Genomic DNA, 196945 nt, shown 5'->3' on the forward strand with positions numbered 1-196945 from the left:
TTACCGAGCGTCTGCGCGTGGCGACGCCGCATCCTTGCACGCCAGATCAACTCGTCGATACGCTGGTGAAGCTGGTCGAGCCGCTGATTGCAGAGCATGCCCCTTCGCGCATCTCGATTGGCTTTCCGGGTTTCGTGCGTAACAACCGGGTGCTCACGGCACCGCATTTCGGCGACGAAGGCTGGCACGACATTCCGCTTGCGGATTCGCTGGCCAAGCGGCTCGGCGGCTTGCCGGTGCGCATGATCAACGACGCCGAGGTGCAGGGCTTTGCAGCAATCGAAGGTCATGGCATCGAGTTCGTGCTGACGCTTGGCACGGGTGCGGGCACGGCGCTGTTTCGCGACGGTGAACTGATGCCGCACCTTGAGCTTGCGCATCACCCGGTCAGCAAGAACCGCGCATACGACGAATATATCGGCGACGCAGCGCGCATGCAGGCGGGCAACAAACGCTGGAATCACCGCGTAGAGAAAGTGATCGGGATTCTGGCTTCGCTCGTGAACTACGACAAGCTGTGGATAGGCGGCGGCAACGCCGCGCGCCTGAACTTCAAGCTGCCCGCGAATGTGGCGGTTGTGTCCAACGATGCGGGTATCGAAGGCGGGGCCAAGCTCTGGCATCCGCGCTCATTGCGTGATACACGGCAGTTGCCGGAAGCGACCCAGCGTACCGGCATTTTCGAGTAATCGATGTGCGAGATGCGATTGCCGGTTGGCAATCGCATCGCCGCTTATGCGCTTTAGGACCTTTAGGCCACTTTGGCCGTTTAGCGTGCCGCGTCACCCCAACGATATTCGTGCGTCACATCGTCAAGTTGCGCTTTCAGTTCGGCATTCAGTGTTAGATCTATCGCGCTGAGTGTGTCCGTCAATTGATCAGGATTGCTTGCGCCGATGATCGCCGATGTGATGTGCGGATTCGCAAGCACCCAGGCGAGCGACGCTTTCGTCAGCGACACGCCGGCGTCCGCTGCGATGCCCTTCAGCTTTTCGATGGTGTCGAATTCGCGCTTATGCCAGTAGCGTTCCTGATACGTCGCCCCCGCTTTGCCCACCGTTTCGGTGAAGCGGCCGGCCTCAGGCTGCGCATCGTGGCGGTGCTTGCCGGTCAGCAGGCCGCCTGCCAGCGGGTTATACGGAATCACCGCCAGCTGTTCCTCTCCGCAGAGCGGTAGCAACTCGCGTTCGATCTGCCGGAACAGCAGGTTGTAACGCGGCTGAACGGAGACGAAGCGCGCCACACGCAGCACATCCGCGCGTCCCAATGCGCGCGCCAGCCGGTAAGCCAGAAAGTTCGATACGCCCACGTAGCGCGCCTTTCCCGAGCGCACGATGATGTCGAGTGCTTCCAGCGTTTCGTCGAGCGGCGTTTCGTGATCGTCGGAGTGCAGCTGGTACAGGTCGACGTAGTCGGTGCCGAGGCGTCGAAGAGACGTGTCGATGGCATCGAGCAGGTGCTTGCGCGACGCACCTTGATCCCATGACGAGGGCCCAACCTTGCCCACTGCTTTAGTGGCGAGGATGAAGCGATCGCGCTTTCCCCTCAACCAGCGGCCGACGATCTCTTCGGTGCGTCCCGCGAGATCTTCGCCGCCGCCCAGCGGATAGACGTCCGCGGTATCGATGAAGTTGACGCCGGCTTCCGCGGCCTTGTCGAGGATGCGGTGCGAGACCGCCTCTTCGGTTTGCAAGCCGAATGTCATCGTGCCAAGACATAGACGTGAAACGCTCAGGCCAGTGCGGCCGAATTTACGGTATTGCATGGTGGACTCCGCGAGAGGAACAGGTTGCCGGTTGCGTGAAACAAAAAGCATAGCGCTTATCGACAATCTGCGTCCGCGGCGGCGGCAAGCCCGGCAACCTGCGGCTGCTTGCTAAAACGTAAGGCTACAGCCGCAAGGCAAGCCGCCGCGACGCAGCCAAGCACGATGAAGACATCGCTGGTGGACAGCAGACTTGTCAGTACAGCACCCACGCATGGCGCGACGAATTGCACGAACATGCCCGCGGATTGCAGTGCGGCACTGGCGCTCGCCACCTGATCTGCGAGACGCCGGGCGATAAACAGCCGGCACTCAACCCTGAAGCGCGCACTCATGTGGCCGGTCGCGAAGAACGCGAGCGCGAGCAGCCATTCGGCCGGACGCAACGGCAACCGGAAGATGCCGCCAATGGCGATGAACACGGCACACGACACGAACGCTGGCGCAAGCAGTGGTCCGAGGCCGGCCCGCTCGGCATTGCGTCCCATGGGCAGGAGACTGCCGAACATGCCGCCCAGCGCAGCACAAGAGACCACAATGCCGAGCGCCGATTTGTCGAACCCCTGGTTTCTTAGCATGAGCGGAAACTGATTGTTGACGGCCGCCGCCAGCGCGAAGTAAATGCCGGTGCAAAGCAGCAGCGGCAGGATGGCACCGGTCCAGCGCGTACGCGGTGCAGCCTTTGCGTCAGGTGCAGCGGCAACGGGTAGAACGGCCTTAGCGGCCGGCGCGGCCAGCAGCATCATCACGATGGCTGCGGCTATGAACACGATCGAGACGAGCATCGTGTGATTGTCGCCGGCCCATGCGCCTACGATTCCACCGGCAGCGGGTGCGCAGATCTTCGCCATGCTTTGAGCCAGACTGAGTAAGCGGAACGCACGGCTTTGCTGCGCCTCGTCGACACTGGTGGTGACATACACGGTTTCGGCAGGATCGGTGAAGCCGAGGGCCGCCGACTTGAACGCGACGACCAGCAGAAAGGCGACGAAGTGGCCGACCCAAAGCAGGGCGGCTGTTGTGCCGAGCGTGATCGCCAATGCGCCGACAAGGACACGTGTGCTGGCATAGCGGTCGCAAACCTGGCTGATGATCCGCGTGAGCAGAATGGGCGGCACCAGCAATGCGGCACTCAGGATCACCAGATCGAATGGTGTCGCGTTGAATCGATAGGTTGCGATGTTCAGTATCGCGAGAAAGTTAATCCATCCACCGAAGCTGGCAAAGAAACTGCCGATCAGAAACATATGGAAGCGGCGATTACCGGACATGTTCATCCTTAATGCATCCTGGTTCTGGATGTCGTGGCGTTTCGATCGCGCGACGGCAGGACGCAACAACGCCTTCGAAGCGAGTCGAATAGTTAAATAAGGAATGCTAAAAAGGCAGGGCGAAACAATGCGAACCTTTGATGATTCAAAGGTTCAACACTTGCTAACGGGTATGACGGCTAACGCGGATCTTACCGATCGTCGATACGCCGGCGCCTAGAACAACGCCGGCTGTTGGGCGTTCACCATGGGTACGACGTTGAGTTCGTCGAGCCGCAGGCGCGCCTTCGCGAGATCGTGAAGCACTTGCCTTTGCAACCAGGTTTCCGCGCCGCCGCCGAACGCCTTGTCGAGGCGCAGGGCCATCTCCGGTGAGATACCTGCCTTGCCGCTCAACAGATTCGTTAAAGCCTGGCGACTGACGCCCAGAACCAGCGCACCTTCGGTGACGGTCAAATTGAACCGCTCGAGGCAGTTCTGCCGGACAGTGACGCCGGGATGGATGAATTCTGAATCGGCCATGGTCCGAACAATATCGATGAATTGATTGCTCGTCAACTGACAAGCGCTTCTTGTCATGCAGGTCTTTGAGCATTCACGGCGCGTGTTTGAGAATGTATTTACTGCTGCCGATGAAAAATCTGCGGCACGTTGCTTGCTGTAAGCGGAACTCAGGCATCCCGCATGGCGAAGCGCCGGAAGTGCACATATCGCTTTCCGGTCTAGCTGCTACAATCCACGCATTTTCCTCGTCGTAGACTGCATCATGGGCTTTGAACAACTCGCGGCACTGAAAGAACAGCTGGCGAAACAGGCTGAAGAGAAACGCGCAGCCAGGCACGCAAAGCACGCCAGGCCGGCGAGGCCAGCGAAGCCGGCTGAGGCAGCAAAGCAGGCCGCGGTAGCGAAGCACGCTAACGGGGGCCGTAACACGCCCGACGCGGCGCGCACCGCACCTGAGCAAAAAGCGGCCGCACATAAGTCATCTGCACCGAAGCAGTCCGCGCAGAAATCGCCGGCGCAAAAGTCAAAGCCGGTAGATCCGGTGGTGCTCTCTATCGGCAAGCTTCAGAAGCGATTCCCGAAGGCGTTCCCCAAAAATCCGGCTCCGAAGGTGCCGCTCAAGGTAGGCATCTTCAAGGATCTGCTCGAGCACTCCGAAGAACTCGGCTTAAACGAAGCGGCTTTGCGCGACGCCATCAAGGTGTGGTGCTGGGGTAGCCGTTACTGGGCATGCGTCACCGAAAACGCCATGCGCGTCGACCTGAACGGTCAGGATGCCGGTCAGGTGCTGCCGGCGGAAGCCGCGCGTGCGCGCGGCTTGCAGGCCAAGCGGCAAAAAGCCAGGAACGCTGCGCAAGGCGCTTCCGCTCCGCAGGGTGCGGCGGCTGCGCAAGAAGGCGCGGTTCAGCAGGAGAGTGGCGCGCCGGAACAAGGCGCGGTTCAGCAAGACGGTAGTGCGTCGGAACAAGGCGCGGCTCCGCAAGACAGCGCAGCCTCGCAACAAGATGCAGCTCCGCAAGAGGCTGCGGTTCAGCAGGCTAACAACGCTGAGCAAAACGTCTCCGCTCAACCGGACCACTCCGCCGCTCAGGAAGGCAGCGCAGCCCCGCAAGGCAGCGCCGTCGAATAAGCGCGCGTCGCCATCGCGCCCTTGTCGTGCCTGCTATCGGGCGGGCAACGGTCGCGATGCAGACAGGAACAGCGCCATCGGCGTGCTCGTACTTAACTGAGTCTTGTCGTCCACCCGCGTGAAGCCCATCGCACTGTAGAACTCCACCGCGTTGGGCGCTGCATTGACCCTCACATAGGGCCGCTCGTTGCGGGCCACACACTGTCTGATCGCTTCCTCAATCAGGCTTCGACCGATGCCGCGCCGATGGTCACTCGGCTCCACAAATAGACTGCACAGATTCCAGAAATTCTTGACCAGCACCGCGCCGGCAATGCGCCCGTCCACGACGCATTTCAGGTGTACGCATTGGTGTGCATGATCGAACGCCCAGTGCATATTTGCGAGAACGTTGGTGATCACGGCGGCCATCTCGTCCGCTTCAATCCGTACACTCGTCCGGATGGTTCTCAACATCATCGACGCTAGCGCGGCTTCGTCGCTGGACTCGACTGCTTCTATTTTCATTCGGTGTCCACTGGAAACCTGTTGAGCGCGACGTTAGCGGATAGCGGTGCGCGCCGGCTTCCAGCCGCTGCCGCGGAATGGCGATGTGGTTCGGCGTCCCCACCATAACCAGATCAACACCGCGGTGATAAGGAGCATTGGGAAGATCAGCAGGCTGCCCTCCGGACCGGTTTTGCCGCCGCTCATCAGGATGTTGCCGAGCGGATGCGCCGTAAAGAGCCGGGTATCTACCAGCGTGCCACTATCGGATGTGCCGTAGAAGTACGACTCACCCCAGTCCCACGCCGCATGAAAGCCGATTGCCCAGAATAGCGATCCGGTGTACCAGAGACTCAGGCAGATCACGATCCCGAAGCCGCCAGCGGAGATCAGTCCGATGGGCGTCTCTCCGGGATTGGAGCCATGCAAACCGCCGAACAGGATCGAGAGCAGCAGCACGCCCCACCAGAAGCCGATGCCTCGCGTCAGCGTGTATTGCAGATATCCGCGCAACGTCGACTCTTCGAAGATTCCGACCAGCAGAAAGAAGCCGGCCCATGCAACCGCGCGCGTCCAGACTGTTACACCGTGGTCCGTGGGTGGGTCGAGCACCAGCAGATGCATTTGCACGAGGACAAGCACCATCAGACTGATTGCGCCAAATCCGCACAGGAGGCCGCCTCCGAAACGCGTCCAGGCGGCGGAATCCCGCAAGCCAAAAGACAGCATTGAGCGTCGCTCGATGGCCGCCACTACGGCCAATGCAGCTATCAGGCCGGCAAGCTGAAACGTCTCGCCTAGATAGGCAACCGGCAGAGTAAACAGGGTGATGGGGTGGTGATGGTGCCCGAAATGCGCCCGCACCGCGGCGATGCCGAAGACGACCGCCACAAACGTCGCGATAAAAACCGCGACGCCCCAGCCGGCCCGCATTCCGTTGCGACCGGTGAATACCCAGCGCACCCTTCGTTTGAAGCGGCTTCCGCGTGTTGCGCTCTTTGTTTGTTCTTCAGGCTGCGTGAGTGAGTCGTCCAAGAAGGCCTCCGTTCGAATGACGACGAGGGAATGCGCGAACCGTGCTTTCCGTTTTTATGCTTTTTCGATAGCGCGACGGCCTCAAGGATGTCTGGCGTATAACGCTCGTCGAGCTAAGCGCATTACTTTAACTTCGTTTCATGCGCTCGCCAACGTTGTAAAAAATCATCTCTTTCAGGCGGGGGGCGTGGTTGCAACATCCTTACTCTCCGAGCTTGCGCAACGCCCGCCCATCCATCAGATTTCGTTCGATCTGCTCGAGCGAAACGCCCTTCGTTTCCGGCACGAGCCATAGCGTCAGGAATATAAATGCAGCGTTCATTACCGCGTACAGCCAGAACGTTTGCGCATGACCCAGCGTGTTAAGCAAGGTGAGGAACGTTGCGCCGGCAATCGTGTTGGCCACCCAGTTGACGAAGGTCGAAGCTGCGATGCCGAAATCGCGACCCTTCATAGGCTGGATTTCCGCGCAGAGAATCCAGATCATCGGTCCCGCCGACATCGCGAAGCCCGCGATAAACACCAGCAACATCACCACCGCCGCGATCTGGCTAGCGCCGCTCGTCACGCCTATATGCAGTAGTGCGCCGAGCGTAGCGAGCGCAAGTGCCATCACGGTGAAGCCGGTGTAGAGAATCGGCTTGCGGCCCCAGCGGTCCACCAGACCAATAGCGATAAAGGTTGCCGCCACGTTCACAGCGCCCACGATCACTGTGCCCCACAGCTGGTCGTGCGAGGTCCCGTAGCCGGCGAGCCCGAAAATGCGCGGTGCGTAATACATCACCACGTTGATGCCGGTCAATTGCTGCATTACCTGCAGCATGATGCCGAGCCCCACGGTACGACGAAAGTTCGGATTGCTACGGAATAGTCCCCATCCCTGGAATTCCACTTTGAGCTGATCTGCGATCTCGCTCATTTCGGTTTCTATGCTCTTGCGGTCGCTACGCAGCTTTTCCAGCACGCGCTCAGCTTCCTCGTTGCGGCCACGGCTCATCAGCCAGCGCGGGCTGCGCGGCAGGAACAGCAAACCGAATAGCAAGGCGAGCGCCGGAAAGGCGATCACGCCGAGCATCCAGCGCCAGTCTCCTGTGCCGCTAAAGGCGGTGTTGGAGAGGAAAGCCGCCAGAATGCCGACTGTCACCATCAACTGATGCAGGGAGATCATGGCGCCGCGCATGGTACGGGGAGCGATTTCGGACAGATAAAGCGGTGCGGTAAAAGAAGCGATCCCGACTGCTACGCCAAGAAAAACGCGTCCGGTAATCAGCATCTCCGGGCTCCATGCGAATGCACACACGCCCGACGCGCAAGCGAACAACGCTGCGCCGATCATCAACGAGTATTTGCGGCCGATGGCTTTGGCCATCCACCCCGAGCCAAGCGCGCCGAGCGCCGCACCGACCATCATCGAACTGACAATCCATTCCTGCATCTGGTCGCCGACATGAAACTGTCGCGCGATAAACGGCAATGCGCCTGAGATCACGCCGATATCGAGGCCAAACAATAAGCCGGCCAGCGCGGCGATTACGCTGGTCAGCACGACGTGAAAGCGGTTGTTCGGGTGCGCAGCGGCGTTCGCTACCAGCCCATGAGGTGTGGCGGACATGGCTTTTCCTTTTAAGAGGCCAGCGGTACGCCATGGGATGCCTGTGCAGATAGCGCGCAAACGTAGAAGTGCGCGATCTGCGGCTACGCGCTTCTCTCATGGCGGACTGCGGCGCGGCTTGTTTTCTTCAGGGGACATAGCATCCGCCGTGCCCGACCCAGCCATCGGTCCACCGTGTGCAAGGATCTTTAAACCAGTAGCGAAATGATTCCCCCGATGGTGAGTCCGGCCGCCAGCCATCTGCCCGCGGTGTAGAAAGGGTTGCGATTGTCCTGCGATTGATCGGGGCGCTCTAGCCCCAGTGTTCCGTAGGTGAACGATTTGAGCGGCGAGGCGTTGGTGGTGCCGCCCGAGGTGTCACTATTGCCCGTGGTGCCGTTAGCGCTGGCGTCGCTGCTGCTGTCCGTTGCGCTGGGGTCGTTAGCCGAGTCGGCGTTACTGGCGTCTGTCGTGCCGCCAGCAGTGTTTGACGGCGCTGCGCTCTGCGTCGTCACGTCGCTCTGGGTGCTGCTCGCGTCCTGCGCGGCAATCGCGGCGCCTTCTGGCGAGATGGTAACGGCCGAGTCCTGGCTCGGACTCGCAGCGGTCGAGCTAACCGATGTCGTTGGCACATCGCTGGTGGCAGACACCGGGGGCGAGTTCGATGCTGTGCTCCCGCTGGCACCCGTTTGCGTCAGCGTAGATGACGCCGCGGCGTTGCTAACTTGCATGGCAATCCTTTCTCATCCGTGTATCCATCTGGGACGGTCTGGTCTCGCGCGACCAGACGCCCATTCAGCGTTGCCGCGGGCCGCCGGAGACGAGACGCCTTCTCCGCGGCGGCCAGCCGGCACGCAGTGCGATGTCGCCTTGCCTGACTTTTCGACCGCGCAGAAACTTATCTTTAGGGTTGGTAAGGCGATGTAAGGACGCGCGATGCATAAGGGCCGGCAGGGGGCCTTAGGCGCACCGGGGTATCATGCGGCTCCGGCGGGCATAGGCGCTCACCGGTCAGCGGGCCTGCATGGCGGGTCAGCGAAGACACAAAAAATTCACTGCGCGATATTCGAAGCCACCCATCCGCAGTCATAGCGGGCAGACCCAACACATCATGGTTCACATCAATCTCTCCGACGGCGTTTTAGGCCCGGCTCTGCAGACGCTCGATCCGTACGCGCTAGTCGGTATCCTCGCCGCGTTGTTATTGGGCGGCATGGTCAAAGGGGTAGTTAGCATCGGCGTGCCATTGGTGGCGATGCCGATTCTTAGCCACTTTCTGCCGATCAAGCAGGCGGTGCTGCTACTGTCGATGCCGATCATTCTCGGCAATATCCCGCAGGCGCTCGAAGGTGGCGAGATGCTTGCCACCGTGCGCCGGATCGCGGCGCCGCTGGTCGGCACGGTGCTCGGCAACATCGTCGGGGTGACGATGCTGATTTCGCTTGCGCCTCATCGCGCGCAGGCCGCCGCCGGAATTGCCCTGATCGTCGCGGCGTTGCTGCTGTTCGCTTCGCCCCGGCTCACGCTATCGCCGGGCCTCGCCAAACCCGTGGGGCTGGTGCTCGGTTTCGGGGCGGCCGTGATGGAGAGCATTGCCTCCGTGCCGGGACCGCTACTGGCCATGTACCTGATTGCAACCGGAGCCACCGGCAAGGCGTTTACCAAGCAGATTGCCATCATCCTGGTGGTCTCGATCGTTTCGCTGATCGCTGCGTTTAGCGGCGGCGCCCACGCGAGCTGGGTCGATCTCGCCATCTCGGCCGCCGCGAGCATCCCGGTGATCGCCGGCATGCTGATCGTGCGTCCGCTGCGTGACAAACTGCCACCGGCGGTCTTCCGCAAGCTCGTGCTGCTGTTCGTTCTCGTGGCGGCCGCGCAGATGATCTGGAAGTCCGGCGTTCTGTAGACATCGCCCTTGGCGCAACGCTGTTTCAGGCGGAGACGTCGACCAGTACGCCCACGGGTTGCCAGTTCAGGCTGCTGGCGGTGTCCGAGAGCCCGTCGAGCACATCGGACAGCGTCACCGTCGCGCCGGGGTCCTGGTCGAGCGCGGCAACGTGCGCCTGCAATGCGTTGCTCAGGTTCGACATGGCGGTGTCGAGCGGATCCTCACCGTCGGCCGCTTCGGCTTCCTCAGGTTCGGAAATCTCTTCTACGTCGTCGACTTCAACGTCCCATTCCCCTGCGTCGGTATCGGCATCGGTATCGTCGACTGCCGGACGCGATGCGGTCGACAGATCCGCAATACGTGAACCCATGTCGCGATAGGCGCTCACACCGCCACCCGAGGTCGCTGCATCGTTAAAGCTGGCAATCGCGTTTGCCGAACTATCGCCGGATGACGTGGCCCCGTTGCTCGACGCGATCGACTGTTGAAGCGCTAGCGCCTGATAGAGCGCGGCAAGGAATTGCGCGCCTGTGCTGGCCGGGTCGCTGCTGGTCGCGCTGACGGTGATCGTCGTGGTGCCATCGGCGCCGTCTGTGCCGCCAGCGGCGTCCGTACCGCTGGTGGCGTCTGTCGTGAGCGAGCCGGACGGCATGTTGTAGCCGAGCCGCGACAGGGTTTGCTGAAGCGCGGCCATCAGCGGATCGGTGCTTGCAGTCGAAGTCGACGCCGACGGTTCCGTCGAAGTGGACTGCTTCTTCGCGGGCACGGCTTCCACCGACGACGCGGGCGGCGCGGCGGGCGTCGGCAGCGACGCCATCGTCATACCGAACGAATCGATCGACATGGTCCATTTCCTCCAGGTAAACACGTTGGATAGCGCAGGGGCCGACGACATCGAAGGGCGAACTCACTTCGTCATCACGAGCCTGATCGAACGGTTTATCGGAGGGACGGGTCCAGAGGTTGATGGTTTGTAAGGCGAGGAAAGAGCAATGCGCCGTTCACGCCGCTCGGCAGCGTGAAGCGGGTACCAGGGCGGAACGAGTCCGTGGAGAAGAGAATGTCTACGATTCGCTGCGCGCGAACGATGAGAACTGACCCGGATCGGGAAAGCCGCGCGTCCTGTAGCGCGCCGGATACATGGGTTCTTCTTCGAGCAGGCTGCCCACCAGCGGCGTGATCTGTTGCCACGGGACAATTCGTGTCTCGCCCGTTTCGGGACGCACCAGCACGACCCGATCGGCCTGCGGCAACAAAGATTCGACGCCGGCGGTCCACGTTGCGGCCGAGAACATTTCCCCCGCATCGTCCTTGGTGCCATAGAGCAGGTAGTTCGCAACGAACACGTCGCTGCCTTCCTGCTTATGCAGACGATCGAGCGCGGCCTTCTGCGAGTCGTAGTCCTCCTTGTGATAGCGCAAGACCAGCTGTGCGAGGCGGCGTACCACGTGGCCCTGGCGCGGCGTAAAACGTCGCAGGCCTTCGTGGTAGCAGTACATGAACGGCGAAACAGGGCGGCCGCTGTGCGCGGCTTCGCGGCTCAGTTCGACCATGCGCGCGATGCCGCCGTCGTCCTTGTCGCTGGTGACGAGCAGCACGTCGCGCGTGGGGATCATAAAGACGGGAACGCCATGCACCGGCGCGCGGTGCAGCAGGTCGGGCAGCAGCGCACGGCTCGCATCGTAGCCATCGCGCCAGTTGCCGCGATATACGCCGCGGGCCACTTCGACGAACGAGTCGGTGGTGATGTCACGCAGGTTGTCGCGCGCAATCGCGAGCGCGTCATCGAGCGAAATGCCCCACGATTCCACGGGTCCGCTCATAAGCGTCGAGGTGGACTCCGGATAGTCGAGTGCAAGAAGGACGGCACAGTCGTCGCCGAACGGTCGCCACGCGGGTGCGAATGAGGCCTCCCTACCGCTGGTGCGTAACTGATGCAGGCGTACGTCTTCGAGCACACCCCGGCCGCGGATCAGCGGCCGCAGCATCGCCCGCGCCTCGGACAGGCGTTCGGGGGCGGCTCGATGACTCGCGCATAGCGTCGCGACGAACCCTTCCATCGCAGCCTCGCGGAATGCCCTGTCGCTACCGCAATAGGCGCGGTATGCGTGATGCAGGTTAAAGACCGCGTTGTCGCCGTACTCAAGCCGGAATTCGTCGGCGTTGTAGTTCAGCGAGGCATCGAAGCCCCGATGTTGGACGGCTTCAATGAACAGGGCGGCGAACGCATCCGGTGAGGGTTTGCGTCCTAACAGCGCATTGAGAAATCCCATGTTGATCAGTCGTTACGAATCGCACCGGTTGGATTGCCCAGTTTTGGAGCATGTAAGGATTAACGGCCTCGTGCCGCAATTCTTGAAGGTTTCGTGTGAGGGATGTTCGAGGCGGCCGTGCGCCGGGTGGCTGCGGCTTATGGGCCGGGGCTGGGCCGTTTTTACCCCTCACCAGCAGGGCGTGGCGGGGTTGGCTAGAATAGTTTGAAGCAGGGTGCCAGCCGGCGCGTAGATCCTGGCCCATGTGGCGCAGATGATTGGAGATGCTATTCGCATGAATGACACCCCGATGAACGAAACGGTCAACGAGATCGATGCAGTATTGAAGTCGCGGCGTTCGATCCGCGCGTTTTTGCCGACGCCGGTTGCGCGTGAAGAGATCGAAGCGATTCTCGAGGCGGCGAGCCGCGCGCCCTCAGGCACCAACACGCAGCCGTGGAAAGTCTATGTGGTGACGGGTGAAGCGCTCGAAAGGCTTTCACAGGCATTGCTCGCCGCGTACGACGATCCGCAGCGCGACAGCCTGTATCAGGAAGACTACCGGTACTATCCGCGTCAATGGGTGTCGCCGTATATCGATCGCCGCCGCAAGATTGGCTGGGATCTGTACGGATTACTAGGCATTGCAAAGGGCGAAAAAGACAAAATGCATGCGCAGCACGCGCGCAACTATGCGTTTTTCGGCGCGCCAGTGGGACTGTTCTTCACGATCGACCGGATTCTCGAGCGGGGTAGCTGGCTCGACTACGGTATGTTCCTCGAAGCCGTCATGATCTCCGCACGCGGACACGGTCTCGACACGTGCCCGCAGGCAGCGTTCGTGCCGTTTCATCGCGTGATCGCGAGCCATCTCGGTCTACCGGATGAAGAGCAACTGGTCTGCGGCATGTCGCTCGGCTGGGCCGATCAGGACGCGCTCGTCAACCAGTTGAGTACCGAGCGTGAGCCTGTCGAGCGGTTTGCGAAGTTCTTCGAATGACGTGAGTACTCGCGTACCCGCTGCCTCGGCAAGATCAGATCACTTGCCGAACACTTCGAGCTTGAGCTGATGCGAATGACCAATCCATACGGCACGGTCACGATGATCGCGTAAATCGTCGCCGGTATTCGGGTGCAGGAAAACGTCGAGCTCGCCGTGATTGAGCGTCAGCCATTCCACGATCTCGGCAAACTGCGTGGGAGCGAACGCAAGCTGATATGACCATTTTGGATGCGGTCCTACCGGGCGCTCGTGAAAGCGGCCCAACTCCAGCTGGTTCGCGAAACGCGCGTCAATCTGTTCGCGCAGAGCCCATGCGGCGTCGCGATGATCGCCATCGAAATACACGTGGGCGTGCCAGCTATGAACGACGGGTGCGGGTACGACTGAATGGGTCATGTGCTGAAGGTGCTTGAGTCAGGTATTTGGCCCACTCGTGGGGCGCGAGGCAGTGTGCTCTGCCTCGCGCCGCGTGTCAAACTTACCGGCCTATTTACCGAGCTCGTAACCGATCGCGCCGCCGACTACAGCGCCGCCCACGGTACCCGCTGTGCTGTGATTGGTCGCTTCGTTGCCGACTACACCGCCTGCCGCCGCGCCGCCTAGTGTGCAACCGGTCGCGAGGGAGGCTAAAACCACGAGAGTCAGGATTCCTGTCCACCTGGATCGAATCTTCATTTTCAACCTCGTTTTACGCCTTGATACCTGCTTTGACAGCAAGGCGTGTGCCGTAACAGCGTTTTGCACTGCGGCTCCAGGGCAAGCGGCGTTAAGCAAAGGCTGAAGTATCTCGACGTGTTTGCGTCGATCCGGCGGCGCTTGTAGACTGCCTTCGCAAATCGTGCGCAAGACTGCGCATATCCACCGATCGGAGTTCCTCATGGCCTACATGCTGTTCATCGTCGAACCCACTAACCAGCGTAACGAACGCACCGAGCAGGAAGGGCAGGTGCTCTACGAGCGTATGTCGAATTACGCCGACGATCTGCGCGAGCGCGGCTTGCTGCTCGCGTGCGAATCGCTGAAGTCCACGAGAGATGCCGTGCGTGTGGAGGTGCGCGGCGGCCAGCCAAGGCTGCTTGACGGCCCCTTCGCCGAAGCCAAGGAAATGGTCGGCGGTTTCCTGCTGCTCAATGTCGATACGCGCGAAGAAGCGGTGGCGATTGCGACGGGCTGTCCGGCCGCGCAATGGTGCACTGTCGAAGTTCGCGAGGTCGGTCCCTGCTATCAATGATGCGGGGTGGGGTGCGTGCCGGGCACTGGCCGCGGCGCGGAGTGTAGTAGGTGCCAGGGTTTTCCCCAGTCAGCGAAATTCGTGTCGATTCAGCGATGAATCGTGCGTCGTGTGAATGAAGAGCCTCCCATGCACTCAAGCAGGCTCGATATCCACGACGACAAGGAGCGATGAAATGCGATTCATGATCATGGTGAAAGCGACCGCGATGAGCGAATCCGGCGCCAGGCCGGACGAATCCCTGATGGCCGTGATGGGCGCGTATCACGAGGAACTGGCGAAGGCCGGCGTGTTGCTCGACGCAACCGGATTGCAACCGACTTCGAAGGGTTGGCGTATCCATTATTCGCAGGGGAAGCGCACTGTGATCGATGGTCCATTCGCCGAAACGAAGGAACTGTTGGCGGGCTACACGCTGATTCAGGTGCGCTCGCGTGAAGAGGCGATGGAATGGGCGCGCCGCTTTCCGGCACCGTTCGGAGAAGACGCCGACGGCGAGATCGAAGTGCGGCAACTGTTCGAATGGGACGACTTCGAGCCGGGGCCTTCCGTGGACCGCTTTCGCGAACTGGATGAGGGACGGCGCTAGGCCATGTTGTCAGGATGCCGAATCATGTACAAGCCTATTGATCCCGATGGGAAGGCTTGCGCATTGAGCCTCTCGGACGCATGCGAGCGAGCAATGAAAAGCGGTGAACTGAAGTGGCGGTGAACCCGGCGGCGACCCATCGCGCGATCGAAGCGGTGTGGCGCATCGAGTCCGCGAAGGTTATCGCGTGCGTTGCTCGCATGGTGCGCGATGTGGGTGTCGCGGAGGAACTGGCGCAGGATGCATTGGTTGCTGCGCTCGAACACTGGCCCGAACGCGGTGTGCCTGACAATCCTGGAGCCTGGTTGATGGCCACTGCCAAAAACCGCGCGCTCGACCGCTTGCGCCAGGAAGTGCTGCACGCACGCAAGCGCGAGGAGCTCGGTCGTGACCTGGACGCACAGGAGGCCCACCTCGTGCCCGACTTTGTCGATGCGCTCGATGCCGCGCGCCAGGATGACATCGGCGACGATCTGTTGCGTCTCGTCTTCACTGCGTGTCATCCGGTGCTTTCCACCGATGCACGCGTGGCGCTCACGCTGCGCCTGCTCGGCGGTTTGACGACTGACGAGATCGCGCGAGCCTTTCTCGTGCCCGAGCCGACCATCGCGCAACGGATCGTGCGCGCCAAACGCACGCTGACTGCCGCCAAGGTGCCGTTCGAAGTGCCGCAAGCGGATGCACGGGTCGCGCGGCTCGCGTCGGTGCTGGAAGTGATTTACCTGGTTTTCAACGAAGGCTATTCGGCCACCGCCGGCGACGACTGGATGCGTCCGGCCCTGTGCGAGGAAGCGCTGCGGCTCGGGCGCGTGCTGGCTGGCCTCGTGTCTGACGAAAGCGAGGTGCATGGCCTCGTCGCGCTGATGGAAATTCAGGCTTCGCGTACGCCCGCGCGAGTCGACGCGCAGGGCCGTCCCGTGCTGCTGCTCGATCAGGACCGCAGCCGCTGGGATACGCTGCTGATCCGGCGCGGCTTTGCCGCGCTTGAGCGCGCCCAGTCACTCGGGGGCGCCAGTGGCCCCTATGCGTTGCAGGCGGCGCTGGCCGCATGTCATGCGCGTGCGCATACCGCTGATCAGACCGATTGGGTGCAGATCGTCGCTTTGTACGACGCACTCGCGCAGATCAGTCCGTCACCTGTGGTGGAGTTGAACCGGGCGGTTGCCGTCGGTATGGCGTTTGGTCCGGCGGCGGCGCTCGAGATTGTCGACCTGTTGGCCGCTGATGCCGCGCTCGCGAACTACCACTGGCTGCCTAGCGTGCGCGCAGATTTGCTGGCTAAGCTTGGAAGAGGCGAGGAGGCACGCGCGGAATTCGAGCGTGCCGCCGCGATGACGCGCAATGCGCGCGAGCGCGAGCTCTTGCTGGAACGGGCGCGCTCGGTCTCTGCTTAAATGGACAGAAACGCTGCCGCACCGAACAGAAGGCCGGCCGCGGCGACGCCTATCGAAAGATTACGCAACCACTTCTTGCGCGTGAGCAAGGTGATTGCGGTCAGCGCGATCGAGATCTGGATCAGCGTGGTGGCCTGCGCCCAACGGTGATGACCGTGCATCAACGTTTCGCTGCGCGCGTCGTTATCGTTGACCTGCTTTTCGATCGCTTCGGCATTGGCGCGAATCGGCTCTTTCTGCTGCTTGTACTTGTCGACATCGGCGACGAACTTCGCATGTGCGTCGCTGCCCGGCGTCGACAACGAAGCGCCCAGTTCCGCGAGGTTTTCTTTCTCGCCCTTTGCCTGGTAGTACGACCATTGATTGGCGGCCTCGGTCTTCTTGATGGCCGCTTCGTTCTTGTAGTACAGCGCGAGATTTTCGCTGGTGCCGCTCTGATAGGCGTAGATCGCGCCTATGGTCGCAAGAATGGCCGTCATTACCGCCATGCGGCTCGCGAACGGATCGGCGTCCGCGTGAGCGCTATGTCCCTCACCAACGTGCTCTACAGCATGATCGTGCAGACCATGCACTTCATATTCATCAGACATCCAACACTCCCGCGACTAGCGTATTGAGTTTTTATGAAGAATCGTGGCGGCGCAGCGATCTGCGCGGCCCTGCGCGAGCCAGCACCCGTTGGCCGTGGTGCACACTCGCGCGAGGCTCAATCTTAGCGTGTTTGTGTTGAGGGTCGCTTGGCGTTGCGATCAGCGAGTTGCTCGACCAGAAATTCCACGAAGCAGCGCACGCGGGCCGACAGAAGCCGCCCATGCGGATAGAGAAGCACGAACGGTCGCGTGGCGCCGCCGAAGTCCCGCATCACCTCGACGAGATTGCCTTCGCGCAGATCGCGCTCGACCACGAAGCGGTAGGTCTGAAACAGGCCTGCGCCGTGACGCGCGAGCGTCGCTCCGCCAAGGACATCACCGCCGATCGTATAGCCGCTGTCGGTGTTGAAATCGACGAAATCGCCGTCTTTGGCGAGCGTCCACGGAATGCGCCGGCCCGTGCTGGGAAGGTCGAACTGGATGCATTCGTGGTGCTGCAGATCGTCGATCGAGCGCGGCGTACCGGCTTGCGCGAGATAGGCTGGCGTCGCCACGACGACCAGTTCGGCATCTTCGAGTTTGCGTGCGATCAGGTTGGAGTCGGCCGGTGCGCGACCGCGGATGGCCAGATCGTAGCTGTCCTCAGCGAAATCGATGTTGCTGTTGCTGATGTGCGCGTCGACCCGCACAAGCGGATAGCGTTCGCGAAACAGCGGCAGCAAAGGCAGCACCCGATAGTGCGCATACGGCGTGGGCATACTGATGCGCAGCAAGCCGGATGGCGTCGCTTGCTGTCCGGTGACGAGGCGTTCCGCGTCCACCAGTTGTGCGAGTGCACCGCTGCATTGTTCGAAATAAAGACGGCCGGCTTCGGTCAGCCGGATTTGCCGGGTTGTACGCACGAACAGCCGCACGCCCAGCCTTTCCTCGAGACGCGACACCGAGCGGCTGACCGCCGCGGGCGTGACGCCTGCTGCCGTCGCGGCGGCGGTGAAACTCGCCAGCTCCGCGGCGGCGCAGAACAACTCGATGCTGCCGAGCAGCAGATCGTCGAATTGCCGCTTGGTATTCATTGGAAGATGTATGGACTGAGATGCATGAGGGCCAACTTGCCGTCTCAAAGGGCATCAGTATAGTCCGCACCCGGCCCACTGGACGGCCAGGGCTACTGCAGCCCTAGTTCACGCTAAAACCGAGCAGCGTGCGCAGCAGCGGAATCAGATGCTCGCCGCCGAGCATGCCCAGCAGTCCGACCAGTGCGATGGTGGGCGGCGCCGGAGATTTCACGTTGACGACGCTGTAGAACAGGCCGACCACAAGGCCCACTACGAGGGAAACGAAATACGCTTTCATGATGGATCACCCATTAGCCAATTAGCCATTCACCATGGCAGGCGGCAGATACTCAGACCCACCGCCCGAGCCGGACTCACATCGTGATGATGACGCGCCCACGGGTGCCCGCGGTGACCGCCTCATACGCCTCGCGGGTGTGCTCGAGCGTGAAGCGCTGCGCGATTGCCGGCGGCTGGAACGCGCCGCTCTCGAAGCCTTCGACCAGCGCTGTCATCAGGCGGGCGGACTCGGCGACCCCCAGCTTGGCGCTGTCGACGCCGAGCAGTTGAGTCTCGTTATGGTAGAAGTCGATCATGTCGAACTCGACGCGGCGCTTGCCCGTCGCGCTGATCTCGACCACCCGGCCACGCCGCTTGACGAGGCTCAACGCGGTTTCGAACACCACGCCGCCGACCGCGTCGTAGACCACATCCACGCCACCGTTGGTCAAGGCCTTGACGCGCTCTGCCGCGTGCTCGTCGATTTGCACGAACTCGTCGATCAGACGACCCGCCGGCGAATCCGCCAGCGGCGCATGACGGTCGACACCAATCACGCGGCAACCGCGCGATTTGGCTATCTGCACCACTGCGCCGCCTACGCCGCCGCTGGCGCCGATCACAGCAATCGTCTCGCCGGCCTTCAGTTGTGCATATTCCACCGTGCCGAGCCATGCGACCACGAAATTTACGCCAATCGCGGCGGCCTGTTCGTGACTCAGCGTTTTTGGCTTGCGCGACAACGCGGCAAGCGGAATCTTGATGAACTCGGAATGCGTACCGTCACGCGTAAAACCGATGTCGCCGCCGGTGCCCCAGACGTCGGCGCCGATCCATTCCGCAGGACCGTCCACGACCACGCCGCTGAAGTCGCGGCCCGGCGTGCGCGGCAAAACGGTGTGCTCGAAGTGGCCGGAAACGTTCTTCACGTCGCTCGGATTCACCGAGGCGCTTTTGATTTGCACGACGGCGTTTTCGGCATCGGCTTTCGGTGTCGGGACCTCGACGTATTCCAGTACATCGGGGCTGCCAAACGACTTGAACTGAATGGTTTTCATCGAAACTCTCCTGAGTGGATTGGGCCGCGTGGTGCAGCGTTGAAGCCATTCTAGGTGTCCGCGATGGCCTTGTTGAGACAAGGACTTTCGAGTTTCGGACAGGGCTGAAACTGCTGGTTGGGCTCTGCCCGAACCGGTCACTACGCAATTCTGCGACGGCTCCCACCTGGTCCTGCTGCGTACGCTTCGCTGTTTAGCCGCCGGCGGGCGCGCGCGATTCCTCGCGCCCCGTGCTGAGCGTTTCCTGCGGATCGAACTCGGTGGGTGGGGCGCCGAGTTCACGGCGGAACATATCGCTGAAGCTGCTGGGCAGATAACCGAGCGAGCGCGCGATGCTGCTGACCGAGCGGCCTTCCGCCAGCCCGGAGACGGCCACGGCCAGTTGCACCTGACGCCGCCATTCGGAAAAGCCGATGCCGAGTTCGCGCGTGAAGAGCCGCGCGAGCGTCCGCACGCTGGCGCCGACCGAGGCGGCATGCTGCTCGAAGCTGACCGCAATCGAGGGATTGTCGATCACCGCGCGGCACAGCGCGTCGAGCCGGCGGTCCGACGCGTCAGGGAGCGGAATGCGCAACGAGGAGCGGGGCGCGTGCCCCAGTTCCAGCATGGCGAGCTTGTAGGCCGTTTCCATATACGCGTTGTCGCGCGCGTGGTTGTGTTCGTATTCGGCGATCGTGGTGATGAGCTCGCGCAGCAAACCGTTGATTTCGAAGACGTCGCACTGTTTGCTGAGGTGCTGGACGTTGCGCTTGTGCAGATAGATATTGCGCATCTCGACCTCGCTCATCATATGGATCGAGTGCACGGTGCCGGCGGGTAGCCAGACAGCGCGTTGTGGTGGCACCACCAGCGCCTCGCGGCCGACTTCGACCCACATCACGCCGGCCACCGCGTACAGCACCTGTGCCCAGGTGTGCGAGTGGGGCTCGATGTGCAGCCCGCGCGGGTAACGCCGGGCGAGCGAGTGAGCGTCGTCGTCTTCGGGAAGTTCAGGAGGGCGGGCTTGGGACACGGCGTCGTCAGGTCGGAATGGCTTTGCGGGATCAGGCGCATAAGCATAACGCCGCGAGCGGTTTGGTGCGTGTAGAAGGGGGCAGCGGGGTCGGCGTCGAAGATTGGATGCACATACAGCGGTTGACGAGACCAAATAAAAGACCTATTATTTATGCTTGCATAAGGTCTTTTAATCCACGCGATTTGGCCTATAGCGCTTGAGGAATCACCATGGAAAGCATTCTTGCCCGCGCCTCAATCGGTATCAGCGAGCTCAAGGTCAACCCGACCGCAGCAATTGAGCAAGCAGACGGTCCGATCGCGGTGCTGAACCGTAACAAACCGGTCGCGTATCTGATCCCGGCTCAAGAGTGGGAAGCGATCTGCAACAGACTTGAAGATATCGAGCTGGCAGAAATCGTCAGGGCGCGAAGCGGCGAAAAAGCTGTGAGCGTGCGACTTGAAGAGCTATGACCTGCAGTTTTTAGAAGTCGCTCTTAAAGAGTGGAAGAAGCTGGACAGCACGGTGCGTGAGCAGTTCAAGCGCAAACTGGCTGAGAGGTTGGCAAATCCACGTGTCGAATCGGCGCGTCTTGGTACGCTTCCTGATTGCTACAAGATCAAATTGACCGCCTCGGGATATCGACTGGTGTATCGCGTCGTCGATAGCAAAGTCACTGTGATCGTAGTGGCAGTAGGAAAGCGGGAGCGTAGCGCCGTCTATTCTTCGGCCATGGCTCGACTGAAGTAAAAGCCCGCTTCGGCGGGCTTTTTCACAAAAGCGCGTCAACCCGCGACGGATTTCCCCCGCAGCCGCGTTTAAGACAAAACGGAGCCAATCCGCTTTCCTTAAACCTACGGGAGCCTTACATGAAATCCAGAACCCTCACACGCCTGCTGGTCGCCGCCACGGTGACGCTGTCGGCCTCCGCCGCCTTCGCGCAAGCGATCGTCGTCGCCCCGCCAGCACCGCGCGTCGAAGTCGTGCCCGCACCGCGCGATGGCTATGTCTGGGATCACGGACACTGGCGCTGGGACCACGGCCGATACGTGTGGATAGCAGGTCACTGGCAGCCGGTCCGGGTCGGTTATCACTGGGTGCCGGGCCATTGGGCGCAGCGTGGCCCGAACTGGCTGTGGGTGGAAGGTCACTGGGCGTAAGCCGCCAGGGCTAGCCTTCTGATCCCTGTTGCCGGACGCCGCGGGGCGCGCTTGCAAGCGCCGCTCGCTTCGCGGCCCCGGCGCTCTACCCAAACCAGCAGAGTTTTATGAAAACGCTTTTGATTCTGGCACTGGCGGCGGCAACGCTGACCGGTTGCATCGTAGTGCCGGCGCGGCCGGCGTATTACCATCCTGCCGTCGTCGTATATTGAGGACTCGGTCGTCGCGATTGACGAGCTTCAGGACCGGGTCACCCAGTCCTGAACCAGATGCGACAGAAGGTTGATAACAAGCCTGAAACAGGCGCAAAGCGCCCCCTCTCGGAGCAACGGCAAGTGAGAAACGCTCGTGTCGCGACACGATATGTCCGGGTGCAACGGCAACCGCGGCTCACGCCGCCGCGCATGCCGTGGATATTACGGGACCGCGCGCCTTGAGCGAACGCGATCCCGACGCGGACCTCGTCGCACGGGTCGGCAAGCAGGATCCGGCAGCGGTGCGCACGCTCGTGTCGCGCAAGCTGCCGCGTTTGCTCGCGCTCGCGACGCGCATGTTGGGAGACCGTATGGAAGCGGAAGACGTAGCACAAGAGGCCTTTGTGCGGATCTGGAAGCAGGCGCCGCACTGGAAAGAGGGCGAGGCCCGGTTCGACACGTGGATTCATCGCGTGGCGCTGAACCTCTGTTACGACCGCTTGCGAGGGCGGCGCGAAGACCCCGTCGCCGATCTGCCGGACGAAGCCGATCCCCAACCCATGCCTGACATGCAACTTGAAGCCCGTGTGCGCGACGAACGTGTGCGCACGGCGCTTGCTGCGCTGCCGGTAAGGCAGCGCGAAGCCCTGGTGCTCAACTACTACCAGGAGCTATCGAATATCGAAGCTGCCGCGTTGATGGGTATTACCGTCGATGCCCTCGAAAGTTTGCTCGCGCGTGCGCGTCGCAATCTGCGCGCACAACTGGCCGACAGTGGCTTTAGCAAGGATCTGCCATGACACCTGAGAGATTTCGTACCATCGTCGACGCTTACGGCGCCGATCCGCGCCGCTGGCCGGATGAGGAGCGCGCGGCGGCCGAAAGCTGGGCCGATCTTCACCGGATCGAGGCCGATGCCGTGCTGGCCGAATCGGCCAACCTCGATGCATGGCTCGCAGACCATACGGTCGCGCCGCCGGAGCGCGCATTGATCGAGCGAGTTGTTGCGGTGGCGCCCAACCGGCGCCCGGCGAAGCATCGCGTGCGGCTCTGGTGGCAGGGTGCTGCGTTTGCCGGTATCGGGCTCGCAGGTGGGCTGGCAGGTGCCTTTGCGGTGTCGTTTTTTGTCATGACTGGCCAGCCGCCGCAGACGCATGATTCGCCGTCCTATCTGGCTTCGAGCTTCGACGGTTCAGGCGCCGACTGGAGCGGCGAATGACTGATCGTACATGGAAGCTTTTGCTGGCTGGCTCGTTCGTGGTCAACGTCTTTCTGCTGGGCGGCATTGCGGGCGGTGCGTACGAATGGTTCACCACGCACGACAACGTCGCCAAGGCGCCGCAGCAACGTACGGCGCTGCGCTTCGCGACGGATGGGCTTTCGTCCGAGCGTCAGAAGCAGTTCCTCGATGGACTGAAGGAGGCGCGCCGTGACGCTAAGGACTACGCGCGCGAAGCCCGCGAAGGGCGTCATGAAGTGCTGGCGCTGCTGGCCGCGCCGCAATTCGACCGCACCGCGCTCGACGCCGCGTTACAGCGCACGCGCGCAGCCGATATCGCGCAACGTACCGAAGTCGAAAGCAGCGTGGCCGACTTTGCGACAACGCTCACGCCCGACGAGCGCGTGAAGTTTGCCGAAGGCCTGAAGCAGGCGGGCAACTGGCGTGAACCGCCACCTCCGCCACCAAAGGAAAAGCGGCCACCGAATCAATGAGCGAGACGATCTTCGTCTCGCTCGAATAAAAACTTCCGCCAGTAGCGACGGAAACCGCGGCGTCGAACGTTTAAAGAAGGTACGCAACGTTCGAAGGAGCGCGCATGATTCCGTCACCCAACGACAATGCCGCGGCAATTGCGCTGAACCGCTTCGGTCTCGGCTCTCGCCCGGAAGACACGCCGCCCGCCGATCCGAAGCGATGGCTGCTTTCGCAGTTCGATCAATATCAGCCTCTGCCCGCGGCATGGGCGGGCCAGCCGGGTGCGGTCGCGCTCGCGACCCAGTTGGGCGAGCAGCGCATGCAGAATGCGAATGCCAACGCGAATGCCGGTCCCGCTTCTGATGCGACCGTCAATCCTGCAGACAAGCAAGCCGCAAAGCAGGCCGCGAACAAGGCGATGCGCGCTGAAATCCGCGATGTTTACCGTACGGCGGTGAATGTGCGCGTCAATAGCGCGCTGACGAGTTCCACGCCGTTCATCGACCGGCTCGTCCATTTCTGGGCGAATCATTTCGCGGTGTCCACTGAAAAGCCGCAAGTCGCGGCGCTGGCTGGCGCGTTCGAAATGGAAGCAATCCGCCCGCACGTGCTGGGCCGCTTCGACGACATGCTGGTAGCGGTAGAGCAGCATCCTGCGATGCAGATCTTTCTCGATCAGACGCGCTCGGTCGGTCCCGACAGCATGGCGGCGATGCGTGCGGAGCAACGCAATCCCGACAACAAGCGCGGTCTCAATGAGAACCTCGCACGCGAAATCATGGAACTGCATACGCTGGGCGTGCGCAGCGGTTATACGCAAGCCGACGTGACGGAGTTTGCACGCGCACTGACCGGCTGGAGTGTAGCCGGCGTGAGGGGGCCGCAGCCAAATGGCGCCTCACCCAGCAGTTTTGTGTTTCGCGAGCAATTGCATGAGCCCGGCTCGCGGACCATTCTGGGGCGCCGTTACGATCAGCAGGGCGAGGATCAGGCGCTGGCGGTCCTGCATGACTTCGCAGCGTCGCCCGCTACTGCGCAACATATCGCGAGCAAGCTGGCACGTCATTTTGTTTCGGACAACCCACCACCCGCGGTTACCGAACGGCTCGCCAATGCGTTCGAGCGCAGCGGTGGCGACCTGCCCACGGTCTATCGCGCGTTGATCGATTCGCCGGAGGCCTGGTCGCCTGTGGCGGTGAAATTCAAAACGCCGTGGGAATGGACCATATCTTCGATGCGCGGCCTCGGCTGGCAAGACGTCGGCAACCTGCAGGGCGCGCCGCTTCTCACGCAACTCGGCGAGCCGGTCTGGCGACCAGGGTCGCCCGCCGGCTACGACGATATCGCCGCGAGCTGGGCCGCGCCCGATGCGCTGGTGCGCCGCGTCGAAGTCGCCCAACGCTTCGCTGCGCGTGTTGGCGATCAACTCGACCCTCGCACTCTCGGCCAGACCTTGCTGGTCGGCTCCATCAGTGCGCCGACTGCGACTGCAGTGTCACGCGCTGAGAGCGCTTCGACGGCGATAGCGCTGTTGCTCGTGTCGCCCGATTTTCAACGGAGATGAACGCCATGATGTCCCGTCGCCAGTTTCTCAACTTCGCCGCAGCCGGTGCCGGCGCGATTCTCGTCTCGCCGCACATGGCCTTCGCCAGGGTCGAAACGGACCGCCGCTTCGTCTTCGTGATCCAGCGCGGTGCCGCCGATGGCCTGAACATCGTGGTGCCGTACGCCGAGCCTTCGTATGCGAGCTTGCGTGGCGCGCTCGCCATCGATCCGGCCACGGCGACCAAACTCAATGGCACGTTCGCGCTGCATCCTTCGCTCGCCGAAACCGCGAAGATGTACACATCGGGCCAGGCGCTGTTCGTGCATGCAGTGGCCTCGCCGTATCGCGATCGCTCGCATTTCGACGGTCAGAACGTGCTGGAGACGGGCGGCACTTCGGCGTACCAGGTGAAGGACGGTTGGCTCAACCGTCTGGTTGCGATGATGCCCGCCACGCACGAAAACGCCATCGCGTTTGCGCCGACTGTGCCGATGGCACTGCGCGGCAAGGCCGACGTGACATCGTACGCACCCTCGGGTTTACCGCAGGCGCCCGACGATCTGCTCATGCGGGTATCGGACCTTTACAACCAGGACGCGCAACTCAGGCCGTTATGGGAATCCGCCATGACGGCGCGCGGCCTCGCTGGCGACGCCGGAGCGCGTCAGGACCCCGCCAGCCTTGGCAAACTCGCCGCGAGTTTTCTGTCACGCGACGACGGCCCACGCATTGCGATGATCGAAACGGGCGGCTGGGACACGCACAGCGCGCAGAACCCGCGTCTCGCGAATCAGCTGAAGGCGCTCGACACGATGCTCGCTTCCTTGCGCGACGGTCTCGGCCCGCTGTGGGGCAAGACGACGGTGCTGGTGGCTACTGAGTTTGGCCGCACCGCAGCCGCCAACGGCACGGGGGGTACGGACCATGGACAAGGATCGGTCGCGATGGTGGTGGGTGGCGCCGTGAACGGCGGACGGGTGATCGCCGACTGGCCGGGACTGAAACCCAACGAGCTGTATCAGGGACGCGATCTCAGACCCACGACCGGACTCGATGCGGTGATCGCGGGTGCTGCGAGCGAAAGTCTCGGCCTCGATCCGCATCGAACCGCGGCGGCCCTTTTTGCGCAAGCGGGCTCCACGCAGCCCATGACAGGTTTGATCCGTAGCTAGCGCGACGTCTATGCCACGGATGTGTAGTTGCAGTTCTAAAAACGGGAGAGTTATATGACAAAACGATCGACCTTCACTGCTGCCTTGCTTTCTTGCGTGTGCGCTTCATTACTTAGCGCATGTGTCGTTGAGCCGGCGCGGCCACCCGAACCTGCGCCGCTGGTCGAAGTGATGCCGGCCGCGCCCGCGCCCGGCTATCACTGGATGAAGGGTCATTACCGCTGGGAAGGCGACCACTGGGTATGGGTGCACGGGCACTGGGTCCCGAACTGATCAGCCAGGCTGTTGGAGAGCGCGCGCCGCGCGCTCTTCGCGTGCGTAAACGGGCAGATCGGTAACAGGCGCTTTGACCGGAATCTGACAAAACATGTCCGCAACAAAGCCCCGGTGATATGTCGTGTGATTGACGACATGCAGCACCATCTCACTACGCGTCATGGCGCCTTCGCCGCCACCCACGAACCTGAAGTGCACCGTTTCCTCCGCGTCGTGCGGCGTGAAGGCGTCGCTGCGGGCGATATACCAGTTGTCAATTTCCTGCTGCATTTCGCGCAACTTCGCTAGCGGCATGGGTGCGCTGAAATTGCGGCTCGAGAAACCGTGCTCCCGCCCCTCGAGGTGAGCGCGAAAGATTTCACCGACGACATAGCAATGGCTCAATGTATGGACGATGTTGCCAAACACCGTTTCGCGACGCTTGAGTGCTTCGCCGTCCGGCAGCGCGGCGACTGCGTCGAAGATGCGCTGGTTGGCCCAGCGGTTGTAGCGGGTCAGCATACCGAGAGTGCTTTCGCTCATTTCACAAAATCTCCATGCAAGGCTCTCATAATCAAAGAAGGCACTTCTGCCTTTGAACCTGATATTACGTCCGCCTTCGTTTCTGTGTGTTGGCGCTGGTTCATTTACGTTTTGCATACGACTTGCCTGCAAATACGGCAGCGTATTTTAAAAAGATCGTTTGGGAGACCATACCCAGTTGATCGGAGTATTGCGGCGGGTTAAGGTCGAACGCGTCCAGAGACGCGTGTGACGGAATCCCCTTAAGTGCGGGACGAATTCCGCGCACGGCGTCAATAACTAATTGCCATTCCCTACGCTATCAAGCTCGATGGAGCTGGCCGGAGCATTCATGAAAACGCTGTTTTTGCAGGCCCCGTCGTATGACGGTTTCGATGGCGGCGCGGGGTCGCGCTATCAGGCGAAGCGTGAGATCCGTTCGTTCTGGTATCCGACATGGCTCGCGCAGCCCGCGGCGCTGGTGCCGGATAGCCGCGTGCTCGACGCGCCGGCGGATGGTCTCTCGGTGGAAGCTTCGCTCGATATCGCGCAGCAGTATGACCTCGTCATTATTCATACGAGTACGCCGTCGTTTCCCACTGACGCGATGTTTGCGCAGGATCTGAAGAAGCGCAAAGCGTCGGTGATGATCGGCATGGTGGGCGCAAAGGTCGCCGTCGATCCGCACAACTCGCTGACCGCAAGCGAAGCGATCGATTTCGTCTGCCGTGAAGAATTCGATTTCACCTGCCAGGAAGTGGCGGCGGGCAAGCCTCTCGCGCAGATCCAGGGTTTGAGCTATCGCGCTGCGGACGGCTCGATCGAGCACAATGAAGCGCGTCCGATCCTCGAGAACATGGATGAGCTGCCGTTCGTGGCGCCCGTCTACAAGCGTGACCTGAAGATCGACAATTACTTCATCGGCTATCTGAAGCATCCGTACGTCTCGATCTACACGGGCCGCGGCTGCCGCTCGAAGTGCACGTTCTGCCTGTGGCCGCAAACGGTGGGCGGTCACCGCTACCGCACGCGCTCGGTAGAGAACGTGCTCGAAGAAGTGAAGTGGATCCGCGACAACATGCCCGAAGTCAAGGAGATCATGTTCGACGACGACACCTTCACGGACTTCAAGCCGCGCGTCGAAGAGATCGCACGCGGGCTGGGCAAGCTCGGCGTGACATGGTCCTGCAACGCAAAGGCCAACGTGCCGTATGCGACGCTGAAGATCATGAAGGAAAACGGCCTGCGTCTGCTGCTGGTGGGCTATGAATCGGGCGACGACCAGATCCTGCTGAACATCAAGAAGGGTTTGCGTACGGATATCGCACGACGCTTCAGCGAAGACTGCCGCAAGCTGGACATCAAGATCCACGGCACCTTCATCCTTGGGCTACCGGGCGAGACGCAGGAGACGATCGAAAAGACGATCGAGTACGCAAAGGAAATCAACCCGCACACGATCCAGGTGTCGCTCGCGGCGCCTTATCCGGGAACGACGCTCTACAACCAGGCGGTTGAAAACGGCTGGCTGCAGGAGAACAAGGTCATCAACCTGGTGAGCAAGGAAGGGGTGCAGCTCGCGGCAATCGGCTATCCGCACCTATCGCGTGAAGAGATCTATCACCATGTCGAGAGCTTCTACAAGCGCTTCTATTTCCGGCCCTCGAAGATCTGGGAGATCGTGCGCGAGATGCTGCTGAGCTGGGACATGATGAAGCGGCGTCTGCGCGAAGGCGTGGAGTTTTTCCGCTTCCTGCGCGCTCACGAAGCATAACGGGCATGTGCCTCTTCCGTCGTTCCGCGCGGAGGGACCAGGCATGAAGCGCCTCGCCTGGCTTGTGTGTCCGATCGCCGTGCTGCTTGCAATCGGGCTTGTCGACTTCGAAGGGCCTGGGCGCGCAGTGCATCTGATGCTCTCCGCGCTGGCGCTGCTGTGTGGCATGGGTGCTCTGTTTGGTATTGTCTACACGCTGCTGGCCGGCGCGTTGATCCGACGTTTCTTTGCTCGCACTCCTTCGCAACCCAGCAGCTTTCCGCCGGTCACCATCGTCAAGCCACTACATGGGGACGAGTGGACCTTGCTCAGCAACCTGTCGAGCTTTTGCCAGCAGGACTATCCGGGTCAACTGCAATTTCTGTTCGGCGTGCACGACTCGGAAGATCCTGCGCTGCAGACCGTAGAACAGCTGCGTTTGCTGCATCCCGAAGCGCACATAACGGTTGTGGCCGATGCGCGCCTGTATGGGCCAAACCGCAAGATGAGCAATATCCTCAACATGCTGCCGGAGGCGCAGCATGATGTGTTGGTGTTTGCGGATAGCGACGTGAGCGTGGGCCCGAGTTATCTGCGTAATGTGATTGGTGAGCTGCAGAAACCCGGTGTGGGACTGGTCACCTGTGTCTATCGTGGTCAACCGGATCCGGGCTTTTGGCCGCGTCTTTCGGCGAAAGCCACCAATTACCAGTTCCTGCCTAGCGTCGTGACGGGCCTGGCGTTTGGAATGGCGCGGCCGTGCTTCGGACAGACCATTGCCATGCGGCGCGAGACGCTCGAGAAGATCGGCGGCTTCGCGCAGTTCGTGCATCACCTCGCGGAAGATCATGCGATAGGCGAAGCAGTGCGGATGATCGGCGAAAAGGTGGTGATTCCGCCATTCACGGTGTCGCATGCCTGTGTGGAAAGCAGTGCCGCCAAGCTGATTGCGCACGAACTGCGCTGGAGTCGAACAATTCGCATCATCGATCCGATTGGGCACCTCGGCTCGGCACTGATTCATCCGCTAGCGTTTGCCTGGCTGACCGTGGCGTTTTCTGGCGGTGCAGCATGGGCATGGCCGCTTGCTGCGGTGGCGCTCCTCGCGCGCCTTGCGCTTAAAGTCCAGTCCGATCACGCATTGCGGCAAGCGCATCGCGATCTGTGGTTACTACCGTTCTGGGATATCGTATCGTTTTTGATCTTCGTGGCGAGTTTCTTCTCGACCCGGGTGATCTGGCGAGGCTTCAGTTTCAAGGTGGACGGCGATGGTTTGCTGTCGCCGGTTCAGGACGAGTCAAGGTAATGCGGATTTCTTTGAAAGGTTGCGTGGGTCTGGAGCTCGACGAGCCGCGCATAGCGGCTACGTGATGAAGCATCTTGGCCGTATTGCCGCGCTGGCGGGACTGCTTGCGTCGCTCTGGTTAGTTCTGCATGACAACCCCGGCGCAGTGCTTGGACTGATGCGTGCCGCAGGCGCCGGGTTGGTGCTGGCGGGACTGGCCCACGTCCTGCCGATGCTTGCCAACGCACGTGACTGGCAAAGCCTCATCCGCGGCGCAAACCGCCCGAGCGTTGCGGGCATGTTGCAGCTGGTCTGGATCCGCGAATCGGTCAACAGCATGTTGCCGGTGGCGCGCATCGGCGGCGAGGTGGTGTCGTTCCGCATGATGCGGCGGCGTGGCCTGCGTGGCTCGACCGCGGCGGCGAGTCTCGTCGTCGACATGCAACTCACGCTGATCAGCCAGTTGATGTTCACGATGGTGGGCATCGGCTTTCTGTTCGCGCATGCGGCATCCGGCACGCTACGTCTTGCGGCCGATCTGGCATGGGGCATTGTCGCGCTCACACCGCTACTGGTGCTGTTTTCGCTGGTGCAGCATGCAAGCCCGTTCGAACGCATCACCCGTGTGCTCAACCGCGCAACCAGCGGCAAGCTGGCCGCGCTCGTCGGTCAGTCAGCGCAGATCGATCAGTCGATCAAACTGATCTGGCGCCGCCGTGGCGTGGTGCTGCGTTACCTCTTCTTCTGGCAACCGTTGCAGTGCGTATTGACCGCGCTGGAGATCTGGCTCGCGCTGCATTTTCTTGGCGCGCAGGTGAGCTTTGTCGAGGCGATAGTGATCGAATCGCTGATCCAGGCGGTTAGCAGTGCGGCCTTTTTTGTGCCCGGAGGCCTAGGGGTGCAGGAAGGCGGTTTCATCCTGATCGGCGGCGCACTTGGTCTCGATCCTTCAACCTGCCTCGCACTCGCGGGCGCGCGGCGGATTCGCGATCTGCTGATCTTTGTACCGGGATTGTTTGCCTGGCAGATTGCTGAGTCTTCCGGTGAGGCGCACGTCGGCCTGGTCAGCGCGCCGTCTTCGACTACGAGGACGACAGCTGCAGCCGGCCAGGGCCACGAAGTCAAGAAGTCCTGATGGATGGATCAGCCGCGCGGCATATACAGCAACAGCAGGGACAGCGTCACGAGTGAGCCTAGCGTCGAGAGAAGTATTGTCCGTGACGTGATGTGCGCCTCCCGCCGATAAAACTCCGCGAGCATGAACGGCCCGGTGCCTGTGGGCAGCGCGGCCAGCACGACCGACATCTCCACCAGCATGGGCGATAGCGCGAACACGCGCGCGGCCAGCCACCACGTCAAAGCCGGTTGCAGCAGCAATTTGGCGCCCGTCAGTGCCCAGGACGCGACGTGGTTCGACGTCGAGGGTGCGGAGGACCTGTCTGCAGGCGTCCGTTTTTCAGCAAGGAACAATCCGAGGCTGACCAGCGCGCAGGGGCTTGCCGCACCGCCCAGCAGCTTCAGGAATGTCTCCGCGCTTTGCGGCAACGTCACGTGAACGCTGGCGACCAGCACGCCGACGATCGGCGACACGATCAGCGGATTGCGCGCCAAGGACCGCACTACCTTGAACGCCAGCCGATGTGGCGCGCGTTCGGTCTGCAGTCCCACTTCAATCAGGACGATCGCGATCGCAAACAACACGCAGGCGACGAGGATCGTGGCGATCGTGGTCGGCGTCTGGCTGGCTTGTCCGAATGCGATCAGGCACAGCGGAAAGCCAATGTAGCCGGTGTTCGGATACGATCCTGCAATGGCATCGACGCTGGCATCGGCGAGCGGCCGGCCACTCAGCAGACGGACCACGAGAATCAGCACGAATACGACGGAACAGGAGAGCGCGAAGGTGGCGACAAACGCCGGCTGATAAAGCTGATGCCAGGTAGCGTGCGCCATGATGTCGAACAGCAGCGCAGGCAAGGCGAGCCAGACGACAAAACGGTTCAGCTCCGACGCCGCCGTGGGGCCCAGCAGGCCCCGCTTGCGGCACACGAACCCCGCGAAAATCAGGCCAAATACGGGAAGCAGGATCTCAAGGGTCGATAACATCGGTGTGGCAGGCTGGCGGCTGGAAAAGACAATGCGCCAGAGTAGTGGTTCGGGTTGATACAATCAAATACCGTTTCAGGCGTTCAACAATACCTTTTTTGCATCGTGATCGACGTCAAACCGCTGCGCTATTTCGTGACGCTTGCCGAGACCCGCCATTTTGGCCGGGCTGCGGCACGGCTCAATCTGTCGCAACCGCCGTTGAGCCGCCAACTGGCGGCGCTCGAGGCGAGTCTGGGCGTGACGCTGATCGAGCGCAGTCCGCGCAGCGTCACGCTGACGGCGGCGGGCGAGCGCTTCTATGTGGATGCCAAGGCCATTCTCAGCGCGATTGAACAGGCCGCGCGCAATGCGCAGGCCGCCGCGCATGGCGATGCCGGCACGCTGGCGATTGGCTTCACGATGTGCGCGGCGTATAGCGTGGTGCCGGGATACGCGCGGACCTTCGGTGCCGCGTATCCGGAGGTGACGCTGAATCTGCGCGAGGTGGTGTCGAACGATCTGGCGGCACAGGTGCTGGCCGGCCAGATCGACGCGGCGATCATGTTTCCGAGCGTGCCTAACAGGGGGCTCGAGGCGCGCACGATTGTCCGCGAACCGCTCTGCGTGGCACTGTCGCGCGCGCATCCGCGTGCCCGGGCGCGGCAGTTGAAGATTGGGCAACTGGCGGGCGAGCCGTTCGTGTTGGCCTCGGAGGAGGTGGCACCTACGTTGCGGGCCACCATTCTCGAGCATTGCCGCTCAGGTGGTTTCGAGCCCGACATCCGTTTCGAAGTGCAATTGCAGCAGACCGTGCTCAGTCTTGTCGACGAAGGCGTCGGCGTTGCGCTGGTACCTGCGTCGATGCGTAAGGCGCAGCTTGCGGGCGTGGTGTTCCGGCCGCTGGCGGATGCGCCGATGATCGAGCAGGTGCTGGTGTGGTCGCCGGTGAACCGGAATCCGTGTCTGGTGCGGTTTTTGGAGCTGGCTTAGCGCTTCCCCTCCATCGCGTGCACGAGCGGGCTATCCGGGGAGAGGCGGATGAAAAACTGAGGAGGTTGAAAACCTGCTGACGCCTCTCTCAATTCCATCAACGATACTGCCCCAGAGAGGCGCTGGGGGTCCTGCAAGCCCAGAGCAAACCCTTTGGAGATTCCATCAAAATAATCGAAAAACTCCTGCCGGGTGATGCAACAGACACCAGCAAATCGTTTCCATAATGTCGAGGGCGCCAAGGAGTGCGCAGCGCTCACCCGGGCACAACCGACCACTCTCCCGACCGGCAGCTTCACATAGATCCACACGACTGTTCCCGCCTTTACGTTCATCGGGCGTCGTCTGAGCTCGACGTGCTTCCTTCCGGAGAAGATGTTGTCCGCGTGACGCTTCTCGAGGGAGATAAGTACGTGTTCTGTCTCATCCATGGGCAAAGCCCTCAGCGACGATTGCCTCAAGCTGTGAGTCATCGATTTTATGGGTTGTAAGGAGTTGAGTGGGGGTGCCGCAGCCAAGTGACTGCAGCCTGGCCAGTGCCACAGGGCGATCAAAGCAGATCAGATTGTCGAAAGCGGTGACGGTCTTGATCTTTGAGCGGCCGATTGCCGCTAGTCCGGCAGCGTCGAGGATGGAGGGATCCAGATCTGATCTGTCCATCGCTTCCTCGGATTTTAGATATGCGTGCTGGACACGCGCAAGTGCAACAACGGCGCCCAAACCTCCACTTCCGGCGGATTCGTAGAACAGGACGAGTGTGCCACGCTTGAAGTGTTTAAGCGTCTGCTTTCCGCTGAGATAATGCTTCTCAGTGTATAGCGCGGTTTTCGGATGTGGAAGTAGGCTTTTCTGTGGCAGGTGGGCCAGAAGATGTTCGGCAAAGTCCCTGCGCACAGGCGTAATCACGGCAGGTCTTCCTTTGAGGACAAAAGCGGTCGGCGATAGAAGCGATTCAAGCGCCATCAGGGACACGTGAATCGGGTTCCCGTCCGGTCTCACAAGGCGGAGTTGCTGGTCCACGCTCCGGAACGCGGGCATGGATGTTGGCAGTTGGAGCCGGCCTGCTGTAAAGAGCGCGTTGTTGCATTGCGTCCAGTTCGATTGCGTAACCACACGGCCGAGGACCACCTTCGTAAGCGATGCATCTCCCGCTGTACCGCCAAAGCCGAGTTTCGACGCAACTTCACGTATCCGGGCCTGACGGGGGGGAAATTCGAGTTTGATTTGTGTTGTTCCCGCTGCCGTGGCTTGCTTGATCAAATAATGCATCAGTGCGCGGGCGGCATTCAGAGCGTTAGGTTGAGTTTCGTCGACACCGATGCGCGCATTGATGCTACTACCCGGTGCGGGTTTCGGCCACATCAGGTAGCCCGCCAGTTCATCTCCGCACCAGGCGCCTTGGCGGACGCAAACGCGTTGATTCGAGTCGACCGCACCCCACGCGGAAACAATTGTCGAACCAGGTAGCCCGAGGTCCGATAAGAATTGATGAACGACGGCATCCTCGGTTGCCGTGATCGGTGTCAATGATACTGTGTCGCTCAATGCAGTCTCAAAGGTTTCCTCCCGGGCGTCGAAAGCGTTCAGATCTTTGAAAGCGACAGGGGAGATGACTTGAATGTCAAACTCCTCCTTGAGTCGTGCTGCGGCGTTCAGAATCGACGTGTCGTTGGTTACGAGACCTGTAAGCCGGTGGTGGATGGCGGTTGCCAAATGACGTAGATCCGAAACGTCGTTGGCGCTCAACGTCCCGGTTCGCTGCCTCGTGGGAAATACCACTAATGCGAGCCGAGGCGCGAGAGCATTCCACTCTGCATCGCCGGGACATGGGAATGTGGGGAAAATGCGCGCGTATGCCAGCATAGGATCAGTTCGCCCTTCGCTTGCCGTCCGCGTAAGTTCCGCGTTGATTTCCATACTTAGCGCGAGCTGGCAGGAACCCATGCGCTCAGCGCGAAAGAGGTCGAGGATATCCTCGTTCCTGCGTCTGCGCGGTCCAAGATCAAACAGCACATTGAGATCGAGTAGAAAGAGCGGTATCTCGGCGCCCGACGAGAAATCGAGTCCTAGCGGATCGCTGTTGCTGATTCCGCTTGAGGCAAAGAGTTGGGGAGTGTTGAGTTCGTGACTCCGCACCAAAATTGTTCTCTTGCGTGACTTGCCCCCCGGTTCGACTCGTTGCACATAGAAATTTTGGGTGTGCCAGAATTTGTTGGCCTCGGCGAGATCTTCCGCCACTCGCGCGTACACCGAGATAAATGCGTGTTCTTCTAGATGAGTTTTGAGATGATCTAGCAGGCGTTTGGCTACTCCGCGCTTTCTAAACAAAGGGTCAACGAAAATCTGCAGGACGTTTGCCTTCGGGTGTCGGGCATCAAATAGAAGGTGCCCGGCATAGGCGCGAGTCGGACCACTTTGGCTAGCGCAAACAAATAGTTGATCCTTGCGGGAAAAATCGTTGAAAACCGATGCGGGGAAAAATCCTAGCGCGTTCCTGGCTCGATCTGCTGCGTGGACGACCTCACTGACTAGAGGCGCTACATCAGCGTAATCAACCAGAATCAAAAAGTTATCTTGTTCTACCTTCATGTTATTTCGTGTCCTCCCAACGCATCACTTCTGACCTCAACTCCGAGGACAAAACATTTCACTTGGTAATCTCAATTTATTTAAGATTCCTGTACATAAAAAGTGAAAGCTTCACCGAAGCCGAATAGCAACAATAGCATTTTTGAGGGAGTAGCAATGGAATTTCGTTGCTCGAACTTTCGTAGTTAAGCTGTTGTGGATAGCGGAAAAGGCTTTTACGTCTTCTGTGCGAAACGTAATCAAAAAAGAGGGGGTATTTCGTACGCTTTGCGAGCGCTGCGCTGACGGAGTGAATGAAGTCCATGTACTTTAGTGATCTTCACTCAGCGCATCCCAGATCTGCAATCGAACACGGGGAGTTATAGCTCGGCAGCGTTGTGCGGCTGATTTATCAAACGTTCGGCATCCTGCTTGATACGTCGTCGATACCAGAGCGTCCACAACATAAGGACGCCATAAAAACTGTAGCGCACGAGATTCGACACCAGCGCCGCATGAGGACTACTCTCGGCGTCCCAAACAATCGACGTGCGTATCACGTTCTCCGCTACAAGACCGATACCCCACACCAGCGTCATGACGCGGACTCTCGAGGCCAGTGTGGGACTCTCCCGCCAGTCCCGTTCGAATTCGCTCGCGTTTTGCATACTCTCGCGAGCCATGGTGGATCGCGCCAGGTAGAACACGATCGGACGCGGCAGCAACAGCGAAACGAGAAAAGCGACGCCGATCATGCCCGACACCATCGGCTCTTCAATCGTCAGCTCTTGCGGAACGCCAGTCACAGTGACCGTCGCCAGCGAGAGCAGGATGCCGATCAGAACGATGCTGCTCAAGGCGTCGAAATGGCGGTGACGTACCAGGTCCCAGGTCATCCACGCAATGAGCGGCAAGGCCGAAGCGAGCAGAGCACCCGCTTGCCCCCAATGCGGATGGGCGAGGCGGTAAGCGAGCCACGGCAGCGCGAAGTTGATGAAAACGGCGGACAGGTATCTGAGTCGAAGCTTCATGCGCTGTGCTCCGAGTGGGCGCTTATGCTTCTTGCGGACGTGCGTTCATGCAGGTCAGAGCGGATCGCGCGGACCATTTTATGCCCAAAATCTGCGATCATCCCATCCACCCCTCAACCTTCTTCCTCCTCCCTATGACCGAGTTAAGCACGCTCCTCGAAACCGATCGCCTGATCATGCGTCCCCACGTCCGGGCGGATTTCGGCGATAGCTTCGCGATGTGGTCCGATCCCGAGGTGACGCGCTTTATCGGCGGCCAGCCGTCCACCCGCGAGGAGACCTGGTCGCGTCTGCTGCGCTATGTGGGACATTGGACGATGCTGGGCTTCGGGTACTGGGCGGTGCGCGACAAAGTGAGTGGCACGTTCATCGGAGAAATCGGTTTTGCCAATTTCGAGCGGCAGACCGAGCCGTCGCTCGGCGGCATGCCCGAAGTCGGCTGGGCGCTGACGCCCGCCGCACAGGGGCATGGCTATGCGACCGAAGGCGTGCGCGCGGCCCTGAAGTGGGCCGATGCAAAATGGCCCGCCGCCGACACCGCCTGCATTATCGCGCCGGAGAACGCGCCCTCCTTGCGTGTGGCGCAGAAGTGCGGCTACGTGGAGTGGACCCGCGGAACCTACAAGGGCAAACCGCAGATCCATCTACGTCGCGCCGCAGGGGCCGCCTGAGACGCGTGCGTCAGGGCTCGAGCCTCGACGCACCGAACTCAGCCGCCCGCCTCGCCCGCTATCGCTCGCCGCCGTGCAATCAGATCCGCAAGCTTTTCGCGCTGATTACCCTCGGCGTCGAAATTGCTCTGCTCGAGCCATTGCGCGAAACCCTCGCGTACCGCCGGATATTCACTGTCGATGACAGAAAACCAAGCGGTATCGCGATTGCGTCCACGGGTGACGATCGCCTGGCGGAAGATTCCTTCGAACTTGAAGCCGTACCGTAGCGCCGCCGCCCGCGATGGTGCGTTGAGCGAATCGCACTTCCATTCGAAACGCCGGTAGCCAAGGTCCTCGAACACGTAGGTCATCAACAGCGCCATCGCGTCGCTGGCGATACGGGTTCTCTTCAGACGCGGCGAGTAGGTGACGTGGCCGACTTCGATCACGCCATTAGGCGCGTCGATGCGCATCAAGGCTAATGTGCCGACGGCCTTGCCGGTCGCGAGATCGATCACTGCATGGTGCATCGGATCGGCCAGCGCCGCGGCCTTCGTCAGGTGTTCGCGATACGCTTCGAGGCTCTGGAACGGCCCCACGGCCAGATAGGTCCAGTCGCGACCGTCCGTGGCGGTGCTATAGGCTTCGTAGAGGTCTTCGACATGCCGCTCCACATCCACCCGCTCGATCCGGCAATAGCGTCCGACGAGCGGCTCACGCCCGGGTAGCTGAGCGCCCTTCCAGTCTGGTAAGTCAAAGCCGATTGGCTGCTTGTATTCGTTGAGGCGTAGTTCCACTTTTTTCTCCTGGCTTGCTTGCATTCAGGAGAGACAATACGGCAAACGTGGTATGTTAAAAAGATCCACGAAAGCAGTATTTGATAGGTCCACAGGGTAGGTCGATACACGATGATCGAAATCATAGGGCCGTTGGCGCATGACGCCGTCACGCCGGCCGGCAAGCCTGTGCCACTGCAGAAGCAGTTGATCGGGCGTCTGCAGCAGGCGATTCTGGCCGGGCGGCTGCCGGCAGGAGCCTTGTTGCCGTCGTCGAGGCTGCTCGCGGCAGAACTCGGCGTCTCGCGCAACACGGTGGTGATCGCGTACGACCATCTGGTCGCCGAAGGCTACGTGCTGGCCGATCGCAAGGGCACGCGCGTGAATCCGCTATCCAGCCCCGCATTGCGCGTCGACGCGCGCCCGGATATGGCTACCGCCGAGGTTGCCTACGCGGCGCGGCTCGAGCCGTTCGCCGCACTCCGGCCGCATCCGGGCGGGATGGCTGTTTTGATGCCGGGCACTCCGGCGCTCGATCGCTTTCCGCTCGGCGCGTGGCGCCGTTCGCTCGAGCGCGCCATGGAGCGTGCGTTGCCGCATTTGCTCGGCTACGGCGACCCCGCCGGCGAGCCGGCCTTGCGCGACGCCATTGCCGCGCATCTGCGCGTGGCGCGTGGCGTCAGTTGCGACGGCTCTCAGGTGGTTATCACCGAGGGCGCGCAGGAAGCGTTGAACCTGTGTGTGAGGCTGCTCACCAATCCCGGCGATATCGCATGGGTCGAAGATCCCGGCTATCGCGGCGCCAAAGCGGCCTTCAACCTGGGTGATCTGAAAACCGTGCCGATCCGCGTCGATCAGGAAGGCATGGACGTGCCGGCGGATGCGTGGCGCGTCAGCCCACCCAAACTGATTTATACGTCGCCCGCGCATCAGTATCCGACGGGCGCCGTGCTCTCGGTGGCGCGGCGGCTCGAACTGATCGCGCAGGCGCGGCGTGCGGGCGCCTGGCTGATCGAGGATGACTACGACGGCGAGTTCCGTCACACCGGCGAACCGATCGCCAGCATGCAGGGGCTCGTGCCCGACGCGCCGGTGCTGTATGTCGGATCGTTCAGCAAGACGATGTTTCCGGCGCTGCGGATCGGCTTTGTCGTGCTACCGCGCAGCATGGTGGCGCAGACGCGCACACCGTTGCAGGAAATGCTGCGCGGCGGTCATCGGCTTGAGCAGTGGGCGCTGGCGAACTTTATCGAAAGCGGCGAATTTGGCCGCCATCTGGGCCGGATGCGGCGGCTTTACCGTGAGCGGCAACAGGCGTTGCGCGAGGCGCTGGCTGCGCACTTTGAACCGGCGCAGGTTCTCGGCGGCAATTGCGGCATGCATCTGACGCTCAGACTGCCGCCGCACATATCGGATCGCGCGGTCGTCGATCTTGCGCAGCAGCAACAGATCAGCGCGCGTGCGCTTTCCGGGTTCACGTTACAGCCGCAAGACGAAGACAACGGGCTTGTGATCGGCTATGGGAATACGTCGGCGGAGCAGATTGAGACGGCGGTCCGTTCGCTGGCGCGATGTGCAAGCGAGGTGGCGGGCACGGTGCGTCCGAGACGGCGTGTTGCAGGTGCGAGGACCTAAAGACCTGAACGCGTGAACGCGCGAGCATGCCCATGGCCTCGCGTCGTGTAAGTTTTACTTTTGTTGAAACGCTCGGCGCGTTGTCTTTACGCGATCTCAGAACGCCTGAAGCTCGCCTGCACGCTGTCCCGGCTTTGCGATGTCCATGCCACCGCTTATCCCACCGGACTCACACCTCACTGGCCGTAGTCGGCATTGCCTCGGGCATGAAGAATGCCTTATGTTCTCTCGTGACGAACCTTCGTTCATTCAGAGAGGACATGATGGATATTCGACCGACCGCGTGGTTTCCGCTGGACCGTTATACGCCCGTCCGTGACGGCTGGTACGAGGTTCAGCTAGTGAGCGGCGATACGGCGTTTGCGAAGTTCGGCGAGAGCGAGTGGAGCGAAAAGCCGCTGCTCGTATTCACGCATTGGAGAGGGCTTTCCTCCGATCCGGCCCGCTCCGGCGAAAGCGAGTCGTTCAGCGCCGAGGCAACCGCAGCCGAAGGCGTTCGCGCGGCTTGGAATGCGTTCTTTCCGGGGCTTGGTGGGGAGCAGCACAAACCGCTGGAACCTGAGCACGGCGAGAAGAGCTAATTCACGTGCGGCCGTGATGCGCCATCCACGGATTGCGATGGCGCATCTCGACAGCAAACCGGTGACGCACCGCGTCACTCAACTTTCATCGTGTCTACGCTTCGGGCACGACCTCCACACGTCTGTCGTCGACGGCGAGTTCCCCCAGCCTTCCTTCGATACCCAATTCGTCTTTTAGCCACGCCCAGCCTTGCGGCGTCACCTGTACCGCGCGCGTTGCCTTGACCCGCCGCAACCAGCCCTTCGCGCACAGCAGCTTCATCCATTGCACACCGAGCGGCCCAGCCAGATGATGCTGCCGCTCCGACCAGTCCAGGCACTGGCGCGCGAGACCTCGGCGCGTGGGTTGCAAATCAGGCACGTTCAACCCCATCCGGGCGAACCAGTCCATTCCAGCGGGGCTGACCTCGAACTGCTTGTCGGTTGCCGCTACGATCACACCGCGCCGTTCCAACGCCTGAGTGACCGCAACGCCGAGTTGTCCCGCCAGATGATCGTAACAGCAGCGTGCAAAGCGCAACTTCCTGGCGTCCGCGCTGAGCGGCTTGATACGAGGGCGGCTCGGCGGCGTGATCGACGCGAGGTTTTCCAGCAGCAATGCCACGTGCGATCCGCCTAGCCGGTAATAGCGGTGCCGGCCCTGCGCTTCGACTTCGACGAGTCCCCCGGCCAGCAGCTTCGCCAGATGCGTGCTGGCGGTCTGCGCGGTCACGCCGGCCGCATAGGCGAGCTCGCCGGCGGGCAGTGCCCGTCCGTCGACCAGTGCCATCAGCATGCTGGCGCGGGCTGGGTCGGCGATCAGGAAGGCGGTGGACGCGATATTTGGTTGGGCACACATGGTCGATCTCCTGTCGATCGGCGCCGGCGCTTTAGCGCGCGACTCCGATCCCATGCAACGTAGTGGCTGCGATGTTTCCATCATAGGGGCTCGCGGAGGCCGCATGCTTCGATGCGTATCGAAACGTTGTGGCGCCGCTGGGCACTGGTGCCCCAACTCTTGGCTAGAATGCCATCTGGCTCGGATTCGATACGCAGGCACGCCGCACGAACCGATGGACTGTTCGCACGATGAAGGCAGATATGAAAGGCACCAGAGAACCAGTCGAACTATCGCGGGCGACCCAGTTACTGAATCACGGTCCAGTCACCGTGATCACCAGCGCGCACGCCGGACGTACGAACGTCATGGCGGCCTCATGGGCCATGCCGCTCGATTTCAATCCGCCGAAAATCGTGGTGGTGGTCGACAGCCGCACCCTCACGCGGCAACTGATCGAAGCGAGCGGCGTGTTCGGCCTGCAACTGCCGAGCCGCGGATTCGCCCGGCAGACGCTTGCGGTCGGCTCGACGCCCGGCAACGATCTCGACAAGTTCGCTGCATTCGATCTGGAGACGTTTCCGGGTCAGCGCATCGACGTGCCGATGCTAGCCGGCTGCATCACGTGGATGGAATGCAAGGTGATTCCCGACGACAGCCAGCGCCACGATCTGATTATCGGCGAAGTGGTGGCGGCGTACGCCGATAGCCGTGTCTATTCGAAGAACCGCTGGCATTTCGGCGACGATCCGGATCTGCGCACCTGTCACTACGTGGCAGGCGGGACTTTTTTCGCCACCGGCGAGGCGTTTGAAGTGGAGCCTGCGATAAGCGGGGCGGCAAGCAATTCCGAAAGTGTCGATTGACGTTTCACCAACAGATCGTTTATTGTCGACTCATGGACCTCTTTTCGTTCTCCTTCGCGCCTGTCACCACCACGACGGCCACCCTCATGGGCGGGTCGTCTGGAGGTTGCGCGCGCTAGAGCAACAAGCTGCTGCAAACCCCCAAGGGCCCCGCCGGAGACGGACGGGGCTCTTGGCGTTTACGGCCTTCCGTCGATGGCTCACATCAAACGGAGCGTACTGTGAACGACCTCGATCATCGTGTATTGGGTAACAGGCTGGACCTTTTCCACCAACAGGAGGAAGGCCCCGGCATGGTCTTCTGGCATCCGCGCGGCTGGGAGTTATACCGCGTGCTGGAGGACTACATTCGCCAGCGAATGCGGCGTGCGGGTTTCCGCGAAATCCGCACGCCGCAACTGCTCGCCCGCTCGTTGTGGGAACGTAGCGGGCATTGGGAAAAATTCGGCGCGAACATGTATTCGTTCTCCGAAGGACACGAAACGGGCGGTGAAGAAAGCGCCTCCGAAGCGCGTGCGCTCTGTCTCAAACCGATGAGCTGCCCTTGTCACGTGCAGGTGTTCAATCAGCGCGTGCGTTCGTACCGCGAGTTGCCGGTACGTTATAGCGAGTTTGGCGCCTGTCATCGCGATGAACCCTCCGGCTCGCTGGAAGGGCTCAAGCGTACGCGCGCATTCGTGCAGGACGATGCCCACGTGTTCTGTATGGAAGCGCAAATCGAAGCTGAAGTCGGACGCTTTTGCGATCTGCTGCGGCACGTCTATGCTGATCTCGGATTCCCGGCATTTTCAGTGGCGCTGGCGACGCGTCCCGATGTGCGCGCGGGCTCGGATGAGGTATGGGATCGTGCCGAAGCAGCGCTCGCGCAAGCCGCCTTCGCGGCCGGACTGCAGTTCGAGGTGCGCGAGGGCGAGGGGGCGTTTTATGGCCCCAAACTGGAATTCCATCTGATCGATAGCCGCGAGCGTAGCTGGCAATGCGGCACGGTTCAACTCGACTTCGTCCTGCCGGAGCGGCTCGATGCGCTCTATGTCAACGAGCACAACGAACGCGAGCGTCCCGTGATGGTCCATCACGCGGTGCTCGGCAGCATGGAGCGTTTCATTGGCCTGCTGCTCGAGCATCACGAAGGCTGGCTGCCTATGTGGCTGGCACCGGACCAGGTTGCGGTAGCGACGATCAACGATGCAAGCGCCGCGTACGCCACGCGGGTCGTGCAGGCGCTTGAGGAGGCCGGCGTGAGAGTGGTCCTCGACGACCGGCCGGAACGGCTCGAAAAGAAGATCTACGACGCGCGCGAAATGCAGGTGCCGATCTTCGTCGCAGTCGGGCCGCGCGACGAACGCGACCAGACGATCAGTATCCGTGAACGGGATGGGCAACAGGTGGTGCTTGCAATGGCCGAAGGTGTTGAGCGTTTGCGACACGCGGGCACGCCGCCCGCGAAATAGCAGGGCTCACTGCGGATATCCAGGCGGGTGCGGCCGGGTTTTCGTCACTCGGCCGCCGCCTCCGCATGAGCGTTGTTCTGTTGCCCGTTGGCGCGTAGCAACAAAGCACCGAACAGCGCCGCCACTGCTGCAAAAACCGCTCCAGTCAGAAAGGCGAGGTGGTAGCCGCTGTTCAGTGCGGCCACCGTTCCTTGAGATGCCTGCAGCGCATCCGTGCGCGCCGCGGCAACGCTCGCGAGCACCGCGAGACCCACGGCACCGCCCATCATGAACGCGGTATTGACAATGCCCGACGCGAGACCGGATTCGCTCGGCTCCACGTCGCTCATCGCTGCCAGCAAAACCGGGTTGAACGCGATACCTGCGCCGAGCCCAAGCAGTGTCATGCCGGGCAACACGTCGAGGATAAAGCTGCCGTCAACCGGCGCCCGTGCGAAGCACGCAAGTCCAGCGGCGGCCAGCAGCAAGCCGACGCCGAGCGGCAAGCGCAAGCCGAAACGCATCACGAGCCGCGCGGACAAGCCAAGCGAAAACAGCGCCATGATGAGGTTGGCAGGCAGGAAAGCGAGCCCGACCTGCATGGGCCGGTAACCCAGCACACGCTGCAGATAAAGCGCCGAGATAAAGAACCACGCGAACATCGCCGCCGCCCACAGCACGCCGACGACATTCGCCACGGCGACGTTGCGCAGCTTGAACAGACCAAGCGGCATCAGCGGATGCTGCACGCGCGCTTCGATGCGCAGAAACAGGAGCAGTAGCGCCAGCGCGGCGACCAGCATGCCGATGGTCTGCAGCGACAGCCATCCCGCTTCGTTGCCATTGACGATCGCGTACACAGCGAGCATCAGCGAAACGGTAATCGTCGCCGCGCCTGCAACGTCGAGTCGTTCGCCGTGCGCGCTGCCGCGGCCATTGGGCAACAGCGCGATACACATGGCGTAAACGGCGATGCCGATCGGCAGATTGACCAGGAAGATCCAATGCCAGCTCAAGAGGTTGGTCAGAAGACCGCCTGCCAGTACGCCGATGCTGCCGCCACCGGCACACACGAAGCCATAAACCCCCATCGCCTTGGCGCGCTCGCCCGGTTCGGTGAACAGATTCATGATCAACGACAGCGAAACAGCCGACACGACCGCACCGCCGAAGCCCTGCACCGCGCGCGCACAAACCAGCAGCACCTGCGAATTCGCCATGCCGCAGGCGAGCGACGCCACGGTGAAGAGAGTGATGCCGCCCAGAAACAGCTTGCGATGGCCGTACAGGTCGCCCAGCCTGCCGCCGAGCAGCAGGAAGCCGCCGAACGTCAGCATATAGGCGTTGACGACCCAAACCAGCGAGGTCTCGGAGAAGCCGAGATCCGCGGCGATCGACGGCAGCGCGACGTTCACGATCGTCGAGTCGAGCACGATCATCAGCACGCCTAGGCACAGGACCATCAGGGCCAGCCAGCGTTTGCGCGCGTCGATGTTATGGGTCATGCGGTGTGTCTCCGTAGTCGGGTTGCAGCGTCCGTCGGCGAGCGTTCGCGCCGGCGGGGGCGCTCAACTCAGCAGGTCATATTTGCCGCCACGTTCCAGCGCACGCTGATACGCCGGCCGCGCGTGGATGCGGTCCAGAAAACCGCGAATCGCGGCAATGTTGTCAACTCCGCCGCGCGCGGCGCCGGCTTCGAGCGGGAAGCTCATCTGCACGTCCGCGGCGCTGAACTCATTGCCGACGAACCAGCCGGTCGGCGTGAGTGCGTCGTTGATATAGCCAAGGTGCAGCTTGATCTGCGGATCGACGAAGCTCGATTGCAGCGTCGAGGCGATCTTGCGGGCAATCGGCTTGGCGAAGAACGGCATCGGTGCGCTGCCGATCCGCGTTGCCACCAGCTTGAGCAGCAGAGGCGGCATCACCGATCCTTCCGCGTAGTGCAGCCAGTATGTATAGCGCAAACGCTCAGGCGTGCCAACTGCCGGTGCGAAGCGGCCCTGGCCGTAACGGTCCACCAGATACTCGATGATAGCGCCCGATTCGGCGATCGTGAGGCCTTCATCGGTGATAACCGGCGACTTGCCGAGCGGGTGGACCGCGCGCAATTCGGGCGGCGCCAGCATGGTCTTGGGGTCGCGCTCGTAGCGTTTGATCTCGTACGGCACGCCGAGCTCTTCAAGCAGCCACAGGACTCGTTGCGAGCGGGAGTTGTTCAGATGATGGACTGTCAGCATAGGGGATCCGGGCCTGTGGAGTGCCACATGATAGCTCTGTTGAGCGATGCGCTTTTAGAGCCCACGGTCGGCTTTTGAACCGCTCGCCTCCGAGGAGAAGCAAGAGTGCAGGCTTCGCGCATCTAATTCACGGCGCCGGATATGCCCCTTACGCCTTTGCCTTCGCGCCCATGAGCTGATTCGACGGCAACGCCTCATCAAGCAGTTTGCGCGCGCTCTCGATACCCACCACCGGCAGCCCTGCCGGATCGATCAGCCCCACCTGCACGAGTACCGACGCCTGATCCCAGTAGATATGCTCGTTGTACAGCTTGTCGCCGCGGAAGCACACCACAGCCAGCATCGGCACTTCGAAATACTTGCCGGTGGGCGCGACACCCGGCAGCAGCCAGTCGATCTCGCATGTATGCGTGCAGCTGAAAACGAATTCGTCGACGATGCGGTCCGCGCCGATCGTCCGTGATATCGGAATCAGCTTCGTATCCTCAGGGTTCGAATGAACGAAGTGATGCGTGTAGAAGCGCTTGAGGTTGTCGTGGCCTACGCCGCCCGTCATCGTCGGAACGTGATTGACGTACGGTTGTGCAACCATGGTCGGCATGACCGCGTCCACGTCGCGCGTGGCGAACTCGTAGTAGCAGTGCTGTTCCCACAGCGTATTCAGGTCGTACACCGGCCCCAGCACCTTGCGCAGAAGCGTGAGGGTGCGCGAGTACGCCATCATCGTGGCGGGCTTGTCGTAGCTCTTGCGTGAGGGATTGGCGAAGGCGTGATCGCATCCCGCGTAGACGTATTGCTCGATCTGTGGCCGGGTCTTCAGTGCGCTGCTGATGCGCTCGCGAACCTCGGGCGGGCAGTGCGCATCCTGTTCGGGGAAGTGGAACACCATCGGACAGCGGATGGCCGGTACTTCGTCCAGGTAAGCTTCGAGCCCGGCGCCGTAATAACTGACTGCACAGTCGACGTCGGTGCGGGCTGCGCTTAGCATGGCGAGCTTGCCGCCCAGACAGTAGCCGATTGTGCCGACCTTGCCTGCCTGCTCCGGCAGCGCGCGTAACGCGCCGATGGTTGCTTCGATGTCGCCTATCGCGCGGTCAATGTCGAAGCGTTGCAGGTAACCGAGCGCGGTTTGCATATCGGCATCGCCGTAGCCGAGCACGAGGCCTGGCTGGATTCGCCAGAACAGGTCGGGCACCAGCACCACGTACCCCTCTTCGGCAAAGCGGTCGGCCATCGACTTCATAAAGTCGTTGATGCCGAAGATTTCCTGCAGCAGCACGAGTCCTGGCCCCGAGCCTTGCGCAGGACGCGCTACGTAAGCGTTGAAACGGCCGCCATCGTGGGCGGTGACTTCGATGAATGACGCGGACATGCCTGTCTCCTGTTGACCAGAGTTCGCGCTTCAGCGCGCTACATCGGTCCCATGCAACACGGTTGCGGAAGGAAGAACGTGAGGCTACATCGTATTACAGGGTGCGCAGGGCGAACCGTTTGAGCTTGCCCGTTTCGGTGCGCGGCAGTGAATCGACGAAAGCGATCAGGCGCGGATACTTGTACGGCGCAACGCAATTCTTCACGAAATCCTGCAATTGCGCGACCAGATTGTCGTCTCCGGTATAGCCGGGATTGAGGACGATAAACGCTTTGACGACTTGTCCACGCGTTTCGTCCGGTGCACCGATTACGCCGCATTCCGCCACCGCATCGTGTTGCAGCAGCACGCTTTCCACTTCCGGGCCGGAGATGTTATAGCCGGCGGAGACGATCATATCGTCGGCGCGTGCCTGGTAGAACACGTAACCGTCGGCGTCCAGATAGACAGAGTCGCCAGGCAGGTTCCAGCCGTCGCGCACGAACTTCGCTTGCCGTTCGTCGGCCAGATAGCGGCAACCGGTGGGTCCGCGCACGGCAAGCTTGCCGATGGTGCCGCGTGGCACGGGCTGCATGGCATCGTCGACGGCTTGCACCACATATCCGGGGACGGCGCGTCCGATTGCGTGTGGCCGGGTCTCCGCGCCCGCGGCTGAAATGAAAATATGGATCAACTCGGTCCCGCCGATACCGTCGATCATTTCAATGCCGCTTGCCTCGCGCCATAGCCGCCGCGTCGAGTCGGGCAGCGCTTCGCCAGCGGAGACGGTCTTCTTGAGGCTCGAGATATCGAAGCGCGGTATCAGCGGCGCCATCTGCCGATAGAAGGTCGGCGCCGTGAACATGATCGTGGCGCGAAAGCGTTCGACGGTTTGCAGCAACGTCTCCGGTGTGAGCTTCTCGATCAGCACCGTAGAAGCGCCGACCCGAAGCGGGAAGGACAGCAGACCACCGAGTCCGAACGTGAAGGCCAGTGGGGGCGTGCCGCAGAACACGTCGCTAGCGGTGGGCTTGAGTACGTGGCGCGGGAACAGGTCGCACATCATCAGGACATCGCGATGAAAGTGCATGCAGCCTTTGGGTAAGCCTGTTGTGCCGCTGGTGAAGGCGATCAGGCAGACGTCGTCGCTTGCGGTATCGCAGGCGCTGAAGTGTTCTGGCTTGCTCGCGGCAAGTGTTTCCAGGGAGTCCGGAGCATCGTCATGGAATAGGCGGATCTGCTGCAGATCCGGACAAAAATACTCGTCTTGTGGATTACGGCAACGCTCGAGTTCCTCGGTCAGACGTGTGTCGCACAAGGCGGCACTGATCTGCGCCTTATCGATGATCTGCTTGAGTTCCTTGGCACGCAGCAGCGGCATCGTAGGCACCAGCACAAGTCCCGCCTTGAGCGCGGCCAACGCGGCGACTGCCATCTGCAAGGTATTCGGCCCGCGCAGCAAGACGCGGTTGCCCGGTTGCAGCCCCATCTCATCGACCAGCACATGTGCGCTGCGATTCACCAGCATAAGCAGTTCGCGATAGGTAGTCGCCTGAGGCACGCCATTCACGTCCGACCAGATCGCGGGACGCTCGCCGTGTCCAGCCTCGATCGTGCGGTCAAGCAACTCAGTCGCGCAGTTAAAACGCGCCGGGTACGCGATGTCGGGATTGTCGAGCAGAAACACCGGCCACTGATCCTGCGGCGGCAGATGATCGCGGGCAAAGGTATCGACGTGAGCTGACGGTTCCATGAGGTTCTCCCGGACGGTTAGCTGGCTTCGTGGGGGATCACTGCGGTGGCTTCGATTTCGACCTTGGCTTGGTCTTCGATCAGCGCGACGACCTGCACCGCGCTCATGGCGATGTCGTAATTGCCGATCAGCTCGCGAAACGCGCGGCCGATGTCCTTGAGCGCCGCAATGTACTCGCGCTTGTCGGTCACATACCAGGTCAGGCGTACCAGGTGTTCCGGCTTGCCACCGGCCTCGTTGAGCACGGCGACGATGTTACGCAAGGCTTGAATAGCCTGAGCCGCGAAGTCGCTCGACGTGAAGCGCGCCTCGGCATCCCAGCCGATCTGCCCGGCGATGAAGACTTGCGTCCCGACGGCCGCGACGCCGTTTGCGTAGCCGCGCGGTTTGACCCAGCCGGCGGGGAGAAGAGGTTTTTTCATGAGCGTGGCTCGTCAATGAGGGCAGGCGGTGGAGCGAAGGACGCGAGAGCGCTCGCGATGTCGTCGGGAATATCGATGGACTGGCCGGTCTCGAGCGAAGTGGTTACCAGCACCTGATGCGCGCGAAAGCGCACTTCGTCATGGCAATGGCCAACAATGCCGATCCGGATCGAACGGCGGCCGATTGAGTTCACCGTCAACGTGAGCATGACTGTCTCGCCCATGCGGCTGGGCCGCGAAAACTCGCAATCAAGCTTGACGATCGGCAAGCCGATGCGGCGCTGGCCGATCATATGCGCGTAGTCGATTTTCAGGCGCTCGGTGAACCAATCTTCCACCAGTGCATTCGTCAGCACGAGATATTGCGGAAAGAACACGATGCCGGCCGGATCGCAATGCGCGAAACGGATGCGTACGGGCATATCGAACGTGGCGCTCATGGCTTGCTCTTGCTGTCCTGTTGGGCGGCAGCGTGTGCCTTCAGCAGGTCACGGCCCACGATCAGCTGCTGCACTTCGGTTGCGCCTTCGTAGATGCGTAAAGCGCGAATCTCGCGATAGAGCATTTCGACAGCGGTGCCGCTTTGCACACCCATACCACCCCACAGCTGAACCGCTGCGTCGATCACTTGCTGCGCGCCTTCGCTGGCGTGCCACTTGGCCATTGCGGCTTCGCGTGTGACGCTTTCGCCCTGGTCACGCAACCAGGCTGCGCGATAGACGAGCAGGGCGCTGCTGTCGATGGTCAGCGCCATCTGCGCGAGCTTCGCCTGGGTCAATTGAAAATCGCCGAGCGTCTGGCCGAACATTTTGCGCGAGGCTGCACGCGTGAGACCCTCGGCCATGGCATGGCGCGCAAAGCCGAGCGATGCCGCTGCTACCGAGGTGCGGAATATATCGAGCGTGCGCATGGCCAGTTTGAAACCTTCGCCGGGTTCGCCCAGCATCTGGCTGCGCGGCACGCGTGCGCCGGCAAAATGCAGGCGCGCGAGCGGATGCGGTGCGATCACGTCGATGCGCTCGGCGATTTCAAGGCCCGGCGTGTCGGCATCGACAATAAACGCGCTGATGCCGCGTGCGCCAGGCGCCTCGCCGGTTCTGGCAAACACCACATAGAAGTCGGCGATTCCACCGTTGGAAATCCAGGTCTTGTCGCCTTCCAGCACATAGGCGTCTCCGTCTTCTCGCGCGGACAAAGCCATGGCTGCGACGTCCGAGCCTGCTTCCGGCTCCGACAGCGCGAATGCGGCAATGGCCGTGCCGTTCGCGACCCGCGGCAAATATCGCTGCTTCTGTTCGTGCGTGCCGCCGAGCGAGATCGCGCCCGAGCCAAGCCCTTGCATGGCGAGCGCGAAGTCGGCGAGACCAGAATGCCTGGCAAGCGTTTCGCGCAACAGGCAGACGGCGCGGGTGTCGATGGTGTCGCCGTGCCCACCATACGCAGTGCCACCGACGCCGTATTTCAGCCAGCCCGCAGCACCCAGTTGGCGCACGAGACGACGGCAGGTTGCGTCGACATCGCCGCCATGTTCCGCGTCAGCGAGATGCTCGCTGCACCACGCTTCGATGCCAGCCGCGAGTTCGCGATGACGGTCTTCGAAGAATGGCCACGCCAGCGCGCTATGGAGATCGGTCTTGCCGGAAGAGCTCAATTCAGTCTCCTTCGAACACAGGACGCGTCTTTGCCGCGAACGCACGGTAAGCACGTTCGAAATCATGCGTGCTCATGCAGATGGCCTGCGCTTGCGCCTCGGATTCGATCGCTTCGTCGATGCTCATGCTCCATTCCTGGTGCAGCATCTTCTTGGTGATGCCGTGCGCGAAAGTCGGCCCGGCGACGAGTTCGGCGGCGAGTTTGGCGGCTTCGTCGAGCAGCGCATCGGGTTCGCACAGACGGTTATAGAAGCCCCAGGCGTAGCCTTCGTCACCGCTTGCCGAGCGGCCGGTGAACAGCAATTCCGATGCACGTCCCTGACCGATGATGCGCGGCAGGATCGAGCACGCACCCATATCGCAGCCGGCCAGACCCACACGCGAAAACAGGAACGCGAGCTTGCTACGCGCGGTGCCGAGACGCAGGTCGGAGGCCATCGCGAGAATGGCCCCTGCACCCGCGCAGACGCCGTCGACGGCGGCGATCACAGGTTGCGGGCAGTGGCGCATCGCCTTCACGAGATCGCCGGTCATACGCGTGAACAGCAGCAACTCCGGCATCGGCAGATCGATCAGCGGCGCGATGATGTCGTGCACGTCGCCGCCTGAGCAGAAGTTGCCGCCCGAGCCGTGAATCACGACGGCCTTCACATCGGTTGCGTATGCCAGTTGGCGAAACAGGTCGCGCAACTCGGCATACGATTCGAAGGTCAGCGGGTTCTTGCGTTCGGGACGGTTCAACGTGATCGTCGCGACCTTCGCGTTCACCGACCAGCCGAAGTGTTTGGCTTCGTAGCCCGCCAGCGTTACGCGATTGCCATCTAGCAATGCGTCGACGTGGGATCGTGTCATGGATATCTCCTCCGGTTCGGTGCCGCTCAACCCTTGAGGTTGTCGAGCAGATGTTTCTTGAGCTTGCCCAGACGCTGATGCGTGCGCGACTTCTCATCGAGGCTGAGGCCGCCGAACATTTCGACGACCCATTGTTCATGTGCCACGGCCATGCGGTCGAACAGCTTGCGGCCTTCAGGTGTCAGGCGCACGCTGATCGAGCGGCGATCGTTTGGATCCGCATCGCGTACCACGAGGCCTTCCTGTTCGAGCTGATCGGTAATGCCGGTGACGTTGCCGCCTGTGACCATCAACCGGCGCGAGAGCTCGGTCATCCTCAGGCCTTCCGGATGACGTTCGAGTTGGGCCATCAGATCGAAGCGGGGCAGCGTGGTGTCGAATTCGCTGCGCAGGCGTTTACGTAGTTCGGCTTGCACGAGGTTGGTCGTGGTGAGCATGCGCAGCCATAGACGCAGGCCCATATGGCTGTCGACGCCCGTGCTCATTTCCATGTCGACGACGTTTTCCGCAGGCTTCGCGACGCCTTTGCGCACCGCCGGCTTTGCTTCTGCGGATGCCGCCTTTTTAGCGCTAGCTGCACGGATCATGTGACTTCTCCCCCGGAGACGGAAATGGATTGGCCGGTTATCGCTGCCGAGCCCGGCATGCATAGCCACAGGGCGGCGTTGGCGACTTCGTCCGGTGCGACAAAGCGTTGTTGCGGGTTATTGCGCAACAGGATGCTGCGTGCTTCTTTCTCGCTACGTGACGTCTTGCTGGTGATCTGGTCGAGCGAAGCGCGCAGCAGTTCGGTCTCGGTGTAGCCGGGGCAGACTGCGTTGACGGTGATGCCCTTGGTTGCGACTTCGAGTGCGAGCGAACGCGTCAGCCCGATCACACCATGCTTTGCCGCGCAATAAGCGGCGACGTAGGCATAGCCGATCTGCCCAGCAGTGCTGGCGATATTGACGATGCGGCCATAGCCGCGCTCGAGCATGCCCGGCAGTACCGCGCGCGTGCAAAGGAATACGCCAGTGAGATTGACGTCGAGCATGCGCTGCCAGAGCGCCATGTCGGTCTGTGTGAACGGGGAGGCTTGTGCCTGGCCCGCGTTATTGATCAGGATGTCTACAGGACCGGCTTGCTCGAATGCGGCAATGACGGCGGCTTCCTGCGCCACGTCCAGCGTGATGCACGCGAGTTCGTCTGCTGCACCGCTTGGGCTTAGCGCAATTAACGCGTCCCGTTGCGCGGCTAGACGCGCGGCGTCGCGGCCCATCAACGTGACGCGCGCCCCGGCGCGCACCAGCGCCGCAGCGGTGGCAGCGCCGATGCCGCTTCCGCCACCGGTCACGACTGCGTGTTTTCCGGCCAGTCCGGAGAGTTCTGTGTTCACACCGTTCCTTCTGCGCGTTGTGCGCGTTCTTGCGGCGAGAGGCCTGCGTTTGCCGCGGCCTGAGCGCGCTCGCGCTCGAGATTGCGTTCGAGTTGCGACTTCGCTGCCGTGTATTGCTTGGGCCACATCACATCGAAATAGCCAATTTTTGCGGCTTCGTTGAGCGTCCACGAAGGATTCGCCAGATGCGGCCTTGCTATCGCGCACAGATCCGCGCGGCCGGCGGCGATGATGCTGTTCACGTGATCCGCTTCGGAGATCGCACCGACGGCGATTGTCGCAATACCGGCTTCGTTGCGGATGCGGTCGGCGAACGGCGTCTGGAACATGCGGCCGTAGACGGGCTTTTCTTCTTTGCTAACCTGGCCTGAAGATACGTCGATCATGTCCGCGCCTGCTGCCTTGAAAGCGCGGGCGATTTCTACCGCGTCGTCCGGCGTCGTGCCGCCGTCTACCCAGTCGTGAGCGGAAATGCGTACGGAGATAGGTTTGTCCTGCGGCCAGACTTTGCGGATCGCAGCGAACACTTCCAACGGATAACGCAGGCGGCTCTGCAGCGAGCCACCGTATTCGTCGCTACGCTGATTGGTTAATGGCGAGAGGAAGCTCGACAGGAAATAGCCATGGGCGCAGTGCAGTTCGAGCCAGTCGAAGTCCGCTTCCGCGGCCATTTCCGTTGAGCGGACGAATTGCGCTTCGATTTCGCGCAGATCGTCGAGGCTTGCTTCGCGCGACCATTGGCTGACGCCGCGCAGATACTGTTGCGGCGAAGCCGACACGAGAGACCAGTTGCCGTCGGGCAGCGGCTGATCGATGCCCTCCCAACTCACACGTGTCGATGCTTTGGCGCCTGCATGCCCTAGCTGCATGCCGATCTTTGCATCCGACTGCTGATGTACGAGTTCAACGATGCGCTTCCACGCGGCGAGATGTTCCGGTGCGTACATGCCGGGGCATCCCGGCGTAATGCGCGCCTCAGGCGACACGCAGGTCATTTCCGTCATCACAAGTGCGGCGCCACCCATGGCGCGCGCGGCCAGATGCATGAGGTGATAGTCGCCGGCGACACCGTCGACGGCGGAGTACTGCGCCATCGGCGAGACCACCACACGGTTCTTGAGCGTCACGCCGCGCAGCTTGAACGGTGTGAACATTGGCGGGACGGAGTGTTTTGCCGGCGCGCGTTCTATACCGGAGCGTGATGCAAGCCAGTCTTCGAACCCGGACACGTAGCCCGCATCGCGCTCACGCAGATTTTCATGCGAGATGCGCTGTGAGCGCGTCAGCAGCGAATACGCGAACTGCTCCGGTTCGAACGCGGTATAGCGGTCGACGTGCTCGAACCACTCCGTCGAATTACGTGCCGCGTTTTGAATGCGCAGCACGCCGACGCTGCGCACTTCGGTGTAGTGCTTGAGCGCGGCGGCCAGATCGCCGGGATGCGCGTCGATGCTGTTGGCGAGTTCAATCGAATCTTCCAGCGCGAGCTTGGTGCCCGAGCCGATTGAAAAGTGGGCCGTGTGAGCGGCGTCGCCCATCAGCACGACCGGTGTGTCCGCGGTGCCGTTGGCATTGCTGCGCCAGTGCACCCATTCCCGATTGACCACGCGTGGAAAGCGAATCCATTGCGATGAGCCGCGCAGATGCGCGGCGTTCGAGAGCAACGCATTGCCGTCCAGATACTTGGCGAACAGCTTCTCGCAGAAGGCGATGCTGTCTTCCTTGCTCATCTCGTCGAGGCCGGCAGCACGCCAGACGCGCTCCGGTGTTTCGACGATGAACGTGGAGGTCTGATCGTCGAACCGATAGGCATGGGCCTGAAACCAGCCCCATTCGGTTTCTTCGAAAGCGAACGTGAATGCTTCGAAAAGTTTTTTCGTGCCTAGCCAGACGAAGCGACAGTCGCGCATGTCGATGTCAGGCTGGTAGGTCGCCGCATACTTCTGACGAATGGCGCTGTTCGCGCCGTCGCAGGCGATGATCAGATCGGCCTCGTAAGCGGCGTCGTCCGTTACCTGGGTTTCGAACACGAGTTCGACGCCGAGTGCTTCGCACCGCGCTTGCAGGATATTCAACAGGCGCTTGCGGCCGATGCCGCAAAAGCCATGGCCGGACGAGCGGATCTTTTCGCCGCGGAAATTGATTTCGATGTCGTCCCAGTGATTGAAGGCGTCGAGTATGGCGTCCGCGCTGGGTGCGTCCGCTGCGCGGAGGTTGCCGAGCGTCTGGTCTGAGAACACCACGCCCCAGCCGAACGTGTCGTAGGGCCGGTTGCGTTCGATGACCGTGACCTCATGCGCCGGGTTGCGGCCCTTCATCAACAGCCCGAAGTACAGGCCGGCCGGTCCTCCTCCAATACAGACGATGCGCATGCTGATGCTCCAGTTGCAATCTGGAATGTAATTTAGTCCTCGATATTTTAGATGTCAAGTAAATCGTTGGGGAGATGACTGCAGGGGAAGGCCTGCAGAACTTATGTCCGGACCGCGAGTTCGCTTTCAAAAAGCGCCCCCGCGGTCTCCATTCCACTCAAACCTGAGCCATGCCCCCGTCAACAAAGAATTCAGCGCCAGCGATGAAACTCGCTTCATCCGAGGCAAGGAAGAGTACCGCGTTGGCGATTTCCTCAGGGTTGCCAACGCGACCGAGAGGCACCTGTGCCGCCATGTGATCAAGAAACCCCTGTTGCTGCGCTGGGTCATTGCCCGCAAGTTCGACAAGCCCCGGCGTCTTGATCGGCCCCGGGCTCACCACGTTGACACGGATACCGCGATCCTTGAGATCGAGCGTCCAGCTGCGAGCGAGATTGCGCACGGCGGCCTTCGATGCACTGTAGATGCTGAAAGCGGCTGTCCCGGTCGATCCCGTAACGGATCCCGCCAAAATAATGGACGCTCCATCCCGAAGCAGCGGAAGCGCCTTCTGGACCGTGAAGACAACCGCTTTCACGTTGCGTCCGAAGGTGTCGTCGTAGTGCTCTTCGGTGATCGATCCAAGCGGCAGCATCGAACCGCCGCCCGCGTTAGTGAAGAGCACATCGATATGAGAATGCTTTTGCTGAACCGCGTCGTACAGACGATCGATGTCTGCAAGCTTCGACATATCGGCACGCACACCGGTCACGCGGCCACCGATCTTTCTGGTCGCGGCATCCAGTTCCTGCTGGCGACGGCCGGTGATAAAAACCGAAGCCCCTTCGGCCGCGAATCGGGTGGCTGTCGCAAGGCCAATGCCACTGGTGCCGCCGGTTACAACCACGACCTTGCTATCAAACTTGCCAGTCATTTCAGTTCTCCTTGAGTTCCAGCGAACAGTTCGCTGCGTTGGAAACATCATGCCGGTGGGACAAAGCTAGCGGTAGACGGTTAAAATGGACATGATTGTTCCAAAAATGGGTCAATGAGCATGAAAGACGTCAACGACTACGTGCTTTTCGCGGAGGTGGTCACGCATGGCGGGTTTGCCGCGGCCAGTCGCGTTCTGCGCACGCCCAAGTCCACGGTCAGCAGGCGCATCGCCGGGTTGGAGCAACGGCTTGGGGTAAGGTTGATTGAGCGTTCGACCCGTCGGTTCAGGGTGACCGACGTTGGACAGACGTTCTACGAGCGCTGCCGGACCATCATGCTCGACGTGCAGCAGGCCGACGCGGTCGCTTCAGAGGCATTGGGCGAGCCGCAAGGCGTCGTGCGATGCAGCTGCCCGCTAGGACTGGTGGAAGTGCTATCGACGGCATTCGCATCGTTTCTGTCGCGTTTCCCAAAGGCCACGCTACAGGTGGTGGCGGCGGACCGTGCAGTCGACCTGATCGAAGAAAGGATCGACGTTGCGATTCGTGTGCGTGTGAAGCTCGACTCGGATGCGTCGCTGATCATGCGCACGCTCGGCTATTCCTCGCGTATCCTGGTTGCCGCGCCGAAAGTGGCCTCGCTGTGCGCGGGCGGCGACATTGCGATCCTGAACGAGGTGGCAACGCTCGCAACCACAGACCAGATGGGGGAAATTGTGTGGGAGTTTCGTGGTCCGAAGGATGAGTCCTTTGCGCTTCGACATCGACCCCGTATGACCTGTGTGGACTTCGCCGCACTGCGCGATGCCGCCGTTGCCGGACTTGGCGTGGCGCTATTGCCTGACCATGCCTGCCGTGACGCACTTGATGACGGAAAGCTTGTCCACGTATTTCCGCATTGGACGACTCCGGTCGGCATCATTCATCTGGTTTTTACAACGCGCCGAGGCTTGCCACCCGCTGTGCGTTCGTTTATCGATCACCTGGCTTCGACCTTCAGTGATGGAACACCTCGGTGATAAGGTCGAGGCCGCCCAGGATTCAGAAGGCTTTTATCCATGGTGACCGGTACCGGTGGTGTGGTATCAGGAGAGCTATTGCAATTTGTATGTATTGCTAAGGAAATGTAGAGAAGATCGGCCGGTGATGTGACAGAAAGAGCAGATTGATTTGTGATCCAGGTATATTGGTTCAGTTACGATGGCGGTTGCCTGGATTCCGCAAGCGATCATTTTTAAACCGCCCTTTTGTTATTGGTCCATGAATAGACGACTAGAGCATCCTTACTGCGAGGTTATGCGTTTCACGGGCTTAATCGGAGTCGCCGCCTTGATGGCCGCCGTCCTTAGCCAGGCAGTTGCCGCTGCGCCAACCGACACGCCCGCCGATCGTGCCGCTTCCGTTGTCGCCCAACTGCGGGATGCATCTTCCGTCAATCACGCCACAGGTTGCGCAGCGCGTATTGACGAGGGCGATATCGAATCCGGTGGGCTGAAAGGACGCTTCCTGATCGCGACGGATCCCGGTATGCAAACCGGCATCATCAAAACGACGAACCTGGGGCTCCTCGATTTTTCCATCGGCGTCACCAAAACGGGTGTCTGGGTTCGGGACGGAAATGCGACGATACGCGACGCCGATTTCCCAGGCTTCCGCGCCGGCCTCGTGAGCGAGATCTACTGGGCAAGCGGCGGCCTTGCCAATGCATGCTGGCCTGCCGAAGTGCGATACGTTGGCGAGGAATCGCAAGGCGCAGACGTGGCGGACATTCTCGAGGTCGTGCCTCAGGGCGGCAAGGTCGCGAAGGTATGGGTTTCGCGCGAGTCGCATTTGCCGCTCAAATGGACGCGCCGTGACGAACCGGCTGTGGCGACTACATCATACGCAGCGTATGGGAGCGGCACGTCGCACGGGATCCCCCTTGAGCAGACATTCGTCGATCGTGACGGCACGCGTTGGGTGTTGCATACGAAGCGGGTACGCCGGTCGGTCCCGCCGTCTGACGTGGCCGCCCTTTCTACAAAACCTCAAACCCGCTTGGCCGACTACGGAATCGACTCGGCAACCACTACAACCGTGCCGATGCGGATCGAAGGCCAGCTTTACGTCGATGTGTTCCTCGACGGCAAGGGGCCGTTCAACTTCATGGTCGATACAGGTGCTACGCTGCAGTTATCCTCGAAGACCATCGCCCAGCTCGGTCTAAAAGGCTTAGGAGAAGGGAGCGACACCGACATCGATGGAAATGCTTTTGTCGAGCGTATTGTGAAGCTGCCGGAGTTTCGTCTTGGCGATGCCCGCATAAGTGGCTTGTATGGGAAGGAGGCTGATTTGGGCGGCGGCGCCAGCGGCGGACCCAGGCCGCTGGATGGCGTTATCGGCACCGAGCTATTGGACCGGTTCGTGACCACCTTCGACTATCCACACCATTCGCTGACGCTCGCACTTCACCCAAACCTGAGGGCTGCCGATGACGCGCGGTTTAGCATTCCGTTTATGCTGGACCACACCTTACCGGTGACGACGGGTCGGATCAATGGCATACCCGCTCAATTCTGGATCGATACCGGGTTGAATACGGCAGTGGTTGTCAACGTGCCATTTGCTTTGTTTCATGCGGGACAGATGCCGAGCCGCAGGTATGATGGCGGGTCGATCCACGGTGCGTCCGGCAAGGGATCGCCTGTATTTCTGGGCCGGCTCGCATCAATCGAGGTCGGTCAGCTAACCGTACCGAAACCTGTCGCGCTGTTCCCTACTTTGAACGTGGGGCTGGTAAGCGACACAGAGACCGCTGGCGATCTCGGTGACGCTTTGTTCATGACGTCAGCTTTGACGTTCGACTATCAGGATCGCAAGGCGTGGGTCGTTCCCGACGCGACGGCGGCGCCCTCTGCGTCGAAAAACGTTCAAACCGGTATGAGAGTGGAAGTCGATTCGACCGGCGACGCCGTGGTCGGAGCGATTTACAAGGATTCGCCCGCGTGGGAGGCTGGACTCAGGAAGGGCGACCAGATCACAGCGATCGACAGGAATCCGGTGTCGCAGGATCTGGTGAATGCTACGAGGCGGAAGATCTCTTCCGGTGAACTGAAGTCGGTGCGGTTGTCGGTGCTTCGCGACAAGGCCAGCTTTGACGTCGTCGTGCGACCGCGCGATTACATCCAATGATCCGGACCACGCTCGGCGGACAGGCCCGCAGCGCGCCTCATGGCTCGTTAAATCACGTAACGCAGGGTAATCAAGCTCAAGATGCAATCGAAATCTGTCCGATCTACACTGATGCTCCTCTTAAAGTAGGACCGAAAATGCTCAAGAAAGGGGTAATCTGCGCCGCGCTGCTGTCCATGTCGATGACGGCATTGGCGGAGAACTGGAAGGTATTTCAATGGAACAACGATACTACGCTCAGGTACGACACCGAGTCGATCACGCATAAGGGCAAAATCACTGCCACGTGGGTTTCCGCCACTTACGCGCAGCCTGCCGTACGCCCTGGGTACAGCGTCCCGCTCACCAGGCAGGTGTCGCATTGGATCTTCAACTGCGCCGACAAGACGACTGCCATCGGCCAGGTCGTGTCTTACGGTGCAGACGGTAACCAGGTGGATTCAAACCCTGGCGATCCAAACGACTTCCGTAGCGTAACGCCGCATTCGGTTGCCGATGCGATGATGAACACGGTGTGCCCACGCTGAACGAGGCCTGGCAAAAACTGGCTAGACGTGTATCGCACAACGGGCGGCACAGCGGCTCGCCGCCGCCGCATCGCCCGTCGCTATAGCCGTCATTCAAGTCGCAGCGCAGGTGTGATCTGTCGTGGATCGGTACGCAACTCGAGCAAAGCGGGAATACCGGCCGCCTGCGCCCGAGCGAAAGCCGCGGGAAAATCCTCTGTACGCTCGACCACTTCACCGAAGGCCCCAAACGCGTGAGCCAGCGCGACGAACCCGGGATTCTGCAAGCTGGTGCTGGAGATTCGTCCAGGATACTCACGCTCCTGATGCATACGGATTGTTCCGAGCATGCCGTTATTCACCACGATCACGATAACAGCCGCGCCGTACTGTACCGCTGTCGCGAGTTCTTGCGGATACATCATGAAGCAACCGTCGCCGGCAAAGCACACTACCTGACGTTGCGGGTGCTTCAGCTTGGCGGCGACCGCCGCAGGCAACCCGTAACCCATCGCACCGCTAGTCGGCGCCAGTTCCGTTGCATGCCGGCGATAGCGATAGAAGCGATGAACCCACACGGTGTAGTTGCCCGCACCGTTGCTGACCAAAGCATCGTCAGGCAACACGTCGTTCAGATGGGCCACTACCTGCGCCAGATCCACACCGCTGTGGTCGGGGTGTGGCGGTTGTGGCGTCGAGTGCGCGAGGTAAGTGTCGCGTGCGGCCTGAGTCCACGCGGACCAGTTCACGTCGACACCGGGCAGCGCGTCTAGCGCCTTCGCAAAGTGGCGCATGCCGGCATTGATGGCCAGCCGTGCCTGATACACCCGGCCCAGTTCGTTTGCATCGGCATGGACGTGAACCAGCTTTTGCTTCGGCACAGGGCTCTGCACCAGCGTATAGCCGCCGGAACTGACTTCGCTCAGGCGCGTGCCGACGGCGATCAGCAGGTCGGCCGCCTTGACGCGTTCAGCCAGTTGCGGCGAAATCCCGAGTCCGATCTGCCCTACGTAGTTGTCCGTACGATTGTCGAGCAGATCCTGACGTCTGAACGAGGCCGCCACGGGCAATCCGTAGCGCCGCGCAAAGCCCAGCAAGTGCGCACAGGCCTGCTCGTCCCAGCCGGATCCGCCTACCACCACCAGCGGCTGACGCGCTTCGCCGAGCAGCGTCTGCAAGGCGTCCATGTCTTCGGCGGTGGGCGCGGCCTGGACCGCCTGCGAGGGATGGGCATCACCCACTACGCCTGAACCGAACAGGATATCTTCGGGCAGCGCGATCACCACCGGGCCTGGCCGTCCCGACATCGCGACACTGAAAGCGCGTGCCAGTACTTCGGGAATGCGCGCCAGGTCTTCAATCTCCGTCACCCACTTTGCGATGCCGCCGAACATGCGCCGATAGTCCACCTCCTGGAAGGCCTCGCGCCCCAGAAAGCCGCGTTCGACTTGCCCGACAAACAGAATCATCGGCGTCGAATCCTGGCTGGCGGTGTGCACCCCGATGCTGGCATGCGTCGCGCCTGGCCCGCGTGTCACAAAACAGATGCCCGGACGGCCCGTCAATTTGCCATAGGCATCGGCCATATTGGCAGCGGCCCCTTCGTGACGGGCCACATAGGTGCGGATTGCAGTCGCATCGCGCAGGGCATCGAGTACCGGCAGATAGCTCTCACCAGGCACACAATAGACGCTGTCCACACCATTGAGGACCAACGCGTCGACCAGGATGCGACCACCGGTTCGGCCAGGCTGCGGAGTCAAGTCAGACATGTAATTCAAGCTCCTTGTTGCGGGTTTCGGGCATGGCCAGCGCGGCGATAAAAACCACCGCGTACGCGGCGGCGGCCCAGGCGCCTATCGAAGCGCCCAGACCGTATCCGGCACTGGTGATGCCGACCGCAGCCGGCACCAGTGACCCGGACGCGCGGCCAAAGTTATAGGAGAAGCCCCCCGCGCTAGCGCGAATCTGCGCGGGAAACAGTTCGGAAAAGCAGGCGCCCATGCCGGAGACGATGCCCGACTGGAACATGCCGACCAGAAAGCCCAGGAGCAGCATGGTCAGGCCCATGACAGGCAGGTAGGTGTAGCTGAGAATCGCCAGCGTGGCGCCGAGTGCGGACAGCACGAACGTCCTGCGGCGTCCGAGCAGATCGCTCAGATAGGCCGCACCGACATAGCCGCAAAACGAGCCGAGGATATTGATCGCGAGGTAGGTCGTGGTGTTGCCCACCGACATGCTGTGCGTTTGCCGCAGATACGTCACCAGCCAGGTTAGGATCGTATAGTTCCCACCTAGCGCTCCAGCAGCCAGCATCGAAGCGGTCAAGGTGCGGCCAATCATATTGCGCGAAAACATCAGGCTGAGATTGGTGAAGATGCTGGTTTTCTCGCGCACGTCCGCGGTTGCCTTAAACGCTTCGGACTCCGGTACATTGCGGCGCATCCAGACCACGGAGAGGGCCGGCAGCACGCCGACAAGAAACAGCCAACGCCACGCCATTTCAGCAGGCAACAGGCTGAAGATGGTGAAATAGGCGAGCGCAGCCAACGCATACCCGATGGGCCAACCGGCCTGCACCGTGCCGACTGCACGTCCGCGAATGCGCTTGTCGACCGCTTCGCCGATCAATACCGCGCCCGCCGCCCATTCACCGCCGAATCCCAGTCCTTGCAGACTTCTCGTCAGCAGCAACTGGTGAAAGGAGTTCGTGAAAGCCGACAAGCCGGTAAACACGGCGAACCATACGATGGTGATCTGCAGCACCCGCACCCGGCCGATGCGGTCGGCCAACAGTCCTGCAATCACGCCGCCGACGGCCGACGTGATCAGGGCCGCTGTGCCGACGATACCCGCCTGCGATTTGGTCATGCCCCACACCGTGATCAACGTCGGAATCACGAAGGCAAATAATTGGACATCCATGGCGTCCAGCGCCCAACCCATCAGACATCCCCAGAACGTTTGCCGTTGCGGGCGAGTCATGCTGCGGTACCACGCTGTCATTGTGTCTCCTGGTGTTTTTAGCTTTTTTATTGCGGCGCGGTTTCTGCAGGCGCTACTTCTGCGCTATCGACATGATGCCGCTGCAAGGACGCCGCCACGAAACCGGAGGACTTCATTTCCTCGACGAATTGCGTGAGATAGCGCGTCGCCTCGGGCCGGTTGCGGGGCGTGGCCATGGCCTGGCGGATCACCATGAAATTCCCGTCCAGCAGACGCAGTCCTGGCAGACGTGCGACGTCCGCCGCGAGCCGCTGTTTGACGCCTGCCGCGACTTCATAGTGCTGCGTGAGCATCATGTCGGTCACCAGCGACGGAGCCGGCGCCCGCACAAGCTGTGCGTTCTTGATGCGTCGCGAGAGATACAGATCGTAGACACTGCCACCGCTGATAGCGATGCGCACGCCGGCCCGGTCCACATCGGCGTTGGTGTTGATCTTCGAATCCTGAGGCACCATATAGACGCCCTGGATAATCACGTACGGCGGCGTGTAGTCCATATACTCTGCCCGCTCGGGATCGATGCCGACGAATCCAACGTCCCACTGCTGTGCCTGGACACCTGCCGTGACCTTACCGGCCGCGTTGTAGATGACGAAGCTAACCGGCACGCCCAAACGCTTGGCCAGTTCGCGCGCCAGATCGACCGAGATGCCCTCGGGTTGGCCGGTGGCGGTATTCATTGTGGCCAACACCGGGTTGCCGACGTTGATTGCGGCGCGCATCGTACCGGACGGTGCAAGCTCCGACACCACCTGGGCAGACGGCCGGCTGGCCTGTGGCGAGGTCGTGCAGGCAGCCAGCGCGGCAACGCAGGCCATACAGACAAGCGCACCGAGCCGCGAAGCCATCCACGCACTGCTGCGCCGAAGTGCCGAGTACCGCCGTTGGCCTGCCGTGTCGTTCGGTGTCTTAAGTTCCATAGATCCTTGCATCATGAGTAGCGGTCCATATCAATGGTGAAATGCGTATGCGCACAACGCGGCGCAGTCGCCCGGTGAGTCAACCAGACGACTGAAAAATGGTTACGCCGCTTCAAGACTAGCTTGCCGAGATTTCCGTATGAATGCGATCGTCGTACGGACTCGCCAGAAACGGGAAAATCCGGGTGCGGTAATCGCGAATCGCTTGAGAAGCGTTATGTGCATCGTAAGCCGCGCGGTCGTCCCATGTCTCTACTACGGTGAAGTGATTGTCCGTGCCGACCTGCAACAGAAGTTCGACATTGCGGATGCCGTGTTCCTGGCGCGTGGTCGCGAGATACCCCCGCATGATCGGCAGCGCCTGGCTCACCTGGGGACGGACGATGTCCAGATGCACCACGACAACCACAGGGCCATTGGCCGTATCGCTTGTCGCATCGGCCAGCGCCATATTGGCGCCACCCGCGCAGAAACAGCTCACCATCACCAGTATGACCACGCGAATCAAACGCTTCATTGCGCCTCCATCTTTTGAAGTATCGAAGAAAACTGCTTAGCCTTGCCACCTGAAGTCTTGCTTACGAAGTGCCTGAATGGTCCCGCTCGAACGTGTCTTCAGAATGAATGACGCATACCGAGCTGAAAGCCGGTTTCACCCTGTCCAGTCCCTGGCGTCAGGAAGGTGCCCGTCGTGGTTGCCGCATCGCCCATTTTGAACTGTGCGGTATGCGAGTTGTTGATCCGCGATGCAACCGCGTAAAGCGTCGTGCTCTTGGACAGCGAGTAGGTCGTAATCAGGCTGAACTCCTCGGCGTTGTTATGCAGCGAAGAGTCGTCCTGGATATACGCGTAGCCGGCACCTACTGTTAGTGCAGGATTGAACTGGTAGTCGGCAGAAAGGCTGTAGGTGTTGTGGTAGTTCCCCGGCGTATTGCTGACTGCACCCACAGCCGGATCGAACTTGCCGCCGGGGCTGCCGAGTGCGTTGCCCGTGGTGGCGGAAACCACGTCATTGGTGCGGAAGAAGCCCACATAGACTTTGCCCGATCCGTAGTTGTAGTTGCCGCCCGCCATCAACTGCTGGACGCGGTTGGTTTGCGTGGCATTCACCGCGTTCAGGTACGCCACAGCGACGTACACCGGTCCCTGCCAGCTTTGCACTGCCGCCTGGAAGATCCCGTTGCCGCCGGTATTGCCCGCCAGGCCGCCGAGCGAATAGTGGACTTCGACCTGGGTATGGAAGAAGGTTGGCGCAAAATAGGCGATGTCGTTATCGACCCGTGCCTGCCACTGCGCGAAATTATTGAAGCCCGAACCATAGGTGGCCGCGCCGAACGCATCCATATTGCCGCTGTAGAACCACATCGCGGTTTCCTGGCGGCCCACGCGGAAGCTACCGAAGCGGTCATCCGACAATCCAACCCAGGCCTGACGATCGAACATGCGAAACGAGTTCTGTTGTGCACCGGTGCTGGGATCGAAGCCGCCCTCAATGTCGAAGTTGGCCTTCATGCCGCCACCAAGATCTTCGACCCCCTTCAGGCCGTAGCGGCTGGTGGACAGACCGTTGCTACCCAACACCGTTAGCGATGTGCTCTTGCCTCCGACGGTGGACGATTGGTAGCCAATGTAGTTATCCAGCACACCGTAGAGCGTTACGGAAGATTGCGCGAATGCCTGGGGCGACGCGACCACACCTAGCAATGCACCGGCGGCACCGATCCTGATCAGCTTTTTCATTGGGTCTCCTTGAATACTATTATTTTGTTAGTCATGTTTAGTATCGGATCTAACGCCGATTTATATTTGTCTTCTCATGCGGGCCGCGCGCATCGCCGTATTGGCTGGCTGAATTCTTCCCGAACGGGTATGCGCTAGCAATACGTTTGACGCATAGCAGTTATGAAATTTTGCGGGGTGTGGCTTGTGCGCCCGATTGGCCATACCGGGTAAATACCCGTATATGGCAACACGTTGGCGAGCACGCCGGGCAGCAGGGTCGCGCGGTATCAGACCAGTGTCGCGCCGGCCCAGGCACCGCTATTCACGAGATGCACGATCTGTTGGCGCACCGTCTCCAGCACCTGGCGCTGGCTAGGGATGGGCGGTCTGTTGCGTGCGGAGATGATGGCGACGTCCCGGATGATCTCGGGATTGATGAGCGGCACGGCTTGCAACGTGCCTTTGCGCATTTCCTCTTGCACCGATACGAGTGGCAGGATCGTGCAGCCGCAGTTTTCCGCCACCAGTTGCTTGGTGATGTAGACGGAAGCGTCGCACTCCATGCTGAGATTGACGGACCTGGAAAAGCGGGCCGTCAGCGATTCCGCGAGAACCCTGAGTCCGTGGGGATGCGCGGGCAGAACCAAGGGCACGCTGGCGAGACGTTCAACCGGAAAGCCTTTGCCGATCGGGCCGAATTCGGGCGGCGCCACAAAATACAACTGCTCGCGCAGAATGACATCCGCGCCTAGCGACGCGTGATTTTCCGGCAGATACACGATGGCCGCGTCGATCTCGCCGTTCGCGATCCACTCCCGGATATAGCCGCCCAGGCCCTCCTTGAAGCGCATCTTGATGCCGGGATACTCCTGTTTCAAAGCCTTGCCGATCGATCCAAACAGGATCTTGGCAATGGTGGGCTGCGCGGCCAGCACGATGCTCGACGGCCCTTGATGCTCCGGCGAAGACAGATCGGCAGTGGCATGCTCGAGTAATTCCTTGACCTCGGTCGCGTATTTGACCAGACGATGCCCCGGCTCCGTTAGCACGACGCCGCGGCCGCTGCGATAGAACAGACGGATATTCAACTCCGCCTCAAGGGTCGAGATTTTCCGGCTCAAAGCCGATTGCGACAGGCCGACTTCAATGGCCGCTCGCGAGAAATTGCCGCTGGTCGCCACGCTGAGAAACATCAATAGATCTTCGGAGGTCATCTTGCAGTCCCGGTCAAACGCATGCCTTCCACCTGCTTCCTCCTGCTGGTGCGCGCGTGTCGGTGTGTGCGCTTAGGCGTCGTGGGACATAGTTGCATGATCGTGGAAATCTCACACTTAGCTTTCACCCGATATGATGCGGCGGGGCGACGGTAGCCCTAAGGGTTTGCGCCAGGTCTTAGGTCAACGAAGCGAATATATGGCGGCGTTGCCATTTCAGTGACAGCTTGCCGCCATGAATGCTGCGCCGCCCACGCGTCATTTGCAAAGCGTGCGTATTATCATCGACTCGCGATCGCGGTTCGCGATCGGACCTGCTGGGGAAACAGAACAACCGAAGGGAATTCTGCTCATGATCAACGTCATTCGGACGGCAGTTTTCATCGTGCTTGCGATGCTCACGCTCGACGCATTTGCGGCGCCGCTGGTTCAAACCCAAAGCGGCGAATTGAGCGGCGCCACGGAGGGGCATGTCCTCTCCTTCAAGGGCATTCCTTACGCTGCGCCACCGGTTGGCCCGCTGCGTTGGACTCCACCCGCGCCGCCGACGGCCTGGCAGGGTGTGCGCGATGCCACGAAGTTCGGCGCCAGTTGCGAACAGCCGCGGCGCAATTCGAAAGCGGTCATTCCCTGGACTGCGGAATATCTCGCCGATCCGCCGTTTAGCGAGGACTGTCTGTTCCTGAACGTCTGGACTCCCACGCTGCATCCTGCGGGCAAGCTGCCGGTCATGGTATGGATTCACGGCGGCGGCTTTTCGGAAGGCTCGGGCGCAGTGCCGGTTTACCGGGGCGATCATCTTGCGCAAAAGGGCGTTGTGGTTGTCACGATCAACTATCGGATGGGCCTGTTCGGCTTTCTCGCGGATAAATTGCTCGATGCCGAGCAAGGCAGTTCGGGCGAGTACGGCATGATGGATCAGGTCGCCGCGTTGCAATGGGTCAAGGCCAATATCGCGAGCTTCGGCGGCGATCCGGCCCAGGTGACGATAGAAGGGCAGTCGGCCGGCGCGATCTCGGTCCATCATCTGCTCGCCGCGCCGTCGGCCGAAGGGCTGTTTGCGCGCGCGATTGCAGAAAGCAACTCGTGGGGCGATACGACGCTCATCCCGCGTGAGCGCGCCGAAGCGGTTGGCGACAAACTCTCTGGCCTGAGCGGCGCAACGACGCTCGAGGCGCTGCGCGCGCTCTCTGCGGATCAGCTTCTCGCATTGCAGACGGATCCGCGTCTGGGCGATCACGTGCGCTTCTTCCCTGTCGACGATGGCAAATTCATTCCTGAAGGGACGAAGGAGCGGACTGATGTGCCGGTACTGCTCGGGTCTAACCATGACGAAGCTAGCGCCTTTAGCCCGACGTGGCAGATCAGCACGACCCAGGCTTACCAGGCAATGCTTGGCGATCGTTTCGCACCGGTGTCTGCGCGTTTTGCTGCGCTGTATCCAGTGAAAAGCGATGCGGACGTATCGGCGACGGTGCGGCGGTTATTGGCGGATTCTGCTTCGGCAGGGGTGATTGCATGGTCGCAGGGGCGCGACGGCCAGGCGGCACCCGCGTATGGCTATCGCTACACGCATCCAGAACCGGGCCCGCTTGCCAAGCGCTTTGCGACGTTTCATAGCTCAGAAGTGCCGTACGTATTCGGCACGCTGGAGTATGGTCATCGGCCGTTCACTGCGAAGGACCGGGAGATTTCGCATCAACTTCAGTCTTATTGGGTCAACTTCATTCGCACCGGCAATCCGAACGGGCCGGGTCTGATGACCTGGCCGCAGCTCGATAGCGGCAACTTCATGCAGTTGGGTGACAAGCAGGCGGTCACACCGTTGCTGTCGAAGGAGCAGCGTGATGCGTTTAGCGACTGGCTAGCGGCGGGTGGGCGGATAGGCTTGTTCTAAAGAGGACCGCCGTTAGCGCCGTTCGGTCACGTCGTGATCAACGGGCGCAACTGGCGGATGTTGTCCAGCGTCTCCAGCCTGTTGATCCGCTCGATGAGCTGTTCCGTTCTGGCAGCCCCGAGGACCGGAACCATCAGGTCACGCGCTTTCGCGCTAACGGCCTCGGTGCTGAGCGGATTCTCCTTGGTGCCGGGCGGGAACCTGGTGAAATGCTCGACGGTTCGTCCGACGGTCGTCGTGACCTGAACGATTCCGCCACGCGGTGCGGCCGGGTCCATCAGAGCAGCATCCGGCACAACGGTGATTTTCGAACGTTGCGCAAGAATGCGCGGATCGTGCATCAGCGCGACATCGTGGCTGTCGGCAAACGAGACCGCGCCCTTAACGAGCGCGACTGCAACCAGATGCTGGCAATTAACGTCTGGCATGGCACTTTCACCTACGATGCCCTCAGCATCGGTAGGAATCTTGACGACAATGCTGCGGACATTGTCCGGGGTAAGACCGTATTGCTTGCGCAACGTGAGGAATGCATCCAACGGCGACTGGATCGGATAGCCCACCGAATAGGTCTTGATTGCCGTCTCGGTGACGTAAAACCGGCTACCGAGTCCGTCGAGCATCGCTTCCGGCTTGGGATCGGTGGATAGCGCGATGAAGAGGTTATTCGTGCCGTCGAGCACATCGTTGACGCCCGTCATGCCTGCCTGCACCATCGTGACCGCTGTGACGCCATTGCGTGCGCCCATGCCGGCAAAGTCGAATGCCTTCTCGATGTGGTCCTTGTCCTTCACCCAACTCCAGAGTCCGGACACCTGCTGGGACGAATAGGAAATGGCATAGCGCATACCTTGCTCGTCGAGCTGCGCGAGAGATGCGGCGGCGCCGAGCGCCCCGAAAGTGGAGGCCGTGCCCTCGGCGCTGCGATGCGAGCCGCGCACCAGATCGGGTCCAAGCGCCATCAACAGGCGGCATGCAAGGTCGTACCCGAGCGCCACCGCGCGAATCAGATCCTGGCCACTACGGCCCTCGTATTCACCCATTGCTAGGGCGGCAGGAACGACCGAGCTGCCGGGGTGCGCCTTGGTGACGGGCTCGAAGTCGTCGGTCTCGTCGGAGTGCGCGCACATCGCATTGGCGAGTGCCGCGTTGACCGTCGTCGTGCGAAAGCGTGCGCCAATCACGGATGCTTGCGGTGTGCCCCCTAGTTCCTGCACGTACTTCACGGCCAACTCGCCCGGCCTCATGCGCGAGCCGGACACCATTGCGCCGAAGGTGTCGAGGATACGGTGCTTGCATTCCACCACGACCTGCTCAGGCAGCGCATTGTCGCGAGCCGCAGTCATATAGCGCGCAAGCCGGCCCGTTATATCAGCGTCTTCTGCCGCAAACAGGCGCACAGGAGATACCGCCATTGCGGCGACGGCACCGGCGTATTGAAGCACGCGCCGGCGCGTCACCGTTCGATCTTCTGACATGCAGTCCTCACTTCATCGTCGTGGCCGGCAAATCGTTTTGGCAAGCCGGCTGATTGATTTATTGCATCGAGGCCCAGAAGGCGCAGTGATGCTCGTTGCTGTAAGCGTCGCCCGATACGATTTCAGTAGCACCGCCCGCTAACAGACCGAGCCGTTGCGTTTTGGTCGTATCGTAGCGAGGCCAGTTCGGTTGTGACGCCGTGTTGGGATCACCGGCTCGCGCAAAGCTGGCCCAGTAATTCATCATCATGTGCGACAGCTTTGTTTGTGCGCTGGTAAGCGGCAGATAACCGCTCGACTGCCCCGCGGAGACTGGCGTGGACGCATCGCCGCGCCAGATGTACTGGAGTTCGGACGAGTGCGCGGCGCCAATCTCAAACGACGGCGTGATCACCATGTAGGGTGTATGCGGTGCCGTTTCGTCGCGGAACTCGTAGGTGTAAGTGGGCACCCAGGCCGACAGCGCGTCTTCGACCGGAACCGAACCGCATGCAAAGCGCGAATCGGTTTGCACCGCGGCGAGCGCGACCCCTGGCGCCGGATACGCGGAGAGCGGATACTCGTTGAGCACGCGGTCTGCCTTGTCGCCTTCCATAGTGCGCACGTTCGACACATAGGTTTCGGGCGTCACCGGTTGGCGGATCATGTCGTTGCCTTCGTAGACAAACACGCGGGTCTCGTGGCGCACATTGCCGACGAGCACGGGTACGCGATTGAATTTACCCGAGTGGAACGCATCGAGTACCGGCACAGGCTGAGCCTCCCCTCCGACTACGGGGCGCCAGTTCAGATTGGTTTTCGCTTGTGCGTCGATGATCTGAGCCGGCGTCTTCTGCCGTAGACAGGCTAGCTGGCTTGCTGCATCCGCGCAGCCGATCGCTTCGGCAAACGACTTGCCATGCGCAGCAGCGGTGTCATGGCTGATGATCGCGCAGTCGCCGATGCTCTCGATGACCGCCCGGTTGAATAGGCCCGCAGCGGCAGGCGACGCGAGCAGCCAGCAGACTGAGCCTGCGCCAGCCGATTGCCCCCCGATCGTGACATTGTTGGCGTCGCCGCCGAATGCGCCGATGTTTTGCTTGACCCATTGCAACGCGCGGATTTTGTCGAGATCGCCATAGTCGCCGCTCGATTGACCATCCGAGGATTCGGTGTCGAGCGCGGGCAGCGAGAGATAGCCGAGTGCGCCAAGCCGGTAGTCGACCGTTACGACGATATTTCCGTGCGACACGATCTGTACGGGTTGCATGTCGGTGCTTGCCCCGTTGATCCATCCGCCGCCGTGGAACCAGACGATTACGGGCAGACGCGCATCCACATGACGCGGTTTCCAGACGTTCAGGTAGAGACAGTCTTCATTCCAGCTCGCCGCGTTGCCGGGGCGCCAGAACACGGCCGCCTGTACGCATGCATTGCCGGGTTGGGTGGCGTCGCGAACGCCGGTCCATGCGATCGCGGGTTGCGGTGCGCGCCATCGCATATCGCCGACCGGCGGCGCTGCGTAAGGAATCCCTTGATAGACATCGACGATGCCATGCGTGCTGCCGCGCAGGGCGCCTTCGCTGGTTTTGATCACCACAGCTTCGGCGGTCGCCGTGCTGTTGCCGGCAGCTTGCGTCGCCGTGGCGGCCAGCATCAGCGTGCAGGCAACGCAGGCAACGCAGGCCACGCAGGCAACGTGGCTCACGATGGCGACACACCGGGTCAGGAAATTTCCAAGCGGACCGCGACTGTTCGAACTCAGGCGCGCACGAAAAGCGTTAGTGTCATTCGACATGCTGAATCGTCTCCTCTGAAGGTCGTTCCTCGGGCATGCGGTGTGCCGCGTGGTGGGCGTCTTCGCGATTCGCTGCCTTCGTGCCCACGTCGTTCTCGCTGATTTTTCAGTTGAATGATACCCGGGCCGTGAAAAAGCGGCTGCCGAACGAACAGGCGGGACCTTCGCCCAGCGTTGCGCGGACTGTTCGGCCCAGGTGTCTGTCAACGGCGCACTGTTGTCACCCTCCCTGTCTGGCCATGAACAACACCCCGCTCAACGCTGCCCGCCTGGACCGAGGCCGGGACAACGTGGCCTTTCCCTTGTTCGGCAAGGCGCTGGGGCCCAATTGCACATGTCGGCTGCTCGCCTGGCACACCCTATGCATTAGCTGGTGTGAGCGCGACACCCGATGCTCACTTAACGTAACCCGCATAACACTTTAGGAGTATTAACCATGAAATCGACTCTCATGATCAAGGATCTGCCGATCGCCGAAGAACTCGACAGCAAGGCAATGTCAGCCGTGCGTGGCGGTAGCGCAATCTCTATCGTCGGCGGCAATGGCCAGAACGTGGTCGGCGGCGGCGGCTTTGCCAGCCCGACGACGGGCATCCAGGTTGGACCGGCCGTCAACACGGTCGATGCAAGCTCGCATCTCAACCTGAGCCTCCCCACCATCCAGAATTTCGGTGGCACCCAGCTGGTTGTCTAAACAATGTGCGTGCCAACCCCACGACGGGGTGGCCACATCAATCTTTTCTCCAAGGAGTTAATCATGCACTCGAACCTCATGATCAAAGATCTGCCCATCGCCGAAGAACTCGACAGCAAGGCAATGTCAGCCGTACGTGGCGGCAGCGCCATCGCTGTGGTCGGCGGCAATACCCAGAACGTGGTTGGCGGCGGCGGCTTTGCCAGCCCGACGACGGGCCTGCAGATCGGGCCGGCCGTCAACACGACCGACGCGAGTTCGCATCTCAACCTGAGCATCCCCACGGTCCAGAACTTTGGCGGCTTGCAAGGCGTATTGCTGTAACAGGTGCGCGCGTCACCCTTCGCGGAGGGTGACGCCCGTCCGCTCAACTCCAGGAGTCAGTCATGCAATCGACCCTTATGATCAGAGATCTGCCCGTTAGCGAACAACTTGACCGCAAGGGCATGTCCGCTATTCGCGGTGGCAGCGCACTCGCCGGCGTCGGCGGAAACTACGGCAACGTGTTCGGCGGCGGCGGCTTTGCCAGCCCCACCATCGGTATCCAGGTTGGGCCGATCGTGACGACCACCGACGCGAGCCAGCACGTCAACGTTAGCATTCCGAACATCCAGAATTTCGGCGGCTATCAGCTAAACGCGCTGTAATGTTCCGCGGTATCACCTTCCGGGGAGGGCGGTGCTGCACACTTCAAGCGTTGGGACCACACGCGCTTTATTCCGCCCAGAGCAGGTCGGCGTTCGCGTAGCACTCTGCAAGCGCCGCTGTGCGGGACACATAAAACTGCACGATCCAGTCCGAGTACAACGCCTCGATGAGACTGGAGCTTTCGGGGTGGCGGCGAAGCTGTGCCGCCATTGATGCCGCGCGGGCGCCGGATTCGACAGCGAATCGGAATCCGTCGCCCGTGGCGGGATCGAGTTGCACGGCGGCGTCCCCGCATACGAAGTAGCCGGGGCCGGCTGCCTGCTGAAGGCAACGCCAACGGCGGCAATCACGCCATCGCCTGCCGATGGGCCACACGCCATCCGGCCATTGAACGGCGGTCTCACGCTGGGTTGACAGGGACGTCCAGATGGTCTGCGTGGCGGTCGCCTTGATCCACAGCCAGCCTTGCTGCGCGATTTCCCAGTGATTTTGCGGCGCTTGGGAGCTTGCTGCTGCTAGTCCACGCTCTAGCCACAATGCTGGGGAACCGATCGACTCTTCGAGTTGCATGGCACGCCGAAGCCAGCCGTTTGATCCGCTGGCGTCGATCACAATGGGGCTCGTGACCGACAATTCTCCCCAGCACACGCCGGAAATTCTGCCTTGCGCAACGTGCGGCTCGAGTCGGCCGGTAACGAGCGGAACGTATCGCACGCCTGTCTCGACAGCTTCGATCCTGAAGCATTGATCGAACTTGTCGCGCATCAGTGCGCGACCGGACTGCGGTAAGGGTTCTGGGTCGAGCCAGATGTCGGCCGCGTGCGAAAGACGCGGAGCAAGAGCAGCAAGCAGCGTTACAGAGGCGTGTGAAAGGTATTCCGGTGCGCCGCTCGAACGGCCGCGTCCGAGCATGACGACCTCCAGTCCCGCACGCGCGGCTGTGATGGCCGCAGCGCAAGCAGCGGGTCCGTCGCCAATGACGACAACATCTGCGTCGCTGTTCATTGCATGTCGCTAGCTAGCGGATGGCGCGACGCGCGTCGCGCGTCAAGCGCCTCATAGATAAAGCGCCAGTGCTGCAGCACCTGGCGCGGCGGTGCGAACCTGGTTCAGCAGCGCGGTGGCGGTCGAATCGCAACACAGGGCCTGCGCATACGGCACGCGCAAGCGGCCTGGTGTAGTTTGCACCGGCTTTGGAGCATGGTCGACCGGAAGCACAAACAGGAAGCGGTAAGCGGTTTGCGCCCCCGGCGCCCGGTCGTCGACGCGCCGCGCCGAGACCAGCCACAAGCGGGTATGGGCGGGTGTCTGTCCAGGATCGCAGGCAGCCACGGCGTGACGTAGTGCCCTGATGCGCCGGATCAGCTCGGCAGCATCGACGTGCTGCAAGGAACCAAACAACATATTTCCAGCAAGCGCATTCGCTACGTAATCCGAACGATAGATGTCGGCGTATTCTGCCATACCGTCTGGCGTCAGATAAGGGCCATACTCACCGTCCCATCCGCGACAGTCCACGGCCATGCCCTTGACCACCAGCGGATGCGAAGGATGCAGGCCAATCTCCTCATCCAGCATCGGGATGGCGGTTGGAGCATCGGCACGATTGAAGGTGCGAGAAGCGTCCGGACTGAGCGCGGGCCAGAAGCTGTTCGAGGCCGCGCATAGCTTGACGTCTTCGGCGAACGGACTGCCGAGTCCATGCGTCGCGAGAAAGATGCCGCCGCGATCGCCCGAATACGTCACGTCCCAGCCGGGTGCAAATACATTGGACGAAGCATCCGACAGGAACGACACCATTCTCACGCTGGAAGCCACTGGTCCCGTGTGATGGTCGGTGCGGGCCGCGAGGCTGAATGCGACGGAGATCGTGGTGTCCCTGGAGGTGAATGCCGGCGCGCCGGTGAGCGGATCGCTATGGTTCGGATTGGCAGTCAACCGTTCGCCGCTGAGCGACGAAGGACCGCCATTTCTGAACTGCGATTTAGGATCGGTGTGCGTTTGCCGAAACCAGCGTTCCAGCTCGACCTGATCGGCATACGGATAGAAATCGGGCGCGGCGACGATCGAATAGGCGGGAAGAACGGGCAGCGCAGATGGTCCGCCGAGCGCGACGCTAACCACGCCCTCGGCGCAATGGTCGATGAAGAACCGGGTGTCGTATCCGCCGTCTTTGACCTCGTCCAGAAATTTCACACGGTTGTCCGGGTGCAGGCACATGTTCAGCGGTGCCGCGCTTCCACGTCCTGCGGGGTGACGGATGTTGATGAACTCCGGCGCGTTGCGCGGCTCGGGGTAGCGGAGCCAGTTCGGCGCGAAGTGTGGGAAATAGAGTTGTCGCACCTCATCGACCCCGGCGAGAAACACCCGGAACAGGGAATTGACGATGCGCATCGTGGTATAGCGCCGATTGACGATCTCGAGCAGCCAAGGCCACTGGCGTGGCACTTTAAAGCTATATATTGGCGCGCTGTCGGCCTGCACGGACTCGATAAGCGGCAGAGGTTTGGGCATCACCAGCACGGCGGAACCGGATCGCACCAGCGCCACTGCATCTCCAGCCTGGCCGCTGCTCGTCATGGTGAACGGCGGTGCGTCCAGGTTTGCCGAGCGCGGCACCTTAACGCCCCATGTTGCCTGTGCCGCGCGTTTGAGCTTGTCGCCGACATGGTGTTGCATGAAGGAGAGCGAAACAGAGATTCCGGGAATGCATTCCGGGCCTTCGAACAGCTTGTAGATAGGCGTCACGAAGTCCCGCTCGTGATCACGCATTCGCTCGCCTTCGATTAGCGCTAGCGCGTGCGGTCCCTTTTGGCGACGCACAAGGAACGCGCCGAAACGTGCCGGTAGCACGCGGACGTGTGCCACGTCTCCGGCATTGGGCGAAAAGCCGCGACCAGGCGGATCGAACAGAGCTTCGACGTCGCCATTGCGGGCAATACCCAGGCGTGAAAACACCATGTCGGCGTGTACCTGGTGGCCGGTGCGGCGGGCCGGCCGATACTGGTAGGCAAGCACTGCGACTTTCAGCTCCGGCCAGTCGCCGGGCGGCCCTGCTAGTGAATAAACGTAGTTCTCCAATAGATCCAGTTCGTCGAGCGAGATGCTTTCACCCACGGACTGCTCCGCGGGACGCGCGAGCACGTGATAAAGCAGGCTACGTGCCGGGTCTCCGGGTTCGATGGCCCGGTACGTGGTGCGGCATAAGTCGCAGACAAGCGGATCGGTCCAGTCGATCTTCAGCGCACGGGCGAGTTCGCTCACGGTGTCCGCTGCGCGAAGATTGAGGCCGTGACGTGCGAATGCCGCTTCCCAGCCAGGGGCGATGCGATTCAGTAAATCGCGTACAAGATCAACGAGCATCGGCGACCTCCGCGTGGCGTTGCTGTGCGAACTCTGCTTCTGGCGTGCGATGCGTTGACGGTCTCTTGCCTGGTATGAATGCCGGTTTCGGCGCGTTACTGCCCAGACTAATATAGGTGATTCATGTGCTTGCGGTACTAGCGGATGTCCCTGGTCGTATCGCAGTGTTCCTGCTTGCAGGAAGCGTTGTTCTTTTCAAAACGATCTGGAGTCCGTTATTTCAATTGCGCGCAAGCGCGCGCGTTCTTCTATTGATGGTCGGTAGACGCCAGCCGACGCGGCAACAGGACTGATCGACGATGAACTACCGGCTCCCAGCCCTCTCATGCTAACGCGCAGAACCTTCCTGATCGGTGGTCTCGGCGTCGCCGGCGCCCTGGTCGTGGGGTGGTCGGCGTTGCCGCTGCGCCAGCGTCTGGCAGGCTCCGCGCCATTGCCGGTACAGGGTGCGCAGGTGCCGCTCAACGGCTGGGTCAAGGTTTCGTCGGACAACAGCGTGACAGTGATGATGTGCAAAGCGGAAATGGGCCAGGGCATCTATACCGGAGCGGCCATGCTGCTCGCAGACGAGATGGATGCCGATTGGGCGCGGGTGAAGGTCGAGCAGTCGCCGATCGACAAGATCTACAACAATCTGGATAACATCATTGGCGATCTTCCGTTTCGCCCCGACGATCACGGTGTCTTCGAAGAGTTGACCGTCTGGATGTTACGCAAGGCTTCGCGTGATTTCTTCGGCACGATGATCACCGGCGGCTCCACGAGCATCAACGATCTGTGGCAGCCGATGCGCGAAGCCGGCGCAAGCGCGCGCATGATGTTGTGCGGCGCGGCAGCCGAACAATGGCACGTACCGGCGGGCGAATGCCGCGCCGAGAACAGCCGCGTGCTGCATCCGTCGGGACGTTCGGCAAGTTTCGGCGAGTTGGCCGAACTCGCGGGCCAGCAATCGCTGCAGACGCACGTCGTGCTGAAGACCCCAGCGCAGTTCAGGCTGATCGGCAAACCGGTCAAGCGTATCGATGGGGCGTCCAAGCTCGATGGGAGTGCGAAGTTCGGTATCGACGCGTTGCCGGACGGGTTGTTGTACGCGAGCGTGCTGATGTGTCCGACACTGGGAGGAACGCTCAAGGATTGCGACGACTCGGTGGCCCGCGCTTTGCCAGGGGTCGTCAAGGTGCTGAAGGTCGATGCCTATAACGGCGGCACCGGCGGTGTAGCGGTGATTGCGGAGAATGTCTTCATTGCGATGTACGCGCTCGATGCCGTTGCCGCCTTGGGGATTGAATGGAACCATGGTGCAGCGGCCGAAGTTTCGGATTCCGACGTGGTTCGCAGCCTCACGGATGCCCTGGAGCATTCGGAAGGGCATGCTTACTATAGCCGGGGCGATGTCGACGGCGCCCTGAATACAGCTGCCCAGGTGGTGAGCGCCGAATACCGTGCGCCGTATCTCGCGCACGCGCCTCTTGAACCCATGAACTGCACGGTACAGGTCACGGCCGACGGCGCCAAAGTCTGGGTCTCCACTCAGGTCCCGGCACTCGTGCGGAAGCAGGTGGCGAAGGTGTTGCACATGGATACCGACAAGGTGGAGGTGCAGGTGTTACTCCTCGGTGGAGGGTTCGGCAGGCGCCTGGAAGTGGACTACGTATCGCAGGCGGCCGCCATCGCGAGTGAGGCTGACGGCAGGCCGGTGCAGACGATCTGGAGCCGTCCGCAAGACATGACGCACGACTTCTACAGACCCGCCTGCGTGTCCCGCTTCAAGGCCGGGCTGAATCGCGCAGGCGAGCTGGTGGCGTGGCGCAACCTGTCGGCCAGCCAGTCGGCCGTTGTTGCATCGCTCAAGCGCAACTATGGTATCCCCGACCCGCTGCGCGATCGCACCACGGTGGAGGGCGCGTTCGACCAACCCTACGAGTGGCCCAATCTGCGGGTTGCGCAAACCACGGTCGACCTGCCGGTTCCGGTCGGGTTCTGGCGTTCGGTAGGGCATTCGCATCAGGCATTTTTTGTCGAGAGCTTCATGGACGAACTGGCCGCGGCCGCAGGCAAGGATCCGGTGGAGTTCCGGGCGGCTTTGCTCGAGCATCATCCACGGCATCTTGCGGTGTTGCGGCGTGCCGCTGTGCTTTCGAACTGGGGGCGTCCGCTTGCGCGAACCTCTGACGGCGCTGCCTGCGCGCGCGGCATTGCGCTGCACGAGGCGTTTGGCAGCATCGTCGCGCAGGTGGCGGAGGTGTCGATCGGCGCGAACAAAACCGTGTGTGTGCGGCGGGTGGTCTGTGTGCTCGATTGCGGTACGCCCGTGAACCCGAACCTGATATGCCAGCAGGTGGAAAGCGGCATCGTGTTCGGCCTGTCGGCGGCATTGTACGAAGCCATCACGATCGACCACGGGCAGGTGCAGCAGCAGTACTACAGCGACTTCCCAATCGTGCATATGGACGACTGCCCGGTCATCGACACCGAAATCATGTCGAGTGAAGCCGAGCCTCAAGGCGTGGGCGAAATTGCCACGCCGCCCATAGCGGCGGCCGTGGCCAATGCGATTTTTGCGCTGACTGGGCAGCGCCTGCGTACGCTGCCATTGCAACTCGCGTAAGTGGTGGGAGAGAACATGCTAACGCTCGACATCAACGGCAAGAAGGTGATGGTGAAATCGGACCCGGCTACACCGCTGCTTTGGGTGCTGCGGTGTGAACTCGGTATGACGGGCACCAAGTTCGGCTGCGGGATTGGTGTGTGCGGAGCCTGCACGGTACATCTGGATGGTGCGGCCCAGGTGTCGTGCCAGGCTGTCATCTCCACGCTGGGCAACAGCAGAATCACCACGATAGAAGGACTCGGAGGCGCCGAGGCCGTCGCGCTCAAGGCCGCGTGGAGCAACATCGACGTGGTGCAATGCGGTTATTGCCAGAGCGCGCAACTGATGGCGGCCTCGGCACTTCTGAAGCAGAAGCCAACGCCGAGCGACAAGGACATCAACGACGCGATGTCGAACGTGGTGTGCCGTTGCGGTACCTATCCGCGTATCCGGGCGGCCATTCACGAGGCCGCTCGAAAGAAGACCGGGTAAAGCGTTAGTGCTTGTTCGTGTCTATGTCTGACTATGATTTGGCGGTTGGAACGGGTTGACGCATGGATGAAAAGCCTTGCGGATATTCGAAGAGACGGGTTGGGTTTGGTGCTGGTTGCAGAAGCGAGCCGTACTGTGCGCCGCTTCGCGCGCCACCTACGATGGCTGTCATGGCCTGCCTGTCGAGTTCGACGCTGTCTGGAAGATCCTTGATTGCGATGATAGCCATGGTTGTTCCTTATGTCGTGATCGCCTGATTGCGTGGAATGAAGGTAGAGCTCTTCGGAATGTGACGGAGCAGCGGGAAATCCATAAAGGACTGCTTCGATTCAGTATAGACAATGCATCGCTCGCACGTGTTTTGCTCTGCACGGATGCGCCTCACGCGATGACTGGGAAGTGATGGGCTGAAACCAACACAATAGGGCGATGCTGTTAGAAGCGGCACAACACCTGTGTATCGCAGGACGCTCTTGTGACATTGTTGTGTAATCCTGAATTGCGGAAGGCATGGGTGCGGACTAGTATCGATCGTGAGCATGTAACTTCTTACGACAGGTTGATTACGGTTTATCGGGAGCTGCGTGGCTTTAAAAAAATGGCAAACCTTGCGCACGCGATTAGCGAATTCCAGAACGGCGAGCTGTCGCAAGATGACTTCATCGCACAGCTCGACAGCACGCTGACGACGGACAGTGTTGGTTCGGCACGGCTACTGGAGATATTGGGTGAAGCACATACACACATGCCGCTGCCTCCGGAGGTGTACGCGGAAGTTCAGCGCAGGATCGAGCGGCTGAGCGGCGCCAACCTGACACTGGGCGGCGGCGAGACGCGTGTGCAGACAACGCCGCGATATTCCGCGTCCCTTGCGGGCAGTCCAGCGCAATCTGCAAGCGGTGCAGGACAATCGAGACAATCGGTGCAACCCGGACAAGCGGGTGCGCCTTCTGACGCTCAGCCCGCCACCAGTTCCGAGGCTGTCAAAGGCGTTGGCGACACGCTCAATAACCGCTTCGTGCTAGAGGAGTGCCTTGGCGTCGGTGGCATGGGCACGGTGTACAAGGCACTTGACCTGCGCAAGCTGGAAGCATCCGACCGCAAGCCCTACGTCGCCATCAAGGTCCTCAACGTACAGTTCCGCGGCAATCCCCAGTCGCTGATCGCGCTGCAACGTGAAGCCAAGAAAGCTCAGGTACTGGCGCACCGCAATATCGTCACCGTCTACGACTTCGACCGGGACGGTGCGGTCGTCTATCTGACGATGGAATATCTGTCTGGCAAGCCGCTCAGCCGTCTGTTGCGCAACAAGAATTTCAAGGGCATGCCATACGACGCGGCGCTGCCGATCGTCAAAGGCATGGCCAGTGCGCTCGCCTATGCTCACGAGCATGGCTTCGTGCACTGCGACTTCAAGCCAGGCAATGTATTGCTGACGGACAAGAGCGACGTCAAGGTGATCGACTTCGGTATCGCCCGGGCGTTTCAGCGGCCTGATGAGGAGAGCGATGCAACCGTGTTCGATCCGGGCACGCTCGGCGCGCTGACGCCTGCTTATGCGAGTCCCGAGATGCTCGAGCATATCGAGCCCGATCCGCGTGACGACGTGTACGCGCTCGGTTGCATTGTCTATGAGCTGCTGACGGGACATCACCCGTTCGGCCGGCTCGCGGCCACCCAGGCTCGCAGTGCCGATCTCAAGCCGCAGCGTCCCGAAGGTTTGGGTACGCGCCCGTGGCGGGCCTTGCGCGGCGCTCTCTCCTTCGATCGCCGTACGCGCATGCCGACCGTCAACCGGTTCGTCAGCGAATTCTCGGCCCAGCCGCGTATTACAAGGCAACGCATGCTGATTGCCGGGGGCGCTGCGCTCGCGGGGCTGAGCGTGGCTGCCCTCGGAGTCCTTTGGTACCGGATGCCTGGCAATTCTAACGGTGCGCCGAGTACAGCTTCAGCGCCACTGATTGCGGCGGCGCCGGCAACGCCGAAAGCGTTGACCGACCGCGTGCAAACGCCAGCGCCGCAAGCTGCATTGGCGTCAGGGGTGGCGTCGTCGTTAGCCGCGGTGTCGGCGCCGCTTCCACCTACGCTCGCATCGGTCGCCACATTGCTTGCGCACATGCCGTGTTCCGCGCTCGCCGCCTCGGTACAAAGCCATGCGGTAAAAGTGCATGGGTTCGTGCCGCAGGCAAACGGTATCGCCACGCTCAAGGATCGCCTGAGTGCGCTGCCGGGTGTGAGCACACTGAATGTCGACGTGACACCGGTTGCAGCGGACAAATGCGATGTCATTCAGTTCGTAGCGCCATACTGGACCCGCAACTGGCAGGCTGGCCACCCCGCCGCGCTTCAGGTGAAAGCGACTGACGGGCAACTTGCGGAGGGCGATCCTCTGGTGGTCAGCTTGACGACGCCGGACTATGAGTCGTACGTGAATATCGACTACTACCAGTTAGACGGCAGTGTCGTGCATATGGTGCCCAGTCCGCGCGCGCCAGATAATCAGGCACCGGCGAATTACGCAGCGACCGTCGGCGGCGCGGGGGACTGGGTGATTGCCAAACCGTTCGGAACCGAACTGGTGGTGCTGATGGTCACGCCGGCACCGCTCTTCAACGCACTCCGGCCGGAAAGCGAAGCGCGCGCGGAGTATCTGCGCGCACTCGACACACGTCTCACACAGATCGCGGGCAAGTATGGTCCGGATCACATCGTGGCCGACGTTACTCAGATCAACACCCAGCCTCGCAAGCAGTGAGGGCCGCGCAGCGCGGCCCCCTTCGACATCGCGGCTCATCTCCACTGGTTCGCTTACTTCAGATCTTTGACAACGCGGAAGCCGTTCTGCGACTGTCGCACGCTTTCGCTGTACTTAAAGCGCGTCGAAGCGAGCATGTAGTCGGCGCCTTCGAGCCACGAGCCGCCACGAATGACGCGCATGTTGCAACCGGACGCATCCCAGATACGACCGTCTGCCGGGGCGTCCTTGTACGAGCTGTGCCAGCAGTCACTCACCCACTGCCAGACGTTGCCACCCATGTCGTACAGACCATAGGGGTTTGCCGCGAACGTTCCGACGTTTTCCGGCCCCGTTTCGTGCCATGGGTCTCCGCAGCCCTTGCAGTTCGCGTTGCCTTTGCGCATCTGATCGCCCCACCAGTATGGCGTCGAGGTGCCGCCCCGTGCGGCGTATTCCCATTCTGCTTCGGTGGGCAGGCGATAGGGTTTGCCGGTCACTTTGCTGAGCCACTTGATGTACTGCTGGACGTCGTCCCAGCTGAGATCGCGAGCGGGAGCTTTCGTGCCCGTTGCGTTTTCGCTCGACAGCTTCGGGCAGGCATTGGCCGTTACGCAAGCATTCCATTGTTCGACAGTCACGGGGTATTTGCCGATCGCAAACGGCGCGCCGACCGTAACGTGATGCGGTGGCCGCTCCGAGATGTCGCCCGCATTGCTGCCCATCGTGAACGAGCCGGCGGGTAGCGGCACCATCACTGGGCAAGCTGCGCAGTCCTTGCTCTCGCCGGCGGCTGGACTGTTGGCCGCTGGATTAGCCGGCGCCTTGGGGGCAGCGGCGATAGGTGCGGGCGGCGGCGCAGGGGCAGGTGCGGGACTACTCGCCACAACCGCGTGACCTGGTTGCGCCACGGAGGCCTGAGCTTTCGATGCGGGAGGTGGCGCGGGCGGCGCAGTTGCCGGCGCGGTGCCCGGCGTCGGCGCCGACGCGGCGGCCTGCAAGCGCTCGATCCGTGCTTTCGCGAGCGCAGCAAAGCGGCCGTCAGGATAAGCCTTCAGGTAAGCCTGGTAATCGCTCGCGTAGTTGCTGTTCTTGATCGAGTCCCAGAACGTCAGTTCGTATTGTTCGCTGCTGTCCTTCGGCATGATGCCGCGGCTGCGCATGGAGACAATCGCTGCGCTTGCAAGCTCCGGGCTGTCCCGGCTTTCCTGGCTTGCCACAGCGCCACCCGGATAGCGTGCGAAGCGAAAGGTGCCGGCAAGCGACGACACTGACCAGGGTCTTTGCTTATCGCCGGTATCGGCGCGTACGCTTCGTTCGACCCCACGGATGATCCCGTCGATGTCGCGTTCCGGCGCATTGCCGAGCGCACGCAGTAGCGCGCGTGTGTAGACGCCGTGGCTGCGACCGTCGGCGGCAAAGCCGCCTGGGGCTGCAGCGTAGGCGATAAAAGTCTGCTGTGGCAGCGCTAAGCCGGGCTTCTGGGTATCGGCGGAATGGAATGGATTTTCCAGGCAGGTATCGAGTATGACCACATTAGTCTTGTGCACGCGGGGTGCTGACATTGCGGCGAGCACATTGCTCAGGCCGATTCCATTGACGAGAAGAGAGGCGGGGGAGCGGGTGTCGACACCTGCCGGTACCAGGATCGTTTCGTTGCCGACCTGCAGACCATGTCCAGCAAAATAGAAGAGGCCGACACCACCGCTCGCAAGACGTGTGCGAAACGCGGCGAGCGCCTGTTGGATCTGTTGCGGCGTCCCATCCGTGAGGACGCTCACCTCGAAGCCTAGCGAAGCCAGCAGCGCGCCCATGCTGCGGGCGTCGTTGGTCGCACTGCCAGGCGGAGTGGCTGCGCCGTCGCTATTGCCGATGACGAGCGCGACGCGCCGCTCGGGCGTGCTTTCCACGGCTCGCGTTGTCGTCTGAAGAATCGCGTTGCTGCCAGATCGAGTGACCGCATTGGCATCCGTCCACGACACGTGTAGGGCCCCGGCTATGCATACGAGCAGGAATTTTCGCCACATATTCAAATCCTGGTTGTCCGTACCGAACCTGCTTCCCGATGAAACAACGATAGCACGCGCCACATGCGTCACAAGGTTAACGAATGGTTCGTTTCTTTTTGTGAAGTTACGTTCTAAGCTAAAGGACGAAATACGAGCTCCGCACTCCCAAAGGAGGCGCAACATGCCAGTAAGAACAGCGCTCAGTGTTCTGGCCGTGATCTGCCTGACGGCCGCGGCGCCAGTCCCGCACCAGTCGCCGTCGCCTCCCGGCGCCGAGGAGTACATCATCTGGCCACCCGACGGCACCGTGATTCACGGCGGCAAGCTCTGGGTGCGAATGGGCTTGCGCGGCATGGGCATCTGTCCGAAGGGCGTCAGTTTTCCCAATAGCGGGCATCATCATCTGCTGATCGATACCGATCTTCCGCCGCTCGACCAGCAGATCCCCTCCGACCGCAATCATCTGCACTACGGTGCGGGTGAAACCGACGCGCGCGTCGAACTCGCGCCGGGTACCCATACCCTGCAGCTTCTGCTCGGGGATGAGAACCACGTGCCGCAGGTTCCCGCGGTGTATTCGAAAAAGATCACCATTTACGTACGTTAGGACCGCTTTGTATGTTTCGGTCCGGGAAGACGGGGGGCACGCACGATGAAGAAGATAATCGCTCTCGCTGCATTGGCCGCCATGGTCTGGCTGAGTGCTGCCTTTGCGGCCGGCACGCCGTCGCCGCCCGGCGCATTCTGCTATATCGGCTATCCGAACGAAGGACAGACGATGCCTGCGGGCAAACCGTTTCGCGTGTGGTTCGGCCTGCGTAACATGGGCGTGGCACCCAAAGGCGTCAATTACCCGAACACTGGCCACCACCACTTGCTGATCGATACCAGCCTGCCCCCGCTCGACCAGGAGATTCCTTCCGATCGTAACCATCTGCATTTCGGCGCGGGCGAAACCGAAACGACGTTGGTGCTGCCGCCCGGGAAACACACGCTTCAGCTATTGATGGGCGACTACATGCATATGCCTCACGATCCGCCGGTCTACTCGAAAAAGATCACGATCTACGTCAAGTAACTACATCAATGCTGTGTCGGGCATTGTCTGTTGGTGTGGCGCCAACCGTGTGAATGGATCGTGTTGGAACGCGGCAATCACATGGCGGCTTGCAGCTCCTGACGATGCAAGAGGCTACGTCCTTCGATTTGCTGAGCAGCGGCGTGATTTCAGGCGATTGGGTGCTTTTGAGCGGGCAGCAGCGGGGTTATGGCACGACCTGTGCATAAGATGGGTGCGAGCAGACACGAGATGCTTCCACCCTCGACACCGGAGAACCGCAATGAACACGCTCATGATTTCAGATCTGGCCGACACAGATGAACTCGACCGCAAGACGATGCGCGCGGTGCGCGGCGGCCTGACGGCAGGTGGCCTGATGTCCCTGTTTCCCTCCCTTAGCCAGTTCAAATTCGGCAATGGCATCACGATCGGCGCTTCGCAACTGATCAATCAAGGCCTGAACATCGACAACGTCAATGGCATGGACACGGCCTTCGCGACTGGCATGTCTTCGACGATCACGCCGCATCAGTCCGCCAATAACAGCATCACGCTGATCTGACAGCTGCGCGCCGGCTACAGGACGCAATCAAAACGCGCCTGCAACTGATCGTTCTGTCCATACAGCTGCGCTTACTGGAGAAAATCGTGTCTGCCTTGTTCTGTCTGGCAGCGGGTCATCGCACGCCGGTTGCGGCAGCGACGCAAGAAAGTACCTGCAGCCGTGTACACGTCGAGCATCGAAGCTCAGCGCTGTGGGTGCTGGGGGCCATGACGCTGTGTGCAGTACTGCTATGCGGTTGCGTCGACGTCAGCATGCCCGCCTATCAGCGCCCCGATACGCCGGCGAAGGATTCGTGGTCGAACGGGAGCGTGGCCGTATCCGCTGCCGCAACCATCGAGCCCGACTGGTGGAAAACCTTCCAGGACCCGTATCTGAACACTTTGATTGCGAAAGCGATAGCAGGCAATTTCGACATCAAGATCCTTGCCGCACGTATTCAGGTGGCGGGCGCCCAGATCGGCGAGGCGCAGGCGGGCGCCCTGCCTACCCTGGACGCAGGCGCTGGCGGTAACTTCCAGAAGAGCACAGGCGTGCCGTTCCAGCAGCAGTACATGCTGGGGACCCAGGTCAACTGGGACATCGACATCTGGGGCAAGGTCGAGAAGGGCGTGCAGGCACAGAAAGCCGAATTTCATGCGACGGAAGCGGATTGGCGCGCGGGGTACCTGGAACTGGTTTCCAACGTCTCCGTGACCTATTTCCAGATTCTTCAGTACGACGATCAGATTACCCAGCAGGAGAAGACGCTGGCTACCAACCGGCAGATACTCACGATCTACGATGGTCAAAGCCGCAGCGGCCTGATTCCTCAAACCGTCGTTATGCGCCAACAGGCCGAAATCAACCGGTTGACGAACGAGTTGCTGGAACTGCGCCGCTCGCGCGATCTCGCGAACAATGCGCTTGCCACACTGGTCGGCGTGCCGGCGGGTGAATTCCAGCTGCCGGACGGGCACTTGCAGCAACGCGTCCAGTTGCCGCCGGTCCCCGCGGGACTGCCCGCCCAGTTGCTGGCGCGGCGGCCGGATATCGTGGCTGCGGAATTCCGCGTGCTCGAAGCCTACGACCTCGTCGGTCAGGCGAAGCTGGCCCAATTGCCCACCATCAGTCTGACGGGGCACGCCGGCACCGCGAGCTTTGCGCTGTCCTCCCTGCTGAAGGCGTTTACGTACGGCCTGATGCCCAGCATCGACTTTCCGATTTTCGATCCCGGTGTGCGCGCCCACGTGAAGACGAGCAAGGCACAAGGCGATCTTGCCGAGCAGCAGTATCGCCGCACGGTGATGGGTGCATTCGAAGAGGTCGAGAACGCGCTCGTCAATCTCGACTCGCATCGCAAGCAACGTGTGGAACTGCAACAGGAAGTAGCGCGGTTGCGCCTCGTTGCCGATCAGATCGAAGCGCAGTTGAAGGAAGGCGTGGTGTCGCAGCTTGAAGTGTTCGAGACGGAGCGCACGCTGCTCGAGGCGCAACTCGCGCTGCTGGCCAATCATCAGCAGATTCTCTCGGACACCGTGCTGCTCTACAAGGCGCTTGGCGGTGGCTGGCCCGCGCTCGATGTGCAGGCCGAAGTAAAGGAAAACTAAGGGAATACTGAGGTAAAGCGTAGGCACACGCAGACAACATCAAGGCAAAGGCAACACCAGGGACAAACGGATAATTGACTCCCGCAATGCGTGTCTTACAATTTGATTGTCATCGCCCGTCCGACGGTTCGTCGCGCCAAAGCATTCGCGCCGCGGGTTTCGCCGGCCTTTCGCTGAGTCATTCGTGGCGGCAGCGAATCAACGCTTCGTGATGAAGACAAATGAATCCCGGCGAGGCTCCAATTGCAGAGTTGAGGGTGACCCACGAGCGCGAGTTCGATGTGGTGCTTTCGCCTGTCTCGAACCCGGAGCTGGGGACGATCCGTATCGGCGATTGCCTGTTTGCGGTCGGCCGCGGTGAGTCTCCTTTTACCGGCTATCCTGACGAATTGATCTCTGCGTTGTCGCGCAGGCATGCCAGAGTCTTTGTCGAGCACGGTGTCGCTTATGTCGCCGATCTCGATAGCAAGAACGGCACGACGGTCAATGGCACAAGCGTACGGCAGACGCCACACCACCTGCGCGACGGGGACGAAGTCTGCTTTGGCGGTACGTTGTGCTATCGCGTAGGCATTCAATCACGTGCGCAGGTCGAGGCCTACACGGCACAGCCCGTCACCCTCACGCTCGTTCCCGAGCGCGGCGACCTTGGGCTTCAGCCTATCGAAGTCCACACCTTCCCGTTTCTCGTCAGCAAGATCGACGAACTGTTCTCACGCTACAAGACGCGCTATCCGCATCAGGTCAATTACATATCGCGGCGTCACGCTCACATCTTTCTGAACGCTGGCGTTCCCTGCATCGAGGATCTCGGCAGTACGAACGGTACCTTCATCGCCGGAAAGCGGCTCGAGGCATCGGCAGTTTCCCTACATGACGGCGATGTCCTTGCATTCGGCGGGGACCACTTCGTCTACAAGGTGCAATTGCAAAAGGCGTCCGACCTCGAGGCTACCGTGACCGCGATATCCGTTTCCGACCCTACCCAGTGTGAGCTGCTCGATACCGACAAGACCACCTTCGTCGGCGCCGCACATTCATTTCTCGAGATCTTTTGCGTCGATCAGGTCGCGCAGCGAGAGGATGAGGTCAACGAGGCGGTCTCCCACGTTCCACACGCAGCGGATCACGACGCACGAGCCGCGGACAGCCCGCGCAAATGGCGCGTGTTCGCTGCCGAGTGGATGCGCGTGTTCTCGGGCGGCGATCGCACCGCAATCCGACGCGGCGCGGCGTGGGGAATAGCGGGCCTGGTGCTGCTGCTGGTCGTGGCGATTACGCTCTATTTGAGAGGCGCGTCGCAACGCGAGGTGAAGGCGCTGCTGGCGGAAGGCAACTATTCCAACGCCGTCACGCTGGCGAACAAGGATCTCGAGCGTCATCCTGCCGATGCGCCGATGGAAGCTCTTGCAAGCGAAGCGCTGATGAAGGCCTCTGTGCCCGAATGGCTTTCGGCATTGCGCAGAGGTAATTTCGATCAGGCGGCGGCGACGCTCGCCGGTGCAAAGGACCAGGCCAGGCCCAACCCCGACGCGAGGCCGCTCGTCGATGAACTGGCATGGGTGGGGGATCTGGAACAGTTCGTCGTAGGCAGAGGGGGCTCGCAAGCGCCTATCCGGATGAATGCGGATGAGGACCGCATCACCCAGCTCCTTGAGCGCTGGAACGCCGACCCGCAGGCACATCAACACGCGCTGGACCGGATTTCGTCATACGTGCCCGAATTCGCTGAGCCGTACGCGCTGGCGATGAGTCACCTGCGTGCGCTGCAGCGCGACAACTCTGTGTATCTGCCGGCGATCGCGCGACTGAACGCAGCCATCGCCACTGAGTTGCCGCAAGGTAACTTCGACGCGCTGCGAGCGATGTTTAGCAACTACGCCGAGAAATACCCGCGTCTTGCCGGTCTTGATGCACTGCGAGCGGATCTTCAGCGATACGCCGCCCTCGCTGACGAGGCGCGTGCGCGCAAGCTCGGTCCCTTGCTGGCGCTGATGAAATCCGCGCGCTTCACGACGCCGCCGTTCCAGCAACAGTACCGGTCGTTCGCCGCGACGCAGCTTCCTTCTGATGCGGTGATACGTCAGCACGACCTCGTCGCCGCGGCGTGGCAGCGCGGCGATGGGCGGCAGGCGCTCGCCGGCTTGCAGTCGATGCCGCCTTCGCCATGGTCCGACGTACTCGCCCAGGAGCAGGCGCACAAGCAGGCCGTGTTCGATCAATTCGGTGCGCTGCAAAAAACGCGCGGCACGAAGGACTACGACCAGCAACTGCTGACCTTCTACGGCGCGCTGGACGCCACCGACGACGCCTGGTTCGTGCAGGCAATTGGCACCGACGTGTCCTCGATCCGCGACAAGGCTCTGGCCCGCGCGCAAGACGGGCTCACGCGCGCGCAGGCCCTGTGGCGTCAATATCGTGAGAACGGTGCGATCGGGGGCACCCAGCGGCTCGAGTCAGGCATCTCCGCACAGTTTCGCAACCAGGCCAGAACGCTATCCGAAGCACAGTCGGTGGCTCAACAAGGAATGCGCATCTATACGCAGTTGCGCGCCGATCATTCCGGCGACTGGGACAGCCTGCTCGCCGCCATCAACGCCGAGGTGGAATTGCAGCGCCGTTCGCTGCAGGAGTTGCGCATGGTACTGGACCCGGATCTGTTGCGCGCAAAGCTCGCCCTGATCGGAGGCACCGGCAGTGAAGCGGGAAATTCACCTTAAACCGCTTGCCGAGGCGCTGGAAGATCACAGCGCCGAAGGCATCGCGATCCTGACCGCCGAGCCGGTGCGGTTGGCACGCGCGCTCGTGCTCCTCATGGTCGGGCTCGTGATCGCCGGTCTGCTCTGGTCGTTTTTCGGGCGCGCCGACGTGATCGTGAATGCGCAAGGCACGCTTGCGCCCGAGTCGGAGGTACGCCGCTTCTACGCGCCCATCGACGGCGAACTCGCGGACCTCTATGTGGCTGAAGGTCAACCGGTCTCGAAGGGGGACGTGCTGGCGCGCCTGAACGCCCGTGGTGCGATCGAGGCGGCGAGCAACGCCCTGCAGGCACAACTCAAACTCGAGGAAGCCGAGCGCGAGTGGCGCGAATTTCCCGAGAAGAAGGCGCTGATGGAGCGCAAGGCTGCGGCATTGAAGGAACAGATGGAAGTGGAGTCCAATCTGCACCAGAACCGCATGTCGGAGGGGACGACCAAGCTCGCCGAAGGGCAGCGGGCGCTGCTCGAAGAGGCGCGCAGCAATCTCGACAACGCGCGGCACGCACGCGATGCGGCACGCGACGAACAGGATAAATATGTGCGCCTGTTTGCGCAGCCGGGTGGTGGCGGTGTCGCGGAACTCCAGGTCGAAGCGAAGAAAAACGCCTATCAGGAGGCGGAAAACGCCTACCGTGTGGCGCAATCGAAACTCTCCGAGCTGGACTTCCAGTTGAGCCACGAATATGCACAGGCCAATGCACAACTCGCCACGAGCGGCGAGCAAGCCACCGACCTGCAGATTCAATACGATTCCGCGGTACGCGATATCGCCACGGCCGAGGACAAGGTGCGGCTGGAACTGCAGAGTGCCCGTCTCGTGGCGGACGCAGCCGCGCGGATTCGCTTCGAGAATATCGACAAGGACAACTTTCTTTTGATCGTCGCGCCGGTCTCTGGCGTCGTCACGGATGTGACCTCGACGCAACCCGGCGACAAGGTACAGGCCAACACGCCGCTCGGCGCGATCGCACCGCAGGATGCAAGGCCGGTGCTGAAGGTTGAGATTGCCGAACGCGATAGGGCCTTTCTGCATGAGGGTCAGTCCGTCAAGCTGAAGTTCAATGCGTTTCCGTATCAGCGCTATGGGTTGATCAACGGCACCCTGGAGTACATCTCGCCGGCGACGAAACCTTCCGCACAGGATAAACAACCGGTCTACGAAGGGCGGGTTGCACTCGAACAGAACTACTACCAGGTAGCAGGCAGCCGATACGCGTTGCGTTACGGCATGACCGCCAATGCCGAAATCGTCGTGCGCGAGCGGCGTCTGATCGATCTCGGCCTCGACCCGTTCAGGCAACTGGCCGGATGACGCATGTGCGGCACGCAGGCCCTTTCTTCAAGGAGCGGATGAGATGACCGCGATAGTGCGAATCGATGACGAAGTCGTGGACGTCGCCGAGTTCATACGTCTACTGAAACTGACCGGACAGTTCGAGAGCCTGATTGAAGGCGTCGTGCGAGAGAAGCTGACCGTCCACGCGGCGAGAAAGCAGGGCGTCCGGCTATCCGAGGACGAAATACAGCAGCGTGCCGATCAGTTTCGCCGGGTACGCGGCCTGCATCGAGCGACCGACATGAATCACTACCTCGACGCGCTTGGGGTGAGTCTCGACGAGTTCGAGCGCTTCATCACCGACGGCCTCTACCAGGAGAAGATGCTCGCCACGATCGGAGACCGGGTCGCAGTGGAAGAGTACTTCTCATTGAATTCGCCAAGGTTCGACGCGATCGAAGTCAGCCATGTCGTGCTGGACAGCGAGGGCAAAGCGCGCGAAATGATCTCAGTGCTGCGCGACGATCCCGACAGCTTCGCCGAGATGGCGCGCGAACACTCGATTGCCGAGACGCGAGAGCGCGGCGGCGTAATCGGCAAAGTGCTGCGCGGCTCGCTGAAGCCCGAGATCGAAGCGAAGATTTTCAATGCCGAAGCGGGTGACCTACTGGGGCCATTTGCGTCGCCTGACGGCTCCTGCTACGAGATTTTCGCGGTGACGGCGAAACATCCCGCAACGCTCGACGAGGATGTCGAGGCTGAAATCCAGCGCCTGCTGCGCGAAGAGTGGCTGATGGCGCGCGCCCAGGAACACGTGATCGAAGTGCGTTAGGCCCTGCGCTGGCAAGGTCGAGGTTCGCAAGCATATGGATGCACCACAGACAGCTTCGCCCGCGGTCGACTTCCTCTCGACGGTCGAGATTCTCTCGCCATTTTCGCGGGACGAACTCGAACGGCTGGCCGCGCACGCCGAGTCCCGGCATTTCGCGTTCGGCGAAACCGTATGCAATGCCGGCGAACCCGCGGACGGACTGTTTGTGATCAAGTCCGGCTCGGTGCGCATCTTTACCGAGGAACGGGGTAAAGAGATCAGCATGGGAGTACGTAAGACTGGCGAAATCTTCGCGGACATAGCGATGCTGCGCGACTATCTGCACGAGTCGTCGGTGCGTGCATCGGCGAAGACCGAGTTGCTGTTTATTCCGCGTATCGCCATCGAGCCTGTGATCGCCGCCAACCCGGACGCGTTGGCGTTCGTGACGAGCTACGTCGCAATCAGCTCAGCCGGCGGATTTGTCACGCAACTGTTCGACTTACGCAGCAAACTGAACAAGGCCGAACTCGAAGAATGTGTGCGTAGCGTCGGTGCGAAACGGATGGGCGCGGACAAGGAGATCCTCAAGCAGGGCGCGCGGGAAGACCGCCGGCTCTATGTGGTCCGTCAGGGCGAGGTGCGCCTTGTGCGGCACGAAGAGGGCCGCGATTACGTGCTGGCGACGCTTCGGCAAGGCGAGATCTTCGGTGAGAAGGCCTGTTTGCTGCGCCAGGAGCAGATGGTCTCGGTTATTGCCAACACCGAGACCCGGCTTCTCGTCATCCCCGAGAAAACGGTGCACTTCATTCTGGAGCGCAACCCGAAGCTGCGCGAAGCGCTCGAAGAACGGATCCGCTTTGCGGAACGGGAGCTGGAAAGACAAAAGCGCGTCGAGCAGCGACGCAAGCACCCCGTGGTGCTCGACCTTCATACGAAACCGGAGTCCGGCGAAAAGGTGATCCGGCGTTTTCCGCTGGTCGAGCAGGCCGAGGAGATGGATTGCGGCGCGGCGTGTCTCGCGATGATCTGCAGGCACTACGGCATCTCGATGACACTCGGCAAGCTGCGCGATCTGGCCAATGTGACGACCATGGGCGCGACACTGGACAGTCTGGCACGGGCTGGCGAATCGCTAGGATTTACCACACGGGGCGTTCAGTGCATCTATGAGTCGCTACGTAGCTTCGAGCTGCCCTTCATCGTGCATTGGGAGGGGTATCACTACATTGTCGTGTACGGAACCTCGAAGGAATGGGTGTGGATAGCCGACCCGGCGCTCGGCTTCAGGAAGCTGAGTGTGGAGGACTTCGAGCGCGGCTGGAGCGGCACCTGTCTGCTGTTTACGCCCGGACCCAACCTGGTGCAGATGGCGGCGTCACGTTCGCCGTGGATCCGCTTTGTCGGGTACCTGACTCCGTACCGGAAAATTCTCGCGCATCTCTTTCTGGCGACCTTCGTGATCCAGGTGCTCGGCGTAATTCCGCCTCTCATCATCCAGAACATTCTCGACGGTGTCGTCGTACACCAGAACGTCAGCCTGCTTGAATTGCTGATCGTAGGGCTGATCGTCTCCAGTGTGTTTTCACAACTCATGGCGACGGTGCGCGCCTATCTGGCGAATTTCATGGTGCGCAACATGGACTTCGCGATGATGTCGCAGTTCTTCAAGCATACGATGTCGCTGCCGTTTTCCTTCTTCGCCACCCGCAAGACCGGCGACATCTTCGCGCGCTTTCAGGAGAACCAGACCATTCGTGCGTTTCTGACCGAATCGACGGTGACGACCGCGCTGAATCTGCTGATGGTGTTCATCTACTTTACGATCATGTTTGTCTACAACGTGAAGATGACGCTGGTTCTGATTGGCTTCGTCATTCCCATCGTTGCGCTGACCGCGCTCGCCACGCCGAAGATCAAACGTTACGCGCGCGAAGTATTCGCCGCATCGACGGATTCCAAAGCATTCCTGATGGAAGCGCTCGCCGGCGTCGAGACGATCAAGGGCATGGGTATGGAGCGTCCGGTTCGTCTCAGGTGGGAAAAGAAATACGCGAAGGCACTCGAAGTGCAGTACCGGTCGCAGGCGTTCAACATTCTGGTGGGCCTTGGCAGCCAGTTGCTGAACGCGGCAACGACCATCGCGATCCTGTGGGTAGGTGCGAATCTCGTGCTCGCTCGTGAACTGACCATCGGTCAGTTGATCGCCTTCAATGCGTTCATGGGCAGTGTGCTAGGCCCATTGATGGGCCTGGTCAGCCTGTGGAGCATGCTCAACGACGCGGGCGTCGCCATGGAACGGCTAGGCGATGTGCTCGATATCGAGCCCGAACAGAAGCCTGAAGATCTGGCCGCGCGTGTGATCCTGCCTGATCTCCAGGGCGAAATCAGCCTGAGCGGTGTGTATTTCCGCTACGGTGGCAGCGAAAACGAATACGTGCTCGAGAACATCAGCTTCGATATCAAGCCGGGCGAGCTCGTGGCGATCGTCGGCCGCAGCGGCTCGGGCAAGACGACGCTCGCCAAGCTGCTGGTCGGTTTTTACGGCCCCAACGAGGGCAAGATGACCGTCGACGGCTACGACCTCAACGTGATCGACAAGGCGTGTTATCGCGGGCAGATCGGCTATGTTATGCAGACCAATCTGCTGTTTTCCGGGACGATCGCAGACAACATCGCGAGCGGCGACGATGCGCCGGACCGGCGCCGCATCGAGGAGGTCGCAAAGATGGCGGACGCGCACGCATTCATCAGCAAGATGCCGCTCGGCTACGAACAGGTAGTGGGCGAGCGCGGTGTCGGACTGTCGGGCGGCCAGATCCAGCGCTTGTGCATTGCGCGGGCGCTTTACCACGACCCGAAACTGCTGGTGTTCGACGAAGCCACCTCGGCGCTCGATACGCAGTCCGAAAGCAATATTCTCGGCAATATGCACGACATTCTGAAAGGGCGTACCGCGGTCATCATCGCGCACCGCCTGAGTACGATCATGCGCGCCGACAAGATTCTCGTGCTGTACGAAGGCGCTATCGCCGAGCAGGGGCGTCACGAGGAACTGGTTCAGCGCAAGGGGATGTACTACCAGCTCGTACAGAAACAGTTGAGTGCCGGATGAAGATACTTGACCAGACCGAAGACCCGAGTCCCGCCATCTCTTACGCCGGCTTGATCGAGAAGATCGAAATCCTGCGTTCGATGTTGCGCTGGGCATCCAGGCTCGAGCGCGCCGACATCGAAAAAGTGCTCCGGCAGGCGAGCGTACTGCGTGACGAGGTGATGCAGCTATCGCACAAGGAGCGCTTCGTGCAGGCCGTGGCGGAGCCCGCGCGCGTTGAACTGTCGCGCGGCGCACGGCGCGAGGCGTTGCTGGCGCGCAGCTTCATTTTCGAGGGGACATTCGGCGACAATCCACAACTGCTCGAAGCGCTCGAAATTGCGGAGAAGGCGGCACCCACTGAGTTACCCGTGTTGATCGACGGTGAGAGCGGTACCGGCAAGGAACTGATGGCGAAGGTGATTCACGCAAACGGCAGCCGTGCGGACAAGCCGTTTATCTCGGTCAATTGCGGTGCGATTCCCGAGAACCTGCTGGAGTCCGAACTGTTTGGTCATCGGAAAGGGGCGTTTACAGGGGCGTCGAGCGACCGGAAGGGCAAGTTCGAAAGCGCGCACACGGGGACGATTTTTCTCGACGAGATTGGCGAGTTGCCGCTGGCGGGCCAGGTCAAGCTGTTACGCGTGCTGGAAGCGCACGAAATCCAACGCGTGGGTTCGGACGAGACGATCGCGGTCGACACGCGCATTGTCGCGGCGACCAACCGCAACCTGCGGCGCCTGAGCGAAGAAGGCAAGTTTCGCGAGGACCTGTTCTACCGGCTCAGCGTGATACACATCACCTTGCCGCCCCTGCGCGAACGGCGCGACGAGATCCCGCTGCTGCTTGCGTACTTCAGCGACGAAGCGGCCGGCATTCTGAAGCGCCGTCCAGTTCGAATGACACCACGGTTGCGAGATTTCCTGCTGACGTATCCCTATCCCGGCAATATTCGGGAGCTGCGCAACGTCATCTACCGGATCTCGTGCCTCGCAGGCGATACGGCGGATGTCGAGCATCTGCCAGTGGATGTACGACCCAGTTCAGCGTCGCCGTCCGCATCCGCCGTAAGCGTGGTGCCGAATCTGATGTCGCTCGGTGATGCCAAACGTGCAGCCAGCGACGAGGCGGAGAAAGTATTCCTCGAACGCGGTCTCCAGGAAGTGGGCGGCACCGTTGCCGAACTGGCGCGGCGAGTCGACATGAACCGCTCTCATCTGCAAATGCTGCTCAAGAAGCACGGACTGCATTCAAAAGACTTCCGTCATCGCAACGGCCAGACGCATGACAAGGAGCCGGGCAGCGGTTGAGCAGCGACGGCCCCAAGGTTGCACGCTAGGGTGTGGGATTCAGGAGGGTTTTGTCGGCGGCGGAGGGGTCTTCGGCACGGACCACGACAGCGGTGATGTTGTCGCGGCCGCCGCGCGTAAGGGCAGCTGCAATCAAGGCCTCGCAGGCAGCGTCGCAATCGGCCGCGATCAACGCGGCCTGCATCTGCTGCGCACTCAATTCGTTACTTAACCCATCGCTGCACAGCAGGAACATGTCACCGTCGGCTACGGCCAGCGTGTTGGTGTCGAATTCGAGCTGATCGGTGGCGCCCACCGCGCGGGTGATCACGTGCTGGGCCGGATGATTGACCGCTTCTTCCTCAGTGAGAAGTCCAAGCGCCTTGAGCTCCTCAATCTGGCTATGATCCCGGGTCAGTTGCCGCAAATGTCCATCGCGGTACAGATACAGCCGGCTGTCGCCCGCCCACAGATAGCCGCAGTAGCTATCGCATGCGAACAGCGCAACGACTGTACTGCCGATCACGGATACCTGCCGTCTTGCGGCTTCCTGCCTCAGCCGTTGATTGACCGTCAGCAGGCGCTTGCGCGCGTCCGCGAGGTAGCGGGCAATCGTATCGGGCGCAGACAGACGGCTTAGCGCGTCGACGATCAAGCCGCTCGCGAGGTCGCCGACGGCATGGCCTCCCATGCCATCGGCGACTGCCCAGCAGGCGCGCTCCGGCTGCTGCAGGCAGGCGTCCTCATTGTGTTCGCGGACCCGGCCCACATCCGAGCGGGCCGCCGATACCCATCTGAATTGACTGGTACACGTCACGGTATTTACGCCGCATGGTTCGTGCTGCGTTCGTCGGGAGAAGCATTGATGTTCGCACCCGTTCCGGTGTTGTTGACATTGATTGACTGGAACTGGTTGATCATCTGTCCAGCATAGAAGTTGTTGGTGGTCTGGTACAGGTTGGCGACAACCGGGCCGGCGCTCGGCGTACTTGGCGTGAACGGCTGTATCCAGCCGTATAGCCACGGGGCGCCGTCTCCGCCGCGGATCATCGCCATTGCCTTGTGATCAAGCGCGAAGCTGTCTGGAAGGTCGTGGATCGTAATGGAAGCCATGTCGAGTCTCCGGAGTGGCCGCCGACTCGCGACCGCGGTTCATGGGGTAGATGGCCGATACGGTGCAAGTAACGTGCTAGCTTTGCGGCGCTTTGTGCGCATGCCGGTAAGCCTTTGATTGCGCGGGAATTGTTCGTTAGTCCTCGCGGGGAGCGGAGCACGCGGCACAGCGAAATGTGGCGGCCTCGCCAACACCGGTGGATGCAGCTGTGTCGGCGACCCAACACATCGGGCGGACGCTGTGGAATGCTTCGGGCTCCTGATATGGCGGGCAGCCTCCAACAGTTCGGCACGACGAGTGTTGGCCAGACGCTGACATAGTAACCTCGGTCACTTTCGAAAATTCTCCGATTCCGTAGGGAAATCAATGGCTTGAATGCTCTGGTCCGGTTGATGCAAGAGAGCTTGCAACAGTGTTGGATATGTGTGCAAGCGTCGCTTGCGGGAACCCGGAAACACAGAGGCGAGCCATGAACAGCAAACAACAAGACGTCCGTAGCGAACGGCAACGCGTAATGCGTAGCGCGGCTGGCGCCTCGTCGGACCTTCCGTTCGTTGACGAATGCGACATACCGCTTGGCGCGCATCTCGTGACGAGCCGTGGTGGCTACGAACACCACGGCATCTACGTAGGCGCAGGCAAGGTCGTTCACTACGCGGGGTTTGCCGCCGGCCACTGCCGCGGTCCCGTCGTTGAAGTCACGCTGGACCGTTTTGCCGCCGGTAGCGCGATTGCAATCCGCCTTCATCCCTGTGCGCAATACATGGGCGCGGAGGCCGTTCTGCGGGCCCGTTCGCGCCTGGGCGAAAACCGCTATCGCCTGTTGACGAACAATTGCGAGCATTTTTGTGCGTGGTGCCTGTCCGGCGAGAGTCGCAGCCAGCAGGTCGAGACTTGCCTCACGCATCCGCGCGCGGGGCTGCATGTATTGGCGAGCCTTTTCAAGGCCCTCGTCGCAGCCGAATTGAAGGGTGCCTATTCGGGCGCCCGTGTCGCCTGATGACCGTTCCGTTCACAGAACTTAGGGTTGCGAACGACGGGCTCCATGGCCTCAAGCTTCGAAGGAGAATGACATGTATGCCGCCGAAAAGTCTTTGCGTTGGATCGTCGATAAGTGGCTCGCGCCCACCCCCGCGATGCCGGCACGCGTCACCCGTCTTTGTCGTGCGGGTTCGCGTCGTGGGTGTGTGGTGTGCGTCGAGACATCGCGTCCCGGAGGTGTACTCTCGATCGTCTTCTTTCGTCATGACGACGGTTCGTGGAACGTGTTTCCTCCAGTGGCCGAGCGTCCGGCGATGAACGGCTACAGGCGGGCTGCGTGAGCTTCAGCGCTGCTGTCGAAAAATCCATTCACGAATCGGCTCAATCGTGTATGCGATACGCCAGGTGTTTCGATGTCCGCCGGCCCCTGCCGACGACTCGCCTAGCGGAATGACGGTGCCTTTGCGGAACGTCACATAATTGATTGAGCTACCTTCAGCGTCGATCTTTTCAAACGCGGCCTGAAATTCCTGAGCCGTCCACGTTCCATCCCACACCGCGCGGCTAATCCTGGCGCCGTCCTTCTTCAGTTCCTCAGTGATGGCGTTTTGTCCCGGGTACGCTTTGTCGTCGTCCTGCGAGACAAGAATCCACAGCTTCTGTCGGGCCATCGGCTTCACGCGCGCGGGATCCCATTGACCGGCAACGAGGAACGAGGCTGCAAAGAATTCGGGGTACTTGATATCCATCGCGATGGACATCATGCAACCACCCGACTGGCCGGTGGTGTAGAGCCGCTTGCGATCGATGCTGTACTGACGCGCCAACGACTCGATGAGATCAATGGTGGTGTCGAGCATGCTGGACGTACGCGAATCGTCGTCGACGATGATTTCGGCAAACTGCGGTGCCAGCACGAAACAAGGACGCGTGGCCTGATCCTCGGGGCTTGCCCACGAGATGGCACCCAGTCCCTGGAACAGCGTGGTACGCGTGACGTCGCTAGTTGCGCCTGCATCGTGCATGAAGAGCACCAGCGGATAGGATTTGCTCGCGTCATAGTCCTTCGGCACAAACAGGTTGTACCGGAGCATCTTGCCGGTCTTCGGGTCGTGGAATTCCCTTTGATGGAAATCGTCGACGATCAGGTTCTTGACCTTTGTCGTTGCCAGCGTGCGCCCGCCTGGCATCATGATCGATGCCTCGGCGCGCTTGTAAACGGTGTCGTAGTGCGGGATATCGCCGGCCTTTCCTGGACCGCCACCACCGGGACCGCCACCGCTGCCGCCAATCGGTGGTGGCATAACGCCTTGGCCTTGAACCTTCTCGGCGAGGGTGGCATTTGTGTCGTCGGGCGAAAGAGTCACGATAACGAAACGGCCGGTCTCTGCACGGTCTGCCGGATCGGCGCTCGTGCTGGTGAACACGCCTGTAACGGTTCGGCCTTCGACGCGGAAGTCCGCAGCGGACAGGTCCGCACCCTTGACCGGTGTGTCATATTCCACCGCAACTGCGCTTAGACGAATACCGTCGCCGAAAACCTGCGTGATCGCCGTGGCGCGCTTCGCATGCGGCGCGCTGTTGCTTGCAACAGCCGGTACGCTGACTGCGAGAATCACTCCCACACCTGCAGTCATGATCAGAAAGTCTCTACGCGTTTGCAACTTCATGCTCCTTCAACACCCTATGCGCTGCATACACCCCACCCTGCCGACGATCGCTCACTCGACCTTCAGCGCGAGTTCTGTGCCGCGCTTGATCGGCAGCGTGATGGAGATGAAACCGTTCTTCGGGTCGCGGATATAGTCGAGGAAATCCGGCTCGGCGTTATCGTTCAGGATATAACCGCCGACCCGCAACTGCGGTGCGACGAGTTCGACGACCTGACGGGCGAGCGATGGTCCTTCGGCAACAGGCCAGCCATCGATCAGCGCGAAATCGATCGGTCCGCCGAGGTCGCGCAGCGTTTCGCGTGCGTCGCCGGCGCGGATATCGGCGTATTCGGCCAGCCCCGCATCGTCGAGATTGCGACGCGCGACTTCCACCTTCGCCGGAACAAACTCCGAACCGATGACGAGGCCGCCACCGTTATCGCGCACGGCTGCCGCAAAATAGATAGCGGACATGCCGATTGACGTGGCGAAGTCCACCACCCGCTTTGCGCCGAGGCCTCTGCACAGCAGGTAGATCAGATCGCCCTGGTCGGGGTGGATGGAAAACCCATAATCCGCGAACGCTTCGGGGTCCTTGCCGACCGGACCGTCGAAGGCCTCGCGTGGCGGGAAACGGCGCGAAGCGTTCATACGCGCAATGACTTCAAGGACGCGAGGATCCCGGATGGGACTCGGTCCGGTTGCTTGAGGAACGGTGACCTGTGCCATGCTTACTCTCCTTGCTAGTTCGAACGACATTTCGGTACTATAAGAGTACCATATATAAACGACACGGTTGTTTCAATGGAAAGGCAGGAGAAGGAAGTGGAAATCACCAAAGAGAAACCGTCTGCGAGACGCGGGCGGCCGAAGGTGATCGGGGAGACGCAGCGCCGCCAGTCCATCGTGACGGCAGCGCATGAGGCCTTCGTCGAACTGGGGTTCGCACGAACGACGACGGCCGTCGTTGCGACGAAGGCCAAAGTGTCAAAGCGCTCCATCTACGAGGTCTTCCGTGACAAGACCGAACTGTTTGCGGCCGTTGTCGGCGCGAACCAGCATCTGATCCTCGATCTGCCGAGACCTCAGGATGAGACCTTGCCGATCCTCGAAACGCTGATCAAAATTTTCCGTCTGGACATCGACGACGAAGCCGAACGTGCGCGGGAGGCGATTCTTAACCTGATCGTTCGGGAGTCCGTGCAGTTTCCGGAACTGTCTGACTACCTGTACGAGCACAAGATCATTCGTTCGCGCGAAAAGTTGATCGAATGGCTGCAACGGGAGGCTGAGCGCGGACGGATGACGATCGAGGATCCGCTGCTGTGTGCAGGCATGCTGATGGACATCGTCTTCGGTGCGCTTCTGCCTCGCAGACGGTTGTTGCAGGCGGTGGACAGGGCGCGCAGAACGCAGGACATCAAGAAGCGGCTTGAGATATTCCTGCGCGGCATTGGATTCGATGCGCCGTAGGCTTACGGCAATGACAGTGTTCCACCAACGCCGACGGTCTTGCGAAATAGCCCGCAAGCGGCACCCTCTCCGCTGACCTTCGCCGTACCCGGGTGGGGCGCACAAGCCCACGGCGCGCGCGTCCCGCCTTCCTCGGCTCATCAACAAAAGTGCCATTGAATCTGATTTTTGTGTAGGGACGCGGCGCTCATCCTCCCATATTCTCACCCCATCGAGACGATCCGTCCGGCGCTGGAGCCTTCATTCAGTTGTCCGCGACGATCAATCCGCAAATGTCTTTGCATGGGACCGGACCAAGCGCTGAAGCGCCCACTCCGGCCGACACATTGGAGAGGAAGTTGACCAGAAAAGTCCCGCTCAAGATCGCTATCGCTGAGCACCCGCACACGTCGGCCATCCGTAACGGATCCATTCCCATTGAGGGCGTGGACGCCGAGTTCATCACCGTTCAGCCGCAAATTGGCGCTTTCCGCCGCATGGTGCGCGACGTCGAATTCGACGTCTGCGAACTGGCGCCGACTACTTACATCATTGCTCGTGCCTATGGCGCGCCATTTGTCGGCTTGCCGATCTTTGTGGTGCGGCGCTTTCACCATGGCGGGCTGCTGGTACGACCCGATGCAGGGATCAACACCCCCATGGACCTGGAAGGAAAGAAGGTCGGCGTACGCGCCTACTCGGTCACGACCGGCGTGTGGACGCGTCAGGTGCTGATCGATGAATTCGGCCTCGATTCATCCAAGGTGACCTGGGTGGTCGACGACGAAGAGCATGTCACGCAGCTCAAGTTGCCGTCGAATGTGATCCATGCTCCTGCGGGCAGCTCGCTGGCGGAGATGATGGCTTCGGGTGAATTGTCGGGGGGTTTTGCCGCCGCCGCGGGTATCGGCCGCACCGGTGCTCCCACGGGTGGATGGAAGGAAGTCGAGGCTGACTATCCGGATCTGCTGCCCAATGCGACCGAGCTCGAGACCGAGTACTACGCTCGCACGGGGGTTTATCCGATGCACGGCACGATCGTCGTCAAGGACTCGGTGCTTGCCGAGAATCCGTGGATCGCCAGGTCGATTTACGACGCTTTCGCTCAGGCGAAAAAGGAATGGCTGGCGCGACTCGACTCGGGCGACGCCACGAGCGCCAGCGACAAGAAGTACCTTCAACTGCGCAAGATCGTCGGACACGATCCGCTGCCGTACGGTCTGCAAGAGAACCTCAAGACGATCGAAACGCTGGAGGCCACCGCGTTCAAGCAAGGTCTCACGCCACGCCGCATGTCCATCAACGAACTGTTTGTGGACCCGCTGGCTCGTTGACCTCAAGACCCGAACGGAAAAAACATGATCATCGATTGCCACGGTCACTTCACGACCGTACCCGCATCATTTCGCGCCTGGCGCGCCAGGCAGGTCGAGTTTGCCAACAACCCGGCCAACGCCCCGTCGCGTGACGGCGCCTTTGTCAGCGACGACGAGATTCGCGAAGCGATCGGCAATGGCCAGCTCAAGCTGCAACGCGAACGCGGCAGCGACCTGACGCTGTTTTCGCCGATCGCCGGTTTGATGAGCCACCATCTCGGCAACGAGCGCACCAGTCTGGAGTGGGCCGAGGTATCGAACGACCTCGTGTATCGCGTGACCGAACTCTACCCGGACAACTTCGCGCCGGTATGCCAGTTGCCGCAATCGCCGGGTGCTGCGCCCGCGAATTCGATTCCCGAGTTGCGCCGTTGCGTCGAGCAACTGGGCTTCGTTGGCTGCAATCTGAATCCCGATCCGACCGGCGGCTACTGGACCGGCAAGCCGATGACCGATCGCGAGTGGTACCCACTTTACGAAGCGCTCGTCGATCTGGATGTGCCCGCAATGATCCACGTGGCCGCTTCGTGCAATCCGTGCTTCCATGGCACGGGCGCGCATTACCTGAATGCGGATACGTCGGTGTTTATGCAGATCCTGCAATCCGATCTGTTCAAGGACTTCCCGACGCTGCGTCTGGTGATTCCGCATGGCGGCGGCGCAGTGCCGTATCACTGGGGCCGTTATCGCGGCATGTCGCTCGAGATGCGCGATCGTCCACTCGAAGGACTGCTCAACAACATCTTCTTCGACTCATGCGTGTATCACAAGCCGGGTGTCGAGTTGCTGACCAAGGTGATTCCCGCCGACAACGTGCTGTTCGGTTCGGAAATGATCGGCGCAGTGCGTGGCAAGGATCCGGCAACCGATCAGTACTTCGACGACACCAAGCGCTACATCGACGCTTGCACGGCGCTGTCGGACGAGGACCGCTACAAGATCTTCGAAGGCAATGCGCGTCGCGTTTATCCGCGTCTCGATGCACGCCTTAAAGCGCGCGGCAAGTGACACCGGCGCGAGCCGTATGCAATGAGCAGAGTACAGAGGCAATCATGACTTCCATTGTTGATATTCACCCACACATCATTTCCGACGACGAAACCCGCTATCCGCCTGCGCCGCTGTTCGGCAAGCGCTCGGACTGGTCGCAGGAACGTCCCACGACCGTTGAAACCTTGATCGCGGCCATGGACGAAGCCGGCGTCGCCAAGGCTGCTGTGGTGCATTCTTCTACCACTTACGGTTTCGATAACAGCTACGTTGTAGACGGTTGCGCGAAGTATGCGGACCGCCTGGTGGCCATCGGCTCCGTTGACGTCTTGCAACCGGACGCACCGGGGCGCATCCGGGAATGGGTCGGGCGCGGTCTCGCGGGTCTGCGTCTCTTTACCGGCGGCAGCACCAAGGAGTTCGACCCGAGCGAGCTCGACGATCCGCGCTCATTTCCCGCATGGGAGTTGTGCGGTGACCTGGGCCTGCCGATGTGCATCCAGACCGGCCCGATCGGCCTGCCGCAAGTCACGGCGTTGGCGAAGCGCTTCCCGAACGTCGCGATCGTCCTCGACCACCTGGGACGACCGGAGGTTGCCGACGGCGCACCCTATGCGGCAGCGCAAAGCCTGTTCGACCTTGCGCCGCTTTCGAACATCTACCTGAAGCTCACGCCGCGCATCTTTGGCGACGTGAAGAAGGAGAAGGCCAGCGCCGAAACGTTCTTCCCGCGTGTGGTGGAAGCCTTCGGCGCAAAGCGGATGGCTTGGGGCTCGAATTATCCGACTTCGACGGGCACGCTGCCGGAAATCCTCGCGAAGGCCCAGGCGGGTCTGGCGTGCCTGAGCGACGAAGATCGTGCGTGGATATTCGGCAGGACTGCGCAGCAACTGTATCCGGCCCTGGCCTGAGGCTGCTTCGCATCTGTGCGGGCTACCCGTGATGTTCAAGGCCAGATCGGTTAGTGCGCACGCAGAACCAATCACACTAAAGAGAAACAAGCAGATGGAGACAAGCAAACCTGCACGCCCCGGGACCGCGAATCGCTGGGCCATACTCGCGCTCCTTGCGATCGGTGTTCTGATTTCTTTTGTCGATCGCACCAGCATTTCTTCCACGCTGGCGGACGCAGGCTTCGTTCAACATTTTGCGCTGACCGATGTCGATCGCGGCTGGATCAACTCGGCCTTTTTCTGGTCGTATGGTGTGTTTCAGGTGCCGATGGGCTGGGTCGCCGACCGCTACGGCGTGAAATGGCCGTACGCGGTCAGCTTCGCGCTGTGGTGCCTCGCCACCGCGTTGATGGGTGCGGTGACGGCGCTCGCGAGTCTGGTGGTCATGCGTCTGATCATCGGCATGGCCGAGGCCATAGTGATTCCTGCGAGTTACCGCTGGATTCGCAACAACTTCGGTGAGAGCCAGAACGGTCTTGCGGTAGGCATTCTGGCGATGGGCAACAAGTTCGGTCCCGCACTCGGTGCGCCGGTCGGCGCGTGGTTCCTCGTCAACTATTCCTGGCAGGTCATGTTTATAGCGACCGGTCTGGTTGGCCTGCTCTGGCTGGCTCCGTGGTTGTTGATGGTCCGCAACGACCTGCCATCGAAAGGAGAACTGACGGTGGCGAATCGCAGTGCGCGCACGGTTGGCCTTGGCAGCATTCTGGCCAGCCCAGTTGTGTGGGGCGGCATGATCACCAATTTTTGCTACGGCTACTTCACGTTTTATTGCATGACGTGGATGCCTGCTTATCTGGTCGAGCAACGCAGCCTGTCGATTTCGCGCTCCGGACTCTTCACATTCTTTAGCTTCGCCGGGATTGCGATTGTCGCGGCAGCCGCGGGGTGGGCAGCGGACCGGATCATCGCCCGTGGCGGCAACCCGATTCGGGTGCGCAAGGCGTTCACCATTGCGGGCTTCGGCGGTGGATGCACGGTGCTGCTTGGCGCCTATGCGCACACGCTGAATATGGCGCTTTTCTGGAATGTGCTCTCGCTATCGCTGCTTGGACTCGCCACTGCGAACAACCTTGTCTTGTCGCGCCTGACCTTGATTCCCAGGCAGGCAATCGGCCTGGTGACTGGCGTGCAACAGGTCGCTACCAGTCTCGCGGGCGGTGTAGCGGCAAGCTTGTCGGGCTGGCTTCTCCATGTCAGCGGAAGTTATGACCTGCCGATGCTGGTGATCCTGGTCTTCCTGCTGATCGGCGCGTTGGCCACGGCGACTCTGTTTCGTCCCGAGTGGGCGCCCAAGGTAACCGAAGCGCACGGATCGCTGCGGCGAGCCTAGAAATCAAGGTGCGGCCGCAATAGCAGAAATAGCCGGCTTTGTTGAACACATTAATTTACTGAGAAATCCTAAATGGCGAAGATTGTATTCGGGATGGCGGTGCCGCATAGCGGCATGCTGGGTCAGGCACCGGAGGACTGGCTCAAGAACGGGGAACGCGACCGCAACAATCCGGAATTGTGGTTTCGCAATCAGACCTGGACTTATCCTGAGCTGGAAGCGCACCGTGGAGCAGCATTCGAGAAATTCCTGACGCTTGAGGAACGTACCGCGCGCGCCGCGCGCTGCCGTAGCGCGCTTGACGAGATGGCTGCTGCTTATCGCGACGCCAATATCGATGTCGCGATCATCCTGGGCAAGGACCAGAAGGAGATCTTCACGGACTTCTCCCCTTCGATCGCCATCTACAGTGGCGAAGAAGTGCACAACGGTCCGCCGCAGCGCGCCGTCTACGCTCCGGATCATCACGTCACGCACAAGTGTCATCCGAAGCTGGCCGCCTATCTGATTGAACACTTCCAGGGCGAAGGTTTCGATCTGACCGATCTCTTTGCATGGCCGGACAACGTGTGGATGAAGCCGTTGCCCGAATATCCGGTGGTGCCGCATGCGTACAGCTTCGTGTATCACCAGATCATGGGAGATAACCCGCCGCCGCACGTGCCGATCATCATGAATTGCTTCTATCCGCCAACGCAGCCGTCCATGTCGCGCTGCATCGAATTTGGCCGGGTACTGCGCGATGCAATTACGGCGTGGCCTGAGGATGTACGGGTCGGCATTTTTGCTTCGGGTGGGCTGTCGCACTTCGTCAATGACGAGGAATTCGATCACAACATCATGAAGATGCTGGCCGGTTACGACTACGACGGCCTCGCTGCGGTAGATAACCGCTCGTACCAGTCGGGCACTTCGGAAATCAAACTCTACGTCAGCGTGATGAAAGCGGTACAGGAAACGGGCGCAGAGATGACGCTGGTGGACTACGTGCCCTGCTGGCGCACACCAGCCGGTACGGGTGAGGGTATGGGATTCATGTACTGGAAAGCGGCTGACTGATCTGGCTGGATGCAACCACTCAGTGCAGTCACTTAGGTACCCAATCAACGAGAGAGAAACACCATGAGCGATACCCGTCTGAACAGCATCATTCGCGCCTTCGAATCCGGCAAGCCCGCTTTCGCCGCGTTTTCAAAACTGGACAAGCAGAACGCCATCGAGATGAGCGACGCGCCGTACGACGGCCTCATCTTCGAGATGGAGCACAACCCCTACGACGTATCGGCGCTGGGTGATGCGTTGCAATACATGCTGAGCCGCAAGCAGATCGCCGAGTCTGGCTCGGTTGCGCCGCGTGTCACCCCGATTGCGCGTATTCCAGCCAACGGTGCGGAGATGAACCAGTCGTTCGCCAAGCAGGTGCTCGATCGTGGCGCTTATGGCGTGGTATGGCCGCATGTGTCGACCGTGGAGCAGGCCTATAACGCCGTGGCATCGTGCCGATATGCGCGACCCAAGGGTGCACCGCTGTATGAGCCAAAGGGCATCCGCGGCGACGGCCCGGCTAACGCGGCGCGCTACTGGGGTTTGAGCATGGCGGATTACTACAGGAAGGCCGACGTGTGGCCGTTGGCCCCGGAAGGCGAAATTCTGGTCGGCCTCATGTGTGAAAGCACCGAGGCGATTGAAAACCTCGACGACATTCTCGCGAACGTGCCGGGTATCGGTTTCATCCTGATTGGTGAGGGCGATCTTAGCCAGCAGCTGGGCCATCCGCGCGATTACGAGCATCCGGTCGTGGTCGACGCAATGCGCCAGATCGTCGAGACGTGCCACAAGCACAACGTCGTGGTTGGCAATCCGCACGTCAATGCGAAGAACCATAAGCGCCTGCTCGAAGAAGGCTATCGCTTCCTGATCTCGGCTCCGCTGAAGAGCTACGGCGTGGTCGGCATGGCGCGCGAGATGGCGGGGTACTAAACAATGAACGGAGCCGAAAGCCTGGTTCAGACGCTCACCGATCAGGGCGTCGACATCTGCTTCGCAAACCCGGGCACCTCGGAGATGCACTTTCTGAAGGCGCTTGAGAACCCGCGTATGCGCAGCGTCCTTTGTCTGTTTGAGGGCGTGTGCACCGGCGCTGCGGATGGCTATTACCGGATGAAAGAGACGCCGGCCTCTACGCTGCTGCATCTCGGACCGGGCCTCGCGAATGGTCTGGCCAATATCCACAATGCAAAACGAGCATCGTCGGGTATGGTCAACATCGTGGGCGAGCACTCGGCTTCGCACCTGAAGTACGATCCGCCGCTGACGTCCGATATCGAGGGCCTCGCGCGGCCGTTGAGTCACTGGGTGCGCCGTGTCGAGTCACCGCAAGCGGTGGCGTGGGACGCCGCGACGGCGGTGAGCAAGGCAAGCGGACATCCGGGGCAAATCGCGACGCTCATTCTGCCTGGCGATACCTCTTGGCAGGATGCGGGCGAACAGGTCAAGCCGCCGCGCGCGGTTGCCAAGGCGAAAATACCGGACGCCGCGCGTATCGAGCACATTGCGAAGGTGCTGCGTTCGGGCGAACCGACACTCATCGTCCTGGCTGGTGGGTCGACACGCGGACGCGCAATCGAGCTGGCGGGCAAAATCAAGGCGGCGACCGGCTGTCGCATCGCGACGCAATTCTTCAGTTCGCGAATCGAACGCGGAGCAGGGCGCGTTACGCTCGAACGCATTCCTTATGCGGTTGGACTGGCTGTTGAGTATTTGAAGGAATTCAAGCACATCGTCACGGTCGAGACGACCGAGCCGATAGCTTTCTTCAGCTATCCTGACAAACCGAGTTTGCTTAAATCGCCCGCCACCAGCGTTCACTCGCTGGTGGAAATTGGCGAGGACGGTGCTGCTGGTCTTGAGATGCTGGTTGAAGCGCTTGGCGCAACGAATACGGCAGCGGTCTTTCAGTCACGTTCCGACGCTCCACCGCCGACCGGCGCATTGACTCCGGCGACGATTGCCCAGGCGCTCGCCGCGGCGCTGCCGGAAAACTGCATCCTCGTCGACGAATCGCTGACCACTGGCCGCGAGACGATGGGCCTGACTGTTGGCGCTGCGCCTCATGACCTGATCAATAACATGGGCGGCTCGATCGGCTATGGCACTCCGGTTGCCACCGGCGCTGCGCTCGCCTGCCCTGAGCGGCGCGCGTTCTGTATGGTCGGCGATGGCAGCGCGATGTACACCATCCAGTCGCTGTGGACCCAGGCGCGCGAAGGCCTGAACATCACAACGATCATCTTTGCCAACAACAGCTACGCCATCCTCAAGGCCGAGTACACCAACATGGGTGCCGGCGCACCCGGTGCGCGTGCATTGGCGATGATCGATATCGATCGTCCCCGCATCGACTGGCTGGCGATGGCAAAAAGCATGGGCGTTCCGGCTGTCGCAGTCGATACGGCCGAGGCCTTCTACAAGGCGATGGCTGACTCGGTGAACGAGGCTGGCCCCTGCCTCATCGAGGTCAGGCTGTAAATCTATTCAAGCGTAAGGAGAGACATCAATGACAACGACGCGGACCGACGTGCCGACGCTGCGCACCAATCTGGCCGATTATCCGGTAACGAAGGCAATGAAAGACGGCCGTGTAAAGTCGGACCTCGTCAACCTCGACTATTGCGGACCAACGCCGGCGCATAACGGCTTCAAGGCGATGGTTCGCGAGAACAAGTTCGACGCGGGCGAACTGGCCATCGTCACCTTCCTGCAGGCCAAGGCGTACGGCAAGCCCTATGTCTTGCTGCCGACGCCGATCTCGGGACGCTTCCAGCATCATTGCGCCGGCTACAACATCGACTTCGGCGAGTTGAAGCCGAAAGATATCGAAGGCAAGAAAGTCGGTGTACGCACCTATACCCAGACAACAGCGCTCTGGATTCGCGGTATTCTGCGCCACGAATATGGTGTCGATCTCGACAAGGTGACGTGGATGACGCTCGGTGACGGGCATCTGAGCGAGTATCGCGATCCGAACAACTGCGAGCGCCTGCCCGCTGGCTCGTCGATTCCGCAGATGATGCTCGACGGTGAATTAAGCGCGGCGTTGCTTGGCGAAGACATGCCGAAAGACCCGCGTGTGCGCACGCTGGTGCCGGACGCACAAGCCGCGGCCAAAGACTGGTTTGCGCGTGAGGGCATTGTGCCGATCAATCACATGTTTGTGGTGCACGCCGACATTTCGAAGAAGCACCCGGAGGTGGTTCGCGAACTGTACCGGATGATCGTCGAAAGCCGTGTGCTCACCGAAGGCGGTGTGCCGGCTATCTTCCCGCCGATCGGACTCGAAGCGAACCGCAAGGGGATCCAGTTGGCGATCGACTGGGCGCTCGATCAGAAGATCATTCCGCACCGGCTCTCGGTTGACGAACTGTTCGACGACGTTACTGGCAGCCTTGGCTGAACGACTGCGGGGACAGCGGGTAGACGCGGGATGCATAGGTAAGCAACGGAAGCACAATGCGTCGACGAAAAGTACGGCGCAGAAGCAGTCAAGCGGTTGAGCGGTTCCACGCCGCTCACCTACGCATAATTAATGGAGGCATTTTGCTGTGTATCTAACTACGTCTTTGAAGAAACTCATGGCTTGTGCGGCCATCGGGGGGGCCTGGATTCTCATGCCGACGGGAGCAGGCGCGGCGACGAAAGGCACTTTGCTGCTCGATCGCGTGGGGCCTGTTACATCCGAGCTGTATATCTCCAATGCAGACGGTAGCGGCGAGCACCGGCTGCTTTCAACCGATGGTTTCGATTACCACGCTTCGTTTTCGAAAGACGGACAGTGGATCATATTCACATCGGAACGCGACGGTCTCGGTCAGTCCAACCTTTATCGTGTGAAGGTGGATGGCACGGACTTGCAGCGGCTCACCGATCACCCCGGCGTTTCGGATGCGGCCGTTTTTTCGCCGACGAACCCGAATATCATCGCCTTCGTTTCGTCGCGCCGAGGCGAGAAGGACTACGGTACGGTCAACATCTGGACGCTGAACATCGCGACTGGTGCCCTGAAGAACGTTACAGGTGCGCTGAAATTCGATCCGAGCAAGCCGCATAGCTATTTCAGGCCTTCCTGGTCCCCGGATGGCAAGTGGCTCGCCCTTTCTTCCGATACGGGCTCCGATTGGCGCGGCCACAATCTGCCGGTCGGCTGGGAGCGCACGCAGGAAAGCAGTATCTACCTCATCAAGCCGGATGGCTCGGACTGGAAGAAGATTGCCAGCAATCCCGGCTTCGATGAAGGTTCGCCTTCGTGGTCGCCCGATGGCAAGCACGTGGTCTTTTACGAAACGCCCGTGGAGTCGACCTGGGGCGCACACCGTCCCGAAGGAATCAATAAGGTTAGCTCGCAACTGGTATCGGTGGATGTGTCCACGCTCGAGCGAAAGGACTTGACCTCGACCCCCGGTTTCAAGGTGTTCCCGCAATACCTGAGCGATAACAATATCGCGTATCACGTGAAGGGTGGCGACACCGAAGGCTTGTACACCACAGCTGGCACGTTCCGCTCGACGGCCAACTCGGGTATCCGCTCGCCTCACTATTCGTCGGACGGCAGCAAGGTGGTCTACGAAAAAATCACGATGCGTCCGGCACATACGAATGGCACGCCGTTGTATAGCTTTGACCCGGAGTGGAACTATCGATACATCGATGTGTTCCCGCAGCTGTCACTGGATCGGCAGAAACTGGTGTACACGGAGAAGGCAGTCAACTCTTCCATTGCCATCATGAACCCCGACTTCACTGGCTATCAGCGGATTTACGATCCTGCGACCAGCGGTCTGGATCCGGTCATGATCAAGCAGGGTCTCGCCGGTGCATTCCAGCCGACCTGGTCGCCGGATCGTCAATGGGTCGCCTTCGGCGTAGGGGACTGGTTCTTTACGCGTGGCATGGGCCCCGGCCGCATCATGCGGATCAAGACCGACGGCAGCATGAACGGCAAGCCGGAAGTCCTGACCGATGGCTCGATCAATGCGGGTTTCCCGAGCTACTCGCCGGATGGCAAGAAGATCGTCTACCGCGTCTGGAGTCCGAAGGTGCAGGGTCTGCGTATCATCGATCTGGATACGCACGCTGATACGGCTTTGACCACCGAGCCGGACAACCTGCCTGGCTGGTCGCCCGACGGTAGCAAGATCGTGTTCACGCGCAAGGAAGTTAACCCGGCGGATCCGAACAAGTTCCACTATGACGTGTACACGATCCACCCGGATGGCACGGGCCTGACCCGTCTGACGACGTCGGGCGCGAACCAGGGCCATGCTGTCTGGACTTACGATGGCCGTATCGCGTATAGCTCAGGCGTGTATGGCTTCCGCGATGAACTCGCGCTGTACGACAACAGTTTCCAGCCCGATGGCCAGAACTGGGTGATGAACGCTGATGGTAGCGATCAGCATCCGATCACCGATACGCTGTGGGAAGAAGCGATGCCGCTTTATATTCCGAACCCTTAGGGCGGATATTGGATCGGCGTGGTGAAGGCGCTGTGCGGAAGCACGGCGCTTTTTTATTCGTAGGCCAACCAGTTCTGTCGTTGGCGGAAGACGCTGCCGGCCACATCTACAGGCAACGCTTATCATGTCGGTCTGGGTAACCTACAGAGACATCATCGATGAGCGACACGCGGCGCGACCTTACCGGGCATCGTAGCCAGACGGCAACGTTCCTGAGCGACTACGGCTTCTGGGCGCTGACCTTTAGCTACGTGTTGAGCCAGTTTTTCCGCAGCTACGTCGCGGTCATTGCGACTCAGGTCATCGCCGATTTCCGTTTTTCATCGGAGATGTTTGGCTGGTTTGCCGGCGCCTTTTTTCTTGTGTTCGCGTTCGCGCAAATACCAGTCGGCCTGATGTTCGACCGCTATGGCGTCCGTGCGCCGACCGCAGTGCTGATGGCCATAGGGACGCTCAGTGCCGGCGTGCTGGCGTGCACCGCTGATCCATGGACCGCCATTGCTGCGCAGGCCGGCATAGGGTTGGGCTGTGCTCCCGTTTTCATGGGGCTGCTCAACTACGTGCTCAGCAGCGGCGCTGGACCGGGGCAGACAAGTGCGGTCACGACCGCCAGCGCCATTGGTATGGCGGGGGCATTGCTTGCAGCGTGGCCGCTCAGCCGGGCCACTGCTGAAGCAGGGTGGCGAACCCCCTTGCTGATTGCCGCGGGGGCGATGCTTTGCGCTACGCTCAGCGTAGTCTTGTGCGTGAAGCGCCGGGATCCTGAGTCGCATGCGTTGCGCGTCGCAGTGGCGAACGGTACACCGCGCTCGGGAGTTGGGCGCTTCTGGGCGCTGGGGCCTGCGTGTCTCGCGATGTCGGTAGGTGCAACGTTTCGCACGTCTTGGGGTGGCCCCTATCTGGCGGACGTGTTTGGCTTTGACCTGTTGGCACGCGGCAACGCGATGACGATCACCAGCCTGGCCGGAATCGCTGCGTCGTTCTCCATTCCTTTGATGGTTCGGCTCTGGACGCCCAAATCCATTTCCTTGCTATGGCTGATAGCGGGAGCACTTGCGGCCGTGTTGCTCGCTGTTCTCCCTGGCGCCAGTAGCGTCCTCGGCGTGGGGTTGATCTGTGTCCTGTTTTCGGTAGGTGCGATTCATCCGTTGGTCATGTCACAGGCGCGCGCGATCACTCCTGCTGAGAGGCTAGGACTCGCCTTGGGTCTGCTCAATAGTCTCGTCTTCCTGGGGGTGGCGTTAGCTAGCGGCTGTTTCGGCTGGATCGCGGGACATGCAAGGCTGGCGAACGCTTCGTCCGCTCAGGTCTATGCGTTGCTGTTCGCGGTCACCGCATTGCCGCTCACGGTCGGGGCAATCGTCTATGTTTTTAGTCCTCGCACACGAGCGCCGCGCTCGGCCTGATTCATACCGCTGGGTGCAAACGTTGCTGCGCGCCTAAATCGAAGTCTGCGTTTCTGTCTGCGGCGGTTCGAGGGCGATGTCGTTGACTTTCGGCGCCCATTTACGTTGAAGCAGCACCAGCGTGCTCGTTGCGCCCATCAGCAGGAAGGCGAAGATCGCCATCATCGGCAGTAAATAGCTGCCGCCTAGATGGAGCAACCAACCTGAAAGGCTGGCCGATACGCCACCTGCGAGGCTGGTGGCAACCTGCTGTAGTCCGGTGTTCAATCCAACCGCTTGCTTGGGGATCAAGGTCAGCTTGCACAGCGCCAGATTGTTGGCTGTGACAAGGCCAAGCAGCGAAAGCGATAGCACGTTCCAGAACAACGCCATCTCGAGCGACGGCGCATAGGCACCGAGCAGCACGGTGGTTCCGCCAATAAAGCCGGCAACGATGAACGCTTTACGCACAACGACGGCGTCGTTGCCACGCGCGATAATCCGGTCTGCAGCCCATCCCGCCATGGCCGCAACGATCGCGATTCCAGCAAAGCTAAAGAAGGTATAAAGACCCGATCTCTCAAGAGAAAGACCGCGTTGCTCGACCAGATAGGCTGGCATCCAGGTCATGCAATAGAAAGCGAAATAGCTGTAGCAGAAGTTATTTATCAGTCCGCCCCAGACGACAGGGCTCGCCAGCAGGTTCTTAAGGGGTACAGAGGAAGCCCGGTGTATTGCTGCCGCAAGTTGCTCCCTGGACGGATAGTCGTTTTTGACCATCAGCAACCATGGCACGAGCCAGACCAGGCCAACGAGTCCCGTCGCAACGAACATCATCTTCCACGAATACGCGACGATCATCCAGGCCGCGATCGGTGCGCCCAGCGCGGGGCCCATCTTGCCGCCAATCGAAAAGATGCCTAGTGCGGTGCCTTTTTGGGTTTCTTCGAAGTTGTTGGCCAGATAGCGATAGGTAGCGGGAATCACAACGGATTCGGCCACGCCGATGAGCAGACGCATGATGATCAGGGCGGACAGCGTTGTCACGAGGCCAGTGACTGCCGCAGCGATGCACCACAGCGTGAAGCAGATCGTGTAAGGCCATTTCACGCCGTAGCGGTCGACGAGCCAGCCCATGGGCATCTGGACGAAACCGTAGGACCAGAAGACCGCTGAATTGAGCCAGCCGCGCTCGACGCTCGTCAGTGCAAATTCTCGAACGAAGCTCTTGTCCGCCAGAGCAGCGGACAGGCTCGTACGGTCGACAAACGAAATCAGCAGTCCGAGCGCGAGGAGCACGAGAATGCTCCAGGGATTCTCGGCTGCCGGTCGTTTCAATTGATACGTCTCCATGAATTTTCTCTTTTCGACTGTGCTCAAAAAAATACACAATCTTATCGGTCGAAGCTGCTCGGACTGAGACGCGCCATGCCTGTCAGCATTATTACTCTAAAAGGATAGCAGGCAACATCAAAGCGTTCTCCAGAACGACGATTGGCGACCCGCCTGACGGGTCGCCAATGAGCGCATTCATGAGCACTGCTGACTAGAAATGAACCTCGGCTACAAACATCGGTGCCGACGTTATCGTGCCGACCGTTTCGTTAGTCGGCGATCCATACATGCGATACCAGTATTCGTAACCTACACCGGCATAGACCACACGCGGATGACCGGCAAACGAACCCAGATCAGCCAACAGCGAAGCGCGAGCGAGAAACTCTGTCGTAGTCGGCACGCCGAAGCCGTCCCGGCCTTTTGGCCCGGTCACGCTGGCGAAGCCCTTGAAGACCAAAGGCACAGGCCCCGCCTGAAACGGAACGAGCCACGAGCTCTCGATGTGCCACGCGGGGTTGAAATGCACGTCCACGCCCGTGATGCCATTGTGGTTGCTCTCGGTACGAACGCCGGCCGTGATGTTCCAGAAGCCACGCGGCACGGCGAACTCGATGGTTGGGCCGAACACCAGCATCCGGGCACGTTCGCCATACGCGTCGTTTTTGGTGCCGAACTCGTAACCGCCGGTGATACCAAAGTCGCGGATGAAGCCGTAACCCATGTAGTGGCCGAGAATCTTGCCGGCGCTCAACTCGACCCGGCCGATGCTATAGATTTCCTGAGCTCCGCCGTTGGACGGTCCACCGGCTTCCGGGTTGGCGGAGTTCGAGACAAGGTAGTCCACGTTGAATGCGTAACTACCGTACTTGAAACCGCCGATGGTCGAGAGATAGCCGATGTTCTGCACAACCTTGTCTGGCACACCGGGGTAGTGGAAATCGCTGCCATAACGGTAGCCGACATACGTATCGTTCCACGAAACAGGTGGCGCGCCGAACTGTTCCGCCGATTTCAAATCCGGAGCACTGAGAGCCGCTGCACCGTTCTTGTAGGTACCAAGGGCGCGTTGGCTCTGCGTCTGCTGGTCCTGCGGGTTCTGCTGGGTCGGCTGCGCTTGCGGCGGAGCGGAATCGCTCGGTGCGGTGATAACCTCTTCCGCATGACTCACTCCGCTCAAACAGCAGAAGATGGCTGCACCGAGAAGCGGCTTGCGCAAAGCTACGGATAATTTTTGCATGTCTCCTTCCATATGGTTTTTTATCGGCTCTGCTGCTGTTTAGTCTTCTTGGAGACGAACAGAGAGGCAGATGCTCGGGGCGAAATTGTCAAAAGCCGTTCGACGTACGATTGCTACGAGAAGCTAAGGCAATAGCAGGGCTTGGCGCGGTGCGCCAGATTGAAGTGGTTGTGCGTGTCTCCGTCCAGATTGGATCTGTGTTGATATGGGCGGCGTGGTCGTTTTTCGACTCTCAATCGCGCCGCACGGCCGGCAACTCGCTGGGTAATCCAACACAGAAAATTCTTGTTGCGGTGATGAGGATAGTATTTGAAGGTCGAGCGCGTGCCTCTACACAAAAACTAGATTCGCTTGCATTTTTTGTTGCAGCGGTCGTGGCGCGATGAGATGGATCGGTTCGAACCATATCTCACCACTCAGACGTGCAGCACGTTGTTCCCACTACCTCCACGTCATCGCGGAAACGGAACGTTCCGCCTTCATCCGCCAATCGACGAAAAATGCCAGTGAATCTAGTTTTTGTGTAGGGACGCACGGCCGGGCATCCAATACTCTTATTTCTCATCAAGGGCGTTCGGCCCAAGCAGTCCAATTCAAAAAGAGCAACGGAGACTTTCATGGGACGGAGCATCGCTCTTGTCTTTTCGGCGCGATGAATGCCGCCGCCAGATTCGCTCGTCTTACCCTCTCGTATCGCCTGGCACATGGTGGCCCGAAGTGCCAGGCTTATCGGCGCTTTGAGCGCGTTTCGCTGCACGGTATGTGGTTGGAGGAATCTGCCAATTTTTAAAAATTAGGCATACGAAGTACATAAATAACTAGACGTTAAATCGGAGACTGCATGAAAAAGCTGAGAGTTTTTGTGTCTGGCGCGGTATCGGCATGTGTTTTCAATGCCGCATACGCCCAGTCGTCAGTCACGCTCTACGGCGTGATCGATAACGGTGTGGAATATCAGAACCCAGGCTCTGCCCCTGCGACGATCCGCGCCATATCCGGCGGGCTGTTTGCAAGCCGATACGGCTTGAAGGGCAGCGAGGACATCGGCGGCGGTCTTCACGTCAACTTTCAGTTGGAGCAAGGCTTCTCGGGCGCGACCGGCGCGGCGTCGAACGCCGCGGATGCCTTTAATCGTCAGGCTTGGGTGGGCCTGTCCGGGAGCTTTGGTGAGGCGCGCTTTGGGTTGCAAAATACGCCCCAATACATATTCATGAACCCCGAACTCGACCCTATGGCAGTGATGAGCATCGGGTCCCCAATGAACAATTTCAACAGCCTGACCATCCGGGTCAATAACGCGATTTCCTATTTCACCCCCACTGTATACGGCCTCACCGCGCAATTTATGGTCGCGATGCGCGATCAAACGACCAGACCGAGTGACGGATTGCAGTTCTACAACGCGGCAGTCCGCTATGTAAACGGGCCGTTTCGCGCGGCGGCCGGCTATGAGCAGGCGGCCAATGCAACCGGGACGTCTATCCTGAAGGTGTTTAACGCAGGGGCTTCGCTCGGCGTGGGCGCTGCCCGGTTTTATCTGGCCTACCACACGGAGCGCCAGACCGACGACAGCGAGAAGCGTGACGTCTATGAGGCATCGGGTTCGTACTCGTTCAGTAGCGCTGACCAGCTGTCGCTGATGTACGGCTATGCGCATGACAGAACAGGGCAGGGGAACAACGCGCAGCAGGTTGGTTTGACCTATGAGTACTTCCTGTCGAAGGCCACCACCCTCTACGCGGCCACCGGTTTCATTCAGAACCGAAACGAAGCGGACTTTACCCTCAACGGTACTTCGTATGCAGGCGTCACTGTCGCGCCGGGTTCCAACACGCGCGGCGTAACGCTTGGAATGGTGCATTCGTTCTGAGTACGCGGCGCCCGCGTCTCGAGACCGGCGCCGCCCGTGGGGGTAAGTCGCAAGTTACCCCTTCGGAAATCTATGGAAAAATATGCCCTGTTTCCGCGATCTTGCGAGACGGTTAAGATTGCGTGCTGCACGGGGCGATTCCAGCGACGAGATACGCTGAAAACAGCGGATATTCGAGCTCGGCAGAAGATCTTCAAGACCTTCGGCGGCAGGATGGCCATTGGTAAATACCCTCCTGTAACTGCCGCAGATTCGACGAGCGGTTGGCTTGAAGTCAGGTTGGAATCCGTTCTCAACGTCAGTGAACGAACGTAGAGGCGGTTTCATAAATTCCCCGGGACTGTTAGCATTTCTGCAATCGCGATCGGCGCGAACCGTCATGGTGTCGTGCAACTTCGGCCCGCGCGCGGTGCGCCACTGTGTCGTGTGCGCTTCGAAGCCGGTCGCTTCAAGAGCCAAGGTGCTCTATGCCGGTATATGGCCTGCGCGGAATTCGCGCCAGAAATCTTCTGCGTGAGGCCGGAATTTCAAGGACGGCCGTACGCATCGATTCGGCCGCCAAGGAGACGTTATGACATACAGTACCGTGGCAAAGTATCCGCCCAAATCTGTCCCCAAAGCGAAGCAGACAACCGTTCCGAAAGTCCGCCTGTACGTTGAGCGTCCTGAAAAAGAGAACTGGTTTGTCCACGTCGGACATGTCACCGACAGGGGGCGCTGGAAAACGGAGCCCCACGCGCATCCCGCTTATGGTCAGGTGATATTCGTTCGTAGCGGCCGCGGCGTCATGAATCTTGAGGGAAGCAGCGTGCCGTTCGAGGGCCCTTGTGCCTTGCTGTTGCCTACTGAATGCGTTCACGGTCTCGACTATGAAATCGATGTGGACAGATGGGTCGTGACAATCGAGGTGGCGTATCTGACCCAGGTTAACGCCAAACTTCAGGAGTTCATCTCGCTCTGGGCGGCGCCCCGGATGATTCCGCTTTCCTATTCGGCCGAGGCGGGAATCGAGTTCTGCAACCTGATCAAGAGCCTCAAGCACGAGGTCGAGTCGGACGCGGTTGGTCATGTGGTGGGCACAGAAGCATTGCTGACGAGTCTTCTGCTCATGCTGGTACGCGAAACACGCCTGGAAGAAACCGGCAACGAAGGTGCAACACGCAACGATGTCCGCCAGGTCGACCGGTTCCGCAAACTGATTGACGAACATTTCCGCGAGAACCTGCAACTGCAAGACTACGCATCAATGATGGCCGTGTCCCTGGTGCAATTGCGTGCAGCATGCTCCTCCGCCACCGAGCAAAGTCCTACGAAAATGATCCACGCGCGCATTATTACCGAGGCAAAGCGTAATCTCATTTTCGGAGACATGTCGGTGGAGCAGATCGCCTTTGGGCTTGGCTTCGCGGACGCCGCGTACTTTACGCGTTTCTTCCGGCGGGAAGTCGGACAAGCGCCGAGCCAGTTTCGCGTCGCTGCCCGGCAGCAGCCTCATCGCAAGGTCGTTTCGCAGTAAGCGAACTCATGGTGCCGTTGGAGCGTCTATGACGCCAGCACCGGCCCCCCCCTTTTTGCCAGCGGTGGAATCGACTCCCTTGCCCGGGTCGCCTGCCGCGGCGATTCGTTTCCATTCCGTGCGACCCCATCGTCTCAAGCCCACGTTGTAGCTGAGCACATCAAAAAAGTGCAAGTGAATCGGACTTTTGTGCAGGGACGCGTGCTTGCGACTCCGATACTCTTGACCGGCACGGTCACCGCATCGACGATCTCGAGACCGATGATTGACCGTTTGCGCGCTTTGAACGAATTTTAAAAAAACACACTATGAGACAGCCTCTCCCGAGAAACAGGCTGACGCGGTACGGAGCTGCCGCGATGCTTGTTTCGCTTGCGTCAATCGCAGGAACATACAGCATGCCTAACAATGCTGCCACGTTACCGGACAGTGCACAGACAGAACTCGTCTACGTGGGCACGCAGAAGAGCCAGATCGACGCGCTAAGCCTCGACACGGCCACCGGCAAGCTGACGGCAATCGGCCCGGTTGCGGAAGGACCTAAATCGACATGGGTCGCTGTACATCCCCATCTGCCGATTCTCTACGCAGTAGATGACGACAACGCCAGAGAAGGAAGCATCACCGCATACGCGGTGAATCGCGGGACGGGTGCGCTCACGAAGATGAACGCTGTTCTCACGGGGGGCAACGGAAGCACGTATCTGGGGTGGGACGCACCCTCGATGACCTTGTTCTCCGCCAATTACGCAAGCGGTTCCGTGTCCAGCGTCTCCGTCAACCCCGACGGAAGCCTGGGCTCACTCGTGTCGACGATCAAGGAAACGGGGTCCGGGCCGAACCGTCGACAGGCGAGCGCGCATGCGCACAGCGCTGCAGTCGATCCGTCAGGTCGATATGCGCTCGTCCCCGATCTGGGTGCCGATCGTGTGTTCGTTTACGGCTTTGACCGCGCAACTCATGCGTTGTCGCCAGGTGACGAGTCCAACTCACGTGCCTTCGTCGTTCCACCTGGCAGCGGCCCCCGTCACATCGCTTTCGGTATGAGCGGCGAGTTTGTCTATCTGCTGACCGAACTGAGCGCGAATCTCATGGTGCTGCGCTGGGACGCATCGCAAGGACACCTGATGTTAGTGCAATCGGTGCCGACAACCAGCCCGGAATTCCAGGGGGCGAAGAGCGGAGCCGAGCTTGCGATCAGCGGTGACGGGCGTTTCGTCTATGTGGAGAACCGCGGTGAAAATGCGCTGGTTGTTTATAGCGTCAACCCTGAATCGGGCGAGCTTTCGCTTGTTCAGCGCACGTCCGCAGGCGGTGAGAAACCATGGGGATTTGGAATCGATCCGTCGGGAAAGTGGCTGCTAGTTGCCAACCAGCAGAGCGGCACAGTCAATGCGTTCAATATTGACCCTGTGTCTGGCATGGTTTCGAACACCGGGCAATCGGTTGACGAGCCGACTCCGGTCAGTGTTGCCTTCGTGAAATAAGGTACTACATCGCGTCGCCCCTGCACGCTTTTCGCTGTGAAGAAAAAGACGGCCGCTCCGGAGACGAAGGAGGGGATCCGGAGTCCGGAGCGGCCGTGAGAGGAACAGACGACTACTTCAAAGTGAACTTGCTGCGCTTTAGAACTTGTACGTTGCGCCAACCTGCAGATAACGGCCCATGTACGTGTACAGCGACTGGTCGTAACCGGTCTGGTCAATCTGGTTGACCCACAGCGGATCGTACGGAGGCGCCTTGTTGAAGATGTTGTTCATGCCACCGTAGATCGTCCAGTGCTTGAAGCCCGTGTACGCTACGTTCAGGTTGAACACGCTATAGGAGGCGGTGGAGTAGTCCAGACCCAGCGCGTCCGAGTACGGCCCGGTGTATTGCCATTCCAGATCAGCATTCCACTGGTGGAAGTTCCACGACAGGTCCGTGTTGCCCTTCCAGCGCGGGAACGAACCGCCGAACGGCTGAGCGAGCGTCAGGTCGTTACCTGCGCCATCAACCGTCGAGGCGAGGCCGCCAATGCCGTTCATCTTGAAGTGCCAGATATAAGCCCAGTCGGCCGACAGCTTGAACGTACCGACCGGGGTCGGCAACGACTGCGAGAACGTCGTTTCGAAGCCGTCCGTATCGAACGAACCCAGGTTCTCGTACGTGTTGACCATGTACGCGATCGAGCCGTCCGCATTGAAGACCGTGGCCGACGGATCCAGCTGGGTGCCAATCGCCTTGTCGACGTGAATCTTGTACCAATCGAAGCCGATGTCAGTCGTACGCGTCGGCGACAGTTCGAAGCCGATGTTGTAGTTCTTCGTGCGTTCCGGCTGCAGATCCGGGTTGCCCTTGGTGATAACGTTTTCGTCCTGACCGTTCGGACCGATCGGCATGATGCCGATGTTCGACGAATTCGTATTCTCGAGGAATTCCGGTGCGCGGAAGCCACGGGTGTACGAGGCGTAGGTGGTCAACTGCTGGATCGGCTGGAACCGCAGGGCGAAACGCGGCGAGAACGCACCGCCGAAGTCGCTGTAGTGGTCGTAACGGCCCGACTGGCTGAACGTCAGCATCTTGTCGATCAACGGCACATCGACCTGGTAATACACGGCCGCCACATTACGCTCACCGGCCACTTCCTGGAGGTTCGGGTTCAGTACGTTACCGCTCAGGTAGTTGCCGCCTTCCTCGATCAGTTCGCTTTCGTGCAGGAACTGTGCACCGAGACCGAGGCCCACATCGCCTGTCGGCAGATGGAACAGGTTTGGCGTTGCCAGCGTTGCGTCGAAGGCGTCGAGCTTGGAAATACCGAGGTTGTCGGCCGTCGTCAGGATGCTGTTCAGCGCACCGGGTGTAGCCGACGGATTCACGAAGTTAAGCGTGCCGTTGTTGAGCGCAGTCTGCAGGGCGTTCGGGTTAATCACACTGCCGAGCGTGTTGCTCACCGTGCTCATAGAATGGGTGTAGCCCACATTCCAGTCCCAGTCCTGCTTGCCGAGCTCGTAGCTGCCCTTCAAGCCCATTGCAGCGCGCCAGAAATTCGAATCCGTGGTCGAGCTATACGTGGTCGGGAGGTAGCCAAACAGTTCCTGCGCTACGCCGGTCGTGTTGTACGGATTGTTGGCCGGAACGGTAAAGCTGAGAGGGCTGACGGTCTTGGTGGTCGGGCTGTACGCAAGCCCGTTGCCGACGACTACTGGGCCATCGTTTGTGGTGGTCGTGTTGTTGCTTTCCCAAAGGTCGGCGTAGGCGGTCGTCGTGTCGTTGATCTTGAAGTCGGCGTGAACTTTAGCGTTCAGACGCTCGGTCATCGGCTCGATCGAAACGTCTTCAGCCGTATTCTTCAGGCACACGTTGCCGCTACTGATTGCGCCGGTTTGTGACGCAATAATGCTGTTGCCAGCCGGCACAGAAGTCGCGCAGCCGTAAGGCGTCGCTGCACCCGTGTTGGGGTTCAGGAGGTATGACGGTTGCTGGATACTGCCGCCAAACGGCTTGTTGCTGAAATCCTGGTTCTCGGTCGTGTCGCGATCGGCAAGCGTATAGCCGTTCGACTTGTAATAGCTGGCGGTCGCAGTGACGTTGAAGCCATCCGACGCGAGATTACCGAAGCCGCCGAGGACGCCGAACTTGGTCGTGCCGCCGCCGCCTTGCGTGGCGCCGCCAATGCTGCCGTCGAGTTGCAGGCCCTGGAAGTCGTGCTTCGTGATGATGTTGACCACACCGCCGATAGCGTCCGAACCGTACTGCGATACAGCACCCGTCTTCACCACTTCAATCCGGTCTACCACGTTTAGCGGCAACGTATTCAGGTCGAAGAACTGGTCTGAACCGTTGACGGCAAATGCGAACGGCGCGACGCGCTGACCGTCCACGAGCACCAGCGTGTATTTTTCGCTGAGGCCGCGCAGTGCGATGCCCGAACCGCCTGCAGCAAAACTGTCGGAGGTGGACTCTCCCCAGCTATTAGCCGAGTTGGCCGAGATCTGGCGCATGTAATCGGACACGTCCTTCGCACCCGAATCTTGGATTTCCTTCGAGTTGATGACCTGGACCTGATTGAACCCGGTCTTGTCCGCCTGACGGATCAGCGAACCTGTCACCTGGAACGTCTGCAGTTGCTTGACGTTCTTGCCGCCCGTCGCTGTAGCGCCCGATGCTGCCGCCGGAGCGGCTGCTGCAGCCGTGCCCGACGCCGCTGCTGCCGGCGTCGCCGGCTGGCTTTGCGCGAATGCCGGAACGGCGATCGCCGTGGACAACGCTAGTTCAGCCCAAATTATTCTTCTGATGGCAATCGCCAATGCCCTTTGCTTCATCTCACCCCTCACACTTGTCAGTAAGGCCACACGTTGTTATGCGGAGAGTGGTTTTATGGACCTCTCCCCGCGGTTCGCGGCGTCGATGCGCCGTATTCCGCCGAAACGCTGCGCGCAAGCGTCTCCACACGCACTCCATGTATGAGGTGCGCGCAGCATGGATAAACCGATGGTGATATCCCCGATGTCTGTCGGACTACTAACGGTTATGTCTTGATTTGCATAGCAATTAAAATTTTTTTCGTGAGAGCGTCAGACGCCCGGGTCTATGACACGCTTGCCGACAAATGCTTGTACTTCTCTCTGCCCCAGCACCTTTTTTGTGCTTTCAAAAAGGGTGCACAGATTACGCTCATTGTCGTGCACCGCCTATGTGCGAGCTGCACAAGCCCGTTGCTTGGGGTTTTTACCTAACACAGCCATTACAGGGTGTTGCCAGATGTAATCTAGCTAAGATACATATTTCTAAATTTGTTAGATACAAATAAAAATGTTTTACCTAGAGGAGGACGTCGGTGTGGCGTAGCAACGACAGCGGTGTGGAACCCGCTAGTCGTTGCGTTAGGGCTTCCCCTCATTTCGGATCACGCTCAAATCTTTGCCGGCTGCCCCGTCGCGCTGCCCGCTGCCTGGCCTCGTCGCGCTGGCGCCGCATCGCCGCTTGCTTGTCCTCAAAGAACTCTGCTTCGCGCTGTAACTTCTTGTACGAGTTGAGGCGTCTTAACGTTAGGCGACCTTCGTCCACGGCCTGCGTGACCGCGCAACCTGCTTCCCCGTTGTGCCCGCAATTGCGAAATGCACACTGGCTCATCAAGTGCGCGATGTCTTCAAAGGCGTCGCTCAGGCTATCGGCGCTAGCGCTTACACCGACGCTCCGGATGCCCGGGGTGTCGATGATCACGCCGCTTTCCGGCAGCATGAACAGTGATCGGCTGGTGGTTGTATGCGATCCGCGCGCGCCCTTAGCGCTTACGCCTAGCGTCAACTGCCGTTGTGATTCGGTCAAGGCGTTCACGATGGAACTCTTGCCAACGCCAGACGACCCGACGAACACGCAGGTTTCATCCTCCGCGATCATAAGCTTGAGTTGCGTTACCCCCGGTTCGCTAAAAGTGCTTAGCACACACACGGGGATTTCCGGTCCGAGTTCCGCGATCTGTTCGAGATAGGTATTTGGGTCCATCGCCAGATCGGCCTTGTTCAGGATAAGAACGGGTGAGATGCGGTTCGCGCGAGCCAGGAGCAGATAGCGTTCGAGTCGCGACAAGTTGAACTCGTCCGTGCAGGACGTGACGATGAACAGCTTGTCGACATTGGCCGCCAACAGTTGCACGCGGTCCTCGCCTGTACTGCGCTGGAAACAACTACTGCGCTCGAGGATGTCGATGAATTCGACTTCACCAGTTTCCGTCGGGGTGCCAAGTATCCAGTCGCCGATGATCGGCGCTCGTTCGCTCTTCCTCGCAAAGGTCAGGTTGAATGGTCGCAGTTGTCCTCCTGCGTCGCCGGATACGACAAAGCGCAAGCCGAAGTCCTCCGTGACGCGATAGGGTTGGCCGATGCCGTAGCGTGCGGCGTGTTCTGCGAAGTGATCGTTGAAGCCCAGTTTTCTTAAGGAGTTGGACAAGATTGTTAGTTCCTGAATGATCTATAGGTCGGGCATTCGCATAGGGATGCTTCAATGCCACAGGCACACACGGTGGCGTGCCACGCTGAATGAAATAAGCATGACTAACGAGACCCGATGCGTTCGCCGCCGGAATGTATGGGACGAGCGCGAGCCACCGCGACGACTGACGCGACGCGGTTTAGGCCTGCATGAGGTCTGGAGAGCGTGCTAGAAAACGCAACGCCTGGAAGGAGGGGGATCGTGGAGCAAGCGGAATCCGTGGACTTGCGCAAGGCACGCTAGTCCGACACCAACGCTGCCGAGGCGCGGGTTATTTCGCTGGAGAAGGAAGACGCGCAACCAGCGCGTTAGTTCAACGATTGCAGACCCATTAGGGCCGAGTGTCCTGCTTGGACGTTGAGGACTTAGAGGATGAAGGCTAAGACGCGCAGACGCGGTCTTGCAAAGCAGGTTGGATTCGAGCGTGGTCATGATCCCAATGCATGGAAGAATTCAGAAGAAAGTCGCCTGAAGCTGCGGTGTAAAGATCTTTCATATCCAAACCTCCTGATTGCAGTGGGTCCGCCCTGAAACAAAACAATAGCCTGACGTTAAGTGGGACCGAGTGTTGACGGTGTACGACGGCGCCTATGATATCCGAGAATAAAAATTCTGGAGGAGGAATCTTTGCATTGGGATACGAGGCTGCCCCAGCAGCCTCATTCTGATGCTTTCTCATCCCCCGCCGCAGCGAGCAAATGCGCAATAAAAGTCGCCAGCAGCGGCGGCTGCTCGCCGCTGTTCCTAAGGCCAATATAGAACTGGCGAGTTGCCCACCCATCGAGCAGGCGGATAGCCCTAAGACCATAACGGCCGAGATAGGAAGCGGCAATCAGCTCCGGCATGATGCCAATGCCGATCCTTTCGCGGATCATGCGGCAGCGTGCTTCGTAGTTCGAAACTTCGATGCGCACATTGAGCGGTCGCGACAACCCGTCTTCAGCGAGCGACAGAAACGCCTCATATGAGTGTCGCGGAAAATAGCCGACGAACGGATAGTCCTTTGCCGCTTCGAGCGTTGTTTCGTTGTGCGTGGCGAGTGGGTGGTCGAGCGGCACGACCAGCACGACGCGATCGCGGTGGTAGGCAATCGAATGAATGCCTGGCGCGGGCGTGACGGCATGATAAATACCGATGTCCGAATCGGCATCGGCGATCAAGCGCGGAATGTCGTAACTGTAGCGTTCCTGCAGTTCGATCTGAACGTTGGGCTCGCTCACGTAATAACGGCTAAGCGCTTGCGGCAGGAACTGGATGATCGACGAGCGGTTCGCGGCCAGCCGGATTTTCGGCTGCCCGCTCATGCCGAACTCCGCTACCGAGTTTTGCGCCAGTTCGACGCTGCGCAAGATCGCCTTCGCGCGATGGTAGAGCGCCGCGCCAGCGGGTGTCGGTTCGACGCCGCGTCCATGGCGCACGAGCAGCGTCGTGCCGAGCCGCCGCTCCAGCTCGGCGATGCGCTTGCTCGCCGCCGACGTAGCCAGATTCTCGCGTTCTGCAGCTTTCGAAAGGCTCTTCGCCTCAATGGCGGCCACCAGCATCTGGAGGCCGGGCAAATCCATTTTCATGCGCAGGACGATCCATGGGATGACGCGGGCCGGCGTTTCGCCACGCCCGCAAGGGTGGATGCATGATACGCGAGGTCCCCGGCTTGCCGCGCACAGTGCGCGAGGATCAAAGCGGGAAATCGTAGAGGCGCGCCGGATTGCTTACCAGTATGGCTTGTCTCGACGCAGCATCCGGCACGGCGCGCAAGAAATGCTCGATCAGTGTGCCGTCGTCCGGCATCCTTGCGGACTCGAAGTAATTGACGTGCGGCCAGTCGCTGCCCCACACCACGTGATCGGGGTTGGCCGCAAGAATCGCGGCCTCGAAGGCGAACACGTCTTCGTACGGTGCCCCCGTTGCGGAAATCCGATCCACGCCCGATATCTTGGTCCACGCGGCGCCGTCGGCGAGCAGGGCGACAAGCGTCTGAAAGCCGGCGTCATCCGTGCCGCGTGAAACATTCATGCGCCCCATGTGATCGACGACTAGCGGGATCGACAGTGCACGCAACGTGGGCGCGAGTTCCGGCAGGTCGGGCGCGTGAACCCATATCTGCGCGTGCCAGCCGCGCGCCGCAAGACGCGGGGCGAGGGCGCGCAGATCGTCGAGGCCGGCGCCGTTGCGGTACACCTTCTGCCCGTGCTCCTGATAGAGATTGAAGCGGGCGCCGCGCACCCCATGCAGCGTGAGGCTGTCGAGCTCGGCCTCGGAGGTGCTGCCGTCGATTACCGCCACGCCGCGCAATCGCGTAGGGGCTTGCCGGAGTGCGTCGACGAGAGAGCGGTTATCGGTGCCGTACACGCTTGCTGTTACGACTACGCCGCGCGCGAAGCCCGTGGCATCGAGTTGTTCGGTGAAGCGCGTCACGGGGTTTTCCGGCGGTGTATAGCTGCGTTCGTCGGCCAAAGGAAATTGCGTGTAAGGGCCGAACACGTGTGCATGGCAATCACACGCGCGCGGTGGAATGGCGGCCGGCACAAAGGCCGGGGGCGGCAGGGGACCGAGGCAGGGTTTCGTCATTGTGAACAGGTGTTTAGTCGGGCTGAACGGAAGGCGGCAGAGCGCAGCGCATACTTGCATGGTACGGATCGTTTGGCGCTCGAGCGTTACCTAAATGGAAACGCTGCATTCGCCAAAATGCACAGCAGCCCTATCTGGGGCGGCCACAATCTGAACAGGAGTGTGCCGGTTTTCCCGGCGGAGGTACCTCACCCATTCGAACAAAAGACGGAGACTGGCTTTGGATATTCTACTTTCGCGCTCGGCGGCCGAACGGTTGGGTGGCGCGATCGCGAACGTGCTTGGCGATACCGCTTACCGCATCGTGACGCCCGACGAGCCGCATCGCGGACGAGCCGACATTGCGTTAATCAGCCGCGATGTGACGGGCCGCTCAACCAAGACCGACCTCACCGCGGAGCTGCAAGTTTTCTACAAGGTACTGCGTGAATCGCCTCGTCTTGCATGGGTCCATACGCATTCGTCCGGCGCCGACCGGCCAATCTTCCCGGAATTGCTGCAGCGCGGTGTGACCGTCACGACATCCTCGGGGGCGAACGCGGGTGTCGTGGCGCAGTCGGCGCTCGGCGGAATGCTTGCGCTCGCGCGCCGCTTCGGCCATCTCTACGAAGCTCAACACCGTCATGCGTGGGAGCCGTTGCTTGGCGAGGCCTCGCCGAGCGACCTCGCGGGCCAGAATGCCCTCATCGTCGGCTATGGTCCGATCGGGCAGCGGCTCGCGCGTTTGCTCGGGGTTCTCGAAATGAACGTCACCGTCGTGCGCCGCGAAAGCGGCGCGGGCGGAGCGGCGGGTGCAGAGACGAACGGGACCGTACGTACGATCTCGTTCGGACAACTCGACGATGCGCTTCCGCACACCGATTGGCTAATCCTCGCATGTCCGCTGACGCCACTCACAACACGCCTGATTGACGCACGTCGAATCGCATCGCTGCCTTCACGTGCTTACCTCGTCAACGTGGCGCGTGGCGAGGTGGTGGCGCAGTCCGCGCTCATCGAGGCCCTTGCGCGCGGCGCGCTCGCCGGCGCATGGCTCGACGTGTTCGAACGCGAACCGCTCGATGCGGCTTCGCCGCTATGGGATTTGCCCAATGTGCTGATCTCGCCGCACACCGCGGGGCATTCGGACAGTTACTACGACGCCGTCGGCCGCATCTGGCTCGACAACCTGGCGCGCTGGCAGCGCGGCGCATCGCTCGTCAATGCGGTGCCGCCGCAGTTCGCCGTCGTCTGATCACACTGGCAGCCCACCAACTGGAGTTACCGCATGGCGTTGAGTATCGATTCGCCCCCCGCAACTCTCGACACAGGCGCGACGGCTGACGCGTTCGAGCGGGCGGTCTATCGCAAGGTCGCGCTGCGTATCCTGCCCTTGCTGGTGTTCGGCTACATCCTTAATTATCTCGACCGGATCAACATCGGCATTGCGCAGATCCAGTTCAAGTCCGACCTTGGGTTTAGCGATGCGGCCTACGGTTTCGGCGCCGGTCTGCTGTTCGTCGGCTATGTGGTGTTCGAGATTCCGAGCAATCTGATGCTCGACCGCATCGGCGTGCGCAAGACCTTCTTGCGCATCATGGTGGCCTGGGGAATCTTGTCGACGATGACCATGTTCGTTCGTACGCCGATGCAGTTTTACCTGGTGCGTTTTCTGATCGGTGTGGCCGAGGCCGGTTTCACGCCCGGCATCTTTCTTTACCTGAGCTACTGGTTTCCGGCGCGGCGTCGTGCACGCATGACGTCGATCTTCTACCTGAGCATTCCACTCGCGGCGACGCTCGGCACACCGCTCTCGGGATGGATCATGCACGCGTTCCAGGGACAACTCGGGCTGCATGGCTGGCAGTGGCTCTTCCTGCTCGAAGGCATGCCCTCGGCCGTCTTCGGCGTCGTGCTCTTCTTCGTGCTGAGTGACCGGCCCGATACAGCGCCCTGGCTGGCAAGCGCCGAACGCGCATTCATTCTCGCGGATCTCGACCGTGACGAAAGCCACAAGACGCGCCGCTCGAAGCACGCGCCGTTTCGCGCGATTCTGTCCGACCCGCGCGTATTCTGCGCGGGCTTCACCTTCGCGTGCAGTTTTTCGCTAGGCAACACGCTGGCCTTCTGGGCGCCGATGGTGATCCGTAATTCCGGCGTGGCGCAGGTCGTCAACGTTGGCGTTCTGGCGGGAATCCCGGCGTTCATCGGGACCATCGTGATGCTGCTGGTGGGGCGCCACTCGGACCGCACGCTCGAGCGGCGCTGGCATGCGGCTATCGCACTCGTTTGTGCTGCCGCGGCGCTTGCGATGCTGCCGCTCTTTCACAGCAACACGGTCGTGGCGATCGTCCTGCTGGCCGTGGCGTCGGCGGGCCACTATTCCTGTCTTTCAGTGTTCTGGTCGATTCCGCCGACTTACCTCACACGCGAAACCGCAGCCGGCGGTATCGCGGTGATCAACGTGATCGGCTCGCTTGGCGGTGCGTTGAGTACTGCCGCGCTGGGCTGGATGAGTCATGGCGCGGCCGGCTTCGGCAGCGGCCTGGCCGTGCTGGGCGCGATCATCGGTTGCGGTGCTGTTGTATTGCTAGTGGCGTTTCCGGCCCGGACGATCCGTTCGGCGCCGGCATGACTTAAGGCCGCACAGAAGGCCATCACACAAAACTACAGGAGACAAACGTCCATGAACGATATACACGCAACGGCCGCCGCCCCTGATGCTGTGCCGGGCATCCAGGCGGGGTCATCAACGCGCCGTGCGGCGCGTTCGATAGTTGGCGGTTCGATCGGCAATCTGATCGAGTGGTACGACTTTCACGTGTACACGACGTTTTCAATCTATTTCGCGGCGTCGTTCTTCCCGCGCGAGAACCGCACGATCCAGCTACTCAGCGCAGCCGCCGTGTTCGCGCTGGGCTTCCTGCTGCGTCCAATCGGAAGCTGGATGATCGGCCTTTATTCAGACCGGCGGGGCCGGCGCGCTGGCCTCACGCTCTCGGTCATCCTGATGTGCGGCGGCTCGCTTGCGATTGGCCTGTGTCCAACCTACGTCCAGATTGGCGCCCTCGCGCCGCTGGTGTTGCTGCTCGCGCGTCTCGTGCAGGGGTTTTCTCTCGGCGGCGAGTACGGCGCAAGTTCGGTCTATCTAAGCGAGATCGCCAAGCCTGGTCGTCGCGGCTTCTACAGCAGCTTCCATTACGTCACGCTGATCATGGGCCAGTTGCTCGCCACGCTCGTCCAGGTTCTGCTGCAGGAGGTTTTCTTTTCGCGCGCTGAGCTCAACGCGTGGGGTTGGCGTGTACCGTTCATCACCGGTGCGGCGTTGGCGCTAGTCGCCTATTGGGTGCGCCGCAATATCGACGAAACGCCCGACTTTCGCAACCTCTCCGAAGCCGCCAAGGAACGCACCGGACTTTCCGAGCTGCGCAAGCACTGGCGTCCCGTGATACTCGTGTTCGGCCTCACCACAGGCGGCACGCTCGCATTCTTCACCTACACGGTTTACATGCACAGCTATCTCGTCAACACGGTGGGGCTCTCGGCACGCGCCTCCGCGTGGGTGTCGCTATCCACGCTCACGTTGTTCATGCTTGTGCAACCGCTGTTCGGCGCGCTTTCGGATCGCATTGGACGACGGCCGCTGCTGATCGCGTTCGGTGTGGGCGGGACATTCGGTACCTGGCCGCTGCTTGCTGCACTCGCGCACACCCACAGCGAATCCACAGCCTTCCTGCTGCTTGCCGTCGCGCTGCTGATCGTATGCGGCTACACGTCGGTCTGTTCGATTGCGAAGGCGGACCTCTTTCCTGCGCGCTTGCGTGCGCTCGGCGTAGGCGTGCCTTATTCGATTGCGACGGCATTGTTCGGCGGCACCGCCGGCTATGCGGGTCTTTGGTTCAAGAGCGTCGGCTACGAACAGGGCTTCTACCTGTACGCGTCGGCCTGTATCGCCTGCACGCTGGTGGCCGCCTTATGTCTGCGCCGCAGCGATTCGCAGATGACCGCATGAAGCACGTATTCCTTTGTTCACTTCCTTTATGACCTGCAGGAGCATTCCATGAAACCGATTCCCGAATTCGACATCCCCTCGATGCGCGAACACTGTTCCGAAGAGGAGTGGCAGGTGCGCGTGGACCTGGCCGCGTGTTATCGCCTCGTCGAACACTACGGCATGTCCGACATGGCGGCCAACCATATCTCCGCGCGTGTGCCCGGCGAAGAGGCGTTCCTGATCAACGCCTACGGGATGCTGTACGAAGAAGTCACGGCGTCGAGTCTCATCAAGATCGACAACGATGGCAACATTCTTAGCAAGCCTGCATTCGTCGGCGCGGACTATGGCATCAACCGCGCCGGCTACGTGATTCATGGCGCGATTCATGAGGCGAAGCACGAGCTTGCCTGCGTGATCCATACGCATAGCTGGCCGGGGATGGCCGTGTCGGCGCTCAAGTGCGGACTGCTGCCGATGACGCAAACCGCGATGCGCTTCTACAAGATCGGCTATCACGATTACTGCGGCGTGGTGCTCGATACGAGTGAGCGTGACTCGCTGATCGCGGACCTCGGCGATAACAACGCGCTGATCCTGCGCAACCATGGGTTGCTGACCGTCGGCCGCACGATTCCGGAGGCGTTCAACGCGATGCATCGACTGGAGCTGTCGTGCCGCTCGCAACTGGCGGCGCAGGCGTGCGGTGTCGAACTCAACGAAGTCTCGCCCGAAGTGCTCGAACAAACGTACATGAACTACCAGCCGCAGACGCGTCGTCCGTACGGCCTGCTCGAATGGCCGGCGTTGCTGCGCAAGCTGGACCGGATCGATCCGAGCTATCGGGAGTGAGCTGCAGAGGATGGGCGCTGCGGCGCCTATCCAAGGGTTGGTTCTGCTCCAGACGGAGAGGGACGCCCACGGTCTCTGAAGACAGGAGAGCTGCGAGCAGGTTGTCTGGATTGATCAGTCATCCGTAAGGCCGACCCGGTTCGGCTGGCGGCGCTCGATTGCCCACTTGAGCAACGCGGCCGCGCGTAGCGGTCCGTGAACGAACTTGCCGTAAGGCATGGTCAGGAACAAGGCGATCACGGCGCCGAGATGCAGCGCCAGCAAACTGGGCATCGCAGCGCTGCTACGCAGCACCATGAGTGCGAGGCCACTGAGCGCGACGATTAGCAGCAGCGCGATGAAGCCGATATCCATCGGCTTTTGCGCGGCGTCGCCCTGGTTGGGATGGCGTTGCAGATTCAGCCAGCCAAGACCGAGTGTACCCACGGCGATGCCAATGCCACCGACGGTGCCGAGTAGTGTCGGCAGGCTCGTATAGGCATACGGCGCCTCGAGCCGGAACACATAGTGATAGAGCGTGGCGACGCATGTCGACAGGAAACATAACGCGAAACCGTACGCAGTGGCATGGTGGCAATGCCGGCGCGCGAGCGAAAAGCGGTCGTCCTCGTTGTTGCAGCCTTCACCGTGTCCACCACCCAGGTACCGAAGCGTTGCGACCGCGCTGGTGGCTTCGGCAAGCGCCGCGCCACTGGCCGCGCCCGGCACGGCTTCGCGCCAGAAGCGCCGCACACCGATCCCCAGTGCACAGATAGCGAACAGAAAGACCGGCGCGAAGATACCGACCATCAGCGTGTGCGGGAACACATCGTAGAACGAACCACTCGCAGAGGCATGCCACAGGTTACCGCTCATCGCGAGCGCGAGGAACAGGAACAGTGCGACGCCGCCCGCAAGCGCGAGGGCGACCGCGAGGCCGTTACGCTCGTACAGTGCCGCGAACGAACGAGGCCATGCAAACAGGCGGTACGTGCGGCCGCGCACGCTGGCCATCGTCTGCGGGACGTTGACGGCAAATTCATGCGGCGGCGCGTATTGGCACGCGTGCAGGCAGGCCCCGCAGTTGTGGCACAGGTTCGCCAGATAATGGACGTCGGCGGTGCCGAACTCGAGGCGCCGTGTCATGGCCGGAAAGACGGCGCAGAAGCCTTCGCAGTAGCGGCACGCATTGCAGATCTGCAGGATCCGGGCGGCTTCGTCTTCTGGGACGGAGAGAAGCGGCGCCCTTGCGACGGTCACGGCGACGGGCGACCACTCGTCGCTGGCTTGCTGGATCAGTTTTTCAAGAGCTTGCACGACTGCTTTCCTTATGTGCCGAAGCGACCGCATGCGCGGCGGCGTTGGTGCCGGCGATGCGGCCGAATGCCGTGCCGATGCTCATGCCGACGCCGGCCGTATAGCCTTTGCCGAGCACGTTGCCGGCCATCATTTCGCCGGCGACGAAGAGATTTTCGCTAGGCTCGCCGCCAAAGCGAACCGCGGCCGTCTGGTCGGTTTTCAGGCCGAGATAAGTGAACGTGATACCCGGACGCAAGGCGAAGCCGAAGAAGGGCGGCGTATCGAGCGGGAGCGCCCAGTGAGTCTTCGGCGGAGCGAGCCCATCGGTGCGGCAATCGTCGAGCTTCGTGTGATCGAACGTGCCGGGGCGGCAGGCGGCGTTGTACGCGTTAAGGGTCTCCATGAAACGCGCGGGGTCGAGTCCGAGGGCCGTTGCAAGTTCAGGCAAGCTGTTCGCCCGCACGCCCGGAAACACCGGCGGCATGAAGCGTCCAACGGCCTTCGCATCGATGATCGACCAGGCGGTCTGCCCCGGCTGCTGGGCGACGAGACGCCCCCAGATCGCGTAGCGCTTCGGCCAGAAGTCCTCGCCTTCGTCGTAGAACCGTTCGGCGTCCCGATTGACCACCACGCCGAGCGACACGCAGTCGACGCGCGTGCAGATGCCGCCGTCGTAGAGCGGCGCGCGTGCGTCGATTGCCACCATATGTGCCTGGGTCGGGTCGCCGATGCTGTCCGCGCCCGCGTCGATCATGAAGCGCAGCAGCGTGCCCATGTTGAAGCGCGTGCCGCGGATCAGGAAGTTGTCGGCGGGGTGTTCGCCGCGCTCGTTGACGCCCCAGGCATCGCGCAGCCACGCGCGGTTCGACTCGAAGCCGCCGGCCGCGAGCACACAGCTGCGCGCCGTAATGCGTTCGCTGCCCGCCCACGCGGCCACGAAGCGCGGGCCGTCGAGCTCGATGCGCTGCACCGGCGTTTCATAGCGGATCTGCACGCCGAGTTGTTCCGCGCTGCGGTAATAGGCGTTGACGAGGGCCTTGCCGCCGCCCATGAAAAAAGCGTTGGTGCGGGCGGTATGCAGCGCGCCCGAGAGCGACGGCTGGAAGTGCACGCCATGCTGGCGCATCCACGGCCGGCAGGATGACGACGCTCGGATCACTAGCCGCGCGAGCGCCTCGTCCGTGAGGCCACCGGTGACTTTCAGCAGATCCTGCCAGTATTCCTCTTCGGGGTAAGCATCGACGAGCACGTCCTGCGGCGTGTCGTGCATACAGCGCAGATTGCGGGTGTGTTGTGAATTGCCGCCGCGCCATTCGCGCGGCGCGGCCTCCAGCAACAGAACGGAAGCACCGGCTTCCCGAGCCATGAGGGCGGCGCATAGCGCAGCATTGCCGCCGCCGATGACGAGAACATCGACCATCGAGTTGTCTCCTTTGGCTCGCACTGTACGGGCGAACGCGCCGCACCGCCATGGGCGGCGGGGCAAGGGGGCTTCAGTTTTCGTGAAGGGTCGCGCTGGCGCGGAGCGCCGCGCCGGGCCAGCGCCCGGCGGCCACGATTTCGCGCGCGACATCGAGGAGCACGACACGCGCGGCGAGGCCAGCCGGCGACAGCTCGTCGTCGGATGCGCTGACGATCAGGTTGGGGCGCGTCACGTCGGCATCGAGGATCGGGATGCTCGTGAGCTGGGCGTTTTCGGGGCGCGCCAGTGCGGCGCCCGGCTGGATCGTCGCGCCAATGCCGGCGCGCACGGTGTCCATGAGCATCGCGAGGCCGTCGATTTCCGCGGCTATCAGCGGTTCGTAGTGCGCGCGCCTGAAGGCGGCAGTCAGCAGCGCACGCAATCCGTGCGAACCGCTTGGCAGGACGAGCGGCAAGCGCTCCAGTTGCGCGAGCCATACGGACGCGGTGGCCGGCATGCCGGCCAGCGTCGGGTTGCCGATCACGAACAACTGCTCGTCGAGCAACGGCAGGCTGCTCCAGCGCTGAGCCGGTTCTTCCTGAAACAGAATCGCGAGGTCGATCTGACGCGCGTCGAGCATCGAGCCCAGATGACCGGACAGGCTTTCTACCATGTGCAGCCGAACTTCCGGATAGCGCTCGCGCATGGCCTGGATGAAGGGCAGCCCGAGCACGCCCGTCGTACTCGGTGCGAGCCCGACGCTGACATGCCCTGATAGCCGCGCTTCCTGCGCTGCCAGCGCGGCCGCATCCACGTGACGCAGCGCGAGTTGCGCCTGACGCCAGAAGGCGAGGCCGGCATCGGTCGGCACCACGCCGGACGAGGTGCGCCGCAGCAGCCGAGTGGAGAGTTCGCTTTCGAGCCGGCTGATCTGCTGGCTCAGCGCCGATGTGACCACGCCGAGCTCGAGCGCCGCGCGCCCCATGCTGCCGTGGGCAACCACACTGACGAAATAGCGTAACTGCCTGAGTTCCATGGGGAGGGCGCGGGTGGGGATCGGCTGATTATAGGGCGCGTCGCGTCGTTCCTAGTCAGCAATCGCCGTGACGGCCGGCCACACCCGCTCCTCAAACTGATCGGACGGAACTGGCTCGGAGTACAAAAAGCCCTGCGCAAAGTCGCAACCCACGGCGGCGAGAAAGTCGCGTTGATCTGTCGTCTCGACCCCTTCGGCGATCACCTGAAGTCCAAGCTTGTGAGCCAGCATAACCATCGCTTCGCAAAGCGCCTGGTTGCCGCCGTCGAAGCCGAGGTTCTGCACGAATGAGCGGTCGATCTTGAGATAGTCGATATCGAAGCGCTTCAGATACGCCAGGGACGAATAGCCGGTCCCAAAGTCGTCGATCGAAATCCCCATTCCCGCATCACGGAAACTCAGCAACTTCTCGTTCAGTTCCGCGTCCAGCAATAACCCTTCGGTTATTTCAATGGCCACGCTTTGTCTGGGCATCCCTTCCTGTATGAGGTATTCGGACCACTGGATACACACCAGATTGTCTTGACGAATCTGCACCGGTGAAATGTTGACGCTGATCTGGAACGACGGATGGAATCGTTGGCGCCATTGATGCGCCTGGCGCACGGCCTGTTTGAATACCCAGTCGCCAATTGGAACGATGAGCCCCGTGTCTTCGGCCAAGGCGATGAAATCTAGCGGACTGATCGTGCCGCGTTCGGGATGCATCCAGCGTATCAGTGCTTCGGCCTTGTAGATTTCGCCCGTCGCGAGATCGACGATGGGCTGGTAATAGACCTGGAACTGTTCGGCTTGCAGGGCGGTACGAAGATCACTCGTGAGACGCCGGCGCTTTTCTGCCGCCACCTGCAACTCGGACGTGAAATAGTGGACACGGTTGCGTCCAGCGGCTTTCGCCGCGTACATGGCCTGGTCGGCATTCTTGAAGAGAACGTCCAGTTCGCTGGCGTCGTCGGGGTATAGCGTGACGCCGACACTCGCAGAAATGAAGGCCTCATCCGCGCCGAGCTTGAACGGCTCGGCGAGCTTGGCGATGACCGTCTTCGCGATCTGTTCGATGCGTCTGGTGTCGTCCAGCCCGGACAGAATGACCGTGAACTCATCGCCGCCAAGACGAGCGACCGTGTCGGTTTCACGCACGCAAGAGGTGATGCGTCTCGCCGCCTCGATCAGCAGAGTGTCGCCGGTATCGTGTCCCAGTGAGTCGTTGACTTCCTTGAAGCGGTCCAGATCGATCAACATCAGGGCCATGGGCCGCCCAGAGCGATCCGACACGCCAGCTTCGTGGTCGAGACGCTCATGAAACATCTGGCGATTCGGAAGATGGGTCAGCGCATCGAAATTGGCCTGTTTCCAGATCGTTGCCTCGAACACCATCCGGTCCGACAAATCACGGCCTACCGCCAGCACGGAGTTCACCTTGCCCGATGCATCGATCTCCGGCGTGAGCCGGATATGACTGCACTGTTCCTTTCCATCCTTGCCGAGCCATCGCAGTTCAAACTGATGACTTTTGCCGGTTGTAATGGTTTCTTTGATCTTCCTCTCATAGGTCAGCGCATTGGCGCCGCCCGGGACTTCTGAGGGCCGCTTGCCGAGCGATTCGGCGAGGCTGCGGCCCGCTGAAACACAGAACGCGGGATTGGCGTAGGTGCGGCGAAGATCGCGGTCGTAGCGCGTAATCGTGTCGGGCGAGTTTTCGATCAACGTGCGTGACTCCTGCTCGCGCGCGACCAGTTCCACTGTGCGCTCGATGACGGTTTGCTCGAGAGAGGCGTTGATCTCGTTGATCTTCTGGATTTTCTGTCTGATCGCCGCACTCATTCGTTCGAACCGCTGCGCCAGTCTGCCCAGTTCATCCCTGGCGCCAATGTCGCTGTGTGCGTCCACCGGTATCTCTACCTCGGCGCCCGCGTCGCTGCCTGTGTCGTGCATCTTTCGCACCAGTTCCTTGAGCGGGGCGGAGATGCTGTGTGAAATGAAGTAGGCGAGGAAGATGGAAAGCAGAAACCCCGAGATGCCCACCAGGATGATCTGGTTGCGCACCGACTGTGCCTCCCCGGTCAGCTTCTGCTCCGGGATGGTACTGACCACAAACCATGGCGTTCCGGCGATGGCGGTGTACGCGGCGAGATATCGGCCGCCACTTGTGCCCTCGAAGTCGACGAAGCCACTCGGCTCGCCGTGCGGATCGGCTTGTGTGATCTTTTCGATCAGGCCCGGCTCGGCCCTGCCGTCGGTAGTCACCGAAGTGCCGTCGGCACCGACAATCCGCTTGTCGGTGCTGGCGTCGACGACATAGATCTCCGTTCCGCTGCCCGTAGCGACGTCATCGAAAATCGCCGAGAAATGTTCGGGACGAATCACCAGAACCAGATTGCCGATCTGCTGATTGTTGCTCTTGCCGATGATGGCGCGCACCATCCCCAGGTCCTGTTGACCGGCTCCGTTGTCGTAGCTACCCCAGTAAGGCCGGCCATTGCGGTTGGGCGCCTGCTGGACCAGACGCACGACACCCCGCGTCAGCTGCGCGAACGCCTGGGTGTCCATGATCCGGTTGTTCCGGTCGAGCAGATATTTCTGGTTGATGTAATCAACCGCGCCGTAGTGCTCCAGGAGCAGTCGGGTCATATCCTGGCGCGCTTCGCTTTGCTCCTTTTCATTGCCGCTCGCGACGCGGGTCAGCGCGTCCTGAACGCGATCGGAGAGCACCAGCAGACTGCTCTCCGTCTCGATCTGCTCCATGCGCAGCGAGATGTTTTTGGCGACCTGTTTGACCACCTCTTTCGAGAATATCTCCGCCTTCTGCTTGATCGCCGCGGTCGAATCTACATACGATATGTAGCCCGAAACAAGTATCGGGATCAGCGAAAACAGGATGAACGCGGTTATCAGCCGGTAGCGAATCTCGACACGGCGCAGCAGATCTAACGAGAAGTAGGCGAATGCGTTTCGCAGCCAACCGAGCAGGGAAGTCATTTGTAGTGCATCTTCGCTTCATTCTTAACCGACTCGTCCAGGAGTTTCGCCGCCTGTCCTGGCGTGATTTTGCCAAACAGCACATCCTGCATCAACCGATGCAAACGCTCGATGGAATTGGAGGGTAGAAACGAATAGTACGGGCTTCCGGTCACCGCATAGCGACTAACCGTGTTGGTGTAGTCGATAATCTTCGGATCGCTAACTGCTGTCCCCGAGACCTGCTTGAACGGGGAGATGTTCTGGCGTTTTGTCTGCAGAATGGAAAACCCCGGCCCGGCGATGAACTCGAGAAAGCGCATCGCAGCAGCCTTGTTGGGCGTCTCGGACACCGCAAAGCCAGTTTCGCTGCCGATTACCGGCACGACCCGCTCGCCCGGCGCGTTCCACGGTGGGATGAATACGCCTACCTTGAAGGGGTTCCCGTGCAGCAACAGACCGGCGGCCCAACTGCCGTGAAAAGCCATCGCGACCTTGCCTTCCTTGAAAAGCCGTATGCCATCGTCGTAACCGGTCGTCATGAACGAGTCCTGGACGAAACCACGTTCGGGTATCAGCAACATCTTGGCGAAAATATCCGCTACCTGAGGGGTGTTGAGATCCAGCGTGCCGTCGCTGATCCGGTTTTTCCAGTCTGGCTCGTGCGCTACAACATTGTTGGCAAAGCCTGAACTGAAAGGGCCGTTGCCGAGCATGTTCGGAAAGCCGCCGTTCCACATGATAGGCGTAATACCCGCCCGTTTGAGCTGTTCGCATACCGCCAGGAATTCGTTGAAACTGGTCGGCAGTTCCTTGATCCCTGTCTTCGCGAACATGTCCTCGTTGTAGTAGATCAGCGTCGTCGCCACTCCACCCGCTATTCCAAAGTGCCTGGACTGGCGATTGGTCCAGTCCTTCTTGAGCGGGTCGAGCATGTTGTTCCAGGCGGACGTCCTGCTCACATCGGCCAGGAGCCCTTGATCGGCCAGGTCGGCCGCGTAGGCATTCGGGTTGATACTTACCAGATCGGGCAAGTTGCCGGAGGCGACCCGCGGCTTGATGTTTTCCTCCACCGAGTTGCCGATCATGAACTGCACATCCACGTGTATGTCTGGATTCAGCTTGCTGAATTCGGCGGCAATCTGCAGCATTTCCTGCGGCCAGTCGGGAGCCCAGATCAGGGCGGTGATCGTGGTGCTGGCGGGCGCGCTCGTGCTCGAAGAAGTCTGGTCCTGCTGATGGCAACCGCACAACGAAAAAACAATCAAACAGGCCAAGATGGACAGCAAAGACGCAAACGCAGTTTGTCGCACTTGGGGTTCACTTTTCGACGTCGATCCGATCGGCACCTGATTCTTTGCAAAACAGGGCTGCTTAGGCGCCCCCTGGAGGGCTGCTACTCACACAGCATATCGGCAGTCAGCGCAGATACTTTAACTGGACGATCCGAGCCCGAATCTTGCTGGCGTCGGGCGCAGGCGGCCCGGAGAACTGTATGTGATGGGCGTTTGATACACTGACCGTATTGAGCACTATGTCCCGACTGGGCGTGCTGGTCCGATTTCCATTGTCGAAAAAGGGAGCAAATCGTGGCTGATGAGAAGATGCTGACGCAAGTTCGTGAAAAACAGGGATTTTTCGCGGCCCTGGACCAAAGCGGTGGGTCGACCCCCGGTGCCCTGAAGCTTTATGGCATCCCGGAGAGCGCCTACAGTGGCGACGCCGAGATGTTCAAACTGATCCACGAGATGCGGGTGCGCATCATCACGGCGCCCGCCTTTACCGGGGACAAGGTCATCGGAGCTATTCTGTTCGAAGCCACCATGGACGGGCAGGCTCAGGGGAAGCCGGTTCCGGCCTTCCTGTGGGAGGATCGCGGCGTCGTGCCGTTCCTGAAGGTCGATAAGGGCCTGCAGGACGAAGCGGACGGTGTCCAACTGATGAAACCGATTCCTGGGCTGGACGCGCTGCTCGAGCGGGCGGTGAAACTCGGTATCTGCGGCACGAAGATGCGTTCGGTCATCAAGCTGAATTCGAAAGAGGGTATCGCTGCGATCGTGAAGCAACAGTTTGAACTGGGTGCGCAGATCGACGGCCACGGTCTCATGCCGATTCTGGAACCCGAGATTTCGATCAAGAGTCCGGACAAGCCGGGCGCGGAAGCCACGCTGCTCGCGGAACTGACTAAAGGTCTCGACGCGTTGCCGGAGAGCCGTCAGGTGATGCTCAAGCTGACCATACCTTACGTACCGGACTTCTATCGTCCGCTGATCGATCATCCGCGTGTGGCACGGGTCGTCGCGCTTTCCGGCGGTTATACGCGCACCGACGCGTGTCAACGGCTCGCTAAAAATCACGGCATGATCGCCAGCTTCTCCAGGGCCTTGATCAACGAACTCAAGGTATCGATGAGCGATAGTGAGTTCGACTCGACGCTCAAGGAAGCCATCGAAGAGATCTATCAGGCCTCAGTCGCCAAGGTCTGACGCAACTTGCAGGAGGGCGCCCCTGGCGGATCAAGATCTTGGGGCGCCTCCGAAGACAATCCAAATCCCATGCCACTCGCGCCGAAGCCCGCGCTTCCCGTCATAGACCGCATTCAGCAAGCCAGTTCACTCTTTTCGGAGAGGAAATTTTCCGAAGCGTTGTCCATTGTTCAGCCAGCATTCGACTCGACCGTAAGTGTTCCTCCAGGGCTTCGCGCTGAGGCGCTCAACATCGCTGCGGCGTGCTCGCTCGGCCTGAACCATCTGGCGGATGCGGAAACGTATTGGCGCCAATGTATCGACCTGCAGCCTGATTTCGCTGCGGCCTATGACAGCCTCGGTACGCTGCTCATGTCGCTCAAGCGTCCAGCGGAGGCCGTGGCGATCTACAAGGAGTTGCAAAAAATTCGGCCCGGCGTTGCCGAGGTTCACCACAATCTCGGCGCGGCTCTGCATGATCTCCGCTATTTGCTCGAGGCGGAGACGGCATACCGGCAGGCAATTGCAATTCGCCCCGGCTATGCGCAGGCCCACTTCAATCTGGCCCTCGCACTTCACGAGCTTCGCCGGCTCCACGATGCCGAGACCGCCTACAGGTTTGCTGTGGCGGCGCGTCCCGATTTTGTCGAAGCGCACCACAACCTCGGCAACGTGCTCAAGGAGCAAGGACGCCTTTCGGAGGCAGAGGTGGCTTACGGGCAAGCGCTGCGGCTGAAGCCGGACAATCCCGCTGCCTTGAACAGCCTGGGCGGAGTATTGCTGGGGCTCAACCGGCTCCGCGAGGCCGAACTCGCGTTTCGGCTCGCATCGACCATTCAACCCGACTATTCGGAAGCACACGCGAATCTCGGTGCTGTGATGCTCCAACTCAAGCGTCTGCCCGAAGCAGAGGCCGCTTTCCGGCAAGCTATCGCATCCAATCCGGACTATGCCGAGGCTTACCATAACCTCGGGAATGTGCTCTATGCCCTCAATCGGCTAGCCGAGGCCGAGGAGGCTTATACACAGGCGCTTCGCTGCCGGCCGGGAATCGTGGAGGCGCATCACAACCTCGGCTGCGTACTCGGAGCACTCGAGCGTCTGCCCGAAGCCGTTGCGCACTTTCAGCAGGCGGTCGCCTTACGTCCCGGATACGCCGAGGCTCACTACAATCTCGGTAGCACGTTGAAGCGCCTCAATCGTCTGCCGGAAGCCGAAACCGCATTCCGGCAAGCGCTCGCGTTGCGCCCCAACTATCCCGATGCCAGGTTCTATCTGGGAACGCTGCTGCTGGGCACGGGACAGTACGCGCAAGGATGGGAGCTTTACGAGTCTCGCTACGAGCATCCTGGATTTGCTCACCACAATTCGCGCGTCCTGCTACGTTGCCCACAGTGGCAAGGGGACGATCTGGCAGGCAAGTCCCTGTTGGTCTGGCAGGAAGACGGCTTTGGCGACATGATTCAGTTCGGCCGTTATCTCGCGCTGCTCAAGGCGCGAGGGGCCGCGACCATTGCGTTTGCGTGTGCGCCTGCCTTACGCAGGCTGATGGCCACCGTCGATGGTGTCGACGAGGTCGTGGATCATGAAACGGCGCTTTCGCAATCCGCGCGATTCGACTGCTGGACGAGCCTGTTGAGCGCACCCTGGCATCTGCGTACGACCTTGGAAACGATTCCGCCGCCGCTTCACCTGGTGCCGGAGCCGTCGATCGTCGAGCGTTGGCGCTCGCGGCTCGCAACGCTTCCGCCTGGCCGCAAGGTCGGGCTGGTGTGGAAGGGCAATCCGCAGCACCACAATGACGCGCACCGGTCGCTACCTTCGCTGGCTACGCTGGCGTCTCTCTGGAGCCTACCTGACGTCAGCTTCGTGAGTCTGCAAAAAGGGCAGGGCGAGGGCGAAGCTCAATGCCCGCCCGCGGATCAACCGCTTCTGCACCTCGGGTCGGAGGTGGACGATCTCGCCGACAGCGCCGCGATCATCGGCCAGCTGGATCTGGTCGTGTGCGTCGATACGGCGATAGCCCATCTGGCTGGGTCCCTAGGTACGCCCTGCTGGATACTGCTTCCCACGACGGGTGTCGACTGGCGATGGATGCAGGAACGAGCGGACTCGCCCTGGTATCCGGATGTGGTGCGTCTGTTTCGGCGAGCCGAAGGGGAGTCCTGGCTCGCTACAGTCGAAAGGGTTCGGCAGGCGTATATCGAGCAGTTTGTCAGCCCTGTCCAGCAGGGCTGACCTCCGCCTCGAGCCTGGGTTGACGGAGCAGCACACCATCGCCTAGCATCCGGATTAGCGGTGCAGGCCGCTTCCGGGTCCGCGGAAAGGGTTGAACCCACCTGTTGCAGCGTGTCAGATATCTCACCATCCTTTGTGCTGGCGGTATTGCGGACCTTCGGCCATCAATGCACGAGGATCCGCCATGAACAAGCTGCCTCCCAAGGCCAATCTCGACCATCTCAAGAAGCAGGCGAAGGAGTTGTTGCGTCTTTACCGCGACGGCAACGCAACAGCGATCGCCCGCTTCGTCAATCATCTTCCCGCCGCCGCGCACCGCTCAGATAGCGAAGCGATAGCGCTTCAGCTTCGTCTACACGACGCGCAGTCCTGCATCGCGCGCGAGTACGGTTTTTCTTCCTGGGCGGATCTCGCGCTGTATGTCGAGACGAGTGCTTTCGCGCACCACGATCAGGCGGCTCTGATACGCCGCTGGCTTGGCCTCGCCTATGGTGGCGATGTCACCGGATCGTATGACGCGGCACGGCCACGCGTTGCGGTTCAGCTTCTGCAGGAACACCCTGGCCTTCTGGCCACGGACGCGTACGTTGCCTGCGCTGCGGGGCATCTCGAAGTGGTGTCGCGAATGACCGCGGTTGATCCCGGGTGGATCAACCGCGCGGGGGGACCACTAAGCCTCCCGCCGCTCGTCGCGGTGACGCACTCGAGGCTGGGTCAACTGCCGGAGTTCATCGAACCGCTACGCGAATGCGCCCAGCACCTTCTTGCGGCCGGGGCCGATCCTAACCAGCGTATCGGTAACCGGTTTCCACCGGCTTCTCTGGCAAAACCCAACGAGTCGGAGCCGCTGTCTGCGCTTTACGGTGCGGCCGGCGTTGTCCGCGATCTGGCGCTCACAGAGATGCTTCTGGAGGCGGGCGCGGATCCCAATGACGGTGAATCGCTCTACCACTCGCTGGAAAATCCGGACTGCACGCGCTTGCTGTTCCGGTACGGCGCGCGTGCCGCCGGGACGAATGCGCTGCGGCGAGCGCTAGATATGCCGGACCCGGCTGCCCTCGAACTGGTGCTGGCGCATGGTGGCGACGCCAACGAGCCGGCGGGAGAGGGGCCCACGAAAGTCTGGGGGCCTCCGTTGCTGCGTGCGATCGCCGTGAGCCGATCGACTCGCCATATTGCCGCACTGCTGGCGGCCGGCGCCGATCCCACCGCGCAGACGCCCGCCGGCATCAGTGCTTATCGGCTGGCGAGCCAGGTCGGTCTACCGGAAGTCGTAGCACTCCTGCGTACCTACGGAGTGCAGGAGACGCTAAGCGACGATGATGACTTCGTGGCCGCTTGTGGACGTGCTGACGCGATCGAGGCGCGTCGTATTCAGGCCCGACGTCCGGATCTGCCAGGCGCGTTGCCGGAGGACCGGCTGCGCTTGCTGCCCGATGCCGCGGCATGGGGATCGATCTCTGCGGTCAAGCTTATGGTCGAACTCGGTTGGCCGATTGCCGCGCGCGGAGGAGACTGGGATGCGACGGTGTTAAACCACGCTGTCTTTCACGGTGACGCGGATCTCACGGCCTTTCTGCTTTCTCACGGAGCTAGCTGGCGTGAGACGCAAGGCTTCGGAGACGACGTGCTCGGTACGCTTTCCTGGGCCTCTGTCAACGAGCCGGTTTTGGCGCGGAACCCGGACTGGCCAGGTTGCGCGCGCGCGCTCCTGGCTTACGGGCTTCCCAAGGTGGAGCGGGATCCGTCGAACCCGGAACGGGTAATGATCGAGGGCCGGCCGAAACGGTTTTCGGAGGCAGTGACGGAGGTCTTGCTGGAAGGTGGGGGCGTGAGCTCCGAAGCGAGCTGAGCGGGGGGAGTGATATATCGCGCTGAGTTTCGGCAATATAGCGGTGCATTCATCGCAAGGGGCGAAGAACGCAAAGCGGGGCGAAGAACTCGAAGCGCAATAAAAAAGAGCGAAGCCTCCAAAGGCTTCGCTCTCAAGCTCACGCTTACACCTACACGTCACACCGCGTCGGTCATCAACCGCAAGCGGGCGCTGCCTTCTTGCAGGCATCGGCCAGTTGCGGCGGCGGGTCCTTCTTGAATACCGTCTTGTACGATTCGAGCACGTTGGACTGCACGACGGGCAGCGATTGCACGCCGATCCACGCCGGCGGCGTCTGGCCGATCAGCGCTTTCATCATCGCCATCGCTTCGGCTACGCCCTGATCGTACGGACGTTGCGAGCCCGTTGCCTTGAGCGGGCCGCCCTTGGCAATTTCGATTGCAGACTCAAGGCCGAGGTCGACCGTTGTCATAGGCGTATTGAGGCCCTGCGCGCGCATCGACGTCAGCGTGTCGAGCGCGGGCTGGTCCCAAACGGCAAACACACCCTTCACGTCCGGATTGGCGGTGAGGAAGTCGCCGGCAACCTGACCGACCTTCGACGGGTCCGTGAAGGCGACCTGTTTGATCTTGATGTCGGGGCGATTCTTCTTCATCCAGTCGTTGACGGCCTTCGTGCGCTCCGTCGTGCTGAAGTAATCGACGCCGAAGTTCACAAGACCCACCGTACCGCCCTTCGGCACGCACGATGCAAGCACCTTCGCCGCGATCTGGCCGTTGCCCTCGCTATCCGCCGAGACCATTGCCGAGTACTCCTGCGGATGCTTGAGGCCGGTCGGCACGTTGTCCATGAACACCAGCTTGATGCCGGCCTGCGAGACTTTCTTGTACGTCGCAGCCGTCGCCGTGCCGTCGACCGGAATCGAGATGATGCCGTTCGGATGGCGCTGGATCGTGTTCTCGATGTCGGCAATCTGCTTGTCGACCTGATACTCGGCCGACGCCGTGCCGATCACTTCCACGCCGTATTTCTTCAACGTGTCGGTGATGCCCTGCACCTGCAGTTGCGACCAGTCGAGGTTCATCGTCTGCATCGAAATGCCGACCTTGAAGTTGCCGGCCTTGACCTTGGCGGCCTCGGCATCCGTCAGCTTGACGGCATCCACGGACGCCGCCTTTTCGCCATTCGGTCCCTGCCCGACGATACCCTTCGGTCCAATTGAATTCACAGGCAGATTCGTGCATGCCTGCGCAAATGCCTGCGAACAGCACAGGGTCATGGCAGTGATTGCCGCGACACTCGCCAGCCTCGCTGCTGATCCACGACGATAGTTCATGATCTTCCTCCGGTGGTCTTGTTGTACTGCGTCTCCAGCTGTTTTTGAACTTGCTCTGCATGGCCTGCCGTGCAACGTCGCATGCACGGGAGACCGTTTTACTCGGACTGCTTAGTGCCTATTTGCGGGTGAACGCGACTGCCGCGACGATGATGACGCCCTTGATGACGAGTTGCAGCGACGAACTCACGCCGAGCAGTACGAGTCCGTTATTCAGCGTGCCGATGATGAGGCTGCCGAGCAGCGTGCCCAGAATGAAGCCGCGTCCGCCGAACAGACTGCAGCCGCCGAGCGTAACGGACGCGATCACGTCGAGTTCCATGCCCTGCACAACGTCGGGCCGCGCCGCATGCGAACGCGCGGACAGCACGAGCGCGGCCAGGCCGGCAAGCGCGCCGGTCAGCACGAAAGCGAGCGTCGTCACGCGGCGGATGTTGATGCCTGAATAAAGCGCGGCCGTGGGATTGCCGCCGGCCGCATAAATCTGCCGGCCGAACACGCTGTAGTGCAGCAGCAGAATGCCGCCGATCACGGCGAGCAGTGTCCAGAGGATCGGCACCGGCACGCCAAAAATAGTGCCCTCGCCGAAGATCGCGATGAAGTTGTCGTTGGTGATGATCTCGGGGCGCGTCGTCGTAACCATCAGCGCCAGACCGCGTGCCGCGCTCAGGCTTCCGAGCGTGACCAGAAACGACGGAATCGAGAGGCGCGTCGTGACGAAACCGTTGATCGCGCCGACGATCGCGCCCGTGCCGATGCCCGCAATCGCGCCGAGAATCCAGTTATCGCTGATGTGCGACATCGCGAGCGCCGCCGACATCCCCGACAAGGCCAGCGCCGATCCCACGGAAAGGTCGATCTGCCGCGCAATGATCACGAACGTCATGCCGATCGCGATGATCGAGACAAGCGCCGTTTGCCGTCCGATATTGAGGAAGTTGTCGATCGACAGGAACCACGGCGACGCAAAGCTGAACACGACCAGCAGAATCGCAAACGCGATATACAGCATGTACGGGCGATCGCCTTGCAGCAGAAGCTGCGCGATCCGCCACGTGCGTCCATGACGCGGGGTGCTCTGTTGCTCGGCGGGCATCGGCGAAGCGGAGTCGTTCATGTTGCAAGCTCTTCCATAGGCCGGGGAAGTTGAATGAGATGGTGAAGTTCTTCCGCGTGGCGAATCTGCGCGCGCTCGACGGTCCGTTCGATCGAGCCGTCCACCACGATGGAAATGCGATCGCATAGCCGCAACAGTTCGTCCAGATCCGACGACACCACTACGACACCTGTACCCGCATGCGCCGCGTCGCGCACCACGCCGTAGATTTCTTCGCGCGCGCCTACGTCCACACCGACCGTCGGCTCATCGAGCAGCAACAGCTTCGGCCGCGGATGATTCCATTTGGCGAACACGACTTTCTGCTGGTTGCCGCCGGAGAGAAACTTCACTTGCGTCGACGCATCGGGCGCTTTCACGGAAAGCTGCTTCATCGCCGTGCGCGCCTGTTGTGCAGCGGCTTTCGCGAGCAGCCAGCCGCCGCGGGAAAACTGCGGCAGACGCGGCAACGTCAGATTGCGTTCGATCGAGTGATCGAGCACGAGCCCTTGCAGATGGCGGTCTTCCGGCACGAGTGCGATGCCGCGCCGGATGGCATCGGCGGGTCGGCGCGCGGCGAGCGGTTCGCCGTCGAGCTCAATCGTGCCTGCGTGCGCCGGCAGCAGGCCGAAGATCGTCTGCAGGATTTCCGTGCGCCCGCTACCGATCAGTCCTGCGAGGCCATGCACTTCGCCTTTGTGCACGGAGAAGTTCACGCCGGAAAGACGCGCATTGCTGACGTTCGATAGCGTCAGCACGGGCGCATTGTGTGCGACCTGTGAGGCGGCTTGAGCGTCTACGCCAAGCCCCGGTTGCGTGACTACGCCCCCGGTGGTTTCCTGTCTGGCCTGCATCGCCGCATGACGTGGGCCGACGATGGCAGCGACCAACTGCTTCATGTCGGTCTCGGCCGTGGCGAACTGGCCGGCGTTCGCGCCGTCGCGGAACACAGTTACGCGCTGCGAGATGCGAAACACCTCGTTCAGGCGGTGCGTGACGTAGATCACACCAACGCCGCGCTCCGTCACCGCGCGAATCGCGTCGAAGAGAATCTGTTCTTCGCCGCCCGTTAGCGCAGACGTCGGCTCGTCGAGGATCAGCACGCGCACGTCGCCCATCAGCGCCTTGCAGATCTCCGTCATCTGCCGGTAGGCAAACGGCAGCGAGTCGACTGGCACGCGTGGATCGAGTGGAATATTGTGTTCGCGCAGAAATGCGCTGACCTGCGCCATCAGTTCGCGTTGCCTGACGAAGCCAAACCGCGTGCGCGGCTCACGCCCAAGCATCAGGTTGGCACCAACGGACAGCGATTCGACGAGACTCAGGTCCTGATAGACGACGGCGACGCCCGCCTCGCGCGACTTCGCCGGAGATTCGAACGCGACCTTCTGGCCGGCGATTTCGATCGAGCCTTCGTCGTAGGTATGGACGCCGCTTAGTATCTTGATGAGGGTGGATTTGCCCGCGCCATTTTCGCCGAGCAGTGCATGCACTTCACCCGGCAGAACTTCCAGATCGACACCGCGCAACGCCTGCACGCCACCGAATTTCTTGGTGACGCCAGTAACGCGGATCAATGGCAGTCGAGGCGATGAAGCGGCCGCGACCGCAACCGGCTCACTCATCCTGATGTCTCCTTCGTCGGTATGACGAATGCTTATGCTTCGCGATCGGGCACGAACTGTCTTGTGATCTTCGCATCATGCATATGATGCGTCAATAACATTTAGCCCCTATTCGACCGGCATTCGGCAGGAGAATTGCGACAATTGTCGCGCTGTTTGTGATGATTCTATCGTTTTCACCGATTTGAGCTGTGAGGAAAGTTGCGCTGTCACAGGTGGTCGCGCCAAAGATATGGGTCAAGGCGCGGCGGGCCCCGTTTCGATGACGCTCGACGAAGCGTTGGTCAGAACGACTCGCCAACCATCTCTTCGCTCTTGCGCCAGAGCGCGTCGGCATTTGCAACGTCGAGCGCGTAGCGGCGAACGCCCTCGCTGACGGGCGTGATGACAACATCGTCCGCCACGACTTCGCTTACGTGGCAGTTTTCGCAATATCTGCCTCCCACGTCTTCGGCTGCCGCCACCGCCGCGGCCCATACTGAAGTCGCCGCACCCTGCGGGATCGTCTTGAACTGGAACGGTCCTTTCCCCTCCGATGCCAGCTGACTGTTGATCCTGTCCACGAGTGCAGTCAGCTGGCTCTCGTCCATATGGCGGGCCAGCTCCGTGTGAATCCCGCCGGGATGAACAGCGGCTGCCCGCACGCCGCGCGCGCGATGTCGCTGATCGAAAGCAACCGCGAAGAGGATGTTCGCGGTCTTGGAGCGGCCGTAGGCGAGGAATGGCTCGTAAGGCGTACGCTCAAAGCCGGGATCGTCGAGATCTACGTCCGCGAAACGGTGCCCGGATGACGCCAGTGCGACTACTCGACCACCAGACGGAATCAGCGACGCCAGGCGATTCACGAGCACGAAATGCCCCAGATGATTCGTGCCGAATTGCGTCTCGAATCCGTCTGCGGTTTTGCCGAAGGGCGTCGCCATTACGCCGGCATTCGTAATGATGACGTCGAGCGGTTTGCCCTCGGCCAATAGCTTGTCGGCGCAAGCCCGGACGCTCTCGAGGCTTGCGAGGTCGAGTTCGACCAGGTCGATACTGCCGCCTGCCGCGGCGGCATCGCGCCGCGCTTCGGCAATCGCCAGCTCCGCTTTTGCCAGGTCTCTGGCCGCCCCGATCACGCTCGCTCCGTGCGCTGCAAGCGCCCGGGCGGTCTCCACACCGAGTCCCGCCGAAACACCAGTGACAAGAATTCGCTTGCCGTGAAGATCGACGCCTGCAAGCACGTCGTCTGTCGTTGAAGTTGCTCCAAATTTCTCAGCCATTTCCGCTTCTCCATCACAATAGCGTTGACGCCATTCCCCGTCCGGGATAAAACGGAGACTCTCTCCGCTTTTTTCAGTATATCAACCGGAGAAATTCTCCGCTTGCAAGGATTCAACCTGCAGTGAGTCACTCGACGCCAAAAGAACGAAGGCCCCGGGCCGACGCGCTACGCAATCGCGAGCGCATCCTCGAAGAAGCAAAAACGGCGTTTACGCACGCGGGAAGCGACGTCAGTCTCGACGACGTGGCACGTCAGGCGGGCGTCGGCGTAGGCACGGTCTACCGGCACTTTCCCACGCGTGAGGCGCTGCTGGAGAGTGTCTACCGTGCTGAGGTGGGCAAGCTTGCGGAGGAGGCGCGAAGGCTGACCGAGTCTTTGCCTCCGCTTGATGCGTTGCGATCCTGGATGATGCTTTTCGTCGACTACATCGCCACCAAGAAGATCATCGCGCCTGCATTGAACTCAATCGTGGGAGGGTCGACGAAGCTGTTTGAATCGTCCGGGGCCCAGATCAAGGACGCGATCCAGTCGCTTGTAACGCGCGCCGTGGACAGCGGCGACATTCGCGCCGACCTCGTGCCGCTGGATCTGCTGCGCGCTCTGGTGGGCGTTTCCAACGTCGCGTCTGCCCCGGACTGGCAGCAAAGCGCGAAAAGACTGGTTGACATACTTCTGCTCGGATCGCGGCCGCCGGGCTAGTTTTTGCAGTCGACCTCTGGCGTCGGTCCGGAAATCGTCACAATAGCGGCCCACAATAGCGCACCCCCATCCCTCCGAATCGACATCAGATGAACAGATCAATGGCCGCGGCCTTGCTTATGACAGTTTGCTCCATCGCACACGCGAGTCCGGCGTCCGATATCAACAATGGATTTCTCACGGGCAAATCCTTTCAAAGCGGAAGCCAATCGATGCGTACCGCTTACGTGATTGGTGTGCTCGACGGTTTCTCTTACGCTCCTGTCTTTGGCGCGCCAGATGCGAAGATCGAGAAACTTCGGCAGTGCATTGGAACGATGCATGCCGACGCGCGACAAGTGGGCACCATTGTCGATAAGTACCTTGAAGCAAATCCCGATTCGTTGAGTCTGCAGATGCAGCCGATCGTCCTGCGCGCGATGCGGCAGGTTTGCGCGACTCATGGCATGACGGTCGACTGAAAGGCTGCCGGCCAATTCGACCAGCGAACGACGCCGATCAGTATGTGAATACGTACTGACCAGCCACTTTCCTGGCGCCTATAAAAGCAAAGCGCGGGAATAAGCGCTGGCGGACAAACCATACGTACGCGACGATCCGCGTGCTTGCGGTCGCCGGCTCGTGATTATTAGCTAGCGAGTTTGAAAACCGAGACGACTTGTACCAGCTCGTGAGACTGACTGCGCAGGCTGCTGGCCGCGGCCGCCATTTGTTCCACCAGCGCTGCGTTCTGCTGGGTCGCCTCGTCCATCTGCGTGACAGCCTCACCGACCTGAGCGACGCCCAACGATTGTTCGTTGCTGGCGGCACTGATCTCACCCATGGTATCGGTGACGTGGCGAATGGAACGGACGACTTCGGACATGGTGAGACCGGCCTGCTCGACCTGGGCCGAGCCTTGTGCGACGCGTTCCACGCTGGCGTTGATAAGCTTTTTGATTTCCTTGGCGGCATCGGCGGAACGCGCGGCCAGGCTGCGCACTTCGTTGGCTACTACCGCGAAGCCACGGCCTTGCTCGCCGGCCCGGGCTGACTCTACCGCTGCGTTCAGGGCGAGGATGTTGGTCTGGAAGGCAATGCCATCAATCACGCCAATGATGTCGGCGATTTTCCTGGAGCTGTCGTTGATACCCTTCATGGTCTCCACGACCTGGTTGACGACTTCGCCACACTGGATGGCGACTGTGGAGGTGTTCATGGCCAACTGGTTCGCCTGACGGGCGTTGTCGGCGTTCTGGCGCACGGTGGAGCCGAGCTCTTCCATGGAGGCGGCGGTTTCTTCCAGGGCGCTGGCCTGACTTTCCGTGCGAGCGCTGAGGTCGTCGTTGCCTTGCGCGATTTCGGCGCTGGCAGTGGCCACGTTTTCCGATCCGGAGCGCACGTTGGAGACAACGCGCACCAGGCTGCTTTGCATGTCTCTCAGGCTGCTGAGCAACTGGCCGACTTCGTCGGTGCTTTGATTGTCGATACGGGCGGTCAAATCGCCTTCGGCGACCTGACGGGCCACCGCGGAGGCCTTCACCAGCGGCCTGGTGATACTCCCGGAGATGAGCCACGCGCACATCACGCTCAGCAGCAGGCTGACCACTCCCAAAGCAATCATCAGCGTGCGGCTGAACTGGTAGTTGGCGTCGATCTGCGTTGCTACCGTGTCAATTTCCTCGCGCTGATGGTTCACCAGGGCATCAATTTTCGTCACGAAGAGCCGGGAGGCCGGTATGAACTTTTGCTCCAGCACCTGGTTCGCCTCGTCGGCTTTGCCCGCCTTTTTCAGCGCGTAGATCTCGTCGCGGGTAGAAATGAAAATCTTGCGCTGTTCGCCAATGGCGGCAAACAAGGACTTTTCCTCGTCCGAACTCATCAAAGCTTCTATCGACTTTTGCAACGCTCCCGACACCTTGGACGAAGCTGCGGCTTCCTCCACGAAGTAACTGGCGAGGCTTGGGTCAGCACTCTTGGCAATCGCGGTTGTGCGGGTGACAGCGGTATTGATGTTGCGCGACCAGTCGTTGATAAGCCGCTCGGTCCGGATTGGACTGGCAACCATATCGCGGGTTGCCTGCGCCACAGACGAGAGGCGCGCAAGCCCTATGACGATGCTGATCAACGACATGATCAATACCAGCACAAAACCGGCACCCAGTCGTTTGGCGATGGGCAAGTTGGACATAAAGGTCGGCATAGTGGCTTTCTTCAATGACTAAAGGGCGAAGATGCCCATTAGCGGTTTCGGAGTTCGGTCACTACAGGTATACGGCTGAAACGGCGGAGACTGAAGGTGCTATCCATAGGGTGTTGCTGAAACTGATGTAGGGATATCCTGATGTGACGAACCATGCATGATTCGCTAACGGACACCAGTCTGGTGTATGCGTGGTCGCCGCGCGTTACGTCAACTGTTCGGCTGGTCCTTGACCGTTTCGATTTTCCCGATTTCTGCGAAAGAGATTCCCCTTTCGGCTCTATGTCTCCATCGTTGACGAATATACACTCGGGCCAGAGTCAAACGAGAACGACGATGGAGACGCGCCTTACCGCAAGCAGCCCCAGCTTGGCGATCCCCCTGTCCTTCGACCAACCGCACTCAGCGAACGCGTTCAGCAACCGCCTGGATCTTGTTGTTGTCGAACGGCTAGCAACTGCAACAAGCGAGCGCAACTGAACCAGCAGGATAGTCGGCAGACCTGATTTTCTTTGAACCGGATTCGGGAGAGCGTGGCATCTCCGTGCGAGTCGCTGATGGCACGCGCTCCCACCTGGATCTGAAATTGCCGGCAGCATCAAATCGCCGTAGTCAGGTTTCCATTGGACCGGCGATTAAAATAGTAGTACTACATATATAGGAGATGTGATGAGGAAGGTTCTGATTGGGATGTTTGCAATGACAGCGGCGGCGTCGGCGACTGCGCAAAGCAGCGTCACGCTGTATGGCATCGTAGACAACGGGATCGCATACGAGACCGGTATGCCGAAGGGGCACGTGTTCGGCGCAGAGAGCGGGGGATGGGCCCAGTCGAGATTTGGCCTCAAGGGCGCAGAAGATATCGGCGGCGGTACCCAGGCCATTTTCCACCTTGAGTCTCGCCTCAACACAGTCAACGGTAGCTTTGCCAACGGCAGCTTCTTCGAGGGGCAGGCGACCGTCGGTCTGCATAACGACACGTGGGGTCAAGTGAAGTTAGGCAATATGGGCTCGGCTGAAATCAGCCAGTATTCGGGCGATGTCGATCCTCAACAGACCGAGAAATATGCGATCGGTACACTGGTGCGTGGCCGGATCTTTTCGCAGGCGGGTAACGGCATAGAGTATCTGTCGCCGCTGGTAGGCGGATTCACGGTGCAAGGCCAATACGACCTGACAAACTCGACGAAATGGAACTCCGGAAGTCCGGGAAGCGCGCCAGGCCAGTTGGGAACCTCAAGCGGCTTGGGTAGTGCGCAGGGGAGAACGGACGGCATCAAGCTTTCGTATCAGACCGGCAGCCTTTTCTGGCAGGCGACATACGATGAGGTGCGCGATCCTAACGGCCAGTTCAGCAATGTGTACCTGGCCTCGCGCTCGATCCTCACGGGTGGAACGTACGCAATTGGCCCGGTCGTAGCGTTCATCGGCTATCAGCACCTCAGCGCACCCGATGCGTCCAATGCCGGATACTATGGGACGGCCACTCCAAGCACGCTGCCGGCAGGCACATCGCTGCCGACAGCGGTCAATCACGAGTGGCTTGGGGCGATCTGGCACACGACGACGGCGCTTTCGGTCACCGGTGCGGTTTACCACGCCAATGCCAACCGGGGTAATGGCAACGCGACGCTATACACACTGGGTACGAACTATTCGCTGTCGAAGCGCACGCTTCTGTATACCGAGCTCGGTTACGTCCGCAACAGTTCGACGTCCAACCTTGGGCTCGACAGTGGGCTGTATGGTGCGAACAGCAACGACGACCCGACAAACAGCAACGCGTCCAGCACCAACCCGAACTATGGCAAGAGCCAGTTCGGCGTAATCGCAGGTGTCGCCACCCAGTTCTAGAAGACACGCAAGGGTTCATGTCGCGGTGGCGGTCACATCTGGTTTGCCTGACGGAGAACCCTTTCCGTCAGGCGTTTTGCCGCGTATTCGCCTCATGAAGATGGCGACACCGCTGACGTTGGCCGGAATGGGAGAAAATTCCTGAGGTGTTTTTGATGTGTTTCCGCTGCCCCGGCGATGGTTCCTGGGGCTATGCTTGGCCTATAAATGGAGAGAGACACTGTGCAAGGCAGTTTATCCGGCATTGCGCGAGCGATCGCATTGGGGCAGGCAGATGAAATCGAAGCCACCCAAGGCCACCGCAGCAATTGCATTCCGAGCTGATAAGAGATGGATCAGTTCAAGGAACTACGGCTTTTTGTCGAGGTTGCCGAGTCGGGCAGCATAAGCCGCGCCGCGGAGGTCGTGGACCTTTCCATCTCTGCGGCAAGCCGGTACCTGATCGCGCTGGAAACCCGGCTTGGCGTCCAGCTCGTGCGCAGGACGACACGCAATCTTTATCTCACGCAAGCTGGGGCAGAGTTCCATCGACGTTGTAAGTCCATACTCGCAGATCTGGGTGAAGCCGAGTCGGTTATCAAGGAGGCGACAGTTCGACCGAGTGGCGTACTGCGTGTTACTGCATCGCTCTCGTTCTGCATGCTGCACGTTGCGCCGATGCTTCCGGAATTTACAGCGCGTTATCCAGACATTACGGTAGATGTGGTGGCGGCGAATCGCTACCACGACATCATTGAGAATGGCATCGACGTGGCCATCCGTACCAAGGTTCTTGAAGCAGACAGCAACATAACGGTAAAGCGGCTTGCCTCGACCCGGCGAATATTGGCCGCGGCTCCTTCGTATCTCGAAGCAAATGGCTCGCCACGCCTTCCCGCGGAACTGACCCGGCACAAGGTATTGAATTACGCACTCGCCGACAATCCGCGCGAGCTCGCGTTTTGCCGAACGGGCGAATCAGTTCTCGTCAAGGTCAAGCCTCTCCTCGAATCCAACGACGGCCAGATATTGCGGGTCGCGGCCCTCGACGGCATGGGCATCCTCGTGCAGCCCAAATACATCGTCTACGACGACCTCAAAGCCGGCCGCCTCGTCCCTGTGCTGAATGACTGGGATTTGCCGCGGCTGACGATCAACATTGCCTTTCAGACACGCGCGCATATGCCGGTGAAGGTTCGGCTGTTTATCGATGCACTCGTCGAGCGGTTTCAGCAGAACGAGTACGAGCGTCACTGGACAGCGTAATAGTCACGTGTCCAGGGTAATCCCGGCTGCTCTTTCCCAGTTTCCCATTCATCGCGAAAGAGATTCCCTTTTTAGCTCTGTTTTGCCGGCTGCGGGGAATATAGACTCGTCTCAAAGCGGTACGAAAACATTGAAGGAGACGCTCCATGCAATCTGCAGCACCCTCTGAATCGCCATCCCCATCGCCGTATTTCGATGAAACGCACTCGGCCGACGTCGTCAACGCGCGCATGGCGCCGAATGTCGACGAACGGCTGCGGCAGGTCATGACAGTTCTGGTCAAGCATCTGCATGCAGCGGTGAAGGAAATCGAGCCGACACATGAAGAATGGTTCACCGCCATCCAGTTCCTGACTGAAACCGGTCATATGTGTACCGACTGGCGCCAGGAGTACATCCTGCTGTCGGACATCCTGGGTGTCTCGATGCTCGTCGACGCGATCAATCATCGCCGGCCGAGCGGAGCGACACCCAACACGATTCTCGGCCCGTTCTATGTTGCGAATTCGCCGGAGTACGAAAACGGCGCCAACATCTGTCTCGACGGAAAGGGCGAACCTCTGGTCGTAGCCGGGCGTGTGACGGACATTGACGGCACACCGATTCCGAACGCGAAGCTCGAAGTCTGGCAGACCAATGACGATGGCTTCTACGACGTGCAGCAAAAAGGGATTCAGCCCGATTCGAATTTGCGTGGCGCATTTACTTCGGATGCGGAGGGGCGCTACTGGTTCAAGTCCGTCAAGCCGCGCCACTATCCGATTCCGTCGGACGGCCCGGTCGGCAAACTCCTTGGCGCAATGGGGCGCCACCCGAATCGTGCGGCCCACCTCCATTTCATTGTGACCGCGCCGGGCTATGAGCCCGTCATTACCCACATCTTCACGCCGGACTGCCCGTACCTTCCTGAGGACGCGGTCTTCGGCGTCAAGCGTGAACTCATCGCCGAATTCAACAAGGTTGACGACCCGGAAGCCGCCAGGCGTGTCGGGTTCTCATCACCGTTCTGGTCTGTGTCGTGGGACTTCACGCTCGCAACGTCTACCAGGCCCACGCGGCCAACCCCGTAACCGTTTGGCACGCGGGAGCGTGTGCCGTCGACGAACCGATGAAACTGAGAAACAGGAGTACTACACATGAGCGCGAAGAAAATTGAACTGCTGGCGGCATACTGGACCATTGCGGGCGACGTCTATCCGTGTGGCCCGGTCGAAGTCAGCCCGTTCCCGCTGCGAGATCGTTGCGAAGCGGCATCGCGTGCTGGCTGGAGCGGCGTCGGCCTCATCCTCGATGACCTCGAGCATAGCGTCGAGAAATACGGACTCTCTGGCGTCAAGCGTATTCTGGACGACACCGGCATGAAGTACTTCGAGCTCGAAATTCTCATGGACTGGTACCTCGATGGCGAGGCGCGTGTCAAATCGGATAATTTCCGTCGCCGTGTCATCGAGCTGGGCGGCGAGCTTGGCATGCGCAATCTGAAGATCGGCGCGAGCCCCTTCGATGAAAGTCCGGCCGACTTTGCGCGCATGACCGACGAATTCGCGAAACTTTGCGAAGACGTCGCGACGGTTGGCGCGACGGTTGCAATCGAGTTCATGCCTTTCTCCCCCATCCGAAACATCGGGGAAGCGCTGAAGATTACTGAAGGTGCTGACCAGCCCAACGGTGGCCTGATGGTCGACCACTGGCACGTAGCTCGCGGTGGCAGCCCCTATAGCGAAGTCGCCAAAATTCCGGCGCGCTTCATCACCGGTGTGGAACTGAACGACGTAGCCGCGCAGATCAAAGGGACGCTGTTCGAGGACTCGAGCTTTAACCGTCAGCTTTGTGGCGAAGGTGCTGGCGACTGTCCCGCCTTCATTGATGCTCTGCAACAGGCGGGGTGCACGCTTCCTTATTACGGCGTGGAGCTTATCTCCGAGACGCACCGGAAGTTGCCGCTCGACGAGATGGCAAAGCGCGCCTATGACACTACCGTCGCTCAGTTCTCGGAAAAAAGCGCGGCTTCCGTCTGACGCGCCTGACCTTAAACCCACAAAGTACTTCTGGAGACTCACATGATTCGAATCGCCGTACTCGGTGCTGGCCGCATTGGTCGCATTCACGCTGGCAACGTCGCCGCGAGCCCGAACGCAAAACTGGTCGTCGTTGCGGATCCTGTTGAGAAGGCTGCGACCTCGCTTGCGGAAAGACTTGGCTGTGAAGCGTCGACGGATGCTTCGGCCGTCCTCGATCGCGATGACATCGATGCTGTGGTCATCGGCACACCGACGGATACCCACATCACATTCATGTTGAAAGCCGTGGCGAACGGCAAGGCTGTGCTGTGCGAGAAGCCTATCGACCTCGACATGGAAAAGTCGCTCGCCGCGGCGAACACGGTCGAACGCCTCGGCGGCCGTGTGATGCTCGCGTTTAACCGTCGCTTCGATCCGACGTCCCAGGCCTTCCGCAAGGCGATCGATGCAGGCGATGTCGGCGAAGTGCGCCAGGTCATCATCTCCAGTCGCGATCCGGGCATGCCGCCGCGCGATTACGTCGAGCACTCCGGCGGGATCTTCCGCGATATGGTGATTCACGATCTCGACATGGCCCGCTGGCTGCTGGGCGAAGAGCCGGTCGAAGTCATGGCAACCGCAAGCCGGCTCGTCGATCCGTCGCTGGAAGCACTCGGCGACTTCGACACGGTGATGGTGCAGCTTCGCACCGCGTCGGGCAAGCAATGTCACATCAATTGCTGTCGCGAGGCGCTGTACGGCTACGACCAGCGTATGGAAGTGTCCGGCTCCAAGGGCATGCTTCTGCAGGAAAACCTTCGCCCTTCGACGATCCGTCGCTGGACGAAGGACGCAACCGATGTCCGCGAACCGCTCCTGAACTTCTTCCTCGAGCGCTATGAAGCGGCTTACAAGGCCGAGCTCGAAGCATTCGTCGAAGCGCTGCGTACGAATTCGCCCCTGCCGACCTCGGTGCAGGACGGCCTCAAGGCATTGCGTCTGGCTGAGTGTGCGCTCGAGTCCGCGGTGTCGGGGAAGACGGTCAAGGTGTAACGGGAAATCCGGAGGAGATAAGACATGACACGAAAGATTGGTGCCAACGAAACGTTAGGCGTGGCGTGCCTCGGTATTACGCATCCGCACACGTCCGGTCGGGTCAAGGCGATCCAGCGTCGTACCGACGCGAAGATGCTCGGCGCGTGGGACACCAGTCCGCTGCTCGAGCCATTCGTGGATGCGCTCGGTCTGGAAGTGCGCACGAAAGACGATATTCTCGCTGACGACAACGTGCACGTGGTGCTCGTGCACTCGAAGAGCGAGAAGATGGCCGACCTGACCATTGAAGCACTCGAGGCCGGCAAGTCGGTGCTGTGCGAAAAGCCCGCAGGCCGCAGTTCCGCGGATGCAAAACGGATTGTCGAGGCGGTCGAGCGTACCGGCGGTCTCGTGCAGGTGGGCTATTGCTGGCGCTTTGCTCCGTCGGTTGACGCCATGCAGGCAGCGCTGAAGAGCGGCCGCCTCGGCAAGGTCGTCCAGGTGCGTGCGCACGGCGGCTGTTCGCATGACGAGGCAGGCACGGCTCACATGACCCAACCGGGCGACATCGGCGGCGCTGTCTTTGTCATCGGCTGCCATCTGGTAGACCGCATTCTCCTGCACTTTGGCTTGCCGCGATCCGTCAATGCCCGCATCACGAAGTTCCCGAACTTCCATGGCGACGAGTCTCGCGAAGATGCTGCGGGCGCTGTGTTGAACTACGAAGACAAGATCGTCGTCATCGACTTCATGTCGTGGGACGTGCTGCCTTGGACGGAAAGCTGGGACATCACGGCGTACGGCACCGAAGGCATCATGTCCTCCCGTTCGCTGCCGTCGAGCTACAAGATTTACGACGCGGGTAAGGGCGCCCATCCGGAAGGATGGACCGAATGGCAGGAAACGAGCTTCCCGGAAATCTGGGCCACGAAGAAGACCGAATATTCCCCCGACATTGCTGAAATCGGCAATCCGGTTTACTTCGACCGCGAATCGAACGCGTTCTTCGACGCGCTTCGCAACGGTACCCCGTCGGTTGTCCCCGCCACACAGGCATACAACATCAGCCGCGTCATTGAGTCGATGTTTGCTTCTTCGAAGCAGGCCGGAGCCGAGATCTTTATCGACTAGGAAGGAAAACGGCCGGTCTCTTTTCGGGGCCGGCCAGTAGAAACTGGCTAACGATAGTCAGACGTTAACTATGTAGTCCTTATCAGGAGACAAAACGATGAGCATGATCAAGAACGTTGCGGTGGCTTTGGCCGCTTCGATTGCATTGTCCGCGGTGTCGGTATGCGCTTACGCCCAGGACAAAGGGGTCATTGGGATTTCCCTCCCCGACAAGACGGAGTCGCGGTGGATCACCGATGGTAAGAGCATGGTCGACGCGCTGAAGGCGAAAGGCTATTCCTCGGATCTCCAGTACGCCAACTATGACGTGCCGACGCAGGTCAACCAGGTCGAGAACATGCTGGCCAAGGGCGTCAAGGTGCTCGTGATTGCCCCGATTGACGGTAAGACCTTCTCCGACGCGCTGGCGCTTGCGCAACAGAAGGGCATCAAGGTTATCTCGTACGATCGCCTGATCAGCCAGACCAAGAACGTCGACTACTACGCCACGTTCGACAATTATGGTGTGGGTGTTCTGCAGGCGCAGAGTATCGTTGCCGCCTGGCAGAAGAGGGGCAGCAAGACGCCTTTCGACATTGAGGTATTCGGCGGCTCGTCCGACGACAACAACGCTCATATGGTCTACGCCGGCGGGATGTCGGTGCTCAAGCCATATATCGACAGCGGCAAGTTCGTGGTTCGCAGCAAGCAGGTGGAATTCGACAAGGTTGCTACGCGCAACTGGGACGGCGCTACGGCGCAGTCGCGTATGGATAACCTGCTGAGCGCTTTCTACGGCAACAACCGGCTCGATGCCGTTTGGACGCCGAACGATGCCATCGCGATCGGTGTGATCTCGTCGCTCAAGGGTGTCGGCTATGGCACACCGCAACAACCGATGCCGATCGTCACGGGACAGGACGCCGACCTGCAGAACGTCAAGGGCATTATCCGCGGCGACCAGACGACCACGGTATTCAAGGACACGCGCAAGCTGGCCAGCATCACGGCTGACATCGTGGACGACGCGCTGACCGGAAAGCCCGTACCTGTGAACGACACGAAGAGCTACAACAACGGGGCCAAGATCGTTCCGACCTACCTCGTGAAGCCCATCCTCGTCGACAAGGACAACTGGCAGCCGGAACTGGTCACGAGCGGGTACTACACGCAGGCGCAGTTGAAGTAACAAATCGCAGGCCAATGAGGGTGCCGGCGGCGCATTTGCAGCCGGCACCGAACAGAGGTCTGTTGCAGTTGATCGACCCGAGGAGTACGACGATGGAAACCATTCTGGAGATGAGCGAAATTCAGAAAAGCTTTGGCGCGGTCAAAGCCCTGAACAACGTCAATCTTAAAGTCCGAAAAGGCGAGATTCACGCCATATGCGGCGAGAACGGCGCGGGTAAGTCGACGCTGATGAAGATCTTGAGTGGCGTTTATCCGCACGGCTCTTTCGCAGGAAATGTGGTCTACGACGGTGAAGATCGCGCGTTCTCGGATATCTCAGACAGCGAGCAGGTCGGGATCATCATCATCCATCAGGAACTCGCACTCGTGCCCATGCTCTCGATTACCGAGAACATCTTCCTGGGCAACGAGCAGTCGAAGCGAGGCGTGATCGACTGGCAAGGCTCCCGGTCCAAGGCAAAGGAACTGCTATCGAAGGTCGGTCTGACTGACTCTCCCGATACGCCCGTAGGCACGCTCGGCATCGGTAAACAGCAGCTGGTCGAAATTGCCAAGGCGCTGTCGAAAGAGGTCCGTCTGTTGATCCTCGACGAACCCACGGCAAGCCTCAACGAAAAGGACAGCGATACGCTGCTCAATCTCCTGCTGGAGCTGAAGGCGCGTGGCGTGACGTCCATCATCATTTCGCACAAGCTCAACGAGATTTCACGCGTTGCCGATGGCATCACGGTCATCCGCGACGGCTCCACGGTCGATGCGCTCGACTGCAAGGCGGAAAGCGTGAGCGAAGACCGCATCATCAAGGCGATGGTCGGCCGTGAGATGTCGGACCGCTACCCGAAGCGTGTGCCGAAGATCGGCGACGTGATCTTCGAGGTCAGGGATTGGCGCGTACAGCACCCAACCCAGCGGGACCGCGCTGTCATCAAGGGCGTCAATCTGAAGGCACGAAAAGGCGAAATCGTGGGTATCGCCGGTCTGATGGGATCCGGGCGTACCGAGCTTGCCATGAGTGTTTTTGGCGGAACGTACGGGCAGGACATTTCCGGAACCGTGCTCATGCACGGAAAGCCGGTAGACGTTTCGTCGGTGCGGAAGGCCATCAAGGCGGGCCTTGCGTACGTGACGGAAGACCGGAAAGGAAACGGTCTGATCCTTGACGACAACATCCAGCGAAACATCACACTGGCGAACCTCACGGGCGTGTCGAAACTCGGGGTCATTAACGAACACGAGGAAATGACGGTTGCGGCAGATTTTCTGAAGAAGCTCCGTATCCGCGCCCAAGGGGTAACCCATGTGGTCGCCAATCTGTCCGGCGGCAATCAGCAGAAAGTGGTGCTCAGCAAATGGCTGTTTTCGGGGCCCGAAGTACTCATTCTGGATGAGCCCACGCGAGGCATCGATGTGGGCGCGAAATACGAAATTTACAGCATCATCAATCAGGCGGTTGAAGCGGGCAAGTGCGTGGTCATGATTTCTTCGGAAATGCCGGAGCTTCTTGGCATGTGCGACCGCGTTTATGTGATGAACGAAGGCCGCTTTGTTGGCGAGTTCACCGCGGAGGAAGTCTCGCAGGAGAAGATCATGCGGGCAATCATGCGAAATGGAGGCATCTAAAATGCGTAAGGTACTTTCGCCGGCGGCGCCGCAGGAAGCCGGAGTTGAAAAAAGCGAAATCGTTCGCGCGTTCAAGCGGGGCGCGAGTGAATACGGACTGCTGATTTCGCTCATCGTCATCATGGCATTCTTCCAGGTGTCGACGAACGGTGTGTTGATGCAGCCGCTCAATCTGACGAATCTGGTGCTTCAGAACAGTTATATCGTCATCATGGCGCTCGGTATGCTGATGGTGATCGTCGCAGGCCATATCGATCTCTCGGTCGGTTCGACCGCCGGACTGGTGGGCGCGCTCGCGGCGGTTCTGATGGTGCAGTTCAATGTCAACTACGTGCTGGCCACTGTCATCTGCATCATCACCGGCGCGCTGATCGGAGCCATTCAGGGTTACTGGATTGCGTTCTGGCGGATGCCGTCGTTCATCGTCACGCTGGCCGGCATGCTAGTGTTTCGCGGCCTCACCAACCTCGTGCTTCAGGGCCAGTCCATTGGGCCTTTCCCGGACGCGTTCGCTACGGTCAGCTCCGGCTTCATTCCCGACGTTTTTCACGGCCAGAATCTGCACATCACGTCCATCCTGCTTGGAATTCTGGTGGGCGTGCTCTTCTTCGTGATCGAGCTTCGGCACCGCGCGAGCGCAACGAAATACGGTATGACCAGCGGATCGTTTTCGATGTTCATCGCGAAGAACGTTATCCTCACCGGCCTGATCGTCTTTCTCTGCTACATCCTCGCGTCGTATCGCGGTCTGCCGACGGTTCTCGTCATCATGGGCGTGCTGATTGGTGTTTACACATTCATCATGAATCGCACCACCATTGGCCGTCGTATCTATGCAGTGGGGGGCAACGCGAAAGCAGCCAGATTGTCGGGGGTCAGTGTTCCTGCAGTCAGCTTCATGACCTTCGTGAATATGGGTGTGCTGGCGGCGTTGGCCGGTCTCATCTTCGCGGCTCGCCTGAACAGCGGCACACCGAAAGCAGGTACGGGCTTTGAACTCGACGTGATTGCTGCGTGCTTTATTGGCGGTGCGTCTGCTTCTGGCGGTGTTGGGAAGGTGGTCGGTGCGGTCGTGGGCGCTTTCATCATGGGCGTGATGAACAACGGGATGTCCATTATGGGCATTGGCGTCGACTATCAGCAGGTGATCAAGGGGATAGTGTTGCTCGCGGCGGTTTTTGTGGACGTCTACAACAAGAACAAGGCTTGAGCATTGTGTTTCGGAGGTGCCGTCAGATGACGTGCACCTGGACCTGGAAAATTTCAGCGGGCAAGTGGGCAGTCGATCTATGTGGGCAAGTACCCGCAGGGACGCTCGCGCATGGTTTCCCAAGGCATTGGAAGTTAATACGGAATCGACATGATCAAGCACATCGTTATGTGGGATGTTCGCGGTGATACGCCCGAGCAAAAGAAGGAAACGGCTCAGCTTGTAAAGAGTGCCTTCGAAAGTCTCACTGGGAAGATCCCGGGGCTCACAAAGCTGGAGGTCGGCGTGGACGTCAGCGGAGTCGATTACGCCTGTGACGTCGTGCTCTACACCGAGTTCGAGAGTCACGAGTCGCTTGAAGCGTATGCGGTTCATCCCGAGCATATCCGCGTTAAGCAGATCATCGGAGATAGTCGTATTGCCAGGCATCAGGTGGATTACATCTGAGCCCGAACGCCTGTTTCCCATAACGAGGAAATCCAGATCTTATGTACGACTTTACGTATACGACGCCTGCCTCCCGGGTGATTTTCGGCGCAGGCAGCATGAAACTCATCCAGCAGGAAGTTGAGACGCTGGGAGCGCGCAGGGCGCTGGTTCTGTGCACGCCGGAGCAGCGAGAGCAGGCCGAGATCGTTTCCTCTCTCCTCGGCCCCTCGAGTGCCGGCGTTTTCGACGGCGCGCAGATGCATGTGCCCATTGAAAACGCCCGACGTGCTCGCGAGCATGCGAAGTCGGTCGACGCCGACTGCGCGGTAGCCATTGGCGGCGGCTCGACCATTGGCCTTGGCAAAGCCATCGCGCTCGAGTCGTCGCTGCCGATTATCGCGATTCCGACGACGTATGCCGGTTCGGAGATGACGCCGATATACGGCATAACCGAAGGGGGACTCAAGCGGACCGGGCGCGACGCAAGAGTACTTCCGAAAACAGTGCTCTACGATCCGGAGCTATCGCTCGGTTTGCCGATCGATCTTTCGGTGGTGAGCGGCTTGAACGCGATTGCTCACGCTGCCGAGGGCCTGTATGCAAAGGATGGAAACCCCGTCATGTCGCTGATGGCTGAAGAGGGAATCCGCGCGCTCGCTAAAGGTCTGCGTGGCGTGAAAGCGAGCAGCACGAACAGAGAAGCGCGCAGTGAGTGCCTCTACGGGGCGTGGCTGTGCGGGACGGTTCTCGGCAGCGTAGGAATGGCACTTCATCACAAGCTTTGCCATACCCTTGGAGGCACCTTCAATCTGCCGCATGCGGAGACGCATGCGATCGTTCTTCCGCATGCACTCGCGTATAACAGCATCGTCGCAGATGACGCAATGACACGTATTGCGCGGGCACTCAACGTGGATGTCGCCGCAGATGGACTGTACGAACTGAGCCTGGAACTCGGTGTGCCACGCGGGTTGCGTGAGATCGGACTGAGCGAGTCCGATCTTGATCAGGCATGCGAAGTAGCCTTGTCGAATCCCTACTGGAATCCGCGTCCAGTGGAGGCTGTTCCCCTTCGGGCGCTGCTCCAGCGCGCCTGGGAAGGCGCTCGGCCTCGGCCTTGAGAAACGGTTTGCGACAGACGCGAGTGCATAACTTCAAAATATCCACGCAGTAAAGGTGGTATGTCACCCCGGGGATAAGTTCATGAGGATGACCGTAGGCAGAAAGCTTGCCGCAACGTTCGGCGCAGTTGTAGTCGTTTCGCTGGTTGGAAACACGATCTCCATCATCAACTTCCTCCGGCTCAATCAGGCGAACGGTTGGAACGTTCGTAGCTACCAGGTCCTGCGCACCAGCGATGACATGTTGACCAATATGATCAAGATGGAAGCGAGTGTGCGTGAATTCGTCGCGTCCGGAACCGAACCATTGCTGGAGCCGTACAACGCAGGGAGTGAGCAGTTTGACAAGGCGCTGAACGTGGCTCGCTCGTTGACAGCCGACGATCCCGACCAGCAACAAAGACTCAAAACCTTGAGTGAGATGCGCACAAAGGTCAAGGAGATCGACGAGAAACTGATCGGGCTGCGCAGAGACGTAACCGCGGGTCAACAACCCTGGAATGCGTTGTCGGACTATTTCAGGCAGGGGAATGACAAGCCGTTCATGGGTCACTATAGGAAGGTCGCGGCCGAATTCGACAGCGCTGAGCAGATGGAACTCGACAGACGCTCTAACGAGGTCGCAGCGTTAGCCTTGGCAACAAAGCTCGTGCTTGCGGCGGCGGGTGCGATGACCGTGCTTCTTGCGGTTGCGCTGGGAATCTGGATTACCCGCGGGATCGTGCGATCGCTGGGCGGAGAGCCAGCCGATGCAGCGGATGTTGCGGCGCGCATTGCGCAAGGTGACCTGTCGGTTGCAGTGCCTGTGGCGCCGAACGATCACGCTAGCCTGATGGCGTCGCTGGAGTCTATGCGGCAGCAACTCAAGTCGATCGTTGCGGGTATCCAGTCGTCAGCCGAGTCGATCAAGATTTCTGCCGGAGAAATTGCGCAGGGAAATATGGATCTCTCCCAGCGTACGGAGGAGCAGGCAGCATCGCTCGAGGAAACCGCGGCGAGCATGGAGGAACTGACTTCGACGGTGCGTCAGAACACGGCAAATGCGAAACAGGCGAACGCGCTGGCGGGAGGAGCCTGTGCAGTCGCGATGCGCGGAGGTGAAGTGGTGCATCAGGTGGTCGAAACGATGCAGTCGATTTCACGGAGCTCGGATAGGGTCGCCGAGATTATTTCGGTAATCGAAGGGATTGCGTTTCAGACCAATATTCTCGCGCTCAACGCAGCGGTCGAGGCGGCCCGGGCCGGCGAGCAGGGCAGGGGGTTCGCGGTCGTCGCGGGCGAAGTCCGGACGCTGGCGCAGCGCAGCGCGAGTGCTGCGAAAGAAATCAAGGAATTGATTCACGATTCGGTCCAGCATGTGGCCGAAGGCTCGGAGCAGGTCGAACGGGCTGGCGCAACGATGCATGACATCGTGAAGGCGGTACGCGAGATGACTGACATCATGAGCGAAATCGCAACGGCTTCTGAAGAACAGGGTACCGGAATCGAGCAGGTGAACAACGCGGTCGGTCAGATGGACGAGGTGACACAGCAGAACGCGGCGCTCGTGGAGCAGGCATCGGCGGCCGCGCAGGCCATGTCCGAGCAGGCGACAGCGCTGCGGGACGCAGTCTCGGTCTTCAAAATCGAAGCTATGTCCGCTTCTGACCTAAAGGATACCCGCCGACCGATTGGAGAAGCCTGGGAGTCCGTAACCGGCTAGGAGCGCAGATGCGCGGCTACGGATGGCGCCTCGCCGCAAAGCATAGCAAAGTTATCGGGTGGCGTGATAGAACATTCTGCTTCGAATTTACCCTGATTTAAGAGCATGCTGTGTAGTGGCATTGTTGGCTCTGTTAAGTCGTCAGCGACAAGCTGACGTTACGGACTCCTGTCTCGAGTGTGACGCTCCATAACGTATCAGCCGCTTCCATGCGGTTTGATTGGCGTTGCTTCGTCCGGTTGCGACAGGCTCTGTTTAGACAGTAAAACAACAATCACCCACCAGATGAAAAAATCAACTATCGCCCTCGTCGCGCTCGGCACATTAGCCGGCGCCGCACACGCACAAAGCAGTGTCACCCTGTACGGCATTATCGACGAAGGGTTCGACATGATCACCAACAACAAAGGCGGCCACCAATACCAGTTAGCCGGGAGCGTGATGCAGGGCAACCGGTGGGGGCTGACCGGCGCCGAGGACCTCGGTGGCGGCATGAAGGCGGTATTCCTGCTCGAAAACGGCTTTAACGGCAACAGCGGCGCGCTGAGCCAGAACGGCCTTTTGTTCGGCCGTCAGGCCTGGGTTGGCCTCGCGACTCCCTACGGCACGGTCACCCTCGGTCGCCAATACGACTCGGTTTTCGATTATGCGGCTCCACTCGCAGCCGGGCAGTTGGGGGGCGGCGTCTACGGCGCGCACCCGGGCGACCTCGATAACTCGAACATCGATTACCACGATAACAACACCATCAAATATGCCAGCCCGAACTATTCGGGCCTGAAATTCGGTGGTACGTACAGTCTCGGCGGTACGGCTGGAAACTTCACCAACAACCAGATCTGGTCGCTCGGCGCTTCGTATAACCGGGGGCCGGTCGCCGTTGGCGCTGCCTACCTGAACGCGCGCAACCCGGGCACCGGCATGTTTAGCACTGCCGCTTCGAGTCTGCCCGAAACCTTGATGACGCCGATCTACTCCGGCTTCATGAGCGCAAACACGTTTCAGTTGATCGATTTCGGCGGATCCTACAAGTTGGGGTCGGCGACGCTCGGCGTCACGTATACGAACGCCAAGTTCATGAATCTGGGTAGTAATCCGATGCCGACCGGCGCCAAGGGTCCGGCCGGTGGCTACGCGACGGGTAGCACGGCGACCTTCAATGACGTGCAGGTCAATTTCATCTATCGGATCTCGCCCGGATTGCAGTTGCTGTTGGCATCCGACTACGTCGATCGCAATTCGCTCACGGAGCGGAACGGAAAATCAGTCGAAAGCGGGAAGTATCTGCAATACGATGCGGCGCTCGACTACTCGCTGTCCAAGCGTACCGACGTATATGTGATGGCGCTCTACCAGCGTGCTATCGGCGACGACTCTACCGGCGGTCCGGCAGTCGCGGCCATCACCGATACCACCGCCATTTCGTCGAACGGCAAGCAGTTGGTCGGACGCGTCGGCATTCGCCACAGGTTCTAGGAGCACAGCTTCGCGCACGCCCCGACCGGCAGTCGCTGCCGGTCGGGGCGTGATCGCTTTTAAAGACCAGGGATGGCGTGCTACCAGGTCCAGCGAGCGCCGGCATTGCCGGTAATCGTGCGCTGATGTTGGCCACCGAGATTCGTGAGATAGCTGGCCGTCGCATACACGCTGCCATGCTTCGTCAGTTGCGCGACGAGCCCCGCGCCGATTTGACCGGCCGTCTGGCCGACCTGGGTGCCCAGTGTCGTCGTGCCGCTAAAAGTCGTCTCGTCGTCTGCGCCGAATGAGCGCAGCACGCTCACACGCAGGTAAGGCTTCCAGGTGATCCCGTTCGCATCGAATGCCCACTGCAGCCGTGCGCCAACCCGGGCGAGAAACGTGTTGCCGTTATTCCACGTCACGTCGGAGACTCCGTCGTTGAACCGGTCAAGCGACAGCCATTGCCACACCAGTTGCGCCTGCGGCTCCAGCGTCAGCCCGTAGCCCAACGCGATCGGTAGCCCCGCCTCGACCGAGCCCGTGAACGCGTTGCCGTCCGTCGAACCGCTCACGCCGTCGTTCGAAAGTGTGCGCACGGTCAGGGCGCTACCCATCATCACTGCGTCCGTGTACCAGCCGCCCGGACCCACGTGCGTCCAGTAGCCGCCCAGGTTGTACGCGTTCACCTGCAGCGTACCGACGCCCAGATCCTGTTGACCCAGTGCAAAGCCGTTCACGTCGCCTACCGCGCGCGAGAAGCCGAGGAAGAATCCATAGTGATTGCTGTGGCCGCTGGGGCTGTTGTCCGCATATAGCTCCTGCCCGATCTGCATCCCCCATACCGTGCCGTCGAAGGACGGCGCCACGTCGCCTTTCTGCTGCAGGTCGCTGTAGCCGCCCCAGACACGCGCCCACGATGCAGGCGCCTGGCCGTTCCCGGTCAGCAGCCCCTGTTCGCCCTGGCGATCGTGGAACGTATCGATCTGCTCCAGCCCGAGTTGGCGGGCGACGGCCGGCGCTTCCGTGTACAGCGGTACTTCCTGCCGGTAGATCGGCACCTCTGCGGCGCCTGGGGCCGCAGAGGCGACGGCTTGCGCGATGGAGAGCGGCGTGCCCTCCGCGACGATGGGCGATGGGGGCGTTGGAGCCGGCTGACCGGGCTGACTCGGCTGACCCGGTTGCGATGCCAGCGGCTGCGGTTTCGGCGGCACCGTGTTGCGCAGATACCAACTGTCGCTCGTCCCCGTCGACGTACCGCCTTTCGCGAGGTAATACGTGTAGGCGCCCGCACTGACCGATCCACCGGACAGCGTGAAGGCGCTCGCGGCCGTCGTCGCGCCATTGGCCGCCTGCACGACCTGGATTCCGTCTGTGGGAGTCAGCGCACCAGGGCCGCCGACATTCGTCACCTTCAGCGTGCTCGTGCCGCTTGCCGCGCCGCCGTTGATCACGAGCTTGTCCGACGCTGCGGCATCTCCGGCCAGATAGGCGTTTAGCGAGATCGTTGCGTTCTGACCGACATAGTTGCCCGCGACCGTCAACGTATTGCCGATGCCGCTGCCACCGAGTTGCACGAGGCCCGCATTCGTCAGATTGCCGTTGATCTGGAAGTTGCCGGTTGAACCGCTCGAAAGACTGGCGAGCGCATTCGCCACGGAAATCGTGCCGCTGTTCGTCACGTTGCCCGTCACGCTGCCGTAGCCGCCAAGCGTTGCGCCCGATGCGACCGTGACCGGGCCGCCGCCGGACAGCGCCGCCGATGAGCTCGTTCCGTCGCCGACGATAAGCGTGCCCGCATCCACATTCGTTCCGCCGGTATAACTGTTCGCACTATTAAGCGTCAGCGCGCCGGAGCCGAGCTTTATCAGCGAGCCCGCGCCCGCGATGTTCTGCGTGATCGTCGAGTCGTAGCCCTGCGTGTCGATCGTGCCATTGTTCGAGGTGATCGAGAGAGCACGGCTCGACGCGAGATTAAACGCGCTGTCGAACTGAAGCGTGCCGCCGTTGAACGTCAAGCCGCCGGATGACGCACCAAGCGCATTGTCTGCCGCGACGGACAAGGTGCCTTGCGTGATGGTCGTGCCGCCCGAATAGGTGTTGCCGCCCGCCGCAGCCGGGGACAAACTCAGCGTGCCCGCGCCTGTCTTCTCCACTGCGCCCGCGCCGCCGATCAGTCCCGTGTAGGTGCCCGCGCTGTCCTGCTGGAAGCGCACAAGTCCGTTATCCGTCACGGAGAGTGGCAGGTTCGACGCATTGGCCTGCAGGGTCGCGCCGCTGTTGACGGTCGCGATAACCGATGCCGTCGTCGTGCCGAGCGTGCCTGTCAGGTTCAGCGTGCCGCTCTGCACGAGGGCGTTCGAAAACGTGCCGGTACCCGCCCAGGTCCACGCGTCGCCTGCCATCGTCAGGCTCTGGAAGTTGACGAATGCGTTCGACGCAGTGCCTGAGCCTTGCAGGTTGACGACGTTCGTACCGCCGCCGCCATCGGCGGTGCCGATGATCTGCGAGCCGGTCTGCAGGTTCAGAGTGACATTGCCGTTGCCACCCTTGATCGCAGTGCCACCGCCTCCCTGAATCAGCCCGGCGTTCGTGATCGTCGTATTGCCGTTGGTCGAGCGTACGCCAATGCCGTTATTGCTGATGATCTGTCCACCCGTCTGGTTCGTGATCGTCGCTGTGAACGATGTACCGAGGGTGTTCGACACGACCGCGTCGACGCTTCCGCTGCTCGTCGCGGTACCCGTGGTCTGGATCTTGCCGCTGTTGATCAGCGTGTCGTTGTTGCCCTGCATGTAGACAGCCGGGCTGTCCTTGCCGCTCGAGGTCAGCGTGCCGCTGTTGTTGATCGTGCCGCTGCCGCCTAGCAGCGACGCGGCGCGCGCGTTGCTGCCCGTCGTGGAGACTGTCCCCGTGTTGGTGAGGGCGTTGCCCGAAGCGCCTGCGTTGCTTTGCCCCCACGCGGCTGTCATGCCATACGAATTGTTGCCCGTCGTCGTGATCTTGCCGTTGTTGATCAGCGCGTTGTTGTTGCCGTTCGCTGCGAGACCGTCGTTGTAGGCACCCGTCGTGGAGATCACGCCTGTCGTGCCGTTGGTGATCGTATTGCCGTTGTTCATGCCGATCAGTACCGCCCCGCGGTTCGCGACACCCGTGCCGTTGCCTGACAGGGAGAGCGTGCCGTTGTTGGTGATCGCGCTGGAGGAGTCAACCGTGAATGGCGTCGGTGTTCCCGGCAATGAGAAACTGCCGGTCGCCGTTGAATCGATGTTGATGGTGACGTTGGTGCTTCCCGTCGCGGCAACGACGGATGAGATGCCTGTGCCAGAGCAGGTAACGGTGGTATTACTGACCGGCGCTGTCGCCGAACAGGCGGCATCAGCGCCCACCGGCATCGCGCCGGTAAGGATTGCCATCCCGCCAAAGCCGAGACTCCACACGTTCCTTTGCATAATTTCGCCCGCTTTAAATGAGCGTTGTCGATGCAGACCGATGCGTGGCTTTGTTTATATCATCTATTTACAAAATATCAACAAGACCGGCTGAATTGGATTTCATAAAGAGTGCGAAGGAGACGCAATGAAAATTCATAAAAAGGAGCTATCTTTGTGCATGACAACATAATCAGGTAACCGAAATTATTACCGATACGAGGCGACTTGGCGGAATGGGCGATCGCCTTACTGGCGCGCGATCAGGAGGGAGATCGGGAGAGAAACTAACTATACCGCGCACACCCCCGCTCGTACCCGGCCATTGTGCGATGCCGCGTGCCTCAGAGCGGGTCCACGCTTAAAGCGAAAACAAAAGAATTTCATAGCGAACCACCTGCCGTACGCGCTTCGAATGCCCGGACAACGGCCGCCATGTCTTCCTCGCCAAAGCCCAAGGCTTCGGTTTCGCCATAGAGTGAGTAGCATGTTTCCATGAGCGGCGCTGCAACGGCCGCCTCGCGGGCCGCCTCGACGATCAGCCGACTGTTTTTCAGCACGTCGGAAATGCCGGCTTGGCGAGCGAAGTCGCGCTGTACCAGCTTGGCGGCCTTGACTCGCGATACATCGCTCGCCATCGGGCCAGCACTGAGGATGGCAGCGAAACGCTCCATATCGAGACCATGGCGCTCGGCAAAATGTGCAGCTTCGGTCAGGCCGGTGACCATTGTGATCAGGAAGACGTTCACTGCGAGCTTCATGCGCAGGGCTGACGGCACCGGGCCGCACTCGAAACATTCCCGGCACATCGCAGCCATCAACGGGCGTACCGCAGCGACGTCCTCGTCATCCCCCGCGAGCATGGCGACAAGCTGTCCCGCTTCGGCCGGCTTGCGTGAACCCGAGACCGGCGCCTCCACATAGTGACCACCGGCTGCTCGGATGTCGGCCGCCAAAGCCTCCGAAAACCCCGGCGACACCGTCCCCATGGCGACCAGCCTGCGTCCTGCGACACGCGCAACAAATTCGGGCGTGCCTCGGCCGAGTACGGCATCGATGGCCGCACCGTCGGCCAGCATCAGGATGATCATGTCGCACCTCGCGAACACGTCGGCGATGTTCTGCGCGACCGTCGCGCCAGCTCGCGACAGAGGTTCACACCGTTGCGCCGACCGGTTCCACACCATCAGCGGGATGCCGGCGCGCAGAAGATTGTTTGCCATCGGCTCGCCCATGGTGCCGATGCCGATGAAGCCAATTGCCTTCGATGTATTCATGGCCTGTTCCTTTTTTAGTTGCCCATGATTCTGATCAACAGCTACCATTTCGTCTAACGGATATATATGAAGTAACACTTCAAGGATTCAGATAGATGAGGCCACATTTCGATATCGAAGCGCTGCGTACCATGGTCGTCGGTACCGAACTGGGCAGCTTCGCGCGTGCGGCTGTTCAGCTCGGGCGGTCGCAATCAGCCGTCAGCATGCAGTTGAAACGCCTTGAGGAGCAAGCGGGCCACATCCTGTTCCAGCGCAACGGCCGCGGACTTGTGCCTACCGAGGCGGGTGAAACACTGCTCGCGTATGCGCGGCGGATCGTTGCCATGCATGACGAAGCCGGCGCGACGCTGGGTGCGACGGTTGCGGCGCCGGCTATCCGGCTGGGATTGCCGCAGGATTTCTTCGAGGACGTCATGCCCGATGCGATCGCCCGCTTTTCGAAATTGCAGCCGAACGTGCACGTCGAGGTCCGCGCAGGGCGCAACTATGCCTTGGAGGAAGAGGTTAGGGCGGGACGGCTCGATATTGCGCTCGCGTTTTCGGAAGCGGGGCGCTCGAGGGCGGGTGACCTGCTGGCATCCATGCCGATGTTCTGGTTCGGCCGGGAGGATGCCGCGGAGGTAGTGCGCGGGTATCAGGACGGTCTTCCGCTCGTGCTTTTCAATCACCCGTGTCTGTTCCGGCAGGCCGCCCTTCAGGCACTGGATGCGGCCGCGGTCCGCTGGCGTCTGTCTCTTACTACGCCAAGCCTGTCCGGCTTGTGGGCCGCCGTCCGCTTTGGCCTCGGCGTGACTGTCCGGACGATGCATGGCATTCCTGATGGAATACAACGGCTCGATTCTGGGCTTCCGCGATTGCCGGCGCTTGAGCTGCGCATTCTCACCGGCACGGATATATCTCCTGCAGCGTCTGAATTCGTGAGCGTTCTCGAAACGGTCACGCGTAAAAGGCTGATAGCCAAGTCTTAGGTAGCGTATTGCTAGTTCCATTTTAGTTGGGCTTTCTTACCTTTAACGGAGACCGCATCGATGTCCACTGTCATGATTGTCGGGGCGGGTCCAACCGGCTTGACCCTCGCCTGTGAGCTTGCCGTGCGAGGGATGCCGTTCCGGATCATCGATTCTGCCGAAGGTCCTTTCGCCGGCTCACGCGCCAAAGGTGTACAACCGCGCACGCTTGAAGTGTTCGACCGGCTAGGCATCGCCGATGAGATTGTGAGTTCGGGTCTTGTCGGCTTGCCCTATCGACAGTACACGGCCGATGGCGGCTTTCGCGACGTGCCGCGTCCCGTGCCGGCCCAACGGCCCGATGTGCCTTGGCCGTCATCCGTCCTGATCCCTCAGTGGCGCACCGAAGCCGCGCTACGCGGCCGCCTCGAAGCGCTCGGCGGCCGCGTCGAATTCGGAACGGCTCTCATCGACGCTGAAGTGGCCAACGACGTCGTGCGCGCGAGACTCCAGCACGCCGGAGGCACTGACGAAGTCGACGTGGCCTGGCTGGTGGGTTGCGACGGCGGGCGCGGCACCGTGCGGCACATCGCCAAGTTGGGTTTTCTCGGCGAGACGCATGAGGACATGCGCATGCTGGTCGGCGACCTGCATGTCGAAGGGATAGACCGCGCACACTGGCACGTGTGGCGTCCTGAAGGCGGAGGTTTTCTTGCGATGGCGCCGCTGGCCGGCACCGACGCATTCCAGTTGCAGATCGCAATCGGTCCGAAGTCGCCCGATTCCCCCACCCTGGAGAACTTCCAGCAACTGGTCGAGCGTTACACGGGCCGCAGCGACATCCGCCTGTCGAGGCCCGACTGGACTTCGCTGTGGCGCGCGAATGTGCGCATGGTTGAGCGGTATCGTGCCGGGCGCATCCTGGTAGCCGGCGACGCAGCGCATGTGCATACACCTGCGGGCGGGCAAGGCATGAACACCGGGATACAGGACGCCTTCAACCTCGGCTGGAAGCTGGCGGCGGTGCAGCGGGGCGCCGACAGTGCGTTGCTCGACAGTTACGAGGCCGAGCGGTTGCCGGTAGCGCGACATGTACTCGAACTTTCGACGCGGCTGGCCGCCACGACGCTGTCTTCGAACACGCAGGGCCTTGTCGCTCCAACGGAGGACACGTCCCAACTCGGCATCCGCTATCGGGAGTCGACGCTTTCGCACGAACTGCGCTCGGCGCCCGGCAGCCTGCACGCAGGGGATCGTGCGCCAGATGCACCGGGTTTGGTCGATCGTGAGGGTAGGTCATTGCGGCTGTTCGATGTCTTCCGCGGACCTCGGGCCACGGTGTTGGCGTTTGGCGAAGGGTGGGGGCCGGTGCTTGACGCAGGCCTCGCTGTTGCCGCCGACGCTGTTCACGCGGTCCGTGTGTTGTCGCCCGGCGCTTCGATGCCTGAGGACGGCGGCGTGCCGACGCTCGTGGATTCGCTCAACCACGCAAGCACGATCTGGGAACCCGGCACGGGAGCGATCTTCGCGGTGCGTCCAGATGGCGTGATCGGTTTTGCTGATGACCGGCGTGACCCTGTTGCACTTGTGACCTGGCTACGCCTGGCCGGATTGGCGCGATAAATCGGTGGCTGGCGCCCGAAGTCCAGCAGGCAAATCGGTGAACCGCCGACCCAGCGAACGACCGCCTGTTGCCGGCACCTGCCTGACCCGAGCGCACGCTCAAGCTAGCTTCGAATAGATGCGCGTGTTTCGCAAACGGCCGTCCGGAGCGCGCCGTTCCTGCCGCAACACGCCTTCCAGTTGCATGCCGATGCGTTCACAAACTCGAATGCTTCTTTCATTCAAGTCGTCGCAGATCGCTTCAACTCGCTTTGCGCCGAAATTGGCAAAAGCATAATTTGCCAGGCCGTTGGCGGCTTCACTGAACAGTCCGCGTCCCACATGCGATGACCTTCCCCAGAAGCCAAGTTCAAAAGCTGGAACAGTCCATCTTGGCCGGTGAAGACCGCCGCTGCCCACAACCATGCGCGACGTCCTGTCGATAAACAAAAACGGAAAGTCTTTTCCGGCCTGAAAATTTGCGGAGCCCGCCAGGCAAAACGACTCGGAGGTCTCGATTGATGGTGTTTCGAGCGCCCATGGCAACGACGCTGGAAAGCGCCTCAGTTCCGTCAGCGCGTCGACAACCGCGTCAAACAAGTCGGGACCGTCGCCAGACCGAGGACACCTGATCAAGAGGTGGTCTGTTTCAAATGACGTAGGTAGAGTTGGAGAGGTCAATGTTGTCGAGGACGTCGGCGGAGTGGTGGTGCATTAAATTGTCGGCGATCGGGGTGGGCTTGTCGACTGGTTGTGTGTGGCTATCTCTGCGACTGTCGGGCGGTCCATGCCGATATGCTATCGGTCGCATGCGATCCGAAAGGGCCTTTCGGAGTTGCCGAAACCCGACGCTCAACGTGTTACCGTTCCTCTCGACTGGCCCGTGATAGCCACCGACGCCACCGTTCGAAATACCAGGGGGAAAATCTATGACCGATCCGGCCCATGACCCGTCCAACTTTCGCCAGCAGCGCACAGTAGGCATCGCTGGCATCGCGGCTGCCTCGCTTTTTGCCTCGGTGCTCTGGTTTGGTATCGACTATCTGATGTCGCCCTTGCCGGGCGTGGATAGTCTCGACGCCCGGATGCTGCTGACACTTAAATGCTGGTGTGTTGCCGTGCTGTTCTGCCTGGTGACGGGTGTCGAAGCAGTGGCGCATGAGCGGTTGACCTCACCCGCGTTCGATCCGCTGGCGGGCTTCGAGACACGCAGGTTGCGCGTCAACCAACGATACCTGCAGAACACGGTAGAGCAGATCATCGTGTTTGCGGCGTCGCTTTTCGGTCTGGCCGCCTACTCTCCCGACGGCTCGGCGATGCGCGCGGTCGTAGCGACAACCGTGGTCTGGATCGCCGGGCGGGCCGCGTTCTGGGTTGGCTATCATCGCAGCGCGGCGCTTCGCGGGCTCGGTGCGCCGGGCATGGCGGTCAGCATGATCGTCCTGCTTTATGTCGCGAGCCGGTTTGGACGTGACATCGCAGGGACGGTGGGGGCGTTTGTGCCGGTTGTTGTATTTTTCGCCATTGAAGCTGTGTTGTTTTGGGGGACGCGGCCAGTCGAAAATGATTGATTCAATAGATTCGGGTGATCCGGCTTGCTGAGGCTAACGCTGGGTGAGCGGTCTAAATAGTATTTCGATCGGACTATGAGTTCTCAAGAACAGAGATCACCTGGCGTGACGCCCGCGCACGCCTCGTCTCCCGTCATCAATTTAGCAAGCCGTAGACCGCAACGCCGTTCGTCGCACCTACATAAACTTTCCCATCCGCGATCATAGGTGTGATGAACTTGTTGCCCGGACCGAACTGATCCCGCGTGCCGGCCTGATTGCTGTTGTATAACTCATGCGCAAGATTGGTGGCATCGTAGGCGTGCAACGCGCCGACTGTGCCGTTTTCCGCCGCCCACACAATGCCGTTACTCGTACCGTTCGCGGAAATGGCCGGCGTGGCGCCGGGATAAGGGAACGTTGTCGGACTCTGCGATGACGGCGTGGTGGCAAGCAACGCGTTGGTAACGGGCAGCGCCTTAAGCGCATCGGTCTGTCCTCCGTAATAAACCACATTGTTGAAATACGCCGGCGAACCCCAGATGCCGCCGGTCAACACACCGGTGATCTCCTGCCAGATGTTGTTGGTCGTTGAATTGAACTTGCCCATGTTGTCGCGATCCACCACGTAGATATGGGTATCCTTGCCCGCTCCGACAGCCAGATGCTTGACGGTTCCATCCGAGGCGGTTTGATCGGGCAGCAGCATCGCCCCACCCGAGCCGAAGTCGTTATCCGCAGCGGCCTGGGCCACGACGTCGTACATGGCAAAGTAATCGGTTGCGACCAGTGCAGGGGTGGCAGAGAGCTTGATAAATGCATCACCCAGATCGCCATCGACTGGAAATCCCTGTGCATTGAGCGTCGGGTTGAAGGTGCCGTTGCCGTCGATCAAATAGATGGACGTCCCATCCGATGCCATGCCCGAGCCCGCCATCCAGACCGATCCCTGGCTGCCGTTCGGGGTAACGGGCAGCGCTCCCGTTTGCTGCAACGTATCCTCGCTGTACGCCATGAGCCAACCGTTGTAGTTCCCGGACATGCAGTGGGCGGTCCAGCCCATGTAGATGGTGCCGTTGACCAACGTCAGTGCAGCGCGCACGGTGTGCAGGGAGGGCGTGAAGGTAAGGACGCCATTCGCACCTTCTGCGCCGCTTCCCGGATACGTCGCGGCGATTTCGGTCGGGCCGCCAAACAGTTCCGCACCTGTTGCAAGATCGATCGCGTGAAGGCGGTGATGGACGTTCCCGCTGGCGTCCGTGCTCATGGCCACGGCATATAGCGCGCCATTCAGGCCGCGTGAGCGGTCGATGACCGGCGTCGAAGTGATACCAATTTCCGGTGTGATATCCGTGCAGCCCGGATCAGGACTCGAGGTTTCACCCGCAGCGGCCAGCGAGATCTGCCACAGCGCGTTACCGCTATCGGCGTCGTAGGCGTAGACGCTGTCGTGCTCTGTCACAACATAGACAACATTGTGCGCGGCCGTGCCGATCATAAGATTCGTTACGAATAGAGGCTGCGCGTCGACTTTGCCGTCCGCCGGCAGGAAGCGCAACTTGCCGAACGTCGTCGAGTTGACGTTGGCTAGCGTGAGCGTTGTTTCCGCAAGCATCTGACCGGTTCGCGCGAGGTCGTTGTGGTGCATGAGAACGTCGGTCGGGTAGGTTTGCGCAGTTGTCGGTGTCGAGCCAGTAGTTGTGCCCCCGGGTGTAGTCGTGCCCGGCGTACCAGGCGCAGAAGTGGTTCCGGAGGTACTGCCGGCGCTGCCCGAACCGGTGGCGCTCGGGCTGCTACCCGAACCGCCGCCGCACGATCCAATGCCCGAGGCGATTAGCAATCCGACGCAAATCTCCAATAGGTGACGCCAAAAAGTGGAAGAAAAAGCCGGCCTGCGTTGTAGAGATTTCATGGCGATTCTCCAGCGGCTTTTGAGCGGTCCACAGCACGTCATACCCACAGCGCGCGCAAGTGGCCACGGGGTTAATGTCAGACGAATGGCATTGCTGAACCACCCGCTGAATTCGCAAGGTCAGTTGTCGCGCAGGACATTGTTCACACGTTTAGGTTCGGGTCAATCTACGACAGCCGCCGACGATGCACCCGCCAATACTTCGCAGCATTTAGACACGCGTAGGTGCGCGAGCACCCGAACGGTGGCGTTGGATCGACGCTGGCCTGCCGGTCCCGTAATTACTACCGGCCAAGGAAGGATGAAAGACAGGCAACCGTCCTGTGCGCGCGGGACGACCGCTCGAGGTGAGCGAAAGTCGGCGACTTCCTGCCGCCCCCGGGCACGCGTGTTGCGCCCACTACGACACGGCGGCGAGACTGTCGCACCACGATTGCGGAGGAGCAAATCATGAGACAGACTGTTTTAGGCGTGTTCGATAGCTACGCTGACGCGCGCTCGGCACAACGGACATTGGGCGAGGCTGGCGTAGCCCAGGCCGATATTGCCATCTACGCCAAGTCAGATGACGCACCGGTCGAAAGTGGCCCGCGTGTTTATGCACCAGGCAGCGGCGATCTGCGCCATCACAACCCAGTGTTCGATCAACTCGAACAATTGTTTGCGCGGCTGTTCAAAAGCGGCCAATATCCGCCGGAAACTGAGGATTACAGAGAATTGATCCGCCGAGGTGGAGCGATCGTCAGCGCCGACGTTTCCGAAATGCAAGTAGACCTGGCTCGCGATTTGATGCGCCGCACCGGCGCAGCCGACATCGAAGAGCGTGCCACGGTATGGCGAAATGGTTCCGCAGGAACGAGCGAGGAGCCTTCGCCCGGGCGGCCCATAACGCAGAGCGCTGCCGATTATTCTTCGGCGGGGGGGAGGATGGTTGGCGGGATGCAGCAGGTAACGACTCGTACGGAGGGGCTCGGATCGACTGCGTCCGTGCAAAGCGGCCAGCAGCTGACGGGTGTACCCGACGTCGGGCTCGCGCGCCCGCCCGAGGATGCGTTCGCGGGCGTCAAATCTCCTCGTGCAGCGTACTCGCCCGAGGACAGCAAGAGCGGGAGAAGGACGGAGGAGACAGCGGGGACGGGCCTCGTGGGCGAGCCCGTCGCCGGCATTCCGATGGACGACACGCCTTATGTCGATGAACTGCGGGAAGAATACGACGCCCATTACGCGAGTACAGGTGCGTCATACGACGAATATCAGCGGGCCTACGCGCACGGAGCCACGCTCGGAAAAGATGAGCGGTATCGCGGACATGACTGGCAAGGGGTGGAAGCGAACGCTCGCGAGGACTGGGAGTCGCGCTACCCGGAAAGCGGGTGGGAACGATTCAAGGCTGCCGTGCGGCACGGTTGGGACCGGGTTACAGGCGGCTGATGTATTGATCGGGACCGCGGGGAGCGGGGACGGTAACAGGTTTACCCCTGTTACTGCTTCTCCGGCATGACCGATGAGTGATGACTTGTGATTAGCCATTGCGCCCCATCCCAGTGATAGGTGTAGGTGTAACGGGCCTGAACAACCACTCCGGTTCTTGCGAAGGTGAATGTGTAAAGCCCGGCATCCACGGCGGAATTGCACCCCAGCTCAATGTAGCGAAAGTCAATCTTTCCAGATGGACGATCCTGTAGAAAATGGCGGAAATAGTCCTCTTTCTCCGCCACCGTTAAGCGCGGCTTGTTGGATACCGTGGGGAGAAGAATGGACCGCTCCGCATAGTTGGCAACCACGGCGTGTGGATCACCGGTTTGCAGCGACTGATTCCATCGATCGAACAACGCCGCAATTTCTTGATCTGATGTGACCTTACAGCTTTCCGTATGCCCCGCCGCCGCATTGGTTGACATGCCTTGGTTCGCGACGCACCCGGCGAGCACGACCGCCAGGATAGCAATGGTAAATAGCTTCATGGCGGCACTTCTCCTGTCGGGCAGTGAGAGGAAGGCACAACGCTTGAAGTATGGTACGTCCCGTGTGCGTTAGCCACATCTGATTGATGGCTTGTGCCCGGTCGCTGGCGGGTGGCGACCGGCGACACGTTATGGGAAAAAGGGCCGTTCGAACGTTTTGATGAGTACCGGAACGAGCGTCGCTTTCTGGGCGATATGAACCGGACATCGGTGACGCATTGCCCAGCAATTTCAGCCCAGCTTGTACGCAGCCATCTTCGTATAGAGCGACTGGCGGCTAATGCCGAGACGCCGCGCGGCTTCAGCGCGATTGCCGGCCGCGAGTCGCAACGCGCGTTCGATCGAGGCTCGCTCCAGGTGTTCAATGGCTTCAGGCAGCGGCAAATCGAGCAGCGCGCCGGGCAGATCGCTGGCCGCGATCTGCGGTGCGGTTAGAAACGCGAGGTCGTCGTCGGTGGCAAGCGGGCCGCGTGCGAGTGCGGCGACACGCTCCATCGCGTTTTTCAGCTCGCGCACGTTGCCCGGCCATGTATGCGCGAGCAGACGTCGCTCGGCGCTCGCACCGAGCGTGCGCGGGATTCCGGAGCGCTGCGCGGCGAGCGCCAGAAAATGCGCGGCGAGCGCGAGGATATCGTCGGGGCGTTCGCGCAACGGCGGCAGATGAATCGGGATCACGTTGAGCCGGTAGAACAGATCCTCGCGGAATCGCCCCGCGGCGACTTCGGCACCGAGGTCGCGATGCGTCGCCGCAACGATCCGAACGTCGATCGGCGTGCTGAGGTTGCTTCCGAGCGGCGTCAACACGCGCTCCTGAATTACCCGCAGCAGCTTCGCTTGCATCGGCAAGGGCAGATCTCCAATCTCGTCGAGAAACAGCGTGCCGCCGTTCGCCTCGACGAAGCGGCCGACGCGTTGCACTTGCGCTCCCGTGAATGCCCCTTTCGCGTGACCGAAGAGTTCGCTTTCGAGCAGTTCAGTGGGAATAGCCGCGCAATTTATCGCAACGAAGGGACGCAGGCGGCGCGCCGACGCGTCGTGCAGGACGCGCGCCGCCACCTCCTTGCCTGTGCCGGTTTCGCCACTGATCAGCACAGTCGAATCCGTGGCGGCAGCACGGCCGATCTGCTTTTGCGCGTCGCGTAATGCATCGCTGCTGCCTAGCAGGCGCGGCGCGGTGTCGTCGCCCCACGCCTCGTCAGACGCAACCTGGGTGGCGGTGAACGAGCTTTGATTCGATGCTGCAATCTTGCGCAGCAGCTCAGCAATTGCGTCACGTCCCACCGGTTTGGTCAGGTGTTCGAATGCACCGAGACGCATCGCGTGAATGGTATTGTCGCTGGTGGCGAATGCGGTCAGCACGACAACCGGCAGGGTCTTGCGCTCGGGCATGGCGCGCAACTGTTCGAGCAGCTCGATGCCGCTCATATCCGTCATCCTGAAGTCGAGGAATGCGCAGTCGATAGGCACGCCGCTCGCGAAACACTCGAGTGCCTGGCGACCTCCGCTTGCCTCGATGACGGTATGGCCCAGATCGCCAAGGGTTTCGGCGAGACTCTCGCGGAACGCGTCATCGTCGTCGACGATCAGGATGTGCGGCATGGCAGCTCGATCACAAAACAGGCGCCGCGTGGACGCACGGCATAGAAGGCGCGGCCGCCATGCGCCACGGCAATTTCCCGCACCACGGCGAGACCCAGCCCCGAACCGCCGGCGTGGCCGGTCACGAATGGCTCAAAGATGCGCTCGCGCTCGGCGGGTGGCACGCCCGGTCCGTCGTCGGCGACTTCGATGCTCAAGGTATCCGCATGCTGCGCCGCGCGCAACATGACGTGGCCCCCAGCGGGTGTATGGCGCAGTGCGTTTAGAATCAGATTGTCGATAGCGCGTGCCAGTTGCGCCGCGTCGAAACGCGCCTCGTGCGGCAGGTCCTTATTCTCGTCAAGGACGAGCGCGATGCCGGCCTGCGTCGCGGCATCGAGATACAGCTCGATACGCTCAGCCAACCATTCGCGCAGCACGACCGGTTGCGCGTCGATGCGGACCGGTTGCGTGAGCGCAAGCAAACCGGACAGCTGCGTTTCCACGCGCTGAATCTGTTCGAGGATCGACGCAAGCGCGCGGTGCTGGCGCTGCGCGTCTCCGGCCAGCGCGTTTTCTGCTTTGAGCCGCATCGCGCCGATCGGATTACGGATCTCGTGCGCGATTTGCGCCGCCAGCCGGCCGAGCGCGGCAAACCGTTCGGCGCTCGCAAGCCTCCTGTCGAGGTCGCCCGTTCGATGCTGCAGTGCCGTGGTGCGCGTACCGTAAGCGTTAAATGCGGCGACGATCTTGTCCAGGTCCGGCTCGCCGGTGGGCTCGATCGGAGTGAAAGGCGCGTGCAGATCCGCTGGCTCGCTCAGGCTCTTCTCGACGCGGGCAAGATTGCCGCGCCAACGGCGCAGCAGTATGCCCAACGCAATCGCAATTCCGATGATTACAGCGAGCAGGACAGCAAGCGCGGTGACGAGGGTCTTGCCATACGGGCCGAGCGGCGGCCGCACGCGTGTGAGCGTCCACGCGAGCAGGCCGGCGCGATGCGGCACGGGACAGGCCGAAACGATGACAGCGTCCTGCCGTCCTTCGACAAACCCGGACGCTGCCTGGCCGCCCGTCACCCCACGCAGCGTGCGCAGAATCAACGGCGTTTCGGCTTCCGGAATATCTCGCTTGATGCCGCTGCCCTCGTAGGTCGGAAAAGCGTAGGCGTCGAACGTGCCACGCGCGCTGTCCGTCGGACGCCAGAAGCCGCCTTCGACGCCTGGCATCTGCGCGAGCACCACGTCAAGAATCGCATGCATCAGGTCTGTGTTCGGCGCGCCTTGCGCATCGGAGCTTCGGTCTAAGGAAAAGTCATAGCGGGAGGCGACTGCCTCGCAACCGGCCTGCGCCTGTTGACGCGCAACGCCGATCTGCCGCTCCAGATTGCCTTGCGCCATGAACCAGACGAGGCCGATGAGGAGCGCGCACATCACCGCAACCAGCAGCCAGAAAACCACGAGTTGGCTGGCGAACGAGAGACGACGTCGGGTTGCGGGCATAAGCCGGTAGCGAAAGGGAGGACTTCAAGAGTAGCAAAAAACCGGCCACGCAAAGCCGGGAGGATGAGGCACGCTGGCTGACAGGGCAAACGTCTCGGCGCTTTCGGGCACCGCCTGCTGTCGACTTTGCGGACAGCGGCTGTCCAGTAACGCGACACCTGCTGACGTGGGCCCGTGCGCAAGGTTGGCCGGGAATGGCATCGGCGGGTGGAATGGGGGTTGCACAAGTGCCGGCACTGGGCGTGTCAATGCGGGACAAGGCGTCGTGATAACATTGCAGGCGGCGGGCGCCGTGTTGAGCCCGGCGCCTGGCGGTTTGCTCGCGCGTCACTTTGGCTATCCCGCGCCCTTCATCGCCCTTGGGGCGATTTCAACCGGCTCGCTTGTGTTGTGGCTCTACTGCGGCGCAGGGCTCAGATACTTCCATCGTGGAGCGGCACCGCCTCTAAACACCAGCCAGCGCCGGCAGCTCGACCTCGTACGACACGCGCGCGTGCCGGCTGTTCATCTGCGGTTGACGTGTCACGTGATTAAGAGGCGGTGCGCTTTCGACGTGCATCGGTAGGCGCGCTGGACGGCGAGCTTTTTTCTTCTCGAGAATGGCCTGGCTCAGAAATACAGCGCTATACGCTTTCAGCAAGTGCGGATGGTGCGCTTCGATGTACGTAGCAATTTGCGCCTGCTCATCGTCGATCCGGGCTAGTGACGCCAGCGTGCTCGCGTCCCAACGGAAGCGCAGGCCGAGTTCATCGAATGCGCTGTTATAGGCGCACAGTTGCGCCTCGACTTCCGCATCATGCGCGCTCTCGCGAACATCGAACTGGGAGGGGTTCATGGTCGTCTCCTTGAGGAATAGGCACGACCAAGAATAGGCTGGCGCATCAATAAACAATAATTAAAGTTATTTGGATAAACGATAACTCATTGCTTATGTGTCGGCTCCCGGTACAGCAGCAGCCAAATTCGGTGCCTGGACAGTCGCGTTGCCTTTCTCGCAACCCACGGCCAGCGGCCGCAAACCCCATCCATTAGGTATGCCTAATACAAACCATAAAATGTTTTAACTTTCACTTATTGTTGTTCTCGCGCAGCATCCCTCAGACGCGCTCTACGCCAAACATCTTTCCAGTTGTCGTTGTGATCGACGGTAAGGGTTTTCGTTAGCGCAATTTCGTCTGGCCGACCATTGGCGCTTCATTGCCCACAGGCAAGCCGGCCATGAAGCGATTCGATCACGTAGGTCCAACGCGCCGTTCGAGCGCGACGGAATATACAGGAGACGAAAGACATGGGACATTCCAACGTACCCGGAGGAAGCCGCACGGCCTTCTGGCATCACCGCTGGATGCAACTGGCGATCGGCGTCGTGTGCATGGGGCTCGTCGCGAATCTGCAATATGCGTGGACACTGTTCGTCGTACCGATGGACAACGCTCACCATTGGGGCCAGGCGGCAATCCAGACCGCGTTCACAATCTTCATCGTCACCGAAACCTGGCTTGTGCCCGTCGAGGGTTGGCTCGTCGACAAGTTCGGGCCGCGCCCGGTTGTGATCGGCGGATCGCTGTGTGCGGCGCTCGGCTGGATCATCGACGCGCATGCGAGCAGTCTCGCCGAGCTATACGTCGCGGCAGTGATCGCCGGCATCGGTGCGGGTTGCGTCTACGGCACCTGCGTCGGCACGGCACTCAAATGGTTTCCGGACAAGCGCGGTCTCGCAGCCGGTTTGACCGCGGCAGGTTTCGGCGCCGGCGCAGCTGTCACCGTAATCCCAATCGCCAACATGATCCAGCGCTCAGGCTACGAGCACACGTTCATATTCTTCGGCATTTTCCAGGGCGTCTGCATTCTGCTGCTCGCCACCATGCTGGTACGGCCGAAGCCGCCCGCAACCGCGGTCGCAACCAGACGCGTGGTCGCAAGCAAGATCGACTACACGCCCGGCGAGATGATCCGCTCGCCGCTCTTCTGGGTGCTGTATCTCATGTTCGTGTTCGTCGCGGCCGGCGGCATCATTGCGACCGCGCAGCTTGGGCCCATCGCGAAGGAATACGGCTTCGCCAAACTGCCGGTGAATCTGCTGGGCATCACGCTGCCGCTGCTCACGATGACGCTGTCGATCGACAACTTGTGCAACGGCTTCACGCGTCCGTTGTGCGGTTTTCTGTCGGACCGCATTGGCCGCGAAAACACGATGTTCATGATCTTTCTCGGCGAAGGTCTCGCGCTGCTGGGACTCATGCAGTTCGGCCATAACCCCTACGCATTCATGTTCTTCGCCGCTGCCGTGTTCCTGTGCTGGGGCGAGATCTTCTCGATCTTCCCGGCAACCTGCGCGGATACGTTCGGCAGCAAATACGCCGCGGCTAATGCGGGAACGCTCTATACCGCGAAAGGTACCGCGTCGATGCTGGTGCCGATCGCATCGGTGCTGTCGGCAAACGGCGGCTGGAGCACGGTGTTCATTTCGGCGGCGGTGATCTCGATCACAGCGGCTGTGTCCGCGAAGTTCATCCTCGCCCCCATGAGAAAGCGCTGGATTGAAAATTCTGGCGCGACGGCCGGTGTGGTCATCGCCGAAGCGCGACTGCAGCCATCGCCTGGCGGTTCACCTAAATAAACCACGACGTGAGCGCGCCCTCACGACGAGTCCCACAAAGCCCCGTGACCAAGGAGACATATCATGGCAGAAGCCGATAGGCCCGCAACAGAAGCGACCCCGAAGCAGGAGACAGCCGAGACGACCGATGGATTTCATCTCGTCATCGACGCGCTGAAACTGAACGACATCAGCACCATCTTCGGCCTTGTCGGTATCCCGATCACCGACCTGGCGCGGCTGGCGCAAGCGGAAGGGATGCGTTTCATCGGCTTTCGTCACGAACAGCACGCGGGTAACGCAGCGGCCATTAGCGGCTTCATGACGCAGAAGCCGGGCATCTGCCTGACGGTGTCGGCACCGGGCTTTCTCAACGGCCTCACGGCGCTCGCCAACGCGACCACCAACTGTTTCCCGATGATCCTGATCAGCGGCTCGAGCGAGCGCGAAATCGTCGATCTGCAGCAGGGCGATTACGAAGAAATGGATCAGTTGAACGCGGCCAAGCCGTACGCGAAGGCCGCATATCGCGTGCTGCATGCCGAAGACATCGGTATCGGTGTGGCGCGTGCGATTCGTGCTGCGGTGTCGGGCCGCCCTGGTGGCGTGTATCTGGACTTGCCAGCCAAGCTGCTCGCGCAAACGCTGGACACCGTGAAGGCGCAGCAGTCGCTGGTCAAAGTGGTCGACGCCGCGCCACGTCAGTTGCCGGCGCCGGAATCGGTCAAGCGTGCAATCGACGTATTGAAGAGCGCGAAGCGTCCACTGATCCTGCTCGGCAAGGGGGCAGCGTATGCGCAGGCTGACGCGGAGATCCGCGCGTTCGTCGAGCAAAGTGGCATTCCATATCTGCCGATGTCGATGGCCAAGGGCCTGTTGCCCGATACGCACGAGCAATCGGCGTCGGCGGCGCGCTCGTTCGTGCTGCAGGAAGCGGATGTCGTCGTGCTGATCGGCGCGCGTTTGAACTGGCTGCTCTCGCACGGCAAGGGCAAAACGTGGGGCGCAGAGCCGAAGAAGTTTGTCCAGGTTGATATTTCGCCGACCGAGATCGACAGCAACGTCGCGATTACCGCACCGGTGATCGGCGATATCGGCTCGTGCGTGGCGGCATTGCGAGCAGGCCTCGAGGCGGGATTTTCGAAGCCGAGCGACGAATGGACCGGCGCGATCGCCGAGCGCAAGAGCAAGAACCTCGCAAAGATGGCCGCCACGCTCGACAAGAACCCGTCGCCGATGAATTTCCACAGTGCGCTGCGCGCGATCCGCGATGTATTGAAGACGCGCCCGGACATCAACGTCGTCAACGAGGGCGCGAATACGCTCGACTACGCGCGCAGCATCATCGACATGTACGAGCCGCGCAAACGCTTCGACTCGGGCACGTGGGGAATCATGGGCATCGGCATGGGCTTCGCGATCGGCGCGGCGGTGACGAGTGGCAAACCGGTTGTCGCGATCGAAGGTGACAGCGCGTTCGGTTTCAGCGGCATGGAACTTGAAACCATCTGCCGTTATGACTTGCCTGTTTGCACGATCGTATTCAACAACAACGGCGTGTATCGCGGTACCGACGTGAACCCGACGGGCGGCAAGGACGTCGCGCCGACCGTGTTCGTGAAGGGCGCGCGCTACGACAAGATGATCGAGGCATTCGGAGGTGTCGGCCACCATGCGACCACGCCGGAAGAACTGACCCAGGCGCTGCTTGAAGCGATCGCATCGGGCAAACCGACCTTGATCAATGCCGTCATCGATGAAGCGGCGGGCACCGAAAGCGGCCGCCTGACCAATCTGAATCCGCAAAGCGCGGCAATGAAAAAGTGATCCAGAGTAACTACGGAGATACCAAAGTGACCAAACCTCTCGAAGGCATCAAGATCATCGACTTCACCCATGTTCAGGCTGGCCCGGCGTGCACCCAGTTGCTCGCCTGGTTCGGCGCCGACGTGATCAAGGTTGAACGACCGGGTTCGGGCGACGTGACGCGCAATCAGTTGCGCGACATCCCCGACGCCGACGCGCTGTACTTCACGATGCTCAACAGCAACAAGAAGTCGCTGACGTTGGACACAAAAAAGCCCGAAGGCAAGGAAGTACTCGAAAGACTGATTCGCGAATCAGACGTGCTGGTCGAAAATTTTGGGCCGGGCGCGTTGGACCGGATGGGCTTTTCGTGGGAACGCCTGAACGAACTCAATCCGAAGATGATCGTTGCTTCGGTGAAGGGCTTCAGCGACGGCCATCACTACGACGACCTGAAGGTCTACGAAAACGTCGCGCAATGCGCAGGCGGGGCAGCATCCACCACTGGCTTCTGGGACGGTCCGCCGACCATCAGCGCCGCGGCACTCGGCGACAGCAACACCGGCATGCATCTGGCAATCGGCATTCTGACCGCGCTGCTGGGGCGCGACAAAACCGGTAAAGGCCAGAAGGTCGCGGTGTCGATGCAGGACAGCGTGCTGAACCTGTGCCGCGTGAAGTTGCGGGACCAGCAGCGGCTGGAGCGCGTGGGCTATCTTGAGGAATATCCGCAGTATCCGCACGGCGAATTCAGCGATGTCGTGCCGCGTGGCGGCAACGCAGGCGGCGGTGGTCAGCCAGGCTGGGTGCTCAAGTGCAAGGGCTGGGAAACGGATCCGAACGCGTACATTTACTTTACGATCCAGGGCCATGCGTGGGAGCCGATCTGCAAGGCACTCGGCAAACCCGAATGGATCGATGATCCGGCCTACAAGACTGCCGAAGCACGTCAACCGCATATCTTCGAGATCTTCGGAACCATCGAAGCCTGGCTGGCCGACAAGACCAAATTCGAAGCGGTCGACATCTTGCGCAAGTTCGACATTCCGTGCGCGCCGGTGCTGACGATGAAAGAACTCGCCAACGATCCGTCGTTGCGCGCGAGCGGCACGATCGTCGAAGTACCGCACAAGAAACGCGGCTCGTATCTGACGGTCGGCAGTCCGATCAAATTCTCGGATATGAAGCCGGAAGTCACCGCGTCCCCCTTGCTCGGCGAACACACGGAGGAAGTACTGGCGAGCCTTGGCTACAGCAAGCAGGACATCTTCAACCTGCGTGAAGTCAAAGCGGTTTAACGGTGCAAGGCAGGCCCATTTTGTATGGTTGGTCCTGCAGATACGGCGTCCCTGGTGGCGCCGTATCCGATTCAAGGGTCTGCGGTTTTACGTTGGGGGGAGCGCTATGCAAACAGCTATCGACTTTCAGCAACTCGTCAATGCAGTCGGCGACGCGATTATCATTTCCGATGCCGGCGGCAGCATCACATTGTGGAACCCCGCGGCCGAACGCATGTTCGGCTTTACGCAAAGCGAAGCGCTGGGAAACTCATTGGACCTGATCATTCCGGAACGCTTGCGCGGCCGCCATTGGGACGGCTATCACAAGACCATGGCAACGGGCGAAACCCGCTATGGCAACGACGTACTGCGCGTTCCCGCCACGCATAAGGACGGGCGGGCACTGTCGATTGCGTTTACGGTTGCGTTGCTGCATTCGCCGCAGAATGAGCTTACCGGTATCGTTGCAGTGATCCGTGACGAAACCAGCCGCTTTCAGGAGGATCGCTTGCTGCGCAAGCGCCTTGCGGAACTGGAAGGGGGCGTGGGTGCGTGAGTGGGGACTCGGGAGATTGTGGGGGCAGGTAGAAATGCTGGGGAACCGGCTATACCCGTTGCGCCATCATCTATTGGAATCGGTACGTGTTTTCGACGATATCATCATATTGTTAGCTGGCAGTCCAATGCGAAATCCTCTTCTGGCGGCGGTCCCTCTTCTTACCGCAATCGGTTTGCGCTACCACCATCGTTGTTCATAGGTCTGACTTAAGGGATCGGATACGACTGACCGACGAATCAGGTTACAAGCCGCACGGAGTCCTCACAATATCGGCATCCAAACATCAAAGATTCGCTGCCATACGTTCTGCGCGAATTCTTGCAAACCGACGATGGGCATCTATAATTTTTGGACCGAGCAGATTCTGCCGGTCCTGTCTGTGTTGACTGAAGCCTCATACCGCCAGACTTAGGACGGAGTGAGGCATCCTCGTAAAGACGAGCGTTAGCCGAGGCCTGTCATGAACAACGATTCGTTGACCGCCGTTGCCGGTCCCGCGACAGACGGCGAGACAATCACGGCGAATGGGCAGCCTGATCCAGAAATGGAAACGCGGTTTGCCCCACGCAGGTGGACGCACGTCCAGATCAATGGCGTTGAGCATTCCGTCAACGTGGAAGCAAGGACGACCCTTTTGGATCTGTTGCGCGAACAGGTGCAGTTGACAGGCGCAAAAAAGGGCTGCAACCGCGGAGAATGCGGCGCTTGCACGGTGTTGATGGATAACCGGCGCGTCAATGCCTGCCTCGTGCTCGCAGTCAGTGCCGATGGCAAGAAAATCACCACGATAGAGGGATTAGCGAGTGATGGGGTGCTGCATCCCGTCCAGCAGGCCTTCATTGAGCACGATGCCTTCCAGTGTGGCTTTTGTACCTGTGGCCAGATCATGTCCGCTGTGGGCTGCATTGCCGAGGGACACACCGGTTCCAACGCTGAAATTCGCGAATGGATGAGCGGTAATATCTGTCGCTGTTCTGCGTATCCGCAGATCGCGGCGGCTGTCGAGGCTGCCGCGAAGGAGATGGGCTGATGCGCGACTTTAGCTATGCCTGCGCGACGACGCGGGCCGACGCCCTGACGCTCGCCCAACTGCCCGACGCGGCGGTGCTGGCGGGTGGGACTGAGCTCCTCAACTGGTTCCGCATCGGGATTACCAAACCTGAACGGGTCGTCGATATCAGCCGTGTGCCTGAAATGGATCGCATCGAAGCGTTACCATGCGGGGGGCTGCGGATCGGCGCACTTGCCAGGCTTAACGACGTGGCGCAACACGAACGGGTCCGCAACGCTTATCCCGTCCTGTCGCAGGCTATTCTGAAATCGGCCTCTGCCCAGTTGCGCAATCTTGCGACTATCGGCGGCAATCCCCTGCAACGTGTACGCTGCGCCTACTTCCGTGCCGATGCGCCCACACCGTGCAACAAGCGAGTGGCGGGCTCGGGCTGCGCAGCATTGCACGGCCTGAACGAAAGGCACGCGATCTTCGGCTGGACCGACGAGTGTGTGGCGGTGCAGCCCTCCGACCCGGCGGTGGCGCTCGCTGCACTGGATGCGGTGATCGTAACCGAGGATGCGCAAGGCAGCGGCCGGCGCATTCCCGCACGCAGCTTCCATGTGCTGCCCGACGAAAATCCATCCGCACACACCGTGTTGCGTCATGGCGAACTGATCACCAGTATCGAATTAGGTGGGCCAGCGCCGAAATCTGCATATTTGAAGATTCGGGAGCGGGAGAGTTATGAGTACGCCATCGTGTCCGCGGCGGTAACGCTCCAACTGGACGGCGACGTGATCAACAAGGCGCGCGTTGCTTTGGGGTCCGTAGCAATGCGCCCCTGGCGTCTCGACGAGACAGAGCGACTGCTAGTCGGCGAGCGGCTGGGCTCGGCCGGCGTCGCGGCTGCGGTAGGGGCAAGCTTTGCCGATGCCCGACCGCTATCGTCCAACGGATACAAGATCGCGCTCGCTCGCAACGCTACGCTTCGCGCCATCGAACTCGCGGCGAGTGCGCCATGAACCATTCGGGTGAATCGATTGCACGCCTCGACGGTCCGGTAAAGGTGACGGGCGCGGCCCGTTATGCCGGCGACCAGAATCTGCCAGCACAGCTCTATGCGGTGATGGTATCTGCCACCGTTCCGGCCGGTTGGGTCGAGAAGATCGACGCGCACGAGGCGTTGGCGATGCCCGGTGTTACGCACGTGCTAACCGCCGCCGACATGCCGAAAGTGCATGCAAGGCTGGCCGACATCAGTGTTCCGCCGCTCGCCACCCGCTTCGTTCCGATGCAGACTGACGAAGTCGTTTATGAGGGGCAGCCGGTGGCAATCGTGCTGGCGGAGAGCATCGAAGCGGCCGAGTCAGGTGCGGATTCCGTATGCGTGGACTACCGAGCCACTTCCTTCATCGTGCCCGACACCGCACCAGCCGAACCGCCTGCGCCGGAGCGGGGTGGCTATTCCCATTCGAGTGCTTTGGAATTTTGCAAGGGTGATGCGGCGTCGGCTATCGCCGCCGCACCGCTCAGGACGGGTGCCGAGTACATACAGCCGTCTCGCCACGCAAACCCGATGGAGCCGTGCGCCATCCTGGCAGTCTGGAAGGACAAGCAGCTTACCGTTTACGACTCGGTGCAACACCTGCCGGCGGTTCAAAACACGCTCGCTGCCGCGTTCGGCATCGACCCGGCGTGGGTCCGGGTAGTTTCCCCGTACACGGGCGGCGGATTCGGCGTGAAAGCGTTCGTCTGGCCGCACGAAATCCTCGCCAGCATGGCGGCCTGGGTGACGCGTCGGCCAGTCAAACTGGTGCTCAGTCGGCAGAACATGTACGACATGGTCGGATTTCAGCCGCAGATGACACAAAACGTCGCGTTGGGTGCCAGCGAGGACGGCAAACTGCTTGGCATTGTCCACGCGGTCACCAACATCACGAGCGTCACGGAAGATTATGTCGAGTTCGGATCGATCCCGGGACGATCCTTTTACGCATGCGATAACATCTCGACCAGCCAGAAGGTTCGCCGTGGGAATGTCGTGCTGCCGACCTTCATGCGCTCTCCATGGGACGGCCCAGGTTCATGGTCGCTCGGCTCGGCCATGGACGAACTGGCGCGCACGTTGAAGGTCGATCCGCTGGAGTTGCGGCTCGCCAACTACGCTGAAACCGATCCTGAAAGCGGGAAGTCGTGGTCGTCGAAAAAATTGCGAGAGGCCTATAACGAAGGCGCGCGCCGCTTCCGTTGGCAAGACAGGCCAAAGGGCGGTACGCGCGACGGACATTGGCGCATTGGCTGCGGCCTCGCCGATTGCAGCCAGGGGCAGGCGCGATTCCATACCACCGCGCGAGTACGGCTCAACGCACACGGAATGGCGCGACTGGAATCCAGCTTCTGCGACATTGGCACAGGTCCCGCCACGGTCTTTCCGCAGATAGTCGCAGAAATCCTGGGCCTGAAGCCAGAGGAAGTCAGCGTTCTGGCAGGTGATACCTCACTGCCTTATTCGGGGCCGACTTATGGCTCGGGGACGACGATCAGCACAGGCGCGGCGTTGCAGCAGGCGGCGCAAGGGGTGCGCGCGAAGCTCGCGCGGCTGGCCGGTTGGCCGACGGAAGAGGTGACCATGCGCAACGGGCACATTCTCCATGGCGACAGGTCGCGTAGCATCCAGTCCGTGTTGGACGAGGCAGGCGTCTTTGAACTTGTTTGCGACGGCGCCTTCGACCTGCCTGGCGGGGCGCCCGTTGATATGGGTGC

169 protein-coding genes and 2 pseudogenes (1 of these 171 running past the window's edge) are annotated in these 196945 nt (G+C 60.8%); 95 read left to right on the top strand and 76 right to left on the bottom strand.

Going from position 1 to position 196945, the window contains the following annotated elements:
• Window positions 1-689, top strand: partial view of an ROK family protein gene (locus P3T24_RS12840; RefSeq protein ID WP_429435317.1) — the 3' portion only. It extends 124 nt beyond the left edge of the window; only the last 689 of its 813 coding nucleotides appear in the window; its start codon lies beyond the left edge, outside the window; its stop codon occupies window positions 687-689.
• Window positions 690-769: 80 nt separating this feature from the next.
• Here the strand turns inward: P3T24_RS12840 and P3T24_RS12845 are convergent, their stop codons facing one another.
• From P3T24_RS12845 to P3T24_RS12855, 3 genes are all read right to left on the bottom strand, one after another.
• On the bottom strand, window positions 770-1765 hold the full coding sequence (locus P3T24_RS12845; RefSeq protein WP_074267129.1) for an aldo/keto reductase: 996 nt from the start codon (window positions 1763-1765) through the stop codon (window positions 770-772).
• Between the two features lie 56 nt (window positions 1766-1821).
• Window positions 1822-3036 (bottom strand): MFS transporter, encoded by a 1215-nt coding sequence (locus tag P3T24_RS12850; RefSeq protein ID WP_429435024.1) that lies wholly within the window; start codon window positions 3034-3036, stop codon window positions 1822-1824.
• Window positions 3037-3252: 216 nt separating this feature from the next.
• Window positions 3253-3558: a HigA family addiction module antitoxin gene (locus tag P3T24_RS12855; RefSeq protein ID WP_074267131.1), complete on the bottom strand. Its 306-nt coding sequence runs from the start codon at window positions 3556-3558 to the stop codon at window positions 3253-3255.
• A gap of 244 nt (window positions 3559-3802) precedes the next feature.
• On the opposite strand from P3T24_RS12855, the gene P3T24_RS12860 reads away from it, so the two are divergent.
• Window positions 3803-4669 (top strand): ProQ/FinO family protein, encoded by an 867-nt coding sequence (locus P3T24_RS12860; protein ID WP_429406237.1) that lies wholly within the window; start codon window positions 3803-3805, stop codon window positions 4667-4669.
• A gap of 33 nt (window positions 4670-4702) precedes the next feature.
• Here P3T24_RS12860 and P3T24_RS12865 read toward each other — a convergent pair whose 3' ends face one another.
• From P3T24_RS12865 to P3T24_RS12880, 4 genes are all read right to left on the bottom strand, one after another.
• Complete coding sequence (locus P3T24_RS12865; protein WP_429435026.1) at window positions 4703-5176, bottom strand: GNAT family N-acetyltransferase; 474 nt, start codon at window positions 5174-5176, stop codon at window positions 4703-4705.
• A 33-nt stretch (window positions 5177-5209) separates the two neighbouring features.
• Window positions 5210-6190 (bottom strand): CPBP family intramembrane glutamic endopeptidase, encoded by a 981-nt coding sequence (locus P3T24_RS12870; protein ID WP_429287262.1) that lies wholly within the window; start codon window positions 6188-6190, stop codon window positions 5210-5212.
• 202 nt (window positions 6191-6392) lie between these two features.
• Window positions 6393-7802 (bottom strand): sugar porter family MFS transporter, encoded by a 1410-nt coding sequence (locus P3T24_RS12875; RefSeq protein ID WP_429435029.1) that lies wholly within the window; start codon window positions 7800-7802, stop codon window positions 6393-6395.
• 188 nt (window positions 7803-7990) lie between these two features.
• Entirely contained in the window at window positions 7991-8512 is a 522-nt protein-coding gene (locus tag P3T24_RS12880; RefSeq protein ID WP_429435031.1) for a hypothetical protein, read from the bottom strand.
• 380 nt (window positions 8513-8892) lie between these two features.
• Between P3T24_RS12880 and P3T24_RS12885 the strand changes: the two genes are divergently transcribed.
• Complete coding sequence (locus P3T24_RS12885; protein WP_429435034.1) at window positions 8893-9687, top strand: TSUP family transporter; 795 nt, start codon at window positions 8893-8895, stop codon at window positions 9685-9687.
• A 25-nt stretch (window positions 9688-9712) separates the two neighbouring features.
• On the opposite strand, the gene P3T24_RS12890 is transcribed toward P3T24_RS12885, so the two are convergent.
• Together P3T24_RS12890 and P3T24_RS12895 are read right to left on the bottom strand one after the other, a co-directional pair.
• The gene (locus tag P3T24_RS12890) at window positions 9713-10513 is read right to left on the bottom strand and encodes a hypothetical protein (RefSeq protein WP_429435037.1); all 801 of its coding nucleotides are present in this window, start codon (window positions 10511-10513) and stop codon (window positions 9713-9715) included.
• Window positions 10514-10733: 220 nt separating this feature from the next.
• Complete coding sequence (locus tag P3T24_RS12895; protein WP_429406242.1) at window positions 10734-11942, bottom strand: hypothetical protein; 1209 nt, start codon at window positions 11940-11942, stop codon at window positions 10734-10736.
• 274 nt (window positions 11943-12216) lie between these two features.
• Between P3T24_RS12895 and P3T24_RS12900 the strand changes: the two genes are divergently transcribed.
• Window positions 12217-12921: a nitroreductase gene (locus P3T24_RS12900; protein WP_429287256.1), complete on the top strand. Its 705-nt coding sequence runs from the start codon at window positions 12217-12219 to the stop codon at window positions 12919-12921.
• Window positions 12922-12960: 39 nt separating this feature from the next.
• Here P3T24_RS12900 and P3T24_RS12905 read toward each other — a convergent pair whose 3' ends face one another.
• Together P3T24_RS12905 and P3T24_RS12910 are read right to left on the bottom strand one after the other, a co-directional pair.
• The gene (locus tag P3T24_RS12905; RefSeq protein WP_429435039.1) at window positions 12961-13320 is read right to left on the bottom strand and encodes a DOPA 4,5-dioxygenase family protein; all 360 of its coding nucleotides are present in this window, start codon (window positions 13318-13320) and stop codon (window positions 12961-12963) included.
• A 90-nt stretch (window positions 13321-13410) separates the two neighbouring features.
• A complete protein-coding gene (locus P3T24_RS12910; protein ID WP_074267140.1) occupies window positions 13411-13599 on the bottom strand; it encodes a glycine zipper 2TM domain-containing protein in 189 nt (62 codons plus the stop codon).
• Window positions 13600-13801: 202 nt separating this feature from the next.
• Here P3T24_RS12910 and P3T24_RS12915 point away from each other — a divergent pair, with 202 nt between their 5' ends.
• The 3 genes from P3T24_RS12915 (at window position 13802) to P3T24_RS12925 (ending at window position 16138) form a co-directional block, all read left to right on the top strand.
• Window positions 13802-14155 (top strand): YciI family protein, encoded by a 354-nt coding sequence (locus P3T24_RS12915; RefSeq protein ID WP_074267141.1) that lies wholly within the window; start codon window positions 13802-13804, stop codon window positions 14153-14155.
• Between the two features lie 175 nt (window positions 14156-14330).
• Window positions 14331-14744 carry a YciI family protein gene (locus tag P3T24_RS12920; RefSeq protein ID WP_429406245.1) on the top strand — a complete coding sequence of 138 codons (414 nt, stop codon included), beginning with the start codon at window positions 14331-14333 and terminating at the stop codon, window positions 14742-14744.
• A gap of 119 nt (window positions 14745-14863) precedes the next feature.
• Window positions 14864-16138: an RNA polymerase sigma factor gene (locus P3T24_RS12925; protein ID WP_429435320.1), complete on the top strand. Its 1275-nt coding sequence runs from the start codon at window positions 14864-14866 to the stop codon at window positions 16136-16138.
• Here the strand turns inward: P3T24_RS12925 and P3T24_RS12930 are convergent.
• The 5 genes from P3T24_RS12930 to P3T24_RS12950 form a co-directional block, all read right to left on the bottom strand.
• On the bottom strand, window positions 16135-16728 hold the full coding sequence (locus tag P3T24_RS12930) for a DUF4337 domain-containing protein (protein ID WP_074267143.1): 594 nt from the start codon (window positions 16726-16728) through the stop codon (window positions 16135-16137). The genes P3T24_RS12925 and P3T24_RS12930 overlap by 4 nt on opposite strands.
• Window positions 16729-16850: 122 nt before the next feature.
• Entirely contained in the window at window positions 16851-17801 is a 951-nt protein-coding gene (locus P3T24_RS12935) for a LysR substrate-binding domain-containing protein (protein ID WP_429406247.1), read from the bottom strand.
• Between the two features lie 103 nt (window positions 17802-17904).
• Window positions 17905-18081 carry a DUF1427 family protein gene (locus P3T24_RS12940; protein ID WP_074267145.1) on the bottom strand — a complete coding sequence of 59 codons (177 nt, stop codon included), beginning with the start codon at window positions 18079-18081 and terminating at the stop codon, window positions 17905-17907.
• 76 nt (window positions 18082-18157) lie between these two features.
• A complete protein-coding gene (locus P3T24_RS12945; RefSeq protein WP_074267146.1) occupies window positions 18158-19120 on the bottom strand; it encodes a quinone oxidoreductase family protein in 963 nt (320 codons plus the stop codon).
• A gap of 193 nt (window positions 19121-19313) precedes the next feature.
• Window positions 19314-20132: an AraC family transcriptional regulator gene (locus P3T24_RS12950; RefSeq protein ID WP_429287249.1), complete on the bottom strand. Its 819-nt coding sequence runs from the start codon at window positions 20130-20132 to the stop codon at window positions 19314-19316.
• 212 nt (window positions 20133-20344) lie between these two features.
• Here P3T24_RS12950 and P3T24_RS12955 point away from each other — a divergent pair, with 212 nt between their 5' ends.
• The 9 genes from P3T24_RS12955 (at window position 20345) to P3T24_RS12995 (ending at window position 26155) form a co-directional block, all read left to right on the top strand.
• Window positions 20345-20587, top strand: coding sequence for a type II toxin-antitoxin system Phd/YefM family antitoxin (locus tag P3T24_RS12955; protein WP_429435043.1), 243 nt, complete (start codon window positions 20345-20347; stop codon window positions 20585-20587).
• Window positions 20574-20864, top strand: coding sequence for a type II toxin-antitoxin system RelE family toxin (locus P3T24_RS12960; RefSeq protein WP_429435046.1), 291 nt, complete (start codon window positions 20574-20576; stop codon window positions 20862-20864). The genes P3T24_RS12955 and P3T24_RS12960 overlap by 14 nt, the downstream gene beginning before the upstream one ends.
• A 119-nt stretch (window positions 20865-20983) precedes the next feature.
• Window positions 20984-21274 carry a YXWGXW repeat-containing protein gene (locus P3T24_RS12965; protein ID WP_429406253.1) on the top strand — a complete coding sequence of 97 codons (291 nt, stop codon included), beginning with the start codon at window positions 20984-20986 and terminating at the stop codon, window positions 21272-21274.
• A gap of 433 nt (window positions 21275-21707) precedes the next feature.
• Window positions 21708-22268 (top strand): RNA polymerase sigma factor, encoded by a 561-nt coding sequence (locus P3T24_RS12970; protein ID WP_429287247.1) that lies wholly within the window; start codon window positions 21708-21710, stop codon window positions 22266-22268.
• Entirely contained in the window at window positions 22265-22687 is a 423-nt protein-coding gene (locus tag P3T24_RS12975) for a hypothetical protein (RefSeq protein ID WP_429435048.1), read from the top strand. Before P3T24_RS12970 ends, P3T24_RS12975 begins: the two co-directional genes overlap by 4 nt.
• Window positions 22684-23181, top strand: a complete 498-nt coding sequence (locus tag P3T24_RS12980; protein ID WP_429406256.1) for a periplasmic heavy metal sensor — start codon at window positions 22684-22686, stop codon at window positions 23179-23181. The genes P3T24_RS12975 and P3T24_RS12980 overlap by 4 nt, the downstream gene beginning before the upstream one ends.
• A gap of 104 nt (window positions 23182-23285) precedes the next feature.
• Complete coding sequence (locus P3T24_RS12985; RefSeq protein ID WP_429435051.1) at window positions 23286-24728, top strand: DUF1800 domain-containing protein; 1443 nt, start codon at window positions 23286-23288, stop codon at window positions 24726-24728.
• A 5-nt stretch (window positions 24729-24733) separates the two neighbouring features.
• Entirely contained in the window at window positions 24734-25882 is a 1149-nt protein-coding gene (locus tag P3T24_RS12990; protein WP_429435053.1) for a DUF1501 domain-containing protein, read from the top strand.
• Between the two features lie 54 nt (window positions 25883-25936).
• Window positions 25937-26155: a YXWGXW repeat-containing protein gene (locus P3T24_RS12995; protein ID WP_074267155.1), complete on the top strand. Its 219-nt coding sequence runs from the start codon at window positions 25937-25939 to the stop codon at window positions 26153-26155.
• On the opposite strand, the gene P3T24_RS13000 is transcribed toward P3T24_RS12995, so the two are convergent.
• Window positions 26156-26680 carry a DinB family protein gene (locus P3T24_RS13000; protein WP_429435055.1) on the bottom strand — a complete coding sequence of 175 codons (525 nt, stop codon included), beginning with the start codon at window positions 26678-26680 and terminating at the stop codon, window positions 26156-26158. It abuts the gene before it with no gap.
• A 310-nt stretch (window positions 26681-26990) separates the two neighbouring features.
• Here P3T24_RS13000 and hpnJ point away from each other — a divergent pair, with 310 nt between their 5' ends.
• The 3 genes from hpnJ (at window position 26991) to P3T24_RS13015 (ending at window position 30832) form a co-directional block, all read left to right on the top strand.
• Entirely contained in the window at window positions 26991-28433 is a 1443-nt protein-coding gene (gene hpnJ / locus P3T24_RS13005; protein ID WP_429435058.1) for a hopanoid biosynthesis associated radical SAM protein HpnJ, read from the top strand.
• Between the two features lie 43 nt (window positions 28434-28476).
• Entirely contained in the window at window positions 28477-29718 is a 1242-nt protein-coding gene (gene hpnI, locus P3T24_RS13010) for a bacteriohopanetetrol glucosamine biosynthesis glycosyltransferase HpnI (protein ID WP_429435061.1), read from the top strand.
• A gap of 64 nt (window positions 29719-29782) precedes the next feature.
• Entirely contained in the window at window positions 29783-30832 is a 1050-nt protein-coding gene (locus tag P3T24_RS13015; RefSeq protein WP_429435324.1) for a lysylphosphatidylglycerol synthase domain-containing protein, read from the top strand.
• An 8-nt stretch (window positions 30833-30840) separates the two neighbouring features.
• Here the strand turns inward: P3T24_RS13015 and P3T24_RS13020 are convergent, their stop codons facing one another.
• Window positions 30841-31803 carry an AEC family transporter gene (locus P3T24_RS13020; protein WP_429287241.1) on the bottom strand — a complete coding sequence of 321 codons (963 nt, stop codon included), beginning with the start codon at window positions 31801-31803 and terminating at the stop codon, window positions 30841-30843.
• Between the two features lie 105 nt (window positions 31804-31908).
• Between P3T24_RS13020 and P3T24_RS13025 the strand changes: the two genes are divergently transcribed.
• Window positions 31909-32775: a LysR family transcriptional regulator gene (locus P3T24_RS13025; protein WP_429435063.1), complete on the top strand. Its 867-nt coding sequence runs from the start codon at window positions 31909-31911 to the stop codon at window positions 32773-32775.
• On the opposite strand, the gene P3T24_RS13030 is transcribed toward P3T24_RS13025, so the two are convergent.
• From P3T24_RS13030 to P3T24_RS13040, 3 genes are all read right to left on the bottom strand, one after another.
• Entirely contained in the window at window positions 32772-33206 is a 435-nt protein-coding gene (locus tag P3T24_RS13030; RefSeq protein WP_429435066.1) for a transcriptional regulator, read from the bottom strand. The two genes, P3T24_RS13025 and P3T24_RS13030, sit on opposite strands and share 4 nt — an antisense overlap.
• On the bottom strand, window positions 33199-35364 hold the full coding sequence (locus P3T24_RS13035; RefSeq protein WP_429435069.1) for a GNAT family N-acetyltransferase: 2166 nt from the start codon (window positions 35362-35364) through the stop codon (window positions 33199-33201). The genes P3T24_RS13030 and P3T24_RS13035 overlap by 8 nt, the downstream gene beginning before the upstream one ends.
• A 359-nt stretch (window positions 35365-35723) precedes the next feature.
• Window positions 35724-36374, bottom strand: coding sequence for a VC0807 family protein (locus P3T24_RS13040; protein ID WP_429435072.1), 651 nt, complete (start codon window positions 36372-36374; stop codon window positions 35724-35726).
• A gap of 134 nt (window positions 36375-36508) precedes the next feature.
• Here P3T24_RS13040 and P3T24_RS13045 point away from each other — a divergent pair, with 134 nt between their 5' ends.
• Window positions 36509-37045 carry a GNAT family N-acetyltransferase gene (locus tag P3T24_RS13045; RefSeq protein WP_429435327.1) on the top strand — a complete coding sequence of 179 codons (537 nt, stop codon included), beginning with the start codon at window positions 36509-36511 and terminating at the stop codon, window positions 37043-37045.
• 38 nt (window positions 37046-37083) lie between these two features.
• Here P3T24_RS13045 and P3T24_RS13050 read toward each other — a convergent pair whose 3' ends face one another.
• Entirely contained in the window at window positions 37084-37824 is a 741-nt protein-coding gene (locus tag P3T24_RS13050) for a GNAT family N-acetyltransferase (protein ID WP_429435075.1), read from the bottom strand.
• A gap of 111 nt (window positions 37825-37935) precedes the next feature.
• Here P3T24_RS13050 and P3T24_RS13055 point away from each other — a divergent pair, with 111 nt between their 5' ends.
• Window positions 37936-39438, top strand: coding sequence for a PLP-dependent aminotransferase family protein (locus P3T24_RS13055; RefSeq protein WP_429435078.1), 1503 nt, complete (start codon window positions 37936-37938; stop codon window positions 39436-39438).
• A gap of 260 nt (window positions 39439-39698) precedes the next feature.
• Window positions 39699-40019 (top strand): hypothetical protein, encoded by a 321-nt coding sequence (locus P3T24_RS13060; RefSeq protein ID WP_429406272.1) that lies wholly within the window; start codon window positions 39699-39701, stop codon window positions 40017-40019.
• Between the two features lie 94 nt (window positions 40020-40113).
• On the opposite strand, the gene P3T24_RS13065 is transcribed toward P3T24_RS13060, so the two are convergent.
• Window positions 40114-40857, bottom strand: coding sequence for an ArsR/SmtB family transcription factor (locus tag P3T24_RS13065; protein WP_074267164.1), 744 nt, complete (start codon window positions 40855-40857; stop codon window positions 40114-40116).
• Window positions 40858-41099: 242 nt separating this feature from the next.
• On the opposite strand from P3T24_RS13065, the gene P3T24_RS13070 reads away from it, so the two are divergent.
• The gene (locus tag P3T24_RS13070; protein ID WP_074267165.1) at window positions 41100-41702 is read left to right on the top strand and encodes a flavin reductase family protein; all 603 of its coding nucleotides are present in this window, start codon (window positions 41100-41102) and stop codon (window positions 41700-41702) included.
• Between the two features lie 221 nt (window positions 41703-41923).
• Window positions 41924-43153 carry a threonine--tRNA ligase gene (thrS, locus tag P3T24_RS13075; protein WP_429435082.1) on the top strand — a complete coding sequence of 410 codons (1230 nt, stop codon included), beginning with the start codon at window positions 41924-41926 and terminating at the stop codon, window positions 43151-43153.
• Between the two features lie 44 nt (window positions 43154-43197).
• On the opposite strand, the gene P3T24_RS13080 is transcribed toward thrS, so the two are convergent.
• The 12 genes from P3T24_RS13080 to P3T24_RS13135 form a co-directional block, all read right to left on the bottom strand.
• Window positions 43198-44637, bottom strand: a complete 1440-nt coding sequence (locus tag P3T24_RS13080; protein WP_429435084.1) for a DHA2 family efflux MFS transporter permease subunit — start codon at window positions 44635-44637, stop codon at window positions 43198-43200.
• A 63-nt stretch (window positions 44638-44700) separates the two neighbouring features.
• Window positions 44701-45369 (bottom strand): glutathione S-transferase family protein, encoded by a 669-nt coding sequence (locus tag P3T24_RS13085; RefSeq protein ID WP_429287234.1) that lies wholly within the window; start codon window positions 45367-45369, stop codon window positions 44701-44703.
• Window positions 45370-45517: 148 nt separating this feature from the next.
• Complete coding sequence (locus P3T24_RS13090; RefSeq protein WP_429435087.1) at window positions 45518-46741, bottom strand: dienelactone hydrolase family protein; 1224 nt, start codon at window positions 46739-46741, stop codon at window positions 45518-45520.
• Between the two features lie 94 nt (window positions 46742-46835).
• The gene (locus P3T24_RS13095) at window positions 46836-48473 is read right to left on the bottom strand and encodes an AMP-binding protein (RefSeq protein WP_429435089.1); all 1638 of its coding nucleotides are present in this window, start codon (window positions 48471-48473) and stop codon (window positions 46836-46838) included.
• 17 nt (window positions 48474-48490) lie between these two features.
• Window positions 48491-48895, bottom strand: coding sequence for a RidA family protein (locus P3T24_RS13100; protein WP_429435091.1), 405 nt, complete (start codon window positions 48893-48895; stop codon window positions 48491-48493).
• Window positions 48892-49335, bottom strand: a complete 444-nt coding sequence (locus P3T24_RS13105; RefSeq protein WP_429435094.1) for an acyl-CoA thioesterase — start codon at window positions 49333-49335, stop codon at window positions 48892-48894. Before P3T24_RS13105 ends, P3T24_RS13100 begins: the two co-directional genes overlap by 4 nt.
• A complete protein-coding gene (locus P3T24_RS13110) occupies window positions 49332-50546 on the bottom strand; it encodes an acyl-CoA dehydrogenase family protein (RefSeq protein ID WP_429406285.1) in 1215 nt (404 codons plus the stop codon). Before P3T24_RS13110 ends, P3T24_RS13105 begins: the two co-directional genes overlap by 4 nt.
• A gap of 1 nt (window position 50547) precedes the next feature.
• Window positions 50548-51399 (bottom strand): enoyl-CoA hydratase family protein, encoded by an 852-nt coding sequence (locus P3T24_RS13115; protein ID WP_429435096.1) that lies wholly within the window; start codon window positions 51397-51399, stop codon window positions 50548-50550.
• 26 nt (window positions 51400-51425) lie between these two features.
• On the bottom strand, window positions 51426-51986 hold the full coding sequence (locus P3T24_RS13120) for a MarR family winged helix-turn-helix transcriptional regulator (RefSeq protein WP_429435098.1): 561 nt from the start codon (window positions 51984-51986) through the stop codon (window positions 51426-51428).
• Window positions 51983-52774 (bottom strand): SDR family NAD(P)-dependent oxidoreductase, encoded by a 792-nt coding sequence (locus P3T24_RS13125; RefSeq protein ID WP_429435100.1) that lies wholly within the window; start codon window positions 52772-52774, stop codon window positions 51983-51985. Before P3T24_RS13125 ends, P3T24_RS13120 begins: the two co-directional genes overlap by 4 nt.
• Window positions 52771-55146, bottom strand: coding sequence for a bifunctional salicylyl-CoA 5-hydroxylase/oxidoreductase (locus P3T24_RS13130; RefSeq protein WP_429435103.1), 2376 nt, complete (start codon window positions 55144-55146; stop codon window positions 52771-52773). Before P3T24_RS13130 ends, P3T24_RS13125 begins: the two co-directional genes overlap by 4 nt.
• A gap of 157 nt (window positions 55147-55303) precedes the next feature.
• Window positions 55304-56059: an SDR family oxidoreductase gene (locus P3T24_RS13135; RefSeq protein WP_429435106.1), complete on the bottom strand. Its 756-nt coding sequence runs from the start codon at window positions 56057-56059 to the stop codon at window positions 55304-55306.
• Window positions 56060-56173: 114 nt separating this feature from the next.
• Here P3T24_RS13135 and P3T24_RS13140 point away from each other — a divergent pair, with 114 nt between their 5' ends.
• The 3 genes from P3T24_RS13140 (at window position 56174) to P3T24_RS13150 (ending at window position 59758) form a co-directional block, all read left to right on the top strand.
• Window positions 56174-57079: a LysR family transcriptional regulator gene (locus P3T24_RS13140; protein ID WP_429435109.1), complete on the top strand. Its 906-nt coding sequence runs from the start codon at window positions 56174-56176 to the stop codon at window positions 57077-57079.
• 181 nt (window positions 57080-57260) lie between these two features.
• On the top strand, window positions 57261-59231 hold the full coding sequence (locus P3T24_RS13145) for an aspartyl protease family protein (protein ID WP_429435111.1): 1971 nt from the start codon (window positions 57261-57263) through the stop codon (window positions 59229-59231).
• Between the two features lie 137 nt (window positions 59232-59368).
• Window positions 59369-59758: a surface-adhesin E family protein gene (locus P3T24_RS13150; RefSeq protein WP_074267183.1), complete on the top strand. Its 390-nt coding sequence runs from the start codon at window positions 59369-59371 to the stop codon at window positions 59756-59758.
• An 89-nt stretch (window positions 59759-59847) separates the two neighbouring features.
• On the opposite strand, the gene P3T24_RS13155 is transcribed toward P3T24_RS13150, so the two are convergent.
• The 6 genes from P3T24_RS13155 to P3T24_RS13180 form a co-directional block, all read right to left on the bottom strand.
• Window positions 59848-61509 (bottom strand): thiamine pyrophosphate-binding protein, encoded by a 1662-nt coding sequence (locus tag P3T24_RS13155; RefSeq protein ID WP_429435114.1) that lies wholly within the window; start codon window positions 61507-61509, stop codon window positions 59848-59850.
• Window positions 61502-62743: an MFS transporter gene (locus P3T24_RS13160; RefSeq protein ID WP_429435116.1), complete on the bottom strand. Its 1242-nt coding sequence runs from the start codon at window positions 62741-62743 to the stop codon at window positions 61502-61504. The genes P3T24_RS13155 and P3T24_RS13160 overlap by 8 nt, the downstream gene beginning before the upstream one ends.
• Window positions 62744-62769: 26 nt before the next feature.
• Window positions 62770-63663 (bottom strand): ABC transporter substrate-binding protein, encoded by an 894-nt coding sequence (locus tag P3T24_RS13165; protein ID WP_429287218.1) that lies wholly within the window; start codon window positions 63661-63663, stop codon window positions 62770-62772.
• Between the two features lie 118 nt (window positions 63664-63781).
• Window positions 63782-64180 carry a putative quinol monooxygenase gene (locus P3T24_RS13170; RefSeq protein ID WP_429435118.1) on the bottom strand — a complete coding sequence of 133 codons (399 nt, stop codon included), beginning with the start codon at window positions 64178-64180 and terminating at the stop codon, window positions 63782-63784.
• A 98-nt stretch (window positions 64181-64278) separates the two neighbouring features.
• Window positions 64279-65403, bottom strand: coding sequence for a porin (locus tag P3T24_RS13175; protein ID WP_429406305.1), 1125 nt, complete (start codon window positions 65401-65403; stop codon window positions 64279-64281).
• A 269-nt stretch (window positions 65404-65672) separates the two neighbouring features.
• Entirely contained in the window at window positions 65673-66599 is a 927-nt protein-coding gene (locus P3T24_RS13180) for a LysR family transcriptional regulator (protein ID WP_429406307.1), read from the bottom strand.
• A gap of 352 nt (window positions 66600-66951) precedes the next feature.
• On the opposite strand from P3T24_RS13180, the gene P3T24_RS13185 reads away from it, so the two are divergent.
• On the top strand, window positions 66952-68496 hold the full coding sequence (locus tag P3T24_RS13185) for a carboxylesterase/lipase family protein (RefSeq protein WP_429406309.1): 1545 nt from the start codon (window positions 66952-66954) through the stop codon (window positions 68494-68496).
• Between the two features lie 26 nt (window positions 68497-68522).
• On the opposite strand, the gene P3T24_RS13190 is transcribed toward P3T24_RS13185, so the two are convergent.
• Window positions 68523-69974 (bottom strand): MmgE/PrpD family protein, encoded by a 1452-nt coding sequence (locus P3T24_RS13190; protein ID WP_429406311.1) that lies wholly within the window; start codon window positions 69972-69974, stop codon window positions 68523-68525.
• Between the two features lie 58 nt (window positions 69975-70032).
• Complete coding sequence (locus tag P3T24_RS13195) at window positions 70033-71751, bottom strand: carboxylesterase/lipase family protein (RefSeq protein WP_429435121.1); 1719 nt, start codon at window positions 71749-71751, stop codon at window positions 70033-70035.
• A gap of 436 nt (window positions 71752-72187) precedes the next feature.
• Between P3T24_RS13195 and P3T24_RS13200 the strand changes: the two genes are divergently transcribed.
• The 3 genes from P3T24_RS13200 to P3T24_RS13210 all read left to right on the top strand — a co-directional run bounded on the left by P3T24_RS13200 (window position 72188) and on the right by P3T24_RS13210 (window position 73092).
• Window positions 72188-72445: a hypothetical protein gene (locus tag P3T24_RS13200; RefSeq protein ID WP_074267190.1), complete on the top strand. Its 258-nt coding sequence runs from the start codon at window positions 72188-72190 to the stop codon at window positions 72443-72445.
• A gap of 63 nt (window positions 72446-72508) precedes the next feature.
• Entirely contained in the window at window positions 72509-72769 is a 261-nt protein-coding gene (locus P3T24_RS13205; protein WP_074267191.1) for a hypothetical protein, read from the top strand.
• Window positions 72770-72831: 62 nt separating this feature from the next.
• A complete protein-coding gene (locus P3T24_RS13210) occupies window positions 72832-73092 on the top strand; it encodes a hypothetical protein (RefSeq protein ID WP_074267192.1) in 261 nt (86 codons plus the stop codon).
• A 67-nt stretch (window positions 73093-73159) separates the two neighbouring features.
• Here the strand turns inward: P3T24_RS13210 and P3T24_RS13215 are convergent, their stop codons facing one another.
• Window positions 73160-74098, bottom strand: coding sequence for an NAD(P)/FAD-dependent oxidoreductase (locus P3T24_RS13215; protein WP_429287214.1), 939 nt, complete (start codon window positions 74096-74098; stop codon window positions 73160-73162).
• Window positions 74099-74149: 51 nt separating this feature from the next.
• On the bottom strand, window positions 74150-76456 hold the full coding sequence (locus P3T24_RS13220; RefSeq protein WP_429435124.1) for a hypothetical protein: 2307 nt from the start codon (window positions 76454-76456) through the stop codon (window positions 74150-74152).
• Between the two features lie 325 nt (window positions 76457-76781).
• On the opposite strand from P3T24_RS13220, the gene P3T24_RS13225 reads away from it, so the two are divergent.
• Both P3T24_RS13225 and P3T24_RS13230 read left to right on the top strand, forming a co-directional pair.
• The gene (locus tag P3T24_RS13225; RefSeq protein ID WP_429435127.1) at window positions 76782-79064 is read left to right on the top strand and encodes a molybdopterin cofactor-binding domain-containing protein; all 2283 of its coding nucleotides are present in this window, start codon (window positions 76782-76784) and stop codon (window positions 79062-79064) included.
• Window positions 79065-79079: 15 nt separating this feature from the next.
• Window positions 79080-79538 carry a (2Fe-2S)-binding protein gene (locus tag P3T24_RS13230; protein ID WP_074267196.1) on the top strand — a complete coding sequence of 153 codons (459 nt, stop codon included), beginning with the start codon at window positions 79080-79082 and terminating at the stop codon, window positions 79536-79538.
• A 31-nt stretch (window positions 79539-79569) separates the two neighbouring features.
• On the opposite strand, the gene P3T24_RS13235 is transcribed toward P3T24_RS13230, so the two are convergent.
• Entirely contained in the window at window positions 79570-79767 is a 198-nt protein-coding gene (locus tag P3T24_RS13235) for a hypothetical protein (RefSeq protein ID WP_429287210.1), read from the bottom strand.
• Between the two features lie 369 nt (window positions 79768-80136).
• On the opposite strand from P3T24_RS13235, the gene P3T24_RS13240 reads away from it, so the two are divergent.
• Window positions 80137-82293, top strand: a complete 2157-nt coding sequence (locus tag P3T24_RS13240) for a protein kinase domain-containing protein (protein ID WP_429435130.1) — start codon at window positions 80137-80139, stop codon at window positions 82291-82293.
• 53 nt (window positions 82294-82346) lie between these two features.
• On the opposite strand, the gene P3T24_RS13245 is transcribed toward P3T24_RS13240, so the two are convergent.
• A complete protein-coding gene (locus P3T24_RS13245) occupies window positions 82347-83435 on the bottom strand; it encodes a formylglycine-generating enzyme family protein (RefSeq protein WP_429435330.1) in 1089 nt (362 codons plus the stop codon).
• 99 nt (window positions 83436-83534) lie between these two features.
• Window positions 83535-84569: pseudogene (locus P3T24_RS13250) on the bottom strand (caspase family protein); the annotation flags it as partial.
• Here P3T24_RS13250 and P3T24_RS13255 point away from each other — a divergent pair.
• From P3T24_RS13255 to P3T24_RS13295, 9 genes are all read left to right on the top strand, one after another.
• Window positions 84463-84888 carry a DUF4399 domain-containing protein gene (locus tag P3T24_RS13255; protein WP_083611596.1) on the top strand — a complete coding sequence of 142 codons (426 nt, stop codon included), beginning with the start codon at window positions 84463-84465 and terminating at the stop codon, window positions 84886-84888. The pseudogene P3T24_RS13250 and the gene P3T24_RS13255 sit on opposite strands and share 107 nt — an antisense overlap.
• A 45-nt stretch (window positions 84889-84933) precedes the next feature.
• Window positions 84934-85359, top strand: a complete 426-nt coding sequence (locus tag P3T24_RS13260) for a DUF4399 domain-containing protein (protein WP_074267200.1) — start codon at window positions 84934-84936, stop codon at window positions 85357-85359.
• A gap of 262 nt (window positions 85360-85621) precedes the next feature.
• Window positions 85622-85903 (top strand): hypothetical protein, encoded by a 282-nt coding sequence (locus P3T24_RS13265; RefSeq protein ID WP_429435133.1) that lies wholly within the window; start codon window positions 85622-85624, stop codon window positions 85901-85903.
• Between the two features lie 209 nt (window positions 85904-86112).
• On the top strand, window positions 86113-87492 hold the full coding sequence (locus tag P3T24_RS13270) for an efflux transporter outer membrane subunit (protein ID WP_429435332.1): 1380 nt from the start codon (window positions 86113-86115) through the stop codon (window positions 87490-87492).
• Between the two features lie 221 nt (window positions 87493-87713).
• On the top strand, window positions 87714-90212 hold the full coding sequence (locus P3T24_RS13275) for an FHA domain-containing protein (protein ID WP_429435135.1): 2499 nt from the start codon (window positions 87714-87716) through the stop codon (window positions 90210-90212).
• Window positions 90190-91563: an HlyD family efflux transporter periplasmic adaptor subunit gene (locus tag P3T24_RS13280; RefSeq protein WP_074267203.1), complete on the top strand. Its 1374-nt coding sequence runs from the start codon at window positions 90190-90192 to the stop codon at window positions 91561-91563. Before P3T24_RS13275 ends, P3T24_RS13280 begins: the two co-directional genes overlap by 23 nt.
• A 43-nt stretch (window positions 91564-91606) precedes the next feature.
• On the top strand, window positions 91607-92359 hold the full coding sequence (locus P3T24_RS13285; protein WP_429287204.1) for a peptidylprolyl isomerase: 753 nt from the start codon (window positions 91607-91609) through the stop codon (window positions 92357-92359).
• 34 nt (window positions 92360-92393) lie between these two features.
• On the top strand, window positions 92394-95453 hold the full coding sequence (locus P3T24_RS13290) for a peptidase domain-containing ABC transporter (RefSeq protein WP_429435137.1): 3060 nt from the start codon (window positions 92394-92396) through the stop codon (window positions 95451-95453).
• Window positions 95450-96742 carry a sigma-54 interaction domain-containing protein gene (locus P3T24_RS13295; RefSeq protein ID WP_429435140.1) on the top strand — a complete coding sequence of 431 codons (1293 nt, stop codon included), beginning with the start codon at window positions 95450-95452 and terminating at the stop codon, window positions 96740-96742. Before P3T24_RS13290 ends, P3T24_RS13295 begins: the two co-directional genes overlap by 4 nt.
• 25 nt (window positions 96743-96767) lie before the next feature.
• On the opposite strand, the gene P3T24_RS13300 is transcribed toward P3T24_RS13295, so the two are convergent.
• Window positions 96768-97538, bottom strand: a complete 771-nt coding sequence (locus tag P3T24_RS13300) for a PP2C family protein-serine/threonine phosphatase (RefSeq protein WP_074267207.1) — start codon at window positions 97536-97538, stop codon at window positions 96768-96770.
• A gap of 5 nt (window positions 97539-97543) precedes the next feature.
• Entirely contained in the window at window positions 97544-97834 is a 291-nt protein-coding gene (locus tag P3T24_RS13305; RefSeq protein WP_074267208.1) for a hypothetical protein, read from the bottom strand.
• A 470-nt stretch (window positions 97835-98304) separates the two neighbouring features.
• Here P3T24_RS13305 and P3T24_RS13310 point away from each other — a divergent pair, with 470 nt between their 5' ends.
• Both P3T24_RS13310 and P3T24_RS13315 read left to right on the top strand, forming a co-directional pair.
• A complete protein-coding gene (locus P3T24_RS13310) occupies window positions 98305-98835 on the top strand; it encodes a lecithin retinol acyltransferase family protein (protein ID WP_074267209.1) in 531 nt (176 codons plus the stop codon).
• Between the two features lie 73 nt (window positions 98836-98908).
• Window positions 98909-99157 (top strand): hypothetical protein, encoded by a 249-nt coding sequence (locus tag P3T24_RS13315; RefSeq protein WP_429435142.1) that lies wholly within the window; start codon window positions 98909-98911, stop codon window positions 99155-99157.
• A gap of 3 nt (window positions 99158-99160) precedes the next feature.
• Here the strand turns inward: P3T24_RS13315 and P3T24_RS13320 are convergent, their stop codons facing one another.
• The gene (locus P3T24_RS13320) at window positions 99161-100480 is read right to left on the bottom strand and encodes a peptidase (protein ID WP_429435144.1); all 1320 of its coding nucleotides are present in this window, start codon (window positions 100478-100480) and stop codon (window positions 99161-99163) included.
• 57 nt (window positions 100481-100537) lie between these two features.
• Window positions 100538-101197, bottom strand: coding sequence for an O-methyltransferase (locus P3T24_RS13325; RefSeq protein WP_429287199.1), 660 nt, complete (start codon window positions 101195-101197; stop codon window positions 100538-100540).
• 96 nt (window positions 101198-101293) lie between these two features.
• Here P3T24_RS13325 and P3T24_RS13330 point away from each other — a divergent pair, with 96 nt between their 5' ends.
• The 11 genes from P3T24_RS13330 (at window position 101294) to P3T24_RS13380 (ending at window position 114490) form a co-directional block, all read left to right on the top strand.
• The gene (locus P3T24_RS13330) at window positions 101294-101941 is read left to right on the top strand and encodes a TetR/AcrR family transcriptional regulator (RefSeq protein WP_429435147.1); all 648 of its coding nucleotides are present in this window, start codon (window positions 101294-101296) and stop codon (window positions 101939-101941) included.
• A gap of 338 nt (window positions 101942-102279) precedes the next feature.
• Window positions 102280-103254: an ABC transporter substrate-binding protein gene (locus P3T24_RS13335; protein ID WP_429435150.1), complete on the top strand. Its 975-nt coding sequence runs from the start codon at window positions 102280-102282 to the stop codon at window positions 103252-103254.
• Window positions 103255-103278: 24 nt separating this feature from the next.
• Window positions 103279-104304 carry an amidohydrolase family protein gene (locus P3T24_RS13340; protein ID WP_429435153.1) on the top strand — a complete coding sequence of 342 codons (1026 nt, stop codon included), beginning with the start codon at window positions 103279-103281 and terminating at the stop codon, window positions 104302-104304.
• A 44-nt stretch (window positions 104305-104348) separates the two neighbouring features.
• Complete coding sequence (locus P3T24_RS13345; protein ID WP_429435156.1) at window positions 104349-105197, top strand: amidohydrolase family protein; 849 nt, start codon at window positions 104349-104351, stop codon at window positions 105195-105197.
• A 94-nt stretch (window positions 105198-105291) separates the two neighbouring features.
• Window positions 105292-106572 (top strand): MFS transporter, encoded by a 1281-nt coding sequence (locus P3T24_RS13350; protein WP_429435159.1) that lies wholly within the window; start codon window positions 105292-105294, stop codon window positions 106570-106572.
• Between the two features lie 72 nt (window positions 106573-106644).
• Window positions 106645-107631 carry a protocatechuate 3,4-dioxygenase gene (locus P3T24_RS13355; protein ID WP_429287193.1) on the top strand — a complete coding sequence of 329 codons (987 nt, stop codon included), beginning with the start codon at window positions 106645-106647 and terminating at the stop codon, window positions 107629-107631.
• A gap of 63 nt (window positions 107632-107694) precedes the next feature.
• A complete protein-coding gene (locus P3T24_RS13360) occupies window positions 107695-108552 on the top strand; it encodes an HpcH/HpaI aldolase family protein (RefSeq protein WP_429406339.1) in 858 nt (285 codons plus the stop codon).
• A gap of 3 nt (window positions 108553-108555) precedes the next feature.
• The gene (locus P3T24_RS13365; RefSeq protein ID WP_429435161.1) at window positions 108556-110100 is read left to right on the top strand and encodes an acetolactate synthase large subunit; all 1545 of its coding nucleotides are present in this window, start codon (window positions 108556-108558) and stop codon (window positions 110098-110100) included.
• Between the two features lie 28 nt (window positions 110101-110128).
• On the top strand, window positions 110129-111025 hold the full coding sequence (locus P3T24_RS13370) for a phosphate ABC transporter substrate-binding protein (RefSeq protein WP_429435163.1): 897 nt from the start codon (window positions 110129-110131) through the stop codon (window positions 111023-111025).
• Window positions 111026-111239: 214 nt separating this feature from the next.
• Window positions 111240-113084 carry a hypothetical protein gene (locus P3T24_RS13375; protein ID WP_429435165.1) on the top strand — a complete coding sequence of 615 codons (1845 nt, stop codon included), beginning with the start codon at window positions 111240-111242 and terminating at the stop codon, window positions 113082-113084.
• Window positions 113085-113242: 158 nt separating this feature from the next.
• Window positions 113243-114490, top strand: coding sequence for an MFS transporter (locus P3T24_RS13380; RefSeq protein WP_429435168.1), 1248 nt, complete (start codon window positions 113243-113245; stop codon window positions 114488-114490).
• Window positions 114491-114523: 33 nt separating this feature from the next.
• Here the strand turns inward: P3T24_RS13380 and P3T24_RS13385 are convergent, their stop codons facing one another.
• The gene (locus P3T24_RS13385) at window positions 114524-115822 is read right to left on the bottom strand and encodes an MFS transporter (RefSeq protein ID WP_429435171.1); all 1299 of its coding nucleotides are present in this window, start codon (window positions 115820-115822) and stop codon (window positions 114524-114526) included.
• Between the two features lie 193 nt (window positions 115823-116015).
• Window positions 116016-117044: a hypothetical protein gene (locus tag P3T24_RS13390; protein WP_429435174.1), complete on the bottom strand. Its 1029-nt coding sequence runs from the start codon at window positions 117042-117044 to the stop codon at window positions 116016-116018.
• A gap of 841 nt (window positions 117045-117885) precedes the next feature.
• Between P3T24_RS13390 and P3T24_RS13395 the strand changes: the two genes are divergently transcribed.
• From P3T24_RS13395 to P3T24_RS13405, 3 genes are all read left to right on the top strand, one after another.
• Window positions 117886-118914, top strand: a complete 1029-nt coding sequence (locus P3T24_RS13395; RefSeq protein ID WP_429287191.1) for a porin — start codon at window positions 117886-117888, stop codon at window positions 118912-118914.
• Window positions 118915-119500: 586 nt separating this feature from the next.
• Window positions 119501-120430 carry a helix-turn-helix domain-containing protein gene (locus P3T24_RS13400; protein WP_429435177.1) on the top strand — a complete coding sequence of 310 codons (930 nt, stop codon included), beginning with the start codon at window positions 119501-119503 and terminating at the stop codon, window positions 120428-120430.
• A gap of 398 nt (window positions 120431-120828) precedes the next feature.
• Complete coding sequence (locus P3T24_RS13405) at window positions 120829-121917, top strand: lactonase family protein (protein ID WP_429435180.1); 1089 nt, start codon at window positions 120829-120831, stop codon at window positions 121915-121917.
• A 138-nt stretch (window positions 121918-122055) separates the two neighbouring features.
• Here the strand turns inward: P3T24_RS13405 and P3T24_RS13410 are convergent, their stop codons facing one another.
• The 4 genes from P3T24_RS13410 to P3T24_RS13425 form a co-directional block, all read right to left on the bottom strand.
• Window positions 122056-124734 carry a TonB-dependent receptor gene (locus tag P3T24_RS13410; RefSeq protein WP_074267228.1) on the bottom strand — a complete coding sequence of 893 codons (2679 nt, stop codon included), beginning with the start codon at window positions 124732-124734 and terminating at the stop codon, window positions 122056-122058.
• A 574-nt stretch (window positions 124735-125308) separates the two neighbouring features.
• Window positions 125309-126259, bottom strand: a complete 951-nt coding sequence (gene rsgA / locus P3T24_RS13415) for a ribosome small subunit-dependent GTPase A (protein WP_429435182.1) — start codon at window positions 126257-126259, stop codon at window positions 125309-125311.
• Window positions 126260-127062: 803 nt separating this feature from the next.
• Window positions 127063-127971, bottom strand: coding sequence for a LysR family transcriptional regulator (locus tag P3T24_RS13420; protein WP_074267230.1), 909 nt, complete (start codon window positions 127969-127971; stop codon window positions 127063-127065).
• 106 nt (window positions 127972-128077) lie between these two features.
• The gene (locus P3T24_RS13425; protein WP_429435186.1) at window positions 128078-129031 is read right to left on the bottom strand and encodes an amidohydrolase family protein; all 954 of its coding nucleotides are present in this window, start codon (window positions 129029-129031) and stop codon (window positions 128078-128080) included.
• 160 nt (window positions 129032-129191) lie between these two features.
• Here P3T24_RS13425 and P3T24_RS13430 point away from each other — a divergent pair, with 160 nt between their 5' ends.
• The 4 genes from P3T24_RS13430 to P3T24_RS13445 are packed head-to-tail and all read left to right on the top strand — an operon-like array spanning window position 129192 to window position 133796.
• Window positions 129192-130205, top strand: a complete 1014-nt coding sequence (locus P3T24_RS13430) for a D-2-hydroxyacid dehydrogenase (RefSeq protein WP_429435187.1) — start codon at window positions 129192-129194, stop codon at window positions 130203-130205.
• Between the two features lie 33 nt (window positions 130206-130238).
• Window positions 130239-131585, top strand: a complete 1347-nt coding sequence (locus P3T24_RS13435) for an MFS transporter (RefSeq protein ID WP_429435190.1) — start codon at window positions 130239-130241, stop codon at window positions 131583-131585.
• 51 nt (window positions 131586-131636) lie between these two features.
• The gene (locus P3T24_RS13440; protein ID WP_429435192.1) at window positions 131637-132962 is read left to right on the top strand and encodes an MFS transporter; all 1326 of its coding nucleotides are present in this window, start codon (window positions 131637-131639) and stop codon (window positions 132960-132962) included.
• Window positions 132963-133010: 48 nt separating this feature from the next.
• Window positions 133011-133796 (top strand): class II aldolase/adducin family protein, encoded by a 786-nt coding sequence (locus P3T24_RS13445; protein ID WP_074267231.1) that lies wholly within the window; start codon window positions 133011-133013, stop codon window positions 133794-133796.
• Window positions 133797-133910: 114 nt separating this feature from the next.
• On the opposite strand, the gene tcuB is transcribed toward P3T24_RS13445, so the two are convergent.
• The 5 genes from tcuB to P3T24_RS13470 all read right to left on the bottom strand — a co-directional run bounded on the left by tcuB (window position 133911) and on the right by P3T24_RS13470 (window position 141723).
• Window positions 133911-135092 (bottom strand): tricarballylate utilization 4Fe-4S protein TcuB, encoded by a 1182-nt coding sequence (tcuB, locus tag P3T24_RS13450; RefSeq protein WP_429435195.1) that lies wholly within the window; start codon window positions 135090-135092, stop codon window positions 133911-133913.
• On the bottom strand, window positions 135079-136494 hold the full coding sequence (tcuA, locus tag P3T24_RS13455; RefSeq protein ID WP_429435198.1) for an FAD-dependent tricarballylate dehydrogenase TcuA: 1416 nt from the start codon (window positions 136492-136494) through the stop codon (window positions 135079-135081). The genes tcuB and tcuA overlap by 14 nt, the downstream gene beginning before the upstream one ends.
• 73 nt (window positions 136495-136567) lie before the next feature.
• Window positions 136568-137512 (bottom strand): LysR family transcriptional regulator, encoded by a 945-nt coding sequence (locus P3T24_RS13460; protein ID WP_429435200.1) that lies wholly within the window; start codon window positions 137510-137512, stop codon window positions 136568-136570.
• 51 nt (window positions 137513-137563) lie between these two features.
• Complete coding sequence (locus tag P3T24_RS13465; protein ID WP_429435203.1) at window positions 137564-140491, bottom strand: bifunctional diguanylate cyclase/phosphodiesterase; 2928 nt, start codon at window positions 140489-140491, stop codon at window positions 137564-137566.
• Window positions 140488-141723, bottom strand: a complete 1236-nt coding sequence (locus P3T24_RS13470) for an ABC transporter substrate-binding protein (protein ID WP_429435334.1) — start codon at window positions 141721-141723, stop codon at window positions 140488-140490. The genes P3T24_RS13465 and P3T24_RS13470 overlap by 4 nt, the downstream gene beginning before the upstream one ends.
• A 336-nt stretch (window positions 141724-142059) precedes the next feature.
• Between P3T24_RS13470 and P3T24_RS13475 the strand changes: the two genes are divergently transcribed.
• The 3 genes from P3T24_RS13475 (at window position 142060) to P3T24_RS13485 (ending at window position 147025) form a co-directional block, all read left to right on the top strand.
• A complete protein-coding gene (locus P3T24_RS13475; protein WP_429435206.1) occupies window positions 142060-142956 on the top strand; it encodes a fructose bisphosphate aldolase in 897 nt (298 codons plus the stop codon).
• A gap of 69 nt (window positions 142957-143025) precedes the next feature.
• Entirely contained in the window at window positions 143026-145173 is a 2148-nt protein-coding gene (locus P3T24_RS13480) for a tetratricopeptide repeat protein (protein ID WP_429435209.1), read from the top strand.
• Window positions 145174-145357: 184 nt separating this feature from the next.
• On the top strand, window positions 145358-147025 hold the full coding sequence (locus P3T24_RS13485) for an ankyrin repeat domain-containing protein (protein ID WP_429435212.1): 1668 nt from the start codon (window positions 145358-145360) through the stop codon (window positions 147023-147025).
• 175 nt (window positions 147026-147200) lie between these two features.
• On the opposite strand, the gene P3T24_RS13490 is transcribed toward P3T24_RS13485, so the two are convergent.
• From P3T24_RS13490 to P3T24_RS13505, 4 genes are all read right to left on the bottom strand, one after another.
• Window positions 147201-148343: a substrate-binding domain-containing protein gene (locus tag P3T24_RS13490; RefSeq protein ID WP_074267239.1), complete on the bottom strand. Its 1143-nt coding sequence runs from the start codon at window positions 148341-148343 to the stop codon at window positions 147201-147203.
• 118 nt (window positions 148344-148461) lie between these two features.
• On the bottom strand, window positions 148462-149460 hold the full coding sequence (locus tag P3T24_RS13495; RefSeq protein WP_074267240.1) for an ABC transporter permease: 999 nt from the start codon (window positions 149458-149460) through the stop codon (window positions 148462-148464).
• Window positions 149457-151064 carry a sugar ABC transporter ATP-binding protein gene (locus P3T24_RS13500; RefSeq protein WP_429435215.1) on the bottom strand — a complete coding sequence of 536 codons (1608 nt, stop codon included), beginning with the start codon at window positions 151062-151064 and terminating at the stop codon, window positions 149457-149459. The genes P3T24_RS13495 and P3T24_RS13500 overlap by 4 nt, the downstream gene beginning before the upstream one ends.
• Before the next feature lie 284 nt (window positions 151065-151348).
• A complete protein-coding gene (locus tag P3T24_RS13505; protein ID WP_429435218.1) occupies window positions 151349-152326 on the bottom strand; it encodes an SDR family NAD(P)-dependent oxidoreductase in 978 nt (325 codons plus the stop codon).
• Between the two features lie 122 nt (window positions 152327-152448).
• Here P3T24_RS13505 and P3T24_RS13510 point away from each other — a divergent pair, with 122 nt between their 5' ends.
• Together P3T24_RS13510 and P3T24_RS13515 are read left to right on the top strand one after the other, a co-directional pair.
• On the top strand, window positions 152449-153027 hold the full coding sequence (locus P3T24_RS13510) for a TetR/AcrR family transcriptional regulator (protein ID WP_429435221.1): 579 nt from the start codon (window positions 152449-152451) through the stop codon (window positions 153025-153027).
• A 101-nt stretch (window positions 153028-153128) separates the two neighbouring features.
• Window positions 153129-153488 carry a Rap1a/Tai family immunity protein gene (locus P3T24_RS13515; RefSeq protein WP_074267244.1) on the top strand — a complete coding sequence of 120 codons (360 nt, stop codon included), beginning with the start codon at window positions 153129-153131 and terminating at the stop codon, window positions 153486-153488.
• 167 nt (window positions 153489-153655) lie between these two features.
• Here the strand turns inward: P3T24_RS13515 and P3T24_RS13520 are convergent, their stop codons facing one another.
• Window positions 153656-155209, bottom strand: coding sequence for a methyl-accepting chemotaxis protein (locus P3T24_RS13520; protein ID WP_429435223.1), 1554 nt, complete (start codon window positions 155207-155209; stop codon window positions 153656-153658).
• 669 nt (window positions 155210-155878) lie between these two features.
• Here P3T24_RS13520 and P3T24_RS13525 point away from each other — a divergent pair.
• The 13 genes from P3T24_RS13525 (at window position 155879) to P3T24_RS13585 (ending at window position 171202) form a co-directional block, all read left to right on the top strand.
• Entirely contained in the window at window positions 155879-157063 is a 1185-nt protein-coding gene (locus P3T24_RS13525; RefSeq protein ID WP_429435226.1) for a porin, read from the top strand.
• Window positions 157064-157393: 330 nt separating this feature from the next.
• Complete coding sequence (locus P3T24_RS13530; RefSeq protein ID WP_429406387.1) at window positions 157394-158308, top strand: LysR family transcriptional regulator; 915 nt, start codon at window positions 157394-157396, stop codon at window positions 158306-158308.
• 146 nt (window positions 158309-158454) lie between these two features.
• On the top strand, window positions 158455-159378 hold the full coding sequence (locus P3T24_RS13535) for an intradiol ring-cleavage dioxygenase (protein WP_074267247.1): 924 nt from the start codon (window positions 158455-158457) through the stop codon (window positions 159376-159378).
• Window positions 159379-159444: 66 nt separating this feature from the next.
• A complete protein-coding gene (locus P3T24_RS13540) occupies window positions 159445-160326 on the top strand; it encodes a sugar phosphate isomerase/epimerase family protein (protein WP_074267248.1) in 882 nt (293 codons plus the stop codon).
• 42 nt (window positions 160327-160368) lie between these two features.
• Window positions 160369-161361 carry an inositol 2-dehydrogenase gene (iolG, locus tag P3T24_RS13545; RefSeq protein WP_429287182.1) on the top strand — a complete coding sequence of 331 codons (993 nt, stop codon included), beginning with the start codon at window positions 160369-160371 and terminating at the stop codon, window positions 161359-161361.
• Window positions 161362-161385: 24 nt separating this feature from the next.
• A complete protein-coding gene (locus P3T24_RS13550; protein ID WP_074267250.1) occupies window positions 161386-162474 on the top strand; it encodes a Gfo/Idh/MocA family protein in 1089 nt (362 codons plus the stop codon).
• Between the two features lie 97 nt (window positions 162475-162571).
• Window positions 162572-163642 (top strand): multiple monosaccharide ABC transporter substrate-binding protein, encoded by a 1071-nt coding sequence (chvE, locus tag P3T24_RS13555; protein ID WP_429435231.1) that lies wholly within the window; start codon window positions 162572-162574, stop codon window positions 163640-163642.
• Window positions 163643-163734: 92 nt separating this feature from the next.
• On the top strand, window positions 163735-165264 hold the full coding sequence (mmsA, locus tag P3T24_RS13560; RefSeq protein ID WP_429287443.1) for a multiple monosaccharide ABC transporter ATP-binding protein: 1530 nt from the start codon (window positions 163735-163737) through the stop codon (window positions 165262-165264).
• Between the two features lies 1 nt (window position 165265).
• Window positions 165266-166474, top strand: coding sequence for a multiple monosaccharide ABC transporter permease (mmsB, locus tag P3T24_RS13565; RefSeq protein ID WP_074267253.1), 1209 nt, complete (start codon window positions 165266-165268; stop codon window positions 166472-166474).
• A 150-nt stretch (window positions 166475-166624) separates the two neighbouring features.
• On the top strand, window positions 166625-166921 hold the full coding sequence (locus tag P3T24_RS13570) for a Dabb family protein (RefSeq protein WP_074267254.1): 297 nt from the start codon (window positions 166625-166627) through the stop codon (window positions 166919-166921).
• A 41-nt stretch (window positions 166922-166962) separates the two neighbouring features.
• Window positions 166963-168024, top strand: a complete 1062-nt coding sequence (locus P3T24_RS13575) for a maleylacetate reductase (protein ID WP_429435233.1) — start codon at window positions 166963-166965, stop codon at window positions 168022-168024.
• A gap of 88 nt (window positions 168025-168112) precedes the next feature.
• Window positions 168113-169726 (top strand): methyl-accepting chemotaxis protein, encoded by a 1614-nt coding sequence (locus P3T24_RS13580; RefSeq protein ID WP_429406499.1) that lies wholly within the window; start codon window positions 168113-168115, stop codon window positions 169724-169726.
• A gap of 285 nt (window positions 169727-170011) precedes the next feature.
• The gene (locus P3T24_RS13585) at window positions 170012-171202 is read left to right on the top strand and encodes a porin (protein WP_429406398.1); all 1191 of its coding nucleotides are present in this window, start codon (window positions 170012-170014) and stop codon (window positions 171200-171202) included.
• Window positions 171203-171282: 80 nt separating this feature from the next.
• Here the strand turns inward: P3T24_RS13585 and P3T24_RS13590 are convergent, their stop codons facing one another.
• Entirely contained in the window at window positions 171283-174420 is a 3138-nt protein-coding gene (locus P3T24_RS13590; protein ID WP_429435236.1) for an autotransporter outer membrane beta-barrel domain-containing protein, read from the bottom strand.
• Here P3T24_RS13590 and P3T24_RS13595 point away from each other — a divergent pair.
• Window positions 174395-174727, top strand: coding sequence for a hypothetical protein (locus P3T24_RS13595; RefSeq protein ID WP_429435239.1), 333 nt, complete (start codon window positions 174395-174397; stop codon window positions 174725-174727). The two genes, P3T24_RS13590 and P3T24_RS13595, sit on opposite strands and share 26 nt — an antisense overlap.
• Window positions 174728-174995: 268 nt before the next feature.
• On the opposite strand, the gene P3T24_RS13600 is transcribed toward P3T24_RS13595, so the two are convergent.
• Window positions 174996-175967, bottom strand: a complete 972-nt coding sequence (locus tag P3T24_RS13600; RefSeq protein ID WP_429435242.1) for an NAD(P)-dependent oxidoreductase — start codon at window positions 175965-175967, stop codon at window positions 174996-174998.
• A gap of 17 nt (window positions 175968-175984) precedes the next feature.
• Between P3T24_RS13600 and P3T24_RS13605 the strand changes: the two genes are divergently transcribed.
• The gene (locus P3T24_RS13605) at window positions 175985-176860 is read left to right on the top strand and encodes a LysR substrate-binding domain-containing protein (protein WP_429435245.1); all 876 of its coding nucleotides are present in this window, start codon (window positions 175985-175987) and stop codon (window positions 176858-176860) included.
• Window positions 176861-176920: 60 nt separating this feature from the next.
• Window positions 176921-178462 (top strand): FAD-dependent monooxygenase, encoded by a 1542-nt coding sequence (locus tag P3T24_RS13610; RefSeq protein ID WP_429435247.1) that lies wholly within the window; start codon window positions 176921-176923, stop codon window positions 178460-178462.
• A 99-nt stretch (window positions 178463-178561) separates the two neighbouring features.
• Here P3T24_RS13610 and P3T24_RS13615 read toward each other — a convergent pair whose 3' ends face one another.
• Window positions 178562-179122: a GNAT family N-acetyltransferase gene (locus P3T24_RS13615; RefSeq protein ID WP_429435249.1), complete on the bottom strand. Its 561-nt coding sequence runs from the start codon at window positions 179120-179122 to the stop codon at window positions 178562-178564.
• A 248-nt stretch (window positions 179123-179370) separates the two neighbouring features.
• On the opposite strand from P3T24_RS13615, the gene P3T24_RS13620 reads away from it, so the two are divergent.
• Window positions 179371-180012, top strand: coding sequence for an MAPEG family protein (locus tag P3T24_RS13620; protein WP_429435251.1), 642 nt, complete (start codon window positions 179371-179373; stop codon window positions 180010-180012).
• 136 nt (window positions 180013-180148) lie between these two features.
• On the opposite strand, the gene P3T24_RS13625 is transcribed toward P3T24_RS13620, so the two are convergent.
• Window positions 180149-181903 carry a pyrrolo-quinoline quinone gene (locus P3T24_RS13625; RefSeq protein WP_429435254.1) on the bottom strand — a complete coding sequence of 585 codons (1755 nt, stop codon included), beginning with the start codon at window positions 181901-181903 and terminating at the stop codon, window positions 180149-180151.
• A gap of 450 nt (window positions 181904-182353) precedes the next feature.
• Here P3T24_RS13625 and P3T24_RS13630 point away from each other — a divergent pair, with 450 nt between their 5' ends.
• Complete coding sequence (locus tag P3T24_RS13630; protein WP_429435257.1) at window positions 182354-183334, top strand: hypothetical protein; 981 nt, start codon at window positions 182354-182356, stop codon at window positions 183332-183334.
• A 50-nt stretch (window positions 183335-183384) separates the two neighbouring features.
• On the opposite strand, the gene P3T24_RS13635 is transcribed toward P3T24_RS13630, so the two are convergent.
• From P3T24_RS13635 to P3T24_RS13645, 3 genes are all read right to left on the bottom strand, one after another.
• Window positions 183385-183867: an SgcJ/EcaC family oxidoreductase gene (locus P3T24_RS13635; protein WP_429435259.1), complete on the bottom strand. Its 483-nt coding sequence runs from the start codon at window positions 183865-183867 to the stop codon at window positions 183385-183387.
• A gap of 231 nt (window positions 183868-184098) precedes the next feature.
• The gene (locus tag P3T24_RS13640; RefSeq protein WP_429435262.1) at window positions 184099-185466 is read right to left on the bottom strand and encodes a sigma-54-dependent transcriptional regulator; all 1368 of its coding nucleotides are present in this window, start codon (window positions 185464-185466) and stop codon (window positions 184099-184101) included.
• Entirely contained in the window at window positions 185451-186944 is a 1494-nt protein-coding gene (locus P3T24_RS13645; protein WP_429406421.1) for a sensor histidine kinase, read from the bottom strand. The genes P3T24_RS13640 and P3T24_RS13645 overlap by 16 nt, the downstream gene beginning before the upstream one ends.
• 232 nt (window positions 186945-187176) lie before the next feature.
• Between P3T24_RS13645 and P3T24_RS13650 the strand changes: the two are divergent.
• Window positions 187177-187362 (top strand): annotated as a pseudogene (locus tag P3T24_RS13650) (MFS transporter); the annotation flags it as partial.
• 27 nt (window positions 187363-187389) lie between these two features.
• Here P3T24_RS13650 and P3T24_RS13655 read toward each other — a convergent pair.
• Window positions 187390-187779, bottom strand: coding sequence for a hypothetical protein (locus tag P3T24_RS13655; protein WP_074267269.1), 390 nt, complete (start codon window positions 187777-187779; stop codon window positions 187390-187392).
• Between the two features lie 453 nt (window positions 187780-188232).
• Between P3T24_RS13655 and oxlT the strand changes: the two genes are divergently transcribed.
• From oxlT to P3T24_RS13690, 7 genes are all read left to right on the top strand, one after another.
• On the top strand, window positions 188233-189564 hold the full coding sequence (oxlT, locus tag P3T24_RS13660) for an oxalate/formate MFS antiporter (RefSeq protein WP_429435265.1): 1332 nt from the start codon (window positions 188233-188235) through the stop codon (window positions 189562-189564).
• Window positions 189565-189627: 63 nt separating this feature from the next.
• Window positions 189628-191370 carry an oxalyl-CoA decarboxylase gene (oxc, locus tag P3T24_RS13665; RefSeq protein ID WP_429435268.1) on the top strand — a complete coding sequence of 581 codons (1743 nt, stop codon included), beginning with the start codon at window positions 189628-189630 and terminating at the stop codon, window positions 191368-191370.
• Between the two features lie 26 nt (window positions 191371-191396).
• A complete protein-coding gene (gene frc, locus P3T24_RS13670; protein WP_074267272.1) occupies window positions 191397-192647 on the top strand; it encodes a formyl-CoA transferase in 1251 nt (416 codons plus the stop codon).
• A gap of 106 nt (window positions 192648-192753) precedes the next feature.
• Window positions 192754-193185, top strand: coding sequence for a PAS domain-containing protein (locus tag P3T24_RS13675; protein WP_429435271.1), 432 nt, complete (start codon window positions 192754-192756; stop codon window positions 193183-193185).
• Between the two features lie 463 nt (window positions 193186-193648).
• Window positions 193649-194218 (top strand): (2Fe-2S)-binding protein, encoded by a 570-nt coding sequence (locus P3T24_RS13680; protein WP_083611605.1) that lies wholly within the window; start codon window positions 193649-193651, stop codon window positions 194216-194218.
• Complete coding sequence (locus tag P3T24_RS13685) at window positions 194218-195204, top strand: FAD binding domain-containing protein (protein WP_429435274.1); 987 nt, start codon at window positions 194218-194220, stop codon at window positions 195202-195204. Before P3T24_RS13680 ends, P3T24_RS13685 begins: the two co-directional genes overlap by 1 nt.
• A partial coding sequence (locus tag P3T24_RS13690; RefSeq protein ID WP_429435276.1) for a xanthine dehydrogenase family protein molybdopterin-binding subunit occupies window positions 195201-196945 on the top strand: 1745 nt, incomplete at its 3' end. The genes P3T24_RS13685 and P3T24_RS13690, both read left to right, overlap by 4 nt.

This window comes from Paraburkholderia sp. GAS33, from assembly GCF_050436645.1.
GTDB lineage: Bacteria > Pseudomonadota > Gammaproteobacteria > Burkholderiales > Burkholderiaceae > Paraburkholderia > Paraburkholderia phenazinium_B.

Excerpts from the sequence above, each read along its gene's own strand:
- P3T24_RS13485 (WP_429435212.1), top strand. The coding sequence starts at position 145,358 with ATGAACAAGCTGCCTCCCAAGGCCAATCTCGACCATCTCAAGAAGCAG.
- P3T24_RS13265 (WP_429435133.1), top strand. The coding sequence starts at position 85,622 with ATGAACACGCTCATGATTTCAGATCTGGCCGACACAGATGAACTCGAC.
- P3T24_RS13205 (WP_074267191.1), top strand. The coding sequence starts at position 72,509 with ATGCACTCGAACCTCATGATCAAAGATCTGCCCATCGCCGAAGAACTC.
- P3T24_RS13355 (WP_429287193.1), top strand. The coding sequence starts at position 106,645 with ATGGCGAAGATTGTATTCGGGATGGCGGTGCCGCATAGCGGCATGCTG.
- P3T24_RS13635 (WP_429435259.1), bottom strand. The coding sequence starts at position 183,867 with ATGAAGCTATTTACCATTGCTATCCTGGCGGTCGTGCTCGCCGGGTGC.
- P3T24_RS12940 (WP_074267145.1), bottom strand. The coding sequence starts at position 18,081 with ATGAAAGCGTATTTCGTTTCCCTCGTAGTGGGCCTTGTGGTCGGCCTG.
- P3T24_RS13220 (WP_429435124.1), bottom strand. The coding sequence starts at position 76,456 with ATGCTCGTTGATCTTGTACGCGATTTACTGAATCGCATCGCCCCTGGC.
- P3T24_RS12935 (WP_429406247.1), bottom strand. The coding sequence starts at position 17,801 with ATGAATACCAAGCGGCAATTCGACGATCTGCTGCTCGGCAGCATCGAG.
- P3T24_RS13405 (WP_429435180.1), top strand. The coding sequence starts at position 120,829 with ATGCCTAACAATGCTGCCACGTTACCGGACAGTGCACAGACAGAACTC.
- P3T24_RS12915 (WP_074267141.1), top strand. The coding sequence starts at position 13,802 with ATGGCCTACATGCTGTTCATCGTCGAACCCACTAACCAGCGTAACGAA.
- P3T24_RS13425 (WP_429435186.1), bottom strand. The coding sequence starts at position 129,031 with ATGCAAGTATGCGCTGCGCTCTGCCGCCTTCCGTTCAGCCCGACTAAA.
- P3T24_RS13185 (WP_429406309.1), top strand. The coding sequence starts at position 66,952 with ATGATCAACGTCATTCGGACGGCAGTTTTCATCGTGCTTGCGATGCTC.
- P3T24_RS12885 (WP_429435034.1), top strand. The coding sequence starts at position 8,893 with ATGGTTCACATCAATCTCTCCGACGGCGTTTTAGGCCCGGCTCTGCAG.
- P3T24_RS13015 (WP_429435324.1), top strand. The coding sequence starts at position 29,783 with ATGAAGCATCTTGGCCGTATTGCCGCGCTGGCGGGACTGCTTGCGTCG.
- P3T24_RS13530 (WP_429406387.1), top strand. The coding sequence starts at position 157,394 with ATGGATCAGTTCAAGGAACTACGGCTTTTTGTCGAGGTTGCCGAGTCG.
- P3T24_RS13570 (WP_074267254.1), top strand. The coding sequence starts at position 166,625 with ATGATCAAGCACATCGTTATGTGGGATGTTCGCGGTGATACGCCCGAG.
- P3T24_RS13370 (WP_429435163.1), top strand. The coding sequence starts at position 110,129 with ATGACAACGACGCGGACCGACGTGCCGACGCTGCGCACCAATCTGGCC.
- P3T24_RS13065 (WP_074267164.1), bottom strand. The coding sequence starts at position 40,857 with ATGTGTGCCCAACCAAATATCGCGTCCACCGCCTTCCTGATCGCCGAC.
- P3T24_RS13160 (WP_429435116.1), bottom strand. The coding sequence starts at position 62,743 with ATGACAGCGTGGTACCGCAGCATGACTCGCCCGCAACGGCAAACGTTC.
- P3T24_RS13285 (WP_429287204.1), top strand. The coding sequence starts at position 91,607 with ATGACCGCGATAGTGCGAATCGATGACGAAGTCGTGGACGTCGCCGAG.
- P3T24_RS13095 (WP_429435089.1), bottom strand. The coding sequence starts at position 48,473 with ATGGAACCGTCAGCTCACGTCGATACCTTTGCCCGCGATCATCTGCCG.
- P3T24_RS12920 (WP_429406245.1), top strand. The coding sequence starts at position 14,331 with ATGCGATTCATGATCATGGTGAAAGCGACCGCGATGAGCGAATCCGGC.
- P3T24_RS13020 (WP_429287241.1), bottom strand. The coding sequence starts at position 31,803 with ATGTTATCGACCCTTGAGATCCTGCTTCCCGTATTTGGCCTGATTTTC.
- P3T24_RS13260 (WP_074267200.1), top strand. The coding sequence starts at position 84,934 with ATGAAGAAGATAATCGCTCTCGCTGCATTGGCCGCCATGGTCTGGCTG.
- hpnI (WP_429435061.1), top strand. The coding sequence starts at position 28,477 with ATGAAGCGCCTCGCCTGGCTTGTGTGTCCGATCGCCGTGCTGCTTGCA.
- P3T24_RS13575 (WP_429435233.1), top strand. The coding sequence starts at position 166,963 with ATGTACGACTTTACGTATACGACGCCTGCCTCCCGGGTGATTTTCGGC.
- P3T24_RS13085 (WP_429287234.1), bottom strand. The coding sequence starts at position 45,369 with ATGCTGACAGTCCATCATCTGAACAACTCCCGCTCGCAACGAGTCCTG.
- P3T24_RS13000 (WP_429435055.1), bottom strand. The coding sequence starts at position 26,680 with ATGAGCGAAAGCACTCTCGGTATGCTGACCCGCTACAACCGCTGGGCC.
- P3T24_RS13155 (WP_429435114.1), bottom strand. The coding sequence starts at position 61,509 with ATGTCTGACTTGACTCCGCAGCCTGGCCGAACCGGTGGTCGCATCCTG.
- P3T24_RS12945 (WP_074267146.1), bottom strand. The coding sequence starts at position 19,120 with ATGAAAACCATTCAGTTCAAGTCGTTTGGCAGCCCCGATGTACTGGAA.
- P3T24_RS13420 (WP_074267230.1), bottom strand. The coding sequence starts at position 127,971 with ATGAAAATGGATTTGCCCGGCCTCCAGATGCTGGTGGCCGCCATTGAG.
- P3T24_RS13240 (WP_429435130.1), top strand. The coding sequence starts at position 80,137 with ATGGCAAACCTTGCGCACGCGATTAGCGAATTCCAGAACGGCGAGCTG.
- P3T24_RS13410 (WP_074267228.1), bottom strand. The coding sequence starts at position 124,734 with ATGAAGCAAAGGGCATTGGCGATTGCCATCAGAAGAATAATTTGGGCT.
- P3T24_RS13580 (WP_429406499.1), top strand. The coding sequence starts at position 168,113 with ATGACCGTAGGCAGAAAGCTTGCCGCAACGTTCGGCGCAGTTGTAGTC.
- P3T24_RS13640 (WP_429435262.1), bottom strand. The coding sequence starts at position 185,466 with ATGCCGCACATCCTGATCGTCGACGACGATGACGCGTTCCGCGAGAGT.
- P3T24_RS13105 (WP_429435094.1), bottom strand. The coding sequence starts at position 49,335 with ATGAGCGCCACGTTCGATATGCCCGTACGCATCCGTTTCGCGCATTGC.
- P3T24_RS12985 (WP_429435051.1), top strand. The coding sequence starts at position 23,286 with ATGATTCCGTCACCCAACGACAATGCCGCGGCAATTGCGCTGAACCGC.
- P3T24_RS12980 (WP_429406256.1), top strand. The coding sequence starts at position 22,684 with ATGACTGATCGTACATGGAAGCTTTTGCTGGCTGGCTCGTTCGTGGTC.
- P3T24_RS13625 (WP_429435254.1), bottom strand. The coding sequence starts at position 181,903 with ATGAAATCTCTACAACGCAGGCCGGCTTTTTCTTCCACTTTTTGGCGT.
- P3T24_RS13175 (WP_429406305.1), bottom strand. The coding sequence starts at position 65,403 with ATGAAAAAGCTGATCAGGATCGGTGCCGCCGGTGCATTGCTAGGTGTG.
- P3T24_RS13365 (WP_429435161.1), top strand. The coding sequence starts at position 108,556 with ATGAACGGAGCCGAAAGCCTGGTTCAGACGCTCACCGATCAGGGCGTC.
- P3T24_RS13520 (WP_429435223.1), bottom strand. The coding sequence starts at position 155,209 with ATGCCGACCTTTATGTCCAACTTGCCCATCGCCAAACGACTGGGTGCC.
- P3T24_RS13680 (WP_083611605.1), top strand. The coding sequence starts at position 193,649 with ATGAACAACGATTCGTTGACCGCCGTTGCCGGTCCCGCGACAGACGGC.
- P3T24_RS13140 (WP_429435109.1), top strand. The coding sequence starts at position 56,174 with ATGAGCATGAAAGACGTCAACGACTACGTGCTTTTCGCGGAGGTGGTC.
- P3T24_RS13340 (WP_429435153.1), top strand. The coding sequence starts at position 103,279 with ATGATCATCGATTGCCACGGTCACTTCACGACCGTACCCGCATCATTT.
- P3T24_RS13040 (WP_429435072.1), bottom strand. The coding sequence starts at position 36,374 with ATGAAGCTTCGACTCAGATACCTGTCCGCCGTTTTCATCAACTTCGCG.
- P3T24_RS13195 (WP_429435121.1), bottom strand. The coding sequence starts at position 71,751 with ATGTCGAATGACACTAACGCTTTTCGTGCGCGCCTGAGTTCGAACAGT.
- P3T24_RS13130 (WP_429435103.1), bottom strand. The coding sequence starts at position 55,146 with ATGCGCATCGTCTGTATTGGAGGAGGACCGGCCGGCCTGTACTTCGGG.
- P3T24_RS13255 (WP_083611596.1), top strand. The coding sequence starts at position 84,463 with ATGCCAGTAAGAACAGCGCTCAGTGTTCTGGCCGTGATCTGCCTGACG.
- P3T24_RS13585 (WP_429406398.1), top strand. The coding sequence starts at position 170,012 with ATGAAAAAATCAACTATCGCCCTCGTCGCGCTCGGCACATTAGCCGGC.
- P3T24_RS13245 (WP_429435330.1), bottom strand. The coding sequence starts at position 83,435 with ATGCGCAGCCGCGGCATCATGCCGAAGGACAGCAGCGAACAATACGAA.
- P3T24_RS13170 (WP_429435118.1), bottom strand. The coding sequence starts at position 64,180 with ATGAAGCGTTTGATTCGCGTGGTCATACTGGTGATGGTGAGCTGTTTC.
- P3T24_RS13225 (WP_429435127.1), top strand. The coding sequence starts at position 76,782 with ATGCTAACGCGCAGAACCTTCCTGATCGGTGGTCTCGGCGTCGCCGGC.
- P3T24_RS13180 (WP_429406307.1), bottom strand. The coding sequence starts at position 66,599 with ATGACCTCCGAAGATCTATTGATGTTTCTCAGCGTGGCGACCAGCGGC.
- P3T24_RS13675 (WP_429435271.1), top strand. The coding sequence starts at position 192,754 with ATGCAAACAGCTATCGACTTTCAGCAACTCGTCAATGCAGTCGGCGAC.
- P3T24_RS13055 (WP_429435078.1), top strand. The coding sequence starts at position 37,936 with ATGATCGAAATCATAGGGCCGTTGGCGCATGACGCCGTCACGCCGGCC.
- P3T24_RS13490 (WP_074267239.1), bottom strand. The coding sequence starts at position 148,343 with ATGAACTATCGTCGTGGATCAGCAGCGAGGCTGGCGAGTGTCGCGGCA.
- P3T24_RS13035 (WP_429435069.1), bottom strand. The coding sequence starts at position 35,364 with ATGAAGGTAGAACAAGATAACTTTTTGATTCTGGTTGATTACGCTGAT.
- P3T24_RS13460 (WP_429435200.1), bottom strand. The coding sequence starts at position 137,512 with ATGGAACTCAGGCAGTTACGCTATTTCGTCAGTGTGGTTGCCCACGGC.
- P3T24_RS13070 (WP_074267165.1), top strand. The coding sequence starts at position 41,100 with ATGAAAGGCACCAGAGAACCAGTCGAACTATCGCGGGCGACCCAGTTA.
- P3T24_RS13395 (WP_429287191.1), top strand. The coding sequence starts at position 117,886 with ATGAAAAAGCTGAGAGTTTTTGTGTCTGGCGCGGTATCGGCATGTGTT.
- P3T24_RS13200 (WP_074267190.1), top strand. The coding sequence starts at position 72,188 with ATGAAATCGACTCTCATGATCAAGGATCTGCCGATCGCCGAAGAACTC.
- P3T24_RS13630 (WP_429435257.1), top strand. The coding sequence starts at position 182,354 with ATGAGACAGACTGTTTTAGGCGTGTTCGATAGCTACGCTGACGCGCGC.
- P3T24_RS12855 (WP_074267131.1), bottom strand. The coding sequence starts at position 3,558 with ATGGCCGATTCAGAATTCATCCATCCCGGCGTCACTGTCCGGCAGAAC.
- P3T24_RS13375 (WP_429435165.1), top strand. The coding sequence starts at position 111,240 with ATGCCGACGGGAGCAGGCGCGGCGACGAAAGGCACTTTGCTGCTCGAT.
- P3T24_RS13685 (WP_429435274.1), top strand. The coding sequence starts at position 194,218 with ATGCGCGACTTTAGCTATGCCTGCGCGACGACGCGGGCCGACGCCCTG.
- P3T24_RS13350 (WP_429435159.1), top strand. The coding sequence starts at position 105,292 with ATGGAGACAAGCAAACCTGCACGCCCCGGGACCGCGAATCGCTGGGCC.
- P3T24_RS13645 (WP_429406421.1), bottom strand. The coding sequence starts at position 186,944 with ATGCCCGCAACCCGACGTCGTCTCTCGTTCGCCAGCCAACTCGTGGTT.
- P3T24_RS12910 (WP_074267140.1), bottom strand. The coding sequence starts at position 13,599 with ATGAAGATTCGATCCAGGTGGACAGGAATCCTGACTCTCGTGGTTTTA.
- P3T24_RS13230 (WP_074267196.1), top strand. The coding sequence starts at position 79,080 with ATGCTAACGCTCGACATCAACGGCAAGAAGGTGATGGTGAAATCGGAC.
- P3T24_RS13315 (WP_429435142.1), top strand. The coding sequence starts at position 98,909 with ATGTATGCCGCCGAAAAGTCTTTGCGTTGGATCGTCGATAAGTGGCTC.
- P3T24_RS13465 (WP_429435203.1), bottom strand. The coding sequence starts at position 140,491 with ATGACTTCCCTGCTCGGTTGGCTGCGAAACGCATTCGCCTACTTCTCG.
- P3T24_RS13295 (WP_429435140.1), top strand. The coding sequence starts at position 95,450 with ATGAAGATACTTGACCAGACCGAAGACCCGAGTCCCGCCATCTCTTAC.
- P3T24_RS13360 (WP_429406339.1), top strand. The coding sequence starts at position 107,695 with ATGAGCGATACCCGTCTGAACAGCATCATTCGCGCCTTCGAATCCGGC.
- P3T24_RS12850 (WP_429435024.1), bottom strand. The coding sequence starts at position 3,036 with ATGTCCGGTAATCGCCGCTTCCATATGTTTCTGATCGGCAGTTTCTTT.
- mmsA (WP_429287443.1), top strand. The coding sequence starts at position 163,735 with ATGGAAACCATTCTGGAGATGAGCGAAATTCAGAAAAGCTTTGGCGCG.
- P3T24_RS12905 (WP_429435039.1), bottom strand. The coding sequence starts at position 13,320 with ATGACCCATTCAGTCGTACCCGCACCCGTCGTTCATAGCTGGCACGCC.
- P3T24_RS13605 (WP_429435245.1), top strand. The coding sequence starts at position 175,985 with ATGAGGCCACATTTCGATATCGAAGCGCTGCGTACCATGGTCGTCGGT.
- P3T24_RS13445 (WP_074267231.1), top strand. The coding sequence starts at position 133,011 with ATGAAACCGATTCCCGAATTCGACATCCCCTCGATGCGCGAACACTGT.
- P3T24_RS12965 (WP_429406253.1), top strand. The coding sequence starts at position 20,984 with ATGAAATCCAGAACCCTCACACGCCTGCTGGTCGCCGCCACGGTGACG.
- P3T24_RS13150 (WP_074267183.1), top strand. The coding sequence starts at position 59,369 with ATGCTCAAGAAAGGGGTAATCTGCGCCGCGCTGCTGTCCATGTCGATG.
- P3T24_RS13540 (WP_074267248.1), top strand. The coding sequence starts at position 159,445 with ATGAGCGCGAAGAAAATTGAACTGCTGGCGGCATACTGGACCATTGCG.
- P3T24_RS12845 (WP_074267129.1), bottom strand. The coding sequence starts at position 1,765 with ATGCAATACCGTAAATTCGGCCGCACTGGCCTGAGCGTTTCACGTCTA.
- P3T24_RS13325 (WP_429287199.1), bottom strand. The coding sequence starts at position 101,197 with ATGGCACAGGTCACCGTTCCTCAAGCAACCGGACCGAGTCCCATCCGG.
- mmsB (WP_074267253.1), top strand. The coding sequence starts at position 165,266 with ATGCGTAAGGTACTTTCGCCGGCGGCGCCGCAGGAAGCCGGAGTTGAA.
- P3T24_RS13310 (WP_074267209.1), top strand. The coding sequence starts at position 98,305 with ATGAACAGCAAACAACAAGACGTCCGTAGCGAACGGCAACGCGTAATG.
- P3T24_RS12880 (WP_429435031.1), bottom strand. The coding sequence starts at position 8,512 with ATGCAAGTTAGCAACGCCGCGGCGTCATCTACGCTGACGCAAACGGGT.
- chvE (WP_429435231.1), top strand. The coding sequence starts at position 162,572 with ATGAGCATGATCAAGAACGTTGCGGTGGCTTTGGCCGCTTCGATTGCA.
- P3T24_RS12995 (WP_074267155.1), top strand. The coding sequence starts at position 25,937 with ATGACAAAACGATCGACCTTCACTGCTGCCTTGCTTTCTTGCGTGTGC.
- P3T24_RS13500 (WP_429435215.1), bottom strand. The coding sequence starts at position 151,064 with ATGAGTGAGCCGGTTGCGGTCGCGGCCGCTTCATCGCCTCGACTGCCA.
- P3T24_RS13215 (WP_429287214.1), bottom strand. The coding sequence starts at position 74,098 with ATGAACAGCGACGCAGATGTTGTCGTCATTGGCGACGGACCCGCTGCT.
- P3T24_RS12930 (WP_074267143.1), bottom strand. The coding sequence starts at position 16,728 with ATGTCTGATGAATATGAAGTGCATGGTCTGCACGATCATGCTGTAGAG.
- P3T24_RS13345 (WP_429435156.1), top strand. The coding sequence starts at position 104,349 with ATGACTTCCATTGTTGATATTCACCCACACATCATTTCCGACGACGAA.
- P3T24_RS13045 (WP_429435327.1), top strand. The coding sequence starts at position 36,509 with ATGACCGAGTTAAGCACGCTCCTCGAAACCGATCGCCTGATCATGCGT.
- P3T24_RS13235 (WP_429287210.1), bottom strand. The coding sequence starts at position 79,767 with ATGGCTATCATCGCAATCAAGGATCTTCCAGACAGCGTCGAACTCGAC.
- P3T24_RS13165 (WP_429287218.1), bottom strand. The coding sequence starts at position 63,663 with ATGGAACTTAAGACACCGAACGACACGGCAGGCCAACGGCGGTACTCG.
- P3T24_RS13305 (WP_074267208.1), bottom strand. The coding sequence starts at position 97,834 with ATGGCTTCCATTACGATCCACGACCTTCCAGACAGCTTCGCGCTTGAT.
- P3T24_RS13515 (WP_074267244.1), top strand. The coding sequence starts at position 153,129 with ATGGCCGCGGCCTTGCTTATGACAGTTTGCTCCATCGCACACGCGAGT.
- P3T24_RS13275 (WP_429435135.1), top strand. The coding sequence starts at position 87,714 with ATGAATCCCGGCGAGGCTCCAATTGCAGAGTTGAGGGTGACCCACGAG.
- P3T24_RS12890 (WP_429435037.1), bottom strand. The coding sequence starts at position 10,513 with ATGTCGATCGATTCGTTCGGTATGACGATGGCGTCGCTGCCGACGCCC.
- P3T24_RS13080 (WP_429435084.1), bottom strand. The coding sequence starts at position 44,637 with ATGACCCATAACATCGACGCGCGCAAACGCTGGCTGGCCCTGATGGTC.
- P3T24_RS13610 (WP_429435247.1), top strand. The coding sequence starts at position 176,921 with ATGTCCACTGTCATGATTGTCGGGGCGGGTCCAACCGGCTTGACCCTC.
- P3T24_RS12975 (WP_429435048.1), top strand. The coding sequence starts at position 22,265 with ATGACACCTGAGAGATTTCGTACCATCGTCGACGCTTACGGCGCCGAT.
- P3T24_RS13505 (WP_429435218.1), bottom strand. The coding sequence starts at position 152,326 with ATGGCTGAGAAATTTGGAGCAACTTCAACGACAGACGACGTGCTTGCA.
- P3T24_RS13120 (WP_429435098.1), bottom strand. The coding sequence starts at position 51,986 with ATGATCCGTGCAGCTAGCGCTAAAAAGGCGGCATCCGCAGAAGCAAAG.
- P3T24_RS13620 (WP_429435251.1), top strand. The coding sequence starts at position 179,371 with ATGACCGATCCGGCCCATGACCCGTCCAACTTTCGCCAGCAGCGCACA.
- P3T24_RS13270 (WP_429435332.1), top strand. The coding sequence starts at position 86,113 with ATGACGCTGTGTGCAGTACTGCTATGCGGTTGCGTCGACGTCAGCATG.
- iolG (WP_429287182.1), top strand. The coding sequence starts at position 160,369 with ATGATTCGAATCGCCGTACTCGGTGCTGGCCGCATTGGTCGCATTCAC.
- P3T24_RS13525 (WP_429435226.1), top strand. The coding sequence starts at position 155,879 with ATGAGGAAGGTTCTGATTGGGATGTTTGCAATGACAGCGGCGGCGTCG.
- P3T24_RS13030 (WP_429435066.1), bottom strand. The coding sequence starts at position 33,206 with ATGGATGAGACAGAACACGTACTTATCTCCCTCGAGAAGCGTCACGCG.
- P3T24_RS13100 (WP_429435091.1), bottom strand. The coding sequence starts at position 48,895 with ATGAAAAAACCTCTTCTCCCCGCCGGCTGGGTCAAACCGCGCGGCTAC.
- P3T24_RS12865 (WP_429435026.1), bottom strand. The coding sequence starts at position 5,176 with ATGAAAATAGAAGCAGTCGAGTCCAGCGACGAAGCCGCGCTAGCGTCG.
- P3T24_RS13390 (WP_429435174.1), bottom strand. The coding sequence starts at position 117,044 with ATGCAAAAATTATCCGTAGCTTTGCGCAAGCCGCTTCTCGGTGCAGCC.
- P3T24_RS13550 (WP_074267250.1), top strand. The coding sequence starts at position 161,386 with ATGACACGAAAGATTGGTGCCAACGAAACGTTAGGCGTGGCGTGCCTC.
- P3T24_RS13135 (WP_429435106.1), bottom strand. The coding sequence starts at position 56,059 with ATGACTGGCAAGTTTGATAGCAAGGTCGTGGTTGTAACCGGCGGCACC.
- P3T24_RS13060 (WP_429406272.1), top strand. The coding sequence starts at position 39,699 with ATGATGGATATTCGACCGACCGCGTGGTTTCCGCTGGACCGTTATACG.
- P3T24_RS13290 (WP_429435137.1), top strand. The coding sequence starts at position 92,394 with ATGGATGCACCACAGACAGCTTCGCCCGCGGTCGACTTCCTCTCGACG.
- P3T24_RS13655 (WP_074267269.1), bottom strand. The coding sequence starts at position 187,779 with ATGAACCCCTCCCAGTTCGATGTTCGCGAGAGCGCGCATGATGCGGAA.
- P3T24_RS13435 (WP_429435190.1), top strand. The coding sequence starts at position 130,239 with ATGGCGTTGAGTATCGATTCGCCCCCCGCAACTCTCGACACAGGCGCG.
- P3T24_RS13385 (WP_429435171.1), bottom strand. The coding sequence starts at position 115,822 with ATGGAGACGTATCAATTGAAACGACCGGCAGCCGAGAATCCCTGGAGC.
- P3T24_RS12875 (WP_429435029.1), bottom strand. The coding sequence starts at position 7,802 with ATGTCCGCCACACCTCATGGGCTGGTAGCGAACGCCGCTGCGCACCCG.
- P3T24_RS13115 (WP_429435096.1), bottom strand. The coding sequence starts at position 51,399 with ATGACACGATCCCACGTCGACGCATTGCTAGATGGCAATCGCGTAACG.
- P3T24_RS13480 (WP_429435209.1), top strand. The coding sequence starts at position 143,026 with ATGCCACTCGCGCCGAAGCCCGCGCTTCCCGTCATAGACCGCATTCAG.
- P3T24_RS13495 (WP_074267240.1), bottom strand. The coding sequence starts at position 149,460 with ATGAACGACTCCGCTTCGCCGATGCCCGCCGAGCAACAGAGCACCCCG.
- hpnJ (WP_429435058.1), top strand. The coding sequence starts at position 26,991 with ATGGAGCTGGCCGGAGCATTCATGAAAACGCTGTTTTTGCAGGCCCCG.
- P3T24_RS13190 (WP_429406311.1), bottom strand. The coding sequence starts at position 69,974 with ATGTCAGAAGATCGAACGGTGACGCGCCGGCGCGTGCTTCAATACGCC.
- tcuA (WP_429435198.1), bottom strand. The coding sequence starts at position 136,494 with ATGGTCGATGTTCTCGTCATCGGCGGCGGCAATGCTGCGCTATGCGCC.
- oxc (WP_429435268.1), top strand. The coding sequence starts at position 189,628 with ATGGCAGAAGCCGATAGGCCCGCAACAGAAGCGACCCCGAAGCAGGAG.
- P3T24_RS13090 (WP_429435087.1), bottom strand. The coding sequence starts at position 46,741 with ATGTCCGCGTCATTCATCGAAGTCACCGCCCACGATGGCGGCCGTTTC.
- P3T24_RS13145 (WP_429435111.1), top strand. The coding sequence starts at position 57,261 with ATGGCGGTTGCCTGGATTCCGCAAGCGATCATTTTTAAACCGCCCTTT.
- P3T24_RS12895 (WP_429406242.1), bottom strand. The coding sequence starts at position 11,942 with ATGGGATTTCTCAATGCGCTGTTAGGACGCAAACCCTCACCGGATGCG.
- P3T24_RS13380 (WP_429435168.1), top strand. The coding sequence starts at position 113,243 with ATGAGCGACACGCGGCGCGACCTTACCGGGCATCGTAGCCAGACGGCA.
- P3T24_RS13535 (WP_074267247.1), top strand. The coding sequence starts at position 158,455 with ATGCAATCTGCAGCACCCTCTGAATCGCCATCCCCATCGCCGTATTTC.
- oxlT (WP_429435265.1), top strand. The coding sequence starts at position 188,233 with ATGGGACATTCCAACGTACCCGGAGGAAGCCGCACGGCCTTCTGGCAT.
- P3T24_RS13210 (WP_074267192.1), top strand. The coding sequence starts at position 72,832 with ATGCAATCGACCCTTATGATCAGAGATCTGCCCGTTAGCGAACAACTT.
- P3T24_RS12860 (WP_429406237.1), top strand. The coding sequence starts at position 3,803 with ATGGGCTTTGAACAACTCGCGGCACTGAAAGAACAGCTGGCGAAACAG.
- P3T24_RS12955 (WP_429435043.1), top strand. The coding sequence starts at position 20,345 with ATGGAAAGCATTCTTGCCCGCGCCTCAATCGGTATCAGCGAGCTCAAG.
- P3T24_RS12990 (WP_429435053.1), top strand. The coding sequence starts at position 24,734 with ATGATGTCCCGTCGCCAGTTTCTCAACTTCGCCGCAGCCGGTGCCGGC.
- P3T24_RS13440 (WP_429435192.1), top strand. The coding sequence starts at position 131,637 with ATGAACGATATACACGCAACGGCCGCCGCCCCTGATGCTGTGCCGGGC.
- P3T24_RS12900 (WP_429287256.1), top strand. The coding sequence starts at position 12,217 with ATGAATGACACCCCGATGAACGAAACGGTCAACGAGATCGATGCAGTA.